This window comes from Pseudomonas sp. TMW22080, assembly GCF_022496745.1.
GTDB lineage: Bacteria > Pseudomonadota > Gammaproteobacteria > Pseudomonadales > Pseudomonadaceae > Aquipseudomonas > Aquipseudomonas bubulae.
The window spans coordinates 1-227,870 of the sequence record NZ_SCFF01000004.1 but is presented as its reverse complement, the minus strand read 5'-3'; the positions used below and the strand labels follow the sequence as shown (position 1 = coordinate 227,870).

208 protein-coding genes, 1 tRNA gene and 1 riboswitch (1 of these 210 running past the window's edge) are annotated in these 227,870 nt (G+C 59.2%); of the genes, 86 read left to right on the top strand and 123 right to left on the bottom strand.

What is annotated here, in order from left to right; all coding sequences use genetic code 11:
• Positions 1–1,366, bottom strand: partial view of a coniferyl aldehyde dehydrogenase gene (locus EQV96_RS15255; protein WP_094999787.1) — the 5' portion only. The gene continues 65 nt to the left of window position 1, outside the view; 1,366 of the gene's 1,431 nt are visible here — the first part of the coding sequence; the start codon lies at positions 1,364–1,366; its stop codon lies off the left edge, out of view.
• Positions 1,367–1,524: 158 nt separating this feature from the next.
• Between EQV96_RS15255 and EQV96_RS15250 the strand changes: the two genes are divergently transcribed.
• Together EQV96_RS15250 and EQV96_RS15245 are read left to right on the top strand one after the other, a co-directional pair.
• The gene (locus tag EQV96_RS15250; RefSeq protein ID WP_095023209.1) at positions 1,525–2,193 is read left to right on the top strand and encodes a TetR/AcrR family transcriptional regulator; all 669 of its coding nucleotides are present in this window, start codon (positions 1,525–1,527) and stop codon (positions 2,191–2,193) included.
• Positions 2,194–2,223: 30 nt separating this feature from the next.
• Positions 2,224–3,078, top strand: coding sequence for a sulfurtransferase (locus tag EQV96_RS15245; protein WP_095017833.1), 855 nt, complete (start codon positions 2,224–2,226; stop codon positions 3,076–3,078).
• A 10-nt stretch (positions 3,079–3,088) separates the two neighbouring features.
• On the opposite strand, the gene EQV96_RS15240 is transcribed toward EQV96_RS15245, so the two are convergent.
• The 7 genes from EQV96_RS15240 to EQV96_RS15210 form a co-directional block, all read right to left on the bottom strand.
• The gene (locus EQV96_RS15240; RefSeq protein ID WP_095020485.1) at positions 3,089–3,925 is read right to left on the bottom strand and encodes an AraC family transcriptional regulator; all 837 of its coding nucleotides are present in this window, start codon (positions 3,923–3,925) and stop codon (positions 3,089–3,091) included.
• On the bottom strand, positions 3,925–4,968 hold the full coding sequence (locus tag EQV96_RS15235; RefSeq protein ID WP_094999791.1) for a hydrolase: 1,044 nt from the start codon (positions 4,966–4,968) through the stop codon (positions 3,925–3,927). Before EQV96_RS15235 ends, EQV96_RS15240 begins: the two co-directional genes overlap by 1 nt.
• A 76-nt stretch (positions 4,969–5,044) precedes the next feature.
• A complete protein-coding gene (locus EQV96_RS15230) occupies positions 5,045–6,499 on the bottom strand; it encodes a pitrilysin family protein (protein ID WP_240882165.1) in 1,455 nt (484 codons plus the stop codon).
• Positions 6,492–7,838, bottom strand: a complete 1,347-nt coding sequence (locus tag EQV96_RS15225; protein WP_095020483.1) for a pitrilysin family protein — start codon at positions 7,836–7,838, stop codon at positions 6,492–6,494. The genes EQV96_RS15230 and EQV96_RS15225 overlap by 8 nt, the downstream gene beginning before the upstream one ends.
• Positions 7,839–8,032: 194 nt before the next feature.
• On the bottom strand, positions 8,033–8,629 hold the full coding sequence (rsmD, locus tag EQV96_RS15220; protein WP_094999794.1) for a 16S rRNA (guanine(966)-N(2))-methyltransferase RsmD: 597 nt from the start codon (positions 8,627–8,629) through the stop codon (positions 8,033–8,035).
• Positions 8,629–10,119, bottom strand: coding sequence for a pitrilysin family protein (locus tag EQV96_RS15215; RefSeq protein WP_095020482.1), 1,491 nt, complete (start codon positions 10,117–10,119; stop codon positions 8,629–8,631). The genes rsmD and EQV96_RS15215 overlap by 1 nt, the downstream gene beginning before the upstream one ends.
• On the bottom strand, positions 10,112–11,464 hold the full coding sequence (locus EQV96_RS15210) for a pitrilysin family protein (RefSeq protein ID WP_094999796.1): 1,353 nt from the start codon (positions 11,462–11,464) through the stop codon (positions 10,112–10,114). Before EQV96_RS15210 ends, EQV96_RS15215 begins: the two co-directional genes overlap by 8 nt.
• Positions 11,465–11,820: 356 nt before the next feature.
• On the opposite strand from EQV96_RS15210, the gene ftsY reads away from it, so the two are divergent.
• The 4 genes from ftsY to rpoH all read left to right on the top strand — a co-directional run bounded on the left by ftsY (position 11,821) and on the right by rpoH (position 15,928).
• The gene (gene ftsY / locus EQV96_RS15205; RefSeq protein WP_240882164.1) at positions 11,821–13,272 is read left to right on the top strand and encodes a signal recognition particle-docking protein FtsY; all 1,452 of its coding nucleotides are present in this window, start codon (positions 11,821–11,823) and stop codon (positions 13,270–13,272) included.
• A complete protein-coding gene (gene ftsE / locus EQV96_RS15200; protein ID WP_016782600.1) occupies positions 13,269–13,940 on the top strand; it encodes a cell division ATP-binding protein FtsE in 672 nt (223 codons plus the stop codon). The genes ftsY and ftsE overlap by 4 nt, the downstream gene beginning before the upstream one ends.
• Positions 13,937–14,959 (top strand): permease-like cell division protein FtsX, encoded by a 1,023-nt coding sequence (gene ftsX / locus EQV96_RS15195; RefSeq protein ID WP_094999798.1) that lies wholly within the window; start codon positions 13,937–13,939, stop codon positions 14,957–14,959. Before ftsE ends, ftsX begins: the two co-directional genes overlap by 4 nt.
• A gap of 114 nt (positions 14,960–15,073) precedes the next feature.
• The gene (gene rpoH, locus EQV96_RS15190; protein ID WP_004419731.1) at positions 15,074–15,928 is read left to right on the top strand and encodes an RNA polymerase sigma factor RpoH; all 855 of its coding nucleotides are present in this window, start codon (positions 15,074–15,076) and stop codon (positions 15,926–15,928) included.
• A 55-nt stretch (positions 15,929–15,983) separates the two neighbouring features.
• Here rpoH and EQV96_RS15185 read toward each other — a convergent pair whose 3' ends face one another.
• The gene (locus tag EQV96_RS15185; protein WP_094999799.1) at positions 15,984–16,418 is read right to left on the bottom strand and encodes a hypothetical protein; all 435 of its coding nucleotides are present in this window, start codon (positions 16,416–16,418) and stop codon (positions 15,984–15,986) included.
• Positions 16,419–16,607: 189 nt separating this feature from the next.
• Here EQV96_RS15185 and EQV96_RS15180 point away from each other — a divergent pair, with 189 nt between their 5' ends.
• Positions 16,608–17,108: a M48 family metallopeptidase gene (locus tag EQV96_RS15180; protein ID WP_095017827.1), complete on the top strand. Its 501-nt coding sequence runs from the start codon at positions 16,608–16,610 to the stop codon at positions 17,106–17,108.
• Positions 17,109–17,159: 51 nt separating this feature from the next.
• On the top strand, positions 17,160–17,456 hold the full coding sequence (locus EQV96_RS15175) for a winged helix-turn-helix domain-containing protein (protein WP_094999801.1): 297 nt from the start codon (positions 17,160–17,162) through the stop codon (positions 17,454–17,456).
• Here the strand turns inward: EQV96_RS15175 and EQV96_RS15170 are convergent.
• The 11 genes from EQV96_RS15170 to betI form a co-directional block, all read right to left on the bottom strand.
• Complete coding sequence (locus EQV96_RS15170; RefSeq protein ID WP_094999802.1) at positions 17,447–17,908, bottom strand: GNAT family N-acetyltransferase; 462 nt, start codon at positions 17,906–17,908, stop codon at positions 17,447–17,449. The genes EQV96_RS15175 and EQV96_RS15170 overlap by 10 nt on opposite strands.
• Positions 17,909–17,972: 64 nt before the next feature.
• On the bottom strand, positions 17,973–20,147 hold the full coding sequence (gene yccS, locus EQV96_RS15165; protein WP_095020479.1) for a YccS family putative transporter: 2,175 nt from the start codon (positions 20,145–20,147) through the stop codon (positions 17,973–17,975).
• Positions 20,148–20,305: 158 nt separating this feature from the next.
• Positions 20,306–21,484 carry an NAD(P)/FAD-dependent oxidoreductase gene (locus EQV96_RS15160; protein ID WP_095017962.1) on the bottom strand — a complete coding sequence of 393 codons (1,179 nt, stop codon included), beginning with the start codon at positions 21,482–21,484 and terminating at the stop codon, positions 20,306–20,308.
• Between the two features lie 144 nt (positions 21,485–21,628).
• Entirely contained in the window at positions 21,629–22,966 is a 1,338-nt protein-coding gene (gene dbpA / locus EQV96_RS15155) for an ATP-dependent RNA helicase DbpA (RefSeq protein ID WP_228795946.1), read from the bottom strand.
• A 150-nt stretch (positions 22,967–23,116) separates the two neighbouring features.
• Positions 23,117–24,547 carry a multidrug transporter subunit MdtD gene (gene mdtD / locus EQV96_RS15150; RefSeq protein WP_240882163.1) on the bottom strand — a complete coding sequence of 477 codons (1,431 nt, stop codon included), beginning with the start codon at positions 24,545–24,547 and terminating at the stop codon, positions 23,117–23,119.
• Positions 24,548–24,672: 125 nt separating this feature from the next.
• Positions 24,673–26,010, bottom strand: coding sequence for a TldD/PmbA family protein (locus tag EQV96_RS15145; protein ID WP_095020478.1), 1,338 nt, complete (start codon positions 26,008–26,010; stop codon positions 24,673–24,675).
• Positions 26,010–27,452 carry a TldD/PmbA family protein gene (locus EQV96_RS15140; RefSeq protein ID WP_240882162.1) on the bottom strand — a complete coding sequence of 481 codons (1,443 nt, stop codon included), beginning with the start codon at positions 27,450–27,452 and terminating at the stop codon, positions 26,010–26,012. The genes EQV96_RS15145 and EQV96_RS15140 overlap by 1 nt, the downstream gene beginning before the upstream one ends.
• Positions 27,453–27,584: 132 nt before the next feature.
• Entirely contained in the window at positions 27,585–28,280 is a 696-nt protein-coding gene (locus EQV96_RS15135) for an RraA family protein (RefSeq protein WP_094999807.1), read from the bottom strand.
• Between the two features lie 292 nt (positions 28,281–28,572).
• Positions 28,573–30,276: a choline dehydrogenase gene (gene betA / locus EQV96_RS15130; RefSeq protein ID WP_094999808.1), complete on the bottom strand. Its 1,704-nt coding sequence runs from the start codon at positions 30,274–30,276 to the stop codon at positions 28,573–28,575.
• Positions 30,277–30,417: 141 nt separating this feature from the next.
• A complete protein-coding gene (gene betB, locus EQV96_RS15125) occupies positions 30,418–31,890 on the bottom strand; it encodes a betaine-aldehyde dehydrogenase (protein WP_094999809.1) in 1,473 nt (490 codons plus the stop codon).
• Positions 31,891–31,999: 109 nt separating this feature from the next.
• Complete coding sequence (betI, locus tag EQV96_RS15120; RefSeq protein WP_094999810.1) at positions 32,000–32,593, bottom strand: transcriptional regulator BetI; 594 nt, start codon at positions 32,591–32,593, stop codon at positions 32,000–32,002.
• 476 nt (positions 32,594–33,069) lie between these two features.
• Here betI and EQV96_RS15115 point away from each other — a divergent pair, with 476 nt between their 5' ends.
• Positions 33,070–35,007 (top strand): BCCT family transporter, encoded by a 1,938-nt coding sequence (locus EQV96_RS15115; RefSeq protein ID WP_232527653.1) that lies wholly within the window; start codon positions 33,070–33,072, stop codon positions 35,005–35,007.
• 131 nt (positions 35,008–35,138) lie between these two features.
• Here the strand turns inward: EQV96_RS15115 and choV are convergent, their stop codons facing one another.
• The 3 genes from choV to EQV96_RS15100 all read right to left on the bottom strand — a co-directional run bounded on the left by choV (position 35,139) and on the right by EQV96_RS15100 (position 38,175).
• A complete protein-coding gene (gene choV, locus EQV96_RS15110; RefSeq protein WP_094999812.1) occupies positions 35,139–36,317 on the bottom strand; it encodes a choline ABC transporter ATP-binding protein in 1,179 nt (392 codons plus the stop codon).
• Positions 36,314–37,159, bottom strand: a complete 846-nt coding sequence (gene choW, locus EQV96_RS15105; protein WP_094999813.1) for a choline ABC transporter permease subunit — start codon at positions 37,157–37,159, stop codon at positions 36,314–36,316. The genes choV and choW overlap by 4 nt, the downstream gene beginning before the upstream one ends.
• Before the next feature lie 68 nt (positions 37,160–37,227).
• Positions 37,228–38,175: a choline ABC transporter substrate-binding protein gene (locus EQV96_RS15100; RefSeq protein WP_095019590.1), complete on the bottom strand. Its 948-nt coding sequence runs from the start codon at positions 38,173–38,175 to the stop codon at positions 37,228–37,230.
• Between the two features lie 359 nt (positions 38,176–38,534).
• On the opposite strand from EQV96_RS15100, the gene EQV96_RS15095 reads away from it, so the two are divergent.
• Both EQV96_RS15095 and EQV96_RS15090 read left to right on the top strand, forming a co-directional pair.
• Entirely contained in the window at positions 38,535–39,911 is a 1,377-nt protein-coding gene (locus tag EQV96_RS15095) for an L-serine ammonia-lyase (protein ID WP_240882161.1), read from the top strand.
• Positions 39,912–40,274: 363 nt separating this feature from the next.
• Entirely contained in the window at positions 40,275–41,378 is a 1,104-nt protein-coding gene (locus tag EQV96_RS15090) for a GlxA family transcriptional regulator (RefSeq protein WP_088378748.1), read from the top strand.
• A 120-nt stretch (positions 41,379–41,498) separates the two neighbouring features.
• Here EQV96_RS15090 and EQV96_RS15085 read toward each other — a convergent pair whose 3' ends face one another.
• The 5 genes from EQV96_RS15085 to choX form a co-directional block, all read right to left on the bottom strand.
• Positions 41,499–41,756, bottom strand: a complete 258-nt coding sequence (locus tag EQV96_RS15085) for a hypothetical protein (protein ID WP_094999816.1) — start codon at positions 41,754–41,756, stop codon at positions 41,499–41,501.
• A gap of 110 nt (positions 41,757–41,866) precedes the next feature.
• Entirely contained in the window at positions 41,867–42,340 is a 474-nt protein-coding gene (locus EQV96_RS15080) for a thioesterase family protein (RefSeq protein ID WP_094999817.1), read from the bottom strand.
• 19 nt (positions 42,341–42,359) lie between these two features.
• Positions 42,360–43,325, bottom strand: coding sequence for an L-carnitine dehydrogenase (locus tag EQV96_RS15075; RefSeq protein ID WP_095020474.1), 966 nt, complete (start codon positions 43,323–43,325; stop codon positions 42,360–42,362).
• A 153-nt stretch (positions 43,326–43,478) separates the two neighbouring features.
• Positions 43,479–44,366 (bottom strand): 3-keto-5-aminohexanoate cleavage protein, encoded by an 888-nt coding sequence (locus EQV96_RS15070; RefSeq protein ID WP_094999819.1) that lies wholly within the window; start codon positions 44,364–44,366, stop codon positions 43,479–43,481.
• A gap of 73 nt (positions 44,367–44,439) precedes the next feature.
• Positions 44,440–45,366 (bottom strand): choline ABC transporter substrate-binding protein, encoded by a 927-nt coding sequence (gene choX, locus EQV96_RS15065; RefSeq protein WP_094999820.1) that lies wholly within the window; start codon positions 45,364–45,366, stop codon positions 44,440–44,442.
• Between the two features lie 165 nt (positions 45,367–45,531).
• Here choX and EQV96_RS15060 point away from each other — a divergent pair, with 165 nt between their 5' ends.
• Positions 45,532–46,479, top strand: a complete 948-nt coding sequence (locus EQV96_RS15060) for a GlxA family transcriptional regulator (RefSeq protein WP_095019593.1) — start codon at positions 45,532–45,534, stop codon at positions 46,477–46,479.
• Here the strand turns inward: EQV96_RS15060 and EQV96_RS15055 are convergent.
• Complete coding sequence (locus tag EQV96_RS15055) at positions 46,469–46,885, bottom strand: DUF3010 family protein (RefSeq protein ID WP_240882160.1); 417 nt, start codon at positions 46,883–46,885, stop codon at positions 46,469–46,471. The two genes, EQV96_RS15060 and EQV96_RS15055, sit on opposite strands and share 11 nt — an antisense overlap.
• A gap of 28 nt (positions 46,886–46,913) precedes the next feature.
• A complete protein-coding gene (locus tag EQV96_RS15050; RefSeq protein WP_094999823.1) occupies positions 46,914–47,315 on the bottom strand; it encodes a lysozyme inhibitor LprI family protein in 402 nt (133 codons plus the stop codon).
• Between the two features lie 220 nt (positions 47,316–47,535).
• Here EQV96_RS15050 and EQV96_RS15045 point away from each other — a divergent pair, with 220 nt between their 5' ends.
• The 6 genes from EQV96_RS15045 (at position 47,536) to EQV96_RS15020 (ending at position 55,452) form a co-directional block, all read left to right on the top strand.
• Positions 47,536–48,513 carry a dipeptidase gene (locus tag EQV96_RS15045; RefSeq protein ID WP_094999824.1) on the top strand — a complete coding sequence of 326 codons (978 nt, stop codon included), beginning with the start codon at positions 47,536–47,538 and terminating at the stop codon, positions 48,511–48,513.
• Positions 48,514–48,691: 178 nt separating this feature from the next.
• Positions 48,692–49,222, top strand: a complete 531-nt coding sequence (locus tag EQV96_RS15040) for a 4-vinyl reductase (RefSeq protein WP_094999825.1) — start codon at positions 48,692–48,694, stop codon at positions 49,220–49,222.
• Positions 49,223–49,237: 15 nt separating this feature from the next.
• Positions 49,238–51,298, top strand: a complete 2,061-nt coding sequence (gene dgcA, locus EQV96_RS15035) for a dimethylglycine demethylation protein DgcA (RefSeq protein ID WP_094999826.1) — start codon at positions 49,238–49,240, stop codon at positions 51,296–51,298.
• A gap of 135 nt (positions 51,299–51,433) precedes the next feature.
• Positions 51,434–53,374 (top strand): dimethylglycine demethylation protein DgcB, encoded by a 1,941-nt coding sequence (gene dgcB, locus EQV96_RS15030; protein ID WP_240882159.1) that lies wholly within the window; start codon positions 51,434–51,436, stop codon positions 53,372–53,374.
• Positions 53,371–54,612, top strand: coding sequence for an electron transfer flavoprotein subunit alpha/FixB family protein (locus EQV96_RS15025; protein ID WP_095023223.1), 1,242 nt, complete (start codon positions 53,371–53,373; stop codon positions 54,610–54,612). The genes dgcB and EQV96_RS15025 overlap by 4 nt, the downstream gene beginning before the upstream one ends.
• Before the next feature lie 69 nt (positions 54,613–54,681).
• A complete protein-coding gene (locus tag EQV96_RS15020; RefSeq protein ID WP_095039051.1) occupies positions 54,682–55,452 on the top strand; it encodes an electron transfer flavoprotein subunit beta in 771 nt (256 codons plus the stop codon).
• 30 nt (positions 55,453–55,482) lie between these two features.
• On the opposite strand, the gene EQV96_RS15015 is transcribed toward EQV96_RS15020, so the two are convergent.
• Positions 55,483–56,145: a transglycosylase SLT domain-containing protein gene (locus EQV96_RS15015; RefSeq protein WP_306452949.1), complete on the bottom strand. Its 663-nt coding sequence runs from the start codon at positions 56,143–56,145 to the stop codon at positions 55,483–55,485.
• Between the two features lie 1,092 nt (positions 56,146–57,237).
• Between EQV96_RS15015 and EQV96_RS15010 the strand changes: the two genes are divergently transcribed.
• Positions 57,238–57,813, top strand: coding sequence for a GNAT family N-acetyltransferase (locus tag EQV96_RS15010; protein ID WP_095019600.1), 576 nt, complete (start codon positions 57,238–57,240; stop codon positions 57,811–57,813).
• 23 nt (positions 57,814–57,836) lie between these two features.
• Here the strand turns inward: EQV96_RS15010 and gbcA are convergent, their stop codons facing one another.
• A complete protein-coding gene (gene gbcA / locus EQV96_RS15005) occupies positions 57,837–59,129 on the bottom strand; it encodes a glycine-betaine demethylase subunit GbcA (RefSeq protein ID WP_094999832.1) in 1,293 nt (430 codons plus the stop codon).
• 281 nt (positions 59,130–59,410) lie between these two features.
• On the opposite strand from gbcA, the gene gbcB reads away from it, so the two are divergent.
• The 3 genes from gbcB (at position 59,411) to EQV96_RS14990 (ending at position 61,180) form a co-directional block, all read left to right on the top strand.
• Entirely contained in the window at positions 59,411–60,511 is a 1,101-nt protein-coding gene (gene gbcB, locus EQV96_RS15000; protein WP_094999833.1) for a glycine-betaine demethylase subunit GbcB, read from the top strand.
• 145 nt (positions 60,512–60,656) lie between these two features.
• On the top strand, positions 60,657–60,881 hold the full coding sequence (locus EQV96_RS14995; protein ID WP_016782568.1) for a hypothetical protein: 225 nt from the start codon (positions 60,657–60,659) through the stop codon (positions 60,879–60,881).
• Positions 60,878–61,180, top strand: a complete 303-nt coding sequence (locus EQV96_RS14990) for a cell division protein ZapA (protein WP_094999834.1) — start codon at positions 60,878–60,880, stop codon at positions 61,178–61,180. Before EQV96_RS14995 ends, EQV96_RS14990 begins: the two co-directional genes overlap by 4 nt.
• A gap of 133 nt (positions 61,181–61,313) precedes the next feature.
• Here EQV96_RS14990 and EQV96_RS14985 read toward each other — a convergent pair whose 3' ends face one another.
• Positions 61,314–62,354 (bottom strand): low specificity L-threonine aldolase, encoded by a 1,041-nt coding sequence (locus tag EQV96_RS14985; RefSeq protein WP_094999835.1) that lies wholly within the window; start codon positions 62,352–62,354, stop codon positions 61,314–61,316.
• 348 nt (positions 62,355–62,702) lie between these two features.
• Between EQV96_RS14985 and glyA the strand changes: the two genes are divergently transcribed.
• From glyA to fdhA, 7 genes are all read left to right on the top strand, one after another.
• Positions 62,703–63,956: a serine hydroxymethyltransferase gene (gene glyA / locus EQV96_RS14980; RefSeq protein ID WP_094999837.1), complete on the top strand. Its 1,254-nt coding sequence runs from the start codon at positions 62,703–62,705 to the stop codon at positions 63,954–63,956.
• Positions 63,957–63,978: 22 nt separating this feature from the next.
• Entirely contained in the window at positions 63,979–65,229 is a 1,251-nt protein-coding gene (locus tag EQV96_RS14975) for a sarcosine oxidase subunit beta family protein (RefSeq protein WP_016782563.1), read from the top strand.
• A gap of 14 nt (positions 65,230–65,243) precedes the next feature.
• On the top strand, positions 65,244–65,576 hold the full coding sequence (locus EQV96_RS14970; protein ID WP_240882158.1) for a sarcosine oxidase subunit delta: 333 nt from the start codon (positions 65,244–65,246) through the stop codon (positions 65,574–65,576).
• Positions 65,573–68,590, top strand: a complete 3,018-nt coding sequence (locus tag EQV96_RS14965) for a sarcosine oxidase subunit alpha (RefSeq protein ID WP_240882157.1) — start codon at positions 65,573–65,575, stop codon at positions 68,588–68,590. Before EQV96_RS14970 ends, EQV96_RS14965 begins: the two co-directional genes overlap by 4 nt.
• Before the next feature lie 12 nt (positions 68,591–68,602).
• The gene (gene soxG, locus EQV96_RS14960; protein WP_094999980.1) at positions 68,603–69,235 is read left to right on the top strand and encodes a sarcosine oxidase subunit gamma family protein; all 633 of its coding nucleotides are present in this window, start codon (positions 68,603–68,605) and stop codon (positions 69,233–69,235) included.
• A 145-nt stretch (positions 69,236–69,380) separates the two neighbouring features.
• Positions 69,381–70,238 carry a formyltetrahydrofolate deformylase gene (gene purU, locus EQV96_RS14955; protein WP_016782559.1) on the top strand — a complete coding sequence of 286 codons (858 nt, stop codon included), beginning with the start codon at positions 69,381–69,383 and terminating at the stop codon, positions 70,236–70,238.
• Between the two features lie 67 nt (positions 70,239–70,305).
• On the top strand, positions 70,306–71,505 hold the full coding sequence (gene fdhA, locus EQV96_RS14950; RefSeq protein ID WP_094999840.1) for a formaldehyde dehydrogenase, glutathione-independent: 1,200 nt from the start codon (positions 70,306–70,308) through the stop codon (positions 71,503–71,505).
• Between the two features lie 119 nt (positions 71,506–71,624).
• On the opposite strand, the gene EQV96_RS14945 is transcribed toward fdhA, so the two are convergent.
• Together EQV96_RS14945 and EQV96_RS14940 are read right to left on the bottom strand one after the other, a co-directional pair.
• The gene (locus EQV96_RS14945; RefSeq protein ID WP_095019602.1) at positions 71,625–72,299 is read right to left on the bottom strand and encodes an anti-sigma factor; all 675 of its coding nucleotides are present in this window, start codon (positions 72,297–72,299) and stop codon (positions 71,625–71,627) included.
• Positions 72,296–72,928 (bottom strand): sigma-70 family RNA polymerase sigma factor, encoded by a 633-nt coding sequence (locus tag EQV96_RS14940; RefSeq protein ID WP_232527652.1) that lies wholly within the window; start codon positions 72,926–72,928, stop codon positions 72,296–72,298. The genes EQV96_RS14945 and EQV96_RS14940 overlap by 4 nt, the downstream gene beginning before the upstream one ends.
• A 182-nt stretch (positions 72,929–73,110) precedes the next feature.
• Here EQV96_RS14940 and EQV96_RS14935 point away from each other — a divergent pair, with 182 nt between their 5' ends.
• Positions 73,111–73,668: a DUF2780 domain-containing protein gene (locus tag EQV96_RS14935; RefSeq protein ID WP_094999842.1), complete on the top strand. Its 558-nt coding sequence runs from the start codon at positions 73,111–73,113 to the stop codon at positions 73,666–73,668.
• Between the two features lie 3 nt (positions 73,669–73,671).
• Here EQV96_RS14935 and EQV96_RS14930 read toward each other — a convergent pair whose 3' ends face one another.
• Entirely contained in the window at positions 73,672–74,559 is an 888-nt protein-coding gene (locus tag EQV96_RS14930) for an acyltransferase (RefSeq protein ID WP_094999843.1), read from the bottom strand.
• A 163-nt stretch (positions 74,560–74,722) separates the two neighbouring features.
• On the opposite strand from EQV96_RS14930, the gene EQV96_RS14925 reads away from it, so the two are divergent.
• On the top strand, positions 74,723–75,223 hold the full coding sequence (locus tag EQV96_RS14925; RefSeq protein WP_095019604.1) for an ATP-dependent zinc protease: 501 nt from the start codon (positions 74,723–74,725) through the stop codon (positions 75,221–75,223).
• A 122-nt stretch (positions 75,224–75,345) separates the two neighbouring features.
• On the opposite strand, the gene mtgA is transcribed toward EQV96_RS14925, so the two are convergent.
• Positions 75,346–76,068: a monofunctional biosynthetic peptidoglycan transglycosylase gene (gene mtgA / locus EQV96_RS14920; RefSeq protein ID WP_095019618.1), complete on the bottom strand. Its 723-nt coding sequence runs from the start codon at positions 76,066–76,068 to the stop codon at positions 75,346–75,348.
• Positions 76,069–76,146: 78 nt separating this feature from the next.
• On the opposite strand from mtgA, the gene EQV96_RS14915 reads away from it, so the two are divergent.
• The 4 genes from EQV96_RS14915 to trmB all read left to right on the top strand — a co-directional run bounded on the left by EQV96_RS14915 (position 76,147) and on the right by trmB (position 78,385).
• On the top strand, positions 76,147–76,518 hold the full coding sequence (locus EQV96_RS14915; RefSeq protein ID WP_094999845.1) for a DUF423 domain-containing protein: 372 nt from the start codon (positions 76,147–76,149) through the stop codon (positions 76,516–76,518).
• An 80-nt stretch (positions 76,519–76,598) separates the two neighbouring features.
• Positions 76,599–76,799, top strand: coding sequence for a sulfur carrier protein ThiS (gene thiS, locus EQV96_RS14910; protein ID WP_016782550.1), 201 nt, complete (start codon positions 76,599–76,601; stop codon positions 76,797–76,799).
• Between the two features lie 59 nt (positions 76,800–76,858).
• A complete protein-coding gene (locus EQV96_RS14905; protein ID WP_019828053.1) occupies positions 76,859–77,653 on the top strand; it encodes a thiazole synthase in 795 nt (264 codons plus the stop codon).
• A 9-nt stretch (positions 77,654–77,662) separates the two neighbouring features.
• Positions 77,663–78,385 (top strand): tRNA (guanosine(46)-N7)-methyltransferase TrmB, encoded by a 723-nt coding sequence (trmB, locus tag EQV96_RS14900; RefSeq protein WP_094999846.1) that lies wholly within the window; start codon positions 77,663–77,665, stop codon positions 78,383–78,385.
• Between the two features lie 164 nt (positions 78,386–78,549).
• On the opposite strand, the gene EQV96_RS14895 is transcribed toward trmB, so the two are convergent.
• The 11 genes from EQV96_RS14895 to EQV96_RS14845 form a co-directional block, all read right to left on the bottom strand.
• A complete protein-coding gene (locus EQV96_RS14895) occupies positions 78,550–78,873 on the bottom strand; it encodes a DUF3392 domain-containing protein (RefSeq protein ID WP_016782547.1) in 324 nt (107 codons plus the stop codon).
• Between the two features lie 9 nt (positions 78,874–78,882).
• On the bottom strand, positions 78,883–80,097 hold the full coding sequence (gene hemW / locus EQV96_RS14890) for a radical SAM family heme chaperone HemW (protein WP_095026639.1): 1,215 nt from the start codon (positions 80,095–80,097) through the stop codon (positions 78,883–78,885).
• A complete protein-coding gene (gene rdgB / locus EQV96_RS14885) occupies positions 80,094–80,690 on the bottom strand; it encodes an RdgB/HAM1 family non-canonical purine NTP pyrophosphatase (RefSeq protein ID WP_094999848.1) in 597 nt (198 codons plus the stop codon). Before rdgB ends, hemW begins: the two co-directional genes overlap by 4 nt.
• Positions 80,687–81,124: a DUF4426 domain-containing protein gene (locus EQV96_RS14880; protein ID WP_094999849.1), complete on the bottom strand. Its 438-nt coding sequence runs from the start codon at positions 81,122–81,124 to the stop codon at positions 80,687–80,689. Before EQV96_RS14880 ends, rdgB begins: the two co-directional genes overlap by 4 nt.
• A gap of 26 nt (positions 81,125–81,150) precedes the next feature.
• Entirely contained in the window at positions 81,151–81,771 is a 621-nt protein-coding gene (metW, locus tag EQV96_RS14875; protein WP_016782543.1) for a methionine biosynthesis protein MetW, read from the bottom strand.
• A 7-nt stretch (positions 81,772–81,778) separates the two neighbouring features.
• The gene (locus EQV96_RS14870) at positions 81,779–82,918 is read right to left on the bottom strand and encodes a homoserine O-acetyltransferase (RefSeq protein ID WP_094999850.1); all 1,140 of its coding nucleotides are present in this window, start codon (positions 82,916–82,918) and stop codon (positions 81,779–81,781) included.
• Positions 82,919–83,105: 187 nt separating this feature from the next.
• Entirely contained in the window at positions 83,106–83,396 is a 291-nt protein-coding gene (locus EQV96_RS14865; protein WP_095019607.1) for a DUF167 domain-containing protein, read from the bottom strand.
• The gene (locus EQV96_RS14860) at positions 83,396–83,983 is read right to left on the bottom strand and encodes a YggT family protein (RefSeq protein WP_094999852.1); all 588 of its coding nucleotides are present in this window, start codon (positions 83,981–83,983) and stop codon (positions 83,396–83,398) included. Before EQV96_RS14860 ends, EQV96_RS14865 begins: the two co-directional genes overlap by 1 nt.
• Before the next feature lie 11 nt (positions 83,984–83,994).
• Positions 83,995–84,813, bottom strand: coding sequence for a pyrroline-5-carboxylate reductase (gene proC / locus EQV96_RS14855; protein WP_094999853.1), 819 nt, complete (start codon positions 84,811–84,813; stop codon positions 83,995–83,997).
• 33 nt (positions 84,814–84,846) lie between these two features.
• Positions 84,847–85,533 (bottom strand): YggS family pyridoxal phosphate-dependent enzyme, encoded by a 687-nt coding sequence (locus tag EQV96_RS14850; protein WP_095019608.1) that lies wholly within the window; start codon positions 85,531–85,533, stop codon positions 84,847–84,849.
• A 119-nt stretch (positions 85,534–85,652) separates the two neighbouring features.
• Positions 85,653–86,300 carry a C40 family peptidase gene (locus tag EQV96_RS14845; protein WP_094999855.1) on the bottom strand — a complete coding sequence of 216 codons (648 nt, stop codon included), beginning with the start codon at positions 86,298–86,300 and terminating at the stop codon, positions 85,653–85,655.
• A gap of 252 nt (positions 86,301–86,552) precedes the next feature.
• Here EQV96_RS14845 and EQV96_RS14840 point away from each other — a divergent pair, with 252 nt between their 5' ends.
• Positions 86,553–86,969 carry a TM2 domain-containing protein gene (locus tag EQV96_RS14840; RefSeq protein WP_094999857.1) on the top strand — a complete coding sequence of 139 codons (417 nt, stop codon included), beginning with the start codon at positions 86,553–86,555 and terminating at the stop codon, positions 86,967–86,969.
• Positions 86,970–87,061: 92 nt separating this feature from the next.
• Here the strand turns inward: EQV96_RS14840 and EQV96_RS14835 are convergent, their stop codons facing one another.
• The 7 genes from EQV96_RS14835 to gshB form a co-directional block, all read right to left on the bottom strand.
• Positions 87,062–88,333, bottom strand: a complete 1,272-nt coding sequence (locus tag EQV96_RS14835; RefSeq protein ID WP_094999858.1) for a dihydroorotase — start codon at positions 88,331–88,333, stop codon at positions 87,062–87,064.
• Entirely contained in the window at positions 88,330–89,334 is a 1,005-nt protein-coding gene (locus EQV96_RS14830) for an aspartate carbamoyltransferase catalytic subunit (protein ID WP_094999859.1), read from the bottom strand. Before EQV96_RS14830 ends, EQV96_RS14835 begins: the two co-directional genes overlap by 4 nt.
• 12 nt (positions 89,335–89,346) lie before the next feature.
• Positions 89,347–89,853, bottom strand: a complete 507-nt coding sequence (gene pyrR, locus EQV96_RS14825; RefSeq protein ID WP_094999860.1) for a bifunctional pyr operon transcriptional regulator/uracil phosphoribosyltransferase PyrR — start codon at positions 89,851–89,853, stop codon at positions 89,347–89,349.
• An 83-nt stretch (positions 89,854–89,936) separates the two neighbouring features.
• Positions 89,937–90,377 carry a Holliday junction resolvase RuvX gene (gene ruvX / locus EQV96_RS14820; RefSeq protein ID WP_088378774.1) on the bottom strand — a complete coding sequence of 147 codons (441 nt, stop codon included), beginning with the start codon at positions 90,375–90,377 and terminating at the stop codon, positions 89,937–89,939.
• Complete coding sequence (locus EQV96_RS14815; protein ID WP_094999861.1) at positions 90,377–90,949, bottom strand: YqgE/AlgH family protein; 573 nt, start codon at positions 90,947–90,949, stop codon at positions 90,377–90,379. Before EQV96_RS14815 ends, ruvX begins: the two co-directional genes overlap by 1 nt.
• A 154-nt stretch (positions 90,950–91,103) precedes the next feature.
• Positions 91,104–92,003 (bottom strand): energy transducer TonB, encoded by a 900-nt coding sequence (locus EQV96_RS14810; RefSeq protein ID WP_094999862.1) that lies wholly within the window; start codon positions 92,001–92,003, stop codon positions 91,104–91,106.
• Between the two features lie 76 nt (positions 92,004–92,079).
• Entirely contained in the window at positions 92,080–93,033 is a 954-nt protein-coding gene (gene gshB, locus EQV96_RS14805) for a glutathione synthase (protein WP_094999863.1), read from the bottom strand.
• Between the two features lie 247 nt (positions 93,034–93,280).
• On the opposite strand from gshB, the gene pilG reads away from it, so the two are divergent.
• The 7 genes from pilG (at position 93,281) to EQV96_RS14770 (ending at position 104,229) form a co-directional block, all read left to right on the top strand.
• Positions 93,281–93,688: a twitching motility response regulator PilG gene (gene pilG, locus EQV96_RS14800; protein ID WP_095019610.1), complete on the top strand. Its 408-nt coding sequence runs from the start codon at positions 93,281–93,283 to the stop codon at positions 93,686–93,688.
• A 41-nt stretch (positions 93,689–93,729) separates the two neighbouring features.
• The gene (gene pilH / locus EQV96_RS14795; RefSeq protein WP_095019611.1) at positions 93,730–94,107 is read left to right on the top strand and encodes a twitching motility response regulator PilH; all 378 of its coding nucleotides are present in this window, start codon (positions 93,730–93,732) and stop codon (positions 94,105–94,107) included.
• A 10-nt stretch (positions 94,108–94,117) separates the two neighbouring features.
• Positions 94,118–94,657: a chemotaxis protein CheW gene (locus tag EQV96_RS14790; protein ID WP_094999866.1), complete on the top strand. Its 540-nt coding sequence runs from the start codon at positions 94,118–94,120 to the stop codon at positions 94,655–94,657.
• Positions 94,658–94,698: 41 nt separating this feature from the next.
• Complete coding sequence (locus EQV96_RS14785; RefSeq protein WP_094999867.1) at positions 94,699–96,756, top strand: methyl-accepting chemotaxis protein; 2,058 nt, start codon at positions 94,699–94,701, stop codon at positions 96,754–96,756.
• A gap of 27 nt (positions 96,757–96,783) precedes the next feature.
• Positions 96,784–102,660, top strand: a complete 5,877-nt coding sequence (locus EQV96_RS14780; protein WP_240882156.1) for an Hpt domain-containing protein — start codon at positions 96,784–96,786, stop codon at positions 102,658–102,660.
• Positions 102,653–103,105, top strand: coding sequence for a chemotaxis protein CheW (locus EQV96_RS14775; protein ID WP_094999869.1), 453 nt, complete (start codon positions 102,653–102,655; stop codon positions 103,103–103,105). Before EQV96_RS14780 ends, EQV96_RS14775 begins: the two co-directional genes overlap by 8 nt.
• A gap of 506 nt (positions 103,106–103,611) precedes the next feature.
• Positions 103,612–104,229 carry a hemolysin III family protein gene (locus EQV96_RS14770; RefSeq protein WP_094999870.1) on the top strand — a complete coding sequence of 206 codons (618 nt, stop codon included), beginning with the start codon at positions 103,612–103,614 and terminating at the stop codon, positions 104,227–104,229.
• Positions 104,230–104,236: 7 nt separating this feature from the next.
• Here EQV96_RS14770 and EQV96_RS14765 read toward each other — a convergent pair whose 3' ends face one another.
• Positions 104,237–105,088, bottom strand: coding sequence for a formate/nitrite transporter family protein (locus EQV96_RS14765; RefSeq protein ID WP_094999871.1), 852 nt, complete (start codon positions 105,086–105,088; stop codon positions 104,237–104,239).
• Positions 105,089–105,260: 172 nt separating this feature from the next.
• Positions 105,261–105,662: a hotdog domain-containing protein gene (locus EQV96_RS14760; RefSeq protein WP_016782518.1), complete on the bottom strand. Its 402-nt coding sequence runs from the start codon at positions 105,660–105,662 to the stop codon at positions 105,261–105,263.
• Positions 105,663–105,857: 195 nt separating this feature from the next.
• Positions 105,858–105,964, top strand: a riboswitch (S-adenosyl-L-homocysteine riboswitch).
• A gap of 22 nt (positions 105,965–105,986) precedes the next feature.
• Between EQV96_RS14760 and ahcY the strand changes: the two genes are divergently transcribed.
• The 3 genes from ahcY to EQV96_RS14745 all read left to right on the top strand — a co-directional run bounded on the left by ahcY (position 105,987) and on the right by EQV96_RS14745 (position 110,561).
• The gene (gene ahcY, locus EQV96_RS14755) at positions 105,987–107,396 is read left to right on the top strand and encodes an adenosylhomocysteinase (RefSeq protein ID WP_088378781.1); all 1,410 of its coding nucleotides are present in this window, start codon (positions 105,987–105,989) and stop codon (positions 107,394–107,396) included.
• Positions 107,397–107,498: 102 nt separating this feature from the next.
• Positions 107,499–108,344, top strand: a complete 846-nt coding sequence (gene metF / locus EQV96_RS14750) for a methylenetetrahydrofolate reductase [NAD(P)H] (protein ID WP_094999872.1) — start codon at positions 107,499–107,501, stop codon at positions 108,342–108,344.
• A gap of 363 nt (positions 108,345–108,707) precedes the next feature.
• Positions 108,708–110,561, top strand: a complete 1,854-nt coding sequence (locus EQV96_RS14745; protein ID WP_094999873.1) for a DEAD/DEAH box helicase — start codon at positions 108,708–108,710, stop codon at positions 110,559–110,561.
• A gap of 159 nt (positions 110,562–110,720) precedes the next feature.
• Here the strand turns inward: EQV96_RS14745 and EQV96_RS14740 are convergent, their stop codons facing one another.
• Entirely contained in the window at positions 110,721–111,296 is a 576-nt protein-coding gene (locus EQV96_RS14740) for a YceI family protein (RefSeq protein ID WP_094999874.1), read from the bottom strand.
• A 32-nt stretch (positions 111,297–111,328) separates the two neighbouring features.
• A complete protein-coding gene (locus EQV96_RS14735; RefSeq protein WP_094999875.1) occupies positions 111,329–111,880 on the bottom strand; it encodes a cytochrome b in 552 nt (183 codons plus the stop codon).
• Between the two features lie 272 nt (positions 111,881–112,152).
• Between EQV96_RS14735 and EQV96_RS14730 the strand changes: the two genes are divergently transcribed.
• Both EQV96_RS14730 and EQV96_RS14725 read left to right on the top strand, forming a co-directional pair.
• Positions 112,153–113,559 carry an adenosylmethionine--8-amino-7-oxononanoate transaminase gene (locus tag EQV96_RS14730; RefSeq protein WP_138738912.1) on the top strand — a complete coding sequence of 469 codons (1,407 nt, stop codon included), beginning with the start codon at positions 112,153–112,155 and terminating at the stop codon, positions 113,557–113,559.
• A gap of 73 nt (positions 113,560–113,632) precedes the next feature.
• The gene (locus EQV96_RS14725) at positions 113,633–114,352 is read left to right on the top strand and encodes a 16S rRNA (uracil(1498)-N(3))-methyltransferase (RefSeq protein ID WP_240882155.1); all 720 of its coding nucleotides are present in this window, start codon (positions 113,633–113,635) and stop codon (positions 114,350–114,352) included.
• Between the two features lie 575 nt (positions 114,353–114,927).
• On the opposite strand, the gene EQV96_RS14720 is transcribed toward EQV96_RS14725, so the two are convergent.
• The 3 genes from EQV96_RS14720 to EQV96_RS14710 are packed head-to-tail and all read right to left on the bottom strand — an operon-like array spanning position 114,928 to position 117,466.
• Positions 114,928–115,830: a transporter substrate-binding domain-containing protein gene (locus EQV96_RS14720; protein WP_095020458.1), complete on the bottom strand. Its 903-nt coding sequence runs from the start codon at positions 115,828–115,830 to the stop codon at positions 114,928–114,930.
• A 22-nt stretch (positions 115,831–115,852) separates the two neighbouring features.
• On the bottom strand, positions 115,853–116,203 hold the full coding sequence (locus EQV96_RS14715; RefSeq protein ID WP_094999879.1) for a RidA family protein: 351 nt from the start codon (positions 116,201–116,203) through the stop codon (positions 115,853–115,855).
• Positions 116,204–116,233: 30 nt separating this feature from the next.
• A complete protein-coding gene (locus tag EQV96_RS14710; RefSeq protein ID WP_094999880.1) occupies positions 116,234–117,466 on the bottom strand; it encodes a D-amino acid dehydrogenase in 1,233 nt (410 codons plus the stop codon).
• A 107-nt stretch (positions 117,467–117,573) separates the two neighbouring features.
• Between EQV96_RS14710 and EQV96_RS14705 the strand changes: the two genes are divergently transcribed.
• On the top strand, positions 117,574–118,482 hold the full coding sequence (locus EQV96_RS14705; protein ID WP_240882154.1) for a LysR substrate-binding domain-containing protein: 909 nt from the start codon (positions 117,574–117,576) through the stop codon (positions 118,480–118,482).
• Between the two features lie 113 nt (positions 118,483–118,595).
• Here the strand turns inward: EQV96_RS14705 and EQV96_RS14700 are convergent, their stop codons facing one another.
• The 3 genes from EQV96_RS14700 to EQV96_RS14690 all read right to left on the bottom strand — a co-directional run bounded on the left by EQV96_RS14700 (position 118,596) and on the right by EQV96_RS14690 (position 122,416).
• Complete coding sequence (locus EQV96_RS14700) at positions 118,596–120,587, bottom strand: pyrroloquinoline quinone-dependent dehydrogenase (protein ID WP_095019474.1); 1,992 nt, start codon at positions 120,585–120,587, stop codon at positions 118,596–118,598.
• Positions 120,584–120,958: a hypothetical protein gene (locus EQV96_RS14695; RefSeq protein WP_094999883.1), complete on the bottom strand. Its 375-nt coding sequence runs from the start codon at positions 120,956–120,958 to the stop codon at positions 120,584–120,586. Before EQV96_RS14695 ends, EQV96_RS14700 begins: the two co-directional genes overlap by 4 nt.
• Before the next feature lie 198 nt (positions 120,959–121,156).
• Positions 121,157–122,416, bottom strand: a complete 1,260-nt coding sequence (locus EQV96_RS14690; RefSeq protein WP_095019475.1) for a sodium:proton antiporter — start codon at positions 122,414–122,416, stop codon at positions 121,157–121,159.
• Between the two features lie 199 nt (positions 122,417–122,615).
• Between EQV96_RS14690 and EQV96_RS14685 the strand changes: the two genes are divergently transcribed.
• Together EQV96_RS14685 and EQV96_RS14680 are read left to right on the top strand one after the other, a co-directional pair.
• Positions 122,616–123,449: a DMT family transporter gene (locus EQV96_RS14685; protein WP_094999884.1), complete on the top strand. Its 834-nt coding sequence runs from the start codon at positions 122,616–122,618 to the stop codon at positions 123,447–123,449.
• A gap of 13 nt (positions 123,450–123,462) precedes the next feature.
• Positions 123,463–123,849, top strand: a complete 387-nt coding sequence (locus tag EQV96_RS14680) for an MAPEG family protein (protein ID WP_095019477.1) — start codon at positions 123,463–123,465, stop codon at positions 123,847–123,849.
• 112 nt (positions 123,850–123,961) lie between these two features.
• Here the strand turns inward: EQV96_RS14680 and EQV96_RS14675 are convergent, their stop codons facing one another.
• Entirely contained in the window at positions 123,962–125,116 is a 1,155-nt protein-coding gene (locus EQV96_RS14675; protein ID WP_150628467.1) for an MltA domain-containing protein, read from the bottom strand.
• Positions 125,117–125,244: 128 nt separating this feature from the next.
• On the opposite strand from EQV96_RS14675, the gene EQV96_RS14670 reads away from it, so the two are divergent.
• The gene (locus EQV96_RS14670; protein ID WP_094999887.1) at positions 125,245–125,694 is read left to right on the top strand and encodes a cytochrome c; all 450 of its coding nucleotides are present in this window, start codon (positions 125,245–125,247) and stop codon (positions 125,692–125,694) included.
• A gap of 120 nt (positions 125,695–125,814) precedes the next feature.
• On the opposite strand, the gene EQV96_RS14665 is transcribed toward EQV96_RS14670, so the two are convergent.
• The 3 genes from EQV96_RS14665 to EQV96_RS14655 all read right to left on the bottom strand — a co-directional run bounded on the left by EQV96_RS14665 (position 125,815) and on the right by EQV96_RS14655 (position 128,603).
• Positions 125,815–126,210: a DUF1090 domain-containing protein gene (locus EQV96_RS14665; RefSeq protein ID WP_094999888.1), complete on the bottom strand. Its 396-nt coding sequence runs from the start codon at positions 126,208–126,210 to the stop codon at positions 125,815–125,817.
• A gap of 187 nt (positions 126,211–126,397) precedes the next feature.
• Positions 126,398–127,588 carry a methionine adenosyltransferase gene (gene metK, locus EQV96_RS14660; protein WP_094999889.1) on the bottom strand — a complete coding sequence of 397 codons (1,191 nt, stop codon included), beginning with the start codon at positions 127,586–127,588 and terminating at the stop codon, positions 126,398–126,400.
• Positions 127,589–127,607: 19 nt separating this feature from the next.
• A complete protein-coding gene (locus EQV96_RS14655) occupies positions 127,608–128,603 on the bottom strand; it encodes a metalloregulator ArsR/SmtB family transcription factor (protein WP_094999890.1) in 996 nt (331 codons plus the stop codon).
• A gap of 260 nt (positions 128,604–128,863) precedes the next feature.
• Here EQV96_RS14655 and tkt point away from each other — a divergent pair, with 260 nt between their 5' ends.
• The 5 genes from tkt (at position 128,864) to fba (ending at position 134,723) form a co-directional block, all read left to right on the top strand.
• Complete coding sequence (gene tkt, locus EQV96_RS14650; RefSeq protein ID WP_095025301.1) at positions 128,864–130,861, top strand: transketolase; 1,998 nt, start codon at positions 128,864–128,866, stop codon at positions 130,859–130,861.
• A gap of 126 nt (positions 130,862–130,987) precedes the next feature.
• Positions 130,988–132,043, top strand: a complete 1,056-nt coding sequence (epd, locus tag EQV96_RS14645; RefSeq protein WP_095019480.1) for an erythrose-4-phosphate dehydrogenase — start codon at positions 130,988–130,990, stop codon at positions 132,041–132,043.
• A 26-nt stretch (positions 132,044–132,069) separates the two neighbouring features.
• A complete protein-coding gene (locus EQV96_RS14640) occupies positions 132,070–133,233 on the top strand; it encodes a phosphoglycerate kinase (RefSeq protein WP_094999893.1) in 1,164 nt (387 codons plus the stop codon).
• Positions 133,234–133,265: 32 nt separating this feature from the next.
• Positions 133,266–133,484: a hypothetical protein gene (locus EQV96_RS14635; protein ID WP_094999894.1), complete on the top strand. Its 219-nt coding sequence runs from the start codon at positions 133,266–133,268 to the stop codon at positions 133,482–133,484.
• 174 nt (positions 133,485–133,658) lie between these two features.
• Complete coding sequence (gene fba, locus EQV96_RS14630; RefSeq protein ID WP_004419605.1) at positions 133,659–134,723, top strand: class II fructose-bisphosphate aldolase; 1,065 nt, start codon at positions 133,659–133,661, stop codon at positions 134,721–134,723.
• Positions 134,724–134,816: 93 nt separating this feature from the next.
• Here fba and EQV96_RS14625 read toward each other — a convergent pair whose 3' ends face one another.
• From EQV96_RS14625 to EQV96_RS14595, 7 genes are all read right to left on the bottom strand, one after another.
• The gene (locus EQV96_RS14625; RefSeq protein WP_094999895.1) at positions 134,817–134,990 is read right to left on the bottom strand and encodes a hypothetical protein; all 174 of its coding nucleotides are present in this window, start codon (positions 134,988–134,990) and stop codon (positions 134,817–134,819) included.
• The gene (locus tag EQV96_RS14620; protein WP_240882153.1) at positions 134,987–136,099 is read right to left on the bottom strand and encodes a PepSY-associated TM helix domain-containing protein; all 1,113 of its coding nucleotides are present in this window, start codon (positions 136,097–136,099) and stop codon (positions 134,987–134,989) included. The genes EQV96_RS14625 and EQV96_RS14620 overlap by 4 nt, the downstream gene beginning before the upstream one ends.
• A 140-nt stretch (positions 136,100–136,239) precedes the next feature.
• Positions 136,240–138,675: a TonB-dependent siderophore receptor gene (locus EQV96_RS14615; protein WP_095020451.1), complete on the bottom strand. Its 2,436-nt coding sequence runs from the start codon at positions 138,673–138,675 to the stop codon at positions 136,240–136,242.
• 90 nt (positions 138,676–138,765) lie between these two features.
• A complete protein-coding gene (locus EQV96_RS14610; RefSeq protein WP_094999898.1) occupies positions 138,766–139,743 on the bottom strand; it encodes a FecR family protein in 978 nt (325 codons plus the stop codon).
• Positions 139,740–140,264 (bottom strand): RNA polymerase sigma factor, encoded by a 525-nt coding sequence (locus EQV96_RS14605; RefSeq protein ID WP_165446525.1) that lies wholly within the window; start codon positions 140,262–140,264, stop codon positions 139,740–139,742. The genes EQV96_RS14610 and EQV96_RS14605 overlap by 4 nt, the downstream gene beginning before the upstream one ends.
• A gap of 199 nt (positions 140,265–140,463) precedes the next feature.
• Positions 140,464–141,174, bottom strand: a complete 711-nt coding sequence (locus EQV96_RS14600) for a 3'-5' exonuclease (RefSeq protein ID WP_094999899.1) — start codon at positions 141,172–141,174, stop codon at positions 140,464–140,466.
• Positions 141,171–143,105 (bottom strand): putative nucleotidyltransferase substrate binding domain-containing protein, encoded by a 1,935-nt coding sequence (locus tag EQV96_RS14595; protein ID WP_240882152.1) that lies wholly within the window; start codon positions 143,103–143,105, stop codon positions 141,171–141,173. Before EQV96_RS14595 ends, EQV96_RS14600 begins: the two co-directional genes overlap by 4 nt.
• A 294-nt stretch (positions 143,106–143,399) precedes the next feature.
• Between EQV96_RS14595 and EQV96_RS14590 the strand changes: the two genes are divergently transcribed.
• Entirely contained in the window at positions 143,400–143,840 is a 441-nt protein-coding gene (locus EQV96_RS14590) for a response regulator (protein WP_094999901.1), read from the top strand.
• A gap of 64 nt (positions 143,841–143,904) precedes the next feature.
• Here the strand turns inward: EQV96_RS14590 and EQV96_RS14585 are convergent, their stop codons facing one another.
• Positions 143,905–146,082 carry a malate synthase G gene (locus tag EQV96_RS14585; RefSeq protein WP_094999902.1) on the bottom strand — a complete coding sequence of 726 codons (2,178 nt, stop codon included), beginning with the start codon at positions 146,080–146,082 and terminating at the stop codon, positions 143,905–143,907.
• A gap of 427 nt (positions 146,083–146,509) precedes the next feature.
• On the opposite strand from EQV96_RS14585, the gene EQV96_RS14580 reads away from it, so the two are divergent.
• Positions 146,510–147,028 (top strand): ACT domain-containing protein, encoded by a 519-nt coding sequence (locus EQV96_RS14580; protein WP_016782481.1) that lies wholly within the window; start codon positions 146,510–146,512, stop codon positions 147,026–147,028.
• A 10-nt stretch (positions 147,029–147,038) separates the two neighbouring features.
• On the opposite strand, the gene rarD is transcribed toward EQV96_RS14580, so the two are convergent.
• The 5 genes from rarD to EQV96_RS14555 all read right to left on the bottom strand — a co-directional run bounded on the left by rarD (position 147,039) and on the right by EQV96_RS14555 (position 152,973).
• A complete protein-coding gene (gene rarD / locus EQV96_RS14575) occupies positions 147,039–147,926 on the bottom strand; it encodes an EamA family transporter RarD (RefSeq protein ID WP_094999903.1) in 888 nt (295 codons plus the stop codon).
• Positions 147,927–148,162: 236 nt separating this feature from the next.
• Positions 148,163–149,137 (bottom strand): serine/threonine protein kinase, encoded by a 975-nt coding sequence (locus tag EQV96_RS14570; RefSeq protein WP_094999904.1) that lies wholly within the window; start codon positions 149,135–149,137, stop codon positions 148,163–148,165.
• Positions 149,138–149,315: 178 nt separating this feature from the next.
• Complete coding sequence (locus EQV96_RS14565) at positions 149,316–151,217, bottom strand: PhoX family phosphatase (RefSeq protein ID WP_153399157.1); 1,902 nt, start codon at positions 151,215–151,217, stop codon at positions 149,316–149,318.
• A gap of 193 nt (positions 151,218–151,410) precedes the next feature.
• Positions 151,411–152,175 (bottom strand): TOBE domain-containing protein, encoded by a 765-nt coding sequence (locus EQV96_RS14560; protein WP_095020447.1) that lies wholly within the window; start codon positions 152,173–152,175, stop codon positions 151,411–151,413.
• A gap of 57 nt (positions 152,176–152,232) precedes the next feature.
• On the bottom strand, positions 152,233–152,973 hold the full coding sequence (locus tag EQV96_RS14555) for a ComF family protein (protein WP_240882151.1): 741 nt from the start codon (positions 152,971–152,973) through the stop codon (positions 152,233–152,235).
• An 87-nt stretch (positions 152,974–153,060) separates the two neighbouring features.
• Between EQV96_RS14555 and bioB the strand changes: the two genes are divergently transcribed.
• The 7 genes from bioB (at position 153,061) to EQV96_RS14520 (ending at position 161,731) form a co-directional block, all read left to right on the top strand.
• The gene (bioB, locus tag EQV96_RS14550) at positions 153,061–154,116 is read left to right on the top strand and encodes a biotin synthase BioB (RefSeq protein WP_094999908.1); all 1,056 of its coding nucleotides are present in this window, start codon (positions 153,061–153,063) and stop codon (positions 154,114–154,116) included.
• A gap of 134 nt (positions 154,117–154,250) precedes the next feature.
• Positions 154,251–155,423, top strand: a complete 1,173-nt coding sequence (gene bioF / locus EQV96_RS14545) for an 8-amino-7-oxononanoate synthase (RefSeq protein ID WP_095026652.1) — start codon at positions 154,251–154,253, stop codon at positions 155,421–155,423.
• On the top strand, positions 155,416–156,147 hold the full coding sequence (locus EQV96_RS14540) for an alpha/beta fold hydrolase (protein WP_130872140.1): 732 nt from the start codon (positions 155,416–155,418) through the stop codon (positions 156,145–156,147). Before bioF ends, EQV96_RS14540 begins: the two co-directional genes overlap by 8 nt.
• The gene (gene bioC, locus EQV96_RS14535) at positions 156,140–156,952 is read left to right on the top strand and encodes a malonyl-ACP O-methyltransferase BioC (RefSeq protein WP_095019487.1); all 813 of its coding nucleotides are present in this window, start codon (positions 156,140–156,142) and stop codon (positions 156,950–156,952) included. The genes EQV96_RS14540 and bioC overlap by 8 nt, the downstream gene beginning before the upstream one ends.
• Positions 156,949–157,629 carry a dethiobiotin synthase gene (gene bioD / locus EQV96_RS14530; protein ID WP_094999912.1) on the top strand — a complete coding sequence of 227 codons (681 nt, stop codon included), beginning with the start codon at positions 156,949–156,951 and terminating at the stop codon, positions 157,627–157,629. The genes bioC and bioD overlap by 4 nt, the downstream gene beginning before the upstream one ends.
• Before the next feature lie 264 nt (positions 157,630–157,893).
• Positions 157,894–159,699: a phenylacyl-CoA dehydrogenase gene (locus EQV96_RS14525; RefSeq protein WP_094999913.1), complete on the top strand. Its 1,806-nt coding sequence runs from the start codon at positions 157,894–157,896 to the stop codon at positions 159,697–159,699.
• Between the two features lie 253 nt (positions 159,700–159,952).
• Positions 159,953–161,731 carry an acyl-CoA dehydrogenase C-terminal domain-containing protein gene (locus EQV96_RS14520; protein WP_094999914.1) on the top strand — a complete coding sequence of 593 codons (1,779 nt, stop codon included), beginning with the start codon at positions 159,953–159,955 and terminating at the stop codon, positions 161,729–161,731.
• A 343-nt stretch (positions 161,732–162,074) separates the two neighbouring features.
• Here the strand turns inward: EQV96_RS14520 and EQV96_RS14515 are convergent, their stop codons facing one another.
• A complete protein-coding gene (locus tag EQV96_RS14515) occupies positions 162,075–162,974 on the bottom strand; it encodes a LysR substrate-binding domain-containing protein (protein WP_094999915.1) in 900 nt (299 codons plus the stop codon).
• A gap of 217 nt (positions 162,975–163,191) precedes the next feature.
• Between EQV96_RS14515 and EQV96_RS14510 the strand changes: the two genes are divergently transcribed.
• Together EQV96_RS14510 and EQV96_RS14505 are read left to right on the top strand one after the other, a co-directional pair.
• The gene (locus tag EQV96_RS14510) at positions 163,192–164,475 is read left to right on the top strand and encodes an aminotransferase class III-fold pyridoxal phosphate-dependent enzyme (protein WP_095023266.1); all 1,284 of its coding nucleotides are present in this window, start codon (positions 163,192–163,194) and stop codon (positions 164,473–164,475) included.
• Between the two features lie 186 nt (positions 164,476–164,661).
• Positions 164,662–164,820, top strand: coding sequence for a YqaE/Pmp3 family membrane protein (locus EQV96_RS14505; protein WP_004419451.1), 159 nt, complete (start codon positions 164,662–164,664; stop codon positions 164,818–164,820).
• Positions 164,821–164,837: 17 nt separating this feature from the next.
• Here EQV96_RS14505 and EQV96_RS14500 read toward each other — a convergent pair whose 3' ends face one another.
• From EQV96_RS14500 to rpsU, 16 genes are all read right to left on the bottom strand, one after another.
• Positions 164,838–166,670, bottom strand: a complete 1,833-nt coding sequence (locus EQV96_RS14500; protein WP_130872138.1) for a S9 family peptidase — start codon at positions 166,668–166,670, stop codon at positions 164,838–164,840.
• Positions 166,636–167,802 (bottom strand): pyrroloquinoline quinone biosynthesis protein PqqE, encoded by a 1,167-nt coding sequence (pqqE, locus tag EQV96_RS14495; RefSeq protein ID WP_095025310.1) that lies wholly within the window; start codon positions 167,800–167,802, stop codon positions 166,636–166,638. The genes EQV96_RS14500 and pqqE overlap by 35 nt, the downstream gene beginning before the upstream one ends.
• Positions 167,774–168,049 (bottom strand): pyrroloquinoline quinone biosynthesis peptide chaperone PqqD, encoded by a 276-nt coding sequence (gene pqqD / locus EQV96_RS14490; RefSeq protein ID WP_094999919.1) that lies wholly within the window; start codon positions 168,047–168,049, stop codon positions 167,774–167,776. Before pqqD ends, pqqE begins: the two co-directional genes overlap by 29 nt.
• Complete coding sequence (gene pqqC / locus EQV96_RS14485) at positions 168,046–168,798, bottom strand: pyrroloquinoline-quinone synthase PqqC (protein ID WP_016782463.1); 753 nt, start codon at positions 168,796–168,798, stop codon at positions 168,046–168,048. Before pqqC ends, pqqD begins: the two co-directional genes overlap by 4 nt.
• A 77-nt stretch (positions 168,799–168,875) precedes the next feature.
• Positions 168,876–169,787: a pyrroloquinoline quinone biosynthesis protein PqqB gene (gene pqqB, locus EQV96_RS14480; RefSeq protein WP_048361138.1), complete on the bottom strand. Its 912-nt coding sequence runs from the start codon at positions 169,785–169,787 to the stop codon at positions 168,876–168,878.
• Positions 169,788–169,869: 82 nt separating this feature from the next.
• Positions 169,870–169,944, bottom strand: coding sequence for a pyrroloquinoline quinone precursor peptide PqqA (pqqA, locus tag EQV96_RS14475; RefSeq protein WP_003444522.1), 75 nt, complete (start codon positions 169,942–169,944; stop codon positions 169,870–169,872).
• Positions 169,945–170,096: 152 nt separating this feature from the next.
• On the bottom strand, positions 170,097–172,535 hold the full coding sequence (gene pqqF, locus EQV96_RS14470) for a pyrroloquinoline quinone biosynthesis protein PqqF (protein WP_240882150.1): 2,439 nt from the start codon (positions 172,533–172,535) through the stop codon (positions 170,097–170,099).
• A 39-nt stretch (positions 172,536–172,574) separates the two neighbouring features.
• Complete coding sequence (locus EQV96_RS14465; protein ID WP_240882149.1) at positions 172,575–173,369, bottom strand: carbon-nitrogen hydrolase family protein; 795 nt, start codon at positions 173,367–173,369, stop codon at positions 172,575–172,577.
• 135 nt (positions 173,370–173,504) lie between these two features.
• Entirely contained in the window at positions 173,505–175,187 is a 1,683-nt protein-coding gene (locus EQV96_RS14460) for an NAD(P)/FAD-dependent oxidoreductase (protein ID WP_095019493.1), read from the bottom strand.
• A gap of 150 nt (positions 175,188–175,337) precedes the next feature.
• On the bottom strand, positions 175,338–175,790 hold the full coding sequence (locus EQV96_RS14455) for an Lrp/AsnC family transcriptional regulator (protein ID WP_016782458.1): 453 nt from the start codon (positions 175,788–175,790) through the stop codon (positions 175,338–175,340).
• A gap of 32 nt (positions 175,791–175,822) precedes the next feature.
• Positions 175,823–176,989, bottom strand: coding sequence for a Fic family protein (locus tag EQV96_RS14450; RefSeq protein WP_240882148.1), 1,167 nt, complete (start codon positions 176,987–176,989; stop codon positions 175,823–175,825).
• Positions 176,990–177,221: 232 nt separating this feature from the next.
• Positions 177,222–177,298, bottom strand: a tRNA-Ile gene (locus EQV96_RS14445).
• A 30-nt stretch (positions 177,299–177,328) separates the two neighbouring features.
• On the bottom strand, positions 177,329–180,685 hold the full coding sequence (locus tag EQV96_RS14440) for an EAL domain-containing protein (protein WP_240882203.1): 3,357 nt from the start codon (positions 180,683–180,685) through the stop codon (positions 177,329–177,331).
• Positions 180,686–180,802: 117 nt separating this feature from the next.
• Entirely contained in the window at positions 180,803–182,650 is a 1,848-nt protein-coding gene (rpoD, locus tag EQV96_RS14435) for an RNA polymerase sigma factor RpoD (RefSeq protein ID WP_094999924.1), read from the bottom strand.
• Between the two features lie 67 nt (positions 182,651–182,717).
• Positions 182,718–184,673 carry a DNA primase gene (gene dnaG, locus EQV96_RS14430; protein ID WP_240882147.1) on the bottom strand — a complete coding sequence of 652 codons (1,956 nt, stop codon included), beginning with the start codon at positions 184,671–184,673 and terminating at the stop codon, positions 182,718–182,720.
• Positions 184,674–185,144: 471 nt separating this feature from the next.
• Positions 185,145–185,360 (bottom strand): 30S ribosomal protein S21, encoded by a 216-nt coding sequence (gene rpsU / locus EQV96_RS14425; protein ID WP_002551877.1) that lies wholly within the window; start codon positions 185,358–185,360, stop codon positions 185,145–185,147.
• Between the two features lie 198 nt (positions 185,361–185,558).
• Here rpsU and tsaD point away from each other — a divergent pair, with 198 nt between their 5' ends.
• Positions 185,559–186,584, top strand: coding sequence for a tRNA (adenosine(37)-N6)-threonylcarbamoyltransferase complex transferase subunit TsaD (gene tsaD / locus EQV96_RS14420; protein ID WP_094999926.1), 1,026 nt, complete (start codon positions 185,559–185,561; stop codon positions 186,582–186,584).
• A gap of 44 nt (positions 186,585–186,628) precedes the next feature.
• Here tsaD and plsY read toward each other — a convergent pair whose 3' ends face one another.
• Positions 186,629–187,198, bottom strand: a complete 570-nt coding sequence (gene plsY, locus EQV96_RS14415; protein ID WP_094999927.1) for a glycerol-3-phosphate 1-O-acyltransferase PlsY — start codon at positions 187,196–187,198, stop codon at positions 186,629–186,631.
• Between the two features lie 74 nt (positions 187,199–187,272).
• Here plsY and folB point away from each other — a divergent pair, with 74 nt between their 5' ends.
• Both folB and folK read left to right on the top strand, forming a co-directional pair.
• A complete protein-coding gene (folB, locus tag EQV96_RS14410) occupies positions 187,273–187,626 on the top strand; it encodes a dihydroneopterin aldolase (RefSeq protein WP_094999928.1) in 354 nt (117 codons plus the stop codon).
• Positions 187,617–188,141: a 2-amino-4-hydroxy-6-hydroxymethyldihydropteridine diphosphokinase gene (gene folK / locus EQV96_RS14405; RefSeq protein WP_095019497.1), complete on the top strand. Its 525-nt coding sequence runs from the start codon at positions 187,617–187,619 to the stop codon at positions 188,139–188,141. The genes folB and folK overlap by 10 nt, the downstream gene beginning before the upstream one ends.
• Positions 188,142–188,272: 131 nt before the next feature.
• On the opposite strand, the gene EQV96_RS14400 is transcribed toward folK, so the two are convergent.
• The 11 genes from EQV96_RS14400 to EQV96_RS14350 all read right to left on the bottom strand — a co-directional run bounded on the left by EQV96_RS14400 (position 188,273) and on the right by EQV96_RS14350 (position 202,328).
• Entirely contained in the window at positions 188,273–189,496 is a 1,224-nt protein-coding gene (locus EQV96_RS14400) for a multifunctional CCA addition/repair protein (protein WP_094999930.1), read from the bottom strand.
• A 58-nt stretch (positions 189,497–189,554) separates the two neighbouring features.
• Positions 189,555–191,117 carry a SpoVR family protein gene (locus EQV96_RS14395; RefSeq protein WP_094999931.1) on the bottom strand — a complete coding sequence of 521 codons (1,563 nt, stop codon included), beginning with the start codon at positions 191,115–191,117 and terminating at the stop codon, positions 189,555–189,557.
• The gene (locus EQV96_RS14390; RefSeq protein WP_094999932.1) at positions 191,114–192,388 is read right to left on the bottom strand and encodes a YeaH/YhbH family protein; all 1,275 of its coding nucleotides are present in this window, start codon (positions 192,386–192,388) and stop codon (positions 191,114–191,116) included. The genes EQV96_RS14395 and EQV96_RS14390 overlap by 4 nt, the downstream gene beginning before the upstream one ends.
• Positions 192,389–192,489: 101 nt before the next feature.
• A complete protein-coding gene (locus tag EQV96_RS14385; protein ID WP_016782433.1) occupies positions 192,490–194,412 on the bottom strand; it encodes a PrkA family serine protein kinase in 1,923 nt (640 codons plus the stop codon).
• A 299-nt stretch (positions 194,413–194,711) separates the two neighbouring features.
• Positions 194,712–195,041 (bottom strand): thiosulfate sulfurtransferase GlpE, encoded by a 330-nt coding sequence (gene glpE, locus EQV96_RS14380; protein WP_094999933.1) that lies wholly within the window; start codon positions 195,039–195,041, stop codon positions 194,712–194,714.
• Positions 195,038–195,955: a symmetrical bis(5'-nucleosyl)-tetraphosphatase gene (locus tag EQV96_RS14375; RefSeq protein WP_094999934.1), complete on the bottom strand. Its 918-nt coding sequence runs from the start codon at positions 195,953–195,955 to the stop codon at positions 195,038–195,040. The genes glpE and EQV96_RS14375 overlap by 4 nt, the downstream gene beginning before the upstream one ends.
• On the bottom strand, positions 195,955–196,335 hold the full coding sequence (apaG, locus tag EQV96_RS14370; RefSeq protein ID WP_094999935.1) for a Co2+/Mg2+ efflux protein ApaG: 381 nt from the start codon (positions 196,333–196,335) through the stop codon (positions 195,955–195,957). The genes EQV96_RS14375 and apaG overlap by 1 nt, the downstream gene beginning before the upstream one ends.
• Positions 196,336–196,458: 123 nt before the next feature.
• Entirely contained in the window at positions 196,459–197,277 is an 819-nt protein-coding gene (gene rsmA / locus EQV96_RS14365) for a 16S rRNA (adenine(1518)-N(6)/adenine(1519)-N(6))-dimethyltransferase RsmA (RefSeq protein ID WP_094999936.1), read from the bottom strand.
• Positions 197,274–198,263, bottom strand: coding sequence for a 4-hydroxythreonine-4-phosphate dehydrogenase PdxA (gene pdxA / locus EQV96_RS14360; RefSeq protein ID WP_094999937.1), 990 nt, complete (start codon positions 198,261–198,263; stop codon positions 197,274–197,276). Before pdxA ends, rsmA begins: the two co-directional genes overlap by 4 nt.
• Positions 198,260–199,600, bottom strand: coding sequence for a peptidylprolyl isomerase SurA (gene surA / locus EQV96_RS14355; protein WP_169916416.1), 1,341 nt, complete (start codon positions 199,598–199,600; stop codon positions 198,260–198,262). Before surA ends, pdxA begins: the two co-directional genes overlap by 4 nt.
• Positions 199,575–202,328 (bottom strand): LPS-assembly protein LptD, encoded by a 2,754-nt coding sequence (locus EQV96_RS14350; RefSeq protein ID WP_150629056.1) that lies wholly within the window; start codon positions 202,326–202,328, stop codon positions 199,575–199,577. Before EQV96_RS14350 ends, surA begins: the two co-directional genes overlap by 26 nt.
• 131 nt (positions 202,329–202,459) lie before the next feature.
• Between EQV96_RS14350 and EQV96_RS14345 the strand changes: the two genes are divergently transcribed.
• From EQV96_RS14345 to EQV96_RS14335, 3 genes are read left to right on the top strand one after another with little or no spacing between them, the layout of a single operon-like run.
• Positions 202,460–203,485 carry a phosphotransferase gene (locus tag EQV96_RS14345; protein WP_094999940.1) on the top strand — a complete coding sequence of 342 codons (1,026 nt, stop codon included), beginning with the start codon at positions 202,460–202,462 and terminating at the stop codon, positions 203,483–203,485.
• A complete protein-coding gene (gene murU / locus EQV96_RS14340) occupies positions 203,482–204,153 on the top strand; it encodes an N-acetylmuramate alpha-1-phosphate uridylyltransferase MurU (RefSeq protein WP_095019501.1) in 672 nt (223 codons plus the stop codon). Before EQV96_RS14345 ends, murU begins: the two co-directional genes overlap by 4 nt.
• Before the next feature lies 1 nt (position 204,154).
• Complete coding sequence (locus EQV96_RS14335) at positions 204,155–204,919, top strand: DnaJ domain-containing protein (RefSeq protein WP_240882146.1); 765 nt, start codon at positions 204,155–204,157, stop codon at positions 204,917–204,919.
• A 6-nt stretch (positions 204,920–204,925) separates the two neighbouring features.
• On the opposite strand, the gene EQV96_RS14330 is transcribed toward EQV96_RS14335, so the two are convergent.
• Positions 204,926–205,909, bottom strand: a complete 984-nt coding sequence (locus EQV96_RS14330) for an alpha/beta hydrolase family protein (RefSeq protein WP_130872129.1) — start codon at positions 205,907–205,909, stop codon at positions 204,926–204,928.
• Between the two features lie 156 nt (positions 205,910–206,065).
• On the bottom strand, positions 206,066–206,524 hold the full coding sequence (locus EQV96_RS14325) for a transposase (protein ID WP_094999944.1): 459 nt from the start codon (positions 206,522–206,524) through the stop codon (positions 206,066–206,068).
• A gap of 323 nt (positions 206,525–206,847) precedes the next feature.
• Between EQV96_RS14325 and rpe the strand changes: the two genes are divergently transcribed.
• The 3 genes from rpe (at position 206,848) to trpE (ending at position 209,889) form a co-directional block, all read left to right on the top strand.
• Positions 206,848–207,522 (top strand): ribulose-phosphate 3-epimerase, encoded by a 675-nt coding sequence (gene rpe / locus EQV96_RS14320; protein WP_016782414.1) that lies wholly within the window; start codon positions 206,848–206,850, stop codon positions 207,520–207,522.
• Complete coding sequence (locus tag EQV96_RS14315) at positions 207,519–208,337, top strand: phosphoglycolate phosphatase (protein WP_169916414.1); 819 nt, start codon at positions 207,519–207,521, stop codon at positions 208,335–208,337. Before rpe ends, EQV96_RS14315 begins: the two co-directional genes overlap by 4 nt.
• Positions 208,338–208,407: 70 nt before the next feature.
• Complete coding sequence (trpE, locus tag EQV96_RS14310; protein WP_095019503.1) at positions 208,408–209,889, top strand: anthranilate synthase component I; 1,482 nt, start codon at positions 208,408–208,410, stop codon at positions 209,887–209,889.
• 53 nt (positions 209,890–209,942) lie between these two features.
• Here the strand turns inward: trpE and estP are convergent, their stop codons facing one another.
• Complete coding sequence (gene estP / locus EQV96_RS14305; RefSeq protein ID WP_240882145.1) at positions 209,943–211,874, bottom strand: esterase EstP; 1,932 nt, start codon at positions 211,872–211,874, stop codon at positions 209,943–209,945.
• Between the two features lie 398 nt (positions 211,875–212,272).
• On the opposite strand from estP, the gene EQV96_RS14300 reads away from it, so the two are divergent.
• From EQV96_RS14300 to EQV96_RS14285, 4 genes are all read left to right on the top strand, one after another.
• Positions 212,273–212,866, top strand: a complete 594-nt coding sequence (locus EQV96_RS14300) for an aminodeoxychorismate/anthranilate synthase component II (protein ID WP_094999949.1) — start codon at positions 212,273–212,275, stop codon at positions 212,864–212,866.
• Between the two features lie 9 nt (positions 212,867–212,875).
• Positions 212,876–213,925, top strand: coding sequence for an anthranilate phosphoribosyltransferase (gene trpD / locus EQV96_RS14295; protein ID WP_094999950.1), 1,050 nt, complete (start codon positions 212,876–212,878; stop codon positions 213,923–213,925).
• A complete protein-coding gene (gene trpC / locus EQV96_RS14290; RefSeq protein ID WP_094999951.1) occupies positions 213,922–214,758 on the top strand; it encodes an indole-3-glycerol phosphate synthase TrpC in 837 nt (278 codons plus the stop codon). Before trpD ends, trpC begins: the two co-directional genes overlap by 4 nt.
• A 127-nt stretch (positions 214,759–214,885) precedes the next feature.
• Positions 214,886–215,587 carry a lipoate--protein ligase family protein gene (locus EQV96_RS14285; RefSeq protein ID WP_133144047.1) on the top strand — a complete coding sequence of 234 codons (702 nt, stop codon included), beginning with the start codon at positions 214,886–214,888 and terminating at the stop codon, positions 215,585–215,587.
• On the opposite strand, the gene crp is transcribed toward EQV96_RS14285, so the two are convergent.
• Positions 215,584–216,228 carry a cAMP-activated global transcriptional regulator CRP gene (gene crp, locus EQV96_RS14280; protein ID WP_094999953.1) on the bottom strand — a complete coding sequence of 215 codons (645 nt, stop codon included), beginning with the start codon at positions 216,226–216,228 and terminating at the stop codon, positions 215,584–215,586. The genes EQV96_RS14285 and crp overlap by 4 nt on opposite strands.
• A 222-nt stretch (positions 216,229–216,450) precedes the next feature.
• Here crp and EQV96_RS14275 point away from each other — a divergent pair, with 222 nt between their 5' ends.
• Positions 216,451–216,873 carry an OsmC family protein gene (locus EQV96_RS14275; protein ID WP_016782405.1) on the top strand — a complete coding sequence of 141 codons (423 nt, stop codon included), beginning with the start codon at positions 216,451–216,453 and terminating at the stop codon, positions 216,871–216,873.
• 240 nt (positions 216,874–217,113) lie between these two features.
• Entirely contained in the window at positions 217,114–217,905 is a 792-nt protein-coding gene (gene speD / locus EQV96_RS14270; RefSeq protein WP_016782404.1) for an adenosylmethionine decarboxylase, read from the top strand.
• A gap of 165 nt (positions 217,906–218,070) precedes the next feature.
• Here speD and coq7 read toward each other — a convergent pair whose 3' ends face one another.
• The 6 genes from coq7 to hemJ form a co-directional block, all read right to left on the bottom strand.
• Positions 218,071–218,718, bottom strand: coding sequence for a 2-polyprenyl-3-methyl-6-methoxy-1,4-benzoquinone monooxygenase (gene coq7 / locus EQV96_RS14265; RefSeq protein ID WP_094999954.1), 648 nt, complete (start codon positions 218,716–218,718; stop codon positions 218,071–218,073).
• A gap of 118 nt (positions 218,719–218,836) precedes the next feature.
• Positions 218,837–219,175, bottom strand: a complete 339-nt coding sequence (locus EQV96_RS14260; protein ID WP_094999955.1) for a histidine triad nucleotide-binding protein — start codon at positions 219,173–219,175, stop codon at positions 218,837–218,839.
• 66 nt (positions 219,176–219,241) lie between these two features.
• The gene (locus tag EQV96_RS14255) at positions 219,242–220,030 is read right to left on the bottom strand and encodes an SDR family oxidoreductase (protein ID WP_095019508.1); all 789 of its coding nucleotides are present in this window, start codon (positions 220,028–220,030) and stop codon (positions 219,242–219,244) included.
• Positions 220,031–220,106: 76 nt separating this feature from the next.
• Positions 220,107–220,622: a DUF805 domain-containing protein gene (locus tag EQV96_RS14250; RefSeq protein ID WP_094999957.1), complete on the bottom strand. Its 516-nt coding sequence runs from the start codon at positions 220,620–220,622 to the stop codon at positions 220,107–220,109.
• Between the two features lie 62 nt (positions 220,623–220,684).
• On the bottom strand, positions 220,685–221,644 hold the full coding sequence (locus EQV96_RS14245) for a nitronate monooxygenase family protein (RefSeq protein ID WP_094999958.1): 960 nt from the start codon (positions 221,642–221,644) through the stop codon (positions 220,685–220,687).
• 30 nt (positions 221,645–221,674) lie between these two features.
• Positions 221,675–222,100 carry a protoporphyrinogen oxidase HemJ gene (gene hemJ / locus EQV96_RS14240; protein WP_088378834.1) on the bottom strand — a complete coding sequence of 142 codons (426 nt, stop codon included), beginning with the start codon at positions 222,098–222,100 and terminating at the stop codon, positions 221,675–221,677.
• Positions 222,101–222,233: 133 nt separating this feature from the next.
• Between hemJ and argC the strand changes: the two genes are divergently transcribed.
• Positions 222,234–223,268, top strand: a complete 1,035-nt coding sequence (gene argC, locus EQV96_RS14235; RefSeq protein WP_095020428.1) for an N-acetyl-gamma-glutamyl-phosphate reductase — start codon at positions 222,234–222,236, stop codon at positions 223,266–223,268.
• 148 nt (positions 223,269–223,416) lie between these two features.
• Positions 223,417–223,767 carry an iron-sulfur cluster insertion protein ErpA gene (erpA, locus tag EQV96_RS14230; protein WP_016782396.1) on the top strand — a complete coding sequence of 117 codons (351 nt, stop codon included), beginning with the start codon at positions 223,417–223,419 and terminating at the stop codon, positions 223,765–223,767.
• A gap of 73 nt (positions 223,768–223,840) precedes the next feature.
• Here erpA and EQV96_RS14225 read toward each other — a convergent pair whose 3' ends face one another.
• On the bottom strand, positions 223,841–224,932 hold the full coding sequence (locus tag EQV96_RS14225; RefSeq protein WP_240882144.1) for an anhydro-N-acetylmuramic acid kinase: 1,092 nt from the start codon (positions 224,930–224,932) through the stop codon (positions 223,841–223,843).
• 3 nt (positions 224,933–224,935) lie between these two features.
• A complete protein-coding gene (locus tag EQV96_RS14220; protein WP_094999962.1) occupies positions 224,936–226,345 on the bottom strand; it encodes a peptidoglycan DD-metalloendopeptidase family protein in 1,410 nt (469 codons plus the stop codon).
• Between the two features lie 213 nt (positions 226,346–226,558).
• Here EQV96_RS14220 and tyrS point away from each other — a divergent pair, with 213 nt between their 5' ends.
• Positions 226,559–227,758, top strand: coding sequence for a tyrosine--tRNA ligase (gene tyrS, locus EQV96_RS14215; RefSeq protein ID WP_094999963.1), 1,200 nt, complete (start codon positions 226,559–226,561; stop codon positions 227,756–227,758).
• Positions 227,759–227,870: the final 112 nt, after the last annotated feature.

The following is a 227,870-nucleotide window of genomic DNA, read 5'->3' as shown; positions in this document are numbered from 1 at the left end:
GCGAGCTGTTCAGGCGCTGTTTGCACAGCACGCCCTTGGCTTTGCTGAAGGTCAGGAAACCTTCGTGGCCGTGGTAATGCCCCATGCCTGAATGCCCGACGCCGCCAAAAGGCAGGTCGTCGATAGCCACATGCAACAACGTTTCGTTGATGCTGACCCCGCCCGAGTGAGTGGTGTGGATAACCCTCTGTTGCTCGGCTTTGTTGTAGCCGAAGTAATACAGTGCCAGAGGGCGGGGTCTACGGTTGATGTAGGCCATTGCCTGATCCAGATTGGAGTAGGGCACAACGGGTAGTAGAGGGCCGAAGATTTCGTCCTGCATGACGTGCATCTCGTCGTTTACATCCAGCACCAGCGTATGGGGCATGCGCCGCCCCTGGCCCTGTTCATACAGCGGGATCAACCGTGCGCCCTTGAGGGTGGCGTCGGTTTGCAGCCGTTCAAGGCGCGCCAGCTGCCGGTCATTGATAATTGCGGTGTAGTCCGGGTTGTCGATGAGGGTCGGATAAAAGCTGTGAACGGCCTGGCGGTAGGCATCGACGAAGCCGTCTACCCGATCCTGGGGTACCAGCACATAATCCGGAGCGATACAGGTTTGCCCGGCGTTGAGTGTTTTGCCCCAGGCGATGCGCTGGGCAGCGTCTTTGAGCGGTACATCGGCCGACACGATAGCGGGAGATTTACCACCCAGCTCCAGTGTTACGGGGGTCAGGTTTTCAGAAGCCGCACGCATCACCCGTTTGCCCACATGGGTGGAACCGGTGAACAGCAAGTGATCGAACGCCAGCCCGGAGAACGCCACCGCCACATCTGCCTCGCCCAGTACCACCGCAACCATGTCTTCGGGGAAGATCCGCCCCAGCAAATCCTTGAGCCAGTGCCCGGTGACCGGGGTGAACTCGCTGAGCTTGAGCATGACCCGGTTGCCGGCAGCCAATGCGCCAACCAACGGGCCGATGGCCAGATACAGCGGGTAGTTCCACGGCACAATAATTCCCACAACCCCCAGCGGCTGATACATCACTTTGGCACTGGCGGGCGCGAACATCATGCCTACGCTGCGTGAGGAAGGTTTCATCCAGCGCTTAAGGTGTTTGAGGGCATAATCAATGCTGTGCAAGCACGGCATCAATTCGGCAAACAGGGTCTCGTCCGGGCTGCGATGGCTGAAATCCTGGCTGATGGCATCGATCAGCACCTCGCGCTCGCGGCTCAACAGCTGGCGCAGGCTTTTGAGCCATTGCTGGCGCTGCGCAAGTGGCGGGAATGGATGAGCGGCATAGGCCTGGCGCTGCTTGTCGAGCAGGGACTGGAGAGCGTCCGGTTGAACCGGGGCGTCGTGAGTGTGAGTGCTGTCGACAGGCATGATGGCTCCAGGCAGTTTTTATCGGTATTTATCGTAGAAGAGCACTATGTTTTTAGAGCTTGTGCTCTAACCTGTCAATTGAAGGCCTGCCCCGTGTTGTTTATCGATTCAAGGTTAGGCCGTAAGATGCCTTTCGTTTTTAATTTAAGCGCAAGCCCATGGCCATACGACTAAAAACCAGTCAGCGCATCGCCAACAGCAGCCTGGAGCTTTTCAACCAGTTGGGCGAACGCAGTGTGAGCACTAATCACATTGCGGCCCATATGGAAATTTCGCCCGGTAATCTGTACTACCACTTCCCCAACAAGCAGGCGATTATCGCGGTCTTGTTCAGCGAGTACGAAGCGCTGGTATTGAGCTTTTTGCACCCACCCCAAGGGCGTTTGCCAACCGTTGCCGACAAGCACCACTACCTGCAGCAACTGCTGGATGCCATGTGGCGCTACCGTTTTTTGTATCGAGATATCGAGCATTTATTGCACAGCGACACGGAACTGGCCATCCGCTATCGACGTTTTTCCCAGCACTGCCTCACACAGGCCCAGGCCATATACGCCGGCTTTGTCGAGGCCGAAATCTTGTGCATGAGCCCCCGGCAAATTGAATCCCTGAGCCTGAATGCATGGATTATTCTCACCTCATGGGTAGGTTTTTTATGCGCCACCCGTGAAAACAGTGACCAGCTCAGCGAGCAGGCCATCAAGCGCGGTGTGTACCAACTGCTGGTGCTGGAATCAGGTTTTGTTACCGACCAGGCACGGGAAGCCATCGATGAATTGATCAAGGAATACTACGTCCCTCTGGAACACGCGTTGTACGCTCAATAACTGCATTTCACCCCCTTACAGGAGTTCACTATGCCCGTTGCGCAACTGATCAGCCCTCATGCCCTGAATGAACGTCAGGCGCAGCCCGGCCTGGTTATCCTGGATTGCCGCTTTGCCCTCGAAGACCCGGACTACGGCCGTTGCAGTTATGCCGAGGGGCATATTGCCGGCGCGCAATTTGCCGATCTCGAACGCGACCTGAGCGGGCCTGTAATCAAAGGTGTGACCGGTCGTCATCCATTGCCCGATCCACGTACTCTGGTTGAGCGTCTGCAGGCCTGGGGCATCAATGCCGACAGCGATGTGGTGTTGTATGACGACGGCCCGGGTGCTTTTGCGGCCCGGGCATGGTGGTTGCTGACCTGGCTGGGCAAGCGCGAGGGTGTATTTATCCTTGATGGTGGTCTCAAGGCCTGGCATGCCGCGGGCTTCCCGCTGAGCCTGGATGCGTCACCGACCTTGCGTGGCACTTTCGAAGGCAAACCCGACAGCCATATGCTGCTGAGCGCCGAACAATTGCAAAAGCGCCTGACCAAGCCGGGACTGACCTTGATCGATGCCCGTGCCCAGCCGCGTTTTCGAGGTGAGGTCGAGCCGATTGACCCGATCGCCGGGCATATTCCGGGCGCGCAATGTGCCGCCTTCAGCGAAAACCTGGATCCTACGGGGCGCTTTTTGCCTGCGGCGCAGCTCAAGCAGCGCTTTGCCGAAAAACTTGCCGGCCGCTCTCCCGAGGAGCTGGTTGCCTATTGCGGCTCCGGGGTGACGGCGTGTCACAACCTTTTTGCATTGGGCTTGGCGGGTTATCCGCTAGGCAAGCTTTATGCGGGTTCGTGGAGCGAGTGGATCAATGATCCTGCGCGGGGCATTGCTACTGGCGATTGAGCCAGTTGGCTTAAGGGGTGCCGACACTGGCCAACCGGTATGCACCGGGGCCAACACCATAGACTTTCTTGAATTGCCGGTTCAGGTGGCTCTGGTCGGCAAAGCCCAGTTGCGTCGCCACCTGGAGTGGCAAACAGCCTTGTTGCAGCAAGGCTCTGGCATGGGCGATACGCTGTTGCATCAACCAGGTGTGCGGTGGCATGCCGGTGGCGCGCTGAAATACGCGGGCAAAGTGGAATGGCGACAGATTGACTGCGGCGGCGAGTTCTTCCAGTGATGGTGGCTCTGCCAGCCGGGCTTGCAGTACTTCCTTGGCACGGCTTACAGCGCGGTGTTCGACCCCGGGCTTGGCTGGTAGTGGCAGGCGGGCATGGCGGTTGAGCAGGGCAAGCATCATCTGACGCCATGCGGTTTGCTGCTGCAGCGCAGTCTCCGGCCCTTCGAGCAATTGATGTAGCTGGAATAACCCGCGAAACAGGTCGCAGTCGTACAGCAATGTGTCATTGAAGGTCGGCAAGTGGGTGGCGGGCAGTTCCAGTTCTTCCAGCAACTGCTGAATTTGCACGTTGTCCGGGTAAAAAGCCCGGTAACGCCAGCCCGCATCATGACCTTTGTGACCGTTATGGACTTCGTCCGGGTTGATCAGCACCAGCGTACCGGTGGCAGCCAGATGCTCGGCGCCGCGATAGCGATAGCGCTGGGCGCCTTCGAGGATCATGCCGATCACAAAACCATCATGCACATGGGGCACAAAGCGATGTTCGATATAACGTGCCGTCAGCAGTTCGACACCCGTCAGGGGGGGTGTTTGCCAGAAACGGATCGACTCACCCTGTTCTACGTCCATTACGCAGATTCAAGCCGCAGTGCGGCCAGCCATTGCGGAATTCTTCGTTCAAGGTAATAGCCCGGTTTTCTTGGGGAGCCCTCCAGAAATCCGACATGCCCGCCCCTGGTGTGCAACTCCAGTTGCGTGCAGGCTGACAGCTCGCTGGTGTCGGGGATGCTGTGCTTGAACACGAACGGATCGTCCATGGCCTGGATAATCAGCGTCGGTGTGTGGATGGCGCCGAGGAAGTAGCGGCTGGAGGCGCGACGGTAGTAGTCATCGACATTCAGATAGCCGTTAAGAGGTGCCGTTACGCGGTCATCGAACTCCCAGAAGGTGCGCATTTTGCTCAGGGCTTCGACCGAGCCAAGCCTGGTCAGGCTGGCCAGACCTTCGTGTTGGGCATCGAGCTGGAATCGATGTTTTTTGTCTTTGACGTAAGCCAGCATCTCGCGCATGAAGTGAGCTTGATAGACCCTGGAAAATCCCATACCGATCCGGTCGGCACACTGGTCAAGCCGGAACGGCACCGATACCGCGACAGCGCCTTGCAACCCGCTGTCGCTGCCGCTTTCGCCCAGATACTTGAGCAGCACATTGCCCCCCAGCGAATAGCCTACGGCATACAAGGGGGTCAGCGGATGTGCGGCACGTAAATGGGCCACTGCCTCGGCCAGGTCTTCGCTGGCCCCTGAGTGATAACTGCGGGCCAGTAAATTGGGTTCGCCGGAGCACCCTCGCCAGTTCAGTGCGGCGCTGGTCCAGCCGCGTGCGGCGAGGGCGGTTTGCAGCCCCAGTACATAGTGAGAGCCCGACGAGCCGGTCAGGCCGTGCAGCACCAGTACCACCGGCGCATGGTCTGAGGGTGTGCCGTGCCAGTCCAGATCGAGAAAATCGCCATCCTTTAGCCAGATACGTTCACGTCGATGTTCAATGGCAGGCTTGGTACGCCACAACGGCCCCCATAGCGTCTGGACATGGGGGTTGCCCAGACCCGTAGCCGGAGTAAAAGGCTTGAGGGGTGAAGCATGACTGGCTGGAAAAGGCACGGAGGTTCTCATCGAGTAACAGGTACGGCGGATGTCTAAATTGCCACATCAGGGCCCGACACCCAAGTGTTGCGTGCGGGTGCCGGGGTTATCTGATGGCAGGCATACAACTTTGTGCCATCGTCGTTTCTGGCACCATCACCTTGGGCAGGGGCAGTTGAGCAACACTGGGGCCGACGGTTACGCCGACCCAGCCGTCAGCCGTGAAGTGACGGTTCATCGCCGCTTTGATCTGCTCACTGGTCAAGGCTTGAATCTGTTGGATCTTGTAGTTGAAGGCCAGGGGCTGGTTAAAGCGGTTGATGATGGACAGTTCGTTGCGCATATCCAGGTTGCTGGCCGTGAGCTGTGGCAGCGCCCGCAGCAGGAACTGCTTGATGTCGTCCAGTTCGGTTTCGCTGGGTCCGTCCTGCAGGTACTGGGCAAACAGGGCTTTGATATGAACCAGGGCGCTTTGGCTGTAGCGCGAGGGGGTATTGAGGCTGATGATCCAGGGGGTTGGTCCCTGCGCATGGGGAATTTGCGATAGCACGCCATAGGTGATGCTGCGCTCCTCCCTTAACTGCCTGTTGAGGATATGGCTGAAAATAATATGCCCGGCCCGGATCGCTACCCCGTCAGGGTGCTGATTGGGCAAGGCATTCTGTGCCAGCATCAGTACGGTATGGGTTGCTTCATCTTCGATATGCAGGGTTTTGCCATGGGGCAGCGGGGCAGGCACCGAGTGTCTTTCAGCGAGTGCTGGTCCGGCGGGCAAGGCATTGGCCAGTGAGCGGCTGAGGCTCTGCGCCTGTTGCAGGGTCAGGTCGCCGACGATCACGATCTGTGCGTTGGCAGCAGTGTAGGCGCGACGGTAAAAGGCCCTTAGGTGTGATTCATCTATGCGCTCCAGGCTCTCGACCGAGCCGAAGTCGGAGCGGGTGTAAGGTTGCCCCGGATAGAGTTCGTTGTAGATCTGCATCCGTGCAAGAGCGTGTGGGTCTTCGTGGTTTATTTTGAGTTTGGTGAACAGTTCGTTTTTGACCCGTCGCTGGCCTTCGACGGTAAAGCCCGGTTGGGCGAGCATCTCGGTGAACAACTGCATGGCGGGTTCGCGGATGTGCGGGGCGCTCAAGCTGCGCAGGGTGAAGAAACTCCGCTCTTTATCGATACCGTTACCCAGATCCACGCCCAGGCTATCAAACCCCTTGGCCAGTGCGTTGGCGTCCTTGAACGTCGAGCCTTCGTTAAACAGGCTCAGTACAGTCGCTGCCAGGCCGGGTGTATCGCCATCCTGATTGCTGCCCGCGGCAAAGGTGATTTGCACATCGATCATGGGCAAGGTGTGGCTTTCGACAAACAGGACTTTGGTGTTTTGGCTCAGTTTCCAGGCCTTGATTGTCGGCAGGCGGGTGGCAGGCACGGCAGTGCTCAACTCAAGCAGCGATTGCAGTCGTGCTTGTGGTTCTTGTGCTCGGGCTTGCACGCAGACACAGGCAAGGGTGAACAGCAGCGTAGCGACGCGCAAGGCGCGGCTGGCTGCGATTGCGTGAGGCTTACTCATGGCGCGCCTCCTTGGGCAGTACATAGCTGAGGGTCAAGCGGTCGTGGGTCAGGAACGTTTGAGCGGCGAGCTGGATATCTTCAGGGGTGATTTTCGCCAATATCTGCATGCGCTTTTCGTCGTCCTCTGGCGACAAGCCCGCAATGTCCAGTTCACCGAGATACAGAGCCAGGCTTTGCAGGTCATCACGGCTGAAAACATGCCGTGCAATGATCCGCGTACGGGCGCGTTCAAGGTCACTGCCGGAGGGGGGTGTTTTTTTCACTGAGTCGATCACGGCCCAAATCCGTTCTTGAACCTCGCTCAGCGGTTTCATCTTTTTAAGGTTGAGGGTGGCGTCGATGCTGAACAGCTCATCACCGCGGCTGATGCTGCTGTAATGTGAGCCGACGCTGATCAGCAATTCCTCGCCGCGCCACAATCTGCTTTTGAGTTCTGAACTGTCGCCGCCACCGAGCAACTCGCTGAGCAGCTCCAGTGCTGGAGCTGAACGTGGGTCGGTCTGGGTGTGCAGGCTTGGCACGTTGAACGTCATGCTCAGGTTCGGGATTTGATGATCGATGTACTGAGTCATGGTGCGCTCACCGGGAGCTGCCAGTTCGAGCGGGGCCTTGATCACAGGTAGCTCGCGTGAGGCAATCGGGCCGAAGTAGCGTGTGGCCAGGGCCTTGACCTGCTCGGTGTCGATATCGCCGACGATGATCAGGGTGGCGTTATTGGGCGCATACCAGCTTCTATACCAGTGCTTGAGTTCATCGATGTGCATGCGTTCGAGGTCGTGCATCCAGCCGATGACCGGGCTGCCGGAAGCGCTGGTCAGGAATGCCAGGCGACGTGGCAGTTCAAGTGCGCGCTGATGGGGGTCGTTGTCGACGCTTTCGCTGCGTTCGCTTTTGATGACTTCGCGCTCACCGGCCCAATGAGCAGCGGACAGGTGTGCAGTGCTCATCTGGTCTGCCATCACTTCAAGTGCGACTGCCAGGGCATGGGGGGGCAGGGTTTGAAAGAAAATGGTGGCGTCATTTTGCGTCGCCGCATTGTCCGTTGCGCCCAGGCTTTGAAAGATGTGGTCTGACTCGGCCGGACAAAGTTTGCTGCTGCCTTTGAAAATCATGTGTTCAAGGGCGTGGGACAACCCGGATTGGCCTGGGGGCTCATAGCTTGAGCCGACCCGATACCAGAGCTGTGAGTGAACCACGGCTGCACGGTGGTCTTCGTGAACGATAACCTTGAGGCCGTTATCCAGGGTGAAATGTTGAGTGGAGGGTTGGCTGCTGGCCAGGGCCATCAGCGGTTGCAACATAAAGCCGAGAGCCAGCCCGGCAAGGGGGTGTTTCATGGTGGGTGTCCTGACTGTTTATCGTCAGAACAGATTGGGCTTGAGAGGGGAGAGGCGGGCGGTACATAGATACCTTGTACCGCAAAAATCTGTAGCCGCTGCCGCAGGCTGCGATAAGGACCGAAGGGCCTTCGCTTTTGAAAAAGCGACCCCTCCGGGCTTGATCGCAGCCTGCGGCAGCGACTACAGGTTCATCAGGCTTGAGTGGCTTCGCGTTGCCACAGGGCGTAGTTCACGCCGCCGGCTTTTTGCTCGCGATGCAGGCGCCAGTTGGCAGGCAAGCCCAGCTCTGACGGGCGCAACTCGCTTTCGGTGTAAACCCAGGCGTCTTCAGCCAGCCAGCCGCGTTGCTCGAGCAGATCACAAGCAGGTTTGAGCAGGTCCTTGTTGAACGGCGGGTCGAGGAATACCACGTCAAAGGTTGTGCTTGGCGTGGTGTCCAGATAACGCAGGGCGTCAGTCTGCTGAACTTCGCCGACAGTGCAGCGCAGAATGCCCATGTTCTCGCGGATGTTGGAGATCGCATCGCGGTTGCTGTCCAGTGCCACGCCCTTGGCTGCGCCGCGGGACATGGCTTCAAGGAACAGTGCGCCGCTGCCGGCGAAAACGTCCAGTACCCTGGCGCCGCCGATATAGGGGGCCAACCAGTTGAACAGGGTTTCACGCACGCGATCTGGCGTCGGGCGCAGGCCCTCTACATGGGGGAAGTCCAGCTTGCGGCTGCGCCATTCCCCGCCAATGATGCGTAACTGACCAGCACCTGAGTGCGATGTGTTTTTTGGCTTTGCCATTAATGCTCCGGAACCCCAAGAGGTTGCTCTGAAGGTTTGTCGGTAGGAGGTGGCAGTGGTTTTTGCGGCACGGTCGGGCCGGCGGTCACTACGACCATTTTGTCGGCGCTCAGGTGCTTGTTCATGGCGTCCTTGACCTGTTCGGTGGTCAGGTCCTGGGACTTCTGCATGAAGGTTTCCAGGTAATCCAGGGGCAAATCATAAAAGCCCATTGCGCCAAGTTGGCCGACGATGGCGGCGTTGCTGGCCGTGGAAAGCGGGAAGCTGCCAGCCAGTTCACGCTTGGCATCGTCGAGTTCTTTTTGCGTCGGACCATTTTTCAGGTAGTCGGCCAAAATGTCTTGCACCAGTTTGAGCGTACCTTCGCTCAGTTCGGCGCGGGTTTGCAGGTTGATCATGAACGGGCCGCGAGCCTGCATCGGGCTGAAGCCGGAGTACACGCCGTAGGTCAGGCCGCGCTTTTCACGCACTTCGGTCATCAGGCGCGTACCGAAACCGCCACCGCCCAGAATGCTGTTGCCCAATGCCAGTGCGGCATAGTCGGGATCGTCACGGTCAATGCCCAGCTGCGACAGCAGCAGGTGGGTTTGTTTGGACGGGAACTCGATATGGGTTTGGCCAGCCTTGGGCTCGCTTGGTTGCACGGTCTTGGCCACTGCCGGGCCTTTGGGCAGTGCGGCAGATACCTGGGCTGCAATGGCTTCGGCTTCGGCACGCGACAGGTCGCCAACAATCGCAATCACGGCGTTGCCTGCGGTGTAGGCCTTGTTGTGAAAGGCCTTGAGCTGGTCAATGGTGATCGCGGCGATGCTTTGGGCATTGCCATCACTGGCGTGGGCATACGGGTGGTTACCGTACAGGCGCTTGAACAGTTCGTCGCTGGCCAGTTTGCCGGGGTTTTGTTTCTGAAACTCGAAGCTGGCGAGCAACTGGTTCTTGATCCGCGCCAGGGAGTCGGCCGGGAAGGTGGGTTTGCCCACCACCTCGGCGAACAGGTTGAGCGCAGGTGTGCGTTTATCTACATCGCTCAGGCTGCGCAGCGAGGCCACGGCCATGTCGCGATATGCGCCATTGCCGAAGTCCGCGCCCAGGCCTTCAAAGCCCTGGGCGATGGCGCCCACATCTTTACCCGCTACACCTTCGTTGAGCATGGCGTTGGTCAGCAGGGCCAGGCCCGGGGTGTTTTCGTCCTGGCTGCTGCCAGCGGCGAAGGTCAGGCGCAGGTCGAACATCGGCAATTGCCGTGCTTCGACGAACAGCACTTTGGAGCCTTCGGCGGTTTTCCAGGTTTGCACGTTCAGCGCACGGTGGCTGGGCGCCTTGCCGTCCAGCTCGGCCAGGGATTCGAGCTTGTGCTCGCTCTTGGCCTGGTCCAGTGCCTGGCTGGCGACCGATTGCTGCGGGTTGGTAAAAAAGTAGCCGAGTGCACCCACCAGTATGGCGGCGCTCAGACCAAGCAGGGCGTAGCGGGGGCCTTTACGCTCACTCATGGGTTTTCTCCTCGGGCAGTACATGGGCAACGCTGAGACGGTCGCGAGTGAAATAGGTGCGGGCAGCCTGCTGGATATCGGCCGGGGTGACCTTCTGCAGGTCGGCCAGTTCTGAGTCCATCAGCTTCCACGACAGGCCGACGGTTTCCAGCTGGCCGATCGAAGTGGCCTGGCTGGTGATCGAGTCGCGCTCGTAGACCAGTCCGGCAATTACCTGGGCACGCACACGTTCAAGCTCTTCAGTGGTCGGCGGGGTCTTTTTCAGGTCATCGAGCAAGCGCCACAAGCCTGCCTCGGCCTGGGCCATGGTGACTTTCTTCTGGCTGTTGGGCATCGCCGAAAGCATGAACAGGCTGTCACCACGGGTGAAGGCGTTGTAGCTGGACGATGCACCGGAGACCAGTTCTTCGCCCCGCTCCAGCTGTGTCGGCATGCGTGCGCTGTAGCCGCCGTCCAGCAGCGCGGAAATCAGGCGCAGGGCATTGGCGGTGATCGGATCCTTGGCCGTGGCAACGCTGGGCACGTTAAAGCCCAGCATCAAGCTTGGCAGTTGGGTCTGGACGTGGATCTTGAGCAGGCGTTCGCCAGGGGTCGGCAGTTCCAGCGGGATTTTGGCGACAGGTATCTCGCGTTTTTGCACCTTGCCAAAGTAACGCTGGGCCAGGGCTTTGACTTCATCCGGGGTGACGTCACCGACCACCACTAAAGTGGCGTTGTTGGGGGCATACCACTCTTCATACCATGCGCGCAGTTCGCCAACGCTCATGCGCTCCAGGTCGACCATCCAGCCGATGGTCGGGGTGTGGTAGCCGCTGGAAGGGAAGGCCATGGCGCTGAACAGCTCGTAGGCTTTGCTCATGGGCTGGTCGTCGGTGCGCAGGCGGCGCTCTTCCTTGATGACTTCGATCTCGCGCTTGAATTCTTCGGGCGGCAAGCGAAGGCTGGCCATGCGGTCGGCCTCAAGCTCAAAGGCCACGCCCAGGCGGTCACGGGCCAGTACCTGGTAGTAGGCGGTGTAGTCGTCGCTGGTGAAGGCGTTTTCCTGGGCGCCAAGGTCGCGCAGGATCAACGAGGCTTCGCCGGGACCGACCTTGTTGCTGCCCTTGAACATCATGTGCTCAAGCGCGTGGGACAGGCCGGTCTTGCCAGGGGTTTCGTAGCTGGAACCCACTTTGTACCAGACCTGGGAGACCACCACCGGGGCGCGATGGTCTTCGCGCACGATGACCTTGAGGCCGTTGTCCAGGCGGAACTCGTGGGTGGGCTGCGGTTCGGCCGCCAGGGCCGAAAGCGGTAATAAAACTGTGCTGAGCAACAGGCCAGCAGCGCGGCGGGCTAGATTCATTCGTTTTTTAACCTGTTGGGCTACCCGCTCGGCCTTAGCGTCTGCGGGTGAGGAGGTGCTAGGATACTGATCCGTTTTACTGGCGGCCACGCCTATCAGGCCTTTGACGATCAGACGACGTTTGATCGGGCAGTATAGGAGCCCGCTTGGAAGTGTGGATGTATACCGGTAAATTTCGCATTTTTGCCGACTTTCCCGTGACAGACCCGAGTTAAGACGAAGTTTACGAGGTGTGTTTTACCCTCTGAATACAGTTGCGTGCGAACAAGCTGACAAAATTACAGTCTGTTTCACACCGAATATTATTTGCCGGGGCGCCACAGTGGCGCGTCGCTACGATGAGATAGCCGTCCTCCATGTTTGGTTCCAACGACGACAAGAAGACCCCAGCTGCGGCTGGCGAGAAAAAAGGCCTGTTCGGATGGCTGCGCAGAAAGCCGCAGGAAACCGTCGTGGAACAACCCGCGCCTGCGCCCGAAATCATCCCTGAGACGCTGGTTGAGGCCACTCCGGTGGAGGTCGAGGCCGCGCCCGAAGTGGTCGTGGTTGCCGCCGAGCCTGCGGTTGAATTGGCCGCCGAGCCGGCACCGTGGCCGCACTTGCCTGTCGCCGAAGAACCGGTGGCGCTTGTCGAGGATGTGCAGGCACCGCATATCGTGCCGCCGATCCCCGAGCCCGAGCCTGTTGTTGAAGCGCTTGCGGTGGTCGAGACTGTTGTTGAGCCAGAGCCAGAGCCAGAGCCAGAGCCAGAGCCAGTTGCCGTCGTCGCGCCTGTAGTCGCTCCTGCACCTGCACCTGCACCTGCGCCTGTGGTGGCTGCCCCAGCCCCGTTGGTCGAGGCCCCGGCCCCCGCGCCAGTTGCGCCCCCCGAGCAAAAAACAGGCTTTTTCGCTCGTCTCAAGCAAGGCTTGTCCAAGACCAGCGCCAGCATTGGCGAAGGCATGGCCAGCCTGTTTCTGGGCAAAAAAGCCATTGATGACGATCTGCTCGAAGAGATCGAAACCCGACTGTTGACCGCCGACGTGGGTGTTGAAGCAACCTCGGTGATCATCAAGAACCTGACGCAGAAGGTCGCGCGCAAGCAACTGACCGATGCCGATGCACTCTACAAGTCGCTGCAGGACGAGCTGGCGGCCATGCTCAAGCCGGTGGAGCAACCGCTGAAAATCGAATCGCAAAACAAGCCATTCGTGATTCTGGTGGTAGGCGTCAACGGCGCGGGTAAAACCACCACCATCGGCAAACTGGCGAAAAAACTGCAGCTTGAAGGCAAGAAAGTCATGCTGGCTGCCGGTGATACCTTCCGTGCGGCCGCCGTCGAGCAGCTGCAAGTGTGGGGCGAGCGCAACCATATCCCGGTCATTGCCCAGCACACTGGCGCGGATTCGGCGTCGGTGATTTTTGACGCTGTGCAAGCTGCCAAGGCCCGTGGCATCGACGTATTGATCGCCGATACCGCTGGTCGCCTGCATACCAAAGACAACCTGATGGAAGAACTCAAGAAAGTTCGCCGGGTCATGGGCAAGCTTGACGAAGACGCTCCCCACGAAGTGCTGTTGGTGCTCGATGCCGGTACCGGGCAGAACGCTATCAACCAGACCAAGCAGTTTGATCAGACCGTTGCCCTCACGGGTCTGGCACTGACCAAGCTCGATGGCACGGCCAAAGGCGGGGTGATTTTCGCCCTGGCCAAGCAATTCAATATTCCTATCCGCTTTATCGGTGTGGGTGAAGGCATCGATGATTTGCGTGATTTTGAGTCCGAACCCTTTGTCCAGGCTCTGTTTGCGGAGCGGGAGCGTCCATGATTCGTTTCGAGCAGGTCGGTAAGCGCTATCCAAATGGACACGTGGGCCTGCACGAGCTGAGCTTTCGGGTCCGTCGAGGCGAATTCCTTTTTGTGACCGGCCACTCCGGCGCAGGTAAAAGCACGCTGTTGCGCCTGTTGCTGGCGATGGAACGCCCGACCAGCGGCAAATTGCTACTGGCGGGGCAGGACTTGGGGCAAATCAGCAACGCGCAGATCCCTTTTTTACGTCGCCAGATCGGTGTGGTTTTCCAGAACCACCAGTTGCTGTTTGACCGCACAGTGTTCAACAACGTCGCCCTGCCGCTGCAAATTCTCGGCCTGTCCAAGGCTGAAGTCGCCAAGCGTGTCGACTCGGCGCTGGAGCGCGTAGCGCTGTCGGACAAGACCGACCTGTACCCGGGTGACTTATCCACGGGTCAGCAACAGCGTGTAGGCATTGCCCGCGCCATCGTGCATCGCCCGGCCTTGCTGCTGGCCGATGAACCCACCGGTAACCTCGACCCGCGTCTGGCGGCGGAAATCATGGGCGTATTTGAAGACATCAACCGCTTGGGCACCAGCGTACTGATTGCCAGTCATGACCTGGCGCTGATCGCACGCATGCGCCATCGCATGCTGACCTTGCAGCGCGGACGCCTGATCGGTGACGGGGAGGCCGCGCAATGAGTGCCACCCGCAGTTCCAAAGTATCCGAGCGCGTAGCTCCAAAGGCTGCCGACCCGCAGCCGCCGAAGAAAAAACACGATGATGACGATGGCCCGACCTTCGCCATGTTGTTTCACGCCTGGGTTGAGGCTCACCGGGCCAGTCTGCTCGACAGCCTGAAGCGCCTTGGCAAGCAGCCGATTGGTAGCTTTTTTACCTGCCTGGTGATGGCGGTTGCCTTGAGTCTGCCGATGGGCCTGTCGTTGTTGCTTAACAACGTCGAGCGCCTGGGTGGTTCCTGGCAGCGTGCAGCACAGATTTCGCTGTATCTGCAGATGGATGCCAGCAGCCAGCAGGGTGAAAATCTCAGCGATCAGATAAAAGGTATGGCAGGGGTGGCTGACGCGGAATTTATCAGCCGCGAAAAGGCACTCGAAGAGTTCCAGCAGCAGTCAGGGCTGGGCGAAGCGCTTAAAGAATTGCCCGATAACCCGTTGCCCGGTGTGGTCCTGGTAACCCCGGCAGAAGTCGATAAAGCGACGCTTGAAGCCCTTCGCGAACGCCTTGCGCAGTTGCCGAAGGTGCAACAGGCGCAACTTGATCTAGTCTGGGTCGAACGTCTGGCGGCAATCCTGAAATTGGGTGACCGTTTTGTGTTTGGCTTGACGGTGTTGCTGGTTTCAGCTTTGCTGCTGGTTATCGGTAATACGATTCGTTTGCATATCGAGAATCGTCGCATCGAAATCGAAGTCATCAAGCTGGTCGGCGGTACTGACAGCTATGTGCGCAGGCCCTTTCTTTATATGGGTGCGCTCTATGGCTTTGGTGCGGGAGTTTTATCCTGGGGCGTTTTGGCATTCGGCCTGAACTGGCTTAACGACGCGGTGGTGGGGCTGGCTGGCTTGTACGGCAGCAATTTTGCCTTGGCGGGTGTGCCGGTAGCCGATGGTCTGTCTCTCTTGCTTGGCGCGGTGCTGTTAGGGTATATCGGTGCATGGATTGCAGTTGCGCGTCACTTACGTGAGCTTTCGCCTAAATAGTTTTCTTTTTGCCTGTTGACCTTTTCAGCTTTTTTTGGGAACTTTTTTCCAGGTTTCCGGTCAACTTTCGCAGTGCTGAACTGCACGAGTTATGTGAGACGGAGGTTTTTTCGTATGACCACTTCTTTGCAACCTGCGTATGCGTTGGTCCCTGGTGCGAACCTCGAGGCCTATGTCAATACGGTGAACAGCATTCCATTGCTGACACCGGAGCAGGAGCGTGAACTGGCCGAGAGTCTCTATTATGAGCAGGATTTGGGGGCGGCTCGGCAGATGGTGCTCGCCCACCTGCGTTTTGTTGTACACATTGCCCGTAGTTATTCGGGCTATGGCCTGGCTCAGGCTGACCTGATCCAGGAAGGCAACGTCGGCCTGATGAAGGCGGTCAAACGCTTCAACCCTGAAATGGGTGTGCGTCTGGTGTCTTTTGCGGTGCACTGGATCAAGGCAGAGATCCACGAATTTATCCTGCGCAACTGGCGGATCGTGAAAGTCGCGACCACCAAGGCTCAGCGCAAATTGTTCTTCAACCTGCGCAGCCAGAAAAAACGTCTCGCCTGGTTGAACAACGATGAAGTGCATCGTGTGGCTGAAAGCCTCGGCGTAGAGCCTCGCGAAGTGCGCGAGATGGAAAGCCGCCTGACCGGTCATGATATGGCGTTCGACCCGGCAGCCGAAGCTGACGACGACAGTGCGTTCCAGTCGCCAGCCAACTACCTGGAAGACCACCGGTATGACCCGGCGCGCCAACTGGAAGATGCTGACTGGACCGACAACTCCACCAGCAACCTTCACGAAGCGCTGGAAGTGCTGGACGACCGCAGCCGTGACATTCTGTATCAGCGCTGGCTGGCTGAAGAAAAAGCCACGCTGCACGACCTGGCGCAGAAGTACAACGTGTCAGCCGAGCGGATTCGTCAGCTGGAAAAAAGCGCGATGAACAAGCTCAAACTGTCGATTGCCGCCTGACCGGCCCGACCAAAAAACGCCTCGATCTGATCGGGGCGTTTTTTTTTTGGAGGAATTAAAGCCCCCCCTTGCCAGCCTGCTTCGCGCAGGGCCAGTTTGACGGTTGTGCCTTTAGCAACTCTGGATCAACACCATTGGCCCTGAGCAGTGAGTCCACCAGTGATCGGGACATCTCCACCGAATGCACCAGCGACCACACCAGCCCACGCTCTATGCCGCTGGCGTATGCGGTGATTTCATCCGAGACCTCTTCTGCGCTTTTGAGCATCAGCGACACATGGGACAGCGCTTCGATTGCACGGATATCAGGCAGCACGGCAAAGGGTGATTGCTTGCCTGCCCTTAGTGCACGGGTGGGTTTGAGGTTTTCCAGGCAAACGGGCGGGGCCTGAAGCAGGGCGTCGAGAATAAGCCGGGTGGTTTCATCGTGCTGATGATCATCCCGGGGAGTGTGAATGGCTTTGGGATCGTCGGGCGTCGGCTTTTTCATGTTTCTTCCACGGGGGAGCATCGGCGACTGGTGAAGATAGCCCTGTGAGTTTGCGGGTCGCAAGCAGCGCTTGTGTGCATCGTGTTTTCTCGGAAGCGTCTGCCTTTTGGCAGCGTAAAAGTCTGACGTGGGCGCCCGGGGATCGAATTCGCTACACTGGCGCACTTTTACGCTGTGCGTTGGCGCCCCATGACTGTGCTCAAATACCTCCAGGCTTACCCCCAGACCTTGCAAGAGCAGGTGCGCCAATTGATCGAGCGCAACCAACTGGGCAGTTACCTGAGCGAGCGTTATCCACAGCGTCATGCCGTGCAAAGCGACAAGGCCCTGTATGCCTACGCTCAGGAGCTCAAACAGGAATACCTGCGCAATGCGCCATCCTTTGACAAGGTGCTGTTTGATAACCGGCTCGACCTGACCCACCGTGCGCTGGGTTTGCATACTGCTATTTCACGGGTTCAGGGCGGCAAGCTCAAGGCTAAAAAGGAACTGCGCGTGGCCTCGCTGTTCAAGGAAGCGGCGCCCGAGTTTTTGAAGATGATCGTGGTCCACGAGCTGGCCCACTTGAAAGAGTCAGACCACAACAAGGCGTTCTACAAGCTGTGTGAGCACATGTTGCCGGGTTATCACCAGCTGGAGTTCGACCTGCGGGTGTACCTCACGTGGCGGGATATGCAGGGCAAAACCTGACACTTACTTTATGTGTGGGAGCGGACCCGTAAAGACGGGCAGGAGTTCTGAATGGAAGTCAGCAAAACCAAAAGCAGCTTTTACCGGCGCTTGTATGTGGCCTGGTTGATCGATAGCCAGATCGCCAGCAGCGTGCCTGCCTTGACCGAAGTCACCGGCATGCCGCGTCGTACCGCCCAGGACACCATTGCTGCCCTGGCCGATCTGGACATCATCTGCGAATTTGAACAGCAGGATGGCGCCCGCAACCATGCCGGACGCTACCTGATCCGCAACTGGGGGCCGGTGGACAAAAACTGGGTCGCTGGGCATCTGGTGCAGATCAAGCAGGTGCTGGGTTACCCCTGAGATGTCAGGCGCATGCCGATGTGCGGGATGTTGTCTTCTAGGTAGATCTCGCCCTGGGTGTTGAACCCGTGTTGCTCGTAAAAGGGTTGCAGGTGCGCTTGGGCGGACAGGAATACGGGCTGCCCCGCCCAGTACTCTTCGATATTTTTCAGGGCCTGTTCAAGCAGGGTATGCCCAAGCTTTTGCCCGCGGCCTTCGACGGCAACGATTACGCGGCCGATCACTACGTCACCTCCCTGGGACTCGGGGTCGAGGATGCGGGCGTAGGCCACCAGCTGGTCGTCTTGCCAGCCCATCACATGCAGCGTATCGCCCGTCAGGTCTTGCCCGTCGACGTCCTGATAGGCGCATTTCTGCTCGGCGACAAATACTTTTGAGCGCAATTCGAGGATTGCGTAGAGCTGTTCCTTGCCCAGGTCGTTGTGGTGTTTGCAGAGCCAGTCGGTGGTCACGATCTTGTCCTTGTTGGCGAGTTCATGTCTCGATAGTAGGCGTGATGCCGACTGGCGCCAAGGCCTAAGGTGCCTTGACCAAATGCGCGGCCAGGGTGCGCAGTGGCCCGAGCTGGCGGCAAATCAGCGCCAGTTGGGTTTGTACCAGCCTCTGGTTTTCATCTATTTCATCGGGCATTTGTTCAAGTTCGCCGGCCAGGGCCTCTTCCTCATCACTTTGCACTGCAACCGCCTGCTTGGTGGCCAGGCCCTGGGCAATCTGGTCGATGCTGTCGGCAATCTTGCTCCCGGCCCCTTCAATCAACTGCTCGCGCACTTCGGCAGGCAATTGGGTGTCGCGGTGGGCGCCCAGGCCAGAGAGGTAACTGAGCAAAGTGTGGGACAGCACCAAAAAGCGGAAGCCCATGTCTGCATCCTTACGGAAATGCCCGGGTTCCATCAGCATATTGGCCAGGGTGGTCGACAGCGCCGCATCGGCGTTATGTGCGTTACGCCGTGCCAACCGATAGGCCAGGCTGTCGCTTTTACCCTGGGCATATTGCTGCATGATCTGGCGCAGGTACTGGCTGTTGCAGCTCAGGGTATTGGCCAGCACCTGGTTCAGGCGACGACCCTGCCAGTCAGGCAAGAACAGGAACACCGCCGCTGCCGCGATCACGCTACCCACCAGGGTATCGAACAGGCGCGGCAGGAACAGTCCGTAACCATCGCCCACCTGATTGAAGCAAAACAGAATCATCAGGGTGATGGCCGCCGTGCTCAGGGTGTAGCGCGTGGTGCGGTTGATAAAGAACACCACCCCGGCCACGACGGCAAACATCGACTGTACCAGCGGGTTGGGGAACAGATCGAACAACGCCCAGCCCACGGCCAGGCCGATGGCAGTGCCGATAATCCGCTGGCTGAACTTGCGCCGCGTGGCGCCGTAGCTTGGCTGGCACACGAACAGCGTGGTGAGGATGATCCAGTAGCCCTGGCTTGGGTGAATCCAGTGCACCATCGCAAAACCGATACTCAGCGCCAGGGGCAGGCGCAAGGCGTGGCGGAAGATCAGCGAGGTGGGTGTCAGATGCTGGCGCAGGCGTGACCAGACATCTTTGAGGTTGCGTGGCGAACGGTCGAGCAGGCTGCTATCGGTGGCATCGGCCAGGGTGTCGGGGTTGCTTGCATCGCTCAGCAGGCGGTCGAGGGTGCCGAGGTTGGCGGCCAGTGCCCGCAATGAACGCAACAGTCCGCGCCAGGCCGGGTTGCTCTGGATGCGCAAGTGTTCGAGGGAGGCGTGCAGGTCTCCCAGAGCCTCGGCAAAGCTGTCGTCATAGACGAATGGCTGGCGCAGCTTGATCGACTCCGACAGGCGCTGGCAGGCCACGCCTTGCTGGCGTAGCAGACGTTGGCAGCGGAACATCACATCACTGTGGAAGAAGGCGTCGGCCAGGGCGTTGTACGGGTAGTGCGACGAGCTGGCACGTTCGTGGATGTCTTGGGCGAGGAAATACAGCTTGAGGTAGCGGCTGAGTTTGGAGCCTGGCCGAGTATTGCCGACCCGGTGCAGGATGATTTCCTTGGCGGTGTTCAGCGCCGCCACCACCCTGCCGTTTTGCCGGGCCAGTTCCAGCCGGCCCGCTTCCACGTCCAGTTTGCGGATGGGCTCGAACAGCGCCGACTTGATTTTCAGGTACAGGCCAAGTTCCCAGAACAACCGGGCCAGGCTCTGTTGCACCGGCTGATTGGAAAACAGCGCCTGCCACAGCACCGACAGTATCCCGTACCAGGCGGCACCGGCCACCAGCAGCAAGGGTTCATGCCAGAAGTTGGTGACTTCGCCGCCGCGCTGATCTACGCCGATCATGGTGTACACGGCCAGAATCAGTGTGGCTGAAGCAATCGCCCCGTAGCGCTCGCCCAGCGCGCCGAGCATGGTCAGGCCGAAACTGGCCAGGGCCAGCGCGCAGACCATCAGCCAGGGGTAGGGGAAAAGCAACTCGACACTCAGGGCCGAGGCGGTGAAACACACCAGCGTCACCAGCAAGGCGTTGAGACGGCCTTGCCAGCTGTCATCGGTTTCAGACAGCGCACTGGCGATAACCCCCAGAAACAACGGGATCAGCAGTGACATCTCATCCTGATACCAGCAAAAAGCCATGCTGCCGGTCAGGGCGACAAATACCCGCACGCTGTAACTGAACTTGTCCAGTGCCCACAGGCGGCGCAGGGAATGCTGAAAGCTTTTCGATGACATGAAGTGGCGGTGCCTGGCTCGTGATTCGCTAACTTGAGCCAGATAAGACGACAGTGCAATGGGGCTGTCACATCGAACCAAAAATATTTTTCATGCGCCCCTGCAGTCGCCCCTGCAGTCGCTGCTGCAGGTTGCAGCAGCGGCTACGGGGGGGCAGGTCAGACGTACTGCGCCGCTGCATACCCCGAAGCCCACGCCCACTGGAAGTTGAAGCCGCCAAGATGGCCGCTTACATCCAGCACTTCGCCGACAAAATACAGGCCGGGGCTTTTCAGCGATTCCATGGTCTTGGACGACACTTCGCGGGTATCGACCCCACCCAGGGTCACTTCAGCGGTGCGATAACCTTCGGTGCCCGCGGGGACCACCTTCCAGCACGCCAGTTTGTCCGCCACCTGCGCCAGCTCCGCCGGGGTGTACTGCTTCATTGGCTTGGACTCGAACCAGTGCTCGGCCAGCAGATTGGCCATCTTCTTGGTGAAGATTTCACCCAGCAGGGTTTTCAACTCGCTGTTGGGGCGCTCAACCTGCTGTGTTTGCAGCCAGCTCAGGGCGTCGAGGTCGGGCAGCAGATTGATCTCAACCGTATCGCCGGGGTTCCAGAACGAGGAAATCTGCAAGATCGCCGGCCCGCTCAAACCACGGTGGGTGAACAGGATATTTTCGCGAAAGCTCTGGTCGTTGCAGCTCACCAGGCAATCCACCGACGTGCCCGACAGCTCGGTGCAGATCTCTTTGAGCTGATCGGTGATGGTGAACGGCACCAGGCCTGCGCGGGTTGGCAGCAAGGTGTGGCCGAACTGTTTGGCGATTTGATAGCCGAAGCCTGTGGCGCCCAGGGTCGGGATCGACAGCCCGCCGGTGGCGACCACCAGAGACTGGCAGTCAACCGGCCCCAGCGTTGTATTGAGGCTGTAGCCGTTGTCGGTTTTTTCGATCTGTTCGACTGAAGTGTCCAGGTGCAGGCTGACGCCGGCCTGTTTGCACTCGTCGAGGAGCATTTCGAGGATGTCGCTGGATTTGTTGTCGCAAAACAGCTGGCCGAGTTTTTTCTCGTGGTAGGGCACGCCGTGTTTGGCGACCATCTCGATAAAGTCCCACTGGGTGTAGCGGGCCAGGGCCGACTTGCAAAAGTGCGGGTTCTGCGACAGGAAATTGTTGGGCTCGGTGTACATGTTGGTGAAGTTGCAGCGGCCACCGCCCGACATCAGGATCTTTTTGCCTGCCTTGTTGGCGTGGTCGATCAGCATCACCTTGCGCCCACGGTTGGCGGCGGTCAGTGCGCACATCAGGCCTGCGGCGCCAGCGCCAATAATCACAACGTCGGTAGAGCGCAAAGCGGTGTCCTCGGTAAAAGCAGCCCTCACCCCAGCCCTCTCCCTGAGGGAGAGGGAGCTTGACCAGGGTGATTTCGAATTCTATGCAAATCTGCCCCCTCTCCCTCCGGGAGAGGGTTGGGGTGAGGGGGCTCTTGAAGCGTCTTACAAAACCCGCACGCGCAATACGCGGCCTTTGATTTTGCCTTCGCTCAGGCGCTGTGCAGCCTGCTTGGCAATGGTGCGGTCAACCGCCACGTAGGCCTGGAAGTCAAAGATGGCGATCTTGCCAACCTGGGCACCCGGGATGCCTGCGTCGCCGGTCAGTGCGCCAAGGATATCGCCTGGGCGAACCTTGTCTTTACGACCTGCGCCGATCACCAGTGTGCTCATGGCCGGCAGCAACGGTGCGCCGCCCTGAGAGGTGAGGGTGTCCAGGGTTTCCCAGTTCAGCGGAGCTTTCTGCAACTGCTCGATGGCCTGGGCGCGGTGCGCTTCGGACGGTGCAACCAGGCTGATGGCCACGCCTTTTTCGCCCGCACGGCCGGTACGGCCAACACGGTGAATATGGATTTCCGAATCGCGGGCCAGCTCAACGTTGAGCACCATGTCCAGCGCGTCGATGTCCAGACCACGGGCGGCTACGTCGGTGGCAACCAGTACCGAAGTCGAACGGTTGGCAAACATGGCCAGTACCTGGTCACGGTCGCGCTGCTCCAGGTCGCCGTGCAGGCCGACGGCCGAAATGCCCTTGGAGGTCAGGTGATCAACGGTTTCCTGCACCTGCTGCTTGGTGAAGCAGAACGCCACGCAGGACTGCGGGCGGAAGTGGCCCAGTACCTTGGTCACGGCGCTCATGCGCTCTTCAGGCGAGATTTCGTAGAAACGCTGCTCGATTTGGCTGTCAGTGTGCAGCGCCTCTGCTTTTACCTGCTGAGGGTTGCGCATGAACTTGGACGACAGCTGCTTGATACCGGCCGGGTAAGTGGCCGAGAACAGCAAGGTCTGGCGACGCTCCGGGGTTTTGACAATGATGTCTTCGATGGCGTCATAGAAGCCCATGTCCAGCATGCGGTCAGCTTCGTCCAGTACCAGGGTGTTCAGACCGTCCAGTACCAGCGAGCCTTTGCGCAAGTGTTGCTGGATACGCCCCGGAGTGCCGACGATGATGTGCGCGCCGTGCTCCAGCGAACCGATCTGCGGGCCGAACGACACGCCGCCACACAGGGTCAGGACCTTGATGTTGTCTTCGGCGCGGGCCAGGCGGCGGATTTCCTTGGCGACCTGGTCAGCCAGTTCGCGGGTCGGGCAGATCACAAGGGCCTGGCAGCCGAAGAAGCGCGGGTTGATCGGGTTCAGCAGGCCGATGCCGAAGGCGGCAGTTTTGCCACTACCGGTCTTGGCCTGGGCGATCAGGTCCATGCCTTTGAGGATCACCGGCAAGCTCTGCGCCTGAATCGGCGTCATCTGGGCATAACCGAGGGAGTCGAGGTTAGCCAGCATGGCGGCGGACAGAGGCAGAGTGTTAAAAGCGGTGGCAATGGTGGTCACGGGACTGGCCTGCAAAACAAAATGTCGCGCAGTGTACCAGTCCCATGCCCTTTGCCTGAACATTCTGGACGAGATGTCATCCAGTTCTTGGCGAAAAGTAGCTTAATGTTCCAGCTCATGTTCCGAGTTGGCCTTGGGTTTGCGGCCATCCTGGGGTGACAGTTGCAGGAATATCGCCGCTGCCAGCATCGCCATGATCCCTACTGTGAGGAAGGTCAGCTGGAACGCGCCCAGCACCGTGTCCACCCCATCGTTGCCGCCATCCCCGGTAAAGCCGCCAAGCAATGCCCCGGCGCAAGCCACGCCCAGGCTCAGGGACAGTTGCGCCACCACCGACAGCAAACTGTTGCCGCTGCTGGCGCTGGCGTCGTCGAGATCGATCAGGGTGACGGTGTTCATGGCGGTGAACTGCAATGAGTTGATCGCTCCCAAAACGGCCAGCATTGACAGCAACAACGGGTATGGCGTGTGTTCGGTAACCAGCCCCATGCTGGCCAGCATCAGGCCAAGGGCGAAGGTGTTGGCCGTCAGCACGGTGCGGTATCCCACGCGCTCGATCAATGGCCTGGCCACCCATTTGGCCAGCATGGCGGCCGCGGCCAGTGGCAGCATGCTCATCCCGGCCTGTGACGGGGAATAGCCCAGCGCGACCTGCAACAGCAAGGGCACCAGAAACGGCAGGGCGCCGCTGCCCAGGCGGGCGAACAGGTTACCGAGGATGCCCACTGCGAAGGTCTTGGTTTTGAACAGCACCGGGGAGAACAGCGGGTTGCTGATATTGCCCGCGCGTAACCAGTACGCTGCCAGACAGGCCATGCCCGCAAACAGCAGCAACATCACCCGCAGGTGCGGCATATGCAGCTCGCCCAGGCCTTCCATGGCAATGGTGATAAACACCATCGCCGCGCCAAACAGCACAAAACCCAACCCGTCAAAACGGGTGCGCTCGCTGCCGCGCAAATCCGGAATGAAGTGCCAGACGGCCCAGCAACCGAGAACGCCCACGGGCAGGTTGATCAGGAAAATCCAGTGCCAGCTCAGGTACTGCACCATCCAGCCGCCCATCGTGGGGCCGATCAGCGGGCCGAGCAGGCCGGGAATGGTGATAAAACCCATGATCCGCACCAGCTCCGAGCGCGGATAGGCCTTGAGCACCACCAGCCGGCCGATGGGCAGCATCAGGGCACCACCCAGGCCCTGGACGATCCGTGCGCCGATCAGCTCGTTGAGAGTGCCGGACAGGGCGCAGAGCAACGAGCCGAAACTGAACAGCAGGATGGCGCTGAAAAAGATTTTTTTGGTGCCGAAGCGGTCGGCGATCCACCCCGAGGCCGGGATCAGCAAGGCAACGGTGAGCATGTAGGCAACGATCACACCTTGCATGCGCAGCGGGTTTTCGTCGAGGTCGCGGGCCATGTCGGGCAGGGCGGTGTTGAGGATGGTGCCGTCGAGTGACTGCATGAAAAACGCGATGGCCACCACCCACGGCAACCAGCGCAGGGTTTCAGGGCTTAGAACCGGGTGTACGGGCATAGGACCTCTTTTTATGGACTGTCGATAATCCTCTGTGGGAGCGGGCTTGCTCGCGATGCAGAGGCCCGGGTTTTTTCAGGTAAACCGCGGCGACGCAATCGCGAGCAAGCCCGCTCCCACAGGTGTTACAGCGTCAGCGTGAGCTTTTTGACCAATGCCCCCGGCAGCAGATTTGACGCCGTCTGGCGTTGGTCGTAGGTGCTGGCCGAGAGCAACAACTCACGCTCGGCTGTCAGCGCTTCCAGTTGTGAACCCAGCAGACTATAGACGCTGTCATCAAAGCGCATGGTGTTGACCGGGGCCTTTATCTCGCCGTTTTCCACCCAGAAAGTGGCAAAGCGGGTCATGCCGGTCAGGCGGGCGGCCGGTTGGTCCGAGTAGTTCAGGTACCACAGGTTGCTGATATACAACCCGGTGCCCAACTGCTTGAGGATGTCGGCCTGCACCAGGCTCCCTGCCGCCATCGCCAGTGCGCTCGGGGCTTCGCCCTCCGGTGCGCCGTTGACCTCAAGGCCATACTCGGCGGCACTGCGAGAACTCACCAGTTGCTGTTCGGCCTTGCCGTGTTTGACCAGCGACAAGTCCTGACGCGGGTACCCCTCGCCGGAAAACGCCGGGCTCAGGGACTGGCTGACCTGCTCGTCAAACGACACCAGCGGGCTCAGTTGCGCATCGCCCGCGTAGAGCTTTTGCAGCGGGCTGGATTTGCTGGCCAGTGCCTGGGCCGAAAAACCGCCCCAGCACAGCATGCTCATCACTTCTTCCAGCGCCGCCGGCGCCAGGTAGGCTCGGTACTCACCGGGCGCCAGGGCATGCAGCGGGCGATCGAGGAAACCCAGTTGCTCGCGGGCCAGTTGCATGCGCCGGGCGAAACGTTCGCTGTCCCAGTCGGCGCCGGCGTAGCTGGCCTTGACCGCCTGACCGTTGCTGTGGAACAAACTCCAGTCGAAATTGAAGCTATTGGCCTGATGCCAGCCAAACGCGCCCTCGGAGCTGGCATAGCCGTAGCTGATCGGGCCACTGGCATAAAATCCGACCAGATCTACGCCTTTGGATGCACTGCGGATTTCTTCCAGAACCCGGGCCGTGTCCGGCAGGGGCTGGTTCTGCACGTTATGGCTGTTCCACGGCTGCGGGTTGAGCAGTAAATACGGATCGGCGGGCAACAATGGCAAGGTGTCGCGCAGTTGCCGCAGGGCATCGGCCAGGCGCTGTTTGTCGACATTAGGCTCGCCAGCCAGGGTGAGGTTCACATCGGCGTGGCGGCCGTCGTGGATCAGCTTCAGGCTCAGGCTGGCCTGTTGCACCTGTCCGGCCTGACGCACCTTGCCCTTGTTGAAACGGATAAATTCCGACGCTTCGCCGTTATAGCCCAGGGTGAACTGCTCAGGCGCAAGGATCGCTTTGCCCAACCACTCGACCAACCCCTTGAACTGCTCGGCCTGACTCAATGGGGTACTCATCAGGCATCACCTCCAAACACATCGATTTGACTGAACACGCAGGCGGGGGACGCATGGCCCACGCGGATCACCTGGTTGGGTTCGCCCTTGCCGCAGTTCGGGGTGCCCAGCACCTTGAAGGTGCTGGCGTCGCCCACGGCGCTGAGGTTGCGCCAGAACTGATCGGAAATGCCCCGGTAGTTGGGGTTCTTGACCACGCCCTTGAGTTCACCTTCCTCGATCAACTGGCCCCACTCGCAACCGAACTGGAACTTGTTGCGCGCGTCGTCGATCGACCAGGACCGGTTGGTGGCCATCAGAATACCGCTTTCGATACCGCCGATCATTTGCTCAAGCGACTGATCGCCTGGCTCGATATTGAGGTTGGCCATACGGTCAATCGGTGGCCGGTTCCAGCCGCAGGCGCGGCTGTTGGCCACGCCTTCGAGGCCCGAGCGGAACTGTGACAGTGCGCCACCCAGCGGGCGTAGCAGCAAGCCTTCGCGGATCAGGAACTCCTTGTAGGCCGGGGTGCCGTCGTCGTCGAAGCGGTAGCTGGCGAGCTCCTCGGGGATGGTTGGGTCGAAGGTCACGTTCAGCAGCTTTGAGCCATATTGCAGGCTGCCGAAGTCGCTGGTCTTGACGAAGCTGGTACCGGCGTAATTGCGCTCGTCACCGAGAATGCGGTCCAGTTCCAGCGGGTGTCCGATGGACTCATGGATTTGCAGGATCATCTGGTCGGGCATCAGCAGCAGATCGCGTTTGCCGACCGGAGCATTGGGTGCCTGCAGCAATTGCAGGGCCTGATCGGCGACCTGGGGTGCGGCACCGATCAGCCCGCAGCGGCTGATCACATCGGCGCCACCTTGCTGGCCGAAGTTTTCGCGGCCCAGGCTACGGCTCTGGCTATCGTTGCCGTCATAGGCAGTGACACTCATGCCCGGGTAAACAAAGCGCTGCGCCCGGCGCAACTCGGCGCCGGCGCTGTTCAGGTAAATTTGCTCGACGTGATTGAGGCCCAGTGAAACCACCCAGCTCACCAGCCGCTCGTCTTTGGGCACGGCGGCCGACTCGGCGCTCAGTAGCTCGAAGCACTCACTCAGTGACGGGAAGGCCTGGTCGAGGTCGGGAGAGAAAAAATCGGCGCGCTCATGGCACACCGGCTCCTGGCTCAGGTTGAGCAGGGCATGCCCGGCGATCAGCTGGGCCTGGGCTTCGGCGCGGTCGAGGGCCGCCTGCAGGCCGGTCTGGGACAGGTCGTTGGTGGCGGCGTAGGCTTCGATACCGCGCAACCGCACGGTGAGCATGGCGCCCTGGTCGTGACTGAATGAGGGAGGCTCTGCGACGTTCTTGCGTACCGACAGGTATTGCCCGGACTCGCGTACATAGCGTAACGAAAAGAACTCGGCCCGGGTGCGCAGCGCGGCAAAGCGCTGCTTGAGCTGAGGGTAGAAATCGAACATGCACAGACCTCCTTGGACTTGGTGGGTCTGTGGGAGCGGGCTTGTTCACGATGCAGGCAGTGCGGTTAACCCGCTGGACCGCGGTGATGCCATCGCGAGCAAGCCCGCTCCCACAGGGGCGCGCGTAGCGTGTTAAACCGGGCAACCCTTGGCGCGCAGGATGGCGTCAAAACGGTCCGGGTCCAGGGTGCCTTCTTTGATCGCCTTGAGCGTTGCCTGTTCACGGGCCAGCAGATCGTGGCAACGGATCAGCAATTCCGGCAGTTCACTGCGCGAAGCCGCAACCACGCCGTCACCGTCGCCGATCATCAGGTCGCCTGGCATTACCAGCATACCGGCACACGAGATGGGGACGTTGATTTCGCCGCCGCCGTCAGTGCTCGGACCGCGATGTACGCCGCCGATGGCATAGGCGGGCAGTTCACCGGTCTGCCACTCGTCGAGGTCGCGCAGGGCGCCGTTGATCACCACGCCGACAATCCCGGCCTTGAGGGCCATGGCACGCATGATGCCGCCGAACACGGCACGGGTCAGGTCGGCACTGCCGTCGATCACCAGCACATCGCCGGGGCGGGCCATTTGCATGGCTTTGAGGATCATCAGGTTGTCGCCCGGGCGTACACGGACGGTCAGCGCGCTGCCCAGCATCGGGCGGGTACCGTGGAACGGCTTGAGGCCCAGACCACCCACGTTGCGGCCCAGACAGTCACTGACTGCGGCTGCGGGGATCTTGCTGAATTCGGTGAGCCATTTTGGATCGAGAGGTTCTGCGTTTGGATTAATCAGGAAGCCGGTCGGCCATTTGCTCGAAGAGACAACATCAAACATAGAAAACCTCTTGGCCAGGCAAGGCTGGCATGTCGGGTGGGGCGGGGGGGTGTGGCGCGAAGCGAGGCACTAGATTAGGCCTGCGCTGAAGCGGGGGCAAGCGGGGCAAGATGAAACTCAAGAGTTACACAAAATTCGTAGCAGCTGCCGAAGGAACGAGGCTGCGTCCGGTTGCGAAGCGACCGTGAAACCAGATGACGCGATTCATCAGAAGAACCGCATAACCTGAATTTACGACGGCTGTGCCGCCGGACGTAGCCTCGCTCCGCTCGTCAACTGCTACGGATAGTGCTTACTGCGCGGTACGGCTCACTTCACGCAGCGGCTTGCCGCGTACCGGCGCGTCGCCTGCGACGTAGTAGTCGGCAGTGCTGCGCGGCTCCGGCTGGCGGCCACGGATCTTGTCGGCAATTTTCTCGGCGATCATGATCGTCGGTGCGTTGAGGTTGCCGGTGGTGATCAGCGGCATGATTGAGGCATCGACCACACGCAGGCCCTGCATGCCATGCACACGGCCCTCGCCGTCGACCACAGCCATTTCGTCGGTGCCCATTTTGCACGAGCAGGACGGGTGGAACGCGGTCTCGGCGTGTTCGCGGATAAAGGTATCCAGCTCTTCGTCGGTCTGCTTGTCGATGCCCGGGCTGATTTCACGGCCACGGAATGCATCCAGTGCTGGCTGCTGCATGATTTCACGGGTCAGGCGGATGCCGTCGCGGAATTCCTGCCAGTCCTGCTCGCTGGCCATGTAGTTGAACAGGATGCTCGGATACTCGCGCGGGTCCTTGGACTTCACATTGATCCGGCCACGGCTCGGCGAACGCATGGAGCCCATGTGCGCCTGGAAACCGTGCTCTTTCACCCCGTTGCTGCCGTTGTAGTTAATCGCTACCGGCAGGAAGTGGTACTGGATGTTCGGCCATTCGAATTCTTCGCGGGTGCGGATAAAACCACCGGCTTCAAACTGGTTGCTGGCACCGATGCCTTTGCCCAGGAACAGCCACTCGGCACCAATGGCCGGCTGGTTGTACCAAAGCAGCGACGGGTACAGCGACACCGGCTGGGTGCAGGCGTATTGCAGGTACAACTCAAGGTGATCCTGCAGGTTCTGGCCAACGCCCGGGAGGTCGTGCACCACCGGGATATCGAGGCTGTTGAGCAGTTCGGCCGGGCCGACGCCGGAGCGTTGCAGCACGGTTGGCGAGCCGATTGCGCCGCTGCACAGCAGCACTTCCTTGCGGGCCTTGGCCTGGATGCGGGTGTCGCTGTCGCCGACCATATAGGAAACGCCAACGGCGCGTTTACCTTCAAACAGGATCTTGTCGGTCAGGGCGTGGGTGACGATTTTCAGGGTCGAACGCTGCTTGGCCGTGTCCAGGTAGCCGCGGGCGGTACTGGCGCGACGGCCGTTCGGCGTCACGGTACGGTCCATCGGGCCGAAACCTTCCTGCTGATAGCCGTTCAGGTCTTCGGTGCGCGGGTAACCGGCCTGTACACCGGCTTCAACCATGGCGTGGAACAACACGTTGTTCCCGGCTTTGGGCGTGGTCACGCTGACCGGACCATCGCCACCGTGGTAGTCGTTGGGGCCGATATCGCGGGTTTCGGCTTTGCGGAAGTACGGCAGGCAGTCCAGGTACGACCAGTCTTCGAGGCCCGGGTATTTCGCCCAGCCGTCGTAGTCCATCGCATTACCGCGGATGTAGCACATGCCGTTGATCAGGGACGAACCGCCCAGGCCCTTGCCGCGGCCACATTCCATGCGACGGTTATCCATGTGTGGCTCTGGATCGGTCTCGAAGGCCCAGTTGTAGCGACGCCCTTGCAGCGGGAATGCCAGCGCCGCAGGCATCTGCGTGCGGAAGTCGAAACGGTAGTCCGGGCCGCCTGCTTCAAGCAGCAGCACGGTGACGCCTTGGTCTTCAGTCAGACGGGTCGCCAGGGTGTTACCGGCAGAGCCGGCACCAATGATGATGTAATCGAATTCTTGGGACATAAATGCACCCTCTTTGAAGTTGTGGCAGAACCCGTGGGAGCGGGCTTGCTCGCGATTCATGCGACGCGGTCTGTCAGGCAGACCGCGGCGATTCCATCGAGGGCAAGCCCGCTCCCACAGGGTTTATGCGGGCCTGTCGGTTTAGAACACCGAAACGTAGTCGCCCAGCTCTACCTGTACCGATTTGATCTGGGTGTACTGAGCCAGCGAGCTGATACCGTTTTCACGGCCAATGCCCGATTGCTTGTAGCCGCCCACCGGCATTTTTGCGTCGGACTCACCCCAGGCGTTGATCCAGCAAATGCCCGCTTCAAGCTGATGAATCACGCGGTGAGCGCGGTTCAGGTCCTTGGTCACGACGCCGGCAGCCAGGCCGAACTCGGTGTCGTTGGCGCGGCGGATCACTTCTTCTTCGCTGTCGTAGGTGAGGATGCTCATGACCGGGCCGAAGATTTCTTCTTTGACGATGGTCATGTCATCGGTGCAGTCGGTGAACACGGTCGGTGCCACGAATGCGCCTTTGGCCAGATCACCTTCGGTCAGGCGTTCACCGCCGCACAGCAGGCGGGCGCCTTCTTCTTTGCCCTTGGCAATGTAGCCCAGCACGCTTTCCATGTGAGCAAAGCTGACCAGCGGGCCGAAGTTGGTGTTTTCGTCTTGCGGGTTGCCGATACGGATGCGCGCTACGCGCTCCAGAATCTTGGCTTCAAACGCCGCTTTCATGGCCGTCGGGATAAATACGCGGGTGCCGTTGGTGCACACCTGGCCCGAGCTGTAGAAGTTAGCCATCATCGCGGTATCCGCGGCGCGATCCAGGTCGGCGTCGTCGAAAATGATCAGCGGTGATTTGCCGCCCAGTTCCATGGTCACGTCTTTGAGCGACGACTGGGTAGCACTGGCGGTGACTTTCTTGCCGGTATCGGTGCCGCCGGTGAACGAGATTTTCGCGATGCGCGGGTGCTCGGTCAGCCAGGTGCCCACTTCACGGCCGCTGCCAGTCAGAACGTTGAACACGCCGTCCGGCAGGCCCGCTGCGGTGAAGACTTCGGCGAGCTTCAGGGTAGTCAGGGAAGTGACTTCACTTGGCTTGAAGATCATCGCGTTGCCGGCAGCCAGGGCCGGTGCGGATTTCCACAGGGCGATCTGGATCGGGTAGTTCCACGCGCCGATACCGGCCACAACGCCCAACGGCTCGCGACGGGTGTACACGAACGAAGTGTCGCGCAGCGGGATTTGCTCGCCTTCGATGGCGGGCGCCAGGCCAGCGTAGTACTCCAGTACGTCGGCGCCGGTGACGATGTCGACATAACGGGTTTCGGAGTACGACTTGCCGGTGTCCAGGGTTTCCAGGGCGGCCAGTTCATCGTTGCGCTCGCGCAGGATTTCCACGGCGCGACGCAGGATGCGCGAACGCTCCATGGACGTCATGGCGGCCCAGATTTTCTGGCCTTTTTCGGCGCTGACTACAGCGCGCTCGACGTCTTCTTTGGTAGCGCGTTGCACTTGCGCGAGGACTTCGCCGTTAGCCGGGTTGATGGCATCGAAAGTAGCGTCGCTACCGGCGTCGGTGTAGCCGCCGTCGATGTAGAGTTTTTGCAGTTCGAAACGGGCCATAAAATCCTCGCAAGTGCAGACAAGTGGTGGGCGTTAATCGTGAGTCGGGTGCCCTCTAGCTGTGGCACCGCAGATTCACGACAGTTCAGGGGTTAAGCGTTAATTGGGCCTAACTCACCTGTTTCGCCAGTTGTAGATCCATATATTCGTAGCAGATGCGTTGTGCCTGGTCGGTGTCGAAGCCGTCACCGGAAAGGGCACCCCGCAACCATAGACCATCGATGAGCGCTGCCAGGCCTCGTGCTGCATTGCGGGCCTGGGCCTGGGGCAACACCCGGCGGAACTGGCAGCACAGATTGGAGTACAAGCGGTGGTCGTTGATCCGCTGCAATCTGTGCAACGACGGTTGGTGCATGCTGGCCGCCCAAAAGGCCAGCCAGGTTTTCATTGCCGGGCCATTGACCTGGCTGGCGTCGAAGTTGCCCTCGACGATGACCTGTAAATGAGCCCGCGGGCTGTCGTCGCCCAACGCCTGGCGGCGCTCGGTGACGTTGTCGATCAAGACGTTCATCAAGTACCGCATGGTGGCGGCAATCAGACCGTTCTTGTCTTTGAAGTAGTGACTGATGATGCCGTTGGACACACCGGCCAGACGGGCAATCAGCGCAATGCTGGCATCTGCCATCCCGACCTGATCGACAGCCGTCAATGTGGCTTCGATCAACTGCTGGCGGCGTATGGGTTGCATACCGACCTTGGGCATTTCGCAAATCTCCTTGGGCCGGCGGTCAGTGCAAAAACATCACTGAACGGCAGCCAGTCTATTTTGTTTTGATTGAACGTTCAATCAACAAAGAATAAGCTCTGCGACAAATCGTCGCGATTTATGTCGTTTTCCTACGCATGAATGGCGCAAATCGACACGGTAAATTCCCATGGAACCCAAGCAGAAGCAGGCTTTCGCAGGCGCTGACGGGAGATCCAAACAGGCACAACGCATCAGACCACGCGGGGCAGCCCTTGATTTCAAGGGGACGCACACAGGTTTTGAACGCGGTCTGGGCGGGTCCGGTTTTTTAGCGGTGTCTTTATATCACTCGACCGTTGGTCGCTATCTAGGCGAATGGTCGTGTGGTGCGTTGCCTTAAGTCCTTGTCTCGCACTCCCTGGAGCATCCGTGCAATGAGTTCTGCCTCTCTTATAAAGACCCCACCGCAAAAGGTGACGGTCAACGGTTGGGTGTTTTACACCTCCACTGCCTTGATACTTTTGCTGACTGCCATCCTGATCATTGCTCCCGAAGAAGCGGGCCGTATCCTGGGTGTGGCCCAGGAATGGCTGTCGCGCAGCTTCGGCTGGTACTACATGGTAGTCATCGCTGCTTATCTGATCTTTGTGGTCGGGTTGGCGTTTTCGTCCTACGGAAAATTGAAACTGGGAACGAAACAGGACACCCCGGATTTCAGCTATGGCGCCTGGGCCGGGATGCTGTTCTCGTCCGGTATCGGTATTTCGCTGCTGTACTTCGGCGCATCCGAGCCGCTGGATCACTACTTCAACCCGCCTGAAGGCGTGTCGGGCAGCCATGAAGCAGCGCGCCAGGCGTTGCAACTGACTTTCCTGCACTGGGGTCTGCATGGCTGGGCGATTTACGCGCTGGTCGGTCTGGCCGTGGCCTATTTTGCCTACCGTCACAACCAGCCGCTGGCGTTGCGTTCGGCGCTGTATCCGTTGATGGGCGAGCGCTGGGTCAAAGGTGCTGCGGGCCATGCGGTGGATGGCTTCGGTATGTTCGTGACACTGCTGGGTCTGGTGACCAACCTGGGCATTGGTTCGATGCAGGTGTCGTCGGGGCTTGAGAACCTGTTCGGCATGGAACACAGCAACACCAACCTGTTGATCGTGATCATCGTGATGAGCACCGTGGCGACCATTGCTGCAGTCTCGGGCGTTGAGAACGGCATCCGCCGACTGTCCAACCTGAACATTATCCTGTTCAGTGGCCTGCTGATTTTCGTGCTGCTGTTCGGTCCGACCCTGCACCTGCTCAACGGTTTTGTGCAAAACACCGGCGACTACCTCAACGGTATCGTGATGAAAACCTTCGACCTGTACGTGTACGAAGGCGACAGCAGGAAAACCGAAGGCTGGCTGGGCCTGTGGACTCTGTTCTACTGGGCCTGGTGGATTTCCTGGGCCCCATTTGTCGGGATGTTTATCGCGCGTATTTCCCGTGGTCGCACGGTGCGTGAACTGGTGGCGGGCGTGCTGTTGATTCCGCTGGGCTTCACCTTGGCCTGGTTGTCGATCTTCGGTAACTCGGCGCTGGACCTGGTGGTTAACCACGGTGCCGTGGAACTGGGTAAAACGGCGCTTGAGCAGCCGTCGATGGCGATTTATCAACTGCTTGAGCATTACCCTGCGTCGAAAGTTGTTATCGGTGTCTCGATCTTTGTCGGCTTTGTGCTGTTCCTGACCCCGGCCGACTCCGGCGCGGTGATGATGGCCAACCTGTCGTGCAAAGGCGGTGATGTGGACGAAGATGCGCCGCACTGGCTGCGGATCTTCTGGTCGGCGGTAATCACGCTGGTGACTATCGGCCTGCTGTTTGCCGGTAACTTTGCGGCGATGCAAACCATGGTGGTACTGGCCGGTTTGCCGTTTTCGGTGGTATTGATCCTGTTTATGTTTGGCCTGCACAAGGCGATGCGCCAGGACACTCTGGTTGAACAGGAACAAGCCGAGCTGGCTGCCCGTGGCCGTCGTGGTTTCAGCGAGCGGCTGACTGCACAGGACCTGCAACCGACTCAAGCCGTGGTGCAGCGTTTTATGGACAAACACGTGACCCCGGCACTGGAAGACGCGGCGGTACAATTGCGTAGTCAGGGGCTTGATGTGCAGACCCTGCTGGGCAGCGCCAAGCGTTGCATGGGCGTGCGGGTTGAAATGGAAGAAGGTAACCCGTTTGTCTACGAAGTCAGCCTGGATGGCTACCTGGCCGCACCGAGCGAGTCGGGTGAAGACGAAGTGCGCAGCCGTTATTACCGCGCTGAGGTGTACTTGCACAACGGTAACCAGGAGTACGACTTGATGGGCTTCACCCAGGAGCAGATCAGCCGTGACGTGCTCGATCAGTTTGAAAGCCATCGCCAACTCCTTGGCCGCGTATATAGCTAAGAACTGCAAAAGCCCCTCACCCTAACCCTCTCCCGGAGGGAGAGGGGACTGACTGCATGCTGACTCACTATCTCCACAAGTCAGCTCCCTCTCCCTCTCCCTCCGGGAGAGGGTTGGGGTGAGGGTAATGCCTACCCCAGATTCTTGCCCAGCAGCGCGTGATACAGCTCTGTATCCCCCAGTATCCCTACCACTTTGTGATCGTCGTGCAGCACCAGTTTGTTGCCGGTCTGGTAACGGATCTGTAGTGCATCGCGCATGCCGATGCCACTGTCCACCAGGGTTGGCCCACGCCCCAGGCCTTCTACTGCCTGACCGCTTTTCCAGTGTTGCAGGTCCACCACAGCAGCACCCTGGCGCACGCCTTTTATGGTGTTGCCCTCCGCCAGATCAATCCACGAGTCATCCCCCGGGTCGATGCACACCGAGCCATTGATGCGTTTGCAGTTGTCCAGTGTGCGCATCAGGCTGCGTCCGCACAGCACGTTGAGCGGGTTGGTATGGGCAACAAAGGTGCGTACATAGTCATCGGCGGGGTTGAGCACGATTTCTTCAGGCTTGCTGTACTGCACGATCTTGCCGTCTTTCATGATCGCAATGCGGCTGCCCAGCTTGAGTGCTTCGTCCAGGTCATGGCTGACAAACACAATGGTCTTGTTCAGCTTGTGTTGCAGTTCCAGCAACTCATCCTGCAAGCCCTGGCGGATCAACGGGTCAAGTGCCGAAAAGGGTTCGTCCATCAGCAGGATATCGGCGTCCATCGCCAGTGCCCGCGCCAGGCCAACCCGCTGCTGCATGCCGCCGCTCAACTCATCGGGCTTTTTATTGCGCCATTGAGTCAGACCCACCAGCTCAAGTTTTTCATCCACCAGGGTGCGGCGTTCCTTTTCGGGACGGCCCTGCATCTCCAGCCCGAAGCTGATGTTTTCGCGCACCGTCAGCCAGGGCATCAGGGCGAATTTCTGAAACACCATGGCGATGCGCTTGGTGCGCATCATCTTCAGTTCGGCAGGGGTGCACGAGGCAATGTCTATCTGCTTGCCTTCGTGCTCTACATACAACTGGCCGCGACTGACCGTATTGAGCCCGTTGATGCAGCGCAGCAAGCTGGATTTCCCCGAGCCTGACAAACCCATCAGTACGCAGATTTCACCTTTTTCGATGTCCAGGCTGGCCTTTTCCACGCCAACAATCTGCCCGGTTTTTTTCAGGATCTGATCCCGCGACAAGCCCTGGTCCAGAAGGCCGAGTGCTGCGCGGGGGTCTTTGGCGAAGATCACGTCAACATTATCGAAACGGATAATACTCATGCGTCGGCTCCTGCTTTGGCGTCCGGCTGCTTGCAGATACGGTCGAGCATGATGGCCAGCAGCACGATCGCCAGCCCGGCTTCAAAGCCCAAGGCGATATCGGCAGTGTTGAGGGCATTGACCACCGGTTTGCCCAGACCATCGGCACCCACCAGGGCGGCGATCACCACCATCGACAATGACAGCATGATGCATTGGGTAATCCCGGCGGCGATGCTCGGCATGGCGTGGGGAAGCTCGATACGGGTGAGCAACTGGCGACGGGAGCAGCCAAAGGCCTTGCCCGCATCAAGCAACTCATGGGGGACATCGCGGATGCCCAGGTAAGTCAGGCGGATCGGCGCGGCAATGGCAAATACCACTGTGGAAATCAGCCCCGGCACCACGCCCAGCCCGAACAGGGTCAGGGTCGGGATCAGGTAAACGAAGGTAGGAACGGTCTGCATCAGGTCGAGAACAGGACGCATAAAGGTGTAGAACATGGGTTTGTGCGCCGCGAGAATTCCTAGCGGCACGCCGATGATCACGCATACAAATGTAGCGAACAGCACCTGGGCCAGGGTTTCCATGGTTTCTTGCCAATACCCCAGGTTAAGGATCAGCAGAAAAGACAGCGCCACAAAAACCGTGAGCCCCCACTTGCGCTGGATAAAGTGGGCAAACAGTGCAATCAGCCCGATAAACACAAAGGGATTGAACCAGGTCAGGGCAAAGGTCACAGCGTGGATCATGGCTTCCAGCGTGCTGGCGATGGCATCGAAGGTGCTGGCGCCGTGCTGGGTCAGCCAGTCGACGAAGTTTGCAATGTAATCGCCCAGAGGGATTTTTTGATCAATCAGCATGGTAGTGAACGTCCGCATGCAGGGGAATTGAAACGGAGCCGGGCGCAGTTGCCGCCCGACGCCCGCGATTACTTCGCAAGGCTGGCTTTAACGGCCTCAAGCCCGGGTTTTCCATCCACCGTGGTAACACCCGCGAGCCAGCTTTCAAGCACTTGCGGGTTTTGTTTGAGCCAGGCTTTGGCGGCCGCGTCGGGTTTGATCTTGTCGTCCAGCACCTTGCCCATCAGGGTGCTTTCCATGTCCAGGGTAAACACCAGATTCTTCAGTAACTGACCCACGTTGCTGCATTCTTCGGTGTAGCCCTTGCGGGTGTTGGTGTAGATGGTCGCCTGACCATAGTTGGGGCCGAAGAACTCATCGCCACCGGTGAGGTATTTCATTTTGAAGCGAGTGTTCATCGGGTGGGGTTCCCAGCCCAGGAACACCACCTCGGTGCCACGACGCTGGGCGCGGTCAACCTGCGACAGCATCCCCGCTTCGCTGGATTCCACCACCTTGAAGCCGGCGTCCTTCAGGCCGAAGGCGTTTTTGTCGATCATGGTCTGGATCATGCGGTTGCCGTCGTTGCCCGGCTCGATGCCGTAGATCTTGCCGTCCAGTTCCTTGCTGAATTTGGGCAGATCGGAGAAGTCCTTGAGGCCCTTCTCATAGAGGGCTTCGGGTACGGCGAGGGTGTATTTGGCGTTCTCCAGGTTGGCGCGCACTGTCTCGACGGTGCCCGCGTCGCGGTAGGCCTTGATGTCGTTTTCCATGGTCGGCATCCAGTTGCCGAGAAACACGTCCATGTTCTTGCCATCGGCCAGCGACTTGTAGGTAACCGGCACGGAAATCATGGTGGTTTTGGTTTTGTAGCCCAGGCCCTTGAGCACTTCGCTGGTAACGGCGGTGGTGACGGTGATGTCGGTCCAGCCGACATCCGAAAAATTGACGGTACTGCATTGCGCCGGTTCTGCTGCCTGGGCGATGACGGGCAGACTCAGCAATGCAGCCAGCAACAACGATGAGGAATGTGTCATGGAGCGACTCCTGTGTGTCCGGGTTGCGGTTTTCGATCGAAAAGCCGCACATATCAGTTGCGGTCGGGCGATGCCCGGCAGGCGTGTTGCCAGCGCATCTTGCAATCGAGTCAGAACCGATCATGTAACAGCGAAAATCAAACGCCTACAGGGGGCGTCGCATCCAGTACAGGCAGGGTCGTATCTAGTACCTGCGAGGTCGTATCTGGACGAATGAGGCTTGAAAACTGTCTTTTTCATACCTCTGCGCCCTATAAAACGTCGGGGGCGCTGGCAGGCAAAGGCGGGTCGTAGCTGGACGTTTTTGCCGACTGCAAACACCCCATGATGCAAGGCATTCACCCCCGAGGTTCGTGCTCATGGCTATCAGCGTGTTTGACCTGTTCAAGATCGGTATCGGCCCTTCCAGTTCCCACACCGTGGGCCCGATGCGGGCGGCGGCGCTGTTTGTGCAGGGCTTGCGTGAACGCGATCAACTGCAACAGGTAAGCCGTATCGAAGTGCAGCTCTATGGCTCGCTGTCGGCCACCGGTATCGGTCATGGCAGTGACAACGCGGTCATCATGGGTTTGATGGGGGAATGGCCGGATGCGATTGATCCGTCCTGCATTGGTTCGCGTATCGCGCAGCTGCGCGAAAGCCGCACCCTGTTACTCGACGGCCATGTACCGATTCCGTTCGACTGGGCGCAGGATATGCGCCTGATAGACGAGAACCTGGCATTTCATCCCAATGCCATGACCCTGGTAGCGCACAGCGGGCACGGCATATTGCATGGCGATACTTATTACTCGGTTGGCGGTGGCTTTGTAGTGGATGCGACGCAAGCGGCCAGTGGCGTATTGGACATGGATCGCACCGAGCTGCCTTACGATTTTAATAGTGCCGTCGAACTGCTGGACCTGTGCCGCACACATCACCTGAGCGTGGCGGCATTGATGATGGCCAACGAACGCATCTGGCGCAGCGAAGATGAAATCCGCTGCGGTCTGATCAAACTTTGGCGCGCCATGCAGGACTGCGTGGAGCAAGGCCTGAAACATGAAGGCATCCTGCCCGGCGGCCTCAATGTACGTCGGCGTGCTGCGCGCCTGCACCGCAGCCTGCTGGAACTGGGCAAGCCCAATGTGATCGGCTCGACCCTGAGCGCGATGGAATGGGTCAACCTGTTCGCCCTGGCGGTCAACGAAGAAAACGCAGCCGGCGGGCGCATGGTCACGGCGCCCACCAATGGTGCGGCAGGGATCATCCCGGCAGTGTTGCACTACTTTATGAAATTCAGCGATGAAGTCAGCGAAGCGCATGTGGCCGACTACCTGCTGAGCGCCGCGGCGATCGGCATTTTGTGCAAAAAGAATGCGTCGATTTCCGGGGCTGAAGTGGGCTGCCAGGGCGAAGTCGGCTCGGCCTGCGCGATGGCGGCTGCCGGGCTGGCGCAAATCCTCGGCGCCACCCCGGAGCAACTGTGCAACGCCGCTGAAATTGGTCTGGAGCATAACCTGGGCCTGACCTGTGACCCGGTGGGCGGGTTGGTTCAAGTACCCTGCATCGAGCGCAACGCGATTGCCGCAGTCAAGGCGATCAATGCGGCGCAGATGGCCTTGCGCGGTGACGGCCAGCACTTTATTTCCCTGGACCGGGTGATCCGCACCATGCGCGACACCGGTGCCGACATGCACGACAAATACAAGGAAACCTCGCGCGGCGGCCTGGCGGTCAGTGCGGTGGAATGTTGAGCCCCCAAACACCTCTGGGAGCGGGCTTGCTCCTACAGCCTCGGCGCTTTTTCAGCGCACACCGACCCGTTTTGGCGCACTCGTACTTTCGGTGACATTCTGTAACCGAGCAGCTCCTACACCCTTCCCACAAGTGCTACCGATGTGCTCAACAGCCTCGGTCAGCACCTGTGTATCCGTGTTTAACCGTCATTTCCCATCACCCTGCCAGACACATTGCGACGTCGTTTTCAGGCTTTGTTGAATAGCCATTCAAGTTTAGGCATGGCATTTGCGTTGTCATTTCAAAGCCCCGTGAAACGAGGGTAATAACAAGAGCCTGTGCCTGAGGCCATCACCCGCTTTGTGTGAGGAGATACCGCGATGACGTCGTTCAACTCCGGGGTCCAACCCCAGAACCGTACGCCTCAATCCATCGGCTTTCTGCTGCTGGACAATTTCACGCTCATTTCCCTGGCTTCCGCGATAGAACCTTTGCGCATGGCCAACCAGTTGTCGGGCCGTGAGTTGTATCGCTGGAGCACCCTCAGCGCCGATGGCAGTCAGGTCTGGGCCAGTGACGGTCTGCAGGTGACCCCCGACGCCAGCATGCACAAGGCTCCGGCGCTGGACATGGTCATCGTGTGTGGTGGTATCGGCATTCAGCGCACCGTGACCCGTGAGCATGTGTCCTGGTTGCAGAGTCAGGCGCGCCAGTCCCGTCGCCTGGGTGCCGTGTGCACCGGCAGCTGGGCACTGGCCTATGCCGGCTTGCTCGACGGTTTTGATTGCAGTGTGCACTGGGAATGCCTGGCCTCGATGCAGGAAGCCTTCCCGCGCGTGGCCATGAGCACGCGGCTGTTTACCCTCGACCGCAGCCGTTTTACCAGCTCGGGCGGCACGGCACCGCTGGACATGATGCTGCACCTGATCAGCCGCGATCATGGCCGTGAACTGTCGGCGGCGATTTCGGAAATGTTTGTGTATGAACGTATCCGCAACGAGCAGGACCACCAGCGGGTGCCGCTCAAGCACATGCTTGGCACCAACCAGCCCAAGCTGCAGGAAATCGTCGCGTTAATGGAAGCCAACCTCGAAGAGCCCATCGACCTTGATGAGCTGGCGGTGTATGTGACTGTGTCGCGGCGCCAGCTCGAGCGCTTGTTCCAGAAGTACCTGCATTGTTCGCCGTCGCGCTATTACCTGAAGTTGCGGCTGGTGCGGGCGCGGCAGTTGCTCAAGCAAACACCGATGTCGATTATTGAAGTGGCGGCGGTGTGCGGCTTTGTGTCCACGCCGCATTTTTCCAAGTGCTACCGCGAATACTTCGGCATTCCGCCACGGGATGAGCGGGTGGGTTCCAACACTGCGCAGCAGACCACCCTGGTGCAGATCCCGCAGTCCCTGTTGCTGGCACCGCTGGCCGGGCCGATGTCGGCGTTGAATCAGGCGCGCAATGAGTCGACGTTTGCCAGTGTGAGGATTTAACAATCAAAAGCGCCCTGACCCGGGGTGGGGAGGGCGCTTGATCTGTATCGAGGCGCAAAACTGCTTTTGCTTTTAGTCCCCCTCCCTTCGGGAGAGGGCTAGGGTGAGGACGCTTTTGCCTTACCCGACCTTGCTCTGCTTGAACTGCGCCAAGCCCGGCAGCAACTGCCGGTCAATGGCCTCGCGCACCGCAGGTAAAATGGTTGCGCTGCCGGTGTAGAGCTTTTCGACCAAACCCTTGAGGGCGCGGGCATTGGTCTCGTTCAGCCCACAGACTGCCGTTGTGCAGGCCTGCTCCGCCGTACCTGACACTTCAAAGCCCAGCGAGCGCAGTTGGCCAACCAGATCCTGCTCATCAATCAAATCCGCGTGCATCATGACTTTTTATCCTTCTACAAAGCGCGATCGAAGTCTGATTCTGGTAGGGCTTTAGCCAGTGGGCAAGGGCGGTTTGGTGATATGTCTGATATGCCTAAGAACAGGTCGTTTTAAGGCACAGGCAAGGCAATCACCCGACTCACATACTCGGGTCTCGGCAGATCACGCTGTTGCTCCCCGATGGCCTGCAATACGGCCAGCGTGTGCTCGCCAAAGGGTGCGGAACGCGGGCCTGCCAAGTCCACGTGCAGCAGCATTTGCTCATTGCCCGCGAGGGCTCGCCCATCACCTGCCAGGTGCAGGCTGTGATAGACATGCAGGCGTTTTTTGTCGTGGCCGATGAGCTGGGTACGCACTTCAACGTGGGCGCCGAGCTTCACCTCGTGCAGGTAATTAAGATGCACCTCCAGGGTGAACAGTGAATGACCGCTGGCTTCGCGGCCCTGGCTGTCCAGCCCCAGGCGGTCCATCAGGGCATCCGTGGCGTAGCTGAAAATCAGCAGATAAAAGGCGTCGCGCAAGTGGCCGTTGTAATCGACCCATTCTTCAAGAATGGGCGTGGTGTAGGTGGTGAGGGTGGGCATGCTGTACCTCGCGGTTCGATCAGTCGTTGATGGTCATGCCATGTTTGAGTCTGGTTGCGTTCACCGCTTCCATCACCGCCAGCAGGCAGTCATCCCGATAGCTTTCCAGCGCGGCAATGCTGTGCTGGCCGAGTTGTTCAGTGGTGCCTTCCACCACATCGTCGATCAGTTTTTCGCTCAGTTCCGGAGCGGGCAAATACGTCCACGGCAGTTGCAGCGCCGGGCCGAACTGGTTCATGAAATGTCGCATTCCGGCATCGCCACCGGCTAGGGTGTAGGTCAAAAAGGTACCCATGAACGACCAGCGCAACCCTGCGCCAAAGCGAATGGCGTCGTCAATTTCACCGGTGCTGGCCACCCCGTCATTGACCAGGTGCAGCGCCTCGCGCCACAAGGCTTCGAGCAGACGGTCGGCAATAAACCCGGGCACTTCCTTGCGCACATGCAGGGGGCGCATGCCCAGGGATTGATAAACCTTGATCGCCGCCTGAATGGCCTCGGGAGCGGTTTTTTGCCCGCCCACCACCTCGACCAATGGCAACAGGTAAACCGGGTTGAACGGGTGCCCGACGATGCAGCGCTCGGGGTGTGTGGAGGTTTCATAAAATTCGCTGGGCAGCAGGCCCGAGGTGCTGGAGCCGATCAATGCATCGGGTTTGGCGGCGGCGCTGATTTTGCTGTGCAGTTCAAGCTTCAGGTCGAGTCGCTCCGGGGCGCTTTCCTGAATGAAATCGGCATCGCGCACGCATTCATCAATGGTGCTGACAAACCGCAGCCGGTGTTGGGATGCGCCTTCAGCAAGGCCGCTTTTTTCCAGTGCGGGCCAGGCTTTGGCGACGCGTTTGCGCAGGGCCGCTTCGGCACCGGGGGCCGGGTCCCAGGCCACCACGTCCAGGCCGTAGGCGAGGGCGCGAGCAACCCAGCCGCTGCCAATGACACCGCTGCCCAGGGCGGCGAAGGTTTTAATCTCGGTGATAAAGGTCATGGCGTGCTCCTGGATAACAATAATGAGAGTGCGTGGGAGCGAGCCTGCTCGCGAAGGCCCCAAGGGCACCGCGATAACTCAGTCAACAGGCGTTATCGTTGACGACCTTCGCGAGCAGGCTCGCTCCCACAGGCAATGCTGCTGCGTAGTTGCTTAGCGGCGTTCTTTAAGGCCCATCTTCACCCTGCCTTCAGCCGGGCTCAGCACCCGTGCACCCAGGCGGCTGAGGATCTCTGTGGCGCGCTCCACCAGTTGCCCGTTGGTGGCCAGCACTCCTCGGTCCAGCCATAAATTGTCCTCAAGCCCGACCCGCACGTTGCCGCCCAGCAGCACCGCCTGCGCGGCCATCGGCATTTGCATGCGACCAATGCCGAAACCGGCCCACACCGCATCAGGCGGCAAATTGTCGACCATGGCTTTCATGCTGGTGGTGTCTGCCGGAGCGCCCCACGGGATACCCAGGCATAGTTGAAACAGCGGGTCATCCAGCAGGCCTTCCTTGATCATCTGTTTGGCGAACCACAAATGGCCGGTGTCGAAAATTTCCAGTTCGGCTTTAACGCCAAGTTCCTGGATGCGCTTGGCGCCCGCTCGCAGCTGTGCCGGGGTGGACACGTAAATCGTGTCGCCGTCGCCAAAGTTCAGGGTGCCGCAGTCCAGGGTGCAAATTTCCGGCAACAGCTCCTCGACGTGAGCCAGACGGGTCAGCGGGCCGACCAGGTCGGTGTTGGGACCAAACTCCATCGGGTTCTCACCCGGGCCGATATGCAAGTCACCCCCCATCCCGGCCGTGAGGTTGACGATGATGTCGATGTCCGCCTCGCGGATGCGCTCCATCAGTTCGCGGTACAGCGCTACATCGCGGCTGAACTGCCCGGTTTTCGGGTCGCGTACATGGCAATGCACCACTGTGGCTCCGGCCTTGGCCGCTTCCACGGCAGCTTCGGCAATTTGCTTGGGGGTGACCGGTACCAAAGGGCTGCGGCCGCTGGTGTCGCCGGCACCGGTGAGTGCGCAGGTGATGATGACGTCGTGGTTCATGGGGCATTTCCTTGGGGCGTAGAGCGCCACACCGCAGCCATTGCAGGCTGCGCAGGGCGGGCTCGGTGTTGAATTATTTAGCGCTGAGTTTCAGGTTCCCGGCAGCGGGTTTACCGTCTACCGTGGTCACCCCTTCAAGCCAGCGCTGCTGGTCTTGCGGGTGGTCCTTGAGCCACTGTCGGGCGGAGGCTTGAGCATCCTTGTGATCAAGCAGCGGCTGCATCATGCGGCTCTCGTCTTCGGCGCTGAAGGTCAGGTTGCTGAGCAAACGGCTGACGTTCGGGCAGCGGCTGGCGTAGTCCGGGGCAGTGACCGTCCACACCGTGGCCCGGCCTTCATCGGGGCCAAGGGCATCTTCACTGCCCGTCAGGTAGGTCATGTCCTGATTAATATTCATCGGGTGCGGGGTCCAGCCGAAGAACACAATCGGCTCATTGCGTTTTACTGCGCGGGTCACCGCCGAGAGCATGCCGGCTTCACTGGACTCCACCAACTGGAACTTGCCCAGGCCAAACTGGTTTTTCTCGATCATGGCCTTGATCTGGGTATTGGCGCCGGAGCCCGGTTCGATCCCGTAAATCCTGCCGCCCAGTTCTTTCTCGAATGTGGCAATGTCAGCAAAGCTTTTGAGCCCCTTGTCAGCCATATAGGTTGGAACGGCAAGCATGGCCTTGGCGTCTTTAAGGCTCGGTTCGGCCAGTACCGTGACCTGTTTGGCGTCCACAAACGGGGTAATGCTCTGGTTCATGATCGGGTTCCAGTAACCCAGAAACATGTCCAGCCGCTTGTCACGCAAGCCGGCGAAAATAATTTGCTGTGAGGCACTGGTCTGTTTGGTTTTATAGCCCAGACCGTCGAGCAGGGTTTGCGCCATGGCGCTGGTGGCGATTACATCGGTCCAATTGACCACGCCCATGCGTACGTTCTTGCACGAAGCATCTTCAGCCGCCAACGCGTAGGGGCTCAGTACCAGCAGGCAACAGCTGATCAGTCGTTTCATGGGGAGGGCCTCGGCAGGTTGTTATTGGGGGATCGGCGTCTTTGTGCACCGTGATACCAAGGTACGCAGGCGGCGTGCTGCGCAACCGCACTGGGGCGACGTGGATTTGCACTGCAGCGACCTGACTGTGGTTCAATCCGCTGAACCGACGTGAGAGCGCCCCCTATGGCCCAGGATTTCTACTTCCTTCTGCTGCCCGGCTTTTCCTCAATGGGCTTTATTTCGGCCATCGAGCCGCTGCGGGTGGCCAACCGTTTTCGCGGTGAGCTGTACCGCTGGCATGTGCTCAGTTGCGGGGGTGGCGCCGTGTTGGCGAGCAACGGTATGTCGGTCAATGCCGAAGGCGGGTTTGAGGCACTTGAAGCCGGGGCGACGTTGTTGGTGGTGGCCGGCTTTGATCCGCTGACCCACGTGACCCCGGCGCTGATTCAGTGGCTGCGTCGCCTGGACAACGACGGCGTCACCTTGGGTGGCATCGACACGGGTAGCGTGGTACTGGCGCAGGCAGGTTTGCTCGACGGCTATCGCCTGACCTTGCATTGGGAGGCGCTGGAAGCGTTCAAGGAGTCATACCCCAGGCTGCATGTGACTCAAGAGCTGTTTGAGATTGACCGCCAGCGCATCACCTGTGCGGGCGGTACAGCCTCCATCGACCTGATGCTCGACCTGATAGCCCAGGCTTATGGGCCTGAGTTGGCGATTCAGGTGTCCGAGCAATTCGTGCTTGGCCGTATCCGTCAGCGCAAAGACCACCAGCGCATGCAGGTCGCCAGCCGTTATGGCATTCATAACAAGAAATTGGTGCAGGTGATTGGCGAGATGGAACAGCACAGCGAGCCGCCACTGAGCACTGCGCAACTGGCGCTTGGCATCAACGTTACGCGGCGCCAGCTGGAGCGTCTGTTCCGTTTGCACCTGAACGACACCCCGCGCAACTTCTATCTGGGCCTGCGCCTGGAAAAGGCCCGGCAACTGCTGCGTCAGACCGACATGAGCGTGCTGGACATCAGCATTGCCTGCGGCTTTGAGTCACCGTCGTATTTCACCCGCAGCTACCGGGCGCGGTTTACCTGTGCGCCGAGGCAGGATCGGGTTGCCGCTACTAACCCTTGAGCAACGCCGCACACGCCGCCTTGTAGGCCTCATGCTGATACTTGTTCAGCGAGGCGGGCAAGTCGAAGGCGTGTTTCTTGTATTGCGCATTGAGGGTCTGTGGCGACAGCAACTGCACCTCGCAATCGTCCAGCAACTGGATGATGCCCTCGATCTTGAAGGTAGTCGGGCCACCGGCAAATTCACCCTTTTTGCTGCGCTTCTTGATTGCAATGCGGGTGATGCCGTTGGCTTTCACAAAGACCGCTATTTGCATGGCGAAGGCTTTGACGTTGACGCTCTCGTCATCGTCGTCCAGGGCGATTTTCTTGGTGGCATTGGCCCTGTGTTCAAGGCCATTGGCGCCTTGGGCTGCCATTGCAAAAATGGCTTCGCTGCCTTTGATCTCGATACCGCAAATAGTCATAAAAACCCTGGTTTATTCAATATGAAGATCAGTCCTGCCCGATCGATTCCAGAAACTCTGAACGGTCATCGCTGATACGCGCCATGCAATCGTTCTGGGCGATGTTGAACGCTTCGGTGCCGGCGGTGGCGGGGAACACGGCAATTGCGCAATCGGCGTCGCGCTGGTGCAACCACAGGGCCTGGGCGGTCTTTATCTTGCTCAGGATGTTATTGAGTTGCGTCGCGTTACTGCCGTACAGCGAAGTCATGCGTTCCTGCAGGGCTTCGTAGTTTTCGCTCAGCAATTGTTCGGCAGCATTCTTGCTGAACACCGAGCACGCCAGGGTTTGGCGGTCGTTTTCTACCGCGTCGCACGGGTTGTAGTCGGCATTTTCAGCTGCATGAGCGCCGCCGGTGAACAATGCCAAGGCCAGGAGAATCGATTTCATTGCCGCTTCCTAATCCATAGTTGGGGCCGATTCTGGCTTATGCGTGAGCCAAAGAACAGATAGCTCATGACATTGCTGTCGGCGGCTTTGTCGCGTGTTGACGCTTTCGGCAATTGCGCTGTCGCTTTTGCACCCGGCTGGTTTTGACCCCGGGCCTATGCTGGCCCCAATAGCGCCGGCAGACGATTCGGCGCAGCAAACGCCAATAAGGGGACGCCTGATGAGCCCAACCGAGTTGCACGCAGACAGTATCGTTATCGACGGGCTGATCATTGCCAAATGGAACCGCGAACTGTTTGAAGACATGCGCAAGGGCGGCCTCACCGCTGCCAACTGCACTGTGTCGGTATGGGAGGGCTTCCAGGCCACGATCAACAACATCGTCGCCAGCCAGACCCTGATCCGCGACAACAGCGACCTGGTGCTTGCGGTCAAGACCACTGCCGATATCCGTCGCGCCAAGGAACAGGGCAAGACCGGGATCATCTTCGGCTTCCAGAATGCCCATGCCTTTGAAGACCAGCTGGGCTATATCGAGATCTTCAAGCAGCTCGGCGTTGGCGTGGTGCAGATGTGCTACAACACCCAGAACCTGGTGGGCACCGGCTGCTATGAACGCGATGGCGGGCTCTCGGGGTTTGGCCGTGAAGTAGTGGCTGAAATGAACCGTGTCGGGATCATGTGCGACCTGTCCCACGTGGGTTCGAAAACCTCGGAAGAGGTGATTCTGGAATCGAAAAAACCGGTCTGCTATTCCCACTGCCTGCCTTCCGGCCTCAAGGAACATCCACGCAACAAATCCGACGCCGAGCTCAAGTTCATTGCCGACCATGGCGGTTTTGTCGGGGTGACCATGTTCGCGCCGTTTCTGGCCAAGGGTATTGATTCGACCATCGACGACTACGCCGAAGCGATCGAATACACCATGAATATTGTCGGCGAAGATTCGATCGGTATCGGCACTGACTTTACCCAGGGCCACGGTCAGGACTTTTTCGAAATGCTGACCCACGACAAGGGCTACGCCCGCCGCCTGACCAGCTTCGGCAAGATCATCAACCCGCTGGGCATCCGCACCGTGGGCGAGTTCCCCAACCTGACCGAAACCCTGCTCAAGCGCGGCCACAACGAGCGCGTGGTGCGCAAGATCATGGGCGAGAACTGGGTCAACGTGCTCAAGGATGTCTGGGGCGAGTAACCGCACCGTATTTGTTGCGTAGCAGCTGCCGAAGGCTGCGTCCGGCTGCGAAGCAGTCGTAAACCCATATTGCACATTTTTCCTGTCAGGGCGCAGTGAGCGGTTTTGCGACCGCTTCGCGCTCGAACGCAGCCTTCGACAGCTGCACGGGACTTCATCATCTTTTGGAGCGCTACCCATGGCCAAAATCGCCCCGCAATTACCCATCGAAGTCGACAGCGAAACCGGCGTCTGGACTTCCGACGCTTTGCCGATGCTCTATGTGCCGCGCCACTTTTTCGTCAACAACCACATGGGCATTGAAGAAGTCCTTGGCGCTGATACCTACGCCGACATTCTTTACAAGGCCGGCTACAAATCCGCCTGGCACTGGTGCGAAAAAGAAGCCGAATGCCACGGCATCGAAGGCGTCGCGGTGTTCGAGCACTACATGAAACGCCTGTCCCAGCGCGGCTGGGGCCTGTTCAAGATCCAGGACATCGATCTCGACAAAGGCACTGCCACCATCAAGCTGGAACACTCCTGCTTTGTGTACGTGTACGGCAAGGTCGGGCGCAAGGTCGACTACATGTTCACCGGCTGGTTTGCCGGCGCCATGGACCAGATTCTGCACGCCCGTGGCAGCAACATCCGGACCGTGGCAGAACAGGTTTATAGCGGATCGGAAGAAGGCCACGACCACGGCCTGTTTATCGTCAAGCCGTTGTAAGTCGAGGATCGGGATATGGCGTTCGAAGCAATGTTTGAGCCGATTCAAATCGGCAAGCTGACCATCCGCAACCGTGTGCTGAGCACCGCCCATGCCGAGGTGTATGCCACCGATGGCGGCATGACCACCGAGCGTTATGTGCAGTACTACGAAGAAAAGGCCAAGGGCGGTATCGGCCTGGCGATTTGCGGCGGCTCTTCGGTGGTGGCCATCGACAGTCCACAAGAGTGGTGGAGTTCGGTCAACCTGAGCACCGACCGCATTATCCCGCACTTCCAGAACCTGGCCGATGCCATGCACAAGCATGGCGCCAAGATCATGATCCAGATTACCCACATGGGCCGCCGCTCGCGCTGGGACGGCTTCAACTGGCCGACCCTGATGTCACCTTCCGGTGTACGTGAGCCGGTGCACCGGGCCACATGCAAAACCATCGAGCCTGAAGAAATCTGGCGGATCATCGGTAACTACGCCAGTGCTGCAGGCCGGGCCAAAGCCGGTGGACTGGACGGGGTTGAGCTGTCGGCGGTGCACCAGCACATGATCGACCAGTTCTGGAGCCCGCGTGTCAACAAACGCACCGATGAATGGGGCGGCAGTTTTGAAAATCGCATGCGTTTCGGCCTCGAAGTGCTCAAGGCCGTGCGCGCTGAAGTCGGCCCGGATTTCTGCGTGGGCATCCGCCTGTGCGGGGATGAGTTTCACCCTGATGGCCTGAGCCATGAGGACATGAAACAAATTGCCAAGTACTACGACGACACCGGCATGCTCGACTTTATCGGCGTGGTCGGCTCGGGATGTGACACCCACAACACCCTGGCCAACGTAATCCCCAACATGAGCTTTCCGCCGGAGCCGTTTTTGCACCTGGCCGCCGGGATCAAGGAAGTGGTCAAGGCCCCGGTGCTGCATGCGCAGAACATCAAGGACCCGAACCAGGCCACGCGGATTCTGGAGGGGGGTTATGTCGACATGGTGGGCATGACCCGTGCCCATATTGCCGATCCGCACCTGATCGCCAAGATCAAGATGGGCCAGGTCGACCAGATTAAACAATGCGTGGGTGCCAACTACTGCATTGACCGTCAGTACCAGGGGCTGGACGTGCTGTGCATCCAGAACGCGGCCACCTCCCGGGAATATATGGGCGTGCCGCATATCATCGAAAAATCCACCGGGGCCAAACGCAAGGTGGTGATTGTTGGCGCCGGGCCAGCAGGGATGGAGGCGGCACGGGTAGCTGCCGAGCGCGGTCATGACGTGACCCTGTTCGAGAAAAAGGACGCCATCGGCGGGCAGATCACCACCGCCTCCAAAGCGCCCCAGCGTGACCAGATGGCAGGCATCACCCGCTGGTTTCAACTGGAACTGGCGCGCCTGAAAGTTGACCTGCGCCTGGGCACCGCAGCGGATGCGGCGACGATCATGGACTTGCGTCCGGACATTGTGGTGCTGGCGGTGGGCGGGCACCCGTTTGTGGAGCAGAACGAACACTGGGGCGCGGCCGAAGGGCTGGTGGTCAGCAGCTGGGATGTACTCGACGGCAAAGTGGCGCCCGGTAAAAACGTGCTGGTGTACGACACCATTTGCGAATTTACCGGTATGTCGGTGGCCGATTTTGCGGCGGACAAGGGAGCGCAGGTCGAGATCGTGACCGACGACACCAAGCCCGGTGTGGCCATTGGCGGCACGTCATTCCCCACGTATTACCGCAGCCTGTATCCCAAGGAAGTGGTCATGACCGGCGACATGATGCTGGAGAAGGTCTACCGCGAGGGTGACAAGGTGATTGCTGTGCTGGAGAACGAATACACCGGTGTCAAAGAGGAGCGGGTGGTCGATCAGGTAATCATCGAAAACGGTGTGCGACCGGATGAAGAGCTGTATTACGGGCTCAAGCCGGATTCGCGCAACAAGGGCCAGATCGACGTCGAAGCGCTGTTCGCGATCAAGCCGCAACCGTGCTTGAGCGAGGCGGGGGACGGCTACCTGCTGTTTCGTATCGGTGACTGTGTGGCCCAGCGCAACGTGCATGCAGCGATCTATGACGCGCTGCGGTTGTGCAAGGATTTTTGACCCGACACCGAACCAATGTGGGAGCGGGCTTGCTCGCGATAAACGATCACGCGGTGTTGCTGATGCACCGCGTCGCCTGAATCGCGAGCAAGCCCGCTCTCACATCAGACCTGCGTGGTCTTTGGGAGCTTCACCATGCTCAATATCGTTCTTCCCATCCTGCTGTTCGCCGCCCTCGTCCTGGCGATTGCGGGCGCCATTCGGCGCATGAACATGTGGCGCCGCGGTCGCCCGGCCAAGGTCGATCTGCTTGGCGGGCTGCTGGCCATGCCCCGGCGCTACATGGTCGATCTGCACCACGTGGTCGCCCGCGACAAATACATGGCCAACACCCACGTCGCCACTGCTGGCGGCTTTGTGCTGGCGGCCGTGCTGGCGATCCTGGTGCATGGCCTGGGCCTGCATAACCGCATCCTCGGCTATGCCTTGCTGTTGGCCACGGCGCTGATGTTTATCGGTGCTGTGTTCGTGTTCAAGCGTCGCCTGAACCCACCCTCGCGCCTGTCCAAAGGCCCGTGGATGCGCCTGCCGAAAAGCTTGCTGGTGTTTTCCGCCAGTTTTTTCATCCTCACCTTGCCGGTTGCAGGGCTGTTGCCCGAAGGCTTCGGCGGTTGGATGCTGGCGGCGGTTTTAAGCGTGGGCGTGGCGTGGGGTGTGTCGGAATTATTTTTCGGCATGACCTGGGGCGGGCCGATGAAGCACGCCTTCGCGGGCGCATTGCATCTGGCCTGGCACCGCCGCGCCGAGCGCTTTGGCGGCGGCCGTTCAACAGGGCTAAAACCGCTGGATTTAAACGATCGCAGTGCGCCCCTGGGCGTGGAAAAACCCAAGGATTTCACCTGGAACCAATTGCTGGGGTTTGACGCCTGCGTGCAATGCGGCAAATGCGAAGCCGCCTGCCCGGCTTTCGCCGCCGGCCAGCCGCTCAATCCAAAGAAACTGATTCAGGACATGGTGGTCGGCCTCGCGGGCGGCACCGATGCTCACTTTGCTGGCAGTCCCTATCCCGGTAAACCTATTGGTGAGCATGGCGGCAACCCGCATCAGCCGATCGTCAACGGGCTGGTCGATGCCGACACGCTGTGGTCCTGCACCACTTGCCGCGCCTGCGTTGAAGAGTGCCCGATGATGATCGAGCATGTGGACGCCATCGTCGATATGCGCCGTTTCCTGACCCTGGAAAAAGGTGCGACACCGAACAATGGCGCGCAGGTGCTGGACAACCTGATCGCCACCGATAACCCCGGCGGTTTTGCCCCCGGCGGGCGGATGAACTGGGCTGCGGACCTGAACCTCGACCTGATGCGCGACAAGCCCGCCGTGGACGTGTTGTTCTGGGTCGGTGACGGGGCTTTCGACATGCGTAACCAGCGCACCTTGCGTGCCTTTGTCAAAGTGCTCAAGGCCGCCCGGGTCAACTTTGCCGTGTTGGGCCTGGAAGAGCGCGACAGTGGCGACGTGGCCCGGCGTCTGGGGGATGAAGCGACCTTTCAGGCGCTGGCTAAGCGCAATATCCAGACCCTGGCGCAGTACAGCTTCCAGCGCATCGTCACCTGCGATCCGCACAGTTTTCATGTGCTGAAAAACGAATACGGCGCCTTTGGCGGCGACTACCTTGTGCAACATCACAGCACTTATATGGCCGAGTTGATCGATGCCGGCCTGCTCAATCTTGCCGCGGATGCGGGCGGCAGCGTGACCTATCACGACCCCTGCTACCTGGGCCGCTATAACGGCGAATACGAGGCGCCGCGTGCGGTACTGCGCGCCTTGGGCATCGAGGTCAAGGAGATGCAGCGTTCGGGCTTTCGTTCCCGTTGCTGTGGTGGCGGTGGCGGCGCGCCGATTACCGACATCCCCGGCAAGCAGAGGATCCCCGACATGCGCATGGACGATATCCGTGAGACGGGCGCCGAGCGTGTGGCGGTGGGTTGCCCGCAATGCACGGCGATGCTCGAAGGGGTGGTCGAACCCCGTCCGCAAATCAAGGACATTGCCGAACTGGTGGCCGATGCGCTGATTGAAGACGTCGTGGCCAAACCTGTCCGACGGCCAGAATCGGAGGTGATCGCATGAGTGACATTATCCGCCGCGACCCACGGGCCGAGTGGATCGCCCGTAACCGTCTGCATCCGTTGCACGCGGCCATGCAACCCGTGCAGCAGAGCTGGATGGGGCCCAATGGCGTAGTGCGCAAAAATGTCCATGGTGCGGGTTTTATCGGCCCCAACGGCATCAAGCGCATAGACCGCAGCGGCGTGCAGCAGGGCGGGACCAGCAGGCGCGCGGCCAGCGTCGAGGTGCAATTACCGCTGCATCAGGTCGCGGCCCCGGCGTTTTATATCGCCGTGGTGCCGGATATGGTCGGGGGCCGCCTGAGCAGCCACGACCGCGATCTGCTGGGGCTGGCCCATCAATTGGCGGGCAGCGATGGAGCGGTGCTGGCGGTGGTATTCGGCGAGTCCAGGGAGACCGCCTTTGCCACGGCCGGGGTTGATCGGCTGTTGATGCTCGACAGTGAAGGTTATGCACCGGAGCACCAGGTGCTGGGTTTACGGGCTGTGGATAACCAGTTCACGCCACGCCACTGGCTATTGCCTGACAGCCGCAGTGGTGGCGGTGAATTGGGCCGGCGCTTTGCCGCCAGCCTGGGAGAACGCCCGGCCACGCGGGTGTGGCAACTCAAGGATGGCGTTTGCATCGGCCGTGCCGGGGCAGGTCAGCAAGATGTCGTCCAGCCGTTGCGGCGGTTGATTCTGGCAGCGGCCGAGTGTGCCGAGCCGGTCAGTGAAACCCGGCATGAAGCGCTGGAGGTGCAGTTATCCACAGCAGCTGCCAGCTGTTTGCCGCGTATTGAGGATCTGGGCGCGGTTGAAGTTGACCCTGCTGCGATTCCCATGGCTGAAGCCGAATTTATCCTCAGCGGTGGTAACGGGATCAAGGACTGGGGACTTTTCCACAGGGCTGCCACTGCCCTTGGCGCCACCGAAGGTGCATCACGGGTGGCGGTGGACGATGGCTTTATGGGTCGCGAGCGTCAGGTGGGGGCCAGCGGGGTATGGGTCACGGCGCGGGTGTATGTGGCGGTCGGGATCAGCGGGGCGATCCAGCATCTGCAAGGGATTGGTGCCTGTGACAAGGTGGTGGCGATCAACCTTGACCCTGGCTGCGACATGGTCAAACGCGCGGATGTGTCGGTGATTGGTGACGGTACGGCGGTGCTTGAGGCACTGATCGAGGCTGTGGATAACTGGCGCAGCGCAACCTCTGTGGGAGTGGGCTTGCCCGCGATTCGGGCGACCCGGTCAGCCTGATACACCGCAGTGATTCCATCGCGAGCAAGCCCGCTCCCACAGGATTGAGTTCAGTCTGGAGATTTGCAAATGACCATCGCCACCGTTGCACTGGTTTCAATCGGCGCCCATCCTGCTTCAGGCCGCGCCCGTCGCGCCGAACAGGACGCCCGCGCCGTCGAACTGGGCCTGCAACTTGCCGGAGACAGCCTGCACGTGCTGCACGCGGGCAACCCCCATGAACCGGCCTTGCGCGCCTATCTGGGCATGGGGCTGGAGGAGTTGCATGTGCTGGAGCAACCCGACGGCGCCGATGCCGTGCCAGCGTTGCGCGATTACATCCGTGAAGCGGGCGTGCAACTGGTACTCACCGGCAGCCAGGCCGAAACCGGTGAGGGTTCGGGCATGCTGCCGTACCTGTTGGCCGAAGAGCTGGGCTGGCCACTGCTGGTAGGTGTGGCGCAGATCGAATCTATCCAAAATGGCGTGGCCCAGGTGCTGCAAGCCTTGCCCCGGGGGCAGCGGCGCAGGCTGCAAGTGCGACTGCCATTTATGGTTACTGTGGATAACGCTGCTCCCAAGGCGCGCCAAAGCGCCTACGGCCCGGCTACAAGGGGGCTGGTCAGTGCCGAAGTGGTTGAAATCGTTGCCGATGAGTTATCCACAACCGGCGTATTGCAACCTGCCCGACCACGGCCCAAGCGCTTGAAGGTGATAAGGGCCAAAAGTGGCGCAGATCGCATGAAAGCAGCTACCGCCAAGGCGGCTGGGGGTTCCGGGCAAGTTCACAAAGGGCTCAGTGCTCAAGCGGGAGCCGAGGTGATTCTCAAGCTCCTGATCGAAGAAGGCGTTGTGCGCTAGCGTTTGCGGCCGGAACCTGAGCCAGCGACATCATTTGTATTTGCGCTCGCCGCCAGATGCAAATATGGCCTGAGATTTACGGGCGTCAGCCTGGAGTCTTTGCTCGCGCTGGCTGACTAACTGCCCGTAGTACCCCTTGACGCGAAGGGCGTAGCGATTGCGCAGATGTTCACGATTTGGCTTTGTTCCGGCGTTATAGGCGCCCACGGCGTCCCAGCTGTAACCCAGTTGTTTGACAAATTTGGCTAGGATCCAGGCACCGGCCATGACACTGGTGCAGGGTTGAGTCTGTAGTTGATATTCACTAATGCCAAAAGTGGCAAGGTGTTTCAAATGGCGACTGTTGACTTGCATCAAACCTATATCGTAAGTCCCGTCTTTATTGACGTTGCGTGCGGCCGGATTCATTTTCGATTCAACTTGGGCAATGGCATGTAACAGCAACGGATCAATGTCATAGCGGTTGCCTGCATCCTGCCAGCAATTGGCATGAGCGAAGGTCGGTGTTAGTCCGGCACATATGACAAGTATAATCAAAAATGAATGTTTCATATAAAGACCTCGCCGTTTCAGATAACGGATAAAGCAGGGGTGCCAATCTAATCGATAGATTGTTTTATCTTGTTGAATCTGCACGGTTTTATTGATAATTAATAAGGGATCCGCAGTGTTAAGTGTGGCGCGCAAGATCACAAAATTTTCACGTTTAAACTATAAGTATTGGCGGGTTTTAGGGGCGTGTTACCTGCAGTTTTTGTAGGTGGTTGAGTGCCTGTATAAACAGGGTGGCGAACAGGCTGCATAAAAATAAATATAGGACTTATTCGATTGATGGCAATTATCCTTCAATCAAAATTGGATCCATTGAAATGAACCAGCTAATAGTGAGTTGGTTATCTTTTTGTTGGATTGTTCATTTTGTGAGTGTTTAGAGTTGTTTAATAAGGGGGAGGGGCCTTGCAGGCTGAAATTGATATAATGTATGGCGTGATGCCAAATCTCTAAAAAGTCTAAGAAACGTGGCAGATGATGGTGATCGATCCAGTGTTTTTAACGTCTGATATCACTGCCTTCGCGAGCGAGTTTGCGGACAGCTTTTTAGTAGGCAAGGTACTGCCAGACATCTGCGCAAAGTTACCCCGGGTTTCTGTGTGCCTGCCTGTGGGTAACCTGTCTGTATTTGCTTGCAGGGCCCGGCTGACGTGGCTCCTGCAGGTTTGTACAAAAAATGATCGCTGCCAGGAAATCACACTTGCAGAGCGCTTGCTCTGTTTACCCACAAACTCTGTTGGTGAAGGTGTGGATAAGTTGTTCGCTCTATCCTGCAGGCCTTTATATTAAAGGGCTCCAAGGTGCTGATCAAAAAATGTTCAATCCACGTTGCCATCGTCTTTTGATGGGATAAAACCAGCCAATACAAGGGCTAAGGGAGTTTTCAACAGGGTGGATAAAGTTGCGCACATATTCAGTTGGTCAAACTGTGGATAAGGTGGGTGTGGTTATCTGCAGGCCTTTAAAACCGTGGCTTGTGCAGGTTTGCACAAAAAATGTACAGATGTCTGCCCTGGTAGTGATCCATGACTTCCCCACAGTTGCTGTGGGTGTGCCTGTGGACAAGATGTTGGTGAAGGGCTGTAGCCCTTTGACTGCATGGGCTAGAGGGGAGTGGTTAAAAAACGATCATTAGCATGCAATACATGGACATAAATGAGGCCAGGGTTGCGTGTTGTTGAGTTGAATCGGTTTGAGCTAAAAAGAGTCCTGTGCCCCCGTGGAGTAAAACGAATGAGCGTTTCATTTCGTCCAGCAGTGCGTGCCGATGCACGCGAAATTGCACGTCTTTTTCAGATATCGTCCGAAGGCTGCGCCGATTACATCTGGAGTCAGATGGCGCAGCCGGGTCAGCAACTACTGGACGTCGGGGAGATGCGTTATGCCCGTACGGGGGTCATATTTTCGTATGAAAACTGCTGGATTGCCGAGGCCGAGGGCCTGGTGATCGGCATGATGCACAGCTTTGTGATGCGCGACGACCCGGATGCCCAGCCTGAGACTGACCCGGTGCTGGCACCTTATGCGGATATGGAAATCCCGGACACGCTGTATATCTCAAGCCTGGCTTTGCATAAGGGCTGGCGAAACCTCGGGTTGGGCGCCAGGTTCTTGCTGCATGCCAAGGCGCGTTGCGGCGAACTGGGGCTGACCGGTTTGAGCCTGATCGACTATGCGGCGAACACAGGTGCCCGTCGATTTTATGAGCGCCATGGTTTTGAGATCGTCAAAACCTGCCAGATAACGCCCCACCCGCTGATCCGCGTAACGGGTGAGGCGTATTTGATGCATTGTCCACTTCCCAGTTAAACGCCCCCTGCGCAGATGCAGGTTTACTGGGCAACCACACCCTTGAGATACGCCGCAGGCGCCGCTCCCAGATTGTTCAGCAGCCGCTCGCTGTACCAGTCGACAAAGTTGACCACGCCAAACTCGTAGGTTTGCGAGTACGGCCCTGGCTGGTAGGCGACCGAGTTGATGCCGCGCTGGTTTTCTTCAGCCAGCCGGCGATCCTGGTCGTTGGTGGCGTCCCAGACCTTGCGCATGCGCTCCACGTCGTAGTCCACGCCTTCTACCGCATCCTTGTGCACCAGCCATTTGGTGCTGACCACGGTTTCCTGCGCGCTGATCGGCCATACGGTAAATACGATGATATGGTCGCCCATGCAGTGGTTCCACGAATGCGGCAAGTGCAGGATGCGCATTGAGCCCAGGTCCGGGTTTTTGATGCGCCCCATCAGTTTTGCACAGCCTTGCTTGCCGTCTAGGGTCATCGAGACCGTGCCCTTGAGCAGTGGCATGCGCACGATGCGGTTACGCAGGCCGAAGCTGGCGTGGGCATAAGGAATTTTCTCGGCGTCCCAGGCGGCTGCTGAGGCGGCGACGTGATCCTTGAATGCTTGGTCGGCGCGCGGGTCGGTGACGTCGTCCCATTCAAGCAGGGTCTTGAGCAACTCGGGGTGCGACGCGTTGCAGTGGTAGCACTCGCGGTTGTTTTCCAGCACCAGTTTCCAGTTGGCCTTTTCCACCAGGGTGGTTTGAATCGCCACCTTGGTGTTTTCCATGTCGTAAGGTTCCATATAGTGGTTCAGTGTGGCGAGGAACTCGTCGATGGCGGGAGGGTTCTCGGCCAGGCTGATAAAGATATAGCCGCCCGCGGTTTTGACGTTCACCGGCTTGAGGCCGTATTGCTTCATGTCGAAGTCCGCACCCATCTCGGTGCCGGCAAACAGCAGGCGCCCGTCCAGCTCATAGGTCCACTGGTGGTAATGACACACCAGTTTGGCGACCTTGCCTTTTTCGCTGGTGCACAGTCGCGAACCACGATGGCGGCACACGTTATGAAAGGCATGCACCTGACCTTCTGCGCCGCGAATCACGATAATCGGGTTCTTGCCCACCTGCAGGGTCAGGAAGTTGCCCTTGGCCGGTATCTCGCAAGTCATGCCTGCAATCAGCCACTCCTTCTGGAAGATCTCCTGCATATCGATTTCGAACAGGCGCTCGTCGTTATAAAACGGCTGTGGCAGCGAAAATGTCCGCTCGCGGTTCTGCAGCATCTCGGCGGTGGCCTTGCGTGCGGGTTCCAGTGGATCGCCCAGGCTCAAGTTTGCGGTGACGTCCATCGTTGTAGTCCTCATGGCCATCGGATGTGGCCTAAAAATGGCTGATCAGGGGTTCGACGCAAGGCAAAGCAATACAAGTGGTAGTGGCGCTGAGTGTGCGTTCGAAGTGCGCCGCAGCCATATCTACGGGCGACATGGCCCAATCTGTTCCCGACGCTGAAGGTGCTGTTTTCAGGGGCTGGTCGCGATAAGTATGTGGATGTCGCGAATGGATAAATGGCCGCTTCGGGGCATGCGCAGAATCGCCAGCAAGAGGCCGGCTGTCGGCCGTGGAGAAGCGCATGTCCAATAGCTTTCTGAACCCGGTAACCACCCAGACCTGGGCCAATGGCCGACACATCGTGCGATGCGTCAAAGTGATTCAGGAAACCTGGGATGTGCGCACCTTCTGTTTTATGGCCGACCAGCCGATCCTGTTCTTTTTCAAACCGGGGCAATTCGTGACCCTGGAGCTGGAAATCGACGGTGACCCGGTGATGCGCTCGTACACTATTTCCAGCTCACCCTCGGTGCCGTACAGCTTTTCGGTGACCATCAAGCGGGTGCCCGGTGGCCGGGTCTCCAACTGGCTGCACGACACCTTGAGCGAAGGCCAGGAACTGGCCGTGCACGGGCCGGTGGGACTGTTTAACGCCATCGACGCGCCGAGCCCCAAAGTGCTCTATCTGAGCGGCGGTGTCGGTATAACCCCGGTAATGTCGATGGCACGCTGGTTTTACGACACCAACGCCAATGTCGACATGGTGTTTATCCACAGCGCCCGCTCGCCCAAGGACATTATTTATCACCGCGAGCTGGAGCATATGGCCTCGCGTATCGACAACTTCAGCCTGCACCTGATCTGCGAGAAGCACGGGCTGGGCGAACCCTGGGCCGGGTATCGCGGTTATCTGAATCATAAGATGCTCGACCTGATGGCCCCCGACTTCATGGAGCGCGAGGTGTTTTGCTGCGGGCCGACGCCTTACATGAACGCGGTCAAGCGCCTGCTGGAAAGCAACGGTTTTGACATGAGCCGTTACCACGAAGAATCCTTTGGCGCGACGCCGCCTGAAGTGCGGGCTGAAGCGGTAGAACAGGCCGAGCAGGCGGCGGACGCACCGGAGCTGGACGTGGCGGACTTGAACCAGGTGGAATTCACCGCGTCCGGCAAGAGCATTCGTGTGGGACCAGCCGAGACCGTGCATGCGGCAGCGGCCAAACTCGGACTGATGATCCCCAAGGCTTGCGGCATGGGCATTTGCGGGACATGCAAGGTGTTGAAACTGGGGGGGGAGGTGGACATGGAGCACAACGGCGGCATTACCGACGAAGATGTGGCCGAGGGTTATATCCTGTCGTGCTGCAGCGTACCGAAAGGGGATGTGCGGATTGAGTTTTGACGGGCTTTCGTGGCTCCAGAACCCTGGCAGGGAACAAAGGTTGCAAACCACAGTCTTTAGGGGTCTGAAAGCAAGGTTGCCGCTAGCTTAGCCGCTGACTTTTCTTTATCGTACGCGCCCTTCGAAACTGCTTGAGAACATCACCATGATTGAGTCATCCCTTAGCAAACTGGAACAACTGGTCAGCGACCTGGTACAGCAAAAACAAGAACTGCTGGATGCCAACGAGCAACTGAACACCGAACTGGCCCAGGCCCGTGACGAGAACGAAAGCCTGCAACTGACCCTGATGGAACAGGAAGAAAAGCAAGGCGCGACCGCAGCCCGCATCCAGGCACTGGTTGAGCGCGCGAGCCCTGTCAGCGCATGAGCCTTGACAGAGACGGAGTAAATGTCGTCTCGATTTTGGGTAACGACTACACGATCAAGGCGCCGGAGGGGGAGCAGAAAACCCTGATGGCGGCCACGGTCATGTTGAAAGCCGCCCTGGCCGAAACGAAAAGAAAGTACCCGAGCCTGATCGGGGACAAGCTGCTGGTGCTGGCAGCACTGAATCTGTGTTCAAAACAGATTGAGTTGCAACTGAGCCACAAACAGGAACTCGACCGTTATCAAGAGCAAGTCAGCGCCACGGTCGATGTGATTGAGCGAACCCTGGGGCAATCCTGACGGTTCGCAAACCAATCACCCCCTGTGGGAGCGGGCTTGCTCGCGATTCAGGCAACGCGGTTTGTCTGCACGACCGCGCTGATGCCATCGCGAGCAAGCCCGCTCCCACAGTGTTATTGATGTTACGTGCGCTTTAAGCGGACATCACTTCGCGAATATCCGCCGCAAGTTCCCGCACCCGTGCTTCCTCGGTATCCCACGAGCACATGAAGCGTGCGCCGCCCTTGCCGATAAAGGTATAGAAGCGCCAGCCCCTGGCGGTCAGTGCCGCTACGGCCGGTTCCGACAGTTGCAGGAACACGCCATTGGCTTCCACCGGAAACATCAGCTCGACCCCCGGAATGTCACTCACCAGCTGACTCAGCAACTGCGCGCAGTGGTTGGCATGGCGCGAGTGTTTGAGCCAGGCGTCGTTTTCCAGCAGGCCCACCCACGGCGCAGACAGAAAGCGCATTTTCGAAGCCAGTTGCCCGGCCTGTTTGCAGCGGTAGTCAAAATCCACTGACAAGGCATGGTCGAAAAACAGAATCGCCTCGCCCACCGCCATACCGTTCTTGGTGCCGCCAAAGCACAGCACATCCACCCCGGCTTTCCAGCTCAGTTCGGCGGGCGTGCAGCCCAGAAATGCGCAGGCATTGGAGAACCGCGCGCCGTCCATGTGCAACAACAGGCCCAACTCCTTGCAGGTGTCGCTGATCGCGCGGATTTCTTCAGGGCGGTACACGCTGCCGACTTCAGTGGCCTGGGTGATGGTGACCACCCGCGGTTTTGGATAGTGGATATCTTTGCGCTTGAGGGCGATCTCGCGGATTGACTCGGGGGTGATCTTGCCGTTTTCAGTGCGGGCGATCAGCAGCTTGGAGCCGTTGGAAAAAAATTCCGGAGCGCCACATTCGTCCGTCTCGACGTGGGCGGTCTCGGAGCAGATCACGCTGTGAAAGCTCTGGCACAGGGACGACAGCGCCAGGGAGTTGGCCGCCGTGCCGTTAAAGGCGAAATACACTTCGCAGTCGGTTTCGAACAGTTTGCGAAAATCGTTCGAGGCGCGCAGCGTCCATTCGTCGTCGCCGTAAGAGCGCTGGTGGCCGTGGTTGGCTTTTTCCATGGCGGACCAGACTTCAGGGCAGATACCGGAGTAGTTGTCGCTGGCGAATTGTTGGCTCTTGTCAGTCATTTCCCGGTTCCATGGTCGAATAGTGTTGTGCACTTTATCCAAGAATCTGGCAGGTGCACAGGCGCGACTTAAAGTGCGGAAATGCCCTACAAAAGAATAACCCAAAGGCCTGTAACAAAATGTGGGAGCGGGCTTGCCCGCGATGGCATCTCCCGGTTTCGCCAGACAAACCTCGCAGCCAGTATCGCGAGCAAGCCCGCTCCCACAGGGTTATGGGAAACCATGTCGTAAACGCACCATTGCGTGGCGTCCATGGGCATTTGGTCTGCCTGCGCCAGCTCTACCATCTGGCTCAAAGGGCATTAGCCCCACCGAGACCAAAAGGCGCGCTGGCGCTGGGAGAACGCGATGTTCAGCAAGCAGGATCAGATCCAGGGTTACGATGACGCCTTGTTGGCGGCCATGAATGCTGAAGATCAGCGCCAGGAAGATCACATCGAACTGATCGCCTCCGAAAACTACACCAGCCAGCGGGTGATGGAAGCCCAGGGCAGCGGTCTGACCAACAAGTACGCCGAAGGCTACCCAGGCAAACGCTATTACGGCGGCTGCGAACATGTGGACAAAGTTGAGCAGTTGGCCATCGACCGCGCCAAACAGTTGTTCGGCGCCGATTACGCCAACGTGCAGCCGCATTCCGGCAGCCAGGCCAACGCAGCCGTCTACCTGGCATTGCTCAACGCCGGTGACACCGTGCTGGGCATGAGCCTGGCCCATGGCGGTCACTTGACCCATGGGGCCAGCGTCAGTTTTTCTGGCAAGCTGTACAACGCCGTGCAGTACGGCATCGACACCAGCACCGGCTTGATCGACTACGACGAAGTCGAGCGTCTGGCTGTTGAACATCAACCCAAAATGATCATTGCCGGGTTCTCGGCCTACTCAAAATTCCTCGACTTCCCACGCTTTCGTCAGATTGCAGACAAGGTGGGAGCCTACCTGTTTGTCGACATGGCCCACGTTGCCGGTCTGGTCGCTGCCGGGTTGTACCCCAACCCGCTGCCGTATGCCGATGTGGTGACCACCACCACCCACAAAACCCTGCGCGGCCCCCGTGGCGGCCTGATTCTGGCCAAGGCCAACGAAGCCCTGGAAAAGAAACTCAATTCGGCGGTGTTCCCCGGCGGTCAGGGCGGGCCCTTGATGCACGTGATCGCGGCCAAGGCAGTGTGCTTCAAGGAAGCGCTGGAACCGGGTTTCAAAACCTATCAAAAGCAGGTCATCGACAACGCCCAGGCCATGGCCGAGGTGTTTATCAAGCGTGGCTATGACGTGGTCTCGGGTGGTACCGACAATCATCTGTTCCTGCTCAGCCTGATCCGCCAGGGCCTGACCGGCAAGGACGCCGACGCCGCCCTGGGCCGCGCCCATATCACGGTCAACAAGAATGCCGTGCCTAACGACCCGCAATCACCGTTTGTGACCTCGGGCCTGCGTATCGGCACCCCGGCGGTGACCACCCGTGGTTTCAAAGTGGCGCAATGCACGGAGCTGGCAGGCTGGATCTGCGACGTTCTCGATCACCTCGGCGATGCCGATATCGAGGCCGATGTGGCCCGCCAGGTGACTTCGCTGTGCCAAGACTTCCCGGTTTATCGCTGAGCGCGTTTTTGGAGTAGATCCTATGCAACGGTATTCAGGCTTCGGCCTCTTCAAGCACTCCCTCAGCCACCACGAAAACTGGCAGAAGATGTGGCGCACGCCGACCCCGAAAAAGGTCTATGACGTGGTCATCGTCGGCGGCGGCGGCCATGGTCTGGCAACTGCTTACTATCTGGCCAAGGAACACGGCATCACCAACGTGGCCGTGGTTGAAAAAGGCTGGTTGGGTGGCGGTAACACGGCACGCAACACCACCATCGTGCGCTCCAACTATTTGTGGGACGAGTCGGCACACCTGTACGAACACGCGATGAAGCTATGGGAAGGTTTGTCCCAGGACTTGAACTACAACGTGATGTTCTCCCAGCGCGGCGTCTATAACCTGTGCCACACCCTGCAGGACATGCGTGACTCCGAGCGTCGGGTCAGCGCCAACCGCCTCAATGGTGTGGACGGTGAACTGCTCAACGGCAAACAAGTAGCGGACGAGATTCCCTACCTCGATTGCTCGAAGAACACCCGCTACCCGATCATCGGCGCCACCGTACAACGGCGTGGCGGCGTGGCCCGCCATGATGCCGTGGCCTGGGGCTTTGCCCGTGCCGCCGATGCTCTGGGCGTAGACCTGATCCAGCAAACCGAAGTGCTCGGCTTTCGCAAGGAAAACGGCGTGTGCATCGGCGTCGAAACCAGCAAGGGCTTTATCGGCGCCAAGCGCGTCGGTGTGGTCACGGCTGGCAACTCGGGGCATATGGCGCGTCAGGCCGGCTTTCGCCTGCCGATCGAATCCCACCCGCTGCAAGCGCTGGTGTCGGAGCCGATCAAGCCGATTATCGACAGCGTGATCATGTCCAACGCCGTACACGGCTATATCAGCCAGTCCGACAAGGGCGACCTGGTGATCGGCGCGGGTATCGACGGCTGGGTCGGCTACGGCCAGCGCGGTTCGTACCCGGTGATCGAGCACACGATCCAGGCGATTGTGGAAATGTTCCCTGTGTTGTCCCGCGTGCGCATGAACCGTCAGTGGGGCGGCATCGTCGACACCACACCCGACGCCTGCCCGATCATCTCGAAAACCCCGGTGCCCAATCTGTTCTTTAACTGCGGCTGGGGCACGGGTGGATTCAAGGCCACGCCGGGTTCGGGCAACGTGTTTGCTGCCAGCCTGGCCAAGGGCGAGATGCACCCGCTGGCCGCGCCGTTTTCCATTGACCGGTTCCACACCGGTGCCCTGATCGACGAACACGGCGCTGCCGCTGTCGCCCACTAACAGGAGAAATACCCATGTTGCATATCTTCTGTCCCCATTGCGGCGAGCTTCGCTCCGAAGAGGAATTCCACGCCAGCGGCCAGGCGCATATCCCGCGCCCGCTCGACCCTGGCAGTTGCACCGACGCAGAATGGGGCGACTACCTGTTCTTTCGCGACAACCCCCGTGGCCTGCACCACGAACTGTGGAACCACGTCGCCGGTTGCCGGCAGTATTTCAATGCCACGCGCAATACCGTGACCTACGAAATTCTTGAAACCTACCTGATCGGCAGCAAGCCGCAGTTCACTGAGCAGGCAGTACCTGCGGCCACCACGGCCACCCGCGAGCTGGGAGAAAAAGTATGAGCCAGACCCATCGCTTGCCCAATGGCGGCCGCGTTGACCGCACCAAGGTGCTGAGCTTCACATTCAACGGTCAACAATACAAAGGCTACGAGGGCGACAGCCTGGCGGCCGCTTTGCTGGCCAACGGCGTTGACGTGATTGGCCGCAGTTTCAAATATTCCCGGCCCCGAGGCATTTACGCCGCCGGTGCTGAAGAGCCCAACGCGGTGTTGCAGATCGGTGCCACCGAGGCCACGCAAATCCCCAACGTGCGCGCCACGCAGCAGGCTTTGTACCAGGGCCTGGTGGCCACCAGCACCAACGGCTGGCCCAACGTCAACAATGATGTGATGGGCATCCTCGGCAAGGTCGGCGGCAAGCTGATGCCGCCGGGCTTTTACTACAAAACTTTTATGTACCCGCAGTCGTTCTGGATGACTTACGAGAAGTACATCCGCAAAGCCGCAGGCCTGGGTCGCTCGCCGACCCAGAACGATCCCGACACCTACGACTATATGAACCACCACTGCGACGTGCTGATTGTCGGCGCAGGCCCTGCAGGTCTGGCCGCGGCACTGGCAGCAGCGCGCAGCGGTGCGCGGGTGATCATCGCCGATGAACAGGAAGAATTCGGCGGCAGCCTGCTCGACAGCCGCGAAAGCCTGGACGGCAAACCGGCCATGGAGTGGGTGGCCAAGGTGATCGCCGAACTCAAGACGCTACCCGACGTGATCCTGTTGCCCCGCGCGACGGTGAACGGCTATCACGACCACAACTTCCTGACTATTCACGAACGTATCACCGATCACCTCGGCGATCGCGCCCCTATCGGTCAGGTACGCCAGCGTATTCACCGGGTCCGGGCCAAGCGCGTGGTATTGGCCACCGGTGCCTGCGAGCGGCCGTTGGTGTACGGTAACAACGACGTACCGGGCAATATGCTCGCCGGAGCCGTGTCCACCTATGTGCGCCGCTATGGCGTGGCACCGGGCAAAAAACTGGTGCTCAGTACCAACAACGATCATGCCTACCGCGTAGCCCTGGACTGGCTCGACGCCGGCCAGCAAGTGGTTGCTGTTGCCGATGCACGCAGCAACCCCCGTGGTGCGCTGGTCGAAGAAGCTCGGGCCAAAGGCATTCGCATCCTCACCGGGAGTGCGGTGATCGAAGCCCGTGGCAGCAAGCATGTAACGGGTGCACGAGTGGCGGCGATCGACGTCAAGGCTCTCAGCGTTGCCAGCCCCGGCGAGTGGCTGGAGTGCGATTTGCTGGCCACTTCGGGCGGCTACAGCCCGGTGGTTCACTTGGCCTCGCACCTGGGCGGCAAGCCGACCTGGCGTGAAGATATTCTCGGTTTCGTCCCCGGCGAAGCACCGCAAAAGCGCGTATGTGTGGGCGGTATCAATGGTGTCTACCCGCTGGGCGACAGCCTGGCCGATGGTTTTGAGGGCGGCGCACGTGCGGCCAGCGAAGCCGGTTTCAAGGCCGTGGAAGGGGTGTTGCCCAAAGCCCTGAATCAGCTGCAGGAACCGACCCTGGCGCTGTTCCATGTGCCCCACGAAAAAGGTACGGCGCGGGCACCGAAGCAATTTGTCGACCTGCAAAACGACGTCACTGCTGCGGCCATCGAACTGGCGACCCGTGAAGGGTTCGAGTCGGTTGAGCACGTTAAACGCTATACCGCGCTGGGCTTCGGCACGGATCAAGGCAAGCTGGGCAACGTCAACGGCCTGGCCATTGCCGCCCGCTCGCTGAACGTGACCATCCCGCATATGGGCACCACCATGTTCCGCCCCAACTACACGCCGGTGACCTTCGGCGCGGTGGCGGGGCGCCATTGCGGGCATATTTTCGAGCCGGTGCGCTACACCGCGCTGCAAGCCTGGCACGTCAAGCAAGGCGCTGAATTTGAAGACGTCGGCCAGTGGAAACGGCCGTGGTACTTCCCGCGTAACGGCGAAGACATGCATGCGGCGGTCAAGCGCGAATGCAAAGCGGTGCGTGACAGCGTCGGCATTCTCGATGCCTCTACCCTGGGCAAGATCGACATTCAGGGCCCGGATGCCCGCGAGTTTCTCAACCGTATCTACACCAATGCCTGGACCAAACTTGATGTGGGCAAGGCCCGCTACGGGCTGATGTGCAAGGAAGACGGCATGGTCTTCGACGACGGCGTGACGGCCTGCCTGGCCGACAATCATTTCGTCATGACCACCACTACCGGCGGCGCGGCCCGTGTGTTGCAGTGGCTGGAAATTTACCAGCAGACCGAATGGCCCGAGCTGAAGGTCTACTTCACCTCGGTCACCGACCACTACGCGACCCTGACTTTGTCCGGCCCCAATAGCCGCAAGTTGCTGAGCGAAGTGACCGACATTGATCTGGATCGCGAGGCGTTCCCGTTCATGACCTGGAAAGAAGGCCTGGTGGGCGGTGTGCCGGCGCGGGTGTTCCGTATCTCGTTTACCGGCGAGCTGTCCTACGAGGTCAATATCCAGGCTGACTACGCCATGGGCGTGCTGGAAAAAATCGTCGAGGCGGGCAAGCAGTACAACCTCACCCCTTATGGCACCGAGACCATGCACGTGTTGCGGGCCGAGAAGGGCTTCATCATCGTTGGTCAGGACACTGACGGTTCCATGACCCCCGACGACCTGAACATGGGCTGGTGCTTGGGCCGCACCAAACCGTTCTCGTGGATCGGCTGGCGCGGCATGAACCGTGAAGACTGCGTACGTGACCAGCGCAAGCAGCTGGTGGGGCTCAAGCCCATCAACCCGACCCAATGGCTGCCCGAAGGCGCGCAACTGGTGTTCGATGCCAAGCAGTCGATCCCGATGACCATGGTCGGCCACGTGACGTCGAGTTATGCCCACAACTCACTGGGTTATTCATTTGCCATGGGTGTGGTCAAGGGCGGCTTGAAGCGTATCGGCGAACGGGTGTTCTCGCCCCAGGTCGACGGCAGCGTGATCGAGGCTGAAATTGTGTCTTCGGTGTTCTTCGACCCGAAAGGCGACCGGCAGAATATTTGAATGGGTGATCTCATGACCACAGCCAACGTATACCAACAGCGCCCGGAGTCGGGCGCCAAAGCCGAATCCTCGCTGCACCATGCCAGCCTGGCCGGCCTGATCGGCAAGGGCCGGAAAAACCCTGGCGTGACCGTACGCGAGAAAAAACTGCTGGGCCACCTGACTCTGCGCGGTGACGCCAAAGACCCGGCCTTTGCCGAAGGCGTGCACAAGGCCCTGGGCCTGGAACTGCCCGTGGCCCTGAGCCTGGTGGCCAACGCTGATACCTCGCTGCAATGGATGGGGCCGGATGAGTGGCTGCTGATCGTCCCCGGTGGCCAGGAGTTCGCCGTGGAGCAAGCCCTGCGGGCGGCGCTGGCGGGGCTGCATATTTCGGTGGTCAACGTCAGTGGCGGGCAACAGCTGCTGGAACTGAGCGGGCCGAAGGTGCGCGAGGTGCTGATGAAGTCCACCAGTTATGACGTACACCCCGACAATTTCCCGGTGGGCAAGGCGGTGGGCACGGTCTTCGCCAAGTCGCAGCTGGTGATTCGTCATACCGGCGAAGACACCTGGGAACTGCTGATCCGCCGCAGTTTTTCGGATTACTGGTGGTTATGGTTGCAGGATGCGGCGGCTGAATACGGGTTGAGCGTGGAGGCGTAAACCCGCCTGCTGTCCCCTGTGGGAGCGGGCTTGCTCGCGATGGCAGCCCCTCGGTCAACCGGATGCACCGAGTTGTTTGCATCGCGGGCAAGCCCGCTCCCACACCTGTACGTGCGCATTCCAACAACAACCAAGGACTCCCGCCATGAGCCGCGCCCCCGACACCTGGATCCTCACCGCCGACTGCCCGAGCCTGCTGGGTACCGTCGACGCGGTGACGCGTTATCTGTTTGAGCACCGCTGCTACGTCACCGAACACCATTCCTTCGACGATCAGCGTTCGGCGCGTTTTTTTATCCGCGTTGAGTTCCGCCAGCCCGACGGCTTCGATGAACACGAATTTCGCGCCGGCCTGGCCGAGCGCGGCCAGGCCTTTGGCATGACGTTCGAACTGACACCGCCACACCATCGGCCCAAAGTGCTGATTATGGTGTCCAAGGCTGACCACTGCCTCAACGACCTGCTCTATCGCCAGCGCATTGGCCAGTTGTCGATGGACGTGGTGGCCGTGGTCTCCAATCACCCCGATCTGGAGCCTCTGGCGCAGTGGCACGGCATCCCCTACCACCACTTCGCCCTCGACCCGGCCAACAAGCCTGCGCAGGAGGCCAAGGTTTGGCAGGTGATCGAAGACACCGGCGCCGAGTTGGTGATCCTCGCCCGCTACATGCAAGTGCTGTCCCCCGAGCTGTGTCGCAAGCTCGACGGCAAGGCGATCAATATTCACCACTCCCTGCTGCCCGGCTTCAAGGGCGCCAAGCCCTATCATCAGGCCTACGAGAAGGGCGTCAAACTGGTCGGTGCTACCGCCCATTACATCAACAACGACCTCGACGAAGGCCCGATCATTGCCCAGGGCGTCGAGGTGGTAGACCACAGCCACTACCCCGAAGACCTGATCGCCAAGGGCCGTGATATCGAAGCGCAAACCCTGGCGCGAGGCGTGGGCTATCACATTGAGCGGCGCGTTTTCCTAAATGGAGGTCGTACCGTGGTGCTGTGACCCCGCGCCACCTTCTAAGCTGCAAGCAGCAAGTTAATCCCGCCAATAACAACTAAGGGTGAATACGATGGCTGACAATCGCGGTGTGGTGTACCTGGGCAACGGCCAGGTTGAAGTGCAAAGCATTCCTTTCCCCAAGATGCAGAACCCTCAGGGCAAGCCCATCCACCACGGCGTAATCCTGCGGGTAGTGTCGACCAATATCTGCGGCTCCGACCAGCATATGGTGCGTGGCCGCACCACGGCGCAAACCGGGCTGGTGCTGGGTCATGAGATCACCGGCGAGGTGATTGAGGCCGGGCGTGATGTGGAACACCTGAAAGTCGGCGACCTGGTTTCGGTGCCGTTCAACGTGGCGTGCGGCCGCTGCCGCAGCTGCAAGGAACAGAACACCGGCGTGTGCCTGACCGTCAACCCGGCCCGTCCCGGCGGCGCATATGGTTACGTGGACATGGGCGACTGGGTTGGCGGTCAGGCTGAATATGTATTGGTGCCTTACGCCGATTTCAACCTGCTCAAGCTGCCGAATCGCGATGCAGCGATGGAAAAAATCCGCGACCTGACCTGCCTCTCCGACATCCTGCCCACCGGCTATCACGGCGCCGTCACTGCTGGCGTTGGCCCTGGCAGCACGGTGTATATCGCCGGTGCTGGCCCGGTGGGGCTGGCGGCTGCGGCTTCGGCGCGCTTGCTGGGTGCGGCGGTGGTGATTGTCGGTGACGTTAATCCGATTCGTCTGGCCCACGCCAAGGCGCAGGGTTTTGAAATTGCCGACCTGTCCAAAGATACGCCCCTGCACGAACAGATCGCCGAACTGCTGGGCGAGCCGGAAGTGGATTGTGCGGTGGATGCAGTGGGTTTTGAAGCTCGCGGGCACGGCCATGACGGGGTCAAGCATGAAGCACCGGCCACGGTGCTCAACTCGCTGATGGGCGTGGTGCGGGTGGCGGGCAAGATCGGCATTCCGGGCCTGTATGTGACCGAAGACCCGGGTGCGGTAGACGCGGCGGCGAAGAAGGGCAGCCTGAGCATCCGCTTCGGGTTGGGCTGGGCCAAGTCCCACAGCTTCCACACCGGGCAGACGCCAGTGATGAAATACAACCGCCAGCTGATGCAGGCGATCATGTGGGACCGAATCAAGATCGCTGACATCGTAGGTGTTGAAGTGATCAGCCTGGACGACGCGCCGCGGGGCTATGGCGAGTTCGATGCCGGTGTGCCGAAGAAGTTCGTGATCGACCCGCACCGGATGTTCAGCAAGGCATAAACACCAGCGCCAACCCTGTGGGAGCGGGCTTGCCCGCGATTGCAGCACCTCGGTTATTGAGATGTACCGAGTTGTCTGCATCGCGAGCAAGCCCGCTCCCACAACTGCGTGGATTGTTTTTACAGGCTGGCCAGCGGCCCCTGATACAGCACGGGGCCCGTCGGCTGACCGGTTGGCGAGCCGCCTTGCGGTTCCAGGCTCACGGCGAGCACCACCGGCACCCTGATGAGTTGCTGCTGACTTTGGCTAAGGGTTATGCGGCCATCGCCATCGCGGGGGATCAGTCCAAGGGACACCGGTTTGCCTTCAACCGGTATCGCCCACAGTTCCAGGCTGCTGCCCCCATCCACCGCCGACAGCTCCAGCGGTTTTACTTTCAGATAATCGCTGTGGGCCTCGATGCTCAGGCCGGGCTGCGCAGTGCCGCTGAGCAGGGTGGCTTTGTATTGCACGCTGTCGCGATTGTAGAGCAGGCCGGCAGTCACGACGATCAGCAATGAGCAGGCAAGTGCACTCAAACGCAGCCAGTTCCAGAACGGACGCTTTGCCGGCACATGCAGGGTTTGCGGCTCGATACGGGCCACGATGGCCCGCCACACGCGATCCGGTACGGGTTGCTCGATCAGTGGCTCGGTCAGCAGGTTGAGGTGTTCCAGCCAGCGGGCCAGTTCGGCGCGCAGGAGCGCGTCGCCCTGCAGCAGGTGCTCAAAACGCCTGCGGGCCGTGGGCGGCATCAGCCCGATGGCGTAATCGGCGGTCAGCGCACGGCGTAACTCGGGTGTTTGATAGTTCATGATTCGAGGCACCTGCGCAGTCGCTGCATACCCCGGCGAATCCAGGATTTGACCGAACCGAGGGGTGCAGCCAGTTGCTGTGCCAGCTCGCTGGCGCTCAGCCCATGGAAGTAGGCGCTGGTGATGCTCTGGAGTTGCATGCCTTCGAGTTGTTCCAGGCACTGGTTGAGGGCGCAGGCTTCACGGGCGCTGCCCAGTTGGTCGAGGGCGCTGGGACTGTCATCGGCCACGTTGTCTTGCTGCTGGTCACTCAAGGGCAATTCACGGTGTTTGCGCAACTGGTCGATGGCCTGGTTGCGGGTGATGGTGATCATCCAGGTCAGGGGTGCCGACAAATGGGCTTCGTAACGTGAGGCGCTGTGCCAGATACGCACAAAACTTTCCTGCACCACATCCTCTGCCAGGTCGCGTCGGCCCATGCAGCGCAAGGCCACGCTGTACAAGCGCGGGGCCACGCTGCGGTAGAGGGTTTCAAAGGCGCGTCGATTACCCAATGAACATTGGGCCAACAGCTTTTCAAGGTAATCGGTATTGGCGGTTAAAATAGCTGTTCTCCCCTCAAAAAAAGCCAGGACTTCAGACCAGTTGTCGGTTGAGGGTAGTTCAGGGTATAGGGTTGTTCCAATCATGTGAGTTACCTCGCTGCTCTGTATACGCAGGCAAGGGCTCAGCGGATGCACTCGTTTTCAATTAAGATTACAGACCGTTTGACCCGATAGTGGCACTTGGGAACATCTGCCCGGTTTTTGGGTCTTACCCATAGTTTTACCGCTCCCTGGCGGGCGGCTTTTTGGTTCTAGAGGTTGAAGCGATGAAAAAGTTGAGCGGCGTGGCACTGGCAACATTGATGACCGTGGCAGCGAGCCCGGTGTTCGCAGGTTTCAGCCTGAGCGACGTAGCCAACGTGGCCGCGCAGGTTCAGGGTGGCAACGGTAATGGCGCCACCACGGACAAATCGGCCCAGGCCGTGCAGATGCTGACCAAGGTCAACGAGCTGGGCGTCAAGCCTGAGCAGGCAGCGGGCGGTATTGGCGCGATGTTGAGCCTGGCGAAAAACCAGCTGACCTCCAGCGACTACTCCGAACTGACCCAGCAAGTGCCGGGCGTGAACAAGCTGGCTGGCGCCGGTGCCCTGGGTCAGTTGAGCCAGTTGGGCGGCCTGCTGGGCAAATCCAGCGGTGTTTCCGAGACCGCGACCAGCGCTGTCAGCAACGTGGCCAACACTGACCAGCTGAACGCCGCATTCACGGCGCTGGGCATGCAGGACGGTATGGTTGCCAAGTTTGCTCCGGTACTGCTGGACTACTTCAAGGGCCAGAACGTCAGCACTTCGCTGCTGAGCAAGCTGGGCAGCGCCTGGGGCGTTTAAAGGCTAGCCGCGCTCGGCACGCAAGGTGCTGATACGCTGGTCTTTCAGGGTCCAGAGCTGGTTGACCCAGCTCTGGACCTGCTCACGAAACACCGGGTCGTTTTCGTAATCCCCCTGCCACAATGCCGGATCCAGTTCGCGGGTCTGTATATCGACAATCACCTTGGGCACCTGCCCGCTGATCAACTGCCAAAAGCCCGGAATCTTTGCCTGTGGATACACCACAGTCACGTCGAGCACGGCATCCAGCTGTTCGCCCATCGCCGCCAGCACAAACGCCACCCCGCCTGCCTTGGGCTTGAGCAGCCAGGTATAGGGTGAATGTTGTTGCGCGTGTTTGGCCGGGGTAAAGCGCGTGCCCTCGAGGTAATTGACGATCGTCACCGGCTGGCGCTTGAACAGTTCGCAGGCAGCCCGGGTGATCTTCAGGTCTTCGCCTTTGAGCTGCGGATGTTTGGCCAGAAAGGCCTTGGAATAGCGCTTCATGAACGGGTAGTCGAGCGCCCACCAGGCCAGGCCCAGAAAGGGGACCCAGATCAGTTCTTTTTTCAGGAAGAATTTGAAGAATGGCGTGCGCCGGTTCAGGCCCTGCATTAACGCGGGGATATCGACCCACGACTGGTGGTTGCTGATCACCAGATACGAGGTATCGCGGCTCAGACCTTCGGCGCCGCGAATATCCCATTGGGTGGGCAGGCACAGGGCAAAAATGCGTTTGTCGATTTCGGACCAGGTTTCGGCAATCCACATCACCGCCCGCGAATTGTAATCGCGCAGGCGCCCCGATGATGCCAGTTTGAGCAGGGCAAACAGCATCAACGGCCCGAACAGGATCAGGGTGTTGCACAGCAACAGCAGGGTAACCAGACAGCCGGTGAGCAGGCGGCGCATAAGCAACTCTTGAACGTTTAAGGACTGGCCATGATAAGCAGACTGGCGTAGAACGCCAAATCCATGGACCTTGTGGGAGCGAGCCTGCTCGCTCCCACACACCTAGTGTGAACCTACTGTGGATAAGTGGTCTAACTCTTACTTTTTCAAAGGAAATGCCTGCATGAAGTCTGTTCTTGCGTTGCTGTCTGTATTGGCGCTGCCGGTGATGGCCGCCGAGCCGACCCTTTACGGGCGTTACGAGTACATCAAATTGCCGGAAATCGGCGAGACCCTTAAAGCCAAGATGGACACGGGTGCCTTGACCGCGTCGCTGTCGGCCAAAAATATCCAGACCTTTACCCGTGACGGTGAAGAGTGGGTGCGCTTCCAGCTGGCCACCGAAGGTGCCAGCAGCAAAGTGTATGAACATAAGGTGGCGCGCATCAGCAAGATCAAAAGCCGCGCCGATGAAGATGAAGACCGGGAAACCCCCGAAAGCGCCAAGCGCCCGGTGGTCGATCTGGAAATGTGCCTGGGTGATGTCAAACGCACGGTGGAGGTCAACCTCACCGACCGGAGCAGCTTCAACTACCCGCTGTTGATTGGCGCCAAGGCACTGCGTGAGTTTGGTGCGGCGGTAAACCCGGCGCGGCGCTATACAGCGGACAAACCGGATTGCTGAGTGAGTGCTTGGCCCTCACCCCAGCCGCTTGATCGGGGTTGACGCGGATTTTGAATTCGCTGGAGATCGGCCCCCTCGCCCTTTGGGAGAGGGCTGGGGTGAGGGGCTTGCAGATTTTCAGGTTAGCCCGCCCAAGGCGCCTTGCGTGAGTTGTTCAGTGTGGTGAGATAGCTGTCGCCCCCCAACTGGCTCATCTGCTGACGAATCCACCCGGCGCGGCGGCTGACATAGGTGCTGGGGTGGCTTGCACTCCAGTTCAGCGGGCTGGGCAGCACGGCCGCCAGATAACTGGCCTGCTGGCGCGTAAGGTTTTTGGCACTCACGCCAAAGTGATGCTGCGCTGCAGCCTCGGCGCCGAACACGCCTTCATCCCACTCCGCACTATTGAGGTACACCTCAAGAATCCGCTGCTTGGGCCACAACACCTCGATCAACGCGGTAAACCAGGCCTCCAGGCCTTTGCGCAGCCAGCTGCGACCGGACCACAAAAACAGGTTCTTCGACACTTGCTGGCTCAGCGTACTGGCACCGCGCAGCGTTCCGCCTTGTTCGTTGTGGATCAGCGCAGCCCTGATCGCCCCGAAGTCAAAACCCCAGTGCTCGGGGAATTTCTGATCCTCACCTGCCATGACCGCAACTTTCAGTTCGTCGGATATTTCATCCCACGGCCGCCAACTGCGCTGCAGGTCAATCGGCTGGCCGTCAAGCCATGACTCGACCTTGCGTTCGACCATCAGCGCCGTGCCGGGAAGCGGTACCCAGCGAAAAACCAGCACCAGCAATGCGCTGCCCACTGCGAACCAGAGCAGGACCTTGAGAAAGCGATGAACAAGAAAACGCAGCATGGATGACTTGGCCGAACCCGTTGAGCGGGCCATTATACAGACCCTGCGCCATTCCATGATCCTGACTGGAGTAACCCCATGCTGCGCGTTTTTTTGATGCTGGCCGCATTCTTCGGCTTTACCGGTGTTGCTTTGGGTGCTTTCGCGGCCCATGGCCTTAAAGGCCGCCTGACTGAACAGTATCTGGCTATTTTTCATACAGGCGTGACCTACCAGTTGGTCCACACCCTGGCCCTGTTTGGCGTGGCCTTGCTGGCCACTCATCTGCCCGGGCGCCTGGTGACCTGGGCAGGTGTCTGTTTTGCTGTCGGCATTGTGCTGTTTTCCGGCAGCCTGTATGTGCTGACCATGACCGGCATCAGCAAGCTGGGGATCATCACGCCCTTCGGCGGCCTGGCATTTCTGGCCGGCTGGCTGTGTTTAGGGCTGGCCGCCTGGCGCCTGAGCTGAGCCTGCAAGATGAATGGCTTGGGTCGGCCTGACTGATCGGGCTAGAATGCTGGCCCCTTAAAATGAAGGCAGCGTCGCGCATGCTCATTCAGTTGAACGGTGAATCCTTTGAACTACCCGACGGCGAGACCGTCGCCGACTTGCTGGCCCGTCAGGAACTGACCGGCCGCAGGGTTGCGGTCGAGCTGAACCTGGACATTGTCCCGCGCAGCCAGCATGCCGAGACGGTACTCAAAGCCGGTGACCAGGTCGAAGTGGTGCATGCCATCGGTGGCGGCTAGGTTTTTGCCCTGCCCATCATGCTCGACCCGCAAGTGCACATAATTAAAGAGGATTCCCGATGAGCAACGTTCGCAGCGACAAGCCTTTTACCCTGGCCGGCCGTACCTACCAGTCGCGCCTGCTGGTGGGCACCGGCAAGTACCGTGACCTTGAAGAAACCCGCCTGGCCATTGAAGCCTCGGGTGCCGAGATCGTCACCGTCGCCGTACGCCGCACCAACATCGGTCAGAACCCGGGCGAGCCGAACCTGCTCGATGTGTTGCCGCCGGATCGCTACACCATCCTGCCCAACACTGCAGGCTGCTATGACGCGGTTGAAGCCGTACGTACCTGCCGCCTGGCCCGTGAACTGCTCGATGGCCACAAGCTGGTCAAGCTTGAAGTGCTGGCCGACCAGAAAACCCTGTTCCCCAACGTGATCGAAACCCTCAAGGCCGCCGAGATTCTGGTCAAGGACGGTTTCGACGTAATGGTATACACCAGCGATGATCCGATCATTGCCCGCGAGCTGGAAGCCATGGGCTGTATTGCCGTGATGCCGCTGGCTGGCCTGATTGGCACCGGTCTGGGGATCTGCAATCCCTACAACCTGCGCATCATCCTTGAAGAAGCAAAAATTCCGGTACTGGTCGATGCGGGTGTGGGCACTGCCTCCGACGCGACCATCGCCATGGAAATGGGCTGCGAAGCGGTGCTGATGAACTCGGCCATCGCCAATGCCCAGCATCCGATCATCATGGCCGAAGCCATGAAACACGCCATTGTGGCGGGCCGCCTGGCGTACCTGGCCGGGCGCATGCCGAAAAAACTCTATGCCAGCGCCTCTTCGCCGCTGGATGGTCTGATCAAGTAAGAGCCACTGATGACTGAATCACTAGACACCCCAATCCCGGAAGAAGGCGACGATCGCCAACACCGTCGCATCAAGAGTTTTGTGATGCGCGCCGGGCGCATGACCGAAGGCCAGCAACGCGGCCTCGATCAAGGTACGCCGCTGTATGTACTGCCACTGGCTGACGCACCGGTCGATTTCGACCAGGTGTTTGGTCGCTCTGCGCCGCGCACCCTGGAAATCGGTTTTGGCATGGGCCATTCCCTGCTGGAAATGGCAGCGGCTTCGCCTGAGCAGGACTTTATCGGCGTAGAGGTTCACCGTCCGGGTGTGGGCGCGCTGCTTAACGGCGTGTTGACCCAGGGCCTGACCAACTTGCGGGTATACGATTGCGATGCAATCGAAGTCCTGACCCGTTGCGTGGCAGACAACAGCCTTGATCGCCTGCTGCTGTTCTTCCCGGACCCTTGGCACAAGAGCCGTCACCACAAGCGCCGGATCGTGCAAGCGTCCTTCGCCGAACTGGTACGCTCCAAGCTCAAGGTTGGCGGCGTGTTGCACATGGCTACCGACTGGGAACCGTATGCTGAATACATGCTGGAAGTGATGAACGTCGCCCCGGGTTACCGCAATCTGGCTGAAGATGGCAAGTGCGTGCCACGTCCGCCTGAGCGCCCGGTGACCAAGTTCGAACGCCGCGGCGAACGTCTTGGGCACGGTGTGTGGGATTTGAAGTTCGAAAAACTGGCTTAAGCGGTTTTTCAATCACCGGCCCCACCCTGCTTTGGGGTCGGTGAAGTTCGTACGAAATCTGTGGGAGCGGGCTTGCTCGCGATGGCACCACAGCGGTGAATCAGATGCACCGCGTAGCCTGTATCGCGAGCAAGCCCGCTCCCACACGATATCCTGGGTGTTCTTCAGCGCCGATCCGCCACCACCCCGATCAATACCAGCACCACCAACAGCACCGGTGCCAGGCTGTAGTTGTTGAACTGGCTCAACCCGCGTTCGACCCAGGGCGTGGCGTAGATCAGGGCCGCACCGCTGCCGATCAGGCAAAGCAGGGCCATCAGCGGCACGCGCAGGGCGCCCGCAATGCTGCCCAGACGTTGTTCGACCCAGCCCTTGAAGTCGGCACCGAACAGCACCAGTACACAGCCAATCAAGGCCAGAGCGATCTCCGAGAGGTGACTGCGGCTCCAGCGCGATACGTTGGCAAGCAGGTCGAGTACCAAGTCCATTCGATTTCCTTAGGTCAAAAAGTGCTGCAACAGGTCATTGAGAAACAGCTGGCCCCGGGCAGTTGCCGCCAGGCGTGACGGTTCGACCTGCAATAAGCCACTTTGTTCGGCTGCTTTGCGTCCAGTGCTCAAGCTGTCCAGTGGTAACCCCGTGCGCTGAGGGTAGAGCGCCGAGTCAACGCCGTCGGTCAGGCGCAAGGCGTTCATTAGAAACTCAAATGGCAGCTCTTCTGCTGTAAGAGCTTTCTCTCCTGCTTGAAAGGATTTCGCTGGATTCAGGTAGTCCTTTGGCAGACGAGTTTTCCAGGTGCGCACGATACGGCCATCAGGATGGCTCAGTTTGCCGTGGGCGCCAGCGCCGATGCCGATAAAGTCGCCGAAACTCCAGTAATTGAGATTGTGCCGCGCCGGCCGGCCGGGCTGGGCGTAGGCCGACACTTCGTACTGGGTGTAGCCGTGCTCGGCGAGCAGCGCTTGACCGGCTTCCTGAATGTCCCACAGGGTGTCGTCTTCCGGCAGCACGGGGGGCTGGTTCCAGAACACCGTGTTGGGCTCCAGGGTCAGCTGATACCACGACAGATGCGTCGGCTTGAGCGCAATAGCCTGGCGCAGGTCGCTCAGGGCGTCCTCCAGGGACTGATCGGGCAAGCCGTGCATCAGGTCCAGGTTGAAGTTGTCAAAGCCCGCCAGTCGCGCCATTGAGGCTGCACGCACAGCTTCATCGCCGTTGTGGATGCGACCCAGGGCCTGCAGCTTCTCTTGCTGGAAGCTCTGGATACCGATCGACAGGCGATTGATGCCCAGCTTGCGGTAAGCCACGAACTTTTCCTGCTCGAATGTGCCCGGGTTGGCTTCCAGGGTGATTTCGATATCACTGGCAAACGGGATGCGCGCTTCAACGCCTTTTAGCAGGCGCCCCAGAGCGTGTGCGCTGAACAGGCTCGGTGTGCCGCCGCCGAAGAAGATCGAGCTGAGCTCGCGACCATAAACAGCGTGCAGGTCCTGATCGAGGTCGGCCAGCAGCGCGTCGACGTATTCTTCTTCGGGCAGCACCGGGCTGGCGGTGTGGGAGTTGAAGTCGCAATACGGGCATTTGCGCACGCACCACGGAATATGGATATACAGCGACAGAGGGGGCAATTGGCTCAGCGGCGCGCGCGGCGCCTGCTGGGTAAAGCCAGCCGCGCCCAGATAGAGCGGCTGTGGAGGTGTGTCGTGGGTCATTTCAGGCCCAAACGCTGACGCAGCAAAACCATGGCGCGCGCACGGTGGCTCAGCTGGTTTTTCTCCGTGGGGCTGAGTTCGGCGCTGGAGCAGTTGCGCTCTGGTACCCAGAACAGCGGGTCATAGCCGAAACCGTGTTCGCCGCTGGCTGCAGGCAGGATGCGCCCGTGCCACAGGCCTTCACAGATGATCGGCAGCGGGTCGTCGGCGTGGCGTACCAGTGCCAGCACGCAGACAAACTGTGCACCGCGCTCTGCCTCGGGCACGTCTTTGAGGGCGTCGAGCAGCTTGGCGTTGTTGGCCGCGTCGCCTTTGCCGTCTGCATAACGTGCCGAATAAATGCCCGGCGCGCCGCCGAGAAAGTCCACGGCCAGCCCCGAGTCGTCGGCCAGTGCCGGCAAGCCCGAGAGGCGTGCGGCATTGCGGGCTTTAAGAATTGCGTTCTCAACAAACGACAAGCCAGTTTCTTCCGGCTCAACGCTGCTGAATTCTCCAATCGAGCGCAACTGCACCGACTCGCCGAGCATGGCCTGAAGTTCTTTGAGTTTGCCGGCGTTGTGGCTAGCCAGTACCAGTTGCGTGAGGTTCATCATTCGATTGGAGCGACCATTTGAGAAAATTGGATGGTTTCAGAGGTAGCGCCGCCTGCCTTCACATCCACTTTGAAGGTGAAGGTCTGCGGCCCGGCCACCGGGAACTGGGCCAGATAATTGATTTCGCCGTTCTTGCCCACCTGACGGAAGGTCAAGGGTATCGGCTTGGCATCGCCCGTCCGGACCGTGCCTTGAACGTTGGCGGCAATGTTCTTGCCGCCCTTGTTCAGGGTGATGTTGAGCACCGCATTGGTTTTGCTGCGGGTGACTTCAAATTCGTTGGCGATTTCCGGCGTCAGGAAAGTCGACGGGAACGCGTTGTAATACACCGTTGTGTCGCCAAACGTCTGTTGACGCTGGGCAGATGTGCCGTCACCGGCAAAAGCCTGCATGCCAAAACACATCGAAAGCAGTAGTAATCCAATACGACCCATTGTCACTCTCCTTAGAACTTGCTGGTTTAGACCGCGACCTGATGATCCTGAAGGCCGGGACTGCTGACACGATAAATGCCAATCTCGCCCAACAGGTTAGGCCATATCTTGCTCGCCCACCCGTGTCGGTGTTGTTGATCTACGGCAAGGCGGTTGATCACTTGTGCTTCGCGCTCGCGGCACAGCGCCTCGAAGTCTTCGAAAGTGCAGAAGTGAATGTTCGGCGTGTTGTACCAGGTGTAAGGCAGGAATTCGGAGACCGGCATCCGCCCCTTGCTGGCCAGGTACCAGCGGCAACGCCAGTGGCCGAAGTTCGGAAAGGTGATGATGCACTGGCGACCGACGCGCAGCATTTCATCGAGGATCCGGTCGGGGTAGTGCACGGCTTGCAGCGCCTGGGTCATGACCACGATATCAAAGCTGTTGCTGGCGAAGTTGCCCAGGCCCTTGTCGAGGTCCTGCTCGATGACGTTGATGCCCTTGGCCACACATTCGGCAATGTTGTCCGGGTCGTTTTCCAGGCCGTAACCGGTGACTTGCTTGTTGTCGCGCAGCCAGCTCAGCAGTTCGCCATCACCACAACCAAGGTCGAGCACGCGGCTGCCGGCGGGGATCCAGTCTTGGATGATTTCCAGGTCGGCTCTCATGGCGTTCTCACAGTTCTATGCGGTTCATGTAATTGCTGAAGGCTTGCAGGTAGCGCGGAATCGGGATCAGAAAGGCGTCATGGCCTTGCGGAGCGTCGATTTCCAGGTAGCAGACGTCTTTTTTCGCGGCCATCAATGCATCCACCAGCTCCCGCGAGCGGGCCGGCGAGAAGCGCCAGTCGGTGGTGAACGACATCACGCAGAAGCGTGCCTTGGCCCCGGCAAAAGTTTTGGCCAGGTCGTCGTCAAAGTTGGCCGCCGGGTCGAAGTAGTCCAGCGCCTTGGTCATCAACAGGTAAGTGTTGGCGTCGAAACGCCCGGAGAACTCTTCGCCCTGATAACGCAGGTAGCTCTCGACCTGGAACTCGACGCTGTGGAAGTCGTAGTTGAGGTTTTCGTTCTTCAGGCCACGGCCGAATTTTTCGCCCATCGAGTCATCGGACAGGTAGGTGATATGCCCGACCATGCGTGCCAGCATCAGGCCGCGCTTGGGAATCACGCCTTTTTCCTGGAACGAACCGCCGTGGAACTCGGGGTCGGTAAGGATGGCCTGACGAGCGACTTCGTTGAACGCGATATTTTGCGCGGACAATTTGGGCGCCGAGGCAATCGCCAGGCAATGGCGCAGGCGATCAGGGTAACTGATGCTCCACTGCAGCGCCTGCATGCCACCCAGGCTGCCGCCGATCACGGCAGCCCATTGGCTGATGCCCAGCCGGTCAGCCAGGCGAGCCTGACTGTGGACCCAATCTTCAACGGTCAACACCGGGAACTCGGCGCCAAACGGCCGGCCGGTTTCAGGGTTCATGCTGCTTGGGCCGGTAGAACCGTTGCAGCCGCCCAGGTTGTTGAGGCTGACGACGAAGAACTTGTTGGTATCGATTGGCTTGCCGGGACCGATGCAACTGTCCCACCAGCCGGGCTTGCGATCATCGGCGCTGTGGTAGCCCGCCGCGTGATGGTGCCCTGACAGTGCGTGACAGATGAGTACGGCGTTGCTGGCCGAGGCATTGAGCTGGCCGTAGGTTTCGTAGATCAGATCATAGGCAGGCAGTGAGCGACCGCAGGCTAGCGCCAGGGGCTCGTTGAAGTGCGCTGTTTGCGGCACGACCAGACCAACGGAATCGGGGGGAAAGGCAGCTGGCATCGACCCTGCTCTCATTTAAATGAGGCGTAAGTCTAATGAGCGGGGGGCGTAGCAGCAAGCAATGGTCTGGGCTGATTTTATGACCTGTAGCCAAACTCTGTGGGAGCGGGCTTGCTCGCGATTGCATCACCGCAGTTTGTCGACCGAGCGCGGTGCCAGTATCGCGAGCAAGCCCGCTCACACAGGTTCAGGGCCTGGCCAGCCCCGGCAAGTCCGGCAGTTTTTTGGGTGCATGCAAGCGCACGCGTTTCTGCCGGTTAAGCTCGCCGCTCACCAGGCTGACCTGACTTTTGGCTATGCCGAACGCCTTGGCCAGAAAGGCCATCAGGTGGGCGTTGGCCTTGCCCTCTACCGGTGGGGCGGTGAGACGGATTTTCAGGCGGTCACCGTGCAGGCCGGCGAACTCGTCGCTGCTGGCCTTGGGTTGCAGGTGACAGTCGAGAATCAGGTCCTCGCCGTCCCAACGGTAGTAGCTCATCAGATCAGGCCGAACAAGATGACCGGCATGCCGACGTACATGGCCAATGGCGGGATCACGAAGCTCTGAATCAGCTGGATCACCATAAACGCCAGGATGGGCGAGATATCCAGGCCGCCCATGCTTGGCAGGAAGCGGCGGAACGGGGCCAGGGCAGGTTCGGTGATCTGGTTGACCAGTTCAGCACCAGGGCTGGTGCTGCCGGGTGCCACCCACGACAGGATCACGCTGATGATCATGGCGAAGAAGAACACTTTCAAAAACAGCGCAGTCACGCCAATGATCGCCCAGAGCAGCAGGCCAAAGACGTTGAACGACATGTAGCTGAGCGTCAGGACCACGGCGAAGATCACCATCTGCACGATGATCGCCAGTACCAGCGATGACATGTCCAGGCCGAACAGGCTCGGGATCACCCGGCGCAGCGGCTTGAGCAGCGGCTGGGTGGCCTTGACGATGAACTGGCACAGCGGGTTGTAGAAGTTCGCCCGCACCAGTTGCAGGATAAACCGCAGCAGTACGATCAGCAGGTAGAGGCTACCCAGGGTTTGAATCACGAAAATGGCAGCGCCATTAAGTCCGGACATCATGTGCTCCTTTATTGACCCAGTTGTTCGGCCATTTCGGCCGAGCGGTGCGCGGCCGCACTCAATGCTTTTTCGACCGTGGCGGCAAAGCCGTCGGCCTGGAATGACTTGATCGCTGCTTCAGTAGTACCGGCAGGCGAGGTCACGCGGCGGCGCAGCTCGGCAGCATCGACATCGCTGGCCACGGCCATGTGCGCGGCACCCAGTGCAGTCTGCTCGGCAAGCTGCTTGGCCACGTCACGGGGCAGGCCGAGCTTGACGCCGGCATCGGTCATGGCTTCGATCAACAGGAAGAAGTACGCCGGGCCGCTGCCGGACACGGCAGTCACGGCATCGATCTGCGCTTCGCTGTCCACCCACACCACAATGCCCACGGCACTTAGCAGTTGTTCAGCCTGCTGGCGTTGCTCGGCGGTAACATCGGCGGTGGCAAACAGGCCACTTACGCCCTTGCCCAGCAGGGCCGGGGTGTTGGGCATGCAGCGTACCAGCGGCTGGTTGCCCAGCCAGTCAAGCAGGCTGGCGCAGGTAATGCCGGCGGCAATGGATACCAGCAATTGATGGGGCTTGAGGTGCGGGCGCAGGTCCTGGCACACGGCTTTCATGGCCTGTGGCTTGACCGCGATCACGATCACATCGGCGTCCTGAATGGCTTGCGCGTTATCGGCAAACAGTTCGATGCCATGCTCGGCGGCCACTTTGGCCCGCGTCTCGGCACCCGGATCGCTGGCGCGGATCTGTGCTGCATCCAGGCCTTTGGCCAACAGGCCGCCGATCAAGCTGGAAGCCATGTTGCCGGCGCCGATAAAGGCAATACGCATTTTGCTCATAACCGATCCTTATAAAAAATGAGACAGGCCGTTTCAGGCCTGGCCGTAGTCGCGGGCGCCAAATAATGCAGTGCCGATGCGTACCCAGGTGGCGCCTTGGGCAATCGCAGACTCCAGGTCATGGCTCATGCCCATTGAAAGCGTATCAAGGCCCATGTTCAGGCTTTCTTGCAATGTGCGTACTGTCGCAAAGGCTGCGTCCTGCTCGGCGCGGTCCTCCGTGGGCTCGGGTATCGCCATCAGGCCGCGCAGTTTCAAGCGTGGCAGGGCGCTGATGGCGGCCGCCAGCGCAGGAAGGTCTGCCGGGGTACAGCCCGACTTGCTGGCCTCACCGCTGACATTGACTTGAATGCAGATATTGAGCGGCGGCAGGTTTGCCGGGCGCTGTTCAGACAGGCGCTGGGCAATTTTGAGCCGGTCAACGGAATGCACCCACGCAAAATGCTCGGCGATGTCGCGCGTCTTGTTCGATTGAATGGGGCCGATGAAGTGCCAACACAAGGGCAGGTCGGCTAATTCGAGCTGTTTGGCGCGGGCTTCCTGCAGGTAGTTTTCGCCAAAGTCGCGAATGCCCGCGGCATGGGCTTCACGCAGCGCGCCAGCAGGTTTGGTCTTGCTGACAGCGAGTAGATGAATGCTCGTTACATCACGTTGCACAGCCAGTGCGGCTGCACGGATGCGCGCCTCAACCCGGGCAATGTTGCCTGCTATCGTGGACATTCGTGTAAGCCCGCTGTTGTGAAAGTCAGCGGCATTCTACTGGAATTGGGAGGGGGGATGGATATCGCTGACCTGGTTGGCATGCAGCCGCTTCCAGCGGCTGCATGATTTGCCTGCGCTTAGCGTTGCACAACCTGCAGCGCGCCTTTCTCTTTAGGCAGCACACGCTTGGCAACCACATAGTGGTTCTGCCAGTAAGGCTTTTGCAGCGTGTCGATAGTCACCGACTTGCCGCGACGCGGAGCGTGGATAAAGCGGTCGTTGCCCAGGTAGATGGCAACGTGGTTGACCTTGCGGCTCTTGATGTTGAAAAACAGCAAGTCGCCAGGCTTCAAGTCCTTGCGCTCGACCTTTTGGCCATGGCCGCTGGCCATTTCGCTGGAGGTGCGTGGCAAATCAACGGCGGCCACGTCATTAAAGGCGTATTTGACCAGCCCGCTGCAGTCGAACCCTTTACTTGGGCTGCTGCCGCCCCAACGATAAGGGGTGCCCAGCACGTTGACGGCGCGGCTCAGCACCGTGCTGCTCTGCTTGTTGGCGGCGGCCAGGGAAGCGGCCGCAATTTTGCCCGGGGCCTTGCGGTGGGCTTTACTGGAGGCAGGACGTGCTACGGTCTTGCTGGTAGAGGCAACATAAGGCGCACTCGCAGATGACTTTGCGGTGTAGCCGGTGAAGCCCGAAGGAAGGTGTTGCTCACGATTGGTGGCGTGGGCGGCCAGTGGCAATAATAGGCAAATGGTTAGCCATGTCTTGAATATAGGACGCATTCGGCAGGGCTCAATGGTTATAAACGCGAAACTTTATAACAGCTTTTTTGTCCTTTCTCAGGCCATTTGTCAGGTGGACTGTAGGGTCAATTTCCGTAACGATGATGGCAAATTGTCGCATGGCGAGGGTGCAGGTCAGGTAACACAAGGCTTTGCGCCAATTTCTGTAAGACACTTTTACCTTTTGCACGACAGTAAAAAAGTCACAAAAAACTTCACAATATTTTTCTATCAGCAGCAAAGAGGGCATTTATGAGCGGCTATCGAGACGATGTTCAGCGCGATACTCACAGCAAAGTGCTGGGCTATTTGCTGTGGATTTTTGGTTTCCTGGGCGCGCACCGCTTTTATTACGGCAAGCCGGTAACCGGGACGATCTGGTTTTTCACCCTGGGCTTGTTGGGTATTGGCTGGTTGATCGACTTGTTCCTGATCCCGAGCATGGACCGTGAAGCCGACTTGCGGTTTACCGCAGGTAATACTGACTACAGCGTGGCCTGGATTCTGCTGACGTTTCTGGGCGTCTTGGGCGTACATCGGATGTACATGGGCAAATGGATCACAGGGATCATTTACCTGTTCACCGGCGGTTTTTTCCTGATCGGTGTCCTGTATGACTTCTGGACTCTGAACGATCAGATTTCGATCAAGAACGCAGAGCGTCGTTAAGACACAAATCCTGCCTCTGTGGGAGCGAGCCTGCTCGCGAATGATCTTCGCGAGCAGGCTCGCTCCCACGACTACAGGTTATTGGTAGCGCGTTAGCCTTCGTAACTGATCCGCCCATCCACCAGCGTGTAACGCACGGCACTCGGCAGGCAATGGCCGAGGAACGGGCAGTTGTCGCCTTTGGAGTGCCATTGTTCACCGACCAGGGTCGAGGCCGCCGGGTCAAACAGCACCAGGTCCGCCGCCGAACCCACTGCCAGTTTGCCGGCTGGCAGGCGTAAGGCGTCAGCCGGGCCAGCGCTCAGGCGGTTGAGCAGCGTCGGCAGGTCGAGCAAACCGTCTTCTACCAGTGTCATCGCCAGCGGCAGAAGCACTTCAACGCTGCTCATGCCCGGTTCGGTCGCGCCGAACGGTGCCAGTTTGGCATCGCGTTCGTGGGGCTGGTGATGGCTGGAGATGGCTTGCACCACGCCCGACTTCACAGCTTCGCGCAGGCCGTCACGGTCGGCGCGGGTGCGCAGTGGCGGTTGCACATGGTAAACGCTGGAAAAATCCACCAGTGCTTCGTCAGTCAGAATCAGCTGATACAACGCCACATCCGCAGTGACTTTCAGGCCACGAGCCTGGGCCTGAGCGATCAGGGCCACGCCACGGGCGCTGGTCAGCTGGCTGAAGTGTGCGCGCACGCCACTTTGCTCAACCAGCAGCAGATCGCGGGCCAGGGCTACGGTTTCGGCGGTTTCCGGAATGCCCGGCAAGCCTCGGAACGCAGCCATTGCACCGTCGTGGGCAATCCCGCCTTCGGCCAGATCACGGTCCTGGGAGTGGAAGATCACCGTCAGGTCGAACGTGGCGGCGTACTCCAGTGCCCGGCACAGAGTGCGGGTGTTGCTGAAGCTGTTGAGGCCGTTGCCAAATGCCACGCAGCCCGCGTCGCGCAGGGCGATCAGTTCGGCCAGTTGCTCGCCGTCCAGGCCTTTGCTCAATGCACCGATCGGGAACACCTTGCAATTACCGGCTTCGCGGGCGCGGTCAAGGATCAGCTCGGCAACGGCCGAGGTGTCCAACACCGGCTTGGTGTGCGGTGGGCAGCACAGGCTGGTGACGCCACCGGCCGCAGCCGCGCGGGTCTCGCTGGCGATGGTGCCTTTGCGGCTGTAGCCCGGTTCACGCAGGGCAACGTTGAGGTCAACCAGCCCGGGGGCGGCCACCAGGCCTTTGGCTTCGATGGTTTGCGTCGGGGTGAAACCGGCTGGCGCTGCGCCAATGGCAACGATCTTGCCGGCCTCCAGGTGCAGGTCAGTCACTTGATCCAGCTGGCTGGTCGGATCAATTACACGGGCGCCGAGAATGCTGAGCTTCACTGGGCGTTCTCCTGTTCGAATTGGCGCTGGGCGGTTTGCCCGCTCATGGTCATGGACAACACCGCCATGCGCACGGCAATGCCATAGGTCACCTGGTTGAGGATCACCGAGTGCGGGCCATCGGCCACCGCGGATTCAATCTCGACCCCCCGGTTGATCGGCCCCGGGTGCATCACGATGCAATCAGGCTTGGCCCCGGCCAGGCGGGCGGTGGTCAGGCCGAACAGGCGGTAGAACTCGCCTTCGCTCGGCAGCAGGCCACCGGACATGCGCTCGCGCTGCAGGCGCAGCATGATCACCACATCCACGTCTTTCAGGCCTTCGGTCATGTCGGTGTAGACCTTCACGCCGTACTGCTCGATGCCGATCGGCAACAGGGTCTTCGGCGCGATAACGCGAATGTCCTTACAACCCAGGGTCTTGAGGGCGATCATGTTCGAACGTGCCACCCGCGAGTGCAGGATGTCACCGACGATGGCCACCGACAGGTTTTCGAAGCCGCCCTTGTGCCGACGGATGGTCAGCATGTCGAGCATGCCCTGGGTCGGGTGGGCATGGCGGCCGTCGCCGCCGTTGATGATTGCCACCTGCGGGCACACGTGCTCGGCAATGAAGTGCGCGGCGCCGGAGTCACCGTGGCGCACCACAAACATGTCGGCGGCCATGGCTTCTAGGTTGCGCAGGGTGTCGAGCAGGGTTTCGCCCTTGCTCGCCGACGAGGTCGACACGTTCAGCGTGATCACGTCGGCCGACAGGCGCTGGGCGGCCATTTCAAAGGTGGTGCGGGTGCGGGTGGAGTTTTCGAAGAACACGTTGCACACGGTCTTGCCGCGCAACAACGGGACTTTTTTCACGGCTCGGGCGCCGACTTCAAGGAACGAGTCGGCGGTGTCGAGGATTTCTGTCAGCAGTTCACGGGGCAAACCGTCGAGCGACAGAAAGTGGCGCAGCTGGCCCTGATCATTGAGCTGCAGCGGGCGCTTGGCGTCTGTAGGCGTCATCGCAATGGTCTCTTAGAGGGCTAGGTCTTGAAGTTCGAGTGTCAGTGGCGCGGGGCCGGACAATTTTACCCGCTCGCTCGGCTTGAGCGACAAGGTCGCGCCCACCACATCCGGACGGATCGGCAGCTCGGCGGCGTCCAGGTCCAGCAAGCTGACCAGGGTCACGCTGGCCGGACGACCATAGTCGAACAGCTCGTTCAGCGCTGCGCGAATGGTCCGACCGCTCATCAGCACATCGTCGATCAGCACCAGGTGCTGGCCTTCAATTTCGAATGGCAATTCGGAAGGCCGCACTTGCGGGTGCAGGCCGTTCTGGCTGAAATCATCGCGGTAGAACGACACGTCCAGCGTGCCCAGCGGGGCCTCGCTGTTCAGCGCCTTGAGCAGCGCCTGGGCAACCCAGATGCCGCCGGTGCGGATACCGATGTAACGTGGTTCGGTGATACCGCGACGGGCCAGGTGGGCCTTGAGATCAAGGGCCATCTGGGAGATCAGTTCAGCGGGAACAGGCAGGATCATGGTGGCTCCTTAAAAGGCCCGCGCAGCAGAACGTGCGGCGGCGGGCGCAAACAATGAGGCGGGTCAATTGTACAAGCGCCGGGTCAGTCTTGAGAGTGCGCCGGGTTTTCGTCGAGCCAGCCTTGCAGCACCAGTTTGGCGGCGATGGCATCAACGGGGTTGTCGCGGTAGCTGCCGCGCTGGCCGCCCTGGGCCCGGCGCTCGCCCTTGGCCTCGAAGGTGGTCAGGCGTTCATCATGGGTAAAAACCGGCAAATTGAAGCGGCCATTCAGACGATTGGCAAATTTCTGCGCCCGGGCGCAGAAGTCGCTCGGGGTGCCGTCCATGTTCAGGGGCATGCCGACCACCATTGCGTCGGGCTGCCACTCCTTGATCAGCTTTTCGATTTCTTCCCACTTGGGGATGCCATTCTCGGCTTTCAGGTTGCACAGTTCGCGGGCCTGGCCAGTAATCATCTGGCCCACAGCCACGCCGATGGAGCGGGTGCCGTAGTCGAAGCCCAGCAGTAAACGAAGGCTGGCCATCAGCAATGGCCTGCTTGGGTGCTTAACAAATTGAGGTTCACTCCGAGGTGTTTGGCGGCTGCGTCGAGGCGCAGCTCGCTTGGGGTATCAAACAGGATATGAGCGGAATAGGGGCAGGTCAGCCAGGCGTTGTCGGCCAATTCGGCCTCCAGCTGGCCAGCATCCCAGCCGGCATAGCCCAGGCAGATCAGGCTGCGGTTCGGGCCGCGGCCGTCGGCAATGCTGAACAACACATCGGCAGAGGTACTCAGGGCCAGCCCGTCGTCGAGTTCGACTGTAGCGTCAAAGTTCATGCTGGCCGGATGCAGGACAAAGCCACGGTCGATCATGACAGGCCCGCCACCGAAGACCGGCACGTGCTGGCACAGGGGTGAAGAAAGTTTTTCCGGGCGCAACTGCTCAAGAACATCCGCCAGGTTCAGTTCCAGCGGACGGTTGATCATTAACCCCATGGCACCATTGGCCGTGTGCTCGACGATGTAGGTCAAGGAGTGGGCAAAGTTCGGGTCGGCCATATGGGGCATGGCGATCAGGAATTGATGCTTGAGGTAAGTCGGCGCGTGTTTTTTCATGAGTCTTAGTGTGGCGCTGGCAGCGTGAACTGACAAGTTTGCAGCTCAAGATTCCTGGGTCTTTGTGGGAGCGGGCTTGCTCGCGATACAGGCGGCGCGGTTTAACGTTAAAACGCAGCGATCCAATCGCGAGCAAGCCCGCTCCCACAGTGCTTCAGTTGCTGGACAGGCGGTCGCCTTCGGCGAATTTCCAGGTGCGGATGATCTCCAGCCGGTCGATGTCCGCCAGATCACCGGTAAAGGGGGCAAAAGGTGCCGCCAGGCGCACGATGCGTTGTGCCGCCTGGTCCAGCAGCGGCTGGCCCGACGATTCAAGCACCAGCACTTCATGCAGCGAACCGTCGCGGTTGATCGACACCAGCAGGCGCAGTTTGCCGTAGATCTTTTCCCGGCGTGCCTGCTCGGGGTAGTTGAGGTTGCCGATGCGTTCAATCTTCTTACGCCAGTCTTCTTTATACCAGGCGCCCTTGTCGCGCATGGTCGAAGCCGCGCTCATGCGGTAGATCTTTGGGCGCTTGGCGTACAGCTGCTGCTCGTTGGCCAGTTCGGCTTCGAGGCTGGAAATCTCGCTGGACAGCTGGGAACTGTCGAACGTTGGAATGCTGGCCTTGGGTGCCGCTTCGGTCTTGACCTTCTGCGGCTGGCTCGGGGCTTTTTTTGCCGTGGGCGCCACGGTAGTCACGGCGGCCTTGGGTGCGGCCTGGGTCTGTTCGGGTTTGGCGGCAGGCGGCGGGGTGACCTTCTTGACGCTGTTGTCCTGGAAAGGGGCGATTTCCGTCGTCTTGGGCACGGCTTTCTTGTCCAGCGTGCCGCTGCCCTGCTGGTTGTCCTGGGCTAAAAAGTCGGCTTTTTCCGGCGCTTTTTCGCTTTTGAACGTGGACAGGGTGATTTCCAGGGTTTTGCTGATCTGTTTGGGCGCTTCCATGTTGAACCCCACGCCGACGATCACTGCAATATGCAGCAGTGCCGCGACAAACAGGGTAAATCCGAGGCGATCGGCCGCACGCACGCCTTTATGGCCGAGTTCGGGGGGCAGGTCGTTGGGAGGTGTCATGGCAAAAAGACCAACATCGCGGGTTTCACGGGGTGCCCATGATAGCGCAATGTTGGTCTTTTATAGGGCTTGCAGATCAGCGTGCAGCGAGCTTGCGCTCTATCGCATCCATCAACAGGGCGCCGATATTGGTGCCGAACGCATTATCGATCTCGCGGATGCAGGTCGGGCTGGTAACGTTGATTTCAGTCAGGTGCTCACCGATTACGTCCAGACCTACAAATAGCAGACCCTTTTCACGCAGCGTCGGGCCGACCTGAGCTGCAATCCAGCGGTCCTTTTCGCTCAACGGGCGGGCTTCGCCACGACCGCCTGCGGCGAGGTTGCCGCGGGTCTCACCTTGCGCCGGAATACGCGCCAGGCAGTAATCTACCGGCTCGCCGTCAATCATCAGGATGCGTTTGTCGCCATCCTTGATCGCCGGCAAATAGCCCTGCGCCATGATCTGCTGAGTGCCGTTATTGGTCAGGGTTTCGAGAATCACCGACAGGTTCGGGTCGCCCACTCGGTGGCGGAAAATCGAGGTGCCGCCCATGCCGTCCAGCGGTTTGAGGATCACGTCACCGTGCAAGGCAGCAAATTCACGCAGCACGTCGGCGCGGCGGCTGACCACGGTTGGCGGCGTGCATTGGGTGAACTGGGTGGCGAACAGTTTTTCGTTACAGTCGCGCAGGCTCTGCGGTTTGTTGACGATCAGTACGCCATCGCGCTCGGCCTGTTCCAGCAGGTAGGTGGAGTACACAAACTCCATGTCGAAGGGCGGGTCCTTGCGCATCAGGATCACGTCCAGATCGCTCAGGGCCGTGTCGGTCTCGGCGTCCAGCTCAAACCACTTTTGCGGGTTGGCGAACACCTTCAGCGGCTTCATGCGGGCCCGGGCCTTGCCTTCATTCAGGTAAAGGTCTTGCTGCTCCATGTAGAACAGGGTCCAGCCACGGTCCTGGGCTGCCAGCAACATGGCCAGCGAGCTGTCCTTTTTATAGGAGATGCCCGCAATGGGGTCCATGACAATCCCGACTCGAACGCTCATGGCAAATTCCTCAAATAAATAGTGGGCGCAAAGGCTTTGAAAAGTGGCGCCAGAGTGGCGCTGAGTGTGGCCCCGGTCAAGGAAAAACCGCCTGCTCCAGTCAGCCCGCAGCCCTTCGATAGATTGAAGGTCGTGACTGTGCTAAAAAGGCTCGCACAGTGCTTGCAGCCCTTGTCCATCAAGGAGTTGGGGTTTCAGGCCGTACAGTTGTAACAAAACGGGTCGCCTTGGCGATGGTAGAGCAGATATGGAAAAGCATTCCAGCGCCTTGAAGGTGATGGTGATCGACGATTCGAAAACCATTCGCCGCACCGCCGAAACACTGTTGAAAAACGTGGGCTGCGAGGTGATTACCGCCATCGATGGCTTTGATGCGCTGGCCAAGATTGTCGACCACCACCCGCATATTATCTTTGTCGACATCATGATGCCGCGCCTGGATGGCTATCAGACCTGCGCCCTGATCAAGAGCAACCGGGCTTTCAAGTCGATCCCGGTGATCATGTTGTCGTCCAAGGACGGTCTGTTCGACAAGGCCAAGGGGCGGATTGTTGGCTCTGATCAATTTTTGACCAAGCCCTTCAGTCGCGACGAACTGCTGAGCGCAATCAAGGCACATGTGCCAGCCTTCACTATCACCCAAAGTGCCCAATAACACCGGCCAGCCGGCCAACCACCTGATAAATGGGGAACACCATGGCTCGCATTCTGATCGTCGATGATTCGCCGACTGAAATGTACAAATTGACCGGCATGCTCGAAAAGCACGGCCATGTAGTGCTCAAGGCCGAAAACGGCGCAGACGGTGTTGCCCTGGCGCGTCAGGAAAAGCCCGATGTGGTCTTGATGGACATTGTGATGCCGGGCCTCAACGGCTTTCAGGCGACGCGTCAGCTCACAAAAGATCCGGAAACCGGCAACATCCCGGTGATCGTCGTGACGACCAAGGATCAGGAAACCGACATGGTCTGGGCCCAGCGCCAGGGTGCCAAGGGCTACCTGACCAAACCGGTGGATGAAGAGCAACTGATCCTCAAGGTGAAACAAATCCTGGAAGAAAACCCTCCTAAATGACGGTCACCCTATGCCCGGCGCACTGACAGCCTTCGAACTGCTGCTTGAGATCGACCAGCGTTGTCGCTCGCTGGCGGCGGGTCTGGCGCCTGCACAGGCGCAGCTCGACACCTGGAGCGGTATTGGTTTTCGCATCGGCGAGCATTGTTTTGTGGCGCCGATGGGCGAAATTGCCGAGATCCTGCATGAACCACGGTTCACCCTGCTGCCCGGGGTAAAACCCTGGGTCAAGGGCGTGGCCAATTTGCGTGGGCAACTGCTGCCGATCATGGATCTGTGCGGTTTTTTCGGGGTCGAGCTGTCACCCTTGCGTAAACAGCGCCGTGTATTGGTGCTGGAATACAAAGACGTGTTTGTCGGCTTGCAGGTCGATGAAGTGCAGGGCATGCAGCACTTCGCCCATGCCGACCTCAATACGGATACGCAAACCTTGCCCCACCCGGTATTTGCACCTTATGTGCAAGGGCACTTTGCCGCTGAGCACCTGTGGTGGGTGTTCAGCCCGTTTGCCCTGGCCCGGGCGCCACAGTTCTGGGCGGTGGCCGTATGAGCAGGCTTTCAGCTTTAAAACGGGATTTCGGGACCTGATCGATGACCACAGCCAATACCGCTAAACCACTGGAAGGGTCGCGCAGTCGTTCGCAGATCATCGTGCTTTTTATCGCCCTGATCGTGTTCATCATGCTGTTATTCGCCAACTTTGCTTACCTCAATACCCAGTCCAACTACGACAAGCAGTACATCAGCCACGCAGGTGAGTTGCGGGTGCTGTCCCAGCGTATCGCCAAAAACGCCACCGAGGCCGCTGCCGGCAAAGCCGCCGCATTCAAGTTGCTGATTGATGCGCGCAATGATTTCAGCCAGCGCTGGGGTTATCTGAGAAAAGGCGACCCGGCCACCGGCCTGCCTCCTGCTCCTGCAGCCGTACATAAAGAAATGCAGGCGGTGCAACGTGACTGGGAGCTGCTGCTCAACAACGTCAACGCCATTCTGGCCAGCGAACAAACCGTGCTGTCGCTGCATCAGGTGGCTGCAACCCTGGCCGAGACCGTGCCGCAGTTGCAGGTTGAATACGAAAAAGTCGTCGAAATTCTCTTGCAGCGAGGCGCCCCTGCCAGCCAGGTAGCTCTGGCCCAGCGCCAGTCCTTGTTGGCCGAGCGTATTCTGGGTGCGGTCAATACCGTGCTGGCCGGTGACGAAAACGCTGCCCAGGCCGCCGGTGCCTTTGGCCGTGATGCCAACCGCTTCGGGCTGGTGCTCAACGGCATGCTCGAAGGCAATGAAGGGATGAGAATTACCCAGGTTGAAGACAAGGATGCCCGCGCCCGCTTGCAGGAGATTTCCGAGCTGTTCCAGTTTGTGTCCGGTACGGTGGATGAAATCCTTGAAACCTCGCCGCAACTGTTCCATGTGCGCGAAGCGGCAAACAACATTTTCAGCCTGTCGCAAACCCTCCTCGATGAAGCCTCGACCCTGGCCAATGGTTTTGAAAACCTCGCCAGCGGGCGCTCGCTGGATATCATCGGCGGTTATGTTCTGGGCTTGCTGGCACTGGCATCGATTATCTTGATCGGCCTGGTGATGGTGCGCGAAACCAATCGCCAATTGCGCGAGACGGCGGAAAAGAACGAGCGAAACCAGAACGCGATCATGCGCTTGCTTGACGAGATTGCCGATCTGGCGGACGGCGACCTGACGGTGACCGCCTCGGTGACCGAAGATTTCACCGGTGCCATCGCCGACTCGATCAATTACTCCATCGACCAGCTGCGTGAACTGGTGGCCACCATCAACCTGACAGCAGGCCAGGTGGCGGCAGCGGTACAGGAAACCCAGGCCACCGCCATGCAGCTTGCCGAAGCTTCCGAGCATCAGGCCCAGCAGATTGCCGAGGCCTCCGGGGCGATCCAGGAAATGGCCCATTCGATCGACGAGGTATCGGCCAACGCTTCCGAATCTTCGGCGGTTGCCGAGCGTTCCGTAGCGATTGCCAACAAGGGCAATGAAGTGGTTCATAACACCATTCGCGGCATGGACAATATTCGCGATCAGATCCAGGACACCGCCAAGCGAATCAAGCGTCTTGGCGAGTCCTCACAGGAAATCGGCGATATCGTCAGCCTGATTGATGATATTGCCGATCAGACCAATATTTTGGCGCTCAACGCTGCCATTCAGGCCTCGATGGCCGGTGATGCCGGGCGCGGCTTTGCCGTGGTGGCCGACGAAGTGCAGCGCCTGGCCGAGCGCTCATCGGCGGCGACGCGGCAAATCGAAACCCTGGTGCGGGCCATTCAGGCCGATACCAACGAGGCCGTGATTTCGATGGAGCAAACCACTACCGAAGTGGTGCGCGGTGCCCGTCTGGCCCATGACGCTGGCGTGGCGCTGGAAGAGATCGAAGGGGTGTCGCAAAACCTGGCAGACCTGATTCAAAGTATCTCCAATGCCGCACAAAAGCAGACCACTTCGGCGGCGCAGATTTCCCTGACCATGAGTGTCATTCAGCAAATCACCAATCAGACCTCGTCCGGCTCCACGGCGACCGCCGAAAGCATCGGCAATCTGGCCAAAATGGCCAGCCAGCTGCGGCGCTCGGTGTCCGGTTTTACTTTGCCTGCTCCGTCCAAAGACCATGAGCCACAGTAATGCGCTGCAATTCTGACTGGAGTCGTTATGGTTGACCGGCACGACTATGTGGCCCTTGAATGGGTCAAAGGCGAAATTGCCCATACCCTGAAACAGGCCCGAGTGGCGCTGGACGCCTATGCCCAGCGGCCAGCCGCCGACGTGCTGGAACAGTGCCTGGATTGCATTCATCAGGTGCATGGCAGTTTGCTGATGGTTGAATTCTATGGCGCGGCTTTGCTGGCCGAAGAGATGGAGCAACTGGTGATTGCCCTGCAGGAGGGCCGCGTCAGCCAGGTCGACGAAGCACTGCGCCTGCTGCAGCAAGCGTTCAGCCAATTGCCGTTGTATCTGGACCGCGTCCACAGTGCCCGGCGCGACTGGCCCCTGGTGGTGTTGCCGTTGCTCAACGATTTGCGCAGCGCCCGTGGCCAGGCCCTGCTCTCGGAAACCAGCCTGTTCAGCCCGCCCTTGCAGGTGTTGCCCGCCCTGGATGAGGCCGCCCTAGCCCGGCTGGCACCTGCTGACTTGCCGAGCCAGCTGCGCGTGATGCGCCACACCCTGCAGGCCGCGTTCCTGGCTTTGCGCCGCGGTGAAGCGGTGCAGGCCAACCTGGAAAAAATGGCCGCGGTGTTCGCGCAACTGCAAGGCATTTGCCAGGGAGCACCGCTCAACGCCTTGTGGAAAATTGCCGCTGCACTGATCGACGGCATGCTTAAAGGTCGGGTACCCAACAGCCCGGCCCTGCGCAGCCTGCTGAAAAAATCCGACAAGGAACTCAAGCGCCTGCTGGCACAGGGCATCGAGGCCATCAACCATCCTGCCCCCGAAGACCTGCTGACCAGCCTGCTGTTTTATATTGCCAAGGCCGAGCATCCGACCACGAAAATGCTCGCGCTGAAAAACCACTACGAACTGGATCAGGCCATGCCCGATGCGGCGATGGTCGACGAGGAGCGGGCGCGGTTGGCCGGCCCTGACCGGGATGCCATGCGCTCGGTGGTGGCGGCGTTGTGCGAAGAACTGGTGCGGGTCAAGGAACGCCTCGACCTGTTTGTACGCAGTGATCGCCTGCATGTCTCGGAACTGAGCAGCCTGATGGCGCCACTGCGTCAGATCGCTGACACCCTGGCCGTACTGGGGTTCGGGCAACCGCGTAAAGTCATCATTGATCAACTGGCGGTGTTGCAAAGCCTGGCCCAGGGCCAGCGCGAACCCACCGATGCGGTGTTGATGGATGTGGCTTCGGCCCTGCTTTATGTCGAGGCCACCCTGGCCGGTATGGTCGGCAGCGTCGAGCCCTCGCTGCGTGAAGAAAGCCGGTTGCCCACCACTGACCTGATGCAGATTCACCAGTTGGTGATCAAGGAAGCCCGCATCGGCCTTGAAGAAGTCAAAGACCTGATCGGCGATTATCTGGCGGCCGAGTACGACCGCCAGCACTTGCAGTCCGTGCCTGCGCTGTTGACGCAAATCCGCGGGGCGCTGGCGATGATTCCCCTGAATCGCGCGGCCAGTTTGCTGCAAGCCTGCAATGAATATTTGCGTGAGCGCGTGCTGCAAGGGTCTGATCACCCCGCGCACGAGCAACTTGATCACTTGGCCGATGCGTTGATCAGCATTGAGTATTACCTGGAACGCCTGGCCCAGGACCCTGGTGCTTCGAGCGAGCAGGTGCTGGATCGGGCCGAAAACAGCCTGGCTGCACTGGGTTACGCGCCGGCGACGCATCCCGTGCCATTGTCCGATGATAGGCCTGGCGGCCAAGAGCAATCGCTGATGCCGGACCTGCAGGCGCCTGGCCTGGCCGATGTACTGGCCAGCCCGCTGTCGGCGCTCAATCCTCCGGCGCAACACATGCCTGCCAGTTTGCTACCGCCACCCGTGGATGAAGCGCCGCTGGACGAAGAACTGCTGGAAGTCTTTCTCGAAGAAACGGACGAAGTCCTGATCAGCCTGCACGACAGCCTGCCGCAATGGGTCGCCGACCCGGCGGACAGTGTTGCGCTGGCCGAGTTGCGGCGCGGCTTCCATACCCTCAAGGGCAGCGGGCGCATGGTGCGTGCGCTGGTGCTGGCAGAGCTGGCGTGGGCGGTCGAAAACCTGCTCAACCGGGTGATTGAGCGTAGCGTGGCGCCGTCTGCGCAGATCTTCCAACTGCTTGAAGACGTTATGGCCATGCTGCCCGAACTGATTCAGGCCTTTGCCGAACAAAGCCAGCGTCAACGCGAAGACGTCGACCAACTGGCCGCACGCGCGCAGCACCTGGCCCAAGGCGAGCCGCAACCACTGTTGATTGCCCAGGACGCCGGCAATTTCGATCCACAGTTGCTGGATATCTTCCGTCAGGAAGCACAAGCCCACCTTGAGCGCCTTGACCGTTTTCTGGACCAGGCCCGTGCACACATGCCGCTGCAGGCCAGTGACGATTTGCAACTGGCCGTGCACACCCTCAAAGGCAGCGCACATATGGCAGGCGTGATGCCCATGGCTGAACTGGCCGCGCCGTTGGACCATCTGGTGCGTGAATACAAGGCACACACGCTTGCCCTGGGGGAGGATGAAATCGACCTGCTGCTGGAAGCTGACACCCTGCTGCATGCGGGGCTCAAGCAACTGGATAGCGACCCGCTGGCCGAGATCCAGGGTGCGCGCTCACTGATCGAGCGCACCGAGCAACTGATCGCCAGCCGCCTGGATACCCTGCTCAATAGCCCTGCAAGCAGTTGGGTGGCCAGGCGTGACCCGCAGCGCATTGCCGAGTTTCTGGCCGAGAGCATGGATATTCTGTTCGATGCCCAGGAGCTGCTTAAAACCTGGCACCAGAACCCCCATGAACGCGATGGCCTGGACAGCCTGCTGGATCAGCTGACCACCCTGGGTGAGTCTGCCCACCTGCTGGACTTGCAGCCCATGGATGCGCTGTGCGAAGCCCTGCTTGACCTCTATGGCGCGGTCGAAGAAAGCAGCCTGGCACCCAGCGAGCGTTTTTTCGAAGCGGCCGATGATGCCCAGGAAGCCCTGATCAACATGCTCGACCAGTTGGCGGCAGGGCAGGAAATCACCCCGCAGCCGCAGTTGGTCCAGACCCTGCACGCGCTGCTGCACGAAGGGCTCGCGCCTGACGCCACAGGGCTGATTCGCGGTGATGGCGGGCGGGTTACCGAGCTGGGGGCCGCCACCAGGCAATTGGGTGGAGGCCAGGACGAGGACATCGATGATGAAATCGTCGAGATTTTTCTCGAAGAGGCGGTGGACATCCTCGAGAGTGCCGCGCAGGCCTTGCAGCGCTGGCTCAGTGCACCCGACAGCCTGGCGTCGCTGTCGTCCTTGCAGCGCGATTTGCACACCCTCAAGGGTGGGGCGCGCATGGCCGGTATTGAACCGATCGCTGAACTGGCCCATGAGCTTGAACACTTGTATGAAGGCTTGCTGGACCGGCGCCTGAGTGACAGTCCGGCACTGGCTCGCCTGCTGGAGCGCAGCCACGAGCAACTGGCGCTGATGCTTGAAAAATTGCTGCACAAGCAAACGTTGAGCGAGCCTTATGAACTGATCGAGGCGATTCGCGGCTTTCGTCTTTACAGTGCAGCCCTGCCTGATGCTGGCAGCGTTGCCCCGCAAGCGCCACCGAGCAATGAAGATCCGCAGTTACAGGAAATCTTCCTCGAAGAAGCCTTCGATATTCTCGAAAGCTCGGGTGCGGCCCTGGCGCGTTGGCAAGCCGAGCCGCAAAGCCACCTTGAAGTGGAAAACCTGCTGCGCGACCTGCATACCCTCAAGGGCGGGGCGCGGATGGTGGAGGTCGCCGCGATTGGCGATTTTTCCCATGAGCTTGAAACCCTTTTCGAGGATATTTCGGTAGGTGCCATCACGCCCAGTGATGGGCTCTTTGTGTTGCTGCAGCGTTGCCACGACCAGCTTGCGCAAATGCTTGACGCGCTGCGCAGTGGTCAGGCGCTGCCTTCGCCCCAGGTGCTGATCGAGAAAATCCGCCAGATTGAGCGTAACGCCCGGCCGACACCTGCCACCCCGGTCAAGCCCGAGCCTGCGCCTGCACCGGTGCCCGAAGGTGAGCGCACCGGGCTGGACACCCTCAAGGTTCCGGCCGAGCTGCTCGAAGACCTGGTCAACCTGGCGGGTGAAGCCTCGATCATTCGGGGGCGTGTGGAGCAGCAGGTCAACGACGGTCAGGTCGCCCTCAACGAGATGCAGACCACCCTTGAGCGGATGCAGGATCAACTGCGGCGCCTCGACATCGAAACCCAGGGTCGCCTGCACAACCGCGCGCACACCGAAGCCGATGGCGTGGCCTACGACGAATTCGACCCGCTGGAAATGGACCGCCATTCCCTGCTGCAGCAGCTGTCCCGAGCCCTGTTCGAATCAGCTTCCGATCTGCTCGACCTCAAGGCGACCCTGACGGCCCGCTACCAGGACGCCCACGGGCTGCTGCAAAAACAGGCGCGGGTGAACACGCAATTGCAAGAGGGCCTGATGGGCACGCGCATGGTGCCGTTCGAGCGCGTATTGCCGCGCCTCAAACGGGTGGTGCGCCAGGTTGCCAGCGAGCTGGGCAAGCAGGTTGAATTCAGCGTGATCAATGCCGAAGCCGAGATCGATCGCAACGTTCTGGAACGCATGGTTGCGCCCCTGGAGCATATGCTGCGCAATGCCGTCGACCATGGCCTGGAACCGGCCGACGTGCGCCATGCCAGCGGCAAGCCGGAGCAGGGGCTGATCAGCCTGGAACTGTCCTATGAAGGCGGCGACGTAGTATTCGACATGCACGACGATGGCGCGGGAGTGCCGCTGGAAGCCGTGCGCCGCAAAGCCATCCTGCGTGGCTTGCTGAACCCTGAAGCAAGCATCAGCGACCGTGAGGTGCTGCAGTTCATCCTGCAGCCCGGGTTTTCCACGGCCGAAAAAATCACCCAGATCTCCGGGCGTGGCGTCGGCATGGACGTGGTACATGAAGAGGTGCGCCAGTTGGGCGGCAGCATGACCATCGATTCGGTGGCGGGCCAGGGCGTGCATTTTCAGATTCGCCTGCCCTTCAGCGTGTCGCTCAACCGGGCTTTGATGGTGCAGTGCGCAGACGAACAATACGCCATTGCCCTCGACACCGTTGAAGGTGTGGTGCGCGTCATGCCCAACGAGCTGGAAGGCTACTACCAGCTCAACCCGCCGCTTTATCACTACGGTGGGCAAACCTACGAGCTGCGTTACCTGGGCGAGTTGCTGCAAACCGTGGGCAAACCCAAGCTGGTGGGCGAAAGCCATTCGCTGCCGGTGCTGCTGGTGCATTGCCAGGACCAGCGCGTGGCGTTGCAGGTGGATGCGCTGTTGGGTTCGCGGGAGATTGTGGTCAAGAGCCTCGGCCCGCAATTTACCGGGGTACAGGGCCTGTCGGGCGCGACCATTCTGGGGGACGGGCGGGTGGTGCTGATCCTCGACCTGCCGGCCTATATCCGTGCCCATCAGGCGCGTCAGCCGTTGCAGCGGGCGCAGCACGAGGCGGTGGGCGCCCTGGAATTCACCCCGGCCGTGCGCCCGCCGCTGGTACTGGTGGTGGACGACTCGGTCACCGTGCGCAAAGTCACCAGCCGCCTGCTGGAGCGCAACGGCATGAACGTCATCACGGCCAAGGACGGGGTCGACGCCATGAGCGTACTGGAAGAGCACACCCCTGACCTGATGCTGCTGGACATTGAAATGCCGCGCATGGACGGTTTTGAAGTGGCCACCCGCGTGCGTAACGACCCGCGCCTCAAGGACCTGCCGATCATCATGATCACCTCGCGCACCGGGCAAAAACATCAGAACCGGGCGATGGCCATTGGCGTCAACGACTACCTGGGCAAACCTTATCAAGAGTCCGTGCTGCTGGAGCGCATTGCCTACTGGAGCAACTTCCATGCTTGACCATCGCGTGGGCAGCCTGACCGGCTTGCTGCTGCCGCTAGCAGATCGCTATCTATTGCTGCCCAATGTGGCCATTGCCGAGCTTATCGGCTGGCAGCGCGGCGAGCCCAGCAGCGACTCCCCGCCCTGGCACCTGCGCCAGATTACCTGGCGCGACCACCAACTGCCGTTGATCAGCTTTGAAGCGGCATGCGGCGGGCCACTGGTGATCGGTGAGCGGGCGCGGATCGTCATCCTCAACACGCTGGGTGGTGACCCGGATTTCAAATTCATGGCCATGGTGATTCAGGGCATCCCGCGCTCCTACAAGGTCGATAGCCAGTTGAGCTTTGTCGACGTGCCGCTGTGCCCGCTGGAGCGCGCGGCGGTACAGGTGGGCGATCATGTGGCGAAAATCCCGGACTTGCTGGCGCTGGAACGGTTGGTGCGGGGCAGCGCGGATTAAGCAGCACGTGTGGGAGCTGGCTTGCTCGCGAGCAGGCGATGCGGTCAGTCAGTTAAACCGCGGTGCTGCTATCGCGAGCAAGCCCGCTCCCACAGAGTTTCGTGGCAGGCCCCGAATTCTGGGAACACTGCAAAACCTGTGGGAGCTGGCTTGCCTGCGATGCAGGCGATGCGGTCAGTCAGTTAAACCGCGGTGCTGCTATCGCGAGCAAGCCCGCTCCCACAGAGTTCAGTGGTAGGCCCCGAATTCTGGGAACACTGCAAAACCTGTGGGAGCTGGCTTGCCTGCGATGCGCTCAGTCAGATAAATCGCGGTGCTGCTATCGCGAGCAAGCCCGCTCCCACAGAGTTCAGTGGCAGGCCCCGAATTCGGTGAACACTGCAAAACCTGTGGGTACAGGTTGCCCTGCTCGACGAACGCCGCATTGCCCTTTAACCTCGCAACCCTGACCCTTATCTCATAACCAGGTGACACAGTCGCACTATCGGCTCTTGAGGATCTTGCACATGTATCACGGGGAAAAACTCAACGCCTGGACCCATCTGGTGGGTGCCGTGGCGGCAGCAATAGGCAGTATCTGGTTGTTGGTAATGGCCTGCCTGGACGGTAGCCCGCAGAAGATTGTCAGTGTGGCCATTTATGGTGTCACGCTGGTGCTGTTGTACAGCGTATCCACCGTGTACCACAGCGTGCGCGGGCGCTCCAAGGTGATCATGCAGAAGTTCGATCATCTCTCCATTTACCTGCTGATCGCCGGCAGTTACACGCCGTTTTGCCTGGTCACGCTGCACGGCCCCTGGGGCTGGTCGTTGTTTGGCATCGTGTGGGGAATGGCGGTGATCGGCATGCTGCAAGAGATCAAACCGCGCTCCGAAGCCCGCATCCTGTCCATCGTTATCTACGCGGTCATGGGCTGGATTGTACTGGTGGCCGTCAAGCCCTTGCTGGCAGCGCTGGGTACCGCAGGCTTTGTATGGCTGGCCACCGGCGGGGTGATGTATACCGTGGGGATCATCTTTTTTGCCCTCGACCACCGTCTGCGCCATGCCCACGGCATCTGGCACCTGTTTGTGATCGCCGGCAGCCTGCTGCACTTTGTGGCCATCGCCCATTATGTGATCTGACTCGGGGCTACTGAACCTCCTGCTTGGGCTTCTGGGTGTCGCTGCGGATCTGCGCGTGGCTGATCAGGGCGAAGATAAAACTGCCACCAATGATATTGCCGGCCAGGGTGGGGCCGGCAAAGATCAGCCAGAAGTCCTTCCAGGGCAACTCGCCAGCAAACACCAGATACGACACCTCGGCCGTACCGACCACGATATGGGTGAAGTCACCCAGGGCCATCAGGTAGGTGATGAGGATGATGATCCACATCTTGGCGCTTTCCATGGATGGGATCATCCACACCATGGTGGCAATCATCCAGCCCGAGATAATGCCTTTGGCGAACATCTGGCTGGCGTCGTTTTCCATGACCTTGCGGCCGATTTCCAGAAAGGCCTTGTCGGTCTGCGTGTCGAAAATCGGCAAATGCAGCATCACATAGGCCACCAGCAGGGTGCCCATCAGGTTGCCCACCAGCACCACCGCCCACAGCCGCAGCAGCCGCCCGAAATTGTTGAGTGTGGGTTTGCTCATGATCGGCAGAACGGCAGTCAGGGTGTTTTCGGTGAACAGTTGCTGGCGGGAGAGAATGACCGCCAGAAAGCCTGCGCAATAACCGAAGCTGGCGATGACCTTGAACCCGTCGCCGTCGGGCAGGCGTGAGTTGAGCAGGCCCATGGCCATAAGGGACAGGCCCATGGTCAGCCCGGCGGCCAGTGCCGACCAGAACAGGGCGGCGATGCTGCGCTCCAGTTCCAGATCGCCCTGCTGGCGGATGATTTCGTGCAGCACCGCGGCGCGCGGTGGCTGGTTTTTGCTGACCTCGTGCTTTTCTTCAGCCGTCAGGTTGGGGGTTTTGCCTGAATTTTGAGTGTCCATAAGGCTCCAGAACCGAAGGCGTGTGAAGGTACGACACGCATGGACTGTAGCTGTTCACTCTTGACCTGTAGATACTCTGTTGCCGGTCAACCCTCCCTGTGGGAGCGAGCCTGCTCGCTCCCACAGTTAAAATTCCCTTCAGACCTTCGGCAGCTGCTACGGGAGCCAGGCATCAAGCCTGGCTGTCATCCTGGAACTGGTCCTTGACGTATTTGATCTCGGTACGCCCGTGCGGCGCCGGCAGGCCGTCTTCACCCAGGTTGACGAAAACCATCTTGTCCACAGTCAGGATGCTTTTGCGGGTGATCTTGTTGCGCACTTCGCAGGTCAGGGTAATCGAGGTGCGACCAAACTCGGTGGCGGTGATGCCCAGTTCGATGATGTCGCCCTGGCGCGAGGCACTGACGAAGTTGATTTCGGAGATGTACTTGGTCACCACACGCTGGTTGCCCAGCTGGACGATGGCGTAAATCGCGGCTTCTTCGTCGATCCAGCGCAGCAGGCTGCCACCGAACAGGGTGCCGTTGGGGTTGAGGTCTTCGGGTTTAACCCATTTGCGGGTGTGAAAATTCATATTCGCTCCTGACCGTCTTGCCTTAGATGCCGACCATGATGTCAGACCACGGCATTCAGCTCTATTAAGCTTCGACTATGGTCTCGATTAGGCAAATCAAAATGCCGTGGATAAATCCTTGGGAACATCGGCGCGGATGGCTATAATGCCCCTCGCTTCAAAACGGTCATTTTTACCCGGTACCGTTCCCGCCACCTGTCCGAGGGGCGCTGCAGCAGGTTCAACCTGTCAGGCTCGGATGGGGCGTTGTTTGTTCAGGGCTCCCTGGGCAGGCACTAAACGCACAACGGCGCCCATTCGCGATTAAACGAATGGAGGCTCTTGATGAGCGCTGTAAACACGCCTGCAGGTTTTAACGACTTTAAAGTCGCCGATATGTCCCTCGCCCAATGGGGCCGCCGCGAAACCTTTATCGCCGAGTCCGAAATGCCTGCCCTGATGGGCCTGCGTCGCCGTTATGCAGCAGAACAACCGCTCAAGGGCGCGAAGATTCTGGGTTGCATCCACATGACCATCCAGACTGCCGTACTGATCGAAACCCTGGTTGCCCTGGGTGCCGAAGTGCGTTGGTCGTCGTGCAACATCTTCTCGACTCAGGATCAGGCTGCTGCCGCTATCGCTGCTGCCGGTATCCCGGTTTTCGCCTGGAAAGGCGAAACCGAAGAAGAGTACGAGTGGTGCCTGGAGCAAACCATCCTTAAAGATGGCGAGCCATGGGATGCCAACATGATCCTCGACGACGGCGGCGACCTGACCGAGCTGCTGCACAAGAAATACCCGGCCATGCTGAAAAAGATCCACGGCGTGACTGAAGAAACCACCACCGGTGTTCACCGTCTGCTGGACATGCTGGCCAAAGGCGAGCTGATGATCCCTGCGATCAACGTGAACGACTCGGTCACCAAAAGCAAAAACGACAACAAGTACGGCTGCCGTCACAGCCTGAACGATGCCATCAAGCGTGGTACTGACCACCTGCTGTCCGGCAAGCAGGCACTGGTTATCGGCTACGGTGACGTGGGCAAGGGTTCGTCCCAGTCCCTGCGTCAGGAAGGCATGATCGTTAAAGTGTCCGAAGTTGACCCGATCTGCGCCATGCAAGCCTGCATGGACGGTTTTGAAGTGGTTTCGCCGTTCATCAACGGCCAGAACGATGGCACCGCTGCCAGCATCGACGCTGCGCTGCTGGGCAAGATCGACCTGATCGTGACCACCACCGGTAACGTCAACGTGTGCGACAAGAACATGCTGGCCGCGCTGAAAAAACGCGCTGTGGTGTGCAACATCGGTCACTTCGACAACGAAATCGACACCGCTTTCATGCGCAAAAACTGGGCATGGGAAGAAGTGAAGCCACAGGTTCACAAGGTTCACCGTACTGGCCTGGGCGAATTCGACCCACAGAACGATGACTACCTGATCCTGCTGGCTGAAGGCCGTCTGGTTAACCTGGGCAACGCCACAGGTCACCCAAGCCGCATCATGGACGGTTCGTTCGCCAACCAGGTACTGGCGCAGATCTTCCTGTTCGCCCAGAAGTACGCTGACCTGCCAGCCGAACTGCAAGCCGAGCGTCTGACCGTAGAAGTGCTGCCGAAGAAGCTGGACGAAGAAGTGGCCCTGGAAATGGTTCGTGGTTTTGGTGGCGTTGTAACGCAACTGACCAAGCAACAGGCTGACTACATCGGCGTCACCGTCGAAGGCCCGTTCAAGCCAGAAACCTACCGTTACTGATTAAAGAAAGGCGGTCAGGCTTGCACTGACCGCCTTTTTTTTGTGTGAAAGTTCAGCGTCAGGGGTTGTCCATGCCCCCCTCGCGCACGCCAGGGTATTCCCATGTCTCAAGACCGTCGTTACAGCTTCGAGTTCTTCCCGACCAAGACCGATGCTGGACATGAAAAACTGATGAACACGGCTCGCCAGCTGGCGACCTACAACCCGGATTTCTTTTCCTGCACCTACGGTGCCGGTGGCTCGACCCGTGACCGCACGATCAATACCGTGCTGCAACTGGAGAGCGAAGTAAAAGTACCTGCTGCTCCGCACCTGTCGTGCGTGGGTGACAGCAAGGCCGATTTGCGCGGCCTGCTGGCCCAGTACAAGGCCGCGGGCATCAAGCGCATCGTTGCGCTGCGTGGCGACCTGCCTTCGGGCATGGGCATGGCCAGCGGCGAACTGCGCTATGCCAATGACCTGGTGAGCTTCATTCGTGAAGAAACCGGTGACCACTTCCATATCGAAGTGGCGGCTTACCCGGAAATGCACCCGCAAGCGCGCAACTTTGAAGACGATATCAACAACTTCGTGCGCAAGGCCCATGCTGGCGCTGACAGTGCCATCACCCAGTACTTCTTCAACGCCGACAGTTACTTCCGTTTTGTCGAGCGCGTACAAGCAGCGGGAGTGATGATTCCTGTGGTGCCGGGCATCATGCCGATCACCAATTACAGCAAGCTGGCGCGGTTCTCTGACGCCTGTGGCGCTGAAATCCCGCGCTGGATCCGCAAGCAACTTGAAGCCTACGGCGATGACACGCAGAGCATCCAGGCATTTGGTGAGCAGGTCATCAGCGAAATGTGCGAACGCCTGCTCGACGGCGGCGCCCCGGGGTTGCACTTCTACACCCTGAACCAGGCTGATCCGAGCCTGGCGATCTGGAACAACCTCAAGCTGCCGCGCTGATCTGCCTTTGTAAGAGCGGGCTTGCCCGCGATGGCATCGCTGCGGTCCGTCAAGGGATGCGCGTCGTATGCATCGCGAGCAAGCCCGCTCCCACATGGGTTTAAAGCCGTTGGGCAGCATGAAATCGGCGCGTCGTGATTGCTCTGTTATACTCCGGTTTTTCCGCCAGGCTTACGCCCGGCCGCTCGTCCTTGTACAAGGCATTCAACCTCCCGTTACGGCGCAGCTCTCAGCCAGCGCGAGCGGCATGAATGGGCCTTCAGGACTGGAGCAGGACCGGACGGGATTGCGTCATCTTAAACGCCATTCACGCCAGGCAAGACTATCCCTTTGGGCCAAGCCCTAACTAGAACAGGATTTCTCATGTCCTTTGCTTCCCTCGGTCTCTCCGAGGCTTTAGTCCGCGCCATTGAAGCTGCGGGCTATACCGAGCCTACTCCGGTGCAACAGCGGGCCATTCCCGCCGTGTTGCAAGGTCGCGACCTGATGGTTGCGGCACAGACAGGTACTGGTAAAACCGGTGGCTTCGCTCTTCCGATTCTGGAAAAGCTGTTTCCCAATGGCCACCCGGACAAATCCCAGCGCCACGGCCCACGCCAACCACGCGTGCTGGTCCTGACGCCTACCCGCGAACTCGCCGCCCAGGTGCATGAGAGCTTCAAGCTCTATGCCCGCGACCTGAAGTTCGTGAGCGCCTGTGTTTTTGGCGGTGTGGGTACCAACCCGCAGGTTCAGGCCCTGGCCCGTGGTGTTGACGTACTGGTTGCCTGCCCCGGTCGTTTGCTCGACCTGGCCGGTCAAGGCAGTGTTGACCTGTCCCACGTTGAAATCCTGGTACTCGACGAAGCCGACCGTATGCTCGACATGGGCTTTGTCCATGACGTGAAAAAAGTCCTCGCTCGTCTGCCGGCCAAGCGTCAAAACCTGCTGTTTTCGGCGACGTTCTCCAAGGACATCACCGATCTGGCTGGCAAGCTGCTGCGCAACCCGGAACGCATCGAAGTAACGCCACCGAACACCACGGTCGAGCGTATCGAGCAACGCGTGTTCCGTCTGCCTGCCACGCACAAGCGTGCCTTGCTGGCGCACCTGATCACCGCTGGCGCCTGGGAACAGGTTCTGGTCTTCACCCGTACCAAGCACGGTGCAAACCGCCTGGCCGAGTACCTGGACAAGCACGGCCTCAGCGCTGTGGCCATCCACGGTAACAAGAGCCAGAACGCGCGCACCAAAGCCCTGGCAGACTTCAAGGCCGGTACCGTACGCATTCTGGTAGCGACCGACATTGCCGCTCGTGGCCTGGACATCGACCAGCTGCCGCATGTGGTCAACTTCGAGCTGCCAAACGTCGACGAAGATTACGTTCACCGTATCGGCCGTACTGGCCGTGCCGGTCGTTCGGGCGAGGCGATCTCGCTGGTAGCGCCGGACGAAGAAAAACTGCTGAAAAGCATCGAGCGCATGACCAAACAGAAAATCGCCGATGGCGACCTGATGGGTTTTGACTCGAGCACGGTTGAAGCTGAAAAGCCTGAAGTACGCGAGCGTCCGGATGTGCGTAACCCGCGCAACCCGCCGCGCGGCCCGCGTGGCGACGGTCCGGGTAACCCGGGCGGTGGCGGCGGTCGTAAAGACAAGGGCAAGGAAAAGAGCAAAGAAAAGCCGGCAGCTGCTCGCAGCGAGCGTCCAGCTCGTGAGCAAAAGCCGCGCGAAGCTCAGCCTGCCCGTGAACAGCGTCAGCCAACCCCGCGTGCCGACGCCAATCGTGCGCCGGACGAGTTCCGTGATGACGATGTGGATAACTTTGGTAACCGCGCTGATTACGTCAGCCCGTACCAGAACAAGAACAACCAGAGCCGTGGCCGTCGCCCGGGGGCTCCGGCCCAGGGCGCAGGCACTGGCGCTGCGCCAGCGGGTCGTACCGGTGGCCGTCAGAACGGTCCGCGTACCGGTAGCGGTGCCAGCACTGGCACTCCGCCTGCCAAGCGCAGCGGTCCACGCAGTGGCGCTCCGCGTGACGGCCAGGCCCGTCGCGAAAACCGCCCGGCCCGTGACGATGCCCGTCAAGAGCCAGCGGTTAAAGGCCCACGCGAGAACCAGCCGAAGATCATGCACAAAGAGTCGAAAAGCGATCGCTTCCCGACGCCTGAGCAGCTCGATCAACTGCCGAACCGCCCGCGTGGCGAGAAGCCAGCGCTGCTGACGCGTAACCGCTAAAAATTGTGGGAGCGGGCTTGCTCGCGATTCAGGTACTTCGGGTTAACGGCTGCACCGAGGCAATCCAATCGCGAGCAAGCCCGCTCCTACGACAGCACACAAAAAAACGCCCCGGCTCTCACAAGCCGGGGCGTTTTTTTTAGCCGTTTAAAAGCGCTATTACTTGGCCTTTACGCCTTCCAGCGAGATATCCAGGCTCAGGGTCTGGTCCTTGCTTGGGGACTTGATGCCGAAATCCTGCAGGTTGATGGTGGTGGTCGCGTTGAAGCCAGCACGTTCGCCGCCCCACGGATCCTTGCCTTCGCCGTTGAACGTTGCCTTGAAGGTTACAGGCTTGGTCACACCGTGCAGGGTCAGGTCACCGGTTACGTCAGCTGTGTTGTCGCCAGTCGGCACAACCTTGGTCGACTTGAAGGTCGCTTCCGGGTACTTGCTCACGTCCAGGAAATCTTTGCTGGCGATATGCTTGTCACGTTCGGCGTGGTTGGAAAACAGGCTGGCGGTTTTCAGGGTCACGTCAATCTTGCTGTCGGCAGGTTTGGCTGCGTCCCACGAGAACGTACCGCTCCAGTCCTTGAAAGTACCGTGAATGAAGCTGAAGCCCAGGTGGCTGACTTTCCAGTCGATAAAGGCGTGCTGGCCTTCTTTGTCGATGGTGTAGTCAGCCGCCATGGCCTGACCTGCGGTCAGCATTGCGGTTCCGAGAGCCAGCGCAGCGAGGGTCTTTTTCAACATGCGTTCTATTCCTTTTGAGTTGAGGTTGAGCATCAGGCTTTGCGCCCCAGCATACGGTTCAGGGTCGCATCACGATCGATAAAGTGGTGTTTCAAAGCAACCAGACCATGAAGCCCTGCAAAAATGACCACGGCCCATGCCAGGTAAAGATGCACGACACCCGCTACATCAGCCTGGTCAGGCAGGTTGGAAATCAGTGCAGGGACTTCAAACAGGCCGAAAACCGGAATACCCACGCCTTCAGAGGTGGAAATCAGGTAGCCGGCGATCATCACGGCAAACAAACCCAGATACAAAAAACCATGCCCGAGTTTGGCACCGATTCGTGTTGCACGGCTGTAACTGGCCAGTGCCGGTGGTGCCGGGCTGAACCAGATCCATACAACGCGTAGCAGCATTACAGCGAATAGCGTCAGACCAATGCTTTTATGCAGGTCAGGCGCCTCTTTGCGCCAAGGGCTGTAATAGTCCAGACCGACCATCCACAACCCCAGTGCGAACAACCCGAACACCGCCAACGCAACAGACCAGTGCATGAAGATGCTGACGGCACCATAGCGAGAAGAAGAGTTACGTAGCTGCATGACCAACATCCTGTAGGAACTTGGGTCTAAGACTAATGGTTTACCTATCGATTGAAAGCGCATTTTATTGCTGCAAGCTATCGATAAATACGATCTGAAGCCTGAGAGTCAAACGTTAAGCAAACGTTAACAATATTTGTGTTGCCTGTGGGTGTCCAAGGCCGTCTTTGAATACGGAGTAAACGTAATAGGTTGTTACACGCCTGCGCATTGCATAGGCTTGCACTCTTGTTTGCCCGCACACGCCGGGAGCCAGCGCCAGGAGAGTGAAAATGGGCCTGAATAACCAGTGGATGCAACGCGACCTTGCCGTGTTGTGGCATCCCTGCACCCAAATGAAAGACCATGAACAACTGCCCTTGATCCCTATCAAGCGCGGCGAAGGCGTGTGGCTGGAAGACTTTGAAGGCAAGCGCTACCTCGATGCCGTGAGTTCCTGGTGGGTCAATGTGTTTGGCCACTGCAACCCGCGAATCAACCAGCGCATCAAGGATCAGGTCGATCAGTTGGAGCACGTGATCCTTGCAGGCTTCAGCCATCAGCCGGTGATCGAACTGTCCGAGCGGCTGGTCAAGATGACACCTGAAGGCCTGACCCGTTGCTTCTATGCCGATAACGGTTCGTCGTGCATCGAAGTTGCGCTGAAGATGAGCTTCCACTACTGGCTCAACCGTGAACAGCCAGACAAAAAACGCTTCGTTACCCTGACCAACAGCTATCACGGTGAAACCATGGCCGCGATGGCCGTGGGCGATGTGCCGTTGTTCACTGAAACCTACAAGGCGTTGCTGCTCGACACCATCAAGGTGCCGAGCCCCGACTGCTACCTGCGCCCTGAAGGCGTGAGCTGGGAAGCGCATTCGCGCACGATGTTTTTGGCGATGGAGCAGACTCTCGCCGAAAATCATCAAACCGTGGCTGCGGTTATCGTCGAGCCGTTGATTCAGGGCGCGGGTGGCATGCGCATGTACCACCCGGTGTACCTCACACTGCTGCGCGAGGCCTGTGACCGTTACGGCGTGCACTTGATCCTTGATGAAATTGCCGTGGGCTTTGGCCGCACCGGTACCATGTTCGCCTGCGAACAGGCGGGCATCACGCCGGACTTCCTGTGTCTGTCCAAAGCGTTGACCGGTGGCTATTTGCCGTTGGCGGCCTGCATGACCACGGATGAGGTGTACAGCGCGTTCTACGACGATTACCCGACCCTGCGCGCCTTCCTGCATTCCCACAGCTATACGGGTAATCCGCTGGCCTGTGCCGCAGCGTTGGCGACGCTGGATATCTTCGAAGAAGACAACGTTATCGAGAACAACAAGGCCCTGGCTCAACGTATGGCCCTGTCGACTGCCCATCTGGTTGATCATCCTCATGTCTCGGAAGTGCGTCAGACCGGTATGGTGCTGGCCATTGAAATGGTTCAGGACAAGGCCAGCAAAACCGCTTACCCGTGGCAGGAGCGTCGGGGGCTTAAAGTCTTCCAGCACGCCCTGGAGCGGGGTGCGTTGTTGCGCCCACTGGGTAGCGTGGTGTATTTCTTGCCGCCTTACGTGATCACCCCCGAGCAGATCGACTTTTTGGCTGAAGTAGCCAGTGAAGGGATCGATATCGCGACCCGCAGCGACATCAGCGTGGCCGTGCCATCGAATTTTCACCCGGACTTCCGTGACCCGGGTTAAACCGGGCCGTACTGTATCTCCTGTGGGAGCGGGCCTGCTCCCACATTAGCACCCGAATTTTCAGAGAATTTAAATGAGATTGTCCCGCTTTTTTATCGACGCTCCTTTGAGCCTTGGTGAGCATGAATTGCCTGAGGCTCAGGCGCATTACATTGGCCGCGTGCTGCGTATGGCCGAGGGCGATGCCTTGCAAGTGTTCGACGGCTCGGGCCAGGAGTTTCTGGGACGCTTGCTGGAAGTCGGCAAAAAGCGCGTACGCGTGCTGCTGGACGAAACCTTCGCAGGGCAAGTTGAATCGCCGTTGGCCATTCACCTCGGTCAGGGCCTGTCCCGTGGCGAGCGTATGGACTGGGCGATTCAAAAGGCCACCGAGCTGGGCGTGCGTGAAATCACCCCGATCATGAGCGAGCGCTGCGAAGTGCGGCTCAAGGACGAACGCGCCGACAAACGTCTGGCCCACTGGCGGCAGGTGGCGATCAGCGCCTGTGAGCAATGCGGCCGTTCGCGGGTGCCCGTTATCCATCTGCCGGTGTTGCTCAGCGACTGGATCAAAACCACTGAAGCCGACCTCAAGCTGGTGCTGCACCCGGTGTCAGAACCCTTGGCCAGCCACGCGAAACCTTCGCGCCTGGCGTTTTTGATCGGCCCCGAAGGCGGCCTGACCGATAACGAAATCGACCTGGCCCAGGCCGCCGGCTACCAGCCTGCACGCCTTGGCCCACGGGTGCTGCGTACCGAAACTGCGCCGGTTGTAGCCCTGGCCGTGGCGCAGCAGTTGTGGGGTGATTTCTAAGTCAGGCCCTGCTTTTTTGCTTTTGTGGGAGCAGGCTTGCTCGCGATGGGGTCGACGCGATTATCTAGACCTACCGCGGCGCCTGCATCGCGAGCAAGCCCGCTCCCACAAAGGCGTGGCCTTCAATTTCAGTCGTTTCGTACGACGTTTCGCTTTCATTCTCGTGAATCATCCGAGAAGATTCCGCTCGCTTGCGCCTGTTCAAATCGGGGAATAGTCTCGGCCCATCGCTGCAAATCAGCGGTCGGGTTTAGTCGCCTGGTAGATGAGCAAGGCGCAAGGCGCCACCTTAGTGAGGCGCTTTTTTTCGGCCCCGCTTTATGGTGGCCGTGCGCAGGGCGCCCTCGGGCGCGCCGGTTTCCGAGCTCACCGGTCTACTAACCTGCGTACGGCTGCCACCCGTTCGTTTTGGTGTTGTCGGTCATGCACTTGGTGGAGCTGGCCAAGGGTTATGTCGACAAGTCGCTGGATACGCTGGCAACGCACTGAAGCAGCACGCGCCTGAGTGCAGCAGGCGCGTTTTGGGGCAGCTGGTTTGAAGGTGAGGGTGTAACGGAAGACTTTTTTTGACGCCCTTACTCCACCGGGTCACTCACCGGCTTGGCGATGATCTGTTTTAGCTCGGCGGTCATCGGGAACTCCAGGTTCAGGCCGTTGGGCGGGATCGGTTGTTCGAACCAGCGCTGGTAAATGCTGGTGATTTCCCCGGACTGATACAGGTCGGCCAGGGTCTTGTTCACCACCGCCAGGAACTGCGGGTCGTCCTTGCGCACCATGCAGCTGTAGATTTCACGGGATTGCTCATCCCCTACAACCACCCATTTGTGCGGATCACGAGCTTTGGCACGTTCGCCGTAGAGCAGCGCATCGTCCATATAAAACGCAACGGCGCGGCCGGTTTCGAGCATCTTGAAGGCTTCACCATGATCTTTGGCACTGATCACGTTCATGCCCATTTTGTGGTCGGCGCTGTAGCTTTTGATAAAGCGTTCGTTGGTGGTGCCTGCCGTTGTCACCACGTTTTTGTCGCGCAAATCATCAAAGCCCTTGATGCCGCTGTCCTTGGCGGTCAGCAGTTGGCCTTTGACGTAAATAAACCCATAGGAAAATGCCACCTGTTTTTGCCGTTCGGCGGTCACGCCGGTTGAGCCGCATTCCAGGTCTACGGTGCCGTTCTGCACCAGCGGGATGCGGGTTTGCGAGGTCACCAGGTTGTATTTGACCTTCAGCGGTTTGCTGCCCACTTGCTGCTGGATGCGCTCGACGATTTTATTGGCCAGCTCCACCGAATAGCCCATGGGCTTGCCGCTGTTATCGCCGACATAGGAGAACGGCACCGATGCATCGCGATAACCCAGGGTAATACTTCCCGAGTCGGCGATTTTTTTCAGTGTGCCCTGCAACGGGGCTTCGTTGGCTTGTACGGCATGGCTGATTAACAGGCCCAGCGTGCAACTGATCAAGGCAAATTTTTTCATTGTTGTTTTCCCTTCACACAGATTAATGACGAACTGCAATCACGCTGATTTCCACCAATACCTCAGGCCGTGCCAGCTCCGCCTGCAGGGTGGTGCGGGTGGGCGCCTTGCCTGCCGACAGCCAGGCTGACCACACGGCATTCATGGCCGCAAAGTCGCGCTGGATGTTTTGCAGGTAAAGGGTGGCGTTAACGATGTGGTCTTTATCGCTGCCAGCTTCGGCCAACAGGGCGTCGATCTTGCTCAACACTTCTTGCGTCTGCGCGGTAATGTCCTCGCTTTGCGTAGGCACCTGTCCCGACAGAAACACCAGGGCTTCAAACGTCGCGGCGGCGCTCAAGCGGTCATTGCTGTTGATGCGTTGAATGGTCATAGGGCTTTCCTTGTGGACGGGATGGCGCACTCAGGCGGCCAGGCCTTGCATGTCAATGGAAGTTTTGCGTTGTGCAATCAGTTCGCTGAGCAAGCGCCCGCTGCCGCAGGCCAGGGTGAAGCCCAGGGCGCCGTGGCCCAGGTTGAGCCACAGATTGCGATAACCGCTGGCACCCAGGATGGGTACGCCGCTGGGGGTTGCAGGGCGCATGCCAGCCCATTCGATGGCGGTTTGATAGTTGCCCGCATCCGGGAAAGTGCTGCTGGCCAGTTGACGCATTTGCGCCAGGCGCTTGGGGTCCGGGGCAGGGTCGAAGCCGACGATATCGACCATCGCGGCGATGCGCAGTTGCTCGCCGATACGCGCGTAGACAATTTTGCGGTCGTAGTCGGTAATGCTCACTTGTGGTGCCTTTTGCGGGTCGGTCAGGGCCAGCGTAAGGCTGTAACCCTTGAGCGGGTACAACGGCAGGTGCAGCCCCGGCAGGCGCAGGGCCGGGCTGTTGTGCCCGGCGGCGAGCACAAGTTGGTCCACGGCCAGAACCTCGTCGCCCATTTCCACTGCCTGTACCGCCCCGTTGGCGTGGCGAAGCCGGGTGACGGTCTTGCCCAGCATAAAGGTGCAACGGCCACTGGCCTGCAAGCGGGCGGCCAGTTGCTGACAGAACCCGTGGCAATCCCCGACCTCTTCGCTGGGGGTATAAATACCGCCGACGAATGCCGAGCCTTGCAGCCCGGGTTCCAGGCTGGCGCACTCGCCGGCAGTCAGTGCTTGTTGAAATGAGCTGTGGATAACTTTTTTCCGGGCCTTTTCAAAGTTGCCGCGCTCACGGAACGCCACCAGCTTGCCGTTGCGCTGCCAGGCGAAGCCGTCGAGCTGATCTTCTTCGCGCCACTGCTGCAGCGTGGCCTGGCTGAGCAATGCCAGGCGCAGCAAATGCGCGCCATTGCGCTGGTTCACCGAGCCACGGCAGGCAGCCACAAACGAGGCCAGCCAGCGCCATTGGGCCGGGTCCATGCGCGGGCGCAGCTTGAGGGGCGAGTCGCCGCGCAACATCCAGCCCATCGCTTGCCACGGCACGCCGGCATCGGCCAGCGGTGCTACATAGCGGTAGGAGAGCTGGCCACCATTGGCAAAGCTGGTCTGGCTGCCCAAGGTCGGGCGGGCCTCGATCACCGTCACTTCAAAGCCGTCGCGCACCAGGGCATACGCTGTAGCCAGCCCGATTACGCCCCCGCCGATGATGCAAACTCGCTGTGCCATGTCAGTCCTCACCCTTGCTGTTCGGGCTTCAGATTAGGGGCAGGTGACAGGCGGCGAACAATGAATAAAGATGGTCATCCCATAAACAAAGGTTATGGACTACTGCCATGCGCTTGCGTCATATCGAAGTGTTTCAGGCGATTCGCCAAACCGGTTCTGTCAGTGCGGCGGCGCAGTTGCTGCATGTGTCGCAGCCTGCGGTGAGCAAGGTGCTGCAACACGCTGAGCAGCGGCTGGGGTTCCCGTTGTTTCTGCGGGTACGCGGCAAATTGCAGCCCACCCCGGAAGCGCTATTGCTCGAGCGCGAAGTCGACAAGGTGACCGAGAGCCTGCAAGGGGTGCAGCGTCTGGCGCAAAGCCTGCGGCGTACGCCGGGGCATCGTTTGCGCATTGGCAGTACGCCAGCCTTGGCATTGGCACTACTGCCGCCCGTGATCAGCGAGTGGAAGCACCGATATCCGGACATCAACTGTGAACTGGTCAGTGCTCATACACGTGAATTGATCCAGAACCTGTTGATGCGCGAACTGGACGTAGCCCTGACCTTCAAACTGCCCGAACACCCGGGCCTCAAGGCCCAGGCGTTGGCCCACGGCGTATTGGTGGCACTGGCTCCGCGGGGGTTCTGGCCTGATGCAAGTGAAGGTGTGCCACTGGCGCTGGATGAACTGGCGGATGCGCCTTTGATCGGCCTGAGCAGTGCCGATCCGTTGTTTGCACGGCTGGACAGCTACCTGCAATCGGTTGAGCCGCCGCCACGTATCAGCATTGCGGTACAAACCTATTCACTGGCGCGGGCGATGGTGGAGGCGGGGGCGGGGTTGGCGGTGATCGATCCATTTACGGCGCTGGGGGCGTCGCGGGCGAGTACCGTGATCCGGCCTCTGAGCCCCGCACTACCGATTACGCTGTATGCGCTGACCCGGGCCGATGAGGCCCCGGTACATACGCTGGAAGGGTTGCTGCAACTGTTCGCAGAGCGTGCCAGCGAACAGTTGCAGCGGTTGGCGGGTTGATAACGCGATTTAACAGTGTGGGAGCGGGCTTGCTCGCGATAATGGCCGCGCGATTTGTCTGAGTGACCACGGCGCTACCATCGCGAGCAAGCCCGCTCCCACAGGGTGGGGGGTTACTTCGGCAAGGCGTACACCACCACCTGATCACCTACCTGATCTTTCAAGATCGAGTTGCCCCCCGCTACAAACGCCACATACTGACGGCCCTTGTATTCATAGATCGCGGGGTTGGCCACGGCAGGGGCCATGACGATATCCGACCACAATTCCTTGCCGTCATCCAGGGAGTAGGCGCGCACCTTGGCATCCATCGAGGCACCGATAAACACCACGCCACCGGCCGTTACTGCCGGGCCACCAATGGTCGGTGAGCCCATGCTTTCAGGCATGTACCAGCCCCACTGCTGCACGGCACCCATCGGCCGACGCCATTTTACGTCACCGGTGTTCATGTTGATTGCCACGATTTCACCGAAAGGCGGTGCCCAGCACGGCATGCCTGCCCAGTTTTGCGCGTTCAGCAAACTCATGCCGTAAGGCGCGCCGATCTGTGGGTAGAAGCCGTTTTCGTTGCCGGAGTCTTTAGGCTGTTTGTCGTAGGAAGCGCGATCCCACAGCTTGATCATCTGCACGATGTGCGAGGTGTTGACGATCGCCACCTGACTCACCGGGTCAAACGCGACACCGCCCCATTGCACGCCACCGGCACTGTCCGGGTAAGCCAGGACGCCGTTGCCTTTGGTCGAAGGCGGTGAGTACATGCCGTTGTATTCCAGGCCGTCCCACATTTTGCTGCACTGGCCGAAACCGACGATATCGGCGATTTTCCAGATGGCTGGTTTTTTCGACTGATCCAGCAGCGGCGCAGGTTTGGTCGGGAACGGTTGGGTCGGTGAGTAGACTTCGCCATCGGCGTCGCCTTTGGGTACGGGGCGCTCTTCGATCGGCCACACGTCTTCACCGGTACGGCGGTCAACAGTGAACAGGAAACCCATCTTGGTCGCTTGCACCAGCGCGGCGACAGGCTTGCCGTCGACGGTGATATCCATCAGCGTTGGCGCCGAGTTGATGTCGTAGTCCCACAAGTCATGGTGAACCCACTGACGAGACCAGACGACCTTGCCGGTATTGATATCCAGCGCAGTGGTGGAGGTTCCCAGAGGAATCGGTTTGGTCCGGTTGCCGCCCCAGTAGTTGGGTGACGGTGAGGACACGGGGATGTACAGCAAGCCCAGAGCCGGGTCATAAGACATCGCGGTCCAGATGTTGGCGGTACCGGTTTTGCCAGCTTCTTCATCCGGGATCGGCTTGAATTCCCATTCCAGCTCACCGGTGCGAGCATTGAGGGCAAACAGCGAGCCCGGTGATTCAACTTCGTATTCCCAGTCTTTGCCGGCCCAGCCCACGATCAGCTTGTCGCCAATAACGGTGGGGGGTTGCAGCTGGGAAAGTGGCCACTTGGCGTTGACCTTGTTCCACTGGTTGACGTCCACCACGCCATTTTTACCGAAGCCTTCGCAGGGTTTGCCGGTATCGGCATCCACCGCGTACAGCTGTGCGGTCATATTGCCCAGGTACACGACCTTCTGGCAGGCCACGCCCGCTTGCGGGTTTTTTTCCTGCCAGTAGGCCACACCGCGTGATTTAAGCGCGGGCTGGGTTTCGGCCACCAGGGGCGATTTAGTGTCGTAGGTCCACTTCTCTTTGCCGGTCTCGGGCTCAAGGGCAATGATCCGGTAGAACGGCGTGCCGACGTAGAGTGTGTCATTGGCGAAAATGGGCGTGGCGGACCACACCGACGGCGGAATTTTGCCGGTGCCGGTGGACATGTCGCCGGTGAAGTACTGCCAGACTTTGGTCAGTTTACCGACGTTGTCCTTGTTGATCTGGGTGAGGGGCGAGTACTTCTGCGAGCTGAGCTGGCCGTGGAAGCTGTCCCATTCCTTGCCGCTGGGGATCGGGATTCTGGCGTCTTCGGCAGAGATGCTCGACGGTGCCAGCAACGGTGGCGGTACGGTGTAGGTGTCCTGGGCGTAAGCGTTGGATACCCCGGCGAGCAGGCACAGCGCCGGTGCTGTCAAAATGTGCTTCTTGATCCCGTTCATATCGCGCTCCTTGCTGGCTTGGGGCCAAAGGTTTCAATGACAACACCCACGGCGTAGACCAGCAGGGCAATCACTGTCCACCAACCATGCAGCAGGCTGGCGGCAAAAATGGTGCCTATCGCACCGGCCCAGCCCAGAAACAGGACGAAGTTGCGCAAGCCTCCTGCCCCGGTCTTGAGCAGCAGTACGCCCAGGACAAACAGCACCAGTTCGGCAAACATAGTGGTCATTGCCCCGCCGGAACCCGTCACACCGGACAATGGCATAAAGAACCGCCCTGCCGTAATGGCCAGGGCAGCCAGAGCCGCGATGATCATGATATGGGCACCCAGTTGGCGCCTGGGCGGTGCGTAGGCTGCAGAAGTACTCATCCCTTTCTCCTTAGCGATTCATGCCCGAGGGCATCACGGAAAGTGAGTGTAGCCAAGGCGGAGGAAATCGCCGGGAGGATGCAAGCGGCAGCAATCTTTGTGGGAGCGGGCTTGCTCGCTATACAGGCGGCTCGGTCTCTTTGACAGACCGAGTAGATGCCATCGCGGGCAAGCCCGCTCCCACAGGAAATGTGAGTGTCAGTGCGCCTGCTCAGCCTCTATCGGCGCATCCTTGGTCACATGCTTGACCAGTTTGCCGATGGTCAGGCCCTGGAACAGGATCGAGGACAGCACCACGATATAAGTGATACTCAGGATCAGGTCGCGCTCCGGGCCCAGCGGCAAGGCCAGGGCCAGCGCCACCGAAACACCACCGCGCAAGCCGCCCCAGGTGAGGATGCGGATAGTGCCGCGCGGCACGGTGCGCCAGCGGCGCAGCAAGACAATGGCCGGGGCCACAGTCAGCAGGCGCGACAGCAAAATGGCCACGGCCAAACCGCTGGCAGCCAGCAAATGCAGCCACGAGAACGGCAGCAGCAACAGTTCCATGCCGATCAGCGCAAACAGCAGCGCATTGAGCATGTCATCCAGCAGCTCCCAAAAACCGTCCATGTAGCGACGGGTCATCTCGTTCATGGCCTTGTTGCGGCCCAGGTTGCCGATGATCAAACCGGCGACCACCATCGCAATCGGCGCCGATACATGCAGCTCACTGGCCATGGCCGAGCCGCCAATCACCAGGGCCAGGGTCAGCATCACTTCGATCTGGTATTGCTCGATGCTCTTGATCATGCGGTACACCAGGTAACCGATCAGGCCGCCGAACACCACGCCGCCAATGGCTTCGTGGGCGAACAGCATGGCCGTGGCGCTCAGGCTAGGTGTTTCGCCCAGTTGCACGATGCCCAACAGCACGGTGAACACCACAACGGCGGTGCCGTCATTGAACAGCGACTCACCGACGATGGTGGTTTTCAGTGGCTTGGAGGCATTGGCCGTACGCAGCACGCCGAGCACGGCAATCGGATCGGTGGGGGAGATCAGTGCACCAAACAGCAGGCAGTACAGGAAGCTGATATGCCAGCCGAACAGGCCGAAAATCCAGTACGCGAGGCTGCCGATCACCGTAGTGGCAATCAATACGCCGACCGTGGCCAGCAAGCCAATGGGCCAGCGATAGCTGCGCACGTCGTTGAAATTCACATGCAGGGCGCCGGCAAACAGCAGGAACGACAGCATCCAGTTCATCAGCAGGTCGCCGAAGTCGATCTGGCCGATCAGCTCTTGCACGCGCTCTTCCAGCCCGGGGTAACCGAGAAAGCTCAAGCCTTGCAACAGCAGGGAAAACATCAGGGCGGTGACCATCACGCCAATCGTCGGCGGCAGGCCGATAAAGCGGAAGTTCACATAAGTCAGTAGTGAGGTCAGGCAGATAAACGCAGCAACAAGCTCAAGCATCCGGGATCCTGTGGTGGCGAGAGTGAATGGAAATCCGATGGGTTCGGGTCATGTTTGGATGCAAAAACGGGCGTCAGGGGCACATCCCGGGGGTGTGGCAAACGGACGCGAAGTGCGAGGTCATTGACCACAATGCTGCACTGAGGTTGCATGGTGGCGCTTGCGGCAGTCGCAGGTTGATAACAATAAGGAGTCTGCGGTGCTGGCAACGGTGTTGGTGTTGGTCGCGGCGGTATTGCACGCGATCTGGAACACCCTGATCAAGTTCAGCGGTGAGCGCTTGCTGGTGATCGCCTGCATGGACACGGTGGCGCTGGTGGTGGTGGCGGCGCTGGTGGGGTTTGCGCAATGGCCACCGGCGGATATCTGGCCGTGGATCCTGGCGTCGGTATTTTTCGAGCTGGTGTATCGGGTGCTGCTGATCCGCGCGTATCGGGTGGGGGATCTGGGTCTGGTGTACCCGCTGATGCGCGGGCTTTCGCCGCTGGTGGTGCTGGCGCTGACCCTGACCTTTGCCGGAGAAGTGCTGACCGGGCAGCAGATTATCGGTATTTTGCTGATTCCGTGCGGCATGGCCTGCCTGTTGTGGCAGGGCGGTGGCGGTGATCGTCTGCCCTGGTCGATGCTGCCGGTCGTGGCGCTGATCGGCCTGTGTATCGGTTGCTATACCTTCCTGGATGGCCAGGCTATCCGGCGCTGGTCGCACCCGCTGGATTACCTGGTGTGGGTCACGCTGCTCAGCGCCTGGCCGTTTCCGTTGCTGGCGGTTACCCGCAAGCGTGCCGCGTTTGCGCTGTTCTGGCGTACACAATGGCGATTGGGCGTGGCGGTGGGGGTTTGCGTGCTGGCCAGCTATGCGCTGGTGCTGTGGGCCATGCAACTGGGCTCGATTGCCGAGGCGGCGGCGCTGCGTGAAGTCAGTGTGATTCTGGTGGTGCTGTTCGGTATGCGTTACCTCAAAGAACCTTTCGGCGGACCGAGGCTCTTAGCCTGTGGGCTGGTGCTGATCGGCATGCTCGTGATGAAACTCTAAAAAGGAAATTCCAATGACGGTTGCTTTCTGGTGTGTGCTGATTGCCTTCTGTTTGACCTATGTGTGTACCGCCTTTGCCAAGTTCAGTGACGGCAAGTTCGGGCCCAGGCAAAACCATGATCCGCGTACGTTTCTTGACGGCCTGCAAGGGTTTGCCAAGCGTGCCCACAGTGCCCAGCTCAACAGCTTTGAAGTGACCCCGGCGTTTGCCGCGGCGGTGATCATTGCCGATATCGTCGGCAACGCCCAGCCGGTGACCATTGACGTGCTGGCGGTGCTGTTTATTACCAGTCGCATGCTCTACATCATCTGCTACCTGGCTGACTGGGCGATGCTGCGTTCCATCGTGTGGTTTATCGGCATGGGGCTGGTGGTCAGCTTCTTTTTTGTGTCGATGTAACGCAATCACCACACTGTCTGTGGGAGCGGGCTTGCTCGCGATGTCGGCGATGCGGTTTACCTGATGCGCCGCAGTGATGCCATCGCGAGCAGGCTCGCTCCCACAAGGGCAGTTACAACGGCAACGCCGCCCCTTTAGGCCACAGCAGCCAGATATTGCCCTTTTGTTTCATGTCGCCTGCAATTTGCCCTGCCTCGGGGCCCGTACCGACAAAGAAGTCGGCCCGCACTTCGCCGGCAATGGCGCCGCCGGTGTCCTGGGCGGCAACCGGGCGCACGATGGGCTGGCCGTCGGCCTGGGTGGTCGATAACCACAACAGGCTGCCCAGCGGGATTACCTTGCGGTCCACGGCCACGCTGTAACCGGCCGTCAGCGGCACGTTCAGCGAGCCGCGCGGGCCTTCGTTGCTGTCGGGGTTCTGAGTGAAGAACACGTAGCTGGGGTTGCTGGCCAGCATCTCGTGGACGCGTTGCGGGTTGGCCATGGCCCAGGCGTGAATGGTGCCCATGGTCACGTCTTCTTTCTTCAATTCGCCTTGCTCGACCAGCCAGCGGCCAATCGGTTTGTACGGGTGGCCGTTCTGGTCGGCATAGCCAATGCGCAGTTGACGGCCATTGTCCAGCTGGACCCGGCCAGAGCCCTGGATCTGCAGGAATTGCAGGTCCATCGGATCGGTCAGCCACGCCAGTACCGGAGCATTCAGGCCGTTGCTGTTGATGGTTTCAGCGGTGTCGTAAGGTTTGAGTACACGGCCTTCGAGGCGACCGCGCAGGCGTTTGCCTTTGAGCTCGGGGTAAATGCTGTCCAGGTTGACCACGATCAGATCAGACGGTACGCCGTAGATCGGTACATTGGCCGCCTGGGTGGGCTTGAGGCTGCCCGGGTAAACGGGTTCGTAGTAACCGGTGATCAGGCCGTCGCTGCTGCCTTCGGCCGAACGCAAGCTGTAGACGTCGAGGTGGGTTTGCAGGAAGTTGCTGATTTCGGCCACGCTGGGGCTGGCAGGCAGGGCCGCAGCGTCGCTGCATACCGGCCCCCAGTTGGCGTCGGCCTTGAGACGGGTGCAGGCGCTGCGCCATGAAGCGAAGCCGCTTTGCAGGTCATTGCCTGTCACTTCAGGCAGCGCACTCCAGTCGGCTTTGCTGTAGGTCGTGTGAGGTTCAGGTTTTGCGGCATTTTTGTCCGCGTCCTTGTCGGTGCCGTTGCACCCGGCCAGGAGCATGACAACGGGCAGCGCCCAGGCCAGTGGTTTGAAAAATATGTTCATTGACGCTGTTCCTTAACGGCTGCCGAGGTCTGATGGCCTTCAAGGCAACCCGTATATTTAATAAGGGTATTGGTCTTTACGGGTGACACGAGGATACTGGCGGCCGATTTCCGTGACCTGAAGCCACCATGATTCTTAAACGATTGACTGTTGTAGTGCTGGCCTGCCTGACGCTGACGGCGTGTGGCGGGGTTGATCCCGATTCGCCGCTAGGCCAGCGTAAAGCGATTTTCAAGCAAATGCTAAAGACCAGTGAAGATCTGGGCGGAATGTTGCGGGGTCGAATTCCGTTCGATGGTCCGCGCTTTACCGCAGGCGCTATCAAGTTGGATGCGTTGGCTTACGAGCCGTGGAAGCATTTCCCTCAAGTAAAGGAGAGCGATCAAACCAGCGCTACTGATGACGTCTGGCAAAAGCAGGCACGTTTTCAGGAGTTGGCGCGGCAGTTGGAGGCTGCTACGGGTGAGCTGGTTATCGCCAGCCAGGTGCAACCCTACAAGGCCAGTAACCTGATGCCTGCGGTGCAGAAGGTCGAAGACACCTGCAGTGCGTGCCACAAGGCATTCAGGAATCACTGAGTAAAGTTGAGCCGGTACCCACCTGCTGTGGGAGCGGGCTTGCTCGCGATGCAGGCGACGCGATCTGTCAGGCAGACCGCAGCGATCCCATCGCGAGCAAGCCCGCTCCTACAGGGCGTATTACTTGTCCAGCTGATCCAGCGCTTCCTGCAACTCTTTGCGCGATTCGGCCAGCTTGTTTTTGCGCTTGTCGATTTTTTCCGGGTCGCCTTTCTTCATGGCCTTGTCCAGATCTGCCTGGCGCTTGCTGACTTCGTGCTTGGCTTCCAGCACCTTGTTTTCGCGTTCCTTGCGCAGGCCCGCGTCGGTGCAATGGGCTTCAACTTCGCTCAGGGCTTTTTCCAGGCCTGCTACCTGGTTGCTGTTGCCGTGGGCGCGCGCTTGCTCAAGTTGCAGGGTGATGGCCTGCTTCTTGGCAGCACAGCCGGTCAGTTCAGGCGCTGTGTCGGCGGCCATCAGCGGGGCAGCCAACAGGCCGCAGACAGTAAACAGGGCGAGCGGTGAAAGTAATTTCATAAATAGCTCCATGACCAAAGATGACAATTAAATAAGGTCGAAAGAACGCTGCACAAGCGTCGTTCGGCGGTTCGAAACCGTGGATGTTAGCAGCATCCGTACGCAAGCAATCCGTTGCGCGATGCCCGCCAGCAGCAAAAAGCCCCGAACAGTCGCCTGTCCGGGGCTTTTGGTGCAGCAGGCTTAATTACAAACCAGCGGCAGTACGCAGTTCTTCAGCGCGGTCGGTACGCTCCCACGTGAACGTGGTGAAGGTATCGTCGCCAACCGTTTTGGTCTGCGGGATACGGCCGAAGTGACCGTATGCTGCAGTTTCCTGGTACATCGGGTGCAGCAGATCAAGCATCTTGGTGATGGCGTATGGACGCAAGTCGAACACCTCACGCACCAGCTTGATGATCTTGTCGTCGGAAATTTTGCCAGTGCCGAAGGTATTCAACGAAATCGAAGTCGGTTGAGCGACGCCGATTGCGTAGGAAACCTGGATCTCGCAACGCTCAGCCAGGCCGGCAGCCACGATGTTCTTGGCCACGTAACGACCGGCGTAGGCCGCCGAACGGTCAACCTTGGATGGATCTTTACCCGAGAACGCGCCGCCGCCGTGACGGGCCATGCCGCCGTAGGTGTCAACGATGATCTTGCGACCGGTCAGGCCGCAGTCGCCAACCGGGCCACCGATGATGAACTGGCCAGTAGGGTTGATGTGGAACTGGGTGTCTTTGTGCAACAGATCAGCAGGCAGCACGTGCTTGACGATCAGCTCCATCACGCCTTCGCGCAGGTCTTTGTTCGACACTTCCGGGTTGTGCTGGGTCGACAGCACGATGGCGTCGATGGCCACAACCTTTCCGCCTTCGTAACGGCAAGTGACCTGGGACTTGGCGTCCGGGCGCAGCCACGGCAGCAGGCCGGATTTGCGGGCTTCTGCCTGGCGCTGTACCAACTGGTGAGAGAAGGTGATCGGTGCCGGCATCAGCACGTCGGTTTCGTTGCTGGCGTAGCCGAACATCAGGCCCTGGTCGCCGGCGCCCTGATCTTCAGGCTTGGCGCGGTCTACACCCTGGTTGATGTCAGGAGACTGCTTGCCGATGATGTTCATCACGCCGCAGGTAGCACCGTCGAAGCCGACGTCGGAGCTGGTGTAACCGATGTCGGTGATCACGTCACGAACGATCTGCTCCAGGTCAACCCAGGCCGAAGTGGTGACTTCGCCGGCGATGATTGCTACGCCGGTTTTCACCAGAGTCTCGCACGCCACACGGGCGAACTTGTCTTCAGCAATGATGGCGTCCAGCACCGCGTCAGAAATCTGGTCGGCGATTTTGTCCGGATGCCCTTCAGACACGGACTCGGAGGTGAAAAGGGAGTATTCGCTCATCTCGACGGTTTCCTAATATTTACCGATGGTGAGTGTCGCCAGCTGGCCGCTGAAAGTGGCGGACCTGAAGCTGGAAACCATTACGTAAGCCTACATAGAGGCTTTCCCCGGGAACGAGTCCCGCAGCGGTGGCCCAACGGGCCAGATCATCTTGTTCAAAACCCAGCCATAAATCACCGCAGGCCTCGCGGGCCCACGCCTGATTATGGCTGCACAACTCTGTTACCAGCAGGCTACCGCCCGGTTGCAGCAAGGTCGCCAGTTGCCTGAGTGCTTCGGCCGGTGCAGCGAAATGGTGCAAGACCATGTTCACGACCACGCAATCGACCTGGATCGGTGCTTCATGCAGCGCGTCGGCCAGGATCAGGCTGACGTTGTTCAGTGACTCGCGTTCACACAACTGGCGGGCCAGCTCCAGCATCACCGGGCTGTTGTCCAGCGCCGTGACCTGATGGAAACGACGGGCCAGGTCGGGCAAGAAGCTGCCATCGCCGGGGCCGACTTCCAGGGCTGTGGCCCCCGGGCCGAAGCTCAGTTTGTCGAGCAGGGTTAAAACACTGTCACGGTATTGCGGCAAGCCGGCGATCAAATCCTGTTGAGCGCGAAATTTCTCGGCTATGCGTGAGAAAAAGTCCTGACTGGCGGCTGCACGTTGGCCGTGTACGGCGCTGATGCGCGCCTGTACATCGGCGGGCAAGGCCAGGTTATCGACCTCTTCCAGCAGTGCTGCATGCAATTTGCCGCCCAGTTGTTCGGTATGGGGCAGGGCGCGGCGATAAAAAATCGCGTTGCCTTCGCGCCGGGTTGCAACCAGCCGTGCCTGGGACAGCACCTTGAGGTGGTGGCTCATGCCGGACTGCCCGGTGGCGAAAATCTGTGTCAGTTCCAGCACACCAAACGAATCATTGGCCAACGCGCGCAGCACATTGAGTCGCAGCGGATCGCCTCCAGCCTTGCACAGGGCGGAGAGCTCGTCGCAATCGTCATGGCGGATTGAAGGCACGCGTAAGTTCATGGGGCCGCAGTCTAGTTACCCGCTCAAGCCCCCGCAAGTTCAATATCAAAACTTTTTGATATTGGTCGATAAATGGCACGTTTGTCGGGTGGAATGTGCTTATTAACGAAATGAAATGTCCGATCCTTAACAGATTGCCTGCCTGAACAAAGGAAAAACGTTTCAGCTGACTATCTGTCATTGCCCCGAGGGGGTGGGTGAGGGAAAATGCTCGCCTTTTTTCCGTTTCGATTTAACTTCCAATACCCAGGAGAACAGCGATGCCCAGCCGTCGTGAGCGTGCCAACGCCATTCGTGCACTCAGCATGGATGCCGTGCAAAAAGCCAACAGCGGTCATCCAGGTGCCCCTATGGGTATGGCGGATATCGCCGAAGTACTGTGGCGCGATTATCTGAAGCACAACCCGAGCAATCCTTCGTTCGCTGACCGTGACCGCTTCGTGCTGTCCAACGGCCACGGTTCGATGCTGATCTACTCGTTGTTGCACCTGACCGGCTATGACCTGTCGATCGACGACCTGAAAAACTTCCGCCAGCTGCACAGCCGCACCCCGGGCCACCCGGAGCTGGGCTACACGCCGGGCGTTGAAACCACCACTGGCCCGTTGGGTCAGGGCCTGGCCAACGCTGTGGGCTTTGCCCTGGCCGAAAAAGTCATGGGCGCGCAGTTCAACCGTCCTGGCCATAACGTTGTCGATCACCACACCTACGTGTTCCTGGGTGATGGCTGCATGATGGAAGGCATTTCCCACGAAGTTGGCTCGCTGGCCGGCACCCTGGGCCTGAGCAAACTGATCGCTTTCTACGATGACAACGGCATCTCCATCGATGGCGAAGTTGAAGGCTGGTTTACCGACGACACGCCAAAGCGTTTCGAAGCCTACAACTGGCAAGTGATCCGTAACGTTGACGGTCACGACCCGGAAGAAATCAAGACCGCGATCGAAACCGCACGCAAAAGCGACCAGCCAACGCTGATCTGCTGCAAGACCACCATCGGTTTCGGTTCGCCGAACAAGCAGGGCAAGGAAGACTGCCACGGTGCTCCACTGGGCAACGATGAAATCGCCCTGACCCGCAAGGCCCTGAACTGGAACCACGGTCCATTTGAAATCCCGGCTGATATCTACGCCGAATGGGATGCCAAGGAAGTCGGTGCTGCGGTTGAGTCCGAGTGGGACAAGCGCTTCGCTGCCTACGCTGCCGAGTTCCCTGAGCTGGCCGCCGAGCTGTCCCGTCGCCTGAGCGGCAAGCTGCCAGCTGACTTCGATGCCAAGGCCAACGCCTACATCGCTGAAGTCGCGGCCAAAGGCGAAACCATCGCCAGCCGTAAAGCCAGCCAGAACGCGCTGAATGCCTTCGGCCCGTTGCTGCCTGAATTGCTGGGCGGCTCCGCTGACCTGGCCGGCTCCAACCTGACCCTGTGGAAAGGTTGCAAAGGTGTTTCGGCTGAAGACGCCAGCGGCAACTACGTGTACTACGGTGTACGTGAGTTCGGCATGAGCGCCATCATGAACGGCGTTGCCCTGCACGGCGGCCTGGTGCCTTACGGTGCAACCTTCCTGATGTTCATGGAATACGCCCGCAACGCCATCCGCATGTCGGCCCTGATGAAACAGCGCGTGATCTATGTGTTCACCCACGACTCCATCGGTCTGGGCGAAGACGGCCCGACTCACCAGCCGATCGAACAGCTGACCAGCCTGCGTACTACGCCGAACCTGGACACCTGGCGCCCGGCCGATGCGGTGGAATCCGCAGCTGCCTGGAAATACGCCCTGGAGCGCAACGACGGCCCGTCCGCGTTGATCTTCTCGCGTCAGAACCTCAACCACCAGAACCGTGATGCCGGCCAGATTGCCGATATCAACCGTGGTGGCTACGTGCTCAAGGACTGCGCAGGCGAGCCTGAGCTGATCCTGATCTCGGCCGGTTCCGAAGTGGGCCTGGCTGTTCAGGCCTGGGAAAAACTGACCGAACAGGGCCGCAAGGTTCGTGTGGTGTCGATGCCATGCACCAGCGTGTACGAAGCTCAAGATGCGGGCTACAAGCAGTCGGTTCTGCCGCTGCAGGTGAGCGCCCGTATCGCCATTGAAGCCTCCCACGCTGACTACTGGTACAAGTACGTGGGCCTGGAAGGCCGCGTGATCGGCATGACCACCTACGGCGAGTCGGCGCCTGCGCCTGCCTTGTTCGAGGAGTTCGGCTTCACCCTGGAAAACATCCTGGGTCAGGCTGACGAGCTGCTGGAAGACTAAGTAACAAAGTGGCTGCCTTATTCGCGAGCAGGCTCGCTCCCACATGGGCTATGTAGATCCCTGTGGCAGCGAGCCTGCTCGCGAAATAGTAGTGGTGAAGGATTCACCTTGGTAATCGAGAACCCCATGCCTCAACCGCGTCCCTACAAAGTTGCACTCAACGGCTACGGCCGGATTGGTCGTTGTGTCTTGCGTGCGTTGTTCGAGCGAGGGGCTTCTGCCGGGTTTGAAATTGTTGCACTCAATGATTTGGCCGATATGGCCAGTCTCGAATATTTGACGCGCTTCGACTCCACCCATGGCCGGTTTCCCGGCGAGATACGGATCGAAGGCGACTGCCTGCATATCAATGGCGACTGCGTGAAAGTGTTCCGCAGTGCCACCCCCGAAGGGATCGACTGGGCCGCGCTGGGCATTGACCTGGTGCTGGAATGCTCCGGTGTCTACAACACCCGTGCCGACGGCCAGCGCTTTCTGGATGCCGGGGCTCCCGGCGTACTTTTTTCGCAACCGATGGCCAGCGACGCCGATGTCGACGCCACCATTGTCTACGGCGTCAACCAGCACAGCCTGACGGGCGAAGAGCGCCTGGTGTCCAACGCTTCCTGCACCACCAATTGCGGCGTACCGCTGTTGCGTCTGCTGGATCAGGCGCTTGGCCTGGAGTACGTGTCGATCACCACGATTCACTCGGCGATGAACGATCAGCCGGTCATCGATGCCTACCATCATGAAGACCTGCGACGTACTCGCTCGGCCTTTCAGTCGGTGATTCCGGTATCGACCGGCCTGGCCAAAGGCATTGAGCGCCTGTTGCCGGAACTTGCCGGCCGAATTCAGGCCAAAGCAGTACGGGTGCCGACCTTGAACGTGTCGTGCCTGGACATCACCCTGACCACGGCCCGGGATACCGATGCCGCAGAAGTGAACCGCCTGCTGCGCGAGGCTGCCACCAGCGGCCCGCTCAAAGGCTTGCTGGCCTACACCGAGCTGCCGCACGCCAGCTGTGATTTCAATCATGACCCTCATTCGGCCATTGTCGATGCCAGCCAAACCCGCGTTTCCGGCCCCCGGCTGGTGAACCTGCTGGCCTGGTTCGACAACGAATGGGGTTTTGCCAATCGAATGATCGATGTGGCAGAGCACTACTTGCACGTTACCCACCCAAAATCCGTTCTCTAACATTAGAAACTCAGGAATTGCGACCCATGACCGTGTTGAAGATGACCGACCTCGATCTGCAAGGTAAACGCGTACTGATCCGCGAAGACCTCAACGTCCCAGTCAAGGACGGTGTAGTCACCAGCGATGCGCGTATCCTCGCTTCGCTGCCGACCATCAAGCTGGCGTTGGAAAAAGGCGCGGCGGTTATGGTCTGCTCGCACCTGGGACGTCCGACTGAAGGCGAGTTCTCGGCTGAAAACAGCCTCAAGCCTGTAGCCGAGTACCTGAGCAAGGCCCTGGGCCGTGAAGTGCCGCTGGTCAGCGATTACCTCAATGGTGTCGACGTCAAAGCCGGCGACATCGTGCTGTTCGAGAACGTGCGCTTCAACAAGGGCGAAAAGAAAAACGCCGACGAACTGGCCAAGCAATACGCCGCCCTGTGCGACGTGTTTGTGATGGACGCTTTCGGCACCGCTCACCGCGCCGAAGGTTCGACCCACGGCGTGGCCAAGTTTGCCAAGGTTGCTGCGGCAGGCCCTCTGCTGGCTGCTGAACTGGAAGCACTGGGCAAGGCCCTGGGCGCCCCGGCCAAGCCAATGGCGGCCATTGTTGCCGGCTCCAAGGTGTCTACCAAGCTTGAAGTGCTCAACAGCCTGAGCCAGATCTGCGATCTGCTGATCGTGGGTGGCGGTATCGCCAACACTTTCCTGGCCGCTGCCGGTCACCCGGTGGGCAAGTCGCTGTACGAGCCCGACCTGCTGGAAACTGCCCGCGCCATCGCTGCCAAGGTCAACGTGCCCCTGCCTACCGACGTAGTCGTGGCCAAGGAGTTCGCTGAAAGTGCCGCTGCCACCGTCAAGCTGATTGCCGACGTGGCTGCTGACGACATGATCCTGGATATCGGCCCGCAAACTGCTGCGCATTTCGCCGAGCTGCTCAAGTCTTCGAAGACTATCCTGTGGAACGGTCCGGTTGGCGTGTTCGAGTTCGACCAGTTCGGCAACGGCACCAAGGTTCTGGCCCGGGCCATTGCCGACAGCGCAGCGTTCTCGATTGCGGGTGGCGGCGACACTCTGGCGGCGATCGACAAATACGGCATTGCTGATCAAATCTCCTACATCTCCACCGGCGGTGGTGCATTCCTGGAGTTCGTCGAAGGCAAGGTACTGCCTGCCGTTGAAATCCTGGAAAGCCGCGCCAAAGCCTGAAGGTGTTTCAGGCCCTGAAAGGAAGCATGGACATGGTCAAGTTGTTACCGCTGTTGATGATCGCGGGCTTTTTGGCCGGTTGCGCCGGCTCGAGCGAGTCGGTGCCCGAGGCTGCAACCCCTGAAGAGAGTGGTTGTTACCAGGCTGACTGGCAGGCGCAAAGCGTGCCGCTGGTCAATAAACGCTCAGGGCCCGAGGCGCTGGAAAAATACGAGTCGCCCAAGCCTTCACAAGAGCGCGGGTGCCCATGATTTGAAATGCGGCCCACCCAATGGGCCGCATAGCTATAGCTGAAGCTGTAACGTTTCAGCTAAATCGCATTGGCCATATCGGGGCAAACCCCCGATCTGCAATAACTTGAATAGCAGCCGCCGCTACGGCAGGCTTGCACGATTAACGACCCTTGTCCGGGAGAGACACACACAATGGCACTTATCAGCATGCGCCAGATGTTGGACCACGCCGCCGAATTCGGCTACGGCGTTCCAGCCTTCAACGTAAACAACCTTGAGCAGATGCGCGCCATTATGGAAGCCGCTGACAAGACCGACTCCCCGGTGATCGTTCAGGCCTCGGCCGGTGCGCGCAAGTACGCGGGTGCTCCTTTCCTGCGTCACCTGATCCTGGCTGCAATCGAAGAATTCCCGCATATCCCGGTGTGCATGCACCAGGACCACGGCACCAGCCCTGACGTGTGCCAACGCTCGATCCAGCTGGGCTTCAGCTCGGTGATGATGGACGGCTCGCTGGGTGAAGACGGCAAGACCCCGACCGACTACGACTACAACGTTCGCGTGACTCAACAAACCGTTGCCCTGGCGCACGCTTGTGGTGTTTCGGTTGAAGGCGAGCTGGGCTGCCTGGGTTCGCTGGAAACCGGTATGGCTGGCGAAGAAGACGGCATCGGTGCAGAAGGCGTTCTGGATCACAGCCAGATGCTGACCGACCCGGAAGAAGCGGCTGACTTCGTCAAGCGCACCCAGGTAGATGCCCTGGCAATTGCCATCGGTACTTCCCACGGCGCTTACAAGTTCACCAAGCCACCGACTGGCGACGTACTGGCAATCGACCGTATCAAAGAGATCCACAAGCGCATTCCGAACACTCACCTGGTGATGCACGGTTCGTCCTCTGTTCCACAAGAGTGGCTGGCGATCATCAACGAGTTCGGCGGCGACATCAAAGAAACCTACGGTGTGCCGGTAGAAGAAATCGTTGAAGGCATCAAGCACGGCGTGCGCAAGGTCAACATCGACACCGACCTGCGTCTGGCATCGACTGGCGCGATGCGTCGCCTGATGGCAACCAACCCGAGCGAGTTTGACCCGCGCAAGTTCTTCGGCGCCACTGTAACGGCCATGCGTGACGTGTGTATTGCCCGTTACGAAGCCTTCGGTACTGCCGGTAATGCTTCGAAGATCAAGCCGATCTCCCTCGAAGCCATGTACCAGCGTTACCTCAAAGGTGAGCTGAACGCCAAGGTCAACTAAGACCGGCGCGTACTAAAAAGCCCGCAGCGATGCGGGCTTTTTTGTGGGTGTCAGTTGCAGCCCTCTCCCTCCGGGAGAGGGCTAGGGTGAGGGTCACTTGAGCAACCCGCGCACACTGATCCACACAGGAATACCCAAGCCAATCCAGCTCAATACATCCCACGCCTCGTCACCCAATAGCGCACTGAACAAGCCCATCACGCTGACCAGGCCAATCGCCAGCGGGATGGAAAACACTTTCCAGAAGTTCGACTGACGGGGCCTCATCGTGCGCTCTCCCTGGCCGCTCGGCGGCGCACCCACCACAGGTAGAGTCCGCTGCCGAGCACCACAATGGTCAGCACGTCGAGAGCCGCCCAGAGAATTTTCATCGGCATGCCGCCGTAATCGCCGAAGTGCAGCGGTTGCGACATGCCCATAGCGTCCATGTACCACGGGCGCCCGGCCACTGCGGTGACCTCCAGGGTACTGGCATCGATCAATACCGGGGTCAGCAGGTGAGAAGTCAGGTGCGTGCTGCCTTTCATAAAGACCGCGTAATGGTGCTCGCTGGAGAACCGTGTACCGGGGAAGGCGATAAAGTCCGGGCGCATGCCGGGCGCGGCTTTGGCTGCGATCTCCAGCAACTGGCTGGCCGGGGCAAGACGGGTCAGTGGCGGAGCATCGCGGTAGGGTTCGATTATGGCGCTGAGGCTGTCATTGCGCCATGCGGCAATGATCAGGTCAGCACAGGCGCTGATAACGCCGGTCACCCCTACCACCAGGGCCCAGGTCAGGGTCACGGCGCCAATCAGGTTGTGCAGGTCGAGCCAGCGCAGGCGTTTGGATTTGTCGGTGCGCACGGTAGCGAATTCATGGCGGCGCATAAAAGGCAGGTACAGCACTGTGCCGGAGATGATGGCCAATACAAACAGCAGGCCCATAAAGGCCAGTAGCAGCTTGCCGGGCAGCCCGGCGAACATGTCCACATGCAGGCGCAGCATGACCATCATGAGTCCGCCATTGGCTGACGGCACCTCTATGGCTTCGCCGGTGCGCGCATCGAGCATAAAGGTGTGGGAGGAATTGGGTTCGGTGCCGGCGGTGGGTGCCATGATGGTCAGGACGGCATTGGGTTCGTCCTCTTCCCAGCCAAAATACTGCATGACCTCGCCCGGGCGATGAGCTTCGGCGGCGCGCACCAGTTGTTGCAGGTCGAGGGTTGGGGTATCGGCGGGCAGGGTTTTGACCTGCGGCGCATCGCCTAGCAGATGGTCGATTTCATGATGAAAAATCAACGGCAGGCCGGTCAGTGCCAGCATCAGCAAGAACGCAGTGCAAATCAGGCTGGTCCAGGTGTGGATAAAGGACCAGCGGCGGATGGTTTTGCTTTTCATGAAAATCCTGAATGCGTAAACCCCCTGTGGGAGCGGGCTTGCTCGCGATGGCATCAACTCGTTTTTGCAGTTGCACCGAGTTGTCTGCATCGCGGGCAAGCCCGCTCCCACAGGGGGAAGGTGGTGCAGCCCTTAGCGGGTTACCACTTGTAGTTGACGCTGGCCATGACGTTACGCCGGTCGCCGTAGTAGCAATAGAAACCGTCGCAGGTCGACAGGTATTCCTTGTCGAATACGTTGTTGGCGTTCACAGAAACCGTGGCGCCCTTGAGCGTTTTGCTGACCTTGCCCAAGTCGTAATGCACCGCGGCGTCGTAGACGGTATAAGCGTCGGTGTGGCCATAAGAAGCGTCGGGCACATAAGCCATGCTGCCGATTGCGATGTTGTCGGTCTCACCAATGTAGCGGGCACCAAAGCCGACGCCGAAGCCATCCAGCGCGCCTTTGTGCCAGGTGTAGTCAGCCCAGATCGAGGCTTGATGTTCAGGCGTCAGGGGCAGTGGACGGTTCTTGTCCAGCGGGTCGGAGACCTTGGTCATCTTGGTGTTGGCATAGGTGTAGGCAGCGGTCAGTTTAAGGTTCTCGTTGACGTTACCCACGGCCTCCAGCTCCACGCCGCGCACGTTGGCTTCACCCAGTGGCCGGCTTACACCCAGGGTGTCGCTGAGCACGATGTTTTTACGGGTCAGGTCATACACAGCAGCGGTGAACAGCATCTCGGTGCCGGGTGGCTGGTACTTGAGGCCCACTTCGTATTGCTTGCCAGTACCGGGCTTGAACGCCTTGCCGCCAAAACCACCCGGCTCGGCCTGGAACGATTCGGCATAGGACACATAAGGCGTGAAGCCGGAATCGAACACATAGCTCAGCGCGGCATTGCCGGTGAAGGCGCTGTCGTCACGTTTGTCGCGCGCATTGTTCTCGTTGTAGAACGTGGTGTCGGTGTGCAGCCAGTCCTGGCGTCCGCCCAAGGTCAAACGCCAGTTATCCAGCGCCATCTGGTCTTGCAGGTAGAGGCCTGTGTCACGGGTTTTCTGGTTGTAGTCGTTGTAAGCGGTGTATTTGACGTTGCTGAAATCCTGCCCGTAGATCGGGTTGATGATGTTGCTGGCCGGGGCTGCGCCGTATTGCCACTTGTAGTTGGTATTGACGCGTTGGTGATCGAGGCCGATCAGTACCGTGTGCTTGAGGGCGCCCGTATTGAAGTCTGCCTGGAAGTTGTTATCCACGGCGAACTGGCTGATGTCTTCGTTCACGATATTGGCGCCGCGCTGCACGGTACCGTCGTCGGCAACGGAGCCGTAGTAACCGCCTGCAGTGATGCCCTGAAATGACAGGTCGCTTTTGGTGTAGCGCAAGTTCTGACGGAACTGCCACACATCGTCAAAGCGGTGTTCGAAGGCGTAACCGAGTGCGTAGTAGGTCTTGTCGTAGAACTCCCACTTCGGATCACCCAGGTTTTCGTGATACTTCACACTGCCCGCCGGTGAGTCAACCTTAGTGCCCTGGATCGGCAAGAACTGACTTGTGATACCGGTGTCGTCACGATTGAACTGGCTGAGGAACGTCAGTTTGGTGTCCGGGTCGATGTTCCAGGTCAGACTGGGCGCGAGGTTATAGCGCTTGTCTTCGTTGTGATCGATGGCGGTGTTGCTGTCGCGTACCAGGCCGCTGATACGGTACAAAAAGCGGCCTTCATCATCGATCGGGCCAGTGCTGTCGAAGCTGATCTGCTTGCGCTGGTAGCTGCCGACCTGGACCTGCACTTCATGGCTGGGGGTGTCCTGCGGGCGACGGCTGACCATGTCCAGCAAACCCCCGGCAGGTGTCTGGCCGTAGACCGATGACGCTGGGCCACGCAGCAGGGCTACGCGCTCCAGGTCCCAGGTTTCCAGCTTGGGCATGGTGTAGGAGCCCTTGGGCAGCGGTAGGCCGTCGAGAAACTGGGTGGGTTCGAAGCCGCGTACCTTCAGCCACTCCGAGCGGCTGTCGCTGCCATAGCTGCTGGCCGTAACGCCGGGCATGTAACGTACTGCATCATCCAGGTTCTGCACCGCCCGGTCCTGCATTTGGCTACGGGTGGCCACGGAGATGGAGCGCGGGGCTTCAGCCAAAGAGGTATCGGTTTTGGTACCCGACGCCGTGCGCTGGGCGAGGTAGCCGTCCACCGGGCCCCAGGCGCTTTCGTAGCTGCCCTGGGCGGAGATGGTCGTTGCTCCTAGAGCCAATGCGCCCTGGGGAATCTCGATCAGAGTAAAGCTGCCAGCCGAGCCGGGCACCAGCTGCAAACCGCTCCCCTGCAACGCCTCACGCAACGCAGTCGTGGCTTCAAATGTGCCGTTGACCGGCGCCGAGGTTTTGCCTGCCAGCAAGGACGAGTCGATGGCCAGGGTGATGCCAGCCTGGCTGGCGATCTGGTTCAGGGTGGCCGCCAATGGGCCGGCGGGCAGGTTGTAGCTGCGCGCAGAGGATGCCTGTTCGGCGGCGATCAGCGTGGTGCTGGCCAGCGGAGCGCCAAGGGCAATGGCAACAGCCAACAGGCTGGGGCGCAAAAACGTGTCGAGGGTGCGGGACATTCGGCGGGTTCCTGAATGGAAATGTTTCTCAATGCCTATCTGCCGCACGAGATTTGAAAAGTGATAGGGCTTATTGAAAATAATTTAGATTCAGTTCGCCGCAGGCCTGGCGCTGACAGTGACCCACCACGGGGTGCGCTGTTCGATTTGCACCGGCAAGGTCGGCAACAGGGCGTTGAGCGCCAGTTCGACGTTGTTCAGCGGGAAGCTGCCAGTGATGCGCAGGTCGGCCACTTCGGGGGCTACACCCAGGTGGCCACGGTGATAGCGGTTGAGTTCGCCAACCATGTCGCCCAGGCGCACGTTGTCCAGTACCAGCATGCCCCGTGTCCAGGCGTCGGCCCCGGGGCTCACTGCATACATCTGGCCCAGACGGTCGCGGTGCATCAGCACTTGCTGCCCTTCGCTGTAGATGGTCTGTTCGACGCTATCTTCTGGATGGGCCTGGACACGCGATTGCAGCACGCTCAGGCGCGTGCCGTCGTCTTCGCGTTTGACCATGAACCGGGTGCCAAGGGCCAGCAAGCTGCCATCGCGGGTTTGTACGATAAACGGGCGAGGGTCGCCGTGGCCGGTTTCGACCATGATCTCGCCTTCTTGCAGGATGATGCGCCGGGTGCTGTTGTCAAAACGTACATCGACTGCACTGTGGGTATTGAGGTTGAGCAACGTGCCGTCGGCCAGGCGCATCTGGCGCTGTTCACCGGTGGCAGTGCGCTGGTCGGCCATCCAGTAATCGATGGGCAAGTAGTTCTTGCCGGCAAACAGGGCCAGCCCGCACACCAGGGCGATACTCGCCAGGCCGCTGCCGATCTTGCGCGCCTGCTGCTGCACGCCATTGCGCGCATTGAGCAGGGCGTTGCGTGCCGGGATGCCGGTATTGCTGAAGCGCTGGTCGAGCATGCCCAGTTGTAACCAGGCCCGGGCGTGTTCTTCGCTGGCGCTGTACCACTTGGCGAACTCGGCCTGTTCCACGGCGCTGCCGTTGCCGCAATCCAGGCACAGTTGCCAGGCGATGGCGGCGTCCAGCACCTGGGCCGAGACAGGTTTGCCGTTGGCCTGGCTCATGTCGGCTCACCATACAGGGCGATGTAGCACTGGCGGATGCCCTGGGCCAGGTATTGACGTACACGGGGCACCGATACGCCCAGGCGTTCGGCGATTTCGCCGTGGGTCATGCCGTCGAGCCGACTGTGCAGGAAGGCCGCACGCGACTTGCTCGACAGTTTGGCCAACATGCGGTCGATGGCTCGCAGGTCTTCGAGGATCAACTGCTGGGCCTCGGGCGAGGGGTGCTCGGCTTCGGGGATCAGCATCAACTCGTTGAGCCAGGCCTGCTCCAGGGCGGCGCGGCGAAAATAGTCGAACAGCAGGCCTTTGGCGATGGCCGCCAGAAAGGCCCGGGGTTCGCGCGGGGCTTGCAGTTCGGTACGGCCAAGCAGGCGTACAAAAGTGTCCTGGCTGAGGTCCTCTGCCCGCTGCGGGCAGGCTACGTTGCGCCGTAACCACGCCAGCAGCCAGCCGCGATGGTCGCGATAAAGCGCTCCAACCAGCTCACTGTGGGGGGTTTGGACTGACGACAAGAGCATCACCGACTGCAAGTTTTAACTAACGATAATTATTCGCGATTGTGGCAGAGGGAGTGATCCTACGCAATTGACGCTCATCGGATGACATATAAGCGGGGGAGGGTCGTTATTGTGGGAGCGGGCTTGCTCGCGATGGGATCGCCGCGTTTCGCCTGATGAGCCGCGTCGCATGAATAGCGAGCAAGACCCCTCCCACAGATTAAAAACCGTGAATCTGCTTGCGTCGCTGCCACTGGTTAAGCCGCTGTTGCAAGGCCAGGGGGCTGTCGATGCCCTGGACGCTGGCACGGCTGAACAGGATCAGTGCCAGCTCGGCCGTGGCCAGCGCGTCTGCACTGGCGTTGTGACGGTCTTCAACCTGCAGGTTGAAGTGGTTGATCCAGTGATCAAGCCCTGCCTGGCGCGGGTTGAACTGCGGGCAGAGCATCGGTGCCAGTGCGGCCACATCCATAAACGGATGCTGCAACCGATAGCCCAGGCTGTCCTTGAGGGCTCGGGTGAGCATGTGCTGGTCAAATGGTGCATGGAAGGCCAGTACCGGGCTATCGCCGACAAAGTCCATGAAATCCAGCAGCGCATCCACCGGGTCGCTGCCAGCGGCAATGGCGGCAGGTCCCAGTTCATGCAGCAGCATGCTGGGGCTCAGGGGGTGGTCGGGGCGCAGCAGGGTGCGCTCAAAGGCCTGGCTCAAGTCAATGGCGCCGTCTTCAATCACTACTGCACCAATCGACAACACTTGATCGCGGTTGAGATTAAGACCGCTGGTTTCCAGGTCTACCACCACCCAACGCTGACTGCGCAATGGCACATTGCTCAAGGCGGTGGCGGACGGCAATTGCAGCAGGCGTTGCTGTTGCTCAAGGCTTAGCAGCGGTTTTTTGCGGGGTAACAGCCAGGACAACAGGCTCATAGCTGATACCGCAGGGCCAGGCTGCTTTGCAGGCGCTGGGCCTGGCGCAGGGCTTCACGCAGGATACGGCGATCCAGCTGGTTGAGGTTGTCCGGGTCGACGCGATTGGAGTACGGGCGATTTTCCCGGGTTTGCAACTGGTGCTGCTGCATGCGGGTTTGCTGGATAAAGTGGTAAGCCTCTTCGTAGGCACCGCCGTCCAGCGGTTCGATCACGTCGAGAGCAACCAGTTGGCGCAAGCGCTCAAGGGTATTGTTGGCTTCTACACCGTTGGCCAGTGCCAGCAAGCGAGCCCCGTCGACAAAGGGCGTAAGGCCCTGCACCTTGAGGTCGAGGGTGGCCTTGTCACTGCCTTTGCGCTCCAGCACAAACTCGCGAAAGCGCCCCACCGGCGGCCGGTGACGCAGGGCGTTGTCGGCCATCATGCGCTGGAACAGGCGGTTGTCGGCCACTTGCTCAAGGATGCCGCGACGTAGTTGCGCGCAGCCCTGTTCATCGCCCCAGACCACGCGCAGGTCGAAGTAGATGGTGGAGGCCAGCAGGTTTTCCGGGGTGGCTTCACGAATAAACGCCGCAAAGCGCCGCGCCCATTCGGTACGGGACAAGCACAGGTCGGGGTTGCCGGCCATGATATTGCCCTTGCACAGGGTAAAGCCGCAGGCCGCCAGGTGCTGGTTGATCTGCTGGGCGATGGGCAGCAGGCGCTGGCGAATGTCGGCGGCCTCGGCAGCGTCCCTGGCCTCGAACAGGATGCCGTTGTCCTGGTCGGTGTGCAGGGTTTGTTCGCTCCGTCCTTCGCTGCCAAAACACAGCCAGGTAAACGGCACGCCGGGGTCACCCTTGTCGGCCAGCACCAGCTCAATCACCCGGCAGACGGTGTGATCGTTCAGTTGGGTGATGATATGGGTGATTTGCGTGGAAGATGCGCCGTGGGCCAGCATGCGCTCAACCAGCTGGCCGATTTCGCCGCGCAGGCTGATCAGGGTTTCCAGCCGTGGAGCATGGCGAATGGTACGTGCCAGATGCACCAGGTCGACCCGTTGCAGCGAAAACAGGTCACGCTCGGAAACAACCCCACACAGGCGTTGATCTTTAACCAGGCACACGTGGGCAATATGCCGCTGAGTCATGGCGATTGCAGCGTCGAAAGCGCTGTGATCGGGGCTCAGGTAGAACGGCCCGGGGGTCATGTGCAGGTCGATGGCCTGGTCGAAATCCTCAATGCCATTGGCAACGACCTGACGCAGGTCGCGCAGGGTGAAAATCCCCAGCGGGGCCTTGAGCGCGTCGACCACCACAATGCTGCCCACCTGCTGTTCGTGCATCAGACGCACGGCTTCACGCAGTGCAACCTGAGGCGCGCAGGTCACGGGATGACGCATGGCCAGTTCACCCAGGCGGGTGTTGAGCGAGTACTGGGTGCCGAGGGTTTCAGCGGCTTTTTGCTGCACCTGCTGATTGACCTTGTCCAGCAGGCTGCTGACGCCGCGCAAGGCAAAGTCGCGAAATTCGTCGGACAGGCCAAACAGTTTGATAAACGCGGTTTTGTTCAGTTGCAGGCAGAACGTATCTTCGGCGGCCCGGTGTTCGGTGCGGGTGGCGCGCTCGCCCAGCAGCGCGGCCAGGGGGAAGCATTCGCCGGCGGTGATCTCGAAGGTGGTCTGGGCTTCTTCGCGACCGGCGTGGGTGCGCTCGCCCACCACTCGGCCCTGCTTGACGATATAGAAGTGCTCCACCGGCCCGTCGGTGGGTCGGATGATGCTTTCGCCCGGGGCATAGAAGCGCAGTTGGCACTGCTCGACCAGGTACGCCAGGTGAGTGTTTTCCATTTGGTTGAAGGGCGGGAATCGCTGCAAGAATTGCATGGTGCCGTGAATGTTCTGCAACACCGCGGTTTTCCCTGCCTGGAGAAACGCATCCGATTTACTCATTACTGATACCGCGTCGTTGGTTGTGAGCCGTTGTTGTTATGACCGGACAGGGCATCGCCCCAAGGTGTATTTCTATCCCTCATGCTCGGTGGTCTGCGCGCGGGTGCCCATTGGACGTAAGTCTATGGGGCAGCGTTGTGCTGCTGTTTTAAAAACATCGCACATTGGTTTCAGATATTTCTTGTGCTGGCAGGCTTGGAAATACCGGAATGTGAGCGCACATTTACACCCAGTAATGGATAACCGACTACGCTATTAGGATATTTCGCCTGCAAGTCAGCTTCCGAGAAGCCTATGACCGAACACGACATTTTGACTGACGCCGAAAGAGAGGCCTTACAAGAGGTCATGCAGACACCTGCTTCGGTCTCGTCATGTGTGTTGATTGTCGAAGATGATGTTTTGGCTCGGGAGTTGTTGGCGGAGTTTCTTGAACTCAATGCCATTGAGTGCCTCCAGGCCAGCAATGAAGAAGAAGCGCTGGCGCTATTGGCATCGGGCCAGCCGATCAACCTGATGCTCACCGATTTGCGCATGCTGCCCCACGATGGCTTGCATCTGATCCGCAAAGTGCGTGAATCCGAGCGGGCGGCCTTGCCGGTTATCATCATGTCGGGGGATGCGAATGTACGGGATGCCATCGATGCCATGCATTTGAGCGTGGTGGACTTTTTGCTCAAGCCGATTGATACCGACAGGTTGCTCAAGCTGATCCGTGAGGAGTTGGGGATGTAAGGTTGGTCTCCCACCGTGTCAAAAAAAAGCCCCGAATGATCGGGGCTTTTTTTATTGCTGCGGGTTACAGGCCGTTTCTGGCCTTGAACTCGCGCCGACGACGGTGCAGTACCGGCTCGGTGTAGCCGTTAGGCTGTTTGGTGCCTTCGATGACCAGTTCGACCGCCGCCTGGAAGGCGATATTGCTGTCGAAGTCCGGCGCCAGCGGACGGTACAGCGCGTCGTTGGCGTTCTGGCGGTCAACCACCGGTGCCATGCGCTTGAGGCTTGCCATGACCTGCTCTTCGTTGACGATGCCGTGACGCAGCCAGTTGGCGATGTGCTGGCTGGAGATGCGCAGCGTGGCACGGTCTTCCATCAGGCCGATGTCGTTGATGTCCGGCACCTTGGAGCACCCCACGCCCTGGTCGATCCAGCGCACAACGTAGCCCAGGATGCCCTGGGAGTTGTTGTCCAGTTCGTTCTGGATCTGTTCCGGGGTCCACTGCGGGTTCACCGCCAGCGGGATGGTCAGGATGTCGTCCACCGAAGCCGGAGCGCGCTTGGCCAGTTCGGCCTGACGGGCGAACACGTCAACCTTGTGGTAATGCAGCGCGTGCAGGGCGGCGGCGGTCGGTGACGGCACCCAGGCAGTGTTGGCGCCGGCCAGCGGGTGAGCGATTTTCTGCTCCAGCATGGCGGCCATCAGATCGGGCATGGCCCACATGCCTTTACCGATTTGTGCACGACCTTGCAGGCCAGTGCTCAAGCCGACATCGACGTTGTTGTTTTCGTAGGCCGAAATCCACTTCTGGGCTTTCATGTCGGCCTTGCGCACGACCGGGCCGGCTTCCATCGACGTGTGAATCTCGTCGCCGGTACGGTCCAGGAAGCCGGTGTTGATAAACACCACTCGCTCGCTGGCGGCCTTGATGCAGGCCTTGAGGTTGATCGTGGTACGGCGCTCTTCGTCCATGATTCCGACCTTGAGCGTGTTGCGTGGCAGCTTGAGCACGTCTTCGATGCGGCCGAACAGCTCGTTGGTGAACGCGGCTTCTTCAGCCCCGTGCATCTTCGGCTTGACGATATACACCGAGCCGGTGCGGCTGTTGCTGCGCGTGGTCTGGCCATTGAGGCTGTGGATAGCCGCCAGGCTGGTGAGCAGGCCGTCGAGGATGCCTTCGGGCACTTCGTTGCCGTCTTTGTCGAGGATCGCATCGATGGTCATCAGGTGGCCGACGTTGCGCACGAACAACAGCGAGCGGCCGTGGAGGCTGACGGTGCCGCCGTTTGGCGCGGTGTACTCGCGATCCGGGTTCATGGTGCGGGTAAAGGTCTGGCCGCCCTTGGATACTTGCTCGCTGAGGTCACCCTTCATCAGGCCGAGCCAGTTGCGGTAGATCACCACCTTGTCATCGGCATCGACCGCAGCGACCGAGTCTTCGCAGTCCATGATGGTGGTCAGGGCGGCTTCCATCAGCACGTCTTTGACGCCTGCAGCATCGGTCTGGCCGACGGGGCTGGCCGCGTCGACCTGGATTTCGAAATGCAGGCCGTTGTGCTTGAGCAGCACGGCCGTCGGCGCTGCGGCCGTGCCGTGGTAACCGATCAACTGCGCGGTGTCGCGCAGGCCGGTGCTGGCGCCGCCCTTGAGGGTGACCTGCAAGGCGCCGTCAACAATGGCGTAGCCGCTGGAATCAACGTGGGAGCCGCTGGCCAGAGGTGCAGCTTCGTCGAGGAAGGCGCGGGCGAAGGCGATGACCTTGTCGCCGCGAACCTTGTTGTAGCCTTTGCCCTTTTCGGCGCCGTCGGCTTCGCTGATGGCGTCGGTGCCGTAAAGCGCGTCGTACAGCGAGCCCCAACGGGCGTTAGAGGCGTTGAGGGCAAAGCGCGCATTCATCACCGGCACCACCAATTGCGGGCCGGCCATGCGGGCGATTTCGTCATCGACGTTTTGCGTCGTTGCCTGGAAATCCGCAGCTTCTGGCTGCAGATACCCGATATCCTGGAGGAAGGCCTTATAAGCCACGGCGTCATGGGCCTTGCCGGCCTGCGCCTGGTGCCAGGCGTCGATGCGCGCCTGCAAATCATCGCGTTTGGCGAGCAGTGCTTTGTTCTTGGGTGCCAGGTCGTTGATGACCTTGTCGGCACCGGCCCAGAACTGATCGGCGGTGAGGCCGGTACCGGGGATAGCTTCGTTGTTGACGAAGTCGAACAGGACTTTGGCGACCTGCAGGCCACCGACGTGAACGTGTTCAGTCATTGCTTGCCTCACTCATTTTTATTTAAAGCCTGGAGCGCTTCTCAAAACACCGCCAGAGCGGGTTTGTACGGGGATTGCAGACGCTTTGGCAGACCATGTTGCAAGTTATGTAGTGGTCGCCGAGGCATACTACATGATCAATTGCAGATGTGAAAATCAGACTGATCACGTCGTTCTGCGACCATTTTTACGCGAACGGTCACTCAGAAGAACGGGATGTTCTCAAGAAACAGGCAGGTTGTTCCAGATAATTCTAAAAACAGTACACAATTTGTGATTTTGAAGGCATCTGTGGAGCAGGCTTGCTCGTGATTCGGGCGACGCGGTCTGTCAGGCAAACCGTGGCGAGACCATCGCGAGCAAGCCCGCTCCCACAGGGAAGGGTGTTGCCTATACTCAATCGACCCCCTAATAAGAGAGTCCCGCCATGAATCATCTTGTTATCACTGTCTTTGCCCAGGACAAGGCCGGGCAGGTCGAGCGTATTGCCCAGTGCATCGCCGAGCATGGAGGTAACTGGCTGGAGAGTCGCATGTCGCGTATGGCCGGGCAATTTGCCGGGATCCTGCGTGTCGGCGTGCCTGCCGAAGCCCACGATGAGCTGGTCGATGCGCTGCAGCGGTTGGGCAAGGAAGGGATTCGGGTATTGATCGCCGAAAGCGGGATCGAGCAGTCCTGCACCTGGAAGCCCATCGCCATGGAGCTGGTGGGCAACGACCGCCCCGGCATTGTGCGCGATATCACCCGGGTGCTGACGGAGCAGGGGGTGAGCCTGGAGCGGCTGGTGACCGATGTGCGGCCCGCGCCCATGAGCAACGAGCCGCTGTTTCATGCCGAGGCCATTCTGGCGGTGCCCCTGACCTTGTCGCTGGACGTGCTGCAAAAGCGTCTGGAAACCCTGGCCGATGAACTGCTGGTAGACCTCAAGTTCAGCACCGAAGAGTAACTACGCCGGTTCAGCTGCGCTGGCGCAGGCTGAACCAGGCATCGAGGCTGTACACCACCAGCCCGGCCCAGATAAACGCAAAGGCGATCAAGGTGCTTTCGGACAGGTGTTCGCCATACACCCAGACCGCCAGGATCAGCACCAGCGTCGGCGCGATGTACTGCATAAAGCCCAGGGTCGTGTAGGGCAGATGTCGTGCGGCGGCGTTGAAACTGACCAGGGGTATCAGCGTGGCCGGGCCGGCAAATACCAGCAGCCAGGCCTCTGAGGTACTCCAGAAGTCAACGTGGGCGCTGTTGGCTTCCGGATGCAGCAACAGCCAGCCGATGGCAACCGGGACCAGGATCCAGGTTTCTACCACCAGCCCCGGCAGCGCCTTGACCGGTGCTTGCTTGCGAATCAGCCCGTAAAAGCCAAACGTCAGCGCCAGCACCAGCGATACCCACGGCAGGCTGCCCACTTGCCACACTTGTTGTGCCACGCCCGCAGCTGCCAGGCCTACGGCAATCCACTGCAAGCGGCGCAGGCGTTCGCCCAGCAGCAACATGCCGAGCAATACGTTTACCAGCGGGTTGATGTAATAGCCCAGGCTGGCTTCGACCATGCGGTCGTTATTTACGGCCCATACATAGGTCAGCCAGTTGGCGGCAATCAGCAGGCCGCTGATGGTCAGCACGCCCAGGCGTTTGGGGTTGTCGCGCAGTTCCTGCCACCAGCCGGGGTGCTTCCACACCAGCAGCAGCAACGAGCCGAACAAGGCCGACCAAAGCACCCGGTTGACGATGATTTCGGCCGCCGGAACGCTGGCCAGCAGTTTGAAGTAGAGCGGGAAGATGCCCCAGATGACATAGGCCGTGAGGCCTAAAATATACCCGCGGCGCGGGTTGGCGGCTTGCATGCAGAATCCTTGCTTAGGCAACTAACAGACACGGAAGAAGTCAGGATTGTAAGCAGGTTTTGCAGGCGTGTCGTGCAGGAGATTTGCAAGGCAGACAGTTGTTTTTGCACCAGCAGCGGTCCCGGATTTTCTGTGGGAGCGGGCTTGCTCGCGATGCGGGCGCTGCGGTCTGACAGTTAAACCGCATCGAGCCAATCGCGAGCAAGCCCGCTCCTGCAAGAGCCACATACATGGCGTCAGAACAATTTCAGCGGCTCCTCATTGAGTGCTGAAAGCTGTTCACGCAATGCCAGGATCTGGTCGCCCCAGTAACGTTCGGTACCAAACCACGGGAAGCTGTGGGGGAAGGCCGGGTCGTCCCAGCGTCGCGCCAGCCAGGCACTGTAGTGCATCAGGCGCAAAGCGCGCAGCGGCTCGATCAATGCCAGTTCCCGCGGGTTGAAGTCATGGAATTCGCTGTAACCGTCCATCAACTCTGACAGCTGGCCCAGGCATTCCTGGCGATCACCGGCCAGCATCATCCACAAGTCCTGCACCGCAGGGCCCATGCGGCAGTCATCGAGGTCGACGATATGGAACACTTCATCGCGGCACATCATGTTGCCGGGGTGGCAATCGCCATGCATGCGGATGTTGGTGTGCGGGGTGGCGGCGTAGACGTCTTCAACGCGCTTGAGCAGGTCGCGGGCGACGGACTCGTAGGCCGGGAGCAGGCTGCGCGGTATGAAGTTGCCTTCGAGCAGGGTGGTCAGCGAGTCGTGACCGAAGTTTTTCACGCCCAGTGCTTCGCGGTGTTCGAACGGCTTGGTTGCGCCTACGGCATGCAGGCGGCCGAGCAGTTGCCCGAGACGATACAGCTGGTCGAGGTTTCCCGGCTCTGGCGCACGGCCACCACGGCGTGGGAACAAGGTAAAGCGAAAGCCCTGGTGCTCGAACAGGCTTTGGCCGTTGTGAATCATCGGGGCCACGACCGGGACTTCGCAGTCGGCCAGTTCGAAGGTGAAGCGGTGCTCTTCGAGGATCGCTTCGTTGGTCCAGCGCTGAGGGCGATAGAACTTGGCGATCAGCGGCTGCGAGTCTTCGATACCGACCTGGTACACGCGGTTTTCGTAGCTGTTGAGCGCCAACACGCGGGCATCGCTCAGGAAACCGATGCTCTCGACAGCGTCGAGGACCAGATCAGGGGTAAGTGTTGCAAACGGATGAGACATGCTGACTCCTGCGCGCAGCAGGCTGCCGCGTCCGGCCATGCATGTTAGCGCAGACCGGGGCCCGGAAGGCGACTTAATCCGCTGTGGGAGCGGGCTTGCTCACGATGCAGGCGCTGCGGTCTGTCAGTTAAATCGCACCAACCCGATCGCGAGCAAGCCCGCTCCCACACCGAAAGGGTCAGGCGCCGACGATACCGCCGTCTTCACGGCTGATGGCCATGACCGAAGAACGCGGTTTGCCGTTGGGCAGATGCTCGGGGAAGGTGGAGCCGCCGTTTTCGCCGGGGTGCTGAATACCAACGAACAGGGTTTTGTGGTCGGGCGAGAAGCTGATGCCGGTGACTTCACAGCCAATCGGCCCGACCATGAAGCGGCGGATTTCACCGCTGGCCGGGTCGGCGCAGAGCATCTGGTTATTGCCCATGCCGGCAAAGTCGCCGCTGTTGCTGGCGTCGCCGTCGGTGAGGATCCACAAGCGCCCTGCGTCGTCGAAACCCAGGCCGTCGGGGCTGTTGAACATGTTTTGCGGGGTAATGTTGGCCGAGCCACCTTTGGCCGTTTTGCCGTGCACTGCCGGGTTGCCGGCCACCACGAACAGGTCCCAGTCAAAGGTGTCCGAGCCGTGATCACCCTTATGGGCGTTCCAGCGCAGGATTTGTCCGTAGACGTTTTTCTCACGCGGGTTGGGTCCGCCAGCCGGTTGTCCATCCTCGCCACGTTTGACGTTGTTGGTCAGGGTGCAATAAACCTGGCCGTCTTTGGGGCTGACCACTATCCATTCCGGGCGGTCCATGCGTGTGGCGCCGACTGTGCTGCCTGCCAGGCGGGCATGGATCAGGGTATCGGCCTGGCTGGCGAAACCATGGTCGGCATCAATGCCGTTTTTGCCGTGACTCAGTTCAAGCCACTGGCCCTGGCCCTTGGGGCGATCAGGGTTGCTGTCGCCATTGTCAAAGCGCGCCACATAAAGCGTGCCGTGGTCGAGCAGGTCGCGATTGGCCTTGGGGTTCTGGTGGTCGATCTTGTCGCGGCTGATAAATTTGTAGATGAACTCGCCGCGTTCATCGTCGCCCATATAGACCACGGCACGACCGTCGCCGGTTTCAGTCAGGGCGGCGTTTTCGTGTTTGAAACGGCCCAGGGCGGTGCGTTTGACCGGTGTTGAAAGCGGGTCGAACGGGTCGATTTCCACTACCCAGCCGTGACGGTTGAGTTCGTTGGGGTTGAGTGCCAGGTCGAAGCGCGGGTCGTGTTGGTGCCAGTTGATATCCTTGCTGGCCGCCACGGCACCATAGCGCTTTTGCGCGGTGTCGAAGGTTTGCTTGGCATCAGAGCTGCCGAAACAATCAGTGAAGTTTTCTTCGCACGTCAGATAAGTGCCCCACGGGGTTTTGCCGTTGGCGCAGTTCTGGAACGTGCCGAGGGCACGGCTGCCGGTGGCATCGGCCCGGGTGCGCAGCAGTTCGTGGCCCGCCGCGGGACCGCTGAGGCGGATCGGCGTGTTGCCGTGGATGCGCCGGTTAAAGGGTGAGCCCTGAACAAACTGCCAGCTGTCGCCCTTGCGCTGGATTTCGATCACCGACACGCCTTCACTGGCCAGGGCCTTGCGCACTTCTTCAAGGGAAGTGGGCGAGCCACCGTGAGGGTAGAGGTAGCGGTAGTTGGTGTATTCGTTGTTGATCGCCATGAGGGCCCGGTTCGGGTCATCGGGGAAGGCGAACAGGCTCATGCCGTCATTGTTGTCGCCAAATTGCACTTCCTGCTCGCTGGCGGTGCCTTTACCGGAAGGGTCAAACGCCGGGCCTTTGGCCTGCAGCGGCTGACCCCAGCTGATGAGCACCGAGGAACGGTAGCCGGGCGGCAGGCTGATGGTGTCGGTGGTGGCTGCGTTGATGCTGTCGAACCCCAGCAGGTTGCTGTTGGCGGCGCTGACCCCGGCCGCCAGGGCGCTGCGACCAAGCAGGCCGCCGCCGAGGAACATCGCCGCACCACACAAGGCGCCCGCACTGATAAAGCCCCGACGGCTCAGGCCGATGATCTGCTCAAGGTCGGTGGATTGGTTTTCTTCTAATAGGCTCATGGCTGGCTCGTCTGGCAACGGTTTTGGCAGACACCATAAGCAGCGGGTATGACAGGGATGTTTCAGTTTTTGTTTGAAAAGCCCCTCACCCTAACCCTCTCCCATAGGGAGAGGGGGCTGGTTTAGGGGGGGTGAAGGCGCATGCGGTCAGCTCCCTCTCCCTCCTGGAGAAGGGTGGGGTGAGGGCAGCGGTTTAGAGCGCTGTGCCCAGCAACACCAGCGTCGGCGCAAACTGCACCTGTGCCGTACTGCCCACGGCCAGCCCAAGTGTTTCAAGGTGTTGCGGTTCGGTCAGCGCACACAGCGTCTGGCTGCCAGGCAGGCTGATGCGCACTTCACTGGGGCCGTCGGCGATGTGCAGGATCTGTTGGATCTGCCCATGCAGGTGATTGTGTTCGGGGCTGGGCACTTGTGCGACGTCGATCAACTGCAGCCAGCCCGCTTTAATCAGTGCCACCGCCGGGCTATTGATCGCCAGTTCCAGGTGCTGGGTACTGTCGTGGGTGATTTGCGCCTGCAAGGTCAGGCCACCGGGCAACTCAAGGTCAATCAGATCGTTGTGACCATGCCTGTGGATGGCAATCACGGTACCGTGCAACTGGTTACGGGCGCTGGTACGCAACATCAGGCGGCCGAGCAGGTCGAGATCCCGGGCGTCTTCGGCGGCGTCCAGCACCTGAGCCTGTAACGCCTGCAAGCGCTGATAAAGGCGCAGCACCCGCTCTCCGGCCACGGACAACCGGGCGCCGCCTCCGCCCTTGCCGCCAATGCTGCGCTGCACCAAGGGGGTTTGCGCCAGGTTGTTCAGCTCATCGATGGCATCCCACGCAGCCTTGTAGCTGATGCCCGCACTTTTGGCGGCAGCCGTGATCGAGCCCTGCTCGGCGATGTGTTGCAACAGGGCAATACGTTGCGGGCGGTGGACAATATGCTGGGCAAGCAGGGCAGGCAGGTGCATGAAGGCAGGTTCGCAAGACGGGGAGTGCCTGAAAAGTGCCTGCTCCACGGGGAGACGTCAAGCAAGCCCATCAGGTTTTGGCGTGCGCGCCAGACAATACACATCGACCCGCCGCGCCCCACCCTTGAGCAACAGGCGCGCCAGGCTTTCTGCCGTGGCGCCGGTGGTCAGCACGTCATCGATCAGGGCCAGATGCAAGCCATTCACCTGCACCCCTGGCGCGAGGCTGAATGCGTGGCGCAGGTTGCGTTTGCGGGTTTTGGCGTCCAGATCCTGTTGCGCAGCGGTGTTCCGCGAACGCAGCAGCCAGTGCGGCTGGCAGGGGATGCACAACTGCTTGCCGAGCCAATCCCCCAGCATCCCGGCCTGGTTATAGCCACGCTCACGCAGGCGTTTGGTGGACAGGGGTACCGGCAGCAGGGCGTCAGGTCGAGGTTCACCCATGTTGAGGCTATCAAGCAGTGATTGCCCAAGAATTTCGGCCAAAAGGCGGCCGTAGGGCCATTTGCTGTGGTGCTTGAAGCGCACGATCAGGCTGTCGATCGGAAAGCCATACACCCAAGGTGCATGAACTCGTTCGAAGGCGGGTGGCTGTCTGATGCACTGGCCGCAAACCAGCCCCGCCATGGGCAGCGGCAAAGCGCAGCGCTGGCAGCGGTCACCCAGCCAGGGCAGTTCCAGTTCGCAGGCGACGCACAGGGCCTGCTCTGTACGGGCGCGCTCGTCACACAACAAACAGGACTGGTTGTTTATTAACCAATTGTAAACCAATCGAATCCATAGTGGTTGACAGTTCATGTCACATCCTTAAACATGCCGATATCCGTGCCGTGCCTGGGTTTTTTGCCTCGGGTTCTAGTCAAAGCATAAACAAGAGAAACGCCGATGAGCGCCAGCAGCCTTGCCAACTTGCGACATGATTGGTCATTAGCCGAAGTCCGGGCGATGTTCACCCAGCCTTTCAACGACCTGCTTTTCGAGGCGCAGACCGTTCACCGCAAGCATTTCAATGCCAACCGGGTTCAAGTTTCGACGCTGTTATCGATCAAGACCGGGGCCTGCCCGGAAGATTGCAAATATTGTCCGCAGTCGGGCCACTACAACACCGGCCTGGCCAAAGAGAAGCTGATGCAGGTGCAGAAGGTGCTTGAAGAAGCACAGCGGGCCAAGGACATCGGTGCCACCCGTTTTTGCATGGGCGCAGCCTGGAAGCACCCGTCGGCCAAAGACATGCCCTACGTGCTGGAAATGGTCAAAGGGGTGAAGGCCATGGGCCTGGAAACCTGCATGACCCTGGGCAAGCTCGATCAGGAGCAGACCGCTGCACTGGCCCATGCCGGTCTTGACTACTACAACCACAACCTCGACACCTCGCCCGAGTTCTACACCAGCATCATCACCACGCGGACCTACAGCGAACGCCTGCAAACCCTGAGTTACGTGCGCGACAGCGGGATGAAAATCTGCTCCGGCGGCATCCTGGGCATGGGCGAGTCGCTGGACGACCGCGCCAACCTGCTGATCCAGCTGGCCAATCTGCCTGAGCACCCGGAATCGGTGCCCATCAACATGCTGGTGAAAGTGGCCGGCACGCCGATGGAGAACGCCGAAGACATCGACCCCTTTGATTTCATCCGCATGCTGGCAGTAGCGCGAATCATGATGCCTCTGAGCCATGTACGCCTGTCCGCAGGTCGTGAGGCAATGAACGAGCAAATGCAGGCGCTGGCGTTCTTTGCCGGGGCCAACTCTATCTTTTACGGCGACAAACTGCTGACCACGGCCAACCCGCAGGCAGACAAGGACATGCGGCTGTTCAGCCGTTTGGGCATTCTGCCGGAGGAGGGTAAAGATCACGCTGACGAGGTGCATCAGGCGGCGATAGAGCACGCGCTTAGGGATCAGAAATCCAGCGAGCAGTTCTATAACGCTGTGGTTTAACCACCGTGCAGGCCTGTAGTCGTTGCCGCAGGCTGCGATAAGGTCCGCAGGACCTTCGCTTTCAATACCGAAGCCGGGGCCGCTTCGCTGCCCATCGCAGCCTGCGCCAGCGGCTACAAGGGATTATAGTCAGCATGTCATTCGATCTACGCTCCCGGCTGGCCGCACGCCGCGCCGATAACCTGTATCGCCAGCGCCCGCTGCTAGAAAGCCCGCAAGGGCCGCAGGTGGTGGTCGATGGCAAGCCTCTGCTCGCCTTCTGCAATAACGACTACCTGGGCCTGGCCAGTCACCCGCAAGTGATTGAAGCCTGGCAAGCGGGAGCATCGCGCTGGGGCGTAGGCGGCGGTGCGTCGCATCTGGTCATCGGTCACAGCACCCCGCACCACGCACTGGAGGAGGCCCTGGCCGAGTTCACCGGTCGCCCGCGTGCGCTGCTGTTCAGTAACGGATACATGGCCAACATGGGAGCCGTCACCGCGTTGGTCGGGCAAGGCGATACGGTGCTGGAAGACCGCCTCAACCATGCCTCCCTGCTGGATGCCGGTTTGTTGAGCGGGGCGCGCTTCAACCGCTACCTGCATAACGATGCAAGTAGCCTTGCCAAGCGTCTGGAAAAAGCCAGCGGCAGTACGCTGGTGGTCACCGATGGCGTATTCAGCATGGACGGCGATCTGGCCGACCTCCCCGCTCTGGCCCGTGAAACCAGGGCCAAGGGTGCCTGGTTGATGGTAGACGATGCCCACGGTTTTGGTCCATTGGGCGCCAATGGCGGCGGGATTGCCGAACATTTTGGCCTGAGTGCTGACGATGTGCCGGTACTGGTCGGAACGCTGGGCAAGGCATTTGGCACCAGCGGTGCATTTGTCGCGGGCAGCGAAGAACTGATCGAAAGCCTGATCCAGTTCGCCCGACCTTACATCTACACCACCAGCCAGCCTCCGGCGCTGGCCTGTGCGACGCTCAAAAGCCTTGAGCTACTGCGCACCGAGCATTGGCGCCGTGAGCATCTGAACAAGTTGATTGCTCAGTTTCGCCTTGGTGCCGAGCAAATTGGCCTGCAGTTGATGGACAGCTTTACGCCGATCCAGCCGATCATGATCGGTGACAGTGGCCAAGCCCTTCGCCTGTCGCAGAGGCTGCGCGAGCGCGGCTTGCTGGTGACTGCAATCCGCCCGCCCACTGTCCCCGCAGGCAGCGCCCGTTTGCGCGTGACACTGTCGGCCGCCCACACAGAAGCACAGGTACAGCTATTGTTAACGGCACTCGACGACTGTTGGCGTACGTTGGAGCCTGCTCATGCGTGATCGTTTGATTCTGCTGCCGGGCTGGGGCCTGGGGGTTTCACCTCTGGAGCCTCTGGCCGAGGCCTTGCGCGGGCTGGACGAGCACTTGCGGGTCGAAATCGAACCGTTACCGGTGCTGCTGTCCACCGCTCTTGACGACTGGCTCGATGAACTCGACGCGACCCTGCCCGACAACGTCTGGCTGGGTGGATGGTCGCTGGGCGGGATGCTTGCCAGCGAGCTGGCTGCGCGTCGCGGCGATCGCTGCTGCGGGCTGGTTACCTTGGCCAGCAACCCGAGCTTTGTCAGTCGCGCGGATTGGCCAGGCGCCATGCCTGTCTCCACGTTCGAGCCGTTCCTGAGCGGTTTTGGTGATGCGCCGAATACCACGCTCAAACGTTTTTGCCTGCTGTGCAGCCAGGGCTCGGAGGAGCCGCGGGCGCTTGCCAGCCTGCTGCTGGCCGGCGCACCCAATGCTCAGCCCGATGCCTTGTCGGCCGGCCTTGAATTGCTCGGCAGGCTGGATACGCGGGCAGCCTTGCAGCGTTTCAACGGGCCGCAATTGCACCTGTTCGCGGGGCTTGATGCGCTGGTTCCGGAGCAGGCGGCAAGTGATGTGCTGGCGCTGTTACCCGATGTCGAAGTGGGTCTGATTGAACAGGCCTGTCATGCATTTTTACTGGAAGCCCCGCACGAACTGGCGGCGGCGATTCAGGCTTTTTTACACGAGTCGGGCGATGAATGATTTGAGTATTGCGATGCTTGCGGCCAGCTTGCCGAACAAGCGTCAAGTGGCTGTCTCGTTTTCCCGTGCGGCCGCCAGTTACGACAGCGTCGCCCAATTGCAGCGTGACGTTGGCCATGAGCTGATGGCCCGTTTACCGCAGGATTTGAGCCCGCAGCGCTGGCTGGATCTGGGCAGTGGCACAGGTTATTTCAGCCGCGTGCTGGGTCAGCGCTTTACCCATAGTCAGGGGGTGGCACTGGATATCGCCCAAGGCATGCTGGCGTATGCCCGGCCTTTGGGCGGGGCACAGCATTTTATCGCTGGCGATGCCGAAAGCCTGCCGCTGCAAGCAAACAGTTGTGATCTGATTTTCTCCAGCCTGGCGCTGCAATGGTGTGCTGATTTTCGCGCGGTGCTGAATGAGGCCCAGCGTGTGCTCAAACCCGGTGGGGTCCTGGCCTTCACCAGTTTGTGCGTGGGCACCTTGAATGAGCTGCGTGATAGCTGGCGGGCAGTCGACGGCCAGGCTCACGTCAATCGTTTTCGTGAGTTCACGGCCTATCAGCAGCTTTGCGCCGACAGCGGTCTGCAGGTGCTCGGCTTGCAGAATCAGCCGCATGTGCTGCACTACCCGCAAGTACGCCAGCTGACCCATGAGCTAAAAGCGCTCGGTGCACATAATCTCAACCCGGGACGTCCTGAGGGGCTGACCGGCAGGGCGCGGGTTCAGGGGCTGGTTGGCGCCTACGAGCAGTTTCGTCAGCCGCTGGGGTTACCGGCGACTTATCAGGTGGTCTACGGCATTCTGGAGAAAGCGCGATGAGCCCAGCGTACTTCATCACCGGTACGGACACAGATGTAGGCAAAACCACGGTGGCGGCAGGTTTTCTGTATGCCGCGCGCACGGCCGGGCTGAGTACGGCCGCGGGCAAGCCGGTTGCCTCGGGTTGTGAAGTTACTCCCCAGGGATTGCGCAATGCTGACGCACTGGCATTGATGGCCGAGAGCTCGATCAAGTTGAGTTATGACGAGGTCAACCCGGTGGCGTTCGAGCCGGCCATCGCCCCGCATATTGCGGCGCGTGAAGCCGGGGTGGTACTGACGGTGCGCTCGCTGCTGGAGCCGATGCAGCACATTCTGGGTCAAAAGGCCGACTTCACCCTGATTGAAGGCGCCGGCGGCTGGCGCGTGCCGTTGTCCGGTCAGGACAGTTTGTCGGAGTTGGCACAGGCGCTGGACCTGCCGGTAATCCTGGTGGTGGGCGTGCGTCTGGGCTGTATCAGCCATGCACTGTTGACCGCCGAGGCGATTGCCCGTGATGGCCTGCAGCTGGCTGGCTGGGTCGCCAATATCATTGGCCCGAAAACCTCACGCCTGGAAGAAAACCTCGCCACCCTGGCGGAGCGATTGCCCGCGCCTTGCCTTGGGCGTGTGCCTAAACTCAAATCAGCGTCGGCGCAGTCCGTGGCTGAATACCTGCAACTGGATTTGCTGGACTGATACACCGCTTGAATCTGTGGGGCGGGCTTGCTCGCGATGGCCTCGCCTCGGTCTGCCTGACTGTCCGAACCGGCTGTATCGCGAGCAAGCCCACCCCAAAAATATCCCCTCCCTTGATCAGACAAATCCGACCCAAGACGAACGGCGGCTTCGCGCTGCTTGACAATAAATAGGCGTAAACGTATGTTTCAAACACCTGTTTGACCGCCATAACAAATCCACGCGGTTGTTCATCCCCGGTTTCATCAGCAGAGGTTTATCGCTATGCCTGACTACAAGGCCCCCTTGCGTGATATTCGCTTCGTTCGTGACGAACTGCTCGGTTACGAAGCGCACTATCAGAGCCTGCCGGCTTGCCAGGACGCCACTCCAGATATGGTTGACGCCATTCTTGAAGAAGGCGCCAAGTTTTGTGAGCAGGTGCTGGCACCTCTGAACCGCGTGGGTGACATCGAAGGCTGCACCTGGAGCGAAACCGGGGTTAAAACCCCTACAGGCTTCAAAGAAGCCTACAAACAATTCGTTGAAGGCGGCTGGCCGAGCCTGGCTCACGACGTAGAGCACGGTGGTCAAGGCCTGCCGGAATCGCTGGGCCTGGCCGTGAGCGAAATGGTCGGTGCAGCCAACTGGTCGTGGGGCATGTACCCTGGCCTGTCCCATGGTGCGATGAACACCATCTCCGAGCACGGCACCCCCGAGCAGCAAGAGACCTACCTGACCAAGCTGGTGACCGGCGAATGGACCGGCACCATGTGCCTGACCGAATCGCACTGCGGTACTGACCTGGGCCTGCTGCGCACCAAGGCTGAACCTCAGGCTGACGGTTCCTACAAGATTTCCGGCACCAAGATCTTTATCTCGGCCGGTGAACACGATATGGCCGATAACATCGTGCACATCGTGCTGGCTCGCCTGCCGGATGCACCGGCTGGCACCAAAGGCATTTCGCTGTTTATCGTGCCCAAGTTCAACGCCAACGCCGATGGCAGCATCGGTGAGCGCAACGCCGTGTCCTGTGGCTCGCTTGAGCACAAAATGGGCATCCACGGTAACGCCACCTGCGTGATGAACTTCGACGGCGCCACCGGCTACCTGATCGGCCCGCCGAACAAAGGCCTGAACTGCATGTTCACCTTTATGAACACCGCACGTCTGGGCACCGCGCTGCAAGGCCTGTCCCACGCTGAAATCGCCTTCCAGGGCGGCCTGAAATACGCTCGTGACCGTCTGCAGATGCGTTCGTTGACCGGCCCGAAGGCGCCTGAAAAGGCGGCTGACCCGATCATCGTTCACCCGGACGTACGTCGCATGCTGTTGACCACCAAGGCATTCGCCGAAGGCAACCGTGCGATGGTGTACTTCACCGCCAAGCAAGTCGACATCGTCAAATACGGCGTTGATGAAGAAGAGAAGAAGAAAGCTGACGCACTGCTGGCCTTCATGACACCGATCGCCAAAGCCTTTATGACTGAAGTCGGTTTTGAGTCCGCCAACCACGGCGTGCAAATCTACGGCGGCCACGGCTTTATCGCCGAGTGGGGCATGGAGCAGAACGTTCGCGACAGCCGCATTTCGATGCTGTACGAAGGCACCACCGGCATCCAGGCACTCGACCTGCTGGGCCGTAAAGTGCTGATGACCCAGGGCGAGGCGCTCAAGGGCTTCACCAAGATCGTGCACAAGTTCTGCCAGAGCAACGAAGGCAACGACGTACTCAACGAGTTCGTCACGCCACTGGCTGCGCTGAACAAGGAATGGGGCGAGCTGACCATGAAGGTCGGTATGGCCGCGATGAAAGACCGTGAAGAAGTGGGTGCGGCCTCGGTCGACTACCTGATGTACTCCGGTTATGCCTGCCTGGCTTACTTCTGGGCTGACATGGCGCGCCTGGCAGCTGAAAAGCTGGCGGCCGGCACGTCCGAAGAAGCGTTCTATAAAGCCAAGCTGCAAACGGCCCGCTTCTACTTCCAGCGCATCCTGCCGCGTACCCGCGCGCACGTTGCCACCATGCTGTCGGGCGCTGCCAACCTGATGGACATGAAAGAAGAAGACTTCGACCTGGGCTACTAAGCCTCGGCGGGTCATCTTGCAAAGCCGCTTCTCCTTTTGGGGAGGCGGCTTTTTTAGTTTTGGTGCGCCTTAACTTTCTGTGGGAGCGAGCCTGCTCGCGAAAGCCCTCGCGAGCAGGCTCGCTCCCACATCAGATATGCTCTCGACCAAAACATATACATTAGTCACAGCATGACCCTATGTATCGCTATCGTCGTTAAGCTAGACTGGGTCCTACATTAATAATCGCCGTTTACAGATTACGAGGTTTGCCATGGCTGACTACAAAGCGCCCCTGCGCGATATGCGCTTCGTCCTCAATGAAGTCTTTGAGGTCGCCAAGCTCTGGGCGCAATTGCCTGCGTTGGCAGAGACCGTAGATGCTGAAACGGTTGAAGCCATTCTCGAAGAAGCGGGTAAGGTCACCGCGAAAAGCATCGCGCCGCTGAGCCGCAGTGGTGATGAGGAAGGCTGCCACTGGGACAATGGTGCAGTGACCACCCCGGCCGGTTTTGTCGATGCCTATCGCACCTACGCCGAAGGCGGTTGGGTGGGTGTGGGCGGCGACCCGCAGTTCGGCGGCATGGGCATGCCCAAGGCTGTGTCGGCCCAGGTCGAAGAGATGATCAACTCCTCCAGCCTGTCGTTCGGCCTGTACCCGATGTTGACCGCCGGCGCCTGTGTGTCGATCAACGCGCACGCCAGCGAAGCATTGAAAACGACCTATTTGCCGAATATGTACTCGGGTGTGTGGGCGGGTTCCATGTGTTTGACCGAGCCCCATGCGGGTACTGATCTGGGGATTATTCGGACAAAAGCCGAGCCTCAGGTGGATGGTTCCTACAAAGTCAGCGGCACCAAGATTTTCATCACCGGTGGTGAGCACGACCTGACCGAAAACATTATCCATCTGGTACTGGCCAAATTGCCGGACGCGCCTGCGGGGCCTAAAGGCATCTCGCTGTTTCTGGTGCCCAAGTTCATGGTCAATGCTGATGGCAGCCTGGGTGAGCGCAACCCGGTGACCTGCGGCTCTATCGAGCACAAGATGGGTATTCAGGCTTCGGCCACCTGTGTGATGAACTTCGATGAAGCTGTCGGCTACCTGGTGGGAGAGCCCAACCGTGGCTTGGCCGCCATGTTCACCATGATGAACTATGAGCGTCTGGGGGTTGGCATCCAGGGCCTGGCTTCGGGTGAGCGTTCGTATCAGAACGCCGTGGAATATGCCCGCGATCGCTTGCAGGGGCGCGCTGCAACAGGCGCAGTGGCCAAGGATAAAGTGGCGGACCCGATCATCGTTCACGCCGACGTCCGACGCATGCTGCTGACCATGAAGGCCTCGAACGAAGGCGGTCGGGCCTTCTCTACTTATGTTGCCAACCAGCTGGATATCGCCAAGTTCAGTGAAGACCCGGCAGCCCGTGAGCGCGCCGATGGCCTGGTGGCCTTGCTGACCCCGGTGGCCAAGGCCTTCCTGACCGATCTGGGCCTGGAAACCACCGTGCATGGCCAACAGGTGTTCGGCGGCCACGGCTATATTCGCGAGTGGGGCCAGGAGCAGTTGGTGCGTGATGTGCGCATCACGCAAATCTACGAAGGCACCAACGGTATCCAGGCGCTGGATCTGGTGGGGCGCAAGATCGTTGGCAACCACGGGGCTTACTACCGCCAGTTTGCTGATGAAATCCGTCAGTTCATCGCCACCGCCAACAGCGACCTGAACGAGTTTACCCAGCCACTGGCGGCGGCTTTGGACACACTTGACCAGTTGACAGCCTGGGTACTGGACCGTTCGCAAAACAACCCGAACGAGATCGGCGCAGCCTCCGTTGAGTACCTGCAGGTTTTTGGTTACACAACGTATGCGTACATGTGGGCGTTGATGGCCAGGGCCGCGTTGGGTAAAGAGGCCGATGAAGCCTTCTATGCCAGCAAGCTGGGCACGGCACGCTTCTATTTCGCCCGTTTGCTGCCGCGTATCCACTCGCTGAGCGCGTCGGTCAAGGCGGGTAGCGAGTCGCTTTACCTGCTGGACGAAGCACACTTTTAACCTGTTTAGTGTTTTGTAAGCATTTGCTTACATTACATGCTGACAATCTCCCATATCGGCAGATTGGATCCAGGGGTAATCTACTTTCCATGGACGTAGAGCAGGAAGCTCAAAGCAACAACACGGACACGTAGGATTCTGCCAGGATGGCGGAGTGAAAAGGATGTCAGGGAAACAGTCTGCAAAACCCCGCCTCGGCGGGGTTTTCTTTTTTGTGCGTCAGAATTTTCTCGATTTCCCAGTTCCTGTGGGAGCGGGCTCGCTCGCGATCGCATCACCACGGTCTTCCTGGAGCACCGAGTCGCCTGAATCGCGAGCAAGCCCGCTCCCACAAGGTGGCCAGCTACAGCGCCCCTTCATCGCCCTGCATCACATCTTCAAGCAACGTGCGCAGCAGTCCCAAAGTGGCTTGCTGGCGTTGCACATCGCGACACACCAGCCCCACTTGCAGCGGTACCCGTGGCTCGCTCAGCGGCTTCCACAGCAGCGCCTTGTCGTCGTGTTGATGACGCGAGCGCCCTGGCAAGACAGTGGCCAGCTTGCTATGGGGCAGGCTGTCGAGGATCCCCGCCATGGTGTTGAGCTCGGCCTGCACCTGCGGGCGACGGCCCAGATTGGCAAGCTGGGCTTGCCAGATCTGGCGCACCTGAAACTCTTCCCCCAGCAGCAACATCGGCAGCTCTGCCGCCTGGCTCAAGGACACTTTCTTGAATTCGCGCAACGGATGATCCGCCGGGATCACCAGTTGCAGTTCGTCTTCGTAAAGCATCATGGCGTGCAGCCCAGGCTGGCGTGGCGGCAGGTAACTGATGCCAATGTCGAGTGAACCATTCAGCAGGCGCCGTTCGATCTCTATGCCCGTGAGCTCGTAGATCTGTACCACCAAATGGGGTTGGGCCTGACGTACACGCTCCAGCATCTGCGGCACCAGGCTGGTATGCACAGTTTGCAATACACCGATGGCAATGGTGCGCAGGGCCTGGCCCTGAAAGTTGTGCAGAGCCTCTTTGGCTCGCTGCAATCCGTCGAGCAAGGGCAGCGCGTGGTTGTACAGCGTGTGTGCTGCCAAAGTAGGCAGCAGGCGCTTGCTGCTGCGCTCGAACAGGCTCACATCAAGGTTGTGTTCGAGCTGACGGATCTGCTGGGAGAGGGCTGGCTGCGAGATGCAAAGCCGCTCGGCGGCACGGCCCACATGGCCTTCTTCATAGACCGCGACGAAATAACGCAGTTGCTTGAAATCCATAAGTAATACTTATCGAAAATGCTTAAAAAACGAAATGGCTCAACGGCCTGCCGGCGCCTAGTCTACGCCCATTCCACAAGGCTCATCGAGCCAGAGATGCTGATAGGCAACGGCGTTTTACATAGGCAGGACAATAAACCCGAGCAGAGGTTTACCTTTCCCATGAAGCGTCGGCGGTTGCAAATCGAATCTGTTTATGGTCACAAGGTCCGCGTGCATGAACCTGTTTAACCTGCGTCGCCATTCCCCCAGCCTCGAAGAAATGGCCGCCCACTCTGCGCCATCCAAAGCTGGCAACCACCCGTCCCGAGACTGCCTGATGCCCTGCGTTGAGCGTGAAGCCCAAGTGTTTGTGCGCGGCCAGGGCTCATGGATGTGGGACAGCGACAGCCGTGCATATCTGGATTTTACCCAGGGCAGTGCGGCCAACAGCCTGGGCCACAGCCCGGCGGTGCTGGTCAAGGCAATGACCGAGCAGGCGCAATCGTTGCTAAACCCGGGTGCAGGTTTTTTAAACCGCGGGATGTTGAACCTGGCGCAGCGCTTGTGTGAAAGCACCGGTAGTGATCAGGTGCATTTGCTCAACACCGGCGCTGAGGCCAATGAAGGTGCGATCAAGCTGGCACGCAAATGGGGCCAGCTGCATCGCGGTGGCGCCCATCGGATCATCACGGCCAGCCGCAGCTGCCACGGTCGCAGCTTTGGCGCGATGTCGGCTTCGGGCAGCGCATCTGTGGATAACCGCTTCGAGCCACAGTTGCCGGGTTTTATCAATGTGCCGTTCAACGATTTGCCGGCGCTGCATGCGGCAGTCGATGCGCAGACCGTGGCCATCATGCTGGAGCCGGTACAAAGCGAAGCCGGGGTGATTCCTGCGACTGAGCACTACCTCAAGGGTGTTGAGCGCTTGTGTCGCGAGCTGGGCATTTTGCTGATCCTGGATGAAGTGCAGACCGGCGTGGGGCGTTGCGGCACCTTGCTGGCAGAACAGAATTACGCCATTCGCGCCGACATCATTACGTTAGGCAAGGGCCTGGGCGGCGGTGTACCAGTGGCCGCATTGCTGGCTCGGGGCAAGGCCTGTTGCCTGGAGCCCGGCGAGCTGGGCGGTACCCATCATGGCAATGCCTTGATGAGCGCAGCGGGGTTGGCGGTGCTGGATACCGTGCTGGACAAGGGCTTTCTGCAGCAGGTTCGCGACGCGGGGCAACACCTGCGCGAGGGTTTGGGCCGGTTGGCGAATAGTTATGCACAGGGCGAATTGCGCGGCCAGGGTCTGCTTTGGGGTCTGACCTTGTCGGATAACTCGGCAGACGCTGTGGTCAAGGCGGCGTTGTATGAGGGCTTGCTGATCAGCGCCCCGCAGCCCGACTGCCTGCGTTTTACCCCGGCCCTGTGTGTGAGCAAGGGCAATATCGATGAAATGCTGCTGCGTCTGGCCCGGGCGTTTTCCCGGGTTCGAACGGCGCAATTGCAGTGCCGTCGCGGGGTTGCCGTCTGATTGCAGCCGTTACACAGAATTTAAAGAACCGTCTCGCGGTATAACGCATCGCCCCGTGCCTGATTTCTTCGGTACGGGGCGTTTTTTTTTGTCTGTGGATAAGTTCAGTCTGAACCTTTGGCTTGCGCCTGGAGTCGATTAGAAGCAGGGCCATTTCTGGCCCGCCACTATCAGGGAGCTGCGCATATGGATCTTATTAAAATCATCTTTGCCATTCTGCTTCCACCGCTGGGTGTGTTTATGCAGGTGGGTTTTGCCGGTGCGTTCTGGCTGAATATTCTGCTGACCCTGTGCGGCTATATCCCGGGCATCGTGCATGCGGTGTGGATTATCGCCAAGCGGTAAACAGGCAGCGACTACAGTTATGTATCGGCCTGCATCACCTGGCTATAAAACAACCATTCCTGTTCCAGTGCATGGGCCTGGTTACTGGCCTTGCGAAAGCCGTGGCGCTCGTCCGGGTAGTAATGGGCCTGGGCCGGGATGCCGTTGTATTGCAGGGCCTGGAGCATGTCGCGGGTTTGTTGCGGCACCACTACAGCGTCCAGCTCACCCTGGAAGAAAATAACCGGCACGCTGATCTGGTTGGCGTACAGCAACGGAGTGCGCGCTGCATAGCGTTCAGCGTCGCGCTCCGGATCGCCAATCAGCCAGTCCAGGTAGTCACCTTCAAACTTGTGGGTGGACCGCGTCAGCGCAATCGGGTCGCTGACCCCGTACAGGCTGGCACCCGCCCGGAACACTTTATGGAATGCCAGCGCGCACAAGGTGGTGTAACCCCCCGCGCTGCCGCCACGAATAAACGCACGGCGGGGAGCAATCAGATCTTGTTCGGTGAGATAACTGACCACCGCGCAGGCATCTTCGACATCCACCACGCCCCAATTCAAATGCAAGGCTTGACGATACTCACGGCCATAGCCGGTGCTGCCGCGATAGTTGAGGTCAGCCACGGCAAAGCCGCGCTGGGTCCAGTATTGAATGCGCGGGTCGAGCATCGGGTAACAGGCCGAAGTCGGACCGCCGTGGATAAATACCAGCAGGGGCGGTTTTTTTTCGCCGTTCATAGCCGGGTAGAAAAAACCGTGGGCATGGCCCGTTCCAGAGGGATAACGCAGAGTTCTCGGGCGGCTGATACGTTCGGGGGGCAGCGGTGCAATGCCACCTGCCAGTACCTCCACCTTATGCTCGGCACGGCAGATACGGATCACGGCTGAAGGGCGTATCGGCGATGCTGCGATGCAGTAGATAAATGCCTCATCCAATGCCAGGCTGCGAAAATGGCTGTAGTCACCGGTGAAGTCTTCGAGGTTGCCGTCAGCTGTGCGGATGCCCAGTCGCCCGAAGCCGTCCTCGGTCCAACTGGCCAGATAGGCCTGCTCTCCCAGCGGCACAAAGGTGCTGGTGCCCAGTTGCCAAGGGGCCGGGGCGTGATCGGCGCGCGCGCTGGGCGCGGGTACCAGGCCTTCGCCAGACTCGGCCCAGGGCTGCCAGAAACCTGCGCGGTCGGTCAGGCAATGGAGCCGGTTATGTTCGTCGAAACGCGGCTGTTGCAGCGATTCCTCATCAAGATCACCGGCCAGGCACTGCGCGGTGTTCCAGCGCCCGGCGGTTTGGCCATCGGCCAGCATCAAACGGGTAGAGGTCCACGGTTGGTGTGGGCGGCTCCATTCGACCCAGGCCAGGCGCTGGCCGTCAGGGCTCAGCGCCGGTGCGCCGTAGAAGTCGGCACCTTCAGCCAGGATCTGACGTTCAAGGGTGCCCAGGTCGATGCTGACCAGTCGGTGTTGGTCGCCGGTTTCTTCGACTGCCAGCACCTGCCCGCCGGCAAACTGCACGCCGCCGTAGCGGCATTCACCCTGGGTCAGTGCCTGCGGGGCGCTACCTTCCAGAGGTTGCAGATACAGCTGCTGATCGGTTTCGTTGACGAACACCACGGCGTTATCGCTCAGGCAAAACCCGCCACCGCCGTACTCATAGACCCGGCTGCGTGCGCTGAAACCAGCGGGCGTCAGGCAGTGGGCCTGGCCATCGCGCCAGTGCCAGATGCGCGAGGCCGCATCCTGTGGACGATATTCGTTCCAGAACAGGCCTTGCGGGCCGACTCGCAATTCTGCGAAATCAACCCCGGCGGCTACGGCGAGTGCGGCGCTGAAGGGCTCAGCTTTTGGCGATAAGACGTGAGTTTCGTTCATTTCGGAAGGCCAATTGTTCGATGGTCTGGGTGGCGTGCTCGGCTTCTTCGCGCGCCTTGAGAATCAGGTTGTGTTGGGGCGATTTGCTGCACACCGGGTCCGCATTGCTGGCGTCCCCGGTGAGCATAAAGGCCTGGCAACGGCAGCCGCCGAAGTCCTTTTCTTTCTCGTCGCACGAGCGGCAGGGCTCGGGCATCCAGTCATAACCGCGAAAACGGTTGAAGCCAAACGAGTCGTACCAGATGTGCTGCATGCTGTGGTCACGCACATTGGGGAACTCGACCGGCATTTGTCGGGCACCATGACACGGCAGGGCCGTGCCGTCAGGTGTAACGGTCAAAAAGATGCTGCCCCAGCCGTTCATGCAGGCTTTTGGGCGTTCTTCGTAATAGTCCGGCGTCACGAAGATCAGCTTGCAGGGGTGACCCTCTGCTTCCAGTTTGGCCCGGTATTCGTTGGTGATGCGCTCAGCCCGTACCAGTTGCTCCTTGGTCGGCAGCAGGCCGACACGGTTGAGCTGGGCCCAGCCGTAGAACTGACAGGTGGCCAGCTCAACAAAGTCGGCTTCAAGGGCGATGCACAGCTCGATGATGCGGTTGATTTTGTCGATGTTGTGCCGATGGGTGACGAAGTTCAGCACCATCGGGTAGCCGTGGGCCTTGACTGCCCTGGCCATTTCGAGCTTTTGCGCGAAGGCTTTTTTCGAGCCGGCCAGCAGGTTGTTGACCTGCTCGTCGCTGGCCTGGAAGCTGATCTGGATATGGTCCAGCCCGGCTTTTTTGAAGTCGCTGATCTTTTGCTCGGTCAGGCCGATGCCCGAGGTGATCAAGTTGGTATAGAAACCCAGCTTGCGCGCTTCGCCAATCAACTCGGCCAGATCCTGGCGCACCAGTGGCTCGCCACCGGAGAACCCCAGTTGCGCTGCACCCATCTCCCGCGCCTCGCGAAACACCTTGATCCACTGTTCGGTGCTCAGTTCTTTGCCCTGCTGGGCGAAGTCCAGAGGGTTGGAGCAATACGGACATTGTAACGGGCAGCGGTAGGTCAATTCAGCCAGCAGCCACAGCGGCAGGCCGACTTCAGGCTTGGGCGGGATACGGCTGTCAGGCAAGTTCGATCCAGTGCTCTGCACGAGCGACCTCCATAAATTGCTCGATATCTGCGCCGAGCTCGGGTACGCCGGGGAACTGTTTGTCCAGTTCGCCAATAATGGCCGCGACGTCGCGCTGGCCGTCGATCAGGCCGCCGATCAGGGCCGCGCTGTCATTGAGCTTGATCATGCCTTCGGGGTACAGCAACACATGGCCTTTTTGCGCGGGCTCGTACTGGTAACGATAGCCGGTGCGCCAGGTCGGGATTTTGCTGCGATCGAAGCTCATAGGGTGATTCCTTTGTGCCAGACACGTTGGCTGGTCACGCTGTGATAGGGCGGGCGGTCCAGCTCGTAGGCCATGGTCATGGCATCGAGCATGCTCCACAGGATATCGAGTTTGAACTGCAGGATTTCCAGCATGCGCTGCTGGCCTTCATAAGTAGTGTAGTGCTGCAGGGTGATTGCCAGCCCGTGCTCCACGTCGCGTCGGGCCTGGCCCAACCGGGTGCGGAAGTATTCGTAGCCGGCGGGGTCTATCCACGGGTAATGCTGGGGCCAGCTGTCCAGGCGCGACTGATGGATTTGCGGCGCAAACATTTCGGTCAGCGAGCTGCTGGCGGCTTCTTCCCATGTAGCGCGGCGGGCGAAGTTGACGTAGGCATCCACGGCAAAACGAACGCCGGGCAGGACCAGCTCTTGAGAGCGCAGTTGATCCGGGTCCAGGCCAACCGCTTGACCGAGGCGCAGCCAGGCTTCGATGCCGCCGTCTTCACCGGGCGCGCCGTCGTGGTCGATCATGCGTTGAATCCACTCGCGGCGCACTTCACGGTCAGGGCAGTTGGCCAGGATCGCGGCATCCTTAAGCGGGATATTGACCTGGTAGTAGTAACGGTTGGCGACCCAGCCCTGGATCTGCTCGCGAGTCGCGCGGCCTTCGTACATTGCCACCTGATAGGGGTGGTAGATGTGGTAATACGCGCCTTTGGCCCGCAAGGCGGCCTCGAATTCGGCGGTAGAGAGTGGGGCTTGGGTCATCTGGTGCCTCCAAAAAATGTGATGCCTTTGTAGCAGCTGCCGAAGGCTGCGTTCGGCAGCTGCTACAGATTCAGCTTTTACAATTCGATGCTCATGCCATCAAAGGCCACTTCAACCCCCCGGCGTACCAGTTCGGCACGCTCGGCGGAGTCTTCGTCGAGAATCGGGTTGGTGTTGTTGATGTGGATAAGCACTTTGCGCTGCTCGGGCAGTTGCTCAAGCACTTCGAGCATGCCACCGGGGCCGTTTTGCGCCAGATGGCCCATTTCCCGGCCGGTACGGGTGCCTACGCCGCGGCGCTGCATTTCGTCGTCGTCCCACATGGTGCCATCCACCAGCAGGCAGTCACTGCCCGCCATGATTTCCAGCAACGGCGCGTCAACCTTGCCCAGGCCTGGGGCATAGAACAATTTACCGCCCGTGCGCAGGTCTTCAACGATCAGGCCGATATTGTCGCCCGGGTGCGGGTCGAAGCGATGCGGCGAATACGGCGGCGCGGCACTGCGCAGGGGCAGCGGGCTGAAACGCAGGTTGGGGCAGGCCGGGATGGTGAACGAACCTTCCAGCTCGATGCGGTTCCAGTTCAGGCCACCATTCCAGTGCTTGAGCATGGTGAACAGCGGGAAACCGGTGCTCAGGTCTTCGTGGACCATGTCAGTGCACCAGACTTCGTGGGGGCAGCCTTCGCGCAGGCTCAGCAGGCCGGTGGTGTGGTCGATCTGGCTGTCCATCAGAATAATGGCGCTGATCCCGGTATCACGCAGGGCACGGCCCGGTTGCATCGGGGCGAAGTCCTGGAGTTGCGCGCGAATGTCGGGCGAGGTGTTGCACAGCACCCAGTTCACGCCGTCGTCGGAGATCGCAATCGACGATTGGGTACGCGCCTTGGCGTTTAACGAACCATCACGAAAACCCGCGCAGTTGACGCAGTTGCAGTTCCACTGCGGGAAACCACCGCCAGCGGCGGAACCTAGAATCTGGACAAACATGGCGTGTTCTCTTGCAAATCTGGAAATAAAAACGCCCCGGCGAACCGAGGCGTTGGGTTGCTCTGCTCAGTGAAGAAGCAGATCAACGGCTAGCGAAGTACATGGTGACTTCAAAGCCAATACGCAGGTCGGTGTAAGCAGGTTTAGTCCAAGCCATAACATGACTCCTTCAGCGGGTGGGTGAGTAGTGTCTCTTGATTAGTCCAGCTCCCGAAGGAGATGTTCAAAAGCTTAGGTGGCTATGTTACTAAATTTGACGCTTTTTGAACGCCCAATGTCGAAGAAAGCCCTTTGCAGGGTTGGTAATTATCAGCTTCTTCCTGGATAAAACGTTTCAGTTACAGGACCGGTAGCCACACATAACCAGCGGCTGTCAGGTTGTGTGGTTTGCTGCGCAGCCTTGAGTGTAGTGTCTTGATCCAGCGCCATAAGCGCAGTGTAGAGGGCTGTCAGGTAATCCGACGGGTGGCCTGCCAGCTTGCTTTGCCATAGCAATTCGCTGGCCTGGGACACGCCCAGGGCCTCACTTGAGAATTGCTGTGCCAGGGCGGCGCGGGCCTGGGTGAAAGATGTTTCATCCAGTGCCGAGACCAGATTTGGCAAATCTACGAGGAAGTTACGGATGTGCTCAAAGATTTGTGCCGTGCTCGCGTGGGGCGATTGCACACCAAACAGCAGGCCGGTTTGGCCATTGATTTGGCGCAAGCCACTGAACACCGCGTATCCCAATTGCAGTTCAACCCGCAGGCGTTGATAGAAAGGGGTTTGCGCCACTTGGGCAAGCAGACGCCAGGCAGCTTCGCCCGCCACTGTGGCCTCGGCGGCCGGGCAAAACAGCAGCAGTGCGTGTTCGCTGGAATCACAGGGTACTGTGTGCCAATGGCGCTCGACAGGATGCCCGGACTGAAGCGTCAGTTGCGCATCCGGGGTACCAGGCACCTTGTTCAGCACGGGGCCAATCAAGGCCTGTGTGGCAGATGGCAGGCCGACTGCCAGCCCGTCCCAGCGTGTTTCTGACCAATTGTGGGACCCGTCACTTTCGCCAGCGGGCGGGCACAGTTCGGGCAGGCGCTTGAGCAGTTGGCGAATGGGCATCAACGTCGCCTCAGGGGGCGTGCCGGCTGATTGCCCGGTGCACGGGCTGGCGAGCGTACGCAGGGCGCTTTCCAGAATGGCGGGCATCGGCTCGTGGTAACCGTACATCTTCAGCAGCCAGTCATTGCCCAAAGCGTTGAGCGAAAGTTCGACACCAGCGTCACGAGCATCCTGGATCAACGGGCGCAGGCTGTTCTGCAGCGCAGGCATCGGGTTGTCGGCAGGTGTAGCGGGCAAACGCCAGCGCAGGTAAATCGCTGCTTCGCCGCTGAGGTTGGGTATTGCCGTGCTGAAACTCATGGCAGACACGTCGCGGCGACTGCGCAAACGATCCTGGGCAAAGGTGCGCAAACCACGGTGAGCGCTGGTTTGCCCGCGAATCAGGCCGGCACTCACCGGCTCCTTCGCTGCTTGCAGAAATGGATTGGGCGCTGGCAGTTGCCAGGCATGGTGCGATAACTGCATTGCCCCTGGCTGCAGCTGCCCCAGCACGACCTTGAGGGTTGTTACGCCTTGATCCGATAAGCCGGGCACATGTTGCTTGCAGTCACTTCGAGCAAGCTCCAGTGCGCCACTGATGTCTTGCTGGCGTTGTTGCAGCAGACAGAACTCTTCACGTAACGCTGGCCAGTCCTGTTGTGCGCGGAAGAACCCCAGCCAGTCATGGAAGGTGTCGCTGATTAGCGTGGCATGTTGGGCAATGGCGTTGGTTGCAGTGAACTCAATCTGTAGCAGTGCCTGGTCTTTGAAGCAGTAGAGCGACGTGGCCTTAAGGGTGTCGATCAGTTGCTGCTGGCGTAACTGTGCGAACAGACCGCCGGCTTTGTCGGCATTGATCCAGTTGCACAGGAACTCCAGCGCCTTGTCAGACTCCGGCGGCAGCTGTTCCAGGGCAAACATCAGGCTCAGGCGCGAGCCGTCAATGTGTTGATAATGTCGCTGCTGACCGGTCATCAAGGCGGGTGCATCGGCCTGTTGCACGGCTTTGCCGGGGCGCAACACAGCGCTGCAGCGCTCGGCCAGGGTGCTCAGTTCACGGATTGCCGACGGGCCGCTCAGGCTCAAGGTCATTTGTCCGGCCTGATAAAAGGTCTGGTAGAAACCTTTCAGGGCTTGCTGAAAACCCTCGCGAGGTACTGGCAGGCTATAACGGTTACCGGCATGGAATGCGCGCAGTGGATGGGCCGGGTTCAATGGCTGGAACAGTTTGATCTCACGCTGTGCCGAAGGCTCACGGGCCCAGGCAATAAATTCGGCATGTAGCACTTCACGTTCACGCAGTTGGTCAGGCAGAGTCATGCGCGGATGGGCGAGCATGTCGCACAAGCGTTCAAGACCCCCTTCGAAAGCACCCATTGGCAGTTCGAAAAAAAAGTCGGTATGTCGCTCGCAGGTTCTGGCATTGACCTGACCGCCGTGGCGCTGTACCCAGGCCATCAGGTTGTCTGCCGCCGGGAAGCGTGCGGTGCCCAGAAACAGCAAGTGTTCAAGGAAGTGCGCCAGGCCCGGCCAGGCCGCAGGCACATCATGGCTGCCTGCGGCGACCCTTAAAACGGCCGCGCAGCGCTTGAGGCGCGGCTCGTGGCGCACGCAGAGGGTCAGGCCGTTTTCAAGGGTCAGACGTTGGGTGTGAGGGTGGTTCAGCGCAGGCATGGGCACTTCCGGAACAGAGAAGCGCTCATGCTAGCGGATTTAGCCCTTGCTCAGCTCGCCATATAGCTCGGGCCGACGGTCTGCGAGGTAAAAGTTGCCGGTTTTTGCATCAGTCAGCTGTTGGCGTTGCAACGTTGCCACCAGCAGGGTCTCATCCTGTTCGGCCAGGGCAATCTGCTTGCCGTTGGGTGCGGCGATGCTGCTTTGGCCGCAGTAATGGATCTCGCCTTCATGGCCACAGTAGTTGGCGTAGGCTACATAGCAGTGGTTTTCGAAAGCGCGGCAACGCACGGTGACATCGGCGATGAACTCGAAGGGCACCATATTCGCGGTGGGTACCACAATCACTTCAGCTCCGGCCAAGGCCAGCCTGCGGGTGTTTTCCGGAAACTCGAGGTCGTAGCAGATCAGCAGGCCGAGCTTCCAGCCGTTGAGTTCAATGACCGGGAATGAGTCGGGGCCCTGGCTGAACATCGAGTGATCGAGTTCGCCGAACAGGTGAGTCTTGCGGTAGTTGCACAGACTTTTGCCGTGTGCGTCGATCAACTGTGCACTGTTGTAGATATGTCCGTCTGCACCGCGCTCGGGGTAGCCGTACACAATGGCCATGCCCGTGGCTTTGGCCAGTTTGGCAATTTGCTGTGCGGCGTCGTCGTCGTGGGCTTGTGCGAGTTCGGCTACGGCTTGCGCGCCGATGTTGTAGCCGGTGAGGAACATTTCGGGCAACACCAGCAGGTCAATGTTATCGGCTTGCTGGGCTGTTTCACGCAAACGCTGCAGATTGCCCGCAACATCCAAGGGCAGAGGCGGGCATTGGTAAAGGGCGATGCGCATGGGGTTCTCCTGGTGTTGACTGTTGGTGTGGGAGCGGGCGTGCTCGCGATGGCATCCACCCGATATGCCTGATGCACCGCGTTGCCTGAATCGCGAGCAAGCCCGCTCCCACTGGAATCAATTCACCCTGCGGGGTCAATCCGGCAGCGCAATCGGGCCAATTTCGTGGAACACATCTCCCGGCCCCGGGTTGGCCGCATGGGTGCTGCCGCCAAAGTGATGCATGATGCCCCAGACCGCGTTCAATGAAGTCTGCACCGCGCCCTCAACCCAGGCCGGGGTCCACGACACGTCATCGCCGGCAATAAAGATCCCGCGTTGTTCTGCGGGCATGTCCTGTTGCATGAAGTGCGCATACATCCGCTGGTTGTAGCGGTAATGCCCCGGCAGTGCACCCTTGAAGGCGCCCAGGAAATGCGGGTCTGCCTCCCATGAAATGGTGATCGGGTCGCCGATGATGCGGCTGGCGATATCCACCTTCGGATAAATCTTTTTCAGCGAGTCGAGGGCCAGCTTCACGCGCTTTTCCACAGGGTGCGGGAGCATTTTCAGCGCATCGCTCATCCACGAGTACGACAGGCATATCACCCCCGGCTTGTCGTCGCCGTTGTCGAACAGGTAGGTGCCACGGGTCAGGCGGTCGGTGAGGGTCATGCTCATCAGGTCGCGGCCGGTTTCCGGGTCTTTGTCCTTCCAGAACGGGCGGTCGACCATGACAAAGGTTTTCGATGATTGCATGTAGCGCGTACGGTCAAGGGCCATCCACAGCTTCTGTGAGAACAGCGACTCTTCGCATTCGATCTGGGTGGTCAGTAGCCAGCTTTGACATGTGACCAGCACGGCTTCGTAGGGGCGTGTGACACCGAGAATGTCAGTGACGGAAAACATCCCATCTTGTGTGCGAGAGATCGCCTTGACCCCGGTGCGAGGTGCGCCGTTGTGCAGCGAACTCAGGCTGGTGCCTGCAGGCCAATGGGCACAGCGTTCGGGGGCGTGGCGCCAGATTCCCAGTGGCACTTGCTCGACACCGCCAACGACCAGATGCTGATGGTCGTCGCAGTTGGTCATCACCACCCGGAAGATTTCCAGCATCGAGTTGGGGAAGTCCGAATCCCATCCGCCAGTACCGAAACCCACCTGGCCAAACACTTCGCGGTGCTGGAATGACAGTTTGGCAAAGGCCTTGGAGGTCGCGACGAAGTCGTAGAACGTGCGGTCGTCCCACAGAGGAACCAGCGTGTTCCACAGTTCTTTGAGGCGAGGGACGTCGCGGTCACGGATGGCTTGCTGAATATCGCCAAAGCGCGAACCTTCCTCCAGCGCATCGGCCCAGGCGTCGGCCACTTCCTGAAACAGGGCAGGCAGATCCGCCAGTTTTTGTGCGTAGAAGGTTTGCCCTTCGAGGTCGATAACCGTACTGCCGGAAGCAGGGGTCAGCGGGTTGGGGAAGGGTTTGGTCTCCAGCCCCAGCTTGTCGACATAGTGGTAAAACGCTGTTGAAGACACCGGAAAGCGCATGCCGCCGAGCTCGGCAATCACCCCTTCACTGCCCTCAAAGGCTTGCGAGCGCAGGCGCCCACCCATTTTCGAGGCTTCATATACCACGGGTTTGAGGCCCAGCTTCATCAACTCGTAGGCCGCCACCATCCCGGCCATGCCAGCACCGACAATCGCTACCTCAGCGCCAAGTTTATGTGTGGGAATACTGCCCAGGCCAGCGGGGTGTTCGATCCAGTCATCGAAGGCAAACGGGAAGTCCGGGCCGAAGATGGTGACGGGTTTTTTACCGTCGACAGGGTGACGATTATTCTTGTTCATGGCTGACCTTGCTGGCGACCCAAGCTTTACCTTGAGTATAGAAAAAGACAGGCACCATGATAGGCAGCGCAGAACACGTAAATAAGACGCAAACTGTCGTCGTTATGACTTTTATTTAGTCAATATGACGAAGCGGCTAGTCGATGTGACTTATCCGCGATCAACTTTGCTGCTGAGGATGATTGAGGTGGTGGTTTTCTCGACGCCTTCGACACTGCCGATCTGATCGAGCAACTGGTCCAGCTGCTCGGGTGAATCGCTGCGCAGCCAAGCCACGTAATCGAATTCGCCACTGACTGCGCACAGTTGCTGCACCTGGGCCATCGCACTCAAGCGTCGCACCACGTCCTTGCCGGAGCGTGGCTGCACGGTAATCCCGACATAGGCCTGCAGGCCGCCATCAATCAGGCGCTGGCCCAAGCGAACCCCGTAGCCGGTAATCACCCCGGTTTTCTCCAGCCGCGCCAGGCGTGATGTCACGGTGGTGCGGGCAATCCCCAATTGGCGTGCCAGCATTGCCACGCTTTCCCGGGCATTGAGCTGCAAGGCCGCGATCAATTGACGGTCGATTTCATCCAGTGCAGGGGGGCGGGTGTCAGGCAAGGGTGGCTCCAGGGGCTGCGTGATTGTTGGTCTTAGTCGAGTTTGCTACTCAGTGTCTGGTCACCTTGGAGGCTGACGCCGTACTGAATTTGGTAGCGTGTGCTGCGCCCACTGCCAGGCAGGCGAGTGATGCAGCCTTTCGCAAGCAGGTCACCTAGGTGGCGGGTCGCGGTAGCCTTGGAGACTTTGGTCACGGCTTGGTATTGAGCGGCGTTTATACCGTTCTCGAAGCCGCGTTCGCCACCGTCGAGCAGGTGGTTCAGCACCTTGAGCTGTTCGGCTAGCAGGGCCTGGTCGCGGTGTAGTTGCCAGAAACGGGCCTTGCTCAATACTCGTTCAATCCGGGCAAGGGCTTGCTCCAGGCTTTTAAGCAGCGTGGCTAGAAACCACTGCAACCAAGGAGTGATATCCAGTGTGCCTTTCTGGCTGGACTCCAGAATTCGGTAATAACCGGTGCGGTCATCAAGAATGCTGGCTGACATGGCATAGAAGCGGATGGATTGCTGCTCACTCTGGGCCAATGCCAAATCGGTGAGCGTGCGAGTGAGGCGGCCGTTGCCGTCATCGAACGGATGCAAGGTAACGAACCAAAAGTGGGCAATGCCAGCACGTAGTAAAGGATCAAGGCTGACATCGATTCTGCTGCCCTCGAACCAAGTGAGGAAGTCGCCCAGTTGCTCTTCCAGCCCGGCACGTGGTGGTGCTTCAAAATGCACGGTGGGGTGGTGGAGGGGCCCGGATACTACCTGCATGGGTTCTTCGCCGCGCAGCGTGCCAGTGTGCAGTGGGCGGGCCAACAGCTTGTCCTCGCCGGGGAACAGCCAGCAGTGCCACTTATAGAGGCGTTCAAGATCCAGCAAGCGTTGATTCGCACTTGTGGCATCGAACAACAATTGTGCCAAGCCTTCGGAGCGTGCAGTTGTGCGACCTGTTCCGGTCAGCCCCATGCGGCGAGCCAGGGATGAACGTACAGAGCCTGCATTCAGCTGTTCGCCCTCAATGGCTGATGAGGTAACGATGTTTTGCAGCATGGTGTCCAGGCTGTTGAGCGCTTCATTATCACTTCCGACAGCGCCAATCATCCCCAGCAAACGGCCCTGAGCCTGGGTGCAGGCACGCAATAGCGGGTTAAGCATCTCAGCTTGCCAGCTAAAGTTTGGCCAGCCGGGCTGTTGCCAGATCCAGGGGGAATCGTTCATGGGCTTTACTCGTCTATGAGCCGATTAATGAATATATTCGGCTCATATAGTGAGCCGATAATGCCGGCTAATCGGCTCACTGTCTAACCTGGGATGCAGGGTAAGCCGACGAAAGGACTATAGAGCTGGCCTGTGGACGTTTTGTGGACGCAAACCGGTTTTCTGGGCGTTTTGAAAAGCAAAATCCCAAACCCCGGAAACACAAAAGCCGCGCAGTGCGCGGCTTTGAGTATGGTGGGCCCAGTAGGACTCGAACCTACGACCAAGGGATTATGAGTCCCCTGCTCTAACCAACTGAGCTATAGGCCCTCAGTAGGTCGCGGATTATAACGATGGTTTCTAAGTAGTGCTATCCGAAAGATCTGAAATTGCCAGGTGAAGGAAAGTTGCTGCAAATTTTTCGGGAAGTAACGGCGGGCTGACGATCTCGCCCTGGATCAGTTCGCAACCTGCCTGCGCCAGGAAAATCTGTTGTTCCCGGTTTTGAACACCGTCGGCAATGATGGTGAAGTGCATGCTGTGCCCCAGCGCGATGATGGCATGCACGATGGCAGCATCATGGGGGTCGTCGGGCAAGCCATGTACAAATGACGGGTCGATTTTCAACGTGTCCAACGGCAAGCGCTTCAGGTAACTGAGGGACGAGTTGCCAGTACCAAAATTGTCGATGGACAGTTTTACTCCCAGTTGTTTGAGCCGATGCAGGGCATCAAATGCCGCTTCGGTCTGGCCGGTGAGAAAAGTTTCGGTGATTTTCAGTTTCAGGCTCTCGGGTTTGAGCTTGCAGGTTTCGAGCAGTTGCTGAATGTGCGCCATCAGCCCCGGCTGGTGTAATTGGGCGCTGGCAAGGTTGACCGAGATGGGTCCAAAGGGCTTGTACAGTTGATTCCATGAGCACAGTTGCTGGCACGCACGCTCGAGCATCCAGTCACCAATTTGAATGATCATGCCGTTTTCTTCTGCCAGATGAATCAAGCGCTCATGTGAGATTCCTCCGAGTAGAGGGTGGTTCCAATGCAACAGTGCTTCGGCGCCAGCCAGCGTATGGTCGCGCAACCGGACTTTGGGCTGATACAGCAGTGAGACCTGGCCTCGCTCCAGGGCGCGGCGCAGTTCCTGGCCCAGAAGGATGCGGGCACTGGTCTGGGAGTTAAGGTCGTGGCTGTAACGTTCGACGCGATTGCGCCCTTTGAGTTTGGAGTGGTACATCGCGATATCGGCATTTTTGATCAGTGTGGCCACGTCGTCGCCATCATCCGGGTAGATGCTGATACCGACGCTGGCGCTGATAAACAGTTCGCTTTCGTCGGTCAGAAAGGGTTCGTTGAAGCTGTTCAGCAGCTTTTCGGCAATCTTCTGTGCATCTTCCGGGTGTTTGAGCCCAGGCAGCAGGACGATAAATTCATCGCCGCCAAGACGGGCAACCGTGTCGATGTCGCGCAATTGTTCGGTGAGGCGGGCTGCGATGCCCCTCAGCAACTGATCGCCCACAGGGTGCCCGAGGCTGTCATTGATGTTCTTGAAGCGATCAAGGTCCAGAAACAGCACCGCGCTATGTTGATCATTGCGCCGCTGATCGGAGAGTACCTGGCGCACCCGGCTTTCAAACAGCAAACGGTTGGGAAGGTTGGTCAGCGGGTCGTGGTGGGCCTGGTGATCAAGGCGTTCCTGGGCCAGTTTGAGGGTGGAAATATCAGAAAATACGGCGACGAAATGTGTCACCACATCATTGTTGTTGCGCACGGCGCTGATGGTCATCCAGCTGGGGTAGATTTCACCGTTTTTGCGTCTATTGAAGATTTCGCCCTGCCAGTTGTCAGCGGTCGATAGCTGGTACCACATGGTTGCAAAGAACAGTTTGTCGTGTCGGCCAGACCCCAGCATGCGCGGCGTCTGGCCCAGGACTTCACTTTCGGAGTAACCGGTGATTTCGCCGAAGGCCCGGTTGACCGCGGTAATTTTTTGCTCGGGATCGGTAAAGATGATGCCTTCGGCCGTGCTCTCGAACACGGTGGCTGTTTGCAGAAGTTTTTCCTGCATCTGATGCCGTTCGGTAATGTCGTGGACGATGGTCAAAATGCAGTCGTCGGCGCCGATCAGCAACGGGTAGCTGGAGATTTCACAGAGGCGAACTTGTCCGTCCTTGTGTCGGATATGGCAGGTGAAGTCGCGCACAAAGCCGTTTTTTTCCAGGACCGTAAGCAATTCACGGCGCTCATGGGGGTCGACCCACAATTGCAGTTCCAGGGTTGAGTGGTACAAGGCACTGGCACTGTCATAGCCGATGACCCGGCTGAAACCTTCGTTGATCTCGAGTATCAGGCCATCGCTTTGACGGCTCAGTAAAAGGCCGTCCAGCGATGCATGAAATGCTTTGGCAAACTTTTCTTCGGAAAGAAGCAAGGCTTCTTCAGTCTGCTTGGTTTCGCTGATATTGATCAGCAAGCCGCGAACCACGGCTTGCTGATTGTGGGTCGTGATACTGGCAATGTCCCGTAGCCAGAGGATGTTGCCCTCTGCGGTGATCACCCGATAGTCCAAGCTGTGATCGTGGCCTGCGCTGATCTCTTTTTTACGCCAGGCCTGGATTCTGGGCAGGTCATCGGGGTGAACGACCCGTTTCCAGAACCCCGGGCTTAGCCAGTCAGAGACTGGATAGCCGAGCAAGGCTTCGGCCTGGGGGGAGACATAGGTATAGGTGTCGTTGTCCAGCTGTGCTTCCCAGGCAATAGCCGAAAGGCTTTCAATCAACCCCTTGTAGTGATCCTCGCTGCTGCGCAGTTCCTGTTCGAGGGTGGTTCGCCGGGAAATCTCGGAGCTCAGGCGTCGGTTGATGCGGATGACTACGAACAAAATGATGATCAGCAGCAGTATGCCAGGCAGGACATAGAGCAGCAGGGTGCGCCACAGGGGTCGGTAATCGTTGATATCGCCTACCCAGTGCTGCTGAATGCGCTGGGTTTCACTCGGGCTTATATTGGCCAGCACCTTGTCCAGCAGTCCTAGCAGAACGGTCTGGTTTTTAGGAACGGCCATGGCCAATTGAAAGCGATACGGGGTTTCCCCGCTGACGTACAGGCCATCGAGCTTGAGCTGGCGCAAGCTCCATACGCTGGAAGCCAGATCACCCACCATGGCATCCACCTGGTCCGTGGCCAGAGCCTGCAACGCCGAGCTGACGTTGGGCAGGGCGACGATGTTGAGGTCAGGGTGTTGAGCGCGCAGTAATTCGTGGGGGGCGTAGTTTTCAATTACACCCACTCTGAGGCCGTAGAGTTCCTGGATATTTTTAGGCGCCGCGCCGCCCTTGTGGGCGAGGATGACAATGGGGAAGTCCAGATAGGGCCGGGTAAATGCCAGGCGTTTTTGGCGCTCGGGGGTCGACATGACGCCGGGTAACCAGTCGAGTTTGCCTTCCTTGGTTTGCTCCAGGACTTCGCTCCAGCTTGACGCAGCGACTTGCTTGACGCTTACGCCCAACTGGTTGGTGATCAGGTTTACATAGTCGGCAGCGAGGCCTGTATAGGTGCCCTGTGCGTTGAGGAACTCAAAAGGCGGCCATGTGGTATCGATGCCGAGGAGCAGTTCGGGGTGCTCTTTGAGCCATTGCTGTTCTTCATCGGTGAACGTCAGGGCTTGGGCGCCAGAGGTCCAAACGAGAAGTGACAGAAGCAGGGTAGCCAGCAAGCGTGACATACGCATCCCTTCAATACACCTGGATGCATCCAGTGTAGTCGGGCTGTGGCGGAGGGGAGGGAGCAGGAGGTTTTTAGCTGTAAAGCAAAACCCCCGGCAGGGCCGGGGGTTTTGTTGTCACTCGTCGAGGAAGGAGCGCAAATGCTCGCTTCTCGTCGGGTGGCGCAGCTTGCGCAGCGCCTTGGCTTCGATCTGACGAATCCGCTCACGGGTAACGTCGAACTGTTTACCAACCTCCTCAAGGGTGTGGTCGGTATTCATGTCGATACCGAAACGCATGCGCAGTACCTTGGCTTCACGGGCTGTGAGGCCGCCGAGTACGTCGCGTGTCGCTTCTTTAAGGCTCTCAACGGTAGCAACATCGATTGGCGACTGCATGGTCGAGTCTTCGATGAAGTCACCCAGATGGGAGTCTTCGTCATCACCGATCGGTGTTTCCATGGAGATCGGCTCTTTAGCGATCTTCAATACCTTGCGGATTTTATCCTCAGGCATTTCCATGCGTTCGCCCAGCTCTTCCGGGGTCGGTTCACGGCCCATTTCCTGCAACATCTGACGGGAAATACGGTTGAGCTTGTTGATCGTCTCGATCATGTGCACCGGAATACGGATGGTGCGGGCCTGGTCGGCGATCGAGCGAGTGATCGCCTGACGGATCCACCAGGTGGCATAAGTCGAGAATTTGTAGCCGCGGCGGTATTCAAACTTGTCTACCGCTTTCATCAAGCCGATGTTGCCTTCCTGGATCAGATCGAGGAACTGCAGGCCACGGTTGGTGTACTTCTTGGCGATGGAGATCACCAGACGCAAGTTGGCTTCAACCATTTCTTTCTTCGCGCGGCGGGCCTTGGCCTCGCCGATCGACATGCGACGGTTGATGTCCTTGATCTCGGCAATCTTCAAGCCTGTTTCTGCTTCCAGAGCAGAGAGCTTTTGCTGGCAACGGATGATGTCCGGTTGCAGGCGACCAATGGCTTCAGCATATTTGCTTTTGCCTTTGGCCAGCGCATCGCTCCAGCTTTCGTCGACTTCGTTGCCCGGGAACAGGCGCAGGAAATCGGTGCGCGGCATGCGTGCATCACGTACACACAGCTGCATGATTGCGCGCTCTTGTGCACGCAGACGCTCCAGGGCGCTGCGAACACGCTCAACCAGGCCTTCGAATTGCTTCGGAACCAGTTTGATCGGCATGAACAGCTCAGCCAGTGCAACCAGCTCGGCAATTGCCTGCTTGCTGCCGCGACCGTGCTTTTTCAGGGCCTTGCGAGCGATTTCCATCTGATCGGAAACAGCGCCAAAGCGCTGGGCCGCGATGATCGGATCAGGGCCGCTTTCGACCTCTTCCTCGTCTTCGCCGGAATCTTCCTTGTCGTCCTCTTCGTCATCACCTTCGGCTTTCACCTTGGTGTCGACAGGAGGAGGTACTTCGGCTGCGGGCGGCGCAATACCGTCGTCCGGGTCGATATAACCGCTCAGAACGTCGGACAGGCGGCCACCTTCGGTGGTGACGCGAGTGTACTCGGAGAGAATATGGTCAACCGTGCCAGGGAAGTGCGCGATTGCGCCCATCACTTCACGGATGCCTTCTTCGATACGCTTGGCGATTTCGATTTCGCCTTCACGTGTCAGCAGTTCTACCGTGCCCATTTCACGCATATACATGCGCACAGGGTCGGTAGTACGACCAATGTCGGTCTCTACTGCCGCCAACGCTGCAGCCGCTTCTTCAGCTGCTGCTTCGTCGGTGTCGGCATCGGCCAACATAAGGGCGTCCGCATCCGGAGCACTCTCGTGTACGGGGATCCCCATGTCATTAATCATGCGGATGATGTCTTCCACTTGCTCCGGATCTGAAATATCTTCGGGCAGGTGGTCGTTGACCTCTGCGTAAGTCAGATACTTCTGCTCACGGCCGAGGGTGATCAACTCTTTGATACGAGACTGCTGTTGCGCTTTTCCGGACATAACACCCTATCCACTGAAGGTCTTGGCGGGCAAAAAACAAGCCGAGGATTATACCTTAGCTATGACCTCACGCGCCAGTTGAGGTCGGGTTTGATGCAGGATTATTGCGACTTAAAAGGTCGCGTAACTGATTTTTTTCCTCGCTACTTAGCTCGCCTTGACGTGCTTTTCGAAGAAGTTGCTCTAGATTTCGCTCGCGTTGGCGAGCTGACAGGCTAGTTATGGTGTCGAAAAACTGTTGTTCAAGGTTATCGGCATCAATTAGCCATTCCTTTTCCAGCAGTCTTTGCAGCAAACGGCCCTGTTCAGTGCCGTGCCAGCGGGACAGTAGCTGAATAGAGCTTAGCTTAGGATTTTTCTGTACAGCCTCGACCAGAGCAATCAGTAGTTGATTATTAGTCTGGTCTTCTGCAGCAAAGTGCCCGGCGTCCTCAACTTTTTTGGCCAGTTGCGGGTGATGCAGCAGGGTGCGCAGGGCTGTCAGGGTCGGGGGTTCAACACCTACCGGGATCCAGGCCTGCTCGCGTTCGGCGCCGCGCTTGCCTTTTTTGTCCCAGGGTTTGTTTTCCCACTTTTTGCCGCCAGCGCCGGTCTTTTTCGGGGTCCATTCCTGTTGGGGGATGTACATGTCCGGTTGCTGGAAGTCGCTGTAGTCGGGCATTGCATCGTAATCAATGCCCGGGTCATAGGTTGGCTGTGCCTGGATTTTTGCGGGCGTATTTTGTGCCAGCTGGCTGACGGTTTCGCTGGTAAGGCCGGTTATTTCGCTCAGGCGCTGACGCATCAGGGTCCGCAGGTTGGCGCCCGGGACTTTGTCGATCAGCGGTGCTGCCAGCGTGGCCATATGGGCCTTGCCTTCGAGCGAGCGAGGGTCGGCTTCTTCGGTCAATTGCTGGAAGAAGTAGTCTGCCAGCGGCTGGGCATGCTGGTTGATACGGGCCTTGAAGGCATCGGTGCCTTCAGAGCGCACCAGGGTGTCCGGGTCTTCACCTTCGGGCAAAAACAGGAAGCGTGCGCGGCGCCCGTCCTGCAGGCAGGGCAGCGTGGCTTCAAGTGCGCGCCATGCCGCATTGCGGCCGGCCTGGTCGCCGTCAAAACAGAACAGCACGCTGGGCACCACGCGAAACAGGCGCTTCATGTGCTCTTCGCTGGTAGCGGTGCCCAGTGTCGCGACAGCATTGCGCAGGCCTTGCTGGGCCAGGGCAATGACGTCCATATAGCCTTCAACCACGATGATTTCGTCGAGGCTGCGATTGAACTTGCGTGCTTCGAACAGCCCGTACAGTTCCTGGCCTTTGTGAAAGACCGGGGTTTCCGGGGAGTTCAGGTATTTGGGCTTGTCGTCGCCGAGCACCCGGCCACCAAAAGCGATGATGCGGCCACGGCTGTCGCGGATCGGAAACATTACCCGGTCGCGAAAGCGGTCGTAACGCTTGCCGGTCTCGGCGTTTTCGACCAGCAGGCCAGCGTCGATCATGGCTTTTTGTTGCAGCGTGTCACTGCTCAGGTGTTTGTAGAGGTTGTCCCAGCCTGGTGGCGCAAAGCCCAAGCCGAAGTCGCGAGCGATTTCGCCGGTCATGCCTCGGCCTTTCAGGTAGTCCACCGCTGCTTTTCGTGCCGGATGGCTTTTCAAGGCCTGGCGATAAAAGTCAGCAGCTGCAGTAAGAAGCGGGTATAGCGGGGAGTCAGTCGGTTGCCGAGGTTTGTGCGCCCGGCCGCTTTCTTCCCGTGGGATTTCCATCCCGGCAGCTTTGGCCAGTTCTTCGACAGCCTGGGGGAAGTCCAGGTTGTCATGGTCCATGATGAAGCCGAGGGCGTTACCGCCAGCGCCGCAGCCAAAGCAGTAATAGAACTGCTTGTCCGGGCTGACGCTGAACGACGGGGTTTTTTCTTTGTGGAAGGGGCAGCAGGCGGTGTAGTTCTTGCCAGCTTTCTTCATTTGCACGCGCGAGCTGACGACATCGACGATATCGGTACGGTTCAGAAGGTCGTCAATAAAGCTCTGGGGGATTAACCCGGCCATGGCGTTCTCGTCATCACTGCGCAGAATTGGGTCCGAATAAAGAGCTTGGTCATCGTGCGTGCAGGCAAAAGCTCTGCTCGATCGTGGGGCGTCTGCTCAATTATCTCGGGGAAGTGTATCTGTCGAAATCCGCTCTACTCATATTAATCAGAGTCGACGGGATCGATAAATGTCACGCTCTGAGTCCGGCACTGACCAATGGCTGGTCTCGGATAGCTCATAAGCAGGCACTGGAGAGGTGCCTTGGGCTGATCGTCTTTAAGGATAATCAGAGAGGTGTGCTCGTCGGTAGCCTTGGAAGGCTCGTCAGTAAAGACGTGCACCGCTGGCTATTAGGCCAGGTCTGACGTGTTGTAACGCTTGTCGCGGTCGCATCTGCGGCCTTGACGATAAAGCATGTAACTTGCAACAACTGCCTACGGCCCGGCTTTAGGCCGGGCTTGGCAGAAGCGTGCAACGAACGTCTGTGTATTAGTACAGACGAACGGCGCGGCGCTGCTCGCGCTGAACTTTCTTCGCGTGACGCTTAACAGCAGCTGCTGCTTTACGCTTACGCTCAGAAGTCGGCTTCTCGTAAAATTCGCGGCTGCGAACTTCAGCCAGAACACCGGCTTTTTCGCAGGAGCGCTTGAAACGACGCAGAGCTACGTCGAAGGGTTCGTTCTCTTTTACTTTGACGGCTGGCATCCAGAGCTACCTTCATTCATTACCGGGGTCAACGTCTCAAGGCAAAATCGCGTTGGAAGACGTCGGTTTTTAAGGGTTGCGGATGTTAACCCCTCATCGCCCGGAATGCAAAGCCTCTGATCGAAAACCGCTGGCCGGGGGCGGGAGTGGCGACTATTATGCGCGCCTTCGAATTTAGCCTCTACAAGGCGTAAACCCATGCTAGTACTGGGATTAGAAACCTCCTGCGACGAAACCGGCGTCGCGCTATACGACAGTGAACGCGGGCTTTTGGCCGATGCACTGTTCAGCCAGATCGACCTTCACCGCGCCTATGGCGGTGTGGTACCGGAGCTGGCTTCCAGAGATCACGTCAAGCGAATGCTGCCGTTGATTCGTCAGGTGCTGGCCGAGGCCGACTGTGTGCCTACCGAGATCGACGCAATTGCCTATACGGCGGGCCCGGGATTGGTTGGAGCCCTGCTGGTTGGGGCTTCTTGCGCCCAGGCGCTGGCGTTTGCCTGGGGCATTCCGGCCCTTGGCGTGCATCACATGGAAGGCCATTTACTGGCCCCTATGCTGGAAGAGCAACCTCCGGAATTTCCGTTCGTCGCTTTGTTGGTCTCGGGCGGTCATACGCAGCTGGTTCGCGTTGATGGCATCGGCCAATACGAGTTGCTGGGCGAGACACTGGATGACGCCGCGGGTGAAGCGTTCGACAAGACCGCGAAGATGATGGGGCTTAACTATCCGGGTGGCCCTGAGATCGCGCGCTTGGCCGCCCAGGGCGTTGCAGGACGCTTTGTCTTCCCCAGGCCCATGACAGACCGTCCGGGCCTGCAATTCAGCTTCAGCGGCCTCAAGACGTTTGCCTTGAACACCTGGCAGCGTTGTGTGGCAGAGGGCGACGACACTGAGCAGACCCGTTGCGATATCTCCCTGGCGTTCCAGCAGGCCGTGGTTGAAACGCTGACCATCAAGTGCAAGCGTGCCTTGAAGCATGCAGGCATGAAGCGCCTGGTGATTGCAGGCGGGGTGAGTGCCAACAAGGCGCTGCGCGTTTCCCTTGAGAAAATGCTCGGTGAGATGAAGGGCAATGTGTATTACGCCCGTCCGGAATTTTGTACGGATAATGGCGCGATGATTGCGTTTGCGGGTTGTCAGCGCTTGCAGGCCGGTCAGCACGAATCATTGGCGATCAGCGTGCAGGCACGCTGGCCGATGGAGCAACTGCAGCCCCTGTGAGAATGGGGGCTGGAGCCGGCGTGAAGATTTTTCACGGGCAAGATTCAGAAATGCCGTTCGCGCCCGGCCATCAGGTCGCGTAAATTGCCGCGATGGCGCCATACAATCAGCGCCGTCAAGGCGCTCATTGGCAGTAGCGCGGCAGGCTCTTGCCAGGCCAGCAATGGCAGGGTCAGGGGAGTGGCGATCAACGCCGCCAGTGAGCTGGTACGGGTCAGCTGGAAGGTCAGCAGCCATGCGGCGACTGCCAACAGTGCAGCAGGGGGATACAGTCCCAGCAGCATGCCGGCCGCCGTGGCGACACCCTTGCCGCCGCGAAAGCGGAAGTAGGCAGGGTACATGTGACCTACAACGGCGCAGCCGCCGATCCAGGCCTGGTCCTGGAGCGAGAGATCCAGTTGGTTGGCCAGCAGGACGGGCAAAAGCCCCTTGCACAGGTCGCCGAGCAAGGTCAGGACGGCAAGTTTTTTGCCGGCCAGACGCAACATGTTGGTTGCGCCGGCATTGCCGGAGCCACTCATTCGCGGGTCGGGGGTTCCCGTCAGGCGGCTGAGCAAAATGGCAAAGGACAGAGAGCCGAGCAGGTAGGCGAGGATCGCCAGTAACCAAAACATGCTAACTATTCCGGGCGAGGACGCCCTGATTCTAACGGCGCTTTGCGCCCTTGTCGTGCTGCGGAGAAGAGTGCTTGGACAGAGTGTTTATCGAAGGCCTGGAAGTTGACACCGTAATCGGTGCTTATGACTGGGAACGTGGCATCCGTCAGTGTCTGCGCCTTGATCTGAGTTTTGCGTGGGATAACCGTCCAGCTGCGGCTGGCGATGATCTGACGTTGGCGCTGGATTATGCGAGCGTTTCTTCGCGAATTCAGGCGTTCGCCGAGCAGGCTCAATTCCAGTTGGTGGAGACCTTTGCAGAGCGACTGGCCGAAGTGTTGATGAGTGAGTTCACTATCCCCTGGCTGCACCTCAAGCTGACCAAGCCCGGCGCAGTTGCGGCGGCCACTGGGGTGGGCGTGGAGATTGAGCGCGGATGTCGCTAACTCAGGTTTATCTCGGGCTGGGCAGTAATGTCGAGCGTGAAAAGCACTTGCTGGCAGGGCTGGAAGCGCTGAGCGGATTCTTGCAGGAGATGCGCTGTTCGGCGGTGTTTGAAAGCCAGCCGGTGGGTATCAAGAGCGGGCCGTTTTTCAACCTCGTGGTGTCGGCAAAAACCGATTTTCCACTGGTTGAGTTAAGTCGTCGTTTGAAGCTGATCGAAGCTGATAACGGGCGTTACGCTCAAGATCGCAAAGGTTTGCCGCTGGATATCGACGTGTTGTTCTTTGGCGATCTGGTGGGCAACTTTGACGGTTTGACCTTGCCCCGTGCCGAAATCCTCAAGAACGCTTTTGTGTTGTGGCCGCTGTCTTTGATTGCCCCAGACAAAGTTCATCCCGGTGTGGGCAAGACGCTTGCGCAGATTTGGGCCGAGGCGCAGATCGAGCAGGTGCTTGCGCCTGCAGCCTTCGAGTGGCGGGGGGAGTCCTTGACGCCGCTGGAGATGCTGGCGGGCTGAGAGTCGATTGAATGGGCTGCAGGTTGCTGCTTTTTTGTGGGAGCGGGCTTGCTCGCGATGGCGTCGATGCGGTCTGAGTGTAAGACCGTGGTGCCCTAATCACGAGCAAGCCCGCTCCCACAAGGTTTGCACTACGCCGCATCCTTGTAAGCTTGTAGTGCCTTGAGCCGTTCGCGCTTGAGTGCTTCGCCCAGTTCGGGGCCCTTGTAACCCTGCTCCAGTAACGGCTGCACCGCTACCGAAAGGGCGGCCCGCGCCGCGCCGCGCAGGTAGTCGGCCTGCGGGTAGGGTCGGTCTTCCAGGCCCAGGCGGCCTTTGGCGTCCATCTCGCACGCTACGATAAACTCCTCGAACCGCTGTGGCCGACGGTATACGTCGAAGCGCTGCAGCAATTCCAGTAGCGTCGAAGCCTTGAGCTCAAGGGCGCGATGGCCGTGGGTGTGGTATTCGCCTACCAGCAATGCCAGCTCCTGACAGTCCCTCGGCACCTTATAGCGTTCATTGACCGCCTTGATCAGGCGCAGTCCCTTGTGTTCGTGGGCAATATGCCTTGGCCAGTCTTTCTCTGGCGTAAGCCCCTTGCCCAGATCGTGCAGTAAACAAGCCCAGCGAACCGTCAGCGGTTGCTTGTGCAGCGCCGATTGCTCCAGCACGCTGAGGGTATGTACACCACTGTCGATTTCCGGGTGATGGGCGGGGGGCTGAGGGACGCCGAACAGGGCGTTCACTTCGGGTAGCAGTACTTCAAGAGCGTCGCAGCTGCGCAGCACTTCGATAAAAACCTGAGGCTGATCTTCCATCAGGGCGCGGGAAATTTCCTTCCAGCAGCGTTCCGGGGTCAAGGCTTGCAGTTCGCCGGACCGGGACAGTTGGCGCATCAGCTCCAGAGTCTCGGGAGCGATGCTGAAGCCCAGGCTGGCGTAGCGCGCAGCGAATCGGGCTACGCGCAGTACTCTTAGGGGATCTTCGGCGAATGCGGGGGAAACGTGGCGCAAAATGCGGGCTTCAAGGTCGCGCTGGCCATGGTAAGGGTCGGTTACGTTGCCAGCCTCGTCCTCTGCCATCGCATTGATGGTCAGGTCGCGACGGATCAGGTCTTCTTCGAGGGTGACGTCGGGGCTGGCGTGAAAAACAAAGCCCCCATAACCATGCCCGCTTTTGCGTTCGGTGCGGGCCAGTGCATATTCGTCACCCGTCTTGGGGTGAAGAAATACCGGGAAGTCAGAACCAACAGGGCGATAGCCCAAGGCCTGCATTTGTTCGGCTGTTGCGCCCACCACCACCCAGTCAATATCGGTGACAGGCTTGCCCAGCAGGCGATCGCGCACTGCGCCGCCAACTTTATAGATCTTCATAAAAAACCTCCGTTAGCGCGACAGGATAGCGCGTGTGCCGTGCTAACGGAGGCCTGCTTTACAGGTGAATGGCTCCCATATCCAGGCGACCGCGGTCAATCTCGCCGTGGTCGCCTTTTGGCGGGACATGGTGGACCTTCATGACCTGGTCGCCTTGCAGTGTTTCCAGGTGGATGTCGAAGCCCCACAAGCGGTGCAAGTGCTTGAGAACTTCTTCGGTGGAGTCGCCCAGGGGTTTGCGGTCATGTTGCTGGTGACGCAGGGTCAGTGAACGGTCGCCCCGGCGGTCGATGCTCCAGATCTGGATATTGGGTTCGCGATTGCCCAGGTTGTATTGCGCGGCCAAGGTTTCGCGAATGATGCGGTAGCCATTTTCGTCGTGGATGGCTGGCACCAGCAGGTCGTCTTTTTGATCGTCGTCCATGATGCTGAACAGCTTCAGGTCACGGATCACTTTGGGTGAGAGGTATTGCAGGATAAAACTCTCGTCCTTGAAGCTGCTCATGGCGAATTTGATGCTCGACAGCCAGTCGCTGCCCGCAAGGTCCGGGAACCAGTAACGATCCTCCTCGGTCGGGTGTTCGCATATGCGCCGGATATCGCAATACATCGCAAACCCAAGCGCGTAGGGGTTGATACCGCTGTAGTAAGGGCTGTCAAAGCCGGGCTGGAACACCACGCTGGTGTGGGAAATGAGGAACTCCATCATAAAGCCCTCGGTCACCAGGCCTTCGTCGTACAGGTCGTTCATCAAGGTGTAATGCCAGAAAGTCGCCCACCCCTCGTTCATCACTTGTGTTTGCCGCTGCGGATAAAAGTACTGGGCTATTTTGCGCACGATACGTACAACTTCGCGCTGCCAGGGTTCCAGAAGCGGGGCGTGTTTTTCCAGGAAGTAGAGGATGTTTTCCTGAGGCTCTTCGGGGAAACGGGCGTTGTCCTTCTCGCTGAGCTTGTCTGCGCTTTTGGGGATGGTGCGCCACAGGTCGTTGATCTGTTTTTGCAGGTGCTCTTCGCGTTCCTTTTGTCGACGGCGCTCCTCCTCGGCAGAGATCGGGTCAGGCCTTTTGTAGCGGTCCACACCGTAGTTCATCAAGGCGTGGCAGGAATCGAGCAGGTCTTCCACCGCATCGATACCGTGGCGTTCCTCACATTGCATGATGTATTGCTTGGCGAATACCAGGTAATCGATGATCGAACTGGCGTCAGTCCAGGTCCGGAACAGGTAGTTGCCCTTGAAGAAGCTGTTGTGGCCATAGCAGGCGTGGGCTACTACCAGTGCCTGCATGCAGATGGTGTTTTCTTCCATCAGATAGGCAATGCAGGGGTCTGAGTTGATAACGATTTCGTAGGCCAGACCCATCTGGCCCCGAGTGTAGGATTTTTCAGTACTAAGGAAGTGTTTGCCGTAGGACCAGTGGTGATAACCCAGCGGCATGCCCACTGATGCGTAGGCATCCATCATTTGTTCGGCGGTGATGACTTCAATCTGGTTGGGGTAAGTGTCCAGCGCATAGCGGCCAGCCAGGCGGCCGATTTCGCGGTCATACGCCTGGATCAGGTCAAAGGTCCACTCTGAGCCGGTGGAGATGGGTTGGCGCTTATTCTCTTTGGCGGTCATGTCACTAACCTGCGCTGGAAGAGTTCACGGAAGACCGGATAAATATCGCCGGCCGAGACCAGTTGCTGTTGAGCGAAGGTGTCGGAAAACGCCTCGCTGATGCGTTCGTACTCATACCAGAGCGCCTGGTGTTCGCGCGGGGTGATCTCTACATAAGTGTAGTACTGCACAAATGGCATGATCTGGTTGATCAGAATGTCGCGGCAGATGGGTGAGTCGTCGTTCCAGTTGTCTCCGTCAGAGGCTTGGGCTGCGTAGATGTTCCATTCGTTGGTGGGGTAGCGTTCGGCCATGATCTCCTGCATCAGTTTGAGTGCGCTGGAGACGATAGTGCCGCCGGTTTCCCGGGAATAGAAAAACTCCTCTTCGTCCACCTCTCGTGCGCTGGTGTGATGGCGAATAAACACTACGTCAATCTTGTCGTAGTTACGCTTCAGGAACAGGTACAGAAGGATGAAAAAGCGTTTGGCAATGTCTTTGGTGGCTTGGGTCATGGAGCCTGAAACGTCCATGAGGCAGAACATGACGGCTTTGGAGCTGGGGTTGGGCTGTTTGATCAACAGGTTGTACTTGAGGTCAAAGGTGTCGAGAAATGGCACGCGATGAATGCGGGCGCTGAGTTTCTCGATTTCGGCCTCGATGGTCTTGATATCGCCGAAGTTATCGGGCTCCTCGCGTTTTAATCGCTCCAGTTCGGCCTTGGCTTCCCGCAGTTTCGCCCGGCTGCTGCCGGACAGCGCGATGCGTCGAGCGTGAGCTGAGCGCAAGGTACGAATGATGTTGATACGAGACGGGTTGCCCTCGTTGCTGATACCGGCACGTACGGTTTTGAACGTGTCGGTGCCGGTCAGGTTGCGTTTGACCAGATTGGGCAGTTCGAGGTCTTCGAACATGAATTCGAGGAACTCTTCCTGAGTGATCTGGAACACGAATTCGTCCATGCCTTCGCCGGAATTCCCCGCTTTGCCAGGGCCGCCGCCACCTCCCGATCCACCTTGGGGCCGGGGGATATGTTCGCCGCTGGTAAACTCCTTGTTGCCGGGGTGAACCACGGTTTGCTTGCCACCACGCCCGTGATGCATCACCGGCTCATCGATATCGCGGCCAGGGATGCTGATTTGCTCGCCATGTTCCATATCCGTAATGGAGCGGCGGCCCACGGCCTCTTCTACGGCCTTTTTAATGTGGTCACGGTAGCGACGCAGAAAACGCTGACGGTTAACCGTGCTCTTGTTCTTGCCATTGAGGCGTCGGTCGATCACATAGCTCATTAGGCCCTCCGGGCAGCTTCAAGTTGTGAGCTGCAAGCTGCAAGTCCAGGCATTTACCCATGCCTTTTCCTGCAGCTTGAGGCTTGAGGCTTACAACTGCCTCACTGCGACTTGCGGACCCGCAGGTACCACTCGGAGAGCAGCCGCACTTGTTTGTCGGTATAGCCACGTTCGACCATTCGAGTAACAAAGTCGTTGTGTTTTTGCTGGTCCTCTTTGCTTGCCTTGGCGTTGAAACTGATAACCGGCAGCAGGTCTTCGGTGTTGGAGAACATTTTTTTCTCGATCACCACCCGCAGTTTCTCGTAACTGAGCCAGGTTGGATTCTTACCGTTGTTGTTCGCCCGGGCACGCAGTACGAAGTTGACGATTTCGTTGCGGAAATCTTTCGGATTGCTGATGCCGGCCGGTTTCTCGATTTTTTCCAACTCTTCGTTGAGGGCCACGCGGTTGAGGATTTCGCCGGTTTCCGGATCCCGGTATTCCTGGTCCTGAATCCAGAAGTCGGCGTAGAGCACATAACGGTCGAAGATGTTTTGCCCGTATTCGCTGTAGGACTCCAGGTAAGCGGTCTGGATTTCCTTGCCGATAAATTCGATGTAGCGCGGCGCCAGGTATTCCTTGAGGAAACGCAGGTAGCGCTCGCGGGTTTCGGCCTGGAATTGTTCCTGTTCGATCTGCTGTTCGAGCACATAAAGCAGGTGCACCGGGTTGGCGGCAATTTCGTGGGGGTCGAAGTTGAATACCTTGGACAGGATCTTGAACGCAAAACGGGTCGAAAGGCCATTCATGCCTTCGTCCACACCCGCGTTGTCACGGTACTCCTGGATGGACTTGGCTTTCGGGTCGGTGTCCTTGAGGTTCTCGCCGTCATAAACCCGCATCTTGGAATAGATGTTGGAGTTTTCCGGTTCTTTGAGGCGCGACAGTACGGTGAACTGGGCCAGCATCTTCAGGGTGTCGGGTGCGCAATGGGCTTTGGCCAGTGAGCTGTTGAACAGCAGTTTGTCGTAGATTTTCACTTCGTCACTGACACGCAGGCAGTACGGTACTTTGACGATGTAGATCCGGTCGATAAACGCTTCGTTGTTCTTGTTGTTGCGGAAGGTATGCCATTCCGATTCGTTGGAGTGGGCAAGCAGGATGCCGGTAAACGGAATCGCGCCCAAGCCTTCGGTACTGTTGTAGTTACCTTCCTGGGTAGCCGTCAGCAGTGGGTGCAGCACCTTGATGGGTGCCTTGAACATCTCGACGAACTCCATCAGGCCCTGGTTGGACCGGCACAGAGCGCCCGAGTAGCTGTAGGCGTCGGCATCGTTCTGCGGGAATTCTTCCAGTTTGCGGATATCGACCTTACCTACAAGGGCCGAAATGTCCTGGTTGTTTTCGTCACCGGGTTCGGTTTTGGCTACACCGATCTGGTTGAGGATCGACGGGTACAGTTTTACTACGCGGAACTGGCTGATATCACCGCCAAACTCGGCAAGGCGCTTGGTGGCCCACGGCGACATGATGGTGCTCAGGTAGCGTTTGGGAATGCCGAAGTCTTCTTCGAGGATCGCGCCATCTTCGGTGGCGTTGAACAGGCCCAAAGGCGACTCGAAAACCGGTGAGCCCTTGATTGCATAGAAGGGGACTTTTTCAATCAACTGTTTGAGCTTTTCGGCAAGGGATGACTTGCCGCCCCCTACCGGGCCCAGCAGGTAAAGGATTTGTTTTTTCTCTTCCAGGCCCTGTGCGGCATGGCGGAAGTAGGAAACTATCTGGTCGATGCATTCTTCCATTCCGTGGAAGTCTTCAAAGGCCGGGTAGCGGCGAATCACCTTGTTGGAGAAAATCCTCGACAGCCGGGAGTCGGTTGAGGTGTCCAGCAGTTCCGGCTCGCCAATGGCCAGCAGTAGCCGTTCTGCGGCTGAGGCGTAAGTGCTTTTGTCCTGTTTGCACAGCTCAAGATATTCCTGGAGCGTAAGCTCTTCCTGGCGTGTGGACTCGAAGCGTTGTTGGAAGTGGCTAAAAATACTCATGACGTCACCTCGCTCGATACGTGGAGTCGGCGATAGATCGGTCAGTTCGAGTGCTGGCATGCAGCAGCATTTCAGCTGCTGTGTACCCCCCAGGACACCATCAAGGTGGCTAACCCCTTGAAGTTACTACCGATGATCCATTCGCCGGTGTACCGGCTCTCCCCAGATTTGGATGGCCTGAGGTAAAGGATAGTTGGTAATACGGGAGGTCAAGGTCAGATGCGTGAATTGTTGCCTTAGACCGTTGGTCAGGCAGGCCCCAAGCCCTCTGATCACGGGGGCTGGGGCTGATAAAAATATTATTCGCCCGGGCTTTGGGCGGTTTCGTCCGGGTAAGTGGTACGCCACAACTCGAAGCCGCCATCCAGGCTGTAGACCTCGCTAAAGCCCTGGCCGACAAGATACGCCGCAGCGCTCTGGCTGGAGTTGCCGTGGTAGCAGGCCACGATCAGAGGGGCGTCGAGGTCGGCGTTGGCGATGAAATCGTGCAGCGAGTGGTTGTCCAGATGTTTTGAACCGCTGATGTGATTGGCGGCAAAAGCTTGCGGGTCACGCACGTCGACGACTACGGCGCCTTGTTCGCGCAGGGCCTGAGCCTGTTCTGGCGGGATGCGTTTGAATTCGGTCATGGGAAATTCCTGTGGCCTGAAAGCGGGCGCGGCTGGCTGGCGCCCAAGGGTTGGGAAGTTGGTGCGGAGTGTGGGGCAATGCCGGGTACGGCAAGTGTTGGATCGTCGCAATCGCAGAGCAGGCGTTGGCCGGTGTCGACATTGAGCAGGGTCATGGCGCCGCCCCAGACACAGCCGGTATCGAGTGCGAAGATGCCGGGTTCCTTGCAGTTGCCTTCCAGTGCTGCCCAATGCCCGAAGATGATCTTGAGGCCTTGGGTTTTGCGTTCTTTGTAGCTGAACCATGGAGCGAAGCCGGGCGGTGCAGTACCTACGCCTTCTTTGCTTTTCAGGTCGAGCTTGCCGTCCCGGGTGCAGAACCGCATACGGGTGAAATAGTTGGTAATAACCCGCAACCGGGTAACGCCGGTCAGTCCGTTATCCCACTTGGCCGGGTCGTTGCCGTACATGCCGTCGAGATAGGGGCCGACAAGGTTGTCATCGCGCAGCGCCTGTTCGACTTCGCTGGCGCATTTGAGGGCTTTTTTCAGCGTCCACTGGGGCGGTATTCCGGCATGCACCAGTGCAACCTCACGCTCGGCATCGTAATGCAGCAGCGGTTGCTGACGCAGCCAGTTCAACAACTCATCGCAATCGGGGGCCTGGAGAATTTCGCGCAAAGTGTCGCCTTTTTTCAGGCGTTCGATATTGCGCCCCACGGCCAGCAGGTGCAGGTCATGGTTGCCCAGTACACACACCAGCGACTCGCGCATGCGATACAGAAAGCGCAGGGTTTCCAGTGATTCGGGACCGCGGTTGACCAGGTCGCCCACCAGCCAGAGCTTGTCTTTGGTGGGGTCGAAGGCCACGCGTTCGAGCAGGCGCTTGAGCGGTTTCAAGCAGCCTTGCAAATCGCCAACGGCATACACCGCCATCAGTGCAGGGCTCCGGGTACCGCCAGGCGAAAGGGCGCAATAATGGCTTTGAACTCATGACCGTCATCGGCATGCATCAGGTAGCTGCCCTGCATGGTGCCGACTTTGGTTGTGATGACCGACCCACTGCTGTAGGTGTGCTCGCTGCCGGGATCAATCTTGGGTTGCAGTCCTACAACACCGGCGCCACGGACTTCTTCTACATGACCATCGCCGTCGGTGATTACCCAGTGCCGTGACAACAGCTTGGCAGGTATTGAACCGTTGTTGCGTACCGTGATGGTGTACGCAAAGGCAAAGCGCTGATGCTCGGGCTGTGATTGTTCTGGCAGGTAACGTGTGACGACGCTGACGTCGACCAGATAGCGGGGATCGTGCATGCGAGAGGCCTTACTTGAAAGCGAAGACACAGTTCGGGATAAAACTGATGCCTGAGTCTAGGCCAAACAGCGGGTACCCGGCTAGACGTGGCGTCTGGCCGGGTACCCGTTTTTTCTCGGCGATCAGTCGGCGGCGGGCGCCACGACCGGTTGCTCGCTGAGCTTGTCGGCCAGGCGCACGAAGGCGGCCAGGTCGAGTTGCTCCGGGCGTTTGCTGCCATCGACGCCTGCGGCTTCGATTTCAGCGTTGCTGAGCAAGGCTTTGAGGGTGTTGCGCAGGGTCTTGCGGCGCTGGTTGAAGGCTTCGCGAACCACGCGCTCAAGCAGGCGGTGGTCTTTGGCCGGATGCGGCAGCACTTCGTGGGGCACCAGACGGACAATCGCTGAATCAACTTTCGGCGGCGGGTTGAATGCACCCGGGCCTACGTTGAACAGGTGTTCGACGCGGCAGTGGTACTGAACCATGATCGACAGACGACCCCAATCACCACCGCCAGGCCCGGCGGCCATGCGCTCAACCACTTCTTTTTGCAGCATGAAGTGCATGTCGCGGATCAGCTCGGCGTTTTTCAGCAGGTGAAAAATCAGCGGCGTGGAGATGTTGTACGGCAGGTTACCAACCACGCGCAGGGTGCGAGGGGCAGCATTGAGGCTCTTGAAGTCGAACTTCAGCGCATCACCCTGGTGCAGGGTGAAGTTGCTCATGCCGGCAAACTGACGGTTGAGGATCGGCACCAGATCCTTGTCGAGCTCCACAACGTCGAGCTGGCCACCGCTGTTGAGAATGCCTTCGGTGAGGGCACCCTGGCCCGGGCCGATTTCCAGCAGGCGTTCGCCAGCCTTGGCGTTGATGGCGCGCAGGATGCGGTCGATAACCCCGGCATCGTGCAGGAAGTTCTGACCAAAGCGCTTGCGCGCCTTGTGTTGGTATTGCTCGTTCATATACGGGTCTCGGCCATCTGGTAGGCGGTTTCCAGGGCGACTTGCAGGCTGCCGGTATCGATCTTGCCACTACCCGCCAGATCCAGGGCGGTGCCGTGGTCGACAGAGGTGCGGATAATCGGCAAGCCCAGGGTGATGTTGACTGCGGCACCAAACCCTTTGTACTTGAGTACGGGCAGGCCTTGGTCGTGGTACATCGCCAGCACTGCGTCGCAGTGTTCCAGATATTTGGGGGTAAACAGAGTGTCGGCAGGCAGCGGGCCACGCAGGTCCATGCCCTCGCTGCGCAGGCGCTCCAGGGTTGGTTCGATGATGTCTGTTTCTTCGTGGCCCAAATGGCCGCCTTCACCTGCATGGGGGTTGAGCCCGCAAACCAGGATGCGCGGCCGGGCGATGCCAAATTTTTGTTTTAGATCGGCGTGCAGAATGCGGGTGACCCGCATCAGTCGCTCGGGGGTGATTGCATCGCTGACCTGACGCAGGGGCAGGTGAGTGGTGACCAGTGCCACGCGCAGTCCGCGGGTGGCAAGCATCATCACGACCTGCGGTGTATGGGTCAGGTCGGCGAGGAATTCGGTATGCCCGGAGAACGGGATGCCCGCTTCGTTGATCACGCCCTTGTGCACCGGGGCGGTGATCATGCCGGCAAAGTCGCCATCCACGCAGCCCTGGGCGGCGCGTGTGAGGGTTTGCAGCACAAAGGCTGCGTTGGCCTTGTCCAGCTTGCCGGCGGTAACCGTGGCGTTCAACGGGGTGTCCCACACGTACAGGCTGCCTGCCGGAGCCGGCTGATCGGGCCAGTTGCCCGGCTCGACCGGTAGCAGGCTGACAGCCACACCGAGCTGCGCGGCCCGCTCAAGGAGCAGGTCGCAGCTGGTGATGGCGATCAGGGGGTGTGGCTGGTGTTGCGAGGCGAGTAGCAGGCACAGGTCGGGACCTATGCCTGCCGGTTCGCCGGGTGTCAGGGCAAAACGCTGTGTGTTCACTGCGCGGCCTGGCCTGCGCTGTCAGTACCGGTTGCGCCTGGCAGCTTGATTTCAACATAGGCTTCGTCGCGGATCTGACGCAGCCAGGATTGCAGCTCTTCATCGTATTTGCGGTTACGCAGAGCGTTCATAGCCTGTTGCTCGCGCGCCTGGGTGGTGCTGTCAGTGGCACGACGGCCAAGGACTTCCAGAACATGCCAGCCGTATTGGGTCTTGAACGGCTTGGACAGCACACCTTGCGGAGTGTCGGCCATGGCTTCGCGGAACTCGGGCACCAGCGAATTCGGGTCAACCCAGTTCAGGTCGCCGCCGTTGAGGGCGGAGCCCGGATCTTCCGAGTAAGTCTTGGCCAGGGTGGCAAAGTCTTCGCCCGACGTAATGCGGTCGTAGATTTTGGCTGCCAGTTCCTTGGTTTGCGCTTCAGTACGAATTTCGCTTGGCTTGATCAGGATATGACGGACATGAACTTCGTCCACCACCACTGATCCACCGCCGCGTTTCGCGTTCAGCTTGAGGATGATGAAGCCGCCTGGCGTGCGCACTGGAGGTGTAACGTCGCCTACAGGCATCTCACTGAGCATGCGGTCGAAAGGGGGAGGCAGTTGAGCAGCTTTACGCCAGCCCATGTCGCCACCTTCCAGTGCCGTGTCGCTGCCGGAGCGGGCGATGGCCATTTGGGCAAAGTCAGCGCCCTGTTTGAGCTTGTTGTAGACCTCTTCAGCTTGCTTTGCCGCGTTCTGGATGGCTTCCGAGCTCGCGCTTTCAGGCGTCGGGATCAGGATATTGGCCAGGTGGAACTCTTCGGACATCTGCAATTTGCCCAGGTCCGAGGCCAGGAAGTTTTTCACTTCCTGATCCGTGACCTGAATGCGCTCAGCCACGCGGCGTTGACGCACACGGCTGATGATCATCTCGCGACGCACCTGTTCACGGGCATCTTCATACGACAGACCGTCGTGGGCCAGGGCCTGACGGAATTGCTCGATGGTCATGTTGTTGCGCTGGGCAATGGTGCCGATAGCCTGGTTCAGTTCTTCGTCCGTGATGCGAATGCCTGAACGCTCGCCGATCTGCAGTTGCAGGTTTTCGACGATCAGGCGCTCAAGCACTTGCTGATCCAGAACACTGGCAGGCGGTACACCCTGGCCACGCTTGGCGATGGTTTGCTGAACTTCGTGGACACGCTGGTCCAGTTGGCTCTGCATGATCACGTCGTTGTCGACGATGGCCACCACTTTATCCAGGGGCTGTACTGCAGCGCTGGCTGCAGTACCCAGGAACAACGCGCCCAGCATTAGCGGGCGCAGACACTCAGAAAGCTTGATCTTCACGTTCACGATAACCTTGGATGCCTTTGTCGAGGAAGCTCTCTACTTTGGTGCCAACAACGCCACCGAGACCTTTCAGCACAACTTGGAGGAAGAGACCATGGTCGCCCTTCTCGTTTTGAGGGGCTTCCTGGGTGTACTCGTCGTTGGATACCCAGTAACGGCTGATCAGACGAAGCTTCCAGCAGCAGTTGTCGTACTCGAAGCCACCGAAAGCTTCCAGGGTACGGTTGCGGTTGTAGTCGTACTGCCAGCGGCTGATGGCGTTCCATTGCGGCACGATCGGCCAGATAACCGAGAAGTCGTGCTGCTGGATTTTGTAGTAATCCTTGATGTAACCCGGTTGGCCAGGGGTGCCGTAGTCACCACCGCCCACTACCCATTTACCGGTGTACTGGTCGTAGCGAACCTGGTCGTTGCGGTAGCGATAGCCGACGTTGACCACCTTGTTCGGGTTGTCTTCAGGCTGGTAGTGCATCATCGCACTGCCTGAGCGCGGGCTGTGGCTTTCCGGGTCCCAGTTGTAGTCAGCGGTTGCACGCCAGTCGCGGTTGAAGCGATAGGCGTATTCCAGTGCATACGGAGACATGCCGGCAGTCGCATCGGCACGGTCAGCATCAATACCTGGCAACTGAACTTTGCGATCCTTGAAGTAGTAGGCCTGGCCCACGCTGATGCGTTGACGTTCAAAGCCGTTGTCTTCGATCAGGCGGCTGGTCAGACCCAGCGACAGCTTGTTCTCGTCGCCTACACGGTCAGTACCGGTAAAGCGGTTGTCACGCCACAGCGAGGAATAGCTGAAGGTGCTTTCGCTGGTGTCGAAGATCGGGATGTCATCCTGATTGCGTTCCGGCACATACAGGTAGAACGCCCGCGGCTCCAGGGTCTGGCGGTAGTCGGTGCCGAACCAGTTGGTGTTGCGGTCGAAGTACAGGCCGCTGTCAACGCTGGCGATTGGCACGCTGCGGTTGACCGAGCTGTCGAACTTGCCACCAGCACTGGTCAACTGAGTCTTGCCGGTGCCATCCAGATCCAGATCGTACTGGGTGTACATGTACTTCAGGGACGGCGTCAGGAAGCCATAGCTCCAGTTCAGCGGCAGGCTGACACTTGGGGCAAGGTTCATGCGTGTGCCGTTGGCACGGGCCAGGCCGGTCACGTTGGTATCCAGACGATTGGCGGTGGTGCCGTCCTCGTTGGTGTACTGGCCGTTTTCCAGGCTGCGGTCAAACCGTACCAGCTCGGTGTTGTAGGCGAAGTTCAGACCACCCGGATGATTTGGCAGCATGCCATCGAGGGTAAGTTGCGGCAGCTTGTCGTAAGGCGTGATCTGGGTAACGGTGGCCAGTTGATAGGCCTGCACGTTCAGTTTGGCGGTGTAGTCATCGCCACGGTAGCTGACGGCGCCTTGCTGGTTCAGGAAGTCACGGCTTTCAACGCCGATCTGGTCACTTTCCAGGTCCTGGAAGTAATACGGATCGCTGATTTTGGTGTAGTCGACTTCGGTCAGTACACGGGAGTCGAGACCACCCTTGTGCTGCCAGTTAAGCATGTAGCGCTTGTCGGTGTAGTCGGTCTGGCGCTTGCGGTCGTCGTTGTCGTCGTTGAGGTACGCGGCACCGAACTGGCCTTCGCTCGATTCGGTCAGGTAGCGGAACTCGCCTTCCATCAACAGGCCGCGCTTGGTCATGTAGCGTGGGTACAACGTGGCATCGTAGTTGGGTGCCAGGTTGAAGTAGTACGGGGTCACGAGCATAAAGCCGGTGTCGGTGCTGCTGCTGAAGGACGGCGGCAGGAAACCGGACTGGCGGCGATCGTCGATCGGGAAATAGATGTACGGGGTGTAGAACACCGGAATGTCCTTGACCCGCAGCGTCACGTTGGTGGCCGTACCGAAACCGGTGGCCGGGTTCAACGTGATGTTATTGCCCTTGAGCTGCCAGGCGTTGCTGTTTGGCTCGCAGGTGGTGTAGGTACCATCCTTGAGGCGGATGATCGAGTCTTCGGCACGCTTGGCATACAGCGCACTGCCGCGGATGCGCGACTTGTGCAGCACATATTCGGCGTTGTCGACCTTGGCCGCACCCGTGTCCAGTTGCACATCGGCGTGGTCGCCGACGATCAGTGCGCCGTTGTCACGCAGGCGCACCTTGCCGTTGAGCTCGCCACGGCTTTCAGCCTGGTACAGGCTGGCTTCGTCGGCTTCGATCTGCATGCTGCCCTGGCGCATGACTACGTCACCGGCCAGGGTCGCAACCTGCTCTTCCTGCTCATAGCGGGAGGCTTTGGCGCCGATAAAGGTCGGGGCGTCGCTTTTGCTGGTGGGGTCGTTCATGCCCGGACGGATGGGCTCTACGTACGAACCGGAGCAGTACGGGCCGGTTTCGGCCAACTGCGCAGCGGTCAGCTTGTCCCGGGGCACCCAGTCGAGGTGACTGTAATCGTCACTGCGCGCCTTGAGCCCACGGCCTTTGGCCTCGGTGACCAGCGGGGCCTGTTTGGCCTGCTCGCTGGTTTCACCGCTGGCACCCACAGACCCGTCACCGTGCGCAGGACGCGGTGGCAGTTGCGCCACGTTGGTTTTTGGTGCGCAATCCCAGCCCCCCGTAGCCGACACGGAACAGTCATACTGCTCCTCGGCAAACGCGAACGGCGTGGCGAGAGGTTGCATGGCCAGCAAACTGCCGGTTACCAGCAACGGAAATTTTTTACGAAACGCGGGGGATTTCAATGCCATCTTATTAGTCCGGGCTTCCTGCGTGCCATCAGCCCGCGGTGGGGGACCGCACGCCTATCGATGGTCTGGAAAAGATTCTGGATAATAAAGCATGACCCGCTTGACGGCTAGCGCCGTCGGAGACCCTTGTAATGCCTGACCAAGATGTACGCCTGCAACACCTGAAAGTTTGGCTGGATGAGCAGCTGGCAACCGTGTTCGAGAATGAGGGTTGGGGAGCTGTGCCCCCGGCCACGTTGACTGCTGCCAGTAGCGATGCGAGCTTCAGACGCTATTTTCGCTGGGAGGGCGAGGGCCGCAGTTTTGTTGTCATGGACGCGCCGCCGCCCCAGGAAAACTGCAAACCTTTCGTCGATATTGCTGATTTTTTGCGAACTTGCCTGATTAACGTACCGAAAATTTACGCTCAGGATCTTGATCGCGGCTTTCTATTGCTCAACGATCTGGGCAACAAGACCTTCCTGGACGTGATCAACAGCAGCAACGCCGACGAGTTGTTCAAGGATGCCATTGAAGCCTTGCTGGCCTTTCAGCAATTGCCGATGACCGAGCCTTTGCCCAGCTATGACGTGGCCTTGTTGCGTCGCGAGCTGGAGCTGTTCCCCGAGTGGTACGTGCGAGCTCACCTGGGGGTGGATTTCAATGAGCAGCAACAGGCCGTCTGGCAACGAGTCAGTACGCTGCTGATCGACAGTGCCCTGGCGCAGCCCAAAGTGCTGGTGCACCGCGACTTTATGCCGCGCAACCTGATGCTCAGCATTCCCAATCCTGGGGTGCTGGATTTCCAGGACGCAGTGTATGGCCCGGTGACGTACGACATTACGTGCCTGTTCAAGGACGCCTTCTTGAGCTGGCCTGAAGAGCGTGTGCGCAACTGGCTGCAGGATTACTGGAAGCTGGCGCTGCCGTTGGGCATCCCGGTGCAGCGCGATTTTGAAGAATTCTTGCGCGCCAGCGACCTGATGGGTGTGCAGCGGCATTTGAAAGTGATCGGCATTTTTGCCCGCATTTGTCATCGCGATGGTAAACCACGCTATCTGGCCGATGTACCGCGCTTCTTCTCTTATATAGAAGCTGTGCTGGCGCGACGTCCCGAGCTGGCAGAGCTGGGTGAGTTGTTCAGCAGCCTGGGGCTGGTCAGCGAGGTCGATGCATGAAAGCGATGATTCTGGCCGCCGGTAAGGGCGAGCGCTTGCGGCCACTGACCCTGCATACACCAAAGCCCTTGGTGCGTGTGGGTGGCGTGCCGTTGATCGAGTACCACTTGCGGGCGCTGGCCGCGGCAGGTTTTACCGACATTGTGATCAACCATGCCTGGCTGGGTCAGCAAATTGAAGATCATCTGGGCGACGGTTCGCAGTTTGGTGTCAGCATCCAGTACTCCCCGGAAGGCGAACCGCTAGAGACCGGTGGCGGAATTTTCCAGGCGCTGGCGTTGCTTGGCGATGAACCCTTTGCCGTGGTGAACGGTGATATCTGGACCGATTACGAGTTTGCTGCCTTGCGTCAGCCGTTGACCGGGCTGGCTCATCTGGTTCTTGTGGATAACCCGGCACACCACACGAGCGGTGATTTCAGCTTGAGCGGCGGACAGGTTCAAGATGGCATGTCGGGTGCCGATACGCTGACCTACAGCGGTATCGCCGTGCTTCACCCCGATCTGTTCAGGGGCTGTACGGCGGGTGCATTCAAACTGGCACCGCTATTACGTAACGCCATGGCGGCAGGGCTAGTGACAGGTGAGCGATTGCAAGGGCATTGGGTGGATGTAGGGACGCACGAGCGCCTGGCCGAGGTCGAGTCGTTGATCAAGGACGCGCGCTAGAATGTTGTGGCCAGGGACTCTGCTCGGAGCCGGAGCAGGCTTTTTCATAGCCAGTATTCCGGGGGCCATGCTCGGTGCTTTACTGGGGCAGGCGCTCGACCGGCGCTTGCAACTGCACAGTTGGGCCGATCTGCTTGAGCGTTTTGGTGCCCGGCCGGTGCTGCGCAACGATGAGTTGTTGTTTGTGTTGCTCGGTCGTCTGGCCAAAAGCGGCGGACAGGTGGTGGGCAAGCATATCGAGCAGGCGCGGCTGGAAATGCGTCAGCTCGATATGGAGCCTGCAGCGCAAAAGCGTGCCATTGCCGCGTTCAACCGTGGCAAATCCGGTACTGATTCGCTGCGCGGTTACCTGAAACGGCTCAAGGCTCAGCCTCATGCGGCAGAAGGTGTATTGCGTGCCTGCTGGCGAATGATCCTGGCCGATGGCCGGGTGGCTCCCCAGGAACGTGAGCTGATAGTGCTTTGGGGGGGCTGGCTGGGCTGGACCCGCCAACAGGTTCTGGTGTTGGGTGGCGAACATGAGCCTCAGCCCAAACCGCTGGCGACCCGTGGCGGTACCTACCGGCAAGCGCTGCTTCTGCTGGGGGTGACCGAGGCCAGTGATCCTGAGCAAATCAAGCGAGCCTATCGGCGCCTGCTCAGTCGTCATCACCCGGACAAGGTTGCCGGCAGCGGTGCGGGCCCGGCGCAGGTGCGCGAGGCCACGGAAAAAACCCGTGAACTGCACCAGGCCTACGCCTCGATCCGTGAGCGGCGTGGTTTTTAGCGCAGTTTACTTATCCACAGGTTGCGGGCTGAGCCAGCCGCGTACACGGCGAAACAACTGCTCCTGTTCACCATCCCGGTTGCCCGGGGTGGCGAACAATCCGACCTGCTTGAAATTCGACCCGTTGGCTCGCTTGCTGGCCTGCAATCTTTGCAGGGCGGCTTCGCGGGCCAGGGGTTGGTCTTTATAGAAGATATCCAGCAGCGCCACGTTGAGGGCCGGGGTCAACTGGCTCAGGTCCGGCTCTGCCAACACAGGTTTGCGGGCAGACACCATGATCAGTTTCTGGATCTGGGCAGGATGCTTGGTACTGATATAACGCGACGCCCAGTAGGCCCCGGAACCATGGCCGAGCAGAACGATAGTGCGCATGTTCTGGTGCTGGGCAAAGGCAATCGCTGCATCAATACGGGCGAAGATGCGCTCGGCATCGGCCTTGTCCAGGTCTTGCCCGGTTTGAGCCGCTTCGGATTCCGTGCTTTCGGTGCCGTCACTGGCGGCCTGCTCGATGGGTTTGGCCGTGGTGGTGGCTGCCTTGCTGCTACTGTCTGTCGCAATTGCAGCAGGAGGTTTCTCTGGTTCGGCTTCGCGCGGCTGGCTGGCTTCGCTTTGCATGTCCGGCAGACTCAGGCTCAGGCTGGCCCAGTTGGCGTCCGGCAGCTTGTTGCGCAGAGGGCTGACGGTCAGTGGCCAGTCAGCGGTTTCACCGGCTCCGGGGATGATGATGACCGCACCCTCGGGGGCGCTGCTGTTTGCGGGCTTCCACAGGGCGAGAAAACTGTCATTGGGTGCTTGCAGTTGTTGTTGCTCATGTTGCGGCAATTGCCGCTCAAGGGCCGCCGCATCTTCCTGACTGCGCTCGGGCAGGGGCGCGCGAACTGCGGGTTCTGGCTCGACTTGGGGCTTGGTATCGGCTGCAAGCACTGGCAGGGCGAACGGCAATATCAGCGACAGGCACAAAGCCGGTAGTGCCAGACGATAAGAAAACATCGGTTATTCCAGGCCAGAAGTAGTACCGGCAGCGTAATGGGTTGATCAGTATTTGTCAGGGTATGACGGTTGAGATGAAATGTTTTTGCTCTCTGTGAGTTATCGGCTCCTGCTGTGGTTGCGTGGGCGTAGCGAGAAAATGCGTACAGTTCGGGTCTAGATCCAGCAGGCATCCCACAGGGGGTAATCACCGATCCGCGAGGTCAGTTGAGAGCGGATCGGGTTTTTGATGATGTAGCGGGCGATGTTTTTAATGTCCTCTTCCTGTCTGACAGCCCTGTCGTGATAGCCCCTTTGCCAGATTCGCTCACTGGATCGGCATGCTTGATTGACCGTAATGCTGCTGCGTGACTTGAATCGGCACATCAACTCGCCCAGGGTTTTGGTACGTAACTCTACGAGCCAGTGGCAGTGGTCAGGCATGACCACCCAGGCGATGGACCTGACGATGCCGTCGTCGTGAGCATGCCGGAGTTGGTTCACCACAAGACGGCCTAGATGGAAGTCGGTAAATACGGGTCGCCGTAGCTCGGTGACGGCGGTGAGCAGGTATATGTGGCCAGGTTCGGAGTAGCGCCCGGTGCGCAGGTGACAAGCGTTGTTTGAAATTGGCAATCCTTTGCCCTCGGTCTGTTTTTTTCTAACGCTAGATCAGCCATCGGCAAGTATCAAAGTGAACACTTAACCGGATATTGCACTTTGCGTAGCAGCTGCCGAAGGAACGAGGCTGCGTTCGGCGGCGAAGCCGTCGTAAAAACAGGCAACACGGTGTGTCATCTAAAACCGGGGTTGAGGGTTTACGGTCGCTGCGCAACCGAACGCAGCCTCGTTCCTTCGGCAGCTGCTACAAATGGCCAATCATCGCTGCTACGGTGTGCGGCACATAGCCAGCGGTATACAATGCGCGCCACCGTGTTTAGCCCACTAAAAGGTGCGTCATGCAGCCCTTCGCTATTGCCCCATCGATTCTTTCCGCCGATTTCGCCCGTCTCGGCGAAGAAGTGGACAACGTACTCGCCGCGGGTGCTGATATCGTTCACTTCGATGTCATGGACAACCATTACGTACCCAACCTGACCATCGGCCCGATGGTCTGCGCCGCCCTGCGCAAGTACGGCGTCACCGCACCGATTGATGCGCATCTGATGGTCAGCCCGGTCGATCGCATCATCGGCGACTTTATCGAAGCCGGCGCCACCTATATCACCTTCCACCCCGAAGCGACCCAGCACATCGACCGCTCCCTGCAACTGATCCGCGAAGGCGGCTGCAAGGCAGGTCTGGTGTTCAACCCGGCCACCCCGCTGGATGTGCTCAAGTACGTGATGGACAAGGTCGACATGATCTTGCTGATGAGCGTGAACCCGGGCTTTGGCGGGCAAAAATTCATTCCCGGCACGCTCAACAAACTGCGCGAAGCCCGTGCCCTGATCGATGCCAGCGGTCGCGAGATTCGCCTGGAAATCGACGGCGGCGTAAACGTTGGCAATATCCGTGAAATCGCTGAAGCCGGTGCCGATACCTTTGTCGCCGGCTCCGCCATTTTCAACACGCCAAACTATGAAGAAGTGATTCAGAAAATGCGTGCCGAGCTTGCGTTGGCCCGCCCATGAGCCGCTTTGAGCAGCTACTCCAGGGGCAGCTGCCAAAATTGGTGATGTTCGATCTGGATGGCACCCTGATTGATTCGGTACCGGATTTGGCCGTTGCCGTGGAGGCCATGCTGCTCAAGCTCGGTCGTCCGCCCGCCGGGAGTGAAAACGTACGGCTGTGGATCGGTAACGGCGCGCCCATGCTGGTGCGCCGTGCCCTGGCCGGGAATATGGACGGCAGTGGTGTTGATGACACAGAGGCCGAACAGGCACTGGAAATTTTCATGGAAGCCTACGACGGTGGCCATGCACACACCAAGGTCTACCCCGGTGTGCGTGAAAGCCTCAAGTGGCTGCAAAAGCAGGGTGTTGAAATGGCCCTGATCACCAACAAGCCCGAACGCTTCGTGGCGCCATTACTGGATGAGTTGAAACTGGGACGGTTTTTTCGCTGGATTATCGGTGGCGACACCCTGCCACAGACAAAACCCGACCCTGCCGCCTTACTGTTTGTAATGAAAATGGCTGGCGCCACTCCCGCGCAATCGATATTTGTCGGCGATTCGCGAAATGACGTGCTGGCCGCCAAGGCTGCCGGCGTTCGTTGCGTAGCGCTGAGTTACGGCTACAACCACGGTCGCCCGATTGAAGAAGAGTCACCGGATATGGTGATTGGTAACCTGCAAGAGCTGATAGCCGGTTGCTTAGAATCTGCGCCTGAGATAACGTTGGGCAATTCTGTTTCCCCCTCTCGAAGAGATTCCATCGTGGTGGTCACCCGCAAACTCTGGATGAAAGTCATCAAGGCCCTGGCCCGCTGGCGTTGGCGCGCCTGACTTGAATCTGGCCGCGCAGTCGGCACGTTTGCATACCTGACCGTTTTACCCTCAGACCACGAGGCACCTCATGATCCGCGAAGAATTCCTGCGTTTGGCCGCTGCCGGCTATAACCGTATCCCCCTTGCACGCGAAACCCTGGCTGACTTCGACACGCCGTTGTCGATCTACCTGAAGCTGGCCGATCAGCCCAACTCCTATTTGCTGGAGTCGGTGCAGGGCGGCGAGAAGTGGGGGCGTTATTCGATTATTGGCTTGCCATGCCGCACTGTGTTGCGTGTGCATGATCATCAGGTCAGCGTGACCCATGACGGTGTCGAGATCGAAGCCTGTGAGGTTGAGGATCCACTGACCTTCGTCGAGCAGTTCAAGGCCCGTTACAACGTGCCGACCATCGCCGGCTTACCGCGTTTCAACGGTGGCCTGGTGGGCTATTTCGGCTATGACTGCGTACGTTATGTGGAGAAACGCCTGGGCAAGTGCCCGAACCCCGATCCTCTGGGTGTGCCGGATATTTTGCTGATGGTATCGGACGCCGTGGTGGTGTTCGACAACCTGGCGGGCAAGATGCACGCGATTGTGCTGGTCGACCCGGCTCAGCCTGAGGCTTATGAAGAAGGCCAGGCCCGGCTTGAGGCGCTGCTTGAACAACTGCGTCAACCGATTACCCCGCGTCGCGGCCTGGACTTTACAGCGCAGCAGTCGGCTGACCCGGTGTTTCGCTCCAGCTTCACCCAGGGCGATTACGAGAAAGCCGTCGATACCATCAAGGACTACATCCTTGCGGGCGATTGCATGCAGGTAGTGCCCTCGCAGCGAATGTCCATCGACTTCAAGGCTGCGCCCATCGACCTGTATCGCGCTCTGCGCTGCTTCAACCCTACGCCGTATATGTACTTCTTCAACTTTGGCGACTTCCATGTTGTGGGCAGCTCGCCGGAAGTGCTGGTACGGGTTGAAGACAATCTGATTACCGTACGCCCGATTGCCGGCACGCGTCCGCGTGGCGCAACCGAAGAGGCTGATCTGGCGCTTGAAGAAGACCTGCTCAGTGATGACAAGGAAATCGCCGAGCACCTGATGCTGATCGACCTGGGCCGTAATGACACGGGTCGTGTATCTGAAGTCGGTTCGGTCAAGCTCACCGAGAAAATGGTGATTGAGCGTTATTCCAACGTCATGCACATTGTGTCCAACGTCACCGGCCAGCTTAAAAGCGGGCTGACAGCGATGGATGCACTGCGGGCGATTCTGCCGGCGGGTACGTTGTCTGGCGCACCGAAAATTCGTGCGATGGAAATCATCGACGAACTGGAACCGGTCAAGCGCGGTGTGTATGGCGGGGCTGTGGGTTACTTCGCCTGGAACGGCAATATGGATACAGCGATTGCGATCCGTACTGCAGTGATCAAGGACGGAGAGCTGCATGTGCAGGCCGGTGGCGGCATTGTTGCTGATTCGGTCCCGGCCCTGGAATGGGAAGAAACGCTGAACAAGCGCCGAGCAATGTTCCGTGCCGTGGCCCTGGCCGAGCACACCCCGCGGGATTAAAAACCTGCAACCGGCCTTGTGGGAGCGAGCGTGCCCGCTCCCTTCCACAGGCTTTAGTAATTCAGACTTAGCCCGATATTGGCGCCCTGTTGCGTCACGCCATCACTTTTCCTTACGTTATAAGTCGCCTGCAGCCTGAGGTCGGCGGTCAGCCTGTGGCTAGCCCCCAGGCTGATACGCCCGAGGTTGCTTGGCGGCGTATAGCCTTCGAGTTTGAAGCGATTGTTGGGCAGGCTGTTGAGCGCGGTATTCAGGCGCTGGGTATCGCTCTGGAACTCATGCTCATGGGCGGCTTCGCCGAACAGCAGAGTCTGTGGGGTGGCCTGGTAACTGGCGAGCAAGCCCGCGCCCAGGCGCTTTGAAACCAGTGTCTGCTCTTCGTAGTTCAATGCAGTCGAACGTCGGCCCTTTTCTTCATAGCGGTTAACTTCCACCCGCGAGTAGTCGGCGCTGATAAAAGGCGACAGCTGCCACAGGTCTGCAGCCTGTGCGATTTCATACCCCAGGCGTGTACTTAATGCCCGCAGATGTCCGTCGGCCTGGCCTTGCTCCATGCCTTCACCCACACCAAGCGCGAATTTACGCTTTAGGCTGTCGTAATCCAACCTGCCCAAAGTCAGTGCGGCATCACCCCACCAGTGACTGTGCTGGTATTGGGCAAACACGCTGCCCATATAGCTGTTGAGCTTGTAGTCCGATTCATTGGCTCCGGTCTCCAGGCGTTGCCGGTAAAACCCGCCTGCAATGCCAAATCGCCAGGTTTCATCCAGCCTGTAGCTGGTGCCGATGTTCAGGTTGTAGCCTTTGCCATCGGCACTCACGGACGTGGCCTGCTTGTCGATTTCCAGGCGTTGCCCGCCACCGGCGAGCAGGGGTCTCCATTGGCCAACGGCTTGCCAATGGCCGTTATCGCCAGCCCATTGGTGACGCAGTTGGTCTTGATGGGCGTTTAGCGAGCCTTGGGCCATGACGGGTAACAAGGTCAGCTCCCACGGGGCGGCCAGCAATGAGTAGGCATAGTCGGCAATCAGCTGTTGCCCTGTCTCGGTGGGGTGTACCGAGTCGTTGAACAGCAGTTTGGCCGGGTTGGGGGTTGCGCTGTTGAGGCCGTACTGCGGGTTTTCCGAGCACTCTTCGCCGCTGAAGCAGGTTGCGACAAGGTCCTGACCGAGTGCCAGGCCATAACGGGCAGGATCTGCCATGGCTTCACGCAGCAGCAGCGGGATATTGAGGGGGATTAGTTCGGCATCTATCTGTTCGAGTTGTTGGACTAGCGCATGATTGAACAGGGCACTCAGGTAGCTGGTGCCGGCCTGAGTGGGTGTACCGTAAACGGCTGGTGTCAGGCCCAGATCGGGCAGCAGCCAGACCATGATGTAGCGTGCCCCGGCCTGTTGCAGGGCCATGGCGCTTGCGGCCAGCCTTTGTGCGGCATCGCCTGCTTCAGCGGGGTTAGTGACCTTGCCTTGGAGAAAGTCATTGCCGCCACCTGAAATGAAATACAACGCCTTGGGGTCAGCTGTGAAGCTGTTCTGCACAAGGTAACCAGGCTTGCTGCGCAGGACGTAGCCGCCTACGAAGGCCCAGTCATCCGGGAAGGCGACCTTTGACTCGGTCTTGATGGAATTGAGTATCTGGTCTGTGCGATAGCCGCCCACCGCCCAGTTGTTGCCGTCGGGTTCCCCGGTGAGAAAGTTACCCGGCGATGTGGACGGGCGCAGATCTGCGGGTGCGATACCCAGTTTTATGCCCAGCCGAGTGGGCGCAACGCCAGCATATTCCTCACCCCGATATTCCTTGTACGTCGGTCCGGTGAGATTGGTGAAACGCATGCCACTGCCTACCCCTGGATAATGCCCCGAGTCGCTCAGGCTGTCGCCGAACACAATCATGGTGGAGTACGGGGAGGGTGCTGCAACTGCTCGTTCACTGACGACGGACAAGATACATCCCGCCAGGGGGATAAGTAGGGAAAACCTGCGCATGTGACGACCTGTTTTTATTATTTGGGTTACAGACCTTAGCAAGACAATCTGTATTAAATGTTTCATGAAAAACAAAGTCACAAAGTACTTAGCAGGTGTTTTTCCCCGTATGTGCTGCCCCGTGTTGCACCTGTTGCAAGGCTACGTTACTGTGCCATGACGTAGAAATGAGACCCTTCCTGTGTTGATCATCAGCAAACTCTTTATGCGAGTTCTCAAGGCCCATGGCCGTTGGCGTTGGCGCGCCTAATATTTCTCTGCCGGCCTCGCCGGACCTGCCCCCTGCGTTTTCCTGAATGGCTACCCCTCGGTTGGTGTGTTCAATCCAGCAATCGAAACTGCGGGTAATGCATTCTGAAAACAGTTTTGAATGTCAGTGAATTCAGAGGTTTAGCAACATGTTGCTGATGATCGATAATTACGACTCTTTTACTTACAACGTTGTGCAGTACCTCGGCGAGTTGGGTGCCGAGGTCAAGGTGGTGCGCAACGATGAGTTGACCGTGGCCCAGATCGAAGCGCTCCAGCCCGAGCGCATTGTGGTCTCGCCCGGTCCATGCACGCCGAATGAGGCGGGCATCTCTCTTGAAGCCATCAAGCACTTTGCGGGCAAACTACCGATCCTGGGCGTGTGCCTGGGCCATCAGTCCATCGGCCAGGCCTTTGGCGGCGATGTGGTACGCGCGCGCCAGGTGATGCACGGCAAGACCAGTCCGGTTTATCACCTCGATACCGGAGTGTTCCAGGGTCTGAACAATCCGCTGACCGTGACCCGTTACCACTCGTTGGTGGTCAAGCGCGACACCCTGCCGGATTGCCTGGAGCTGACGGCCTGGACCCAGCTTGAAGATGGCTCGGTCGACGAGATCATGGGCCTGCGCCACAAGACGCTGAACATCGAAGGGGTGCAGTTTCACCCTGAGTCGATCCTGACCGAACAGGGTCATGAACTGTTTGCCAACTTTCTTAAACAAACCGGCGGCACGCGCTAAGGACTTCAAATGGATATCAAGACAGCCCTGAACCGTATCGTCGGTCACCTCGACCTGACCACCGATGAAATGCGTGATGTGATGCGCGACATCATGACCGGTCAATGCACCGAGGCGCAGATTGGCGCGTTCATGATGGGCATGCGCATGAAGAGCGAAAGCATCGACGAAATCGTCGGTGCCGTGACCGTGATGCGCGAGCTGGCAGACAAGGTTGAACTCAAGACCCTGGACGGCGTGGTCGATATCGTTGGTACCGGCGGCGACGGCGCGAATATTTTCAACGTGTCCACCGCTTCGGCGTTGGTGATTTCGGCCGCTGGCTGCACGGTGGCCAAGCATGGCAACCGCGCGGTGTCCGGTAAAAGCGGCAGTGCCGACCTGCTGGAAGCGGCCGGTGTGTACCTGAACCTGACCCCGGTTCAAGTTGCCCGCTGCATTGATAGCGTGGGCATCGGTTTTATGTTCGCACAATGCCATCATGGCGCCATGAAGCATGCGGCCATCCCTCGTCGCGATCTTGGCCTGCGTACCCTGTTCAATATGCTTGGCCCGCTTACGAATCCGGCTGGTGTATTGCATCAAGTGGTCGGCGTGTTCAACCAGGCGCTGTGCCGGCCCCTGGCTGAAGTGTTGCAACGTCTGGGCAGCAAGCACGTGCTGGTGGTGCACTCGCAGGATGGCCTGGATGAGTTCAGCCTGGCAGCACCGACCTTTGTAGCGGAATTGCATAAAGGTGAAATCAAGGAGTATTGGGTTCAGCCTGAAGACCTTGGCATCAAGAGCCAAAGCCTGTTTGGCCTGGTGGTCGACAGCCCGGAGCAATCGCTGGAGCTGATCCGTGATGCCTTGGGGCGGCGCAAAACCGAAGCAGGCCAGAAAGCGGCTGAAATGATTGTACTCAATGCAGGTGCTGCTCTGTACGCCGCGGACCTTGCCTACACACTCAAAGAAGGTGTGGAATTGGCCCACGACGCGCTGCATACCGGGCTGGCCCGGGAAAAGCTCGAAGAGCTCGGCGCCTTTACCGCGATTTTCAAGCAGGAGAATGAAGCATGAGTGTGCCAACCGTTCTGGAAAATATTCTGGCGCGTAAAGTTCAGGAGGTTGCCGAGCGCAGTGCGCGGGTAAGCCTGGCTGAACTTGAGCGTTTGGCCGCTCAGGCTGATCCTGTTCGTGGTTTCGCCAGTGCCTTGCTGGCGCAGGCCAGGAAAAAACAGCCCGCGGTGATTGCTGAAATCAAAAAGGCATCGCCGAGCAAGGGTGTGATTCGCGAGCACTTCGTGCCTGCCGAGATTGCTAAAAGCTATCAGGCAGGTGGCGCTACCTGCCTGTCAGTGCTGACCGATATCGACTACTTCCAGGGTGCCGATGCGTACCTGCAGCAGGCACGTGCCGCGAGTACTTTGCCGGTTATCCGCAAGGACTTCATGATCGACCCTTACCAGATCGTCGAAGCCCGGGCGTTGGGCGCCGACTGTGTGCTGTTGATCGTCTCTGCCCTGGACGACGTAAAAATGGCCGAGCTGGCGGCTGTTGCCAAAAGCGTCGGGCTGGATGTGCTGGTTGAAGTGCATGATGGCGATGAGCTTGAACGTGCGCTTAAAACCCTCGACACACCGCTGGTGGGTATCAACAACCGCAACCTGCACACCTTTGAAGTCAGCCTGGAAACCACGCTGGACCTGTTGCCGCGCGTTCCCCGTGACCGCTTGGTGATTACCGAAAGCGGCATTCTCAACCGGGCGGATGTGGAGTTGATGGAAATCAGCGAAGTGTATTCGTTCCTGGTGGGCGAAGCCTTTATGCGTGCCGAAAACCCGGGCAATGAACTGCAGCGCTTGTTCTTCCCTGAGCGTGCTACTGCAGTGACGGGCTCGACCCTGGATTGACCCAATCCCCCCCTGTGGGAGCGGGCTTGCTCGCGATAGCATCAGTGCGATTTGCCTGTCAGGCCACGGCGCCTGAATCGCGGGCAAGCCCGCTCCCACAAGGGTTCAGTGTCTGATAAGGAATCCCATGACACCCATTCAGCAACTCACCGTCGAAGCCGGCCTCAAGGCCGAACAGGATTTACTGGCATCTGTGTGTGCCGGTGAGTGCGAGGCGGGTGTGCTGTTCTGGCAGCCCACCGACCGGGCGCTGGTCATGCCACGGCGCTTGAGTCGCCTGCCCGGTTTTGAGCAGGCCAGTGTCGAACTGGCTGCCAGTGGCTGGCCAATCCTGCTGCGTGAAACCGGTGGCGAACCCGTTCCGCAATCGGCATCGACCGTCAATATTGCCCTGGTTTACGCACCTTTACCCAGTGAAGGCGATCATGGGCGTATCGAAACGGCTTATCGCCGTTTGTGCGAGCCCATCTGTGATTTGTTGACGCAATTGGGTGGGGAGGCGTCTTTGGGGGAGGTTGAAGGCGCGTTTTGTGATGGTCGCTTCAACGTCAATCTCAATGCCCGAAAACTGGTAGGCACCGCCCAGCGCTGGCGCCAGAGCAGAGGCGGGCAGCGCCCTGTCGGTCTTGTGCACGGTGCCTTGCTGGTGGATAACGAACGTGAGTCGATGGTGGCTGCAGTCAATCGATTCAATCGGTTATGCGATCTGGAGCAATATTGCATGGCCGACAGCCATATTGCGCTGCACGAGGCCTTTGCCGCTCCGGATTTCTTTGAGCGCCTGAGTGCCAGTTATCAACAGCTCCTGGCGCCCTTGCTCAAGGTTTAGCGCGTACCGAACACCACCATGGTCTTGCCTTTGACGCTTACCAGGTTCTGTTCTTCCAGGCTTTTGAGTACGCGTCCTACCATCTCTCGCGAACAGCCGACAATCCTGCCGATTTCCTGCCGAGTGATCTTGATTTGCATGCCATCGGGATGGGTCATGGCGTCCGGTTGCTTGCACAGTTCCAGCAGGCAGCGAGCCACTCTTCCGGTGACATCAAAGAACGCAAGATCACCGACCTTGCGTGTGGTGTTGCGCAGGCGCTGTGCGATTTGGCCACTCATCGCGTAAAGAATTTCTGGTTCTTGCTGGGTGTACTCTCGGAATTTTGGGTAGCTGATTTCAGCAACTTCGCACTCGGTCTTGGCTCGAACCCATGCACTGCGCGTCTGCTCCTGGCCTGCCTGTTCAAACAGACCCAGCTCGCCGATAAAGTCGCCGCTATTCAGGTAGGCAATGATCATTTCACGACCTTCCTCGTCTTCAATCAAAACCGTTACCGAGCCTTTGATGATGAAAAACAGGGTGTGTGAAGATTCGCCAGCGCAGATGATATTGCTCTTGGCGGGGTAGCGTTTGCGCTGGCAAAAAGTCAAAAACTTGTCGAGGTTTTTGATCTTGGGTATGGGAGTAAGAGCAACCATGGTTGTTTCCCGGAAAGCTGGCACAGTAAGGGTCAGATCTATTTTTATATAGAGTGCTAGCTGGCTGGCGCCGGCTATTTGGCGCCAGCTTACCAGACAGGTTCTGTGTGGTTAGTAGAATTTTCAGAGTGGCTTATCGGAGAAACGCTTCAGTGCGGCGAGTTATGAGTTTCTGGCCCTGTGCTAAGCTGGCGCCCCTTTTAAAACAGTGGAGTCTGGGCGATGAAGGCACGCATTCAATGGGCTGGCGAAGCCATGTTTTTGGGCGAATCCGGTAGTGGCCACGTTGTTGTAATGGATGGCCCGCCTGAGAGTGGCGGTCGCAACCTGGGCGTGCGTCCGATGGAAATGCTGCTGTTGGGCCTCGGCGGCTGCAGCAACTTTGACGTGGTCAGCATTCTCAAGAAGTCGCGTCAGGCGGTTGAGAGCTGTGAAGCGTTTCTGGAGGCTGAGCGCGCCACCGAAGATCCAAAGGTGTTCACCAAAATACACCTGCACTTTGTGGTCAAGGGTCGTGGTTTGAAAGAAGCCCAGGTCAAGCGCGCCATCGAGCTGTCGGCCGAGAAGTATTGTTCGGCTTCGATCATGCTCGGCGCTGCGGGTGTTGCCATCAGCCATGACTATGAAATTATTGAACTGGCCTGAGCGGACATTCAATTTTCATAAAAGCGATGCAGACTCTGGCGATCAGTCGCTGACGTCTGCATAATGCGCCACTTTTTTCAGGGTAGTGGCGGGGTTGATTCCCGGCCGCATGTCCGAACAGATAACCAAAATCGCCATCGCGAAGAGGTGTTAACCGTCCTACGCAGGTGCGTCCCACGCACTTGACGGGCATGCTGGATCACGCGGCCGAGCCGCATCGACATAGAGAGTTTTATAACGGTGAAAAGCAAACTCAAGCTCCACGGGTTCAATAACCTGACAAAGACCTTGAGCTTCAACATCTATGACATCTGTTATGCGGAAACCCCGCAAGACCAGCAGGCATATGTTGAGTACATCAATCAAGAGTACGACGCAGAGCGCCTGACGCAGATCCTTACAGATGTGGTTGATATCATTGGTGCCAACATCCTGAACATTGCCCGTCAGGATTACGACCCCCAAGGCGCCAGCGTGACTATTCTGATCTCCGAGCAGCCGGTAATACCTACCGAAAGCCAGATCGAAGAGTCCCCAGGCCCGCTGCCCGAGACCATCCTGGCTCACCTCGACAAAAGCCATATCACGGTGCATACCTACCCGGAAATTCATCCGGTTGATGGGATTGCAACATTCCGTGTGGATATTGACGTGTCGACGTGCGGCGTTATTTCACCGCTTAAAGCTCTCAACTATCTGATCCATCAGTTTGATTCGGATATCGTGACTGTCGATTACCGTGTACGGGGTTTCACCCGTGACGTGGAAGGCAAAAAGCACTTTATCGATCACGAGATCAACTCGATCCAGAACTACCTCTCCGAAGACACCCGCGACGGTTACCAGATGACCGACGTAAATGTGTACCAGGAAAACCTGTTCCACACCAAGATGCTGCTCAAGGAGTTCGAACTGGATAACTACCTGTTCGGCGATGCCACCAGCAATCTGTCGGTTGAACAGCGCGCCCAGGTCACTGAACGGGTGAAACACGAAATGCTCGAGATTTTCTACGCGCGCAACATGGCGTAAATTCTCGGCATATAAAAAGGCGGCTACCTCACGGTAGCCGCCTTTTTTTGTGCTTCGCAGAACCCCTGTGGGAGCGGGCTTGCTCGCGATGGCCTGACCACGGTTAGACAGAAAGGCCGCGGCGCGTGAATCGCAAACTGGCCTGCTTGCACAAAGACTGTGCTGTCAGATCCGGTAGGTGCTTTTGGTCATGACCTTGGCCATCAGGCTCATGCCGAACTTCACTGGGGCAGGGAAGCGAAAACCGCCGGCATTGAGCGCGGACTCTGCGTGCTGTTCTTCGTCGATACGCATTTGCTCAAGAATTGCCCGGGACTTTTCATCCTCAGGCGGCAGTTGCTCAAGATGCTCGTTCAGATGCTTGCACACCTGATCTTCAGTCGCTGCCACGAACCCCAGGCTGACCTTGTCACTAATCAAGCCGGCAGCGGCGCCTATCCCAAAGGACATGCCGTAAAATAACGGGTTCAGCACGCTGGGGTGGCTATCCAGTTGACGGATGCGTTGTTCACACCAGGCCAGATGATCGATTTCTTCTTCCGCGGCATGTTCCATCGCCTCACGCACATGGGGAAGCTTGGCTGTCAGCGCCTGGCCTTGATACAAGGCTTGAGCACAGACTTCGCCGGTATGGTTGATACGCATCAGACCGGCAACATGACGCTTGGCCTGTGGGTCCAAAGGGTGTTCAGGTTTGACGATGGCAGGCGACGGCCGATGCGGCTGACCGCTGAACGGCAGCAGTGTTCGCAAGGCGGTATCGGCTTGTAACAGAAGACGGTCAATCGGCGAGTAGTGACGTTGGGTAGTCATGCTTACCTCCGGAAAAAATCACGGCGGTCAGTTTACCCCAATCCCGCAGCCGGGGTTTGCGTTGGATCACGGGTGAACGCGAGAGCCATCGGGCTCACGCGTCATAGTTATTGATCAATCAACCCGGCGGCCAGTTCATCTGGCGCTGACCCAGAACATGCATATGAATGTGGTAGACGGTCTGACCGCCCTTTTCATTGCAGTTCATCACCACGCGAAAGCCGTCTTCGCAGCCCAGCTCTTTGGCCAGACGCTGTGCCGTGAACAGGATATGGCCTGCCAGCGGCTTGTCTTCTTCGGTCAGGTCGTTGAGCGTGCGGATCGGTTTTTTCGGGATAACCAGAAAGTGGACCGGTGCTTGTGGGGCGATATCGTGAAAAGCCAACACTTGATCGTCTTCATAGATGATCTTGGCGGGTATTTCGCGGTTGATGATCTTGGTGAACAGAGTATCCAAAGCTGTGTCTCCGTGAGTGAAGTCCGGTCTGAGTGTACTCAGGGCAGTCAGTTACGCCCAGCCTCGTTAACGAGGGCAGTAGGATTTGTTGACTGAGGCGGCTATTTTTCGCGTCATCCAGCGTGAGAGCAGGCGTGGCAAGCGAGTTATCCAGCGATTGCGCCGCCCGGGAATGATGATCGCCCTGTTTTTGTCGAGTGCGCGCACAGTGTAGAGCGCAACTTCTTCTGGGGTCATGGCGCTGGTACTTTGCTTGATGGCGTCGGTATTCATGTTGGCTGCATCAAAAAAGCGGGTGCGGGTGATGCCGGGGCAAAGGACTGAAACCTTGATGCCGGTTTTTTTCACTTCCTCGCGCAAACCTTCGGAAAAATGCAGCACATAGGCCTTGCTCGCAAAGTAGGTACTGAGCCAGGGCCCGGGCTGGAAGGCGGCGATCGAAGCTACATTGAGAATTTGCCCGCCGCCCTGGACGGCCATCATATTGCCGACGGCGTGGCACAAGCGGGTGAGCGCCAGCACATTGAGCTCGATCAGATCTTGTTCGGCACTCCAGTCGTGGGCCAGGAACGGCCCGCAGGTGCCTATGCCCGCGCAGTTGACCAGCAGATCGATCTGACGATCGCCTTCTTCGAGTTCGAGCAAAAAACCGGACAGGCGCAGGGGCTCGCCAAGATCACAGGCGCGGAACAACACCTCGATACCGAAACGCTGGGTCAGCTCAAGGGCAATGGTTTCCAGCGCATCCCGTTGGCGGGCCACCAAAATCAGGCTGCGCCCACGTCGGGCAAGGGCTTCAGCCAGGGCCAGGCCAATGCCGCTGGTGGCGCCAGTGATTAAAGCGTAACGGGTCATGCTGTTCTCCATTGCAACGGTACAGTCCGGTGACAATGATGTCCCTGGCGTTAACGCGTTCATTAAGGCACGCAGTCTACAGGCTGTTGCTGTTCACTGCGTTGATCACCGCAGTCATCAGGCCCAAAGCCAGCACGGCAACCATCGCGCAAATGCCCAATCCAATCAAAAAGATCGTGATTGCCGCCAGCACGTTGACGGCCCGGCTGTTGGGCGGTGGCGGCGGGCCATATTTATTTGGGCCGGGAGTGCCGGGCATCAGCAGCATCATGAGGGACAAAACCAGATTGGCCACTGGCACCAGATGCAGCAACAGCATCCAGGCAGACCAGTTTATGTCGTGTAAACGCTGGGCGCTGATTCTCAGGCTGATGATGAAGTAGGCCAATGTGAGCGTTGCACCACAGGTAATGCCAAGCGTGGGGGAAACCTTGACGGCAAGCAGCACCAGCAGTGACGTGATCATGGCGATGATGCTGATGATCATGCTCCAGGCCAGTAGCCGTAAACGCCCGATCCGGCCGCTGAATCCCAAAGGGTCAAGCGGTGCGTAGTGTTCTTGAGGGGTTTTGTCCAGGCTCAGCTCGGGCATGGTGGCTTCCTTGTCCGGATGTGTTTAACAAAAGCCCGCCGGGATTGGCGGGCTTGGTGCTGTCAGTGATGCGGCCAATGTCGGGCCAGCGTCGAAGTGAGGTTATGCGCCTTGCGGTATTCCTCATCGAGGCGTGCAATCAATTGATCGGTGGTGGGTAGATCGTGGATTTCTCCTACGCCTTGGCCCGCAGACCAGACCGTTTTCCATGCTTTGGCTTCATCGGTCAGCGGTTTGAGCCTGGCTTCGCTTTTGCCCTGGAGTGCCGCAAGGTCGAAACCTGCATTTTCAAGGCTTTGGCGCATAAAGCTGGCGGGTACCCCTGACACTGCCGGGGTGTGGATGATATCGGCAGCGCGGGATGCCAGCAGCATCTCTTTGTAGGCATCAGGCGCTTGGCTCTCTTGTGTAGCGATAAAGCGCGTGCCGAGGTAGGCAAGGTCTGCGCCCATAATCTGCGCGGCCAGGATCTCGTGGCCGTGGTTCAGGCAACCCGAGAGCAATACGGTTTTGTCGAAGAACTGGCGAATTTCGGCCAGCAATGCAAACGGGCTCCAGGTGCCCGCATGGCCACCGGCTCCGGCGGCGACGGCAATCAGCCCGTCGACCCCGGCTTCTGCGGCTTTTTCGGCATGACGACGGGTGGTGACATCGTGGAACACCAGCCCGCCATAACTGTGGACGGCATCCACCACCTCTTTGACTGCGCCCAGGCTGGTAATGACGATGGGCACCTTGTGCTCGATGCAGATCGCCAGGTCCGCCTGTAGCCGTGGGTTGCTGTTGTGCACGATCAGGTTCACGGCGTAGGGCGCAGGGTTATCCAATGTGGCGAGCCCGGCTTCGATCTCTTCCAGCCAGGCCTTGAACCCGCTGCTTTCACGCTGGTTGAGTGCAGGGAAGCTGCCCACTACCCCGTTGCGACAGCAGGCCAGCACCAGTTGCGGGTTGGAAATCAGAAACATGGGCGCAGCAACTACCGGCAGGCGCAAGCGTTGTTCAAGCAGGGCGGGCAGCGACATTGGATAACCTCGGCTAGTCAGGATGTGAGTTTAAAACGGTTTGACCACCACCAGAATTACGATAGCCAGCAAGAACACCACCGGCACTTCGTTGAACCAACGGTAGAACACGTGAGTGCGTTTGTTTTCACCACGGGCAAAACGCTTTACCTGTGCGCCGCACATATGGTGATAACCAATCAGCAGAAACACCAGTGTCAACTTGGCGTGCATCCAGCCTTGGCTGAGAAAGCCTGGGCTTAGCCACAATAGCCAGCCGCCGAAGATCAGGGTCGCAATCATTGCAGGCCCCATGATGCCGCGATACAGCTTGCGTTCCATGATGCTGAAGCGTTCTTTGCTGACGGAATCTTCGCTTTGTGCGTGGTAAACAAAGAGGCGGGGCAAGTAAAAAAGGCCTGCAAACCAGCAGACAATGCTGATGATGTGGAAGGCTTTTAGCCATAGATAAAGCATTTTTAGTTATTCCCAGGTTCACGGTAGATCAAATAGTAGTAGTAGAGCGTCTGTGAGTCACCTTGGCGGTTGTCGCAGGGGCGCGCTGACCCTATTATCAAAGGCTTTCCAGTGGTTTCGTTGAGGGCAGGTTATGGTCAAGGTCGGTATTGTCGGCGGCACGGGTTACACCGGGGTCGAATTGCTGCGTTTGCTGGCACAGCATCCGCAGGCAGAAGTGGTAGTCATCACTTCTCGATCCGAGGCGGGCCTGCCGGTTGCCGATATGTATCCCAACCTGCGCGGCCACTATGACGGCCTGGCCTTCAGCGTGCCGGACACGCAAACCCTGGGCGCGTGCGATGTGGTGTTCTTCGCTACACCTCACGGCGTAGCCCATGCCCTGGCGGGTGAACTGCTGGCCGCAGGCACCAAAGTTATCGACCTCTCTGCTGACTTCCGTCTGCAGGATGCCGAAGAGTGGGCCAAGTGGTACGGTCAGCCCCACGGTGCGCCAGAATTACTGGACGAAGCCGTATACGGCCTGCCGGAAGTGAACCGCGAGCAAATCAAAAAGGCCCGCTTGATCGCTGTGCCAGGTTGCTATCCGACCTCGGCGCAGTTGGGTTTCCTGCCGCTATTGGAGGCCGGTCTTGCAGAGACGACGCAGTTGATTGCTGACTGCAAGTCAGGTGTGAGCGGTGCCGGTCGGGGTGCCAGTGTGGGCGCGCTGTATGCCGAAACGTCAGAAAGCATGAAGGCGTATGCCGTTAAAGGTCATCGTCATTTGCCAGAAATTCGTCAGGGTCTGCGCCGCGCAGCGGGCAAGGATGTGGGGCTGACCTTCGTTCCGCATTTGACGCCGATGATCCGTGGTATCCATTCCACGCTGTACGCAACCGTGGTTGATCGCTCCGTTGATCTGCAGGCCTTGTACGAGAAGCGCTATGCCAACGAACCTTTCGTCGATGTGATGCCGGCTGGCAGCCACCCTGAAACCCGTAGCGTTCGCGGTGCCAACGTATGCCGTATTGCGGTGCATCGTCCGCAGGATGGCGACCTGGTGGTGGTGTTGTCGGTGATCGACAACCTGGTCAAGGGCGCGTCTGGCCAGGCCGTGCAGAACATGAACATCATGTTCGGTCTGGATGAGCGTCTGGGCTTGTCCCATGCTGGGATGTTGCCTTGACTGCAGCGTAGATTTGCGGCTTCAAACGGCAAGCGGGCAGTGCTTCGCTTGCCGTTGCTACTTATGAATAGTTGACCGCTTTTCTAGGAGAAGCGGATAATGCGCGTCATCACGCATTATGGCGGCATAACGCCGGGAGATAGTCAGCATGAGCGTCGAATCCTTCACCCCCATGGCTTTGCAATTCACCGAAGGTGCTGCGCACAAGGTGAAGAGCCTGGTCGATGAAGAGGGTAATGATCGTTTGAAGTTGCGCGTATTCGTTACGGGCGGCGGTTGTTCCGGTTTTCAGTATGGCTTCACCTTCGATGAAGAAGTGGCCGATGACGACACCCTGGTTGAGCGCGAAGGCGTTAGCCTGGTGGTCGATCCCATGAGCTTCCAGTACCTGGCGGGTGCCGAGGTGGATTATCAGGAAGGTCTGGAAGGCTCGCGCTTTGTAATCAAGAACCCGAATGCCACCACCACCTGTGGTTGCGGCTCGTCTTTCTCGATCTGATTGCATTAACAGGCTTTAAACTCAACGCCGCGTCGATTCGCGGCGTTTTGCTGTCTGGCGTTTGGCGGAGGTGTCAGGCGGGGTAGATGGCGCCCAGCACGCGAAGGCCGCGTGCGCCGGTAACGCTGGGGCGGTTGGTGGGGATGCCTTCCAGGCAGCAGTGGGCAAGCCAGGCAAAGGCCATGGCTTCAACCCAGTCAGGGTCAACCCCCTTGGCCTGGGTGCTGCTCACTCGAGCGGGTGCAAGCAAATCGCCAAGGCGGGCCATCAAGGCTGCGTTATGGGCGCCACCACCGCATACCAGCAGCTCGTCCGTGTGTGGCTGGGCTGTTTGCAGCGACTGCACGATGGTCTGTGCGGTGAGTTCCAGCAAGGTTGCTTGAACGTCTTCGGCAGGAAAGGTCGGCAGATTGAACAGGTGCTGCTTCAGCCATGCGAGGTTGAATACCTCACGGCCTGTGCTTTTTGGGCCCTGGGTCTGGAAGAACGGGTCGCTGAGCAGGGCGTTGAGCAGCAGCGGTTCAACCTTGCCGCTGGCTGCCCAGTCGCCGTTGCGGTCATAGAGTTCGCCACGTTTTTCCTGTATCCAGGCATCCAGCAAGACGTTTCCGGGGCCGCAGTCGAATCCTGCAACGGGAAGGGCGGGGGTTATCAGGCTCAGATTACTGAAGCCGCCTACGTTCAGTACCGCGCGGTTGCCGCCTTCACCTGTGAACAAGGCCTCGTGGAACGCAGGAACCAAGGGCGCGCCCTGGCCCCCGGCAGCCACATCGCGACGACGGAAATCACCGACGACGCAGATGTCAGTCAGTTCGGCCAGCAGTGCCGGATTGCCGATCTGCACGGTAAAGCCCCGGGCGGGCTCGTGGCGAATGGTCTGACCATGACTGCCGATTGCGCGGATATCAGCAGGGGAGAGTTGTTGCTGTGCGAGAAGGGTGTTGACGCCCTGAGCCGCCAGCTCGACCCAGTGGTTTTCGGCAATTGCACAGCGGGCCACTTCATCTGTGCCGCTGGCGCACAAGCCAAGCAACTCGCTGCGCAAGGCCTTCGGCATGGGGGTGTAATGGGTGGCGAGCAACCTGATGCCTGCCTCCAGCTCTATAAGGGCAATGTCCATACCGTCCAGGCTGGTTCCGGACATCACGCCTATATAGAGGGCCATGGCTTAGCGCTTGCTCGAGGCCAGAAGAGTGGCCTTTTCCTGGTTCATGCGCGCCATCAACGGCTGGCTCTGCTGCAGGAAGCGGGTGCGTTCGGCCTTGGCGATCGGGTCGGCCATCGGCAGTTTCTGGCCCAGCGGGTCAACGTGTACGCCGTTAACCTGGAATTCGTAGTGCAAGTGCGGGCCGGTCGAAAGGCCGGTAGTGCCGATATAGCCAATCACCTGGCCCTGCTTGACCGAACCGCCGGTTTTCACGCCCTTGGCGAAGCCTTGCATGTGCCCGTAAAGGGTACGGTAGGTGTTGCCGTGTTGAATGATCACGGTGTTGCCATAGCCTCCCCGACGGCCGGCTAGAAGCACTTTGCCGTCACCGGTAGCCTTGATTGGAGTACCGCGTGGCGCTGCGTAATCCACACCTTTGTGGGCGCGGATCTTGTTCAGGATCGGGTGCTTGCGGCCTGAGGAAAAGCGCGAGCTGATACGGGCAAAGTCCACCGGTGTGCGGATGAATGCCTTGCGCATGCTGCTGCCATCAGCGGTGTAGTAATTGCTGATCCCCTGTTTATTGGTATAGCGCACTGCGGTGAAGGTTTTGCCGCGGTTGGTAAAGCGTGCAGAGAGGATATTGCCGGTGCCAACGGTTTTGCCGTTGATCACTTTCTGCTCATAGATCACTTCAAACTGGTCGCCAGGGCGAATGTCCTGGGCGAAGTCGATGTCGTAACCGAATACTTTGGCCATATCCATCGTGGTGCTGTGTGGCAAGCCTGCGCGCTGACCCGAAACAGACAGGGAGCTGCTGATCACGCCGTGTGCATACGCCGAACGCATGGTCGGCTGGGTGGTCACGCGGCGAAAGGTATAGCCTTTGGCGGTTTTGTTGAGGGTGATGGTCTCCAGGTCGCTGACCTGGCTGTGCAGCTTGTTCAGTTGCTGACCGTCGGGGCTCATTTCAAATTCGAGTTTCTGGCCGTGCTTGAGCTGGCTGAACTGCTTGGCTTGCTTGTCGCTTGCCAGTACTTCATGCACGGAGGTCGCAGGCAGGCCGACCTTCTGGAACAGGGTTGAAAGCGTATCGCCCTTGCTGACGATCACTTCGCGGTGGCTTGGGGCAGGGGCAACTTCTGGCTCGACTTTGGCGGTCGCTACCGGGGCGCTGTCCTGCTGTTCAATCTGGGCAAATGGCGATGGATTCGCTTCATTTGTGGCTTGAACGAGATCTGCAGCGTCTTGATCTTGTGTCAGTTGTTCTGCCGGGCTTTCCAGCTCCAGATTCAGGGTCGTTCTTTTGGCTTCTACTTCGCTGGAGGGAAATACCAGCAAGGCCAGACTTAAGAGGGCGGCGATACCACTTGCGGCAAGCAGGTGGGTCTTCGGATAAAGCGGTGGCGCTTTAGGCGGTTGACTGGTCATAGATGATTTTGACTTTGAGATAAGGATGAATTGGAAAAGATGACTGACACAATGAATATGAAATAACTGTATAAAATATAACCAAATCGCCCTTGAAGCAAGTCTGCGAACCATTCGCGCGCGGATAGTCGGCCGTATGCCTGCCGGAACTTGTAATTAGTCCCTGATCTTGTATCGTTGGTTCCCTTTGAATTTGAGCCTTACGGGTCTGATATGAAGTCGGTAGAAGAGCAGCTAGCGCTAATCAAGCGGGGTGCCGAAGAGGTACTGGTCGAGTCTGAATTGGTCGAGAAACTCAAGCGCGGTCAGCCGTTGCGAATCAAGGCCGGCTTCGACCCTACGGCGCCCGATCTGCACTTGGGTCATACCGTGCTTATTAATAAGCTGCGCCAGTTCCAGGAACTGGGTCATCAGGTGATCTTCCTGATTGGTGATTTCACCGGGATGATCGGTGATCCAAGTGGCAAAAGCGCAACCCGTCCACCGCTGACGCGTGAGCAGGTGCTCGAGAACGCCGAGACCTACAAGACTCAGGTGTTCAAGATCCTTGATCCGGCAAAAACCGAGGTGGCATTCAACTCCACCTGGATGGATCAAATGGGGCCTGCCGACTTCATTCGGCTTACCTCTCAATACACCGTTGCTCGCATGCTTGAGCGCGATGACTTCGACAAGCGCTACACCACCAATCAGCCTATCGCGATTCACGAGTTCCTTTATCCGCTTGTGCAGGGTTATGACTCGGTTGCGCTCAAGGCAGACGTTGAGTTGGGCGGTACTGATCAGAAGTTCAACTTGCTGATGGGTCGTGAGTTGCAGCGCGGCTACGGTCAGGAAGCTCAGTGTATTGTGACCATGCCTTTGCTCGAAGGTCTGGATGGCGTCAAGAAGATGTCCAAGTCCCTGGGTAACTATGTCGGTATCCAGGAAGCGCCAGGCGTGATGTACAGCAAGCTGGTTTCCATTCCTGATGCTTTGATGTGGCGTTACTTTGAATTGCTGAGCTTTCGTTCCATGGACGAAATCAATGCATTCAAGGCTGAAGTCGAAGCCGGTGCCAATCCTCGAGACATCAAGATCAAGCTGGCTGAAGAGATTGTTGCCCGCTTCCACGGTGAGGAGGCTGCTGCCAATGCGCATCGTGGCGCCGGTAACCGGATGAAGGATGGCGAGCTGCCTGATGATCTGCCGGAGGTTGAACTGACTGCTACTGAGGATATGCCTATTGCTGCTGTCCTTAATAAAGCGGGCCTGGTGAAGAACTCTGCAGTGGCGCGCGACCTGCTGGGGTCGGGTGGTGTGCGTATAGATGGTGAAGTGGTTGATCGCACCTATATATATGCATTGGGTTCCACCCATGTGTGTCAGGCAGGTAAGAAGGCTTTCGCGCGAATCACCCTGAAAGCCGAGTAATGCTGGGGTTTAGGGTTAATTGATAGGTTTGTTCAATTAACCCTTGACTCGGAATTGTAACTGTCTATAATTCGCCCCACTTCCGGCGCAGTCGAAACGGAAAACTCCTTGA

Coding starts and splice junctions, on each gene's coding strand:
- EQV96_RS15250 (WP_095023209.1), top strand. CDS start 1,525: ATGGCCATACGACTAAAAACCAGTCAGCGCATCGCCAACAGCAGCCTG.
- EQV96_RS15245 (WP_095017833.1), top strand. CDS start 2,224: ATGCCCGTTGCGCAACTGATCAGCCCTCATGCCCTGAATGAACGTCAG.
- EQV96_RS15240 (WP_095020485.1), bottom strand. CDS start 3,925: ATGGACGTAGAACAGGGTGAGTCGATCCGTTTCTGGCAAACACCCCCC.
- EQV96_RS15235 (WP_094999791.1), bottom strand. CDS start 4,968: ATGAGAACCTCCGTGCCTTTTCCAGCCAGTCATGCTTCACCCCTCAAG.
- EQV96_RS15230 (WP_240882165.1), bottom strand. CDS start 6,499: ATGAGTAAGCCTCACGCAATCGCAGCCAGCCGCGCCTTGCGCGTCGCT.
- EQV96_RS15225 (WP_095020483.1), bottom strand. CDS start 7,838: ATGAAACACCCCCTTGCCGGGCTGGCTCTCGGCTTTATGTTGCAACCG.
- rsmD (WP_094999794.1), bottom strand. CDS start 8,629: ATGGCAAAGCCAAAAAACACATCGCACTCAGGTGCTGGTCAGTTACGC.
- EQV96_RS15215 (WP_095020482.1), bottom strand. CDS start 10,119: ATGAGTGAGCGTAAAGGCCCCCGCTACGCCCTGCTTGGTCTGAGCGCC.
- EQV96_RS15210 (WP_094999796.1), bottom strand. CDS start 11,464: ATGAATCTAGCCCGCCGCGCTGCTGGCCTGTTGCTCAGCACAGTTTTA.
- ftsY (WP_240882164.1), top strand. CDS start 11,821: ATGTTTGGTTCCAACGACGACAAGAAGACCCCAGCTGCGGCTGGCGAG.
- ftsE (WP_016782600.1), top strand. CDS start 13,269: ATGATTCGTTTCGAGCAGGTCGGTAAGCGCTATCCAAATGGACACGTG.
- ftsX (WP_094999798.1), top strand. CDS start 13,937: ATGAGTGCCACCCGCAGTTCCAAAGTATCCGAGCGCGTAGCTCCAAAG.
- rpoH (WP_004419731.1), top strand. CDS start 15,074: ATGACCACTTCTTTGCAACCTGCGTATGCGTTGGTCCCTGGTGCGAAC.
- EQV96_RS15185 (WP_094999799.1), bottom strand. CDS start 16,418: ATGAAAAAGCCGACGCCCGACGATCCCAAAGCCATTCACACTCCCCGG.
- EQV96_RS15180 (WP_095017827.1), top strand. CDS start 16,608: ATGACTGTGCTCAAATACCTCCAGGCTTACCCCCAGACCTTGCAAGAG.
- EQV96_RS15175 (WP_094999801.1), top strand. CDS start 17,160: ATGGAAGTCAGCAAAACCAAAAGCAGCTTTTACCGGCGCTTGTATGTG.
- yccS (WP_095020479.1), bottom strand. CDS start 20,147: ATGTCATCGAAAAGCTTTCAGCATTCCCTGCGCCGCCTGTGGGCACTG.
- dbpA (WP_228795946.1), bottom strand. CDS start 22,966: ATGCTGGCTAACCTCGACTCCCTCGGTTATGCCCAGATGACGCCGATT.
- mdtD (WP_240882163.1), bottom strand. CDS start 24,547: ATGCCCGTACACCCGGTTCTAAGCCCTGAAACCCTGCGCTGGTTGCCG.
- EQV96_RS15145 (WP_095020478.1), bottom strand. CDS start 26,010: ATGAGTACCCCATTGAGTCAGGCCGAGCAGTTCAAGGGGTTGGTCGAG.
- EQV96_RS15140 (WP_240882162.1), bottom strand. CDS start 27,452: ATGTTCGATTTCTACCCTCAGCTCAAGCAGCGCTTTGCCGCGCTGCGC.
- EQV96_RS15135 (WP_094999807.1), bottom strand. CDS start 28,280: ATGTTTGATGTTGTCTCTTCGAGCAAATGGCCGACCGGCTTCCTGATT.
- betA (WP_094999808.1), bottom strand. CDS start 30,276: ATGTCCCAAGAATTCGATTACATCATCATTGGTGCCGGCTCTGCCGGT.
- betB (WP_094999809.1), bottom strand. CDS start 31,890: ATGGCCCGTTTCGAACTGCAAAAACTCTACATCGACGGCGGCTACACC.
- betI (WP_094999810.1), bottom strand. CDS start 32,593: ATGCCCAAGGTCGGTATGCAACCCATACGCCGCCAGCAGTTGATCGAA.
- choV (WP_094999812.1), bottom strand. CDS start 36,317: ATGAGTATTATCCGTTTCGATAATGTTGACGTGATCTTCGCCAAAGAC.
- choW (WP_094999813.1), bottom strand. CDS start 37,159: ATGCTGATTGATCAAAAAATCCCTCTGGGCGATTACATTGCAAACTTC.
- EQV96_RS15100 (WP_095019590.1), bottom strand. CDS start 38,175: ATGACACATTCCTCATCGTTGTTGCTGGCTGCATTGCTGAGTCTGCCC.
- EQV96_RS15095 (WP_240882161.1), top strand. CDS start 38,535: ATGGCTATCAGCGTGTTTGACCTGTTCAAGATCGGTATCGGCCCTTCC.
- EQV96_RS15090 (WP_088378748.1), top strand. CDS start 40,275: ATGACGTCGTTCAACTCCGGGGTCCAACCCCAGAACCGTACGCCTCAA.
- EQV96_RS15085 (WP_094999816.1), bottom strand. CDS start 41,756: ATGATGCACGCGGATTTGATTGATGAGCAGGATCTGGTTGGCCAACTG.
- EQV96_RS15080 (WP_094999817.1), bottom strand. CDS start 42,340: ATGCCCACCCTCACCACCTACACCACGCCCATTCTTGAAGAATGGGTC.
- EQV96_RS15075 (WP_095020474.1), bottom strand. CDS start 43,325: ATGACCTTTATCACCGAGATTAAAACCTTCGCCGCCCTGGGCAGCGGT.
- EQV96_RS15070 (WP_094999819.1), bottom strand. CDS start 44,366: ATGAACCACGACGTCATCATCACCTGCGCACTCACCGGTGCCGGCGAC.
- choX (WP_094999820.1), bottom strand. CDS start 45,366: ATGAAACGACTGATCAGCTGTTGCCTGCTGGTACTGAGCCCCTACGCG.
- EQV96_RS15060 (WP_095019593.1), top strand. CDS start 45,532: ATGGCCCAGGATTTCTACTTCCTTCTGCTGCCCGGCTTTTCCTCAATG.
- EQV96_RS15055 (WP_240882160.1), bottom strand. CDS start 46,885: ATGACTATTTGCGGTATCGAGATCAAAGGCAGCGAAGCCATTTTTGCA.
- EQV96_RS15050 (WP_094999823.1), bottom strand. CDS start 47,315: ATGAAATCGATTCTCCTGGCCTTGGCATTGTTCACCGGCGGCGCTCAT.
- EQV96_RS15045 (WP_094999824.1), top strand. CDS start 47,536: ATGAGCCCAACCGAGTTGCACGCAGACAGTATCGTTATCGACGGGCTG.
- EQV96_RS15040 (WP_094999825.1), top strand. CDS start 48,692: ATGGCCAAAATCGCCCCGCAATTACCCATCGAAGTCGACAGCGAAACC.
- dgcA (WP_094999826.1), top strand. CDS start 49,238: ATGGCGTTCGAAGCAATGTTTGAGCCGATTCAAATCGGCAAGCTGACC.
- dgcB (WP_240882159.1), top strand. CDS start 51,434: ATGCTCAATATCGTTCTTCCCATCCTGCTGTTCGCCGCCCTCGTCCTG.
- EQV96_RS15025 (WP_095023223.1), top strand. CDS start 53,371: ATGAGTGACATTATCCGCCGCGACCCACGGGCCGAGTGGATCGCCCGT.
- EQV96_RS15020 (WP_095039051.1), top strand. CDS start 54,682: ATGACCATCGCCACCGTTGCACTGGTTTCAATCGGCGCCCATCCTGCT.
- EQV96_RS15010 (WP_095019600.1), top strand. CDS start 57,238: ATGAGCGTTTCATTTCGTCCAGCAGTGCGTGCCGATGCACGCGAAATT.
- gbcA (WP_094999832.1), bottom strand. CDS start 59,129: ATGGACGTCACCGCAAACTTGAGCCTGGGCGATCCACTGGAACCCGCA.
- gbcB (WP_094999833.1), top strand. CDS start 59,411: ATGTCCAATAGCTTTCTGAACCCGGTAACCACCCAGACCTGGGCCAAT.
- EQV96_RS14995 (WP_016782568.1), top strand. CDS start 60,657: ATGATTGAGTCATCCCTTAGCAAACTGGAACAACTGGTCAGCGACCTG.
- EQV96_RS14990 (WP_094999834.1), top strand. CDS start 60,878: ATGAGCCTTGACAGAGACGGAGTAAATGTCGTCTCGATTTTGGGTAAC.
- EQV96_RS14985 (WP_094999835.1), bottom strand. CDS start 62,354: ATGACTGACAAGAGCCAACAATTCGCCAGCGACAACTACTCCGGTATC.
- glyA (WP_094999837.1), top strand. CDS start 62,703: ATGTTCAGCAAGCAGGATCAGATCCAGGGTTACGATGACGCCTTGTTG.
- EQV96_RS14975 (WP_016782563.1), top strand. CDS start 63,979: ATGCAACGGTATTCAGGCTTCGGCCTCTTCAAGCACTCCCTCAGCCAC.
- EQV96_RS14970 (WP_240882158.1), top strand. CDS start 65,244: ATGTTGCATATCTTCTGTCCCCATTGCGGCGAGCTTCGCTCCGAAGAG.
- EQV96_RS14965 (WP_240882157.1), top strand. CDS start 65,573: ATGAGCCAGACCCATCGCTTGCCCAATGGCGGCCGCGTTGACCGCACC.
- soxG (WP_094999980.1), top strand. CDS start 68,603: ATGACCACAGCCAACGTATACCAACAGCGCCCGGAGTCGGGCGCCAAA.
- purU (WP_016782559.1), top strand. CDS start 69,381: ATGAGCCGCGCCCCCGACACCTGGATCCTCACCGCCGACTGCCCGAGC.
- fdhA (WP_094999840.1), top strand. CDS start 70,306: ATGGCTGACAATCGCGGTGTGGTGTACCTGGGCAACGGCCAGGTTGAA.
- EQV96_RS14945 (WP_095019602.1), bottom strand. CDS start 72,299: ATGAACTATCAAACACCCGAGTTACGCCGTGCGCTGACCGCCGATTAC.
- EQV96_RS14940 (WP_232527652.1), bottom strand. CDS start 72,928: ATGATTGGAACAACCCTATACCCTGAACTACCCTCAACCGACAACTGG.
- EQV96_RS14935 (WP_094999842.1), top strand. CDS start 73,111: ATGAAAAAGTTGAGCGGCGTGGCACTGGCAACATTGATGACCGTGGCA.
- EQV96_RS14930 (WP_094999843.1), bottom strand. CDS start 74,559: ATGCGCCGCCTGCTCACCGGCTGTCTGGTTACCCTGCTGTTGCTGTGC.
- EQV96_RS14925 (WP_095019604.1), top strand. CDS start 74,723: ATGAAGTCTGTTCTTGCGTTGCTGTCTGTATTGGCGCTGCCGGTGATG.
- mtgA (WP_095019618.1), bottom strand. CDS start 76,068: ATGCTGCGTTTTCTTGTTCATCGCTTTCTCAAGGTCCTGCTCTGGTTC.
- EQV96_RS14915 (WP_094999845.1), top strand. CDS start 76,147: ATGCTGCGCGTTTTTTTGATGCTGGCCGCATTCTTCGGCTTTACCGGT.
- thiS (WP_016782550.1), top strand. CDS start 76,599: ATGCTCATTCAGTTGAACGGTGAATCCTTTGAACTACCCGACGGCGAG.
- EQV96_RS14905 (WP_019828053.1), top strand. CDS start 76,859: ATGAGCAACGTTCGCAGCGACAAGCCTTTTACCCTGGCCGGCCGTACC.
- trmB (WP_094999846.1), top strand. CDS start 77,663: ATGACTGAATCACTAGACACCCCAATCCCGGAAGAAGGCGACGATCGC.
- EQV96_RS14895 (WP_016782547.1), bottom strand. CDS start 78,873: ATGGACTTGGTACTCGACCTGCTTGCCAACGTATCGCGCTGGAGCCGC.
- hemW (WP_095026639.1), bottom strand. CDS start 80,097: ATGACCCACGACACACCTCCACAGCCGCTCTATCTGGGCGCGGCTGGC.
- rdgB (WP_094999848.1), bottom strand. CDS start 80,690: ATGATGAACCTCACGCAACTGGTACTGGCTAGCCACAACGCCGGCAAA.
- EQV96_RS14880 (WP_094999849.1), bottom strand. CDS start 81,124: ATGGGTCGTATTGGATTACTACTGCTTTCGATGTGTTTTGGCATGCAG.
- metW (WP_016782543.1), bottom strand. CDS start 81,771: ATGAGAGCCGACCTGGAAATCATCCAAGACTGGATCCCCGCCGGCAGC.
- EQV96_RS14870 (WP_094999850.1), bottom strand. CDS start 82,918: ATGCCAGCTGCCTTTCCCCCCGATTCCGTTGGTCTGGTCGTGCCGCAA.
- EQV96_RS14865 (WP_095019607.1), bottom strand. CDS start 83,396: ATGAGCTACTACCGTTGGGACGGCGAGGACCTGATTCTCGACTGTCAC.
- EQV96_RS14860 (WP_094999852.1), bottom strand. CDS start 83,983: ATGTCCGGACTTAATGGCGCTGCCATTTTCGTGATTCAAACCCTGGGT.
- proC (WP_094999853.1), bottom strand. CDS start 84,813: ATGAGCAAAATGCGTATTGCCTTTATCGGCGCCGGCAACATGGCTTCC.
- EQV96_RS14850 (WP_095019608.1), bottom strand. CDS start 85,533: ATGTCCACGATAGCAGGCAACATTGCCCGGGTTGAGGCGCGCATCCGT.
- EQV96_RS14845 (WP_094999855.1), bottom strand. CDS start 86,300: ATGCGTCCTATATTCAAGACATGGCTAACCATTTGCCTATTATTGCCA.
- EQV96_RS14840 (WP_094999857.1), top strand. CDS start 86,553: ATGAGCGGCTATCGAGACGATGTTCAGCGCGATACTCACAGCAAAGTG.
- EQV96_RS14830 (WP_094999859.1), bottom strand. CDS start 89,334: ATGACGCCTACAGACGCCAAGCGCCCGCTGCAGCTCAATGATCAGGGC.
- pyrR (WP_094999860.1), bottom strand. CDS start 89,853: ATGATCCTGCCTGTTCCCGCTGAACTGATCTCCCAGATGGCCCTTGAT.
- ruvX (WP_088378774.1), bottom strand. CDS start 90,377: ATGGCCAGCCTTCGTTTACTGCTGGGCTTCGACTACGGCACCCGCTCC.
- EQV96_RS14815 (WP_094999861.1), bottom strand. CDS start 90,949: ATGAAAAAACACGCGCCGACTTACCTCAAGCATCAATTCCTGATCGCC.
- EQV96_RS14810 (WP_094999862.1), bottom strand. CDS start 92,003: ATGACACCTCCCAACGACCTGCCCCCCGAACTCGGCCATAAAGGCGTG.
- gshB (WP_094999863.1), bottom strand. CDS start 93,033: ATGAGCGTTCGAGTCGGGATTGTCATGGACCCCATTGCGGGCATCTCC.
- pilG (WP_095019610.1), top strand. CDS start 93,281: ATGGAAAAGCATTCCAGCGCCTTGAAGGTGATGGTGATCGACGATTCG.
- pilH (WP_095019611.1), top strand. CDS start 93,730: ATGGCTCGCATTCTGATCGTCGATGATTCGCCGACTGAAATGTACAAA.
- EQV96_RS14790 (WP_094999866.1), top strand. CDS start 94,118: ATGCCCGGCGCACTGACAGCCTTCGAACTGCTGCTTGAGATCGACCAG.
- EQV96_RS14785 (WP_094999867.1), top strand. CDS start 94,699: ATGACCACAGCCAATACCGCTAAACCACTGGAAGGGTCGCGCAGTCGT.
- EQV96_RS14780 (WP_240882156.1), top strand. CDS start 96,784: ATGGTTGACCGGCACGACTATGTGGCCCTTGAATGGGTCAAAGGCGAA.
- EQV96_RS14775 (WP_094999869.1), top strand. CDS start 102,653: ATGCTTGACCATCGCGTGGGCAGCCTGACCGGCTTGCTGCTGCCGCTA.
- EQV96_RS14770 (WP_094999870.1), top strand. CDS start 103,612: ATGTATCACGGGGAAAAACTCAACGCCTGGACCCATCTGGTGGGTGCC.
- EQV96_RS14765 (WP_094999871.1), bottom strand. CDS start 105,088: ATGGACACTCAAAATTCAGGCAAAACCCCCAACCTGACGGCTGAAGAA.
- EQV96_RS14760 (WP_016782518.1), bottom strand. CDS start 105,662: ATGAATTTTCACACCCGCAAATGGGTTAAACCCGAAGACCTCAACCCC.
- ahcY (WP_088378781.1), top strand. CDS start 105,987: ATGAGCGCTGTAAACACGCCTGCAGGTTTTAACGACTTTAAAGTCGCC.
- metF (WP_094999872.1), top strand. CDS start 107,499: ATGTCTCAAGACCGTCGTTACAGCTTCGAGTTCTTCCCGACCAAGACC.
- EQV96_RS14745 (WP_094999873.1), top strand. CDS start 108,708: ATGTCCTTTGCTTCCCTCGGTCTCTCCGAGGCTTTAGTCCGCGCCATT.
- EQV96_RS14740 (WP_094999874.1), bottom strand. CDS start 111,296: ATGTTGAAAAAGACCCTCGCTGCGCTGGCTCTCGGAACCGCAATGCTG.
- EQV96_RS14735 (WP_094999875.1), bottom strand. CDS start 111,880: ATGCAGCTACGTAACTCTTCTTCTCGCTATGGTGCCGTCAGCATCTTC.
- EQV96_RS14730 (WP_138738912.1), top strand. CDS start 112,153: ATGGGCCTGAATAACCAGTGGATGCAACGCGACCTTGCCGTGTTGTGG.
- EQV96_RS14725 (WP_240882155.1), top strand. CDS start 113,633: ATGAGATTGTCCCGCTTTTTTATCGACGCTCCTTTGAGCCTTGGTGAG.
- EQV96_RS14720 (WP_095020458.1), bottom strand. CDS start 115,830: ATGAAAAAATTTGCCTTGATCAGTTGCACGCTGGGCCTGTTAATCAGC.
- EQV96_RS14715 (WP_094999879.1), bottom strand. CDS start 116,203: ATGACCATTCAACGCATCAACAGCAATGACCGCTTGAGCGCCGCCGCG.
- EQV96_RS14710 (WP_094999880.1), bottom strand. CDS start 117,466: ATGGCACAGCGAGTTTGCATCATCGGCGGGGGCGTAATCGGGCTGGCT.
- EQV96_RS14705 (WP_240882154.1), top strand. CDS start 117,574: ATGCGCTTGCGTCATATCGAAGTGTTTCAGGCGATTCGCCAAACCGGT.
- EQV96_RS14700 (WP_095019474.1), bottom strand. CDS start 120,587: ATGAACGGGATCAAGAAGCACATTTTGACAGCACCGGCGCTGTGCCTG.
- EQV96_RS14695 (WP_094999883.1), bottom strand. CDS start 120,958: ATGAGTACTTCTGCAGCCTACGCACCGCCCAGGCGCCAACTGGGTGCC.
- EQV96_RS14690 (WP_095019475.1), bottom strand. CDS start 122,416: ATGCTTGAGCTTGTTGCTGCGTTTATCTGCCTGACCTCACTACTGACT.
- EQV96_RS14680 (WP_095019477.1), top strand. CDS start 123,463: ATGACGGTTGCTTTCTGGTGTGTGCTGATTGCCTTCTGTTTGACCTAT.
- EQV96_RS14675 (WP_150628467.1), bottom strand. CDS start 125,116: ATGAACATATTTTTCAAACCACTGGCCTGGGCGCTGCCCGTTGTCATG.
- EQV96_RS14670 (WP_094999887.1), top strand. CDS start 125,245: ATGATTCTTAAACGATTGACTGTTGTAGTGCTGGCCTGCCTGACGCTG.
- EQV96_RS14665 (WP_094999888.1), bottom strand. CDS start 126,210: ATGAAATTACTTTCACCGCTCGCCCTGTTTACTGTCTGCGGCCTGTTG.
- metK (WP_094999889.1), bottom strand. CDS start 127,588: ATGAGCGAATACTCCCTTTTCACCTCCGAGTCCGTGTCTGAAGGGCAT.
- EQV96_RS14655 (WP_094999890.1), bottom strand. CDS start 128,603: ATGAACTTACGCGTGCCTTCAATCCGCCATGACGATTGCGACGAGCTC.
- tkt (WP_095025301.1), top strand. CDS start 128,864: ATGCCCAGCCGTCGTGAGCGTGCCAACGCCATTCGTGCACTCAGCATG.
- epd (WP_095019480.1), top strand. CDS start 130,988: ATGCCTCAACCGCGTCCCTACAAAGTTGCACTCAACGGCTACGGCCGG.
- EQV96_RS14640 (WP_094999893.1), top strand. CDS start 132,070: ATGACCGTGTTGAAGATGACCGACCTCGATCTGCAAGGTAAACGCGTA.
- EQV96_RS14635 (WP_094999894.1), top strand. CDS start 133,266: ATGGTCAAGTTGTTACCGCTGTTGATGATCGCGGGCTTTTTGGCCGGT.
- fba (WP_004419605.1), top strand. CDS start 133,659: ATGGCACTTATCAGCATGCGCCAGATGTTGGACCACGCCGCCGAATTC.
- EQV96_RS14625 (WP_094999895.1), bottom strand. CDS start 134,990: ATGAGGCCCCGTCAGTCGAACTTCTGGAAAGTGTTTTCCATCCCGCTG.
- EQV96_RS14620 (WP_240882153.1), bottom strand. CDS start 136,099: ATGAAAAGCAAAACCATCCGCCGCTGGTCCTTTATCCACACCTGGACC.
- EQV96_RS14615 (WP_095020451.1), bottom strand. CDS start 138,675: ATGTCCCGCACCCTCGACACGTTTTTGCGCCCCAGCCTGTTGGCTGTT.
- EQV96_RS14610 (WP_094999898.1), bottom strand. CDS start 139,743: ATGAGCCAGGCCAACGGCAAACCTGTCTCGGCCCAGGTGCTGGACGCC.
- EQV96_RS14605 (WP_165446525.1), bottom strand. CDS start 140,264: ATGCTCTTGTCGTCAGTCCAAACCCCCCACAGTGAGCTGGTTGGAGCG.
- EQV96_RS14600 (WP_094999899.1), bottom strand. CDS start 141,174: ATGAGCCTGTTGTCCTGGCTGTTACCCCGCAAAAAACCGCTGCTAAGC.
- EQV96_RS14595 (WP_240882152.1), bottom strand. CDS start 143,105: ATGAGTAAATCGGATGCGTTTCTCCAGGCAGGGAAAACCGCGGTGTTG.
- EQV96_RS14590 (WP_094999901.1), top strand. CDS start 143,400: ATGACCGAACACGACATTTTGACTGACGCCGAAAGAGAGGCCTTACAA.
- EQV96_RS14585 (WP_094999902.1), bottom strand. CDS start 146,082: ATGACTGAACACGTTCACGTCGGTGGCCTGCAGGTCGCCAAAGTCCTG.
- EQV96_RS14580 (WP_016782481.1), top strand. CDS start 146,510: ATGAATCATCTTGTTATCACTGTCTTTGCCCAGGACAAGGCCGGGCAG.
- rarD (WP_094999903.1), bottom strand. CDS start 147,926: ATGCAAGCCGCCAACCCGCGCCGCGGGTATATTTTAGGCCTCACGGCC.
- EQV96_RS14570 (WP_094999904.1), bottom strand. CDS start 149,137: ATGTCTCATCCGTTTGCAACACTTACCCCTGATCTGGTCCTCGACGCT.
- EQV96_RS14565 (WP_153399157.1), bottom strand. CDS start 151,217: ATGAGCCTATTAGAAGAAAACCAATCCACCGACCTTGAGCAGATCATC.
- EQV96_RS14560 (WP_095020447.1), bottom strand. CDS start 152,175: ATGCACCTGCCTGCCCTGCTTGCCCAGCATATTGTCCACCGCCCGCAA.
- EQV96_RS14555 (WP_240882151.1), bottom strand. CDS start 152,973: ATGAACTGTCAACCACTATGGATTCGATTGGTTTACAATTGGTTAATA.
- bioB (WP_094999908.1), top strand. CDS start 153,061: ATGAGCGCCAGCAGCCTTGCCAACTTGCGACATGATTGGTCATTAGCC.
- bioF (WP_095026652.1), top strand. CDS start 154,251: ATGTCATTCGATCTACGCTCCCGGCTGGCCGCACGCCGCGCCGATAAC.
- EQV96_RS14540 (WP_130872140.1), top strand. CDS start 155,416: ATGCGTGATCGTTTGATTCTGCTGCCGGGCTGGGGCCTGGGGGTTTCA.
- bioC (WP_095019487.1), top strand. CDS start 156,140: ATGAATGATTTGAGTATTGCGATGCTTGCGGCCAGCTTGCCGAACAAG.
- bioD (WP_094999912.1), top strand. CDS start 156,949: ATGAGCCCAGCGTACTTCATCACCGGTACGGACACAGATGTAGGCAAA.
- EQV96_RS14525 (WP_094999913.1), top strand. CDS start 157,894: ATGCCTGACTACAAGGCCCCCTTGCGTGATATTCGCTTCGTTCGTGAC.
- EQV96_RS14520 (WP_094999914.1), top strand. CDS start 159,953: ATGGCTGACTACAAAGCGCCCCTGCGCGATATGCGCTTCGTCCTCAAT.
- EQV96_RS14515 (WP_094999915.1), bottom strand. CDS start 162,974: ATGGATTTCAAGCAACTGCGTTATTTCGTCGCGGTCTATGAAGAAGGC.
- EQV96_RS14510 (WP_095023266.1), top strand. CDS start 163,192: ATGAACCTGTTTAACCTGCGTCGCCATTCCCCCAGCCTCGAAGAAATG.
- EQV96_RS14505 (WP_004419451.1), top strand. CDS start 164,662: ATGGATCTTATTAAAATCATCTTTGCCATTCTGCTTCCACCGCTGGGT.
- EQV96_RS14500 (WP_130872138.1), bottom strand. CDS start 166,670: ATGAACGAAACTCACGTCTTATCGCCAAAAGCTGAGCCCTTCAGCGCC.
- pqqD (WP_094999919.1), bottom strand. CDS start 168,049: ATGAGCTTCGATCGCAGCAAAATCCCGACCTGGCGCACCGGCTATCGT.
- pqqC (WP_016782463.1), bottom strand. CDS start 168,798: ATGACCCAAGCCCCACTCTCTACCGCCGAATTCGAGGCCGCCTTGCGG.
- pqqB (WP_048361138.1), bottom strand. CDS start 169,787: ATGTTTGTCCAGATTCTAGGTTCCGCCGCTGGCGGTGGTTTCCCGCAG.
- pqqF (WP_240882150.1), bottom strand. CDS start 172,535: ATGCCTGCGCTGAACCACCCTCACACCCAACGTCTGACCCTTGAAAAC.
- EQV96_RS14465 (WP_240882149.1), bottom strand. CDS start 173,369: ATGCGCATCGCCCTTTACCAATGCCCGCCTCTGCCCTTGGATGTTGCG.
- EQV96_RS14460 (WP_095019493.1), bottom strand. CDS start 175,187: ATGAACAAGAATAATCGTCACCCTGTCGACGGTAAAAAACCCGTCACC.
- EQV96_RS14450 (WP_240882148.1), bottom strand. CDS start 176,989: ATGAACGATTCCCCCTGGATCTGGCAACAGCCCGGCTGGCCAAACTTT.
- EQV96_RS14440 (WP_240882203.1), bottom strand. CDS start 180,685: ATGTCACGCTTGCTGGCTACCCTGCTTCTGTCACTTCTCGTTTGGACC.
- rpoD (WP_094999924.1), bottom strand. CDS start 182,650: ATGTCCGGAAAAGCGCAACAGCAGTCTCGTATCAAAGAGTTGATCACC.
- dnaG (WP_240882147.1), bottom strand. CDS start 184,673: ATGGCCGGGTTAATCCCCCAGAGCTTTATTGACGACCTTCTGAACCGT.
- rpsU (WP_002551877.1), bottom strand. CDS start 185,360: ATGCCAGCCGTCAAAGTAAAAGAGAACGAACCCTTCGACGTAGCTCTG.
- tsaD (WP_094999926.1), top strand. CDS start 185,559: ATGCTAGTACTGGGATTAGAAACCTCCTGCGACGAAACCGGCGTCGCG.
- plsY (WP_094999927.1), bottom strand. CDS start 187,198: ATGTTTTGGTTACTGGCGATCCTCGCCTACCTGCTCGGCTCTCTGTCC.
- folK (WP_095019497.1), top strand. CDS start 187,617: ATGTCGCTAACTCAGGTTTATCTCGGGCTGGGCAGTAATGTCGAGCGT.
- EQV96_RS14400 (WP_094999930.1), bottom strand. CDS start 189,496: ATGAAGATCTATAAAGTTGGCGGCGCAGTGCGCGATCGCCTGCTGGGC.
- EQV96_RS14395 (WP_094999931.1), bottom strand. CDS start 191,117: ATGACCGCCAAAGAGAATAAGCGCCAACCCATCTCCACCGGCTCAGAG.
- EQV96_RS14390 (WP_094999932.1), bottom strand. CDS start 192,388: ATGAGCTATGTGATCGACCGACGCCTCAATGGCAAGAACAAGAGCACG.
- EQV96_RS14385 (WP_016782433.1), bottom strand. CDS start 194,412: ATGAGTATTTTTAGCCACTTCCAACAACGCTTCGAGTCCACACGCCAG.
- glpE (WP_094999933.1), bottom strand. CDS start 195,041: ATGACCGAATTCAAACGCATCCCGCCAGAACAGGCTCAGGCCCTGCGC.
- EQV96_RS14375 (WP_094999934.1), bottom strand. CDS start 195,955: ATGGCGGTGTATGCCGTTGGCGATTTGCAAGGCTGCTTGAAACCGCTC.
- apaG (WP_094999935.1), bottom strand. CDS start 196,335: ATGCACGATCCCCGCTATCTGGTCGACGTCAGCGTCGTCACACGTTAC.
- rsmA (WP_094999936.1), bottom strand. CDS start 197,277: ATGAACGAGCAATACCAACACAAGGCGCGCAAGCGCTTTGGTCAGAAC.
- EQV96_RS14350 (WP_150629056.1), bottom strand. CDS start 202,328: ATGGCATTGAAATCCCCCGCGTTTCGTAAAAAATTTCCGTTGCTGGTA.
- EQV96_RS14345 (WP_094999940.1), top strand. CDS start 202,460: ATGCCTGACCAAGATGTACGCCTGCAACACCTGAAAGTTTGGCTGGAT.
- murU (WP_095019501.1), top strand. CDS start 203,482: ATGAAAGCGATGATTCTGGCCGCCGGTAAGGGCGAGCGCTTGCGGCCA.
- EQV96_RS14335 (WP_240882146.1), top strand. CDS start 204,155: ATGTTGTGGCCAGGGACTCTGCTCGGAGCCGGAGCAGGCTTTTTCATA.
- EQV96_RS14330 (WP_130872129.1), bottom strand. CDS start 205,909: ATGTTTTCTTATCGTCTGGCACTACCGGCTTTGTGCCTGTCGCTGATA.
- rpe (WP_016782414.1), top strand. CDS start 206,848: ATGCAGCCCTTCGCTATTGCCCCATCGATTCTTTCCGCCGATTTCGCC.
- EQV96_RS14315 (WP_169916414.1), top strand. CDS start 207,519: ATGAGCCGCTTTGAGCAGCTACTCCAGGGGCAGCTGCCAAAATTGGTG.
- trpE (WP_095019503.1), top strand. CDS start 208,408: ATGATCCGCGAAGAATTCCTGCGTTTGGCCGCTGCCGGCTATAACCGT.
- estP (WP_240882145.1), bottom strand. CDS start 211,874: ATGCGCAGGTTTTCCCTACTTATCCCCCTGGCGGGATGTATCTTGTCC.
- EQV96_RS14300 (WP_094999949.1), top strand. CDS start 212,273: ATGTTGCTGATGATCGATAATTACGACTCTTTTACTTACAACGTTGTG.
- trpD (WP_094999950.1), top strand. CDS start 212,876: ATGGATATCAAGACAGCCCTGAACCGTATCGTCGGTCACCTCGACCTG.
- trpC (WP_094999951.1), top strand. CDS start 213,922: ATGAGTGTGCCAACCGTTCTGGAAAATATTCTGGCGCGTAAAGTTCAG.
- EQV96_RS14285 (WP_133144047.1), top strand. CDS start 214,886: ATGACACCCATTCAGCAACTCACCGTCGAAGCCGGCCTCAAGGCCGAA.
- crp (WP_094999953.1), bottom strand. CDS start 216,228: ATGGTTGCTCTTACTCCCATACCCAAGATCAAAAACCTCGACAAGTTT.
- EQV96_RS14275 (WP_016782405.1), top strand. CDS start 216,451: ATGAAGGCACGCATTCAATGGGCTGGCGAAGCCATGTTTTTGGGCGAA.
- coq7 (WP_094999954.1), bottom strand. CDS start 218,718: ATGACTACCCAACGTCACTACTCGCCGATTGACCGTCTTCTGTTACAA.
- EQV96_RS14255 (WP_095019508.1), bottom strand. CDS start 220,030: ATGACCCGTTACGCTTTAATCACTGGCGCCACCAGCGGCATTGGCCTG.
- EQV96_RS14250 (WP_094999957.1), bottom strand. CDS start 220,622: ATGCCCGAGCTGAGCCTGGACAAAACCCCTCAAGAACACTACGCACCG.
- EQV96_RS14245 (WP_094999958.1), bottom strand. CDS start 221,644: ATGTCGCTGCCCGCCCTGCTTGAACAACGCTTGCGCCTGCCGGTAGTT.
- hemJ (WP_088378834.1), bottom strand. CDS start 222,100: ATGCTTTATCTATGGCTAAAAGCCTTCCACATCATCAGCATTGTCTGC.
- argC (WP_095020428.1), top strand. CDS start 222,234: ATGGTCAAGGTCGGTATTGTCGGCGGCACGGGTTACACCGGGGTCGAA.
- erpA (WP_016782396.1), top strand. CDS start 223,417: ATGAGCGTCGAATCCTTCACCCCCATGGCTTTGCAATTCACCGAAGGT.
- EQV96_RS14225 (WP_240882144.1), bottom strand. CDS start 224,932: ATGGCCCTCTATATAGGCGTGATGTCCGGAACCAGCCTGGACGGTATG.
- EQV96_RS14220 (WP_094999962.1), bottom strand. CDS start 226,345: ATGACCAGTCAACCGCCTAAAGCGCCACCGCTTTATCCGAAGACCCAC.
- tyrS (WP_094999963.1), top strand. CDS start 226,559: ATGAAGTCGGTAGAAGAGCAGCTAGCGCTAATCAAGCGGGGTGCCGAA.